The organism is Streptomyces sp. NPDC046308 (assembly GCF_055588065.1).
In genome coordinates this window covers 55724-283650 of the sequence record NZ_JBVJFB010000002.1, presented here as the reverse complement: position 1 = coordinate 283650, position 227927 = coordinate 55724, and the positions used below count along the sequence as shown (strand labels likewise).

204 protein-coding genes, 1 pseudogene and 2 riboswitches (2 of these 207 running past the window's edge) are annotated in these 227927 nt (G+C 72.2%); of the genes and pseudogenes, 123 read left to right on the top strand and 82 right to left on the bottom strand.

Going from position 1 to position 227927, the window contains the following annotated elements:
* The 3 genes from ACZ6JT_RS08710 to ACZ6JT_RS08700 form a co-directional block, all read right to left on the bottom strand.
* Positions 1–741, bottom strand: the 5' portion of a protein-coding gene (locus ACZ6JT_RS08710) for a phosphatase PAP2 family protein (RefSeq protein WP_469208678.1). Its footprint begins 150 nt before the window's first position; only the first 741 of its 891 coding nucleotides appear in the window; its start codon is at positions 739–741; its stop codon lies beyond the left edge, outside the window.
* 74 nt (positions 742–815) lie between these two features.
* Positions 816–1856 (bottom strand): LacI family DNA-binding transcriptional regulator, encoded by a 1041-nt coding sequence (locus ACZ6JT_RS08705; protein ID WP_030717335.1) that lies wholly within the window; start codon positions 1854–1856, stop codon positions 816–818.
* Positions 1857–1882: 26 nt separating this feature from the next.
* Positions 1883–4729, bottom strand: coding sequence for an alpha-amylase family glycosyl hydrolase (locus ACZ6JT_RS08700; protein ID WP_469208676.1), 2847 nt, complete (start codon positions 4727–4729; stop codon positions 1883–1885).
* Positions 4730–4951: 222 nt separating this feature from the next.
* On the opposite strand from ACZ6JT_RS08700, the gene ACZ6JT_RS08695 reads away from it, so the two are divergent.
* The 7 genes from ACZ6JT_RS08695 to pulA all read left to right on the top strand — a co-directional run bounded on the left by ACZ6JT_RS08695 (position 4952) and on the right by pulA (position 18265).
* Positions 4952–6223: an extracellular solute-binding protein gene (locus ACZ6JT_RS08695; RefSeq protein WP_365479691.1), complete on the top strand. Its 1272-nt coding sequence runs from the start codon at positions 4952–4954 to the stop codon at positions 6221–6223.
* A gap of 7 nt (positions 6224–6230) precedes the next feature.
* Positions 6231–7271 carry a carbohydrate ABC transporter permease gene (locus ACZ6JT_RS08690; RefSeq protein WP_469208674.1) on the top strand — a complete coding sequence of 347 codons (1041 nt, stop codon included), beginning with the start codon at positions 6231–6233 and terminating at the stop codon, positions 7269–7271.
* A 2-nt stretch (positions 7272–7273) separates the two neighbouring features.
* Positions 7274–8116: a sugar ABC transporter permease gene (locus ACZ6JT_RS08685; protein ID WP_376613356.1), complete on the top strand. Its 843-nt coding sequence runs from the start codon at positions 7274–7276 to the stop codon at positions 8114–8116.
* A gap of 47 nt (positions 8117–8163) precedes the next feature.
* A complete protein-coding gene (locus ACZ6JT_RS08680; protein WP_469208673.1) occupies positions 8164–9813 on the top strand; it encodes a glycoside hydrolase family 13 protein in 1650 nt (549 codons plus the stop codon).
* Positions 9810–10811: a LacI family DNA-binding transcriptional regulator gene (locus tag ACZ6JT_RS08675; RefSeq protein WP_365479702.1), complete on the top strand. Its 1002-nt coding sequence runs from the start codon at positions 9810–9812 to the stop codon at positions 10809–10811. Before ACZ6JT_RS08680 ends, ACZ6JT_RS08675 begins: the two co-directional genes overlap by 4 nt.
* Positions 10812–11096: 285 nt before the next feature.
* A complete protein-coding gene (locus ACZ6JT_RS08670; protein ID WP_469208671.1) occupies positions 11097–12815 on the top strand; it encodes a carbohydrate-binding module family 20 domain-containing protein in 1719 nt (572 codons plus the stop codon).
* A gap of 95 nt (positions 12816–12910) precedes the next feature.
* Positions 12911–18265: a pullulanase-type alpha-1,6-glucosidase gene (pulA, locus tag ACZ6JT_RS08665; protein ID WP_469208670.1), complete on the top strand. Its 5355-nt coding sequence runs from the start codon at positions 12911–12913 to the stop codon at positions 18263–18265.
* On the opposite strand, the gene ACZ6JT_RS08660 is transcribed toward pulA, so the two are convergent.
* The 8 genes from ACZ6JT_RS08660 to ACZ6JT_RS08625 all read right to left on the bottom strand — a co-directional run bounded on the left by ACZ6JT_RS08660 (position 18252) and on the right by ACZ6JT_RS08625 (position 26637).
* The gene (locus ACZ6JT_RS08660; RefSeq protein WP_469208668.1) at positions 18252–18788 is read right to left on the bottom strand and encodes a GNAT family N-acetyltransferase; all 537 of its coding nucleotides are present in this window, start codon (positions 18786–18788) and stop codon (positions 18252–18254) included. The two genes, pulA and ACZ6JT_RS08660, sit on opposite strands and share 14 nt — an antisense overlap.
* A gap of 33 nt (positions 18789–18821) precedes the next feature.
* The gene (locus ACZ6JT_RS08655) at positions 18822–19523 is read right to left on the bottom strand and encodes a TetR/AcrR family transcriptional regulator (RefSeq protein WP_365479723.1); all 702 of its coding nucleotides are present in this window, start codon (positions 19521–19523) and stop codon (positions 18822–18824) included.
* A 23-nt stretch (positions 19524–19546) separates the two neighbouring features.
* Positions 19547–20593 (bottom strand): PDR/VanB family oxidoreductase, encoded by a 1047-nt coding sequence (locus ACZ6JT_RS08650; protein WP_469208666.1) that lies wholly within the window; start codon positions 20591–20593, stop codon positions 19547–19549.
* Complete coding sequence (locus ACZ6JT_RS08645; protein WP_469208664.1) at positions 20590–21486, bottom strand: metal-dependent hydrolase; 897 nt, start codon at positions 21484–21486, stop codon at positions 20590–20592. The genes ACZ6JT_RS08650 and ACZ6JT_RS08645 overlap by 4 nt, the downstream gene beginning before the upstream one ends.
* 101 nt (positions 21487–21587) lie before the next feature.
* On the bottom strand, positions 21588–22988 hold the full coding sequence (locus ACZ6JT_RS08640; RefSeq protein WP_469208662.1) for a hypothetical protein: 1401 nt from the start codon (positions 22986–22988) through the stop codon (positions 21588–21590).
* A 205-nt stretch (positions 22989–23193) separates the two neighbouring features.
* On the bottom strand, positions 23194–25134 hold the full coding sequence (locus ACZ6JT_RS08635) for a hypothetical protein (RefSeq protein ID WP_469208660.1): 1941 nt from the start codon (positions 25132–25134) through the stop codon (positions 23194–23196).
* Positions 25135–25212: 78 nt separating this feature from the next.
* Positions 25213–26010 carry a tyrosine-protein phosphatase gene (locus tag ACZ6JT_RS08630; protein WP_469208658.1) on the bottom strand — a complete coding sequence of 266 codons (798 nt, stop codon included), beginning with the start codon at positions 26008–26010 and terminating at the stop codon, positions 25213–25215.
* Positions 26011–26049: 39 nt separating this feature from the next.
* Positions 26050–26637, bottom strand: a complete 588-nt coding sequence (locus ACZ6JT_RS08625) for a rhomboid-like protein (RefSeq protein ID WP_469208656.1) — start codon at positions 26635–26637, stop codon at positions 26050–26052.
* Between the two features lie 155 nt (positions 26638–26792).
* Here ACZ6JT_RS08625 and ACZ6JT_RS08620 point away from each other — a divergent pair, with 155 nt between their 5' ends.
* Both ACZ6JT_RS08620 and ACZ6JT_RS08615 read left to right on the top strand, forming a co-directional pair.
* A complete protein-coding gene (locus ACZ6JT_RS08620) occupies positions 26793–27488 on the top strand; it encodes a hypothetical protein (protein WP_469208654.1) in 696 nt (231 codons plus the stop codon).
* A gap of 79 nt (positions 27489–27567) precedes the next feature.
* Positions 27568–29013: a PepSY-associated TM helix domain-containing protein gene (locus tag ACZ6JT_RS08615; RefSeq protein ID WP_469208651.1), complete on the top strand. Its 1446-nt coding sequence runs from the start codon at positions 27568–27570 to the stop codon at positions 29011–29013.
* Between the two features lie 72 nt (positions 29014–29085).
* Here ACZ6JT_RS08615 and ACZ6JT_RS08610 read toward each other — a convergent pair whose 3' ends face one another.
* Complete coding sequence (locus ACZ6JT_RS08610; protein WP_469208649.1) at positions 29086–29691, bottom strand: winged helix-turn-helix domain-containing protein; 606 nt, start codon at positions 29689–29691, stop codon at positions 29086–29088.
* 440 nt (positions 29692–30131) lie between these two features.
* Positions 30132–31151: a glutamine synthetase gene (glnII, locus tag ACZ6JT_RS08605; RefSeq protein WP_469208647.1), complete on the bottom strand. Its 1020-nt coding sequence runs from the start codon at positions 31149–31151 to the stop codon at positions 30132–30134.
* A 212-nt stretch (positions 31152–31363) separates the two neighbouring features.
* Between glnII and ACZ6JT_RS08600 the strand changes: the two genes are divergently transcribed.
* Entirely contained in the window at positions 31364–32281 is a 918-nt protein-coding gene (locus tag ACZ6JT_RS08600; RefSeq protein WP_469209596.1) for a Gfo/Idh/MocA family protein, read from the top strand.
* Positions 32282–32311: 30 nt separating this feature from the next.
* Here the strand turns inward: ACZ6JT_RS08600 and ACZ6JT_RS08595 are convergent, their stop codons facing one another.
* The 4 genes from ACZ6JT_RS08595 to ACZ6JT_RS08580 all read right to left on the bottom strand — a co-directional run bounded on the left by ACZ6JT_RS08595 (position 32312) and on the right by ACZ6JT_RS08580 (position 35053).
* Positions 32312–32758 (bottom strand): hypothetical protein, encoded by a 447-nt coding sequence (locus ACZ6JT_RS08595; protein ID WP_469208645.1) that lies wholly within the window; start codon positions 32756–32758, stop codon positions 32312–32314.
* 235 nt (positions 32759–32993) lie between these two features.
* A complete protein-coding gene (locus ACZ6JT_RS08590; RefSeq protein WP_469208643.1) occupies positions 32994–33440 on the bottom strand; it encodes a hypothetical protein in 447 nt (148 codons plus the stop codon).
* A gap of 394 nt (positions 33441–33834) precedes the next feature.
* Complete coding sequence (locus ACZ6JT_RS08585) at positions 33835–34746, bottom strand: hypothetical protein (RefSeq protein WP_469208641.1); 912 nt, start codon at positions 34744–34746, stop codon at positions 33835–33837.
* Positions 34739–35053: a hypothetical protein gene (locus tag ACZ6JT_RS08580; RefSeq protein WP_469208639.1), complete on the bottom strand. Its 315-nt coding sequence runs from the start codon at positions 35051–35053 to the stop codon at positions 34739–34741. The genes ACZ6JT_RS08585 and ACZ6JT_RS08580 overlap by 8 nt, the downstream gene beginning before the upstream one ends.
* Positions 35054–35543: 490 nt before the next feature.
* Between ACZ6JT_RS08580 and ACZ6JT_RS08575 the strand changes: the two genes are divergently transcribed.
* Positions 35544–35864 carry a hypothetical protein gene (locus ACZ6JT_RS08575; protein ID WP_469208637.1) on the top strand — a complete coding sequence of 107 codons (321 nt, stop codon included), beginning with the start codon at positions 35544–35546 and terminating at the stop codon, positions 35862–35864.
* Positions 35865–36636: 772 nt separating this feature from the next.
* Here the strand turns inward: ACZ6JT_RS08575 and ACZ6JT_RS08570 are convergent.
* Positions 36637–37098, bottom strand: a complete 462-nt coding sequence (locus ACZ6JT_RS08570; protein WP_469208635.1) for a MarR family winged helix-turn-helix transcriptional regulator — start codon at positions 37096–37098, stop codon at positions 36637–36639.
* A 65-nt stretch (positions 37099–37163) separates the two neighbouring features.
* On the opposite strand from ACZ6JT_RS08570, the gene ACZ6JT_RS08565 reads away from it, so the two are divergent.
* Positions 37164–37979 (top strand): alpha/beta fold hydrolase, encoded by an 816-nt coding sequence (locus ACZ6JT_RS08565; protein ID WP_469208633.1) that lies wholly within the window; start codon positions 37164–37166, stop codon positions 37977–37979.
* Between the two features lie 473 nt (positions 37980–38452).
* On the opposite strand, the gene ACZ6JT_RS08560 is transcribed toward ACZ6JT_RS08565, so the two are convergent.
* Positions 38453–39106 (bottom strand): DUF1326 domain-containing protein, encoded by a 654-nt coding sequence (locus tag ACZ6JT_RS08560; protein ID WP_469208631.1) that lies wholly within the window; start codon positions 39104–39106, stop codon positions 38453–38455.
* A 227-nt stretch (positions 39107–39333) separates the two neighbouring features.
* Here ACZ6JT_RS08560 and ACZ6JT_RS08555 point away from each other — a divergent pair, with 227 nt between their 5' ends.
* Positions 39334–40161, top strand: coding sequence for a DUF2182 domain-containing protein (locus tag ACZ6JT_RS08555; RefSeq protein WP_469208629.1), 828 nt, complete (start codon positions 39334–39336; stop codon positions 40159–40161).
* 216 nt (positions 40162–40377) lie between these two features.
* On the opposite strand, the gene ACZ6JT_RS08550 is transcribed toward ACZ6JT_RS08555, so the two are convergent.
* Complete coding sequence (locus ACZ6JT_RS08550) at positions 40378–40749, bottom strand: ArsC/Spx/MgsR family protein (RefSeq protein WP_469208627.1); 372 nt, start codon at positions 40747–40749, stop codon at positions 40378–40380.
* 107 nt (positions 40750–40856) lie between these two features.
* Here ACZ6JT_RS08550 and ACZ6JT_RS08545 point away from each other — a divergent pair, with 107 nt between their 5' ends.
* A complete protein-coding gene (locus ACZ6JT_RS08545; RefSeq protein ID WP_469208625.1) occupies positions 40857–41108 on the top strand; it encodes a hypothetical protein in 252 nt (83 codons plus the stop codon).
* A gap of 25 nt (positions 41109–41133) precedes the next feature.
* On the opposite strand, the gene ACZ6JT_RS08540 is transcribed toward ACZ6JT_RS08545, so the two are convergent.
* Positions 41134–42213, bottom strand: a complete 1080-nt coding sequence (locus tag ACZ6JT_RS08540) for a PP2C family protein-serine/threonine phosphatase (RefSeq protein WP_469208623.1) — start codon at positions 42211–42213, stop codon at positions 41134–41136.
* Positions 42214–42347: 134 nt separating this feature from the next.
* Between ACZ6JT_RS08540 and ACZ6JT_RS08535 the strand changes: the two genes are divergently transcribed.
* From ACZ6JT_RS08535 to ACZ6JT_RS08525, 3 genes are all read left to right on the top strand, one after another.
* Positions 42348–43055 (top strand): VIT1/CCC1 transporter family protein, encoded by a 708-nt coding sequence (locus ACZ6JT_RS08535; RefSeq protein ID WP_469209594.1) that lies wholly within the window; start codon positions 42348–42350, stop codon positions 43053–43055.
* 326 nt (positions 43056–43381) lie between these two features.
* Positions 43382–44269: a TIGR01777 family oxidoreductase gene (locus tag ACZ6JT_RS08530; protein WP_469208621.1), complete on the top strand. Its 888-nt coding sequence runs from the start codon at positions 43382–43384 to the stop codon at positions 44267–44269.
* Between the two features lie 225 nt (positions 44270–44494).
* Entirely contained in the window at positions 44495–45766 is a 1272-nt protein-coding gene (locus ACZ6JT_RS08525) for an NAD(P)/FAD-dependent oxidoreductase (RefSeq protein ID WP_469208619.1), read from the top strand.
* A 51-nt stretch (positions 45767–45817) separates the two neighbouring features.
* Here ACZ6JT_RS08525 and ACZ6JT_RS08520 read toward each other — a convergent pair whose 3' ends face one another.
* On the bottom strand, positions 45818–47257 hold the full coding sequence (locus tag ACZ6JT_RS08520) for a regulator (RefSeq protein WP_469208617.1): 1440 nt from the start codon (positions 47255–47257) through the stop codon (positions 45818–45820).
* Between the two features lie 173 nt (positions 47258–47430).
* Here ACZ6JT_RS08520 and ACZ6JT_RS08515 point away from each other — a divergent pair, with 173 nt between their 5' ends.
* From ACZ6JT_RS08515 to ACZ6JT_RS08495, 5 genes are all read left to right on the top strand, one after another.
* Positions 47431–47751, top strand: coding sequence for a hypothetical protein (locus ACZ6JT_RS08515; protein ID WP_469208615.1), 321 nt, complete (start codon positions 47431–47433; stop codon positions 47749–47751).
* Between the two features lie 120 nt (positions 47752–47871).
* Positions 47872–48672: a lipoyl(octanoyl) transferase LipB gene (lipB, locus tag ACZ6JT_RS08510; RefSeq protein WP_469208613.1), complete on the top strand. Its 801-nt coding sequence runs from the start codon at positions 47872–47874 to the stop codon at positions 48670–48672.
* 110 nt (positions 48673–48782) lie between these two features.
* Positions 48783–49736: a lipoyl synthase gene (gene lipA, locus ACZ6JT_RS08505; RefSeq protein WP_469208611.1), complete on the top strand. Its 954-nt coding sequence runs from the start codon at positions 48783–48785 to the stop codon at positions 49734–49736.
* 260 nt (positions 49737–49996) lie between these two features.
* The gene (locus ACZ6JT_RS08500) at positions 49997–50194 is read left to right on the top strand and encodes an SCO2195 family GlnR-regulated protein (RefSeq protein WP_327419205.1); all 198 of its coding nucleotides are present in this window, start codon (positions 49997–49999) and stop codon (positions 50192–50194) included.
* A gap of 9 nt (positions 50195–50203) precedes the next feature.
* Positions 50204–50902, top strand: coding sequence for a DUF4191 domain-containing protein (locus tag ACZ6JT_RS08495; protein WP_361763839.1), 699 nt, complete (start codon positions 50204–50206; stop codon positions 50900–50902).
* A 144-nt stretch (positions 50903–51046) separates the two neighbouring features.
* On the opposite strand, the gene ACZ6JT_RS08490 is transcribed toward ACZ6JT_RS08495, so the two are convergent.
* The gene (locus tag ACZ6JT_RS08490) at positions 51047–51514 is read right to left on the bottom strand and encodes an RDD family protein (RefSeq protein ID WP_469208609.1); all 468 of its coding nucleotides are present in this window, start codon (positions 51512–51514) and stop codon (positions 51047–51049) included.
* A gap of 184 nt (positions 51515–51698) precedes the next feature.
* Here ACZ6JT_RS08490 and glnA point away from each other — a divergent pair, with 184 nt between their 5' ends.
* Together glnA and ACZ6JT_RS08480 are read left to right on the top strand one after the other, a co-directional pair.
* Complete coding sequence (gene glnA / locus ACZ6JT_RS08485; RefSeq protein WP_469208607.1) at positions 51699–53108, top strand: type I glutamate--ammonia ligase; 1410 nt, start codon at positions 51699–51701, stop codon at positions 53106–53108.
* 224 nt (positions 53109–53332) lie between these two features.
* Positions 53333–53779 (top strand): hypothetical protein, encoded by a 447-nt coding sequence (locus ACZ6JT_RS08480; RefSeq protein WP_469208605.1) that lies wholly within the window; start codon positions 53333–53335, stop codon positions 53777–53779.
* A gap of 105 nt (positions 53780–53884) precedes the next feature.
* Here the strand turns inward: ACZ6JT_RS08480 and ACZ6JT_RS08475 are convergent, their stop codons facing one another.
* Complete coding sequence (locus tag ACZ6JT_RS08475) at positions 53885–54538, bottom strand: TetR/AcrR family transcriptional regulator (protein WP_469208603.1); 654 nt, start codon at positions 54536–54538, stop codon at positions 53885–53887.
* 88 nt (positions 54539–54626) lie between these two features.
* Here ACZ6JT_RS08475 and ACZ6JT_RS08470 point away from each other — a divergent pair, with 88 nt between their 5' ends.
* Positions 54627–55397 carry an SDR family NAD(P)-dependent oxidoreductase gene (locus tag ACZ6JT_RS08470; protein ID WP_469208601.1) on the top strand — a complete coding sequence of 257 codons (771 nt, stop codon included), beginning with the start codon at positions 54627–54629 and terminating at the stop codon, positions 55395–55397.
* On the opposite strand, the gene ACZ6JT_RS08465 is transcribed toward ACZ6JT_RS08470, so the two are convergent.
* The 9 genes from ACZ6JT_RS08465 to ACZ6JT_RS08425 all read right to left on the bottom strand — a co-directional run bounded on the left by ACZ6JT_RS08465 (position 55398) and on the right by ACZ6JT_RS08425 (position 67826).
* Positions 55398–55916: a DUF4240 domain-containing protein gene (locus ACZ6JT_RS08465; protein WP_469208599.1), complete on the bottom strand. Its 519-nt coding sequence runs from the start codon at positions 55914–55916 to the stop codon at positions 55398–55400.
* 113 nt (positions 55917–56029) lie between these two features.
* On the bottom strand, positions 56030–58714 hold the full coding sequence (aceE, locus tag ACZ6JT_RS08460; protein WP_469208597.1) for a pyruvate dehydrogenase (acetyl-transferring), homodimeric type: 2685 nt from the start codon (positions 58712–58714) through the stop codon (positions 56030–56032).
* Between the two features lie 220 nt (positions 58715–58934).
* The gene (locus ACZ6JT_RS08455) at positions 58935–59558 is read right to left on the bottom strand and encodes a GntR family transcriptional regulator (RefSeq protein WP_469209592.1); all 624 of its coding nucleotides are present in this window, start codon (positions 59556–59558) and stop codon (positions 58935–58937) included.
* A gap of 121 nt (positions 59559–59679) precedes the next feature.
* Positions 59680–60708, bottom strand: a complete 1029-nt coding sequence (locus ACZ6JT_RS08450; protein ID WP_469208595.1) for a hypothetical protein — start codon at positions 60706–60708, stop codon at positions 59680–59682.
* A gap of 29 nt (positions 60709–60737) precedes the next feature.
* On the bottom strand, positions 60738–61196 hold the full coding sequence (locus ACZ6JT_RS08445; protein WP_469209590.1) for a caspase family protein: 459 nt from the start codon (positions 61194–61196) through the stop codon (positions 60738–60740).
* Positions 61197–61233: 37 nt separating this feature from the next.
* Positions 61234–62604 (bottom strand): esterase/lipase family protein, encoded by a 1371-nt coding sequence (locus ACZ6JT_RS08440; protein WP_469208593.1) that lies wholly within the window; start codon positions 62602–62604, stop codon positions 61234–61236.
* A 143-nt stretch (positions 62605–62747) separates the two neighbouring features.
* On the bottom strand, positions 62748–64553 hold the full coding sequence (gene sucB / locus ACZ6JT_RS08435; RefSeq protein WP_469208590.1) for a 2-oxoglutarate dehydrogenase, E2 component, dihydrolipoamide succinyltransferase: 1806 nt from the start codon (positions 64551–64553) through the stop codon (positions 62748–62750).
* A gap of 53 nt (positions 64554–64606) precedes the next feature.
* Entirely contained in the window at positions 64607–65995 is a 1389-nt protein-coding gene (gene lpdA / locus ACZ6JT_RS08430) for a dihydrolipoyl dehydrogenase (protein ID WP_362813666.1), read from the bottom strand.
* Positions 65996–66290: 295 nt separating this feature from the next.
* Complete coding sequence (locus tag ACZ6JT_RS08425; protein ID WP_469208588.1) at positions 66291–67826, bottom strand: leucyl aminopeptidase; 1536 nt, start codon at positions 67824–67826, stop codon at positions 66291–66293.
* A 345-nt stretch (positions 67827–68171) separates the two neighbouring features.
* Between ACZ6JT_RS08425 and ACZ6JT_RS08420 the strand changes: the two genes are divergently transcribed.
* The 5 genes from ACZ6JT_RS08420 (at position 68172) to ACZ6JT_RS08400 (ending at position 74951) form a co-directional block, all read left to right on the top strand.
* Positions 68172–70199 (top strand): hypothetical protein, encoded by a 2028-nt coding sequence (locus ACZ6JT_RS08420; RefSeq protein WP_469208586.1) that lies wholly within the window; start codon positions 68172–68174, stop codon positions 70197–70199.
* A gap of 156 nt (positions 70200–70355) precedes the next feature.
* Positions 70356–71909 (top strand): GT4 family glycosyltransferase PelF, encoded by a 1554-nt coding sequence (pelF, locus tag ACZ6JT_RS08415; protein ID WP_469208584.1) that lies wholly within the window; start codon positions 70356–70358, stop codon positions 71907–71909.
* Entirely contained in the window at positions 71906–73447 is a 1542-nt protein-coding gene (locus ACZ6JT_RS08410; protein WP_469208582.1) for a hypothetical protein, read from the top strand. Before pelF ends, ACZ6JT_RS08410 begins: the two co-directional genes overlap by 4 nt.
* Positions 73444–74133, top strand: coding sequence for a spherulation-specific family 4 protein (locus tag ACZ6JT_RS08405; RefSeq protein ID WP_469208580.1), 690 nt, complete (start codon positions 73444–73446; stop codon positions 74131–74133). Before ACZ6JT_RS08410 ends, ACZ6JT_RS08405 begins: the two co-directional genes overlap by 4 nt.
* On the top strand, positions 74130–74951 hold the full coding sequence (locus ACZ6JT_RS08400; RefSeq protein ID WP_469208578.1) for an endo alpha-1,4 polygalactosaminidase: 822 nt from the start codon (positions 74130–74132) through the stop codon (positions 74949–74951). Before ACZ6JT_RS08405 ends, ACZ6JT_RS08400 begins: the two co-directional genes overlap by 4 nt.
* Here the strand turns inward: ACZ6JT_RS08400 and ACZ6JT_RS08395 are convergent.
* From ACZ6JT_RS08395 to ACZ6JT_RS08375, 5 genes are all read right to left on the bottom strand, one after another.
* Positions 74948–76153, bottom strand: coding sequence for a sensor histidine kinase (locus ACZ6JT_RS08395; protein ID WP_469208576.1), 1206 nt, complete (start codon positions 76151–76153; stop codon positions 74948–74950). The two genes, ACZ6JT_RS08400 and ACZ6JT_RS08395, sit on opposite strands and share 4 nt — an antisense overlap.
* 195 nt (positions 76154–76348) lie before the next feature.
* Complete coding sequence (locus ACZ6JT_RS08390) at positions 76349–76936, bottom strand: hypothetical protein (protein WP_376620077.1); 588 nt, start codon at positions 76934–76936, stop codon at positions 76349–76351.
* 107 nt (positions 76937–77043) lie between these two features.
* On the bottom strand, positions 77044–78921 hold the full coding sequence (locus ACZ6JT_RS08385; protein WP_469208574.1) for a phosphatidylglycerol lysyltransferase domain-containing protein: 1878 nt from the start codon (positions 78919–78921) through the stop codon (positions 77044–77046).
* Positions 78922–79003: 82 nt separating this feature from the next.
* On the bottom strand, positions 79004–80068 hold the full coding sequence (cobT, locus tag ACZ6JT_RS08380; RefSeq protein WP_469208572.1) for a nicotinate-nucleotide--dimethylbenzimidazole phosphoribosyltransferase: 1065 nt from the start codon (positions 80066–80068) through the stop codon (positions 79004–79006).
* 133 nt (positions 80069–80201) lie between these two features.
* Positions 80202–81416: a bifunctional adenosylcobinamide kinase/adenosylcobinamide-phosphate guanylyltransferase gene (locus ACZ6JT_RS08375; RefSeq protein ID WP_469208570.1), complete on the bottom strand. Its 1215-nt coding sequence runs from the start codon at positions 81414–81416 to the stop codon at positions 80202–80204.
* 93 nt (positions 81417–81509) lie between these two features.
* On the opposite strand from ACZ6JT_RS08375, the gene ACZ6JT_RS08370 reads away from it, so the two are divergent.
* A complete protein-coding gene (locus ACZ6JT_RS08370; RefSeq protein WP_388472670.1) occupies positions 81510–81722 on the top strand; it encodes a hypothetical protein in 213 nt (70 codons plus the stop codon).
* Positions 81723–82012: 290 nt separating this feature from the next.
* Here the strand turns inward: ACZ6JT_RS08370 and ACZ6JT_RS08365 are convergent, their stop codons facing one another.
* Together ACZ6JT_RS08365 and ACZ6JT_RS08360 are read right to left on the bottom strand one after the other, a co-directional pair.
* Positions 82013–82720: a class I SAM-dependent methyltransferase gene (locus ACZ6JT_RS08365; protein WP_469208568.1), complete on the bottom strand. Its 708-nt coding sequence runs from the start codon at positions 82718–82720 to the stop codon at positions 82013–82015.
* A gap of 74 nt (positions 82721–82794) precedes the next feature.
* A complete protein-coding gene (locus ACZ6JT_RS08360) occupies positions 82795–83394 on the bottom strand; it encodes a DUF3043 domain-containing protein (RefSeq protein ID WP_469208566.1) in 600 nt (199 codons plus the stop codon).
* Between the two features lie 271 nt (positions 83395–83665).
* On the opposite strand from ACZ6JT_RS08360, the gene ACZ6JT_RS08355 reads away from it, so the two are divergent.
* Positions 83666–84460, top strand: coding sequence for a PspA/IM30 family protein (locus ACZ6JT_RS08355; RefSeq protein ID WP_469208564.1), 795 nt, complete (start codon positions 83666–83668; stop codon positions 84458–84460).
* Between the two features lie 13 nt (positions 84461–84473).
* On the top strand, positions 84474–84752 hold the full coding sequence (gene pspAA, locus ACZ6JT_RS08350) for a PspA-associated protein PspAA (protein ID WP_351303710.1): 279 nt from the start codon (positions 84474–84476) through the stop codon (positions 84750–84752).
* A gap of 156 nt (positions 84753–84908) precedes the next feature.
* Here the strand turns inward: pspAA and ACZ6JT_RS08345 are convergent, their stop codons facing one another.
* A complete protein-coding gene (locus ACZ6JT_RS08345; protein WP_469208562.1) occupies positions 84909–85682 on the bottom strand; it encodes a hypothetical protein in 774 nt (257 codons plus the stop codon).
* A 70-nt stretch (positions 85683–85752) separates the two neighbouring features.
* Between ACZ6JT_RS08345 and cobS the strand changes: the two genes are divergently transcribed.
* The 3 genes from cobS to ACZ6JT_RS08330 all read left to right on the top strand — a co-directional run bounded on the left by cobS (position 85753) and on the right by ACZ6JT_RS08330 (position 90687).
* Positions 85753–86574, top strand: a complete 822-nt coding sequence (gene cobS, locus ACZ6JT_RS08340) for an adenosylcobinamide-GDP ribazoletransferase (RefSeq protein WP_469208560.1) — start codon at positions 85753–85755, stop codon at positions 86572–86574.
* 99 nt (positions 86575–86673) lie between these two features.
* Entirely contained in the window at positions 86674–87402 is a 729-nt protein-coding gene (locus ACZ6JT_RS08335) for a response regulator (RefSeq protein WP_469208558.1), read from the top strand.
* A 147-nt stretch (positions 87403–87549) separates the two neighbouring features.
* Positions 87550–90687, top strand: a complete 3138-nt coding sequence (locus tag ACZ6JT_RS08330; protein ID WP_469208556.1) for an efflux RND transporter permease subunit — start codon at positions 87550–87552, stop codon at positions 90685–90687.
* Positions 90688–90786: 99 nt separating this feature from the next.
* Here the strand turns inward: ACZ6JT_RS08330 and nadA are convergent, their stop codons facing one another.
* Positions 90787–91974, bottom strand: a complete 1188-nt coding sequence (gene nadA, locus ACZ6JT_RS08325; RefSeq protein WP_453501464.1) for a quinolinate synthase NadA — start codon at positions 91972–91974, stop codon at positions 90787–90789.
* Positions 91975–92266: 292 nt separating this feature from the next.
* On the opposite strand from nadA, the gene erpA reads away from it, so the two are divergent.
* On the top strand, positions 92267–92623 hold the full coding sequence (gene erpA, locus ACZ6JT_RS08320) for an iron-sulfur cluster insertion protein ErpA (protein WP_030010511.1): 357 nt from the start codon (positions 92267–92269) through the stop codon (positions 92621–92623).
* A 91-nt stretch (positions 92624–92714) separates the two neighbouring features.
* On the opposite strand, the gene ACZ6JT_RS08315 is transcribed toward erpA, so the two are convergent.
* Both ACZ6JT_RS08315 and ACZ6JT_RS08310 read right to left on the bottom strand, forming a co-directional pair.
* A complete protein-coding gene (locus ACZ6JT_RS08315; RefSeq protein WP_469208554.1) occupies positions 92715–94169 on the bottom strand; it encodes a hypothetical protein in 1455 nt (484 codons plus the stop codon).
* A 76-nt stretch (positions 94170–94245) separates the two neighbouring features.
* Positions 94246–94485 (bottom strand): hypothetical protein, encoded by a 240-nt coding sequence (locus ACZ6JT_RS08310; RefSeq protein ID WP_351304572.1) that lies wholly within the window; start codon positions 94483–94485, stop codon positions 94246–94248.
* Positions 94486–94615: 130 nt separating this feature from the next.
* On the opposite strand from ACZ6JT_RS08310, the gene ACZ6JT_RS08305 reads away from it, so the two are divergent.
* Positions 94616–95590 carry a carbohydrate kinase family protein gene (locus tag ACZ6JT_RS08305; RefSeq protein WP_469208552.1) on the top strand — a complete coding sequence of 325 codons (975 nt, stop codon included), beginning with the start codon at positions 94616–94618 and terminating at the stop codon, positions 95588–95590.
* A gap of 107 nt (positions 95591–95697) precedes the next feature.
* Here ACZ6JT_RS08305 and ACZ6JT_RS08300 read toward each other — a convergent pair whose 3' ends face one another.
* Positions 95698–97077 (bottom strand): aminotransferase class V-fold PLP-dependent enzyme, encoded by a 1380-nt coding sequence (locus ACZ6JT_RS08300; protein WP_469208550.1) that lies wholly within the window; start codon positions 97075–97077, stop codon positions 95698–95700.
* 291 nt (positions 97078–97368) lie between these two features.
* Here ACZ6JT_RS08300 and ctaC point away from each other — a divergent pair, with 291 nt between their 5' ends.
* From ctaC to ACZ6JT_RS08280, 4 genes are all read left to right on the top strand, one after another.
* On the top strand, positions 97369–98340 hold the full coding sequence (ctaC, locus tag ACZ6JT_RS08295; protein WP_469208548.1) for an aa3-type cytochrome oxidase subunit II: 972 nt from the start codon (positions 97369–97371) through the stop codon (positions 98338–98340).
* The gene (gene ctaD, locus ACZ6JT_RS08290) at positions 98337–100073 is read left to right on the top strand and encodes an aa3-type cytochrome oxidase subunit I (protein WP_388834943.1); all 1737 of its coding nucleotides are present in this window, start codon (positions 98337–98339) and stop codon (positions 100071–100073) included. Before ctaC ends, ctaD begins: the two co-directional genes overlap by 4 nt.
* Positions 100070–100468: a cytochrome c oxidase subunit 4 gene (locus tag ACZ6JT_RS08285; protein WP_376620148.1), complete on the top strand. Its 399-nt coding sequence runs from the start codon at positions 100070–100072 to the stop codon at positions 100466–100468. The genes ctaD and ACZ6JT_RS08285 overlap by 4 nt, the downstream gene beginning before the upstream one ends.
* A gap of 127 nt (positions 100469–100595) precedes the next feature.
* Complete coding sequence (locus ACZ6JT_RS08280) at positions 100596–101843, top strand: L,D-transpeptidase (protein ID WP_469208546.1); 1248 nt, start codon at positions 100596–100598, stop codon at positions 101841–101843.
* A gap of 51 nt (positions 101844–101894) precedes the next feature.
* On the opposite strand, the gene ACZ6JT_RS08275 is transcribed toward ACZ6JT_RS08280, so the two are convergent.
* Complete coding sequence (locus ACZ6JT_RS08275; protein WP_365478563.1) at positions 101895–102299, bottom strand: hypothetical protein; 405 nt, start codon at positions 102297–102299, stop codon at positions 101895–101897.
* Positions 102300–102498: 199 nt separating this feature from the next.
* Between ACZ6JT_RS08275 and ctaE the strand changes: the two genes are divergently transcribed.
* From ctaE to ACZ6JT_RS08245, 6 genes are all read left to right on the top strand, one after another.
* Positions 102499–103119: an aa3-type cytochrome oxidase subunit III gene (gene ctaE / locus ACZ6JT_RS08270; RefSeq protein ID WP_469208544.1), complete on the top strand. Its 621-nt coding sequence runs from the start codon at positions 102499–102501 to the stop codon at positions 103117–103119.
* Positions 103120–103195: 76 nt separating this feature from the next.
* A complete protein-coding gene (gene qcrC, locus ACZ6JT_RS08265; protein WP_365478566.1) occupies positions 103196–104005 on the top strand; it encodes a cytochrome bc1 complex diheme cytochrome c subunit in 810 nt (269 codons plus the stop codon).
* Entirely contained in the window at positions 104002–105060 is a 1059-nt protein-coding gene (gene qcrA / locus ACZ6JT_RS08260) for a cytochrome bc1 complex Rieske iron-sulfur subunit (RefSeq protein WP_469208541.1), read from the top strand. Before qcrC ends, qcrA begins: the two co-directional genes overlap by 4 nt.
* Complete coding sequence (qcrB, locus tag ACZ6JT_RS08255; RefSeq protein WP_469208539.1) at positions 105057–106682, top strand: cytochrome bc1 complex cytochrome b subunit; 1626 nt, start codon at positions 105057–105059, stop codon at positions 106680–106682. The genes qcrA and qcrB overlap by 4 nt, the downstream gene beginning before the upstream one ends.
* 164 nt (positions 106683–106846) lie before the next feature.
* Positions 106847–107911 (top strand): anthranilate phosphoribosyltransferase, encoded by a 1065-nt coding sequence (trpD, locus tag ACZ6JT_RS08250; protein WP_469208537.1) that lies wholly within the window; start codon positions 106847–106849, stop codon positions 107909–107911.
* Between the two features lie 89 nt (positions 107912–108000).
* Positions 108001–108117, top strand: a riboswitch (SAM riboswitch).
* Between the two features lie 257 nt (positions 108118–108374).
* Entirely contained in the window at positions 108375–109760 is a 1386-nt protein-coding gene (locus ACZ6JT_RS08245) for an aminotransferase class V-fold PLP-dependent enzyme (protein WP_469208535.1), read from the top strand.
* 608 nt (positions 109761–110368) lie between these two features.
* Here the strand turns inward: ACZ6JT_RS08245 and ACZ6JT_RS08240 are convergent.
* Positions 110369–110650 carry an Lrp/AsnC family transcriptional regulator gene (locus ACZ6JT_RS08240; protein ID WP_008738815.1) on the bottom strand — a complete coding sequence of 94 codons (282 nt, stop codon included), beginning with the start codon at positions 110648–110650 and terminating at the stop codon, positions 110369–110371.
* Positions 110647–111369, bottom strand: a complete 723-nt coding sequence (locus ACZ6JT_RS08235; RefSeq protein ID WP_469208533.1) for a rhomboid family intramembrane serine protease — start codon at positions 111367–111369, stop codon at positions 110647–110649. The genes ACZ6JT_RS08240 and ACZ6JT_RS08235 overlap by 4 nt, the downstream gene beginning before the upstream one ends.
* A 146-nt stretch (positions 111370–111515) precedes the next feature.
* Between ACZ6JT_RS08235 and ACZ6JT_RS08230 the strand changes: the two genes are divergently transcribed.
* From ACZ6JT_RS08230 to ACZ6JT_RS08200, 7 genes are all read left to right on the top strand, one after another.
* Entirely contained in the window at positions 111516–111755 is a 240-nt protein-coding gene (locus ACZ6JT_RS08230; RefSeq protein WP_215027827.1) for a hypothetical protein, read from the top strand.
* 40 nt (positions 111756–111795) lie between these two features.
* On the top strand, positions 111796–113160 hold the full coding sequence (locus ACZ6JT_RS08225; protein WP_469209588.1) for an NYN domain-containing protein: 1365 nt from the start codon (positions 111796–111798) through the stop codon (positions 113158–113160).
* Positions 113161–113412: 252 nt separating this feature from the next.
* The gene (locus tag ACZ6JT_RS08220; protein ID WP_469208531.1) at positions 113413–114441 is read left to right on the top strand and encodes a C40 family peptidase; all 1029 of its coding nucleotides are present in this window, start codon (positions 113413–113415) and stop codon (positions 114439–114441) included.
* Positions 114442–114662: 221 nt separating this feature from the next.
* The gene (locus ACZ6JT_RS08215; RefSeq protein ID WP_469208528.1) at positions 114663–115718 is read left to right on the top strand and encodes a C40 family peptidase; all 1056 of its coding nucleotides are present in this window, start codon (positions 114663–114665) and stop codon (positions 115716–115718) included.
* An 84-nt stretch (positions 115719–115802) separates the two neighbouring features.
* Positions 115803–116927 carry a hypothetical protein gene (locus tag ACZ6JT_RS08210; protein WP_469208526.1) on the top strand — a complete coding sequence of 375 codons (1125 nt, stop codon included), beginning with the start codon at positions 115803–115805 and terminating at the stop codon, positions 116925–116927.
* 23 nt (positions 116928–116950) lie between these two features.
* On the top strand, positions 116951–118093 hold the full coding sequence (locus tag ACZ6JT_RS08205) for a glycosyltransferase family 4 protein (RefSeq protein WP_469208524.1): 1143 nt from the start codon (positions 116951–116953) through the stop codon (positions 118091–118093).
* Between the two features lie 202 nt (positions 118094–118295).
* Complete coding sequence (locus tag ACZ6JT_RS08200) at positions 118296–119912, top strand: GMC oxidoreductase (RefSeq protein ID WP_469208522.1); 1617 nt, start codon at positions 118296–118298, stop codon at positions 119910–119912.
* Positions 119913–119928: 16 nt separating this feature from the next.
* On the opposite strand, the gene ACZ6JT_RS08195 is transcribed toward ACZ6JT_RS08200, so the two are convergent.
* Entirely contained in the window at positions 119929–121728 is a 1800-nt protein-coding gene (locus ACZ6JT_RS08195) for an AMP-dependent synthetase/ligase (protein ID WP_469208520.1), read from the bottom strand.
* Positions 121729–121983: 255 nt separating this feature from the next.
* On the opposite strand from ACZ6JT_RS08195, the gene ACZ6JT_RS08190 reads away from it, so the two are divergent.
* From ACZ6JT_RS08190 to ACZ6JT_RS08165, 6 genes are all read left to right on the top strand, one after another.
* A complete protein-coding gene (locus tag ACZ6JT_RS08190) occupies positions 121984–122805 on the top strand; it encodes a metallophosphoesterase family protein (RefSeq protein WP_469209586.1) in 822 nt (273 codons plus the stop codon).
* Between the two features lie 136 nt (positions 122806–122941).
* The gene (locus ACZ6JT_RS08185) at positions 122942–123382 is read left to right on the top strand and encodes an SRPBCC family protein (RefSeq protein ID WP_469208518.1); all 441 of its coding nucleotides are present in this window, start codon (positions 122942–122944) and stop codon (positions 123380–123382) included.
* A 34-nt stretch (positions 123383–123416) separates the two neighbouring features.
* The gene (locus tag ACZ6JT_RS08180) at positions 123417–124574 is read left to right on the top strand and encodes an ArsA family ATPase (RefSeq protein ID WP_469208516.1); all 1158 of its coding nucleotides are present in this window, start codon (positions 123417–123419) and stop codon (positions 124572–124574) included.
* A gap of 75 nt (positions 124575–124649) precedes the next feature.
* Positions 124650–125105, top strand: a complete 456-nt coding sequence (locus ACZ6JT_RS08175; protein WP_469208514.1) for a DUF5304 domain-containing protein — start codon at positions 124650–124652, stop codon at positions 125103–125105.
* 61 nt (positions 125106–125166) lie between these two features.
* Positions 125167–126108, top strand: a complete 942-nt coding sequence (locus ACZ6JT_RS08170; protein WP_469208512.1) for an ROK family glucokinase — start codon at positions 125167–125169, stop codon at positions 126106–126108.
* 84 nt (positions 126109–126192) lie between these two features.
* The gene (locus ACZ6JT_RS08165) at positions 126193–126954 is read left to right on the top strand and encodes an endonuclease/exonuclease/phosphatase family protein (RefSeq protein WP_469208510.1); all 762 of its coding nucleotides are present in this window, start codon (positions 126193–126195) and stop codon (positions 126952–126954) included.
* Between the two features lie 181 nt (positions 126955–127135).
* Here the strand turns inward: ACZ6JT_RS08165 and ACZ6JT_RS08160 are convergent, their stop codons facing one another.
* Entirely contained in the window at positions 127136–127720 is a 585-nt protein-coding gene (locus ACZ6JT_RS08160; RefSeq protein ID WP_469208508.1) for a hypothetical protein, read from the bottom strand.
* Positions 127713–128492 carry an alpha/beta hydrolase gene (locus tag ACZ6JT_RS08155; RefSeq protein ID WP_469208506.1) on the bottom strand — a complete coding sequence of 260 codons (780 nt, stop codon included), beginning with the start codon at positions 128490–128492 and terminating at the stop codon, positions 127713–127715. Before ACZ6JT_RS08155 ends, ACZ6JT_RS08160 begins: the two co-directional genes overlap by 8 nt.
* Before the next feature lie 170 nt (positions 128493–128662).
* Here ACZ6JT_RS08155 and ACZ6JT_RS08150 point away from each other — a divergent pair, with 170 nt between their 5' ends.
* The 4 genes from ACZ6JT_RS08150 (at position 128663) to ACZ6JT_RS08135 (ending at position 132506) form a co-directional block, all read left to right on the top strand.
* Positions 128663–129403 (top strand): lysophospholipid acyltransferase family protein, encoded by a 741-nt coding sequence (locus ACZ6JT_RS08150; protein WP_469209584.1) that lies wholly within the window; start codon positions 128663–128665, stop codon positions 129401–129403.
* A 33-nt stretch (positions 129404–129436) separates the two neighbouring features.
* Positions 129437–130648 (top strand): MacS family sensor histidine kinase, encoded by a 1212-nt coding sequence (gene macS, locus ACZ6JT_RS08145; RefSeq protein ID WP_376620336.1) that lies wholly within the window; start codon positions 129437–129439, stop codon positions 130646–130648.
* On the top strand, positions 130645–131322 hold the full coding sequence (locus ACZ6JT_RS08140) for a response regulator transcription factor (protein ID WP_365478620.1): 678 nt from the start codon (positions 130645–130647) through the stop codon (positions 131320–131322). The genes macS and ACZ6JT_RS08140 overlap by 4 nt, the downstream gene beginning before the upstream one ends.
* Before the next feature lie 155 nt (positions 131323–131477).
* A complete protein-coding gene (locus ACZ6JT_RS08135) occupies positions 131478–132506 on the top strand; it encodes a 6-phosphofructokinase (RefSeq protein WP_365478747.1) in 1029 nt (342 codons plus the stop codon).
* A gap of 98 nt (positions 132507–132604) precedes the next feature.
* Here the strand turns inward: ACZ6JT_RS08135 and ACZ6JT_RS08130 are convergent, their stop codons facing one another.
* Positions 132605–134530: an anthranilate synthase family protein gene (locus ACZ6JT_RS08130; protein WP_469208503.1), complete on the bottom strand. Its 1926-nt coding sequence runs from the start codon at positions 134528–134530 to the stop codon at positions 132605–132607.
* A gap of 330 nt (positions 134531–134860) precedes the next feature.
* On the opposite strand from ACZ6JT_RS08130, the gene ACZ6JT_RS08125 reads away from it, so the two are divergent.
* Positions 134861–136216 carry a class II 3-deoxy-7-phosphoheptulonate synthase gene (locus ACZ6JT_RS08125; protein WP_362048434.1) on the top strand — a complete coding sequence of 452 codons (1356 nt, stop codon included), beginning with the start codon at positions 134861–134863 and terminating at the stop codon, positions 136214–136216.
* 157 nt (positions 136217–136373) lie between these two features.
* Positions 136374–136634, top strand: coding sequence for a (2Fe-2S)-binding protein (locus ACZ6JT_RS08120; RefSeq protein ID WP_469209582.1), 261 nt, complete (start codon positions 136374–136376; stop codon positions 136632–136634).
* Positions 136635–136679: 45 nt separating this feature from the next.
* On the opposite strand, the gene bfr is transcribed toward ACZ6JT_RS08120, so the two are convergent.
* Positions 136680–137156, bottom strand: a complete 477-nt coding sequence (gene bfr, locus ACZ6JT_RS08115) for a bacterioferritin (RefSeq protein WP_030707395.1) — start codon at positions 137154–137156, stop codon at positions 136680–136682.
* A gap of 202 nt (positions 137157–137358) precedes the next feature.
* On the opposite strand from bfr, the gene ACZ6JT_RS08110 reads away from it, so the two are divergent.
* The gene (locus ACZ6JT_RS08110; RefSeq protein ID WP_469208500.1) at positions 137359–137991 is read left to right on the top strand and encodes a sulfite oxidase-like oxidoreductase; all 633 of its coding nucleotides are present in this window, start codon (positions 137359–137361) and stop codon (positions 137989–137991) included.
* 19 nt (positions 137992–138010) lie between these two features.
* Here the strand turns inward: ACZ6JT_RS08110 and ACZ6JT_RS08105 are convergent, their stop codons facing one another.
* The 6 genes from ACZ6JT_RS08105 to thiO form a co-directional block, all read right to left on the bottom strand.
* Entirely contained in the window at positions 138011–138568 is a 558-nt protein-coding gene (locus ACZ6JT_RS08105) for a DUF4396 domain-containing protein (protein WP_469208498.1), read from the bottom strand.
* A gap of 93 nt (positions 138569–138661) precedes the next feature.
* Positions 138662–139519, bottom strand: a complete 858-nt coding sequence (locus ACZ6JT_RS08100) for a deoxyribonuclease IV (RefSeq protein ID WP_469209580.1) — start codon at positions 139517–139519, stop codon at positions 138662–138664.
* Between the two features lie 9 nt (positions 139520–139528).
* Positions 139529–141442 (bottom strand): Stk1 family PASTA domain-containing Ser/Thr kinase, encoded by a 1914-nt coding sequence (gene pknB / locus ACZ6JT_RS08095; protein WP_469208496.1) that lies wholly within the window; start codon positions 141440–141442, stop codon positions 139529–139531.
* A 350-nt stretch (positions 141443–141792) separates the two neighbouring features.
* Positions 141793–142587 (bottom strand): thiazole synthase, encoded by a 795-nt coding sequence (locus ACZ6JT_RS08090; RefSeq protein WP_469208494.1) that lies wholly within the window; start codon positions 142585–142587, stop codon positions 141793–141795.
* 5 nt (positions 142588–142592) lie between these two features.
* Complete coding sequence (thiS, locus tag ACZ6JT_RS08085; protein ID WP_469208492.1) at positions 142593–142811, bottom strand: sulfur carrier protein ThiS; 219 nt, start codon at positions 142809–142811, stop codon at positions 142593–142595.
* Positions 142808–143977, bottom strand: coding sequence for a glycine oxidase ThiO (thiO, locus tag ACZ6JT_RS08080; RefSeq protein ID WP_469208490.1), 1170 nt, complete (start codon positions 143975–143977; stop codon positions 142808–142810). Before thiO ends, thiS begins: the two co-directional genes overlap by 4 nt.
* Positions 143975–144086: riboswitch (TPP riboswitch) on the bottom strand. It overlaps the preceding gene by 3 nt.
* Positions 144087–144167: 81 nt before the next feature.
* Between thiO and ACZ6JT_RS08075 the strand changes: the two genes are divergently transcribed.
* The 5 genes from ACZ6JT_RS08075 to ACZ6JT_RS08055 all read left to right on the top strand — a co-directional run bounded on the left by ACZ6JT_RS08075 (position 144168) and on the right by ACZ6JT_RS08055 (position 148693).
* Positions 144168–145418, top strand: coding sequence for an NAD(P)/FAD-dependent oxidoreductase (locus tag ACZ6JT_RS08075; protein WP_469208488.1), 1251 nt, complete (start codon positions 144168–144170; stop codon positions 145416–145418).
* 218 nt (positions 145419–145636) lie between these two features.
* Positions 145637–146002: an Rv2175c family DNA-binding protein gene (locus tag ACZ6JT_RS08070; RefSeq protein ID WP_469208486.1), complete on the top strand. Its 366-nt coding sequence runs from the start codon at positions 145637–145639 to the stop codon at positions 146000–146002.
* A 76-nt stretch (positions 146003–146078) separates the two neighbouring features.
* The gene (gene thiE / locus ACZ6JT_RS08065) at positions 146079–146714 is read left to right on the top strand and encodes a thiamine phosphate synthase (RefSeq protein ID WP_469208483.1); all 636 of its coding nucleotides are present in this window, start codon (positions 146079–146081) and stop codon (positions 146712–146714) included.
* Positions 146715–146861: 147 nt separating this feature from the next.
* Positions 146862–147776: a methylenetetrahydrofolate reductase [NAD(P)H] gene (gene metF, locus ACZ6JT_RS08060; RefSeq protein ID WP_365478653.1), complete on the top strand. Its 915-nt coding sequence runs from the start codon at positions 146862–146864 to the stop codon at positions 147774–147776.
* Between the two features lie 50 nt (positions 147777–147826).
* On the top strand, positions 147827–148693 hold the full coding sequence (locus ACZ6JT_RS08055; protein ID WP_469208481.1) for a hypothetical protein: 867 nt from the start codon (positions 147827–147829) through the stop codon (positions 148691–148693).
* Between the two features lie 49 nt (positions 148694–148742).
* On the opposite strand, the gene ACZ6JT_RS08050 is transcribed toward ACZ6JT_RS08055, so the two are convergent.
* The 5 genes from ACZ6JT_RS08050 to ACZ6JT_RS08030 form a co-directional block, all read right to left on the bottom strand.
* Positions 148743–150161, bottom strand: coding sequence for a phytoene desaturase family protein (locus ACZ6JT_RS08050; RefSeq protein ID WP_469208479.1), 1419 nt, complete (start codon positions 150159–150161; stop codon positions 148743–148745).
* Between the two features lie 48 nt (positions 150162–150209).
* Complete coding sequence (locus tag ACZ6JT_RS08045; RefSeq protein ID WP_469208477.1) at positions 150210–150839, bottom strand: DUF4126 domain-containing protein; 630 nt, start codon at positions 150837–150839, stop codon at positions 150210–150212.
* Between the two features lie 127 nt (positions 150840–150966).
* Positions 150967–151368 carry a DUF3040 domain-containing protein gene (locus ACZ6JT_RS08040; protein ID WP_469208475.1) on the bottom strand — a complete coding sequence of 134 codons (402 nt, stop codon included), beginning with the start codon at positions 151366–151368 and terminating at the stop codon, positions 150967–150969.
* A gap of 298 nt (positions 151369–151666) precedes the next feature.
* Complete coding sequence (locus tag ACZ6JT_RS08035) at positions 151667–152425, bottom strand: class I SAM-dependent methyltransferase (protein WP_469208473.1); 759 nt, start codon at positions 152423–152425, stop codon at positions 151667–151669.
* Positions 152426–152513: 88 nt separating this feature from the next.
* Complete coding sequence (locus ACZ6JT_RS08030; RefSeq protein ID WP_365478668.1) at positions 152514–153008, bottom strand: SAV_6107 family HEPN domain-containing protein; 495 nt, start codon at positions 153006–153008, stop codon at positions 152514–152516.
* Positions 153009–153180: 172 nt separating this feature from the next.
* Between ACZ6JT_RS08030 and ACZ6JT_RS08025 the strand changes: the two genes are divergently transcribed.
* Genes ACZ6JT_RS08025 through ACZ6JT_RS08015 form a run of 3 tightly spaced genes read left to right on the top strand, consistent with a single transcriptional unit; the run spans position 153181 to position 156879 of the window.
* On the top strand, positions 153181–154152 hold the full coding sequence (locus tag ACZ6JT_RS08025; protein ID WP_469208470.1) for an ATP-binding cassette domain-containing protein: 972 nt from the start codon (positions 153181–153183) through the stop codon (positions 154150–154152).
* Positions 154124–156217, top strand: coding sequence for a YhgE/Pip family protein (locus ACZ6JT_RS08020; protein ID WP_469208468.1), 2094 nt, complete (start codon positions 154124–154126; stop codon positions 156215–156217). The genes ACZ6JT_RS08025 and ACZ6JT_RS08020 overlap by 29 nt, the downstream gene beginning before the upstream one ends.
* Before the next feature lie 29 nt (positions 156218–156246).
* On the top strand, positions 156247–156879 hold the full coding sequence (locus ACZ6JT_RS08015) for a TetR/AcrR family transcriptional regulator (protein ID WP_469208466.1): 633 nt from the start codon (positions 156247–156249) through the stop codon (positions 156877–156879).
* Between the two features lie 492 nt (positions 156880–157371).
* Here the strand turns inward: ACZ6JT_RS08015 and ACZ6JT_RS08010 are convergent, their stop codons facing one another.
* The 4 genes from ACZ6JT_RS08010 to ACZ6JT_RS07995 form a co-directional block, all read right to left on the bottom strand.
* Positions 157372–159807, bottom strand: a complete 2436-nt coding sequence (locus tag ACZ6JT_RS08010; RefSeq protein ID WP_469208463.1) for a transglutaminase TgpA family protein — start codon at positions 159805–159807, stop codon at positions 157372–157374.
* Positions 159804–161180 carry a DUF58 domain-containing protein gene (locus ACZ6JT_RS08005; RefSeq protein ID WP_469208461.1) on the bottom strand — a complete coding sequence of 459 codons (1377 nt, stop codon included), beginning with the start codon at positions 161178–161180 and terminating at the stop codon, positions 159804–159806. Before ACZ6JT_RS08005 ends, ACZ6JT_RS08010 begins: the two co-directional genes overlap by 4 nt.
* On the bottom strand, positions 161180–162190 hold the full coding sequence (locus ACZ6JT_RS08000) for an AAA family ATPase (protein ID WP_037805485.1): 1011 nt from the start codon (positions 162188–162190) through the stop codon (positions 161180–161182). Before ACZ6JT_RS08000 ends, ACZ6JT_RS08005 begins: the two co-directional genes overlap by 1 nt.
* A 136-nt stretch (positions 162191–162326) precedes the next feature.
* A complete protein-coding gene (locus tag ACZ6JT_RS07995) occupies positions 162327–162878 on the bottom strand; it encodes a beta-class carbonic anhydrase (protein ID WP_469208458.1) in 552 nt (183 codons plus the stop codon).
* Between the two features lie 341 nt (positions 162879–163219).
* On the opposite strand from ACZ6JT_RS07995, the gene rsmH reads away from it, so the two are divergent.
* From rsmH to ACZ6JT_RS07915, 16 genes are all read left to right on the top strand, one after another.
* Positions 163220–164149, top strand: coding sequence for a 16S rRNA (cytosine(1402)-N(4))-methyltransferase RsmH (gene rsmH, locus ACZ6JT_RS07990; protein ID WP_030707351.1), 930 nt, complete (start codon positions 163220–163222; stop codon positions 164147–164149).
* Positions 164146–164646, top strand: a complete 501-nt coding sequence (ftsL, locus tag ACZ6JT_RS07985) for a cell division protein FtsL (RefSeq protein WP_469208456.1) — start codon at positions 164146–164148, stop codon at positions 164644–164646. The genes rsmH and ftsL overlap by 4 nt, the downstream gene beginning before the upstream one ends.
* 180 nt (positions 164647–164826) lie before the next feature.
* Positions 164827–166836 (top strand): peptidoglycan D,D-transpeptidase FtsI family protein, encoded by a 2010-nt coding sequence (locus ACZ6JT_RS07980; protein ID WP_469208454.1) that lies wholly within the window; start codon positions 164827–164829, stop codon positions 166834–166836.
* A gap of 44 nt (positions 166837–166880) precedes the next feature.
* The gene (locus ACZ6JT_RS07975; RefSeq protein ID WP_469208452.1) at positions 166881–168608 is read left to right on the top strand and encodes a UDP-N-acetylmuramoyl-L-alanyl-D-glutamate--2,6-diaminopimelate ligase; all 1728 of its coding nucleotides are present in this window, start codon (positions 166881–166883) and stop codon (positions 168606–168608) included.
* The gene (locus ACZ6JT_RS07970) at positions 168605–170035 is read left to right on the top strand and encodes a UDP-N-acetylmuramoyl-tripeptide--D-alanyl-D-alanine ligase (RefSeq protein WP_469208450.1); all 1431 of its coding nucleotides are present in this window, start codon (positions 168605–168607) and stop codon (positions 170033–170035) included. The genes ACZ6JT_RS07975 and ACZ6JT_RS07970 overlap by 4 nt, the downstream gene beginning before the upstream one ends.
* A complete protein-coding gene (gene mraY / locus ACZ6JT_RS07965) occupies positions 170032–171102 on the top strand; it encodes a phospho-N-acetylmuramoyl-pentapeptide-transferase (RefSeq protein WP_030707344.1) in 1071 nt (356 codons plus the stop codon). Before ACZ6JT_RS07970 ends, mraY begins: the two co-directional genes overlap by 4 nt.
* Positions 171084–172523 carry a UDP-N-acetylmuramoyl-L-alanine--D-glutamate ligase gene (murD, locus tag ACZ6JT_RS07960; RefSeq protein ID WP_469208447.1) on the top strand — a complete coding sequence of 480 codons (1440 nt, stop codon included), beginning with the start codon at positions 171084–171086 and terminating at the stop codon, positions 172521–172523. Before mraY ends, murD begins: the two co-directional genes overlap by 19 nt.
* A gap of 69 nt (positions 172524–172592) precedes the next feature.
* On the top strand, positions 172593–173954 hold the full coding sequence (ftsW, locus tag ACZ6JT_RS07955) for a putative lipid II flippase FtsW (RefSeq protein ID WP_469208445.1): 1362 nt from the start codon (positions 172593–172595) through the stop codon (positions 173952–173954).
* A 6-nt stretch (positions 173955–173960) separates the two neighbouring features.
* A complete protein-coding gene (gene murG / locus ACZ6JT_RS07950) occupies positions 173961–175055 on the top strand; it encodes an undecaprenyldiphospho-muramoylpentapeptide beta-N-acetylglucosaminyltransferase (RefSeq protein ID WP_469208443.1) in 1095 nt (364 codons plus the stop codon).
* Positions 175056–175084: 29 nt separating this feature from the next.
* Entirely contained in the window at positions 175085–175939 is an 855-nt protein-coding gene (locus ACZ6JT_RS07945) for a cell division protein FtsQ/DivIB (RefSeq protein ID WP_469208441.1), read from the top strand.
* A gap of 279 nt (positions 175940–176218) precedes the next feature.
* Positions 176219–177424 (top strand): cell division protein FtsZ, encoded by a 1206-nt coding sequence (ftsZ, locus tag ACZ6JT_RS07940; protein ID WP_327413503.1) that lies wholly within the window; start codon positions 176219–176221, stop codon positions 177422–177424.
* Entirely contained in the window at positions 177421–178209 is a 789-nt protein-coding gene (gene pgeF, locus ACZ6JT_RS07935; protein ID WP_469208439.1) for a peptidoglycan editing factor PgeF, read from the top strand. Before ftsZ ends, pgeF begins: the two co-directional genes overlap by 4 nt.
* On the top strand, positions 178196–178915 hold the full coding sequence (locus ACZ6JT_RS07930; RefSeq protein WP_469208437.1) for a YggS family pyridoxal phosphate-dependent enzyme: 720 nt from the start codon (positions 178196–178198) through the stop codon (positions 178913–178915). Before pgeF ends, ACZ6JT_RS07930 begins: the two co-directional genes overlap by 14 nt.
* Positions 178916–179064: 149 nt before the next feature.
* Positions 179065–179682: a cell division protein SepF gene (locus ACZ6JT_RS07925; RefSeq protein ID WP_362813176.1), complete on the top strand. Its 618-nt coding sequence runs from the start codon at positions 179065–179067 to the stop codon at positions 179680–179682.
* A gap of 60 nt (positions 179683–179742) precedes the next feature.
* Complete coding sequence (locus tag ACZ6JT_RS07920; protein WP_469208433.1) at positions 179743–180039, top strand: YggT family protein; 297 nt, start codon at positions 179743–179745, stop codon at positions 180037–180039.
* 82 nt (positions 180040–180121) lie between these two features.
* A complete protein-coding gene (locus tag ACZ6JT_RS07915) occupies positions 180122–181327 on the top strand; it encodes a DivIVA domain-containing protein (protein WP_365478717.1) in 1206 nt (401 codons plus the stop codon).
* A 337-nt stretch (positions 181328–181664) separates the two neighbouring features.
* Here the strand turns inward: ACZ6JT_RS07915 and ileS are convergent, their stop codons facing one another.
* Positions 181665–184811, bottom strand: a complete 3147-nt coding sequence (ileS, locus tag ACZ6JT_RS07910) for an isoleucine--tRNA ligase (protein ID WP_469208431.1) — start codon at positions 184809–184811, stop codon at positions 181665–181667.
* A 588-nt stretch (positions 184812–185399) separates the two neighbouring features.
* Between ileS and ACZ6JT_RS07905 the strand changes: the two genes are divergently transcribed.
* From ACZ6JT_RS07905 to ACZ6JT_RS07880, 6 genes are all read left to right on the top strand, one after another.
* On the top strand, positions 185400–186347 hold the full coding sequence (locus tag ACZ6JT_RS07905; protein ID WP_469208429.1) for a TraR/DksA family transcriptional regulator: 948 nt from the start codon (positions 185400–185402) through the stop codon (positions 186345–186347).
* 124 nt (positions 186348–186471) lie between these two features.
* Positions 186472–187032, top strand: coding sequence for a signal peptidase II (gene lspA, locus ACZ6JT_RS07900; RefSeq protein ID WP_030707323.1), 561 nt, complete (start codon positions 186472–186474; stop codon positions 187030–187032).
* Between the two features lie 41 nt (positions 187033–187073).
* The gene (locus tag ACZ6JT_RS07895; protein ID WP_469208426.1) at positions 187074–188015 is read left to right on the top strand and encodes an RluA family pseudouridine synthase; all 942 of its coding nucleotides are present in this window, start codon (positions 187074–187076) and stop codon (positions 188013–188015) included.
* Positions 188012–188485 carry a GNAT family N-acetyltransferase gene (locus ACZ6JT_RS07890; protein WP_469208424.1) on the top strand — a complete coding sequence of 158 codons (474 nt, stop codon included), beginning with the start codon at positions 188012–188014 and terminating at the stop codon, positions 188483–188485. Before ACZ6JT_RS07895 ends, ACZ6JT_RS07890 begins: the two co-directional genes overlap by 4 nt.
* Positions 188486–188887: 402 nt before the next feature.
* Entirely contained in the window at positions 188888–190480 is a 1593-nt protein-coding gene (locus ACZ6JT_RS07885) for a Na+/H+ antiporter (RefSeq protein WP_469208422.1), read from the top strand.
* A gap of 322 nt (positions 190481–190802) precedes the next feature.
* Positions 190803–191372: a dienelactone hydrolase family protein gene (locus ACZ6JT_RS07880; RefSeq protein ID WP_469208420.1), complete on the top strand. Its 570-nt coding sequence runs from the start codon at positions 190803–190805 to the stop codon at positions 191370–191372.
* A gap of 61 nt (positions 191373–191433) precedes the next feature.
* Here the strand turns inward: ACZ6JT_RS07880 and ACZ6JT_RS07875 are convergent, their stop codons facing one another.
* The 5 genes from ACZ6JT_RS07875 to ACZ6JT_RS07855 form a co-directional block, all read right to left on the bottom strand.
* Positions 191434–192387: a zinc metalloprotease gene (locus ACZ6JT_RS07875; RefSeq protein WP_469209578.1), complete on the bottom strand. Its 954-nt coding sequence runs from the start codon at positions 192385–192387 to the stop codon at positions 191434–191436.
* A 243-nt stretch (positions 192388–192630) separates the two neighbouring features.
* The gene (locus ACZ6JT_RS07870; protein ID WP_469208418.1) at positions 192631–194265 is read right to left on the bottom strand and encodes an alkaline phosphatase D family protein; all 1635 of its coding nucleotides are present in this window, start codon (positions 194263–194265) and stop codon (positions 192631–192633) included.
* A gap of 159 nt (positions 194266–194424) precedes the next feature.
* The gene (locus ACZ6JT_RS07865; protein WP_469208416.1) at positions 194425–195219 is read right to left on the bottom strand and encodes a DsbA family protein; all 795 of its coding nucleotides are present in this window, start codon (positions 195217–195219) and stop codon (positions 194425–194427) included.
* 49 nt (positions 195220–195268) lie between these two features.
* On the bottom strand, positions 195269–195958 hold the full coding sequence (locus ACZ6JT_RS07860; RefSeq protein ID WP_469208414.1) for a hypothetical protein: 690 nt from the start codon (positions 195956–195958) through the stop codon (positions 195269–195271).
* A gap of 62 nt (positions 195959–196020) precedes the next feature.
* Positions 196021–197346: a DUF2252 domain-containing protein gene (locus ACZ6JT_RS07855; RefSeq protein WP_469208411.1), complete on the bottom strand. Its 1326-nt coding sequence runs from the start codon at positions 197344–197346 to the stop codon at positions 196021–196023.
* A gap of 168 nt (positions 197347–197514) precedes the next feature.
* Here ACZ6JT_RS07855 and dnaE point away from each other — a divergent pair, with 168 nt between their 5' ends.
* Positions 197515–201057, top strand: a complete 3543-nt coding sequence (gene dnaE, locus ACZ6JT_RS07850) for a DNA polymerase III subunit alpha (protein ID WP_469208409.1) — start codon at positions 197515–197517, stop codon at positions 201055–201057.
* 85 nt (positions 201058–201142) lie between these two features.
* Here dnaE and ACZ6JT_RS07845 read toward each other — a convergent pair whose 3' ends face one another.
* Positions 201143–201310 carry a hypothetical protein gene (locus ACZ6JT_RS07845; protein WP_469208407.1) on the bottom strand — a complete coding sequence of 56 codons (168 nt, stop codon included), beginning with the start codon at positions 201308–201310 and terminating at the stop codon, positions 201143–201145.
* Positions 201311–201529: 219 nt separating this feature from the next.
* On the opposite strand from ACZ6JT_RS07845, the gene ACZ6JT_RS07840 reads away from it, so the two are divergent.
* From ACZ6JT_RS07840 to ACZ6JT_RS07820, 5 genes are all read left to right on the top strand, one after another.
* Entirely contained in the window at positions 201530–202837 is a 1308-nt protein-coding gene (locus ACZ6JT_RS07840) for an NYN domain-containing protein (RefSeq protein ID WP_469208405.1), read from the top strand.
* Positions 202838–202865: 28 nt separating this feature from the next.
* A complete protein-coding gene (locus tag ACZ6JT_RS07835) occupies positions 202866–203903 on the top strand; it encodes an ABC transporter ATP-binding protein (protein WP_469208403.1) in 1038 nt (345 codons plus the stop codon).
* Complete coding sequence (locus ACZ6JT_RS07830; protein WP_469208401.1) at positions 203900–204709, top strand: ABC transporter permease; 810 nt, start codon at positions 203900–203902, stop codon at positions 204707–204709. Before ACZ6JT_RS07835 ends, ACZ6JT_RS07830 begins: the two co-directional genes overlap by 4 nt.
* Positions 204710–204756: 47 nt before the next feature.
* Positions 204757–205398, top strand: coding sequence for a hypothetical protein (locus tag ACZ6JT_RS07825; RefSeq protein ID WP_469208399.1), 642 nt, complete (start codon positions 204757–204759; stop codon positions 205396–205398).
* A 133-nt stretch (positions 205399–205531) separates the two neighbouring features.
* On the top strand, positions 205532–206374 hold the full coding sequence (locus tag ACZ6JT_RS07820) for a hypothetical protein (protein ID WP_469208397.1): 843 nt from the start codon (positions 205532–205534) through the stop codon (positions 206372–206374).
* A gap of 4 nt (positions 206375–206378) precedes the next feature.
* On the opposite strand, the gene ybaK is transcribed toward ACZ6JT_RS07820, so the two are convergent.
* The 3 genes from ybaK to ACZ6JT_RS07805 are packed head-to-tail and all read right to left on the bottom strand — an operon-like array spanning position 206379 to position 209254.
* Positions 206379–206873, bottom strand: a complete 495-nt coding sequence (gene ybaK, locus ACZ6JT_RS07815) for a Cys-tRNA(Pro) deacylase (RefSeq protein ID WP_469208395.1) — start codon at positions 206871–206873, stop codon at positions 206379–206381.
* Positions 206874–206883: 10 nt separating this feature from the next.
* On the bottom strand, positions 206884–207621 hold the full coding sequence (locus ACZ6JT_RS07810; protein ID WP_030707286.1) for an LON peptidase substrate-binding domain-containing protein: 738 nt from the start codon (positions 207619–207621) through the stop codon (positions 206884–206886).
* A gap of 34 nt (positions 207622–207655) precedes the next feature.
* Positions 207656–209254, bottom strand: coding sequence for an oxidoreductase (locus tag ACZ6JT_RS07805; RefSeq protein ID WP_469208393.1), 1599 nt, complete (start codon positions 209252–209254; stop codon positions 207656–207658).
* A 125-nt stretch (positions 209255–209379) separates the two neighbouring features.
* Between ACZ6JT_RS07805 and hisD the strand changes: the two genes are divergently transcribed.
* The 8 genes from hisD to hisF are packed head-to-tail and all read left to right on the top strand — an operon-like array spanning position 209380 to position 215099.
* Complete coding sequence (gene hisD, locus ACZ6JT_RS07800) at positions 209380–210702, top strand: histidinol dehydrogenase (protein WP_469208390.1); 1323 nt, start codon at positions 209380–209382, stop codon at positions 210700–210702.
* On the top strand, positions 210699–211820 hold the full coding sequence (locus ACZ6JT_RS07795; protein WP_469208388.1) for a histidinol-phosphate transaminase: 1122 nt from the start codon (positions 210699–210701) through the stop codon (positions 211818–211820). The genes hisD and ACZ6JT_RS07795 overlap by 4 nt, the downstream gene beginning before the upstream one ends.
* On the top strand, positions 211817–212410 hold the full coding sequence (gene hisB / locus ACZ6JT_RS07790; protein ID WP_469208387.1) for an imidazoleglycerol-phosphate dehydratase HisB: 594 nt from the start codon (positions 211817–211819) through the stop codon (positions 212408–212410). Before ACZ6JT_RS07795 ends, hisB begins: the two co-directional genes overlap by 4 nt.
* Before the next feature lie 2 nt (positions 212411–212412).
* Entirely contained in the window at positions 212413–212580 is a 168-nt protein-coding gene (locus ACZ6JT_RS07785; RefSeq protein WP_030707277.1) for a hypothetical protein, read from the top strand.
* Positions 212577–213227 carry an imidazole glycerol phosphate synthase subunit HisH gene (hisH, locus tag ACZ6JT_RS07780; protein ID WP_365482060.1) on the top strand — a complete coding sequence of 217 codons (651 nt, stop codon included), beginning with the start codon at positions 212577–212579 and terminating at the stop codon, positions 213225–213227. The genes ACZ6JT_RS07785 and hisH overlap by 4 nt, the downstream gene beginning before the upstream one ends.
* Entirely contained in the window at positions 213227–213964 is a 738-nt protein-coding gene (gene priA, locus ACZ6JT_RS07775; protein WP_469208384.1) for a bifunctional 1-(5-phosphoribosyl)-5-((5-phosphoribosylamino)methylideneamino)imidazole-4-carboxamide isomerase/phosphoribosylanthranilate isomerase PriA, read from the top strand. Before hisH ends, priA begins: the two co-directional genes overlap by 1 nt.
* A complete protein-coding gene (locus ACZ6JT_RS07770; RefSeq protein WP_469208382.1) occupies positions 213961–214347 on the top strand; it encodes a RidA family protein in 387 nt (128 codons plus the stop codon). Before priA ends, ACZ6JT_RS07770 begins: the two co-directional genes overlap by 4 nt.
* Positions 214344–215099, top strand: a complete 756-nt coding sequence (hisF, locus tag ACZ6JT_RS07765) for an imidazole glycerol phosphate synthase subunit HisF (protein ID WP_469208380.1) — start codon at positions 214344–214346, stop codon at positions 215097–215099. Before ACZ6JT_RS07770 ends, hisF begins: the two co-directional genes overlap by 4 nt.
* Positions 215100–215257: 158 nt before the next feature.
* On the opposite strand, the gene ACZ6JT_RS07760 is transcribed toward hisF, so the two are convergent.
* Positions 215258–215890, bottom strand: a complete 633-nt coding sequence (locus tag ACZ6JT_RS07760; RefSeq protein WP_376618720.1) for a TIGR03085 family metal-binding protein — start codon at positions 215888–215890, stop codon at positions 215258–215260.
* A gap of 91 nt (positions 215891–215981) precedes the next feature.
* On the opposite strand from ACZ6JT_RS07760, the gene hisI reads away from it, so the two are divergent.
* From hisI to lgt, 11 genes and pseudogenes are all read left to right on the top strand, one after another.
* Complete coding sequence (hisI, locus tag ACZ6JT_RS07755; protein WP_469208377.1) at positions 215982–216350, top strand: phosphoribosyl-AMP cyclohydrolase; 369 nt, start codon at positions 215982–215984, stop codon at positions 216348–216350.
* A gap of 16 nt (positions 216351–216366) precedes the next feature.
* A complete protein-coding gene (locus ACZ6JT_RS07750) occupies positions 216367–217890 on the top strand; it encodes an anthranilate synthase component I (RefSeq protein WP_469208375.1) in 1524 nt (507 codons plus the stop codon).
* Positions 217891–217904: 14 nt separating this feature from the next.
* Positions 217905–218576 carry a TIGR02234 family membrane protein gene (locus ACZ6JT_RS07745; protein WP_376618716.1) on the top strand — a complete coding sequence of 224 codons (672 nt, stop codon included), beginning with the start codon at positions 217905–217907 and terminating at the stop codon, positions 218574–218576.
* A 124-nt stretch (positions 218577–218700) separates the two neighbouring features.
* Positions 218701–218952 (top strand): HGxxPAAW family protein, encoded by a 252-nt coding sequence (locus ACZ6JT_RS07740; RefSeq protein ID WP_469208373.1) that lies wholly within the window; start codon positions 218701–218703, stop codon positions 218950–218952.
* 75 nt (positions 218953–219027) lie between these two features.
* Positions 219028–219534, top strand: a complete 507-nt coding sequence (locus tag ACZ6JT_RS07735; protein WP_469208370.1) for a DUF2752 domain-containing protein — start codon at positions 219028–219030, stop codon at positions 219532–219534.
* Positions 219535–219716: 182 nt separating this feature from the next.
* Positions 219717–220526: an indole-3-glycerol phosphate synthase TrpC gene (gene trpC, locus ACZ6JT_RS07730; protein ID WP_214932893.1), complete on the top strand. Its 810-nt coding sequence runs from the start codon at positions 219717–219719 to the stop codon at positions 220524–220526.
* Between the two features lie 9 nt (positions 220527–220535).
* Positions 220536–220760, top strand: coding sequence for a tryptophan biosynthesis modulator TrpM (gene trpM / locus ACZ6JT_RS07725; protein WP_469208368.1), 225 nt, complete (start codon positions 220536–220538; stop codon positions 220758–220760).
* Positions 220761–220965: 205 nt separating this feature from the next.
* Entirely contained in the window at positions 220966–222237 is a 1272-nt protein-coding gene (gene trpB, locus ACZ6JT_RS07720; protein ID WP_469208366.1) for a tryptophan synthase subunit beta, read from the top strand.
* Entirely contained in the window at positions 222234–223061 is an 828-nt protein-coding gene (trpA, locus tag ACZ6JT_RS07715) for a tryptophan synthase subunit alpha (protein ID WP_469208364.1), read from the top strand. Before trpB ends, trpA begins: the two co-directional genes overlap by 4 nt.
* 95 nt (positions 223062–223156) lie before the next feature.
* A pseudogene (locus ACZ6JT_RS07710) lies at positions 223157–223948 on the top strand (DsbA family protein); the annotation flags it as partial.
* 276 nt (positions 223949–224224) lie between these two features.
* On the top strand, positions 224225–225199 hold the full coding sequence (lgt, locus tag ACZ6JT_RS07705) for a prolipoprotein diacylglyceryl transferase (protein WP_469208362.1): 975 nt from the start codon (positions 224225–224227) through the stop codon (positions 225197–225199).
* A 142-nt stretch (positions 225200–225341) separates the two neighbouring features.
* On the opposite strand, the gene ACZ6JT_RS07700 is transcribed toward lgt, so the two are convergent.
* The 3 genes in view from ACZ6JT_RS07700 to rbsK are tightly spaced (each overlapping or abutting the next) and all read right to left on the bottom strand, a layout consistent with a single transcriptional unit that may run on beyond the window.
* A complete protein-coding gene (locus ACZ6JT_RS07700) occupies positions 225342–226157 on the bottom strand; it encodes an HpcH/HpaI aldolase/citrate lyase family protein (RefSeq protein ID WP_469208360.1) in 816 nt (271 codons plus the stop codon).
* Entirely contained in the window at positions 226154–227347 is a 1194-nt protein-coding gene (locus ACZ6JT_RS07695) for a CaiB/BaiF CoA transferase family protein (protein ID WP_469208358.1), read from the bottom strand. The genes ACZ6JT_RS07700 and ACZ6JT_RS07695 overlap by 4 nt, the downstream gene beginning before the upstream one ends.
* Positions 227344–227927 carry the 3' portion of a ribokinase gene (gene rbsK / locus ACZ6JT_RS07690; protein ID WP_469208357.1) on the bottom strand. It continues 328 nt past the right edge of the window, so the window shows 584 of its 912 coding nt (coding positions 329–912); the start codon falls outside the window, past its right edge — the gene reads right to left on this strand; its stop codon occupies positions 227344–227346. The genes ACZ6JT_RS07695 and rbsK overlap by 4 nt, the downstream gene beginning before the upstream one ends.

The following is a 227927-nucleotide window of genomic DNA, read 5'->3' as shown; positions in this document are numbered from 1 at the left end:
GTCGAGCCAGAAGTGGTTGGCGGTGGCCACGATGACGACGAGGGTCGCCGTCGGGTAGAGCAGGCCCAGGATGCGGGCCCAGGGCGCCGAGGCGACCGCGAAGATCGTCAGCCCGCACCAGAGCGACCACCCTATGTGCATGGACGGCATCGCAGCGTACTGGTTCGACATCTGCTTGAGGTTCCCGGAGGCCATGGAGCCCCAGGTGTGGTGGACCAGCACGGTGTCGACGAAGTCCTGGCCGTTCATCAGCCGGGGCGGCGCGAGCGGATAGAAGTAGTAGCCGACCAGGGCCACGCCGGTGGTGGCGAAGAGGACCAGGCGCGTGGCGGCGTACCGCCCCGGATGGAAACGGTAGATCCACACCAGCACACCGATGGTCACGATGAAGTGGAGCGTGGCGTAGTAGTAGTTCATGCCCACGATCAGCCACGTCACGGAGTTGATCGCGTGGTTGACCGACTGCTCGACGGCGATGCCGAGGTTCCGCTCGACGCCCCAGATCCAGTCGGCGTTCGCGAGGGCGACCGTCTTCTGTTCGGGCACCGCGTTGCGGATCAGCGAGTACGTCCAGTAGCTGACCGCGATGAGCAGGACCTCGAACCAGATCCGAGGTCGGCGGGGGGTGCGCAGCCGGGAGAGCCGGGCGCGGTCGGAACCCGGGCGGGTCTCCGTCTCGACCACATCGGGTGAGGAGACATCCGTCCGGGCTGCCAGTGTCTTCACGCTCGATTCACCCATGGGGAGAGAGTCTGCCAGATGCGTTCCCGCCTCCGATCATCCCTCGGGACGGTCTTCGGCGCAGCCGGTCCGTCTCAGGTACGAGACGCCGCGCGACGCTGCCCCGGGCCGGAGGCCGTGGAGCCGCGCACCACCAGTTCCGGCAGGAACACGAACTCGCTGTGCGGGGCCGGCGTACCGCCGATCTCCTCCAGCAGGGTCCGCACCGCGGCCTGCCCCATCGCCTGCACGGGCTGGCGGATGGTGGTCAGCGGCGGGTCCGTGAACGCTATGAGCGGGGAGTCGTCGAAGCCGACCACCGACACGTCCTGCGGCACCCGCAGCCCCTGCTGGCGGGCGGCCCGGATGGCGCCGAGCGCCATCATGTCGCTCGCGCACACTACCGCGGTGCAGCCCCGCGAGATCAGGGCGGCCGCGGCGGCCTGGCCGCCCTCCAGGGTGTAGAGGGAGTGCTGGATCAGCTCCTCGACCTCGGCCTCGTCGAGTCCGAGCCGCTCCTTCATCCCGAGCCGGAAGCCCTCGATCTTGCGCAGGACGGGCACGAAACGCTTCGGTCCGACCGCGAGGCCGATCCGGGTGTGGCCGAGCGCGGTGAGGTGGGTGACGGCGAGCTGCATCGCGGCCCGGTCGTCGGGGGAGACGAAGGGGGCCTGCACCTTGTCGGAGAACCCGTTGATGAGGACGTACGGGACGCCCTGTCCGCGGAGTTGGTCGTAGCGGCCCATGTCGGCGGTGGTGTCGGCGTGCAGACCGGAGACGAAGATGATCCCGGAGACCCCGCGGTCGACCAGCATCTCGGTCAGCTCGTCCTCGGTGGACCCGCCGGGCGTCTGCGTGGCCAGCACCGGTGTGTACCCCTGCCGGGTCAGGGCCTGGCCGATGACCTGGGCGAGCGCCGGGAAGATGGGGTTGTCGAGCTCGGGAGTTATCAGACCGACGAGGCCCGCGCTGCGCTGGCGCAGGCGTACGGGGCGTTCGTAGCCGAGCACGTCGAGGGCGGCCAGCACGGATTCACGGGTGCCGGCGGCCACACCGGGCTTGCCGTTGAGCACGCGGCTGACTGTGGCTTCGCTGACCCCCGCCTGGGCTGCGATGTCGGCTAGCCGTGCGGTCACGGGATTGGACTGTACCGGGCGGACATTCAAATTGCCCACCACGTGCACGAATCCGGCGGAAGGCGGACCGTGCGGCCGTCCGTCTCCACGGGGGCGCTGGACAGTACGGGGCGTCCGGGCGCGGGAAGTTCGACCGGGTCGGGGCGGCTGTTGAGGGTGCAGGCGAAACCGGGGCGGGTGAAGAGGAGCACCCCCTCGGGCGCGGGCAGCCAGCACATCCCGGAGCGGTACGGGGCTTCGGCGGCGCCGCCGGTGCCCGCCTCCGGGGCGCCGAGGCCGGGCAGCGCGCGGCGCAGCTCCAGCGCGGCGCGGTAGAGCTCGAGCGTGGAGTGGGGGTCGCCGGTCTGGGCGGCGACGGTGAGGCCGCCCCAGCCGGCGGGCTGCGGGAGCCAGCTCCCGGCCGGCCCGAAGCCGTACGGCGGCTCCGCCCCGCACCACGGAATCGGCACCCGGCACCCGTCACGCAACCCCTCCTGCCCGTCGGCCTCCGCCCCGGCTTGCGGATCGCCCTCCGGCCCGGCGCCGGGTGCGGCCTGTCCCGGTGTCCCGGGCCGAGCCTGCCCGTCGGCCTCCGGCCGGGCCCCCATTGCGGGCAGTGGCCCAGCACCCGCCCCGGCCTGCGGCCCGGCGCCCGCTCCGGCCTGCGGCCCGGCGCCCGTCCCGGCCTGCGGCCCGGCGCCCGTCCGGGCCTGCGGCCCGCTGGTGGGTGCGGCCTGTGCCGGTGTCCACGGCCCGGTCCGCCCGTCGGCCTCCGGCCGGATCCCCATTGCGGGCTGTGGCCCGACGCCCGTTCCGGCCTGCGGCCCGGTGGCCGTCCGGGCCTGCGGTCCGCCGGCGGGTGCGGCCTGCGGCCCGGTGCCCGCTCCGGTCTGCGGATCGGTCCCTGCTCCCGGGTCCGTTCGGGCCTGCGGTGCGCCGGCGAGGGCCGCCTCCGGCCCGCCTGCGGGTTCCGTCTGTGCCGTCGTCCCCGGCCGGGCCTGCCCCTCGGCCTCCGGCCGAGCCCCCACCCCGGGCTGCGCCCGGACACCGGCCCCGGCCTGCGGCCCGGCGCCTGGCCCTGCGGGGGCCTGTGCCTGCGGGATGGGGGCGGATACGGACGCGGTCCGGCTCGTGGCCGCTTGCGCGGACGCGGTGGGGCCGGGCAGGACGGGAGCTGCGGAAGCCGCCCCCGCCCCCGTGCCCGCCTCGGCATGAGAGGGAGCCCCCGTCCCGGTCAGCCGGTCGGCCTGCGGCCGGGTCGCCAGCGCGGGCTGTGGCCCGGTGGCTGCCCCGGCCTGCGGCGCGGTGTCCGTTCCGGCCTGTGGCCGGGTGCCGGCTCCGGCCTGCGGCCGGGTCGCCAGCGCGGGCTGTGGCAAGGTGGCTGCCCCGGCCTGCGGCGCGGTGTCCGTTCCGGCCTGTGGTCGGGTGGCGGCTCGGGCCTGTGGTGGGGTGTGTCCGTCGGCCTGGGGGCGGGCGGTCCTCGGGAGGGCCAGGGGGGTGGGGTCCGCAGGGGTCGCGGGGCCGGCGGCCTTCGGCACGGGGGCGGACACGGTCCGGGTCCGGCTCGTGGCCGCGTGCGTGGCGGTGGCGGTTGCGGCGGCCGGGGTGGTCTGCGGTGCGGCGGTGGGGTCGGCCCGGTTCGGGGTCTCGGCCCGGGCGCCGGTTCGGGCGGGCCCCGGAACCTGCTGACGGCGCCCGCGGCGGAACGCCGGGTCGCGGCGGGATTCGTCCGGGAGGTCGAGGACCTCGGGGAGACCCAGTTCCTCGCCCTGGTAGAGGTACGCCGAGCCCGGGAGGGCCAGCATCAGGAGGGCGGCGGCCCGAGCCCGGGCGAGGCCGCGGGCGCCGCCCCCGTACCGGGTCACATGGCGTACGACGTCGTGGTTGGACAGCACCCACGTGGTCGGGGCGCCGACCGAGGTGGTGGCGGCCAGGGACTCGTCGATGACGGTGCGCATCGCGTCCGGGTCCCACGGGCAGTTGAGGAAGCGGAAGTTGAACGCCTGGTGCAGCTCGTCCGGGCGGACGTACAGCGCGAGGCGTTCGGAGGTGGGGGCCCAGGCCTCCGCGACGCCGATGCGGTCGCCCTCGTAGGAGTCCAGGAGCCGGCGCCACCCGCGGTGGATCTCGTGGACTCCGTCCTGGTCGAAGAAGGGGAGCGGTTCGGTCCCGATCAGGGTGGCCTGCGCGCCCCGCCCGATGTCCGGCAGGCCGGGGGCCTTGACCATGCCGTGGGCCACGTCGATGCGGAAGCCGTCGACGCCGAGGTCGAGCCAGAACCGCAGCACGGACGCGAACTCCGCGGCGACCTCCGGGTGGTCCCAGTCCAGATCCGGCTGCTCGGGGGCGAACAGGTGCAAATACCACGCGCCGTCCGCGACCCGCGTCCACGCCGGGCCGCCGAAGATCGACTCCCAGTCGTTCGGGGGCTCCGAGCCGTCGGCCCCCCGCCCCGGGCGGAAGAGGTAGCGCGCCCGCGCCTGCGCGTCCCCGGCGAGGGCGGCGCGGAACCACGGGTGCTGCACGGAGGTGTGGTTCGGCACCACGTCCACGATCACCCGCAGCCCCAGCGCGTGCGCCGCGCGGACGAGCTCGTCGGCGTCGGAGAGGTCCCCGAAGAGGGGGTCGACGGCCCGGTAGTCGGCGACGTCGTAGCCGCCGTCCGCCTGCGGGGAGACGTAGAAGGGGGTGAGCCACACGGCGTCGACCCCGAGGCGGGCGAGGTGGGGGAGGCGCGAGCGGACCCCGCGCAAGTCGCCGACCCCGTCGCCGTCGCTGTCGGCGAAGGAGCGCACGTACACCTGGTAGATGACTGCATCGCGCCACCAGCCACCGCTCGCGGTCGCGTTGCTGGAAGAGCTTGCAAGCTGGACGGCCGTCGACTCCTGGGTCATATCGGGGTCAACGCGGGTACACGCCCCCTGGTTGCGGGCCCGGACGGTCGAAGGTGACTCGAACTAACAGCAAGCTGCGGCAACCGTACGGACACACGGATGTAACGATCGCCTCCGCTTGCAGAAAGTTTGCGCAAGGTCTTTCGGTCCTCTTTCAGTCTTGTTACGTTCCTGGCAACTCGGGACCGCGAGGGCGCGGCCGGGATCATCGAAGGAGTTCATATGCGGCGTGGCATAGCGGCCACCGCGCTGGTCGCGACCCTGGCGCTCGCGGCGACGGCTTGCGGCGGTGACACCAAGGACGACGGGGGGAGCAACGCCGGCGGCGAGCTTTCCGGCACGGTCACGTGGTGGGACACCTCGAACGACGCCGAGAAGGCCAGCTTCCAGAAGATCGCCGAGGCGTTCACCGCGAAGCACCCGAAGGTGACCGTCAAGTACGTCAACGTCCCGTACGGCGACGCGCAGAACAAGGTCAAGAACGCCTTCAGCAGCGGCTCCGACGCGCCTGACGTGATCCGCGCCGACGTCGGCTGGGTCGCCGACTTCGCCTCGCTCGGCTACCTCGACGAGGTCCCGGCCGAGACGGCGAAGAAGGTCGACGCCGAGTTCCTGCCGCAGGCCGCGGCCAGCGGCAAGTTCGAGGGCAAGACCTACGCCGTGCCGCAGGTCATCGACACCCTCGGCCTCTTCTACAACAAGAAGATGCTCGCCGACGCCGGCGTCCAGCCCCCCAAGACGCTGGAGGAGCTGAAGACCACCGCCGCCGCCATCAAGGCGAAGAGCGGCAAGGCCGGTCTCTACCTCCGCGGCGACGACTCCTACTGGTTCCTCCCGCTGATCTACGGCGAGGGCGGCGACCTCGTCGACGCGAAGAACAAGGCCGTCACCGTCGACAACGCGGCGGGCGTCAAGGCCTTCAAGACCGCTCGCGACCTGGTCACCTCCGGTGCGGCGATCACGAACGCCACGGACGGCTACACCAACATGCAGACGGCCTTCAAGTCCGGCGAGGCCGCCATGATGATCAACGGTCCGTGGGCCGTCGCCGACACCTACGCCGGTGACCAGTTCAAGGACAAGGCCAACCTCGGCGTCGCCGCCGTCCCGGCCGGTTCCGTCAAGGCCGGTGCCCCGCAGGGCGGCCACGACCTCGGCGTCTACGCCGGTTCCAAGAACCGCGCCGCGGCGCACGCCTTCGTCGAGTACATGACCTCGCAGGAGGTGCAGGTGCAGTCCGCCAAGGACCTGAGCCTGCTGCCGACCCGTACCGCCGCCTACGAGCAGCCGGACGTCAAGAGCAGCGAGATGGTCCAGTTCTTCAAGCCGGCCGTGGACAAGGCCGTCGAGCGCGCCTGGATCCCGGAGAACGGCTCCCTCTTCGAGCCGCTGAAGGTCGAGTACACCAAGGCGATCACCGGGGCGTCGAGCCCGGAGGACGCGGCCAAGTCGGCCGGCGTCGAGTTCCGCAAGATCCTCAAGGGCTGGAAGTAACGAAACCATGGCTGCTCACACCAGCCAGTCGGTGGCGAAGGCCGCGGGCGACGGAGTCGGAGACGACACCGACGCCCGCGGCCGGAGCCGCTGGACTGACAGCAAGGCGCCCGGTGGGACCAAGGGTGGGCTGAGGCGCGCCCTCGCCACCCACTGGTACGCGTGGACGATGATCGCCCCGGTGGTGCTCGTCCTCGGCGTGATCATCGGCTGGCCGCTGGTCCGCGGGATCTACCTGTCGCTGACCGATGCCAACGAGCGCAACGTCTCGCGCACCATCGGCGCCCGCCACATCGAGGCCACGTACGAGTTCGTCGGACTCGACAACTACGTGGACGTGCTCAGCGACCCGGTGTTCCTGCAGCGGCTGGTGTGGACGGTGGTGTGGACCGTCGCGTGCGTGTCGATCACCTTCACGCTCGGCCTGGTCCTCGCCAACATGCTCAACCGGGACTTCAAGGGCCGCGCCGCCTACCGGATGGCGCTGATCCTGCCCTGGGCCGTCCCCGGCTTCGTCTCCGTCTTCGCCTGGCGGTTCCTCTTCAACCGCGACAACGGCATCCTCAACAAGATCCTCGACGGCGGCGGCATCGCCGCGGTCCCGTGGCTCGACGACCCGACCTGGGCCAAGTTCTCGGTCGTCGCCGTCAACGTCTGGCTCGGCGTCCCCTTCATGATGGTCGCCCTGCTCGGCGGACTGCAGTCCATCCCCGGCGAGCTGTACGAGGCCGCCGAGATGGACGGCGCGAGCGCCTGGCAGCGGTTCCGGCACATCACCCTGCCCGGCCTGCGCGCGGTGAGCATGACGGTGATCCTGCTCTCCACCATCTGGACCTTCAACATGTTCCCGGTGATCTTCCTGCTCACCCGGGGCGGACCGGGTGACTCCACCGAGATCCTGGTGACCCAGGCCTTCCGCGAGGCGTTCGTGTCGAGCCCGCGCGACTTCGCCGGCTCCGCCACGTGGGGCGTACTGATCCTCGCCCTGCTCATGATCTTCGCGCTGGTCTACCGGCGCTCGCTGCGCAAGCAGGGAGAGGTGTGGTGACCATGACCAACGCTCGTACCCGGGGCAGCCGCTCCCCGCTCGCCTCCGTGGGCCTGCACCTCACCCTGCTCGGCGCGTCCGTCATCGCCGTGTTCCCGGTGCTGTGGATCCTGCTGACCTCGCTCAAGCCCGCCGAGCACGCGGTCACCACGGACTTCATCAAGGAACCGTCCCTCGGCAACTACACGTACCTGCTGGAGTCGAGCCACTTCCTCAGCTGGTTCGGGAACTCCGTCCTGGTCGCCGGCGTCACCACCGTCCTCGGTGTGTTCATCGCCGCCACCACCGGATACGCGGTCAGCCGCTTCAGGTTCCCCGGCATGAAGCCGCTCATGTGGACCCTGCTCATCACGCAGATGTTCCCCATGGCCATCCTCATCGTGCCGCTCTACAACCTGATGGGCGACCTCGGCCTGCTCAACCAGCCGATCGGCCTGATCATCACCTACCTCACCATCGCCGTGCCGTTCTGCGCCTGGATGATGAAGGGCTTCTTCGACACCATCCCGGTGGAGATCGACGAATCCGGCCGGGTCGACGGGCTCAACCCCTTCGGCACCTTCTGGCGGCTGATCCTGCCGCTGGCCAAGCCCGGTCTCGCCGTCACCGGCTTCTACGCCTTCATCACCGCCTGGGGCGAGGTCGCGTACGCCTCCGCCTTCATGGTGGGCGAGGAGAACCTCACCCTGGCCGGCGGCCTGCAGACCTTCGTCACCCAGTACACCTCCAACTGGGGTGCGATGAGCGCCGCCTCGGTCCTCATCGCCATCCCCGCGGCGATCTTCTTCGTTTTCGCCCAGCGCCACCTCGTCGCCGGGATGACCGCAGGCGCCACCAAGGGCTGACCACCCGCCTGCTCCCGCATCACCGGCCCGACCTCTCCAAGGACGACATGACCCAGCACCTCGCCGACGCACTTCCCACCTCCACCGGCACCCTGCCCGGCTGGTGGAGAGACGCGGTGATCTACCAGGTCTATCCGCGCAGCTTCGCCGATTCCAACGGGGACGGCATGGGGGACCTCGAAGGCGTCCGCAGCCGCCTGCCCTACCTCAAGGAGCTGGGCGTCGACGCCGTCTGGCTCAGCCCCTTCTACGCCTCCCCGCAGGCCGACGCCGGCTACGACGTCGCCGACTACCGGGCCATCGACCCGATGTTCGGCACCCTGCACGACGCCGACGCCGTGATCCGCGAGGCCCACGAACTGGGCCTGCGCATCATCGTCGACCTCGTCCCCAACCACTGCTCCGACCAGCACGAATGGTTCAAGCAGGCGCTGCGCGAAGGTGCCGGATCCCGGCTGCGGGAGCGTTTCCACTTCCGTCCCGGCAAGGGCGAGAACGGTGAACTGCCGCCCAACGACTGGGAGTCGATCTTCGGCGGCCCCGCGTGGACCCGGGTCCCGGACGGTGAGTGGTACCTGCACCTCTTCGCACCCGAGCAGCCCGACTTCAACTGGGACCACCCGGCCGTCCAGGACGAGTTCCGCTCGATCCTGCGCTTCTGGCTCGACCTCGGCGCCGACGGCTTCCGCGTCGACGTGGCCCACGGCCTGGTCAAGGCACCTGGCCTGCCCGACCTCGGTGCCAAGGACCAGCTCAAACTGCTCGGCAACGACGTCATGCCCTTCTTCGACCAGGACGGCGTCCACGAGATATACCGCTCCTGGCGCCGGATCCTCGACGAGTACGAGGGCGACCGCGTCCTGGTCGCCGAGGCGTGGACCCCGACCGTCGAGCGCACGGCCCGCTACGTCCGCCCCGACGAGATGCAGCAGGCGTTCAACTTCCAGTACCTGACCAGCGACTGGGAGGCGACGGCGCTCCGCGAGGTCATCGACGGCTCGCTGGCCGCGATGCGCCCCGTCGGCGCCCCCACCACCTGGGTGCTGTCCAACCACGACGTCACCCGCCACGCCACCCGCTTCGCCAACCCGGCCGGCCTCGGCACCCAGCTGCGCGAGCCCGGCGACCGCGAGCTCGGTCTGCGCAGGGCCCGCGCGGCGAGCCTGCTCATGCTGGCGCTGCCCGGTTCGGCGTACGTCTACCAGGGCGAGGAGCTCGGCCTGCCCGACGTCACCGACCTGCCGGACGAGGTCCGCCAGGACCCGTCGTTCTTCCGCGCGGCGGGCCAGGACGGCTTCCGCGACGGCTGCCGGGTCCCCATCCCGTGGTCGGGTACCGAGGCCCCGTACGGCTTCGGCACCGGCGGCAGCTGGCTCCCGCAGCCGGACTCCTGGGCGGAGCTGAGCGTGGAGGCGCAGACCGGCGACCCGTCGTCCACCCTGGAGCTGTACCGGACCGCCCTGCGGCTGCGCCGCGAGCGTCCGGACCTGGGCGCGGGCGAGTCGGTGGACTGGCAGGAGGCCCCCGCCGGCGTCCTGGCCTTCCGCCGCGGCGACTTCCTCTGCACCGCCAACACCACCGGCACGGCGGTACGGTTCCCCGTCGCCGGCGAGGCACTGCTGTCCAGCGGCGAGACGGTCGAGGACGGCGTGCTGCCGGCCGACACCACGGTGTGGTGGCAGGTGACGTCGGGGTGACCTCCCCCCTCCGGCTGACGGACATCGCCGCGCAGGCCCAGGTCAGCGAGGCGACGGTCAGCCGCGTGCTCAACGGCAAGGCGGGCGTGGCGGCCGGCACCCGGCACAAGGTGCTGGCCGCGCTCGACCTGCTCGGCTACGAGCGGCCCGTACGGCTCAAGCGGCGCAGCAACGGCCTGGTGGGGCTGCTGATCCCGGAGCTCACCAACCCGATCTTCCCGGCCTTCGCGCAGGTCATAGAGCAGGCGCTGGCCGGGCACGGGTACACGCCGGTGCTGTGCACGCAGACGCCGGGCGGGGCCACCGAGGACGAGCTGGTGGAACAGCTGGAGGCGCGCGGGGTCACCGGGATGGTCTTCCTGTCCGGCCTGCACGCGGACTCCCACGCGGACCCCTCCCGCTACCAGCGGCTCGCCGCGCGCGGGGTCCCCTTCGTACTGATCAACGGCTTCAACGAGCAGATCAGCGCGCCCTTCGTCTCCCCGGACGACCGGGCGGCGGCCGACATCGCGGTGCGGCACCTGGAGGACCTGGGCCACCGGAGGATCGGCCTGGCGATCGGCCCGACCCGGTACGTGCCGTCGGCGCGCAAGGAGCAGGGGTTCCTCGCCGCCGTGCCGGACGCGGAGGCCGAAGGCCTGATCCAGCGAACCCTGTTCACGGTGGAGGGCGGCCACGCGGCGGGCATGGCCCTGCTCGACCGCGGCTGCACGGGCATCGTGTGCGGCAGCGACCCGATGGCGCTGGGCGTCATCCGCGCGGCGCGCGAGCGCGGGCTGCGGGTGCCGCAGGACGTGTCGGTGGTCGGCTTCGACGACTCCCCGCTGATCGCGTTCACGGACCCGCCGCTGACGACGGTCCGCCAGCCGGTGCGCGCGATGGCGACGGCCGCCGTCGGCGCCCTCCTGGAGGCGGTCTCGGGCACCCCCGTCCAGCGCACGGAGTACGTCTTCCAGCCGGAACTGGTGGTCCGCGGCTCGACGGCCCAGGCCCCTTAGCCCTCCCGGGCGGGGCGGTGCGGGCCTGTTCCGCCCCGCCCGGGCAGGTCCCGGGCGGTACCGGGCCGATGCCCCCCCCGCCGACCGACCGTTACGCGCTGATCGGGTGTCACGCCCGGTCAGCGCGTTCGCATGTCCGGCACCGCCCACACCGCCGGCGCGGTCCGCGCGGTCGACACCCTCGGCGCGAAACAATTCTGCAATCTCTTGCGCAAGGTCTTGCAACACTCCGGGCGGCCCCCTACGGTCGCGTGCAATCCCCACCTCTTCCGCCAGGAGGCCCCCTTGTCTGCCAGAGCCGCCAGACCCCCACGCTCCCCAGCCGTCGCCGGTGCCTTCGCCACGGTGGCCCTCCTGGCCGCCGCCACCCTCACCGCACAAGCGCCGCAGGCCGCCGCCGCGGCGCCCGGGGGCAAGGACGTCACCGCCGTCCTCTTCGAGTGGAAGTTCGCCTCCGTGGCCGCCGCCTGCACCAACGCGCTCGGGCCCGCCGGGTACGGGTACGTCCAGGTCTCGCCCCCGCAGGAGCACATCCAGGGGCCCCAGTGGTGGACCTCGTACCAGCCCGTGAGCTACAAGATCGCCGGGCGGCTCGGCGACCGCACCGCCTTCAAGGCCATGGTCGACACCTGCCACGCCGCCGGCGTGAAGGTCGTCGCCGACTCCGTCGTCAACCACATGGCCGCCGGCGACGGGACCGGCACGGGCGGCAGTTCGTACACGAAGTACAACTACCCCGGCGTCTACTCCGGTTCCGACATGGACGACTGCCGGGCCACCATCACCACCTACCAGGACCGCGCCAACGTCCAGAACTGCGAGCTCGTCCAGCTCGCCGACCTGGACACCGGCGAGGACTACGTGCGGGGCCGCATCGCCGGGTACCTCAACGACCTGCTGTCGCTGGGCGTCGACGGCTTCCGCATCGACGCCGCCAAGCACATGCCCGCCGCCGACCTCGCCAACATCAAGTCCCGGTTGACGAATCCTTCCGTCTACTGGAAGCAGGAGGCGATAGACGGTGCCGGCGAGGCCGTCTCGCCGAGCGAGTACCTCGGCAACGGCGACGTGCAGGAGTTCCGGTACGCCCGGGACCTGAAGCGCGTCTTCCAGAGCGAGAACCTCGCCTACCTGAAGAACTTCGGCGAGGCCTGGGGGCACCTGCCCAGCGGCCAGGCCGGGGTCTTCGTCGACAACCACGACACCGAGCGCGTCGGCGACACCCTCAGCTACAAGGACGGCTCCGCCTACACCCTCGCCAACGTCTTCATGCTGGCCTGGCCCTACGGCTCCCCGGACGTGCACTCCGGCTACGAGTGGACCGACAAGGACGCCGGCCCGCCCAACGGCGGCGCGGTGAACGCCTGTTACGCCGACGGGTGGAAGTGTCAGCACGCCTGGCGGGAGATCTCCTCCATGGTCGCCTTCCGCAACGCGGCCCGCGGCCAGTCCGTCACCAACTGGTGGGACAACGGCGGCGACCAGATCGCCTTCGGACGCGGCTCCAAGGCGTACGTCGCCCTCAACCACGAGGGCTCCGCCCTCACCCGTACCTTCCAGACCTCCCTGGCGGCCGGCGACTACTGCGACGTCCAGAGCGGGCGCACGGTCACCGTCGGCGCGAGCGGGCAGTTCACCGCCACGCTCGGCGCCGGTACCGCCCTCGCCCTGCACGTGGGCGCCCGGACCTGCGCGGGCACCCCGGCCGCACCCGGCGGGGCCTCCTTCGCCGTCAACGCCACCACCGTCCCCGGCCAGAACGTCTACGTCACCGGAGACCGGGCCGAGCTCGGCGCCTGGAACACCGCCGCCGCCCTCAAGCTCGACCCGGCCTCCTACCCCGTCTGGAAGCTCGACGCCACCCTTCCGGCCGGCACGTCCTTCGCGTACAAGTACGTCCGCAAGGACGCCGCCGGCAACGTCACCTGGGAGAGCGGTGCGAACCGCACCGCCACCGTCCCCGCGAGCGGCAAGGTCACGCTGACCGACACCTGGCGCAACTGAGCCGCCGCTCCATCGACCAGGGCCGCCCGGCACCCAACCCCCCGCCACCGCCGGGCGGCCCTCATCCGTGCGACACGTACACAAGGAGACCCGCCTTGATACGCCCTGCCGCAGGAGTGCTCGCCGCCGCCCTGGCCGTGACGCTCCTGCCCGCCCTCCCGGCCGCGGCCGCAGCCGCCGCGAAGCCGCCCGCCCCGCCCTCGGACGCGAAGCTGGCCGCCGAGCCGGCCCGGCACGACCTGACCCGGGAGCAGTTCTACTTCGTGCTCCCCGACCGGTTCGCGAACGGCGACCCGCGCAACGACCGGGGCGGCCTGACCGGCTCCCGCCTGGAAACCGGACTGGACCCCACCGACAAGGGCTTCTACCAGGGCGGCGACCTCAAGGGGCTCACCGACCGGCTGGACTACATCAAGGGGCTCGGCACCACCGCCATCTGGATGGCGCCGATCTTCAAGAACCAGCCGGTGCAGGGCAAGGGCGACGACGTCTCGGCCGGCTACCACGGCTACTGGATCACCGACTTCACCCAGGTCGACCCGCACTTCGGCACCAACGCCGACCTGGAGCGGCTGATCGACACGGCGCACGGGAAGGGGATGAAGGTCTTCTTCGACGTCATCACCAACCACACCGCCGACGTCGTCGACTACCGCGAGGCCTCCTACTCGTACCTGTCGAAGGGGGCGTTCCCGTACCTGACGAAGGACGGCGTGCCCTTCGACGACAAGGACTACGCCGACGGGAAGGCCAAGTTCCCGAAGGTCGACGGGAAGTCCTTCCCGAGGACCCCCTTCGTGCCGGACGCGAAGAAGAACGTGAAGGTCCCGGCCTGGCTCAACGACCCGACGATGTACCACAACCGGGGCGACTCCACCTTCGCCGGCGAGTCCTCCGACCAGGGCGACTTCTTCGGCCTCGACGACCTGTGGACCGAGCGCCCCGAGGTCGTCGAGGGCATGGAGAAGATCTACGAGAAGTGGGTCGAGGACTTCCGTATCGACGGCTTCCGGATCGACACCGTCAAGCACGTCAACACCGGTTTCTGGACCCAGTGGGCGACCGCCCTCGACGCGTACGCGGCCCGGCGCGGCCGTGACGACTTCTTCATGTTCGGCGAGGTCTACTCCGCCGACACCGCCGTCACCTCCCCGTACGTGACCCGCGGGCGTCTCGACGCCACCCTCGACTTCCCGCTCCAGGACGCGATCCGCGCGTACGCCTCCCAGGGCGCGGGAGCCGGCCGGCTGGCGTCCGTGCTGGCCGACGACTACCGGTACACCAGCGACAAGGCCAACGCCTACGAGCAGGTCACCTTCCTGGGCAACCACGACATGGGCCGCTTCGGCACCTTCCTGAAGCAGGACCGGCCGGGCGCGGGGGAGCAGGAGCTGCTGGGCCGCTACCGGCTGGCCAACGAGCTGATGTTCCTCTCCCGCGGCAACCCGGTGATCTACTCCGGTGACGAGCAGGGCTTCACCGGCGCGGGCGGCGACAAGGACGCCCGCCAGCCGCTCTTCGCCTCGCAGGTCACCGACTACCTGGACGACGACCAGCTCGGAACGGCGCGCACGCACGCGAGCGATGCCTACGATCCGGAGCACCCGCTCTACCAGCAGATCAGTGCTCTCGCGAAGCTGACCAAGGACCACCCCGCCCTGCGCGACGGCGTCCAGAGCGAACGCCTCGCCGACGGCTCCGTCTACGCCTTCGCACGCACCGACGCCCGCAGTCGCACCGAGTACCTGGTCGCCGCCAACAACGGGACCGAGTCCCGCACCGTCGAGATCGACGCCCCGGCCGGCGCCCAGTACCGCACCCTCCACGGCGGCACCGCCCTGCTCCGCGCCTCCGCGGCGGGCAAGCTTACCGTCCCCGTCCCGGCCCTCGGCTCCGTGGTCCTCCAGGCCCTCGCGCCCGCCGCCAAGCCCACCGCCAAGCCCGCCCTCGCCCTCAAGGCCCCGGCCCCCGGCGCCACCTGCACCGTAGAGCTGTCCGCCGACGTCACCGGCGGCGGCCTGAACCGGGTCGTCTTCGCCGCGCAGAGCGGCAACGGCAAGTGGCAGGTGCTCGGTTCCGCCGACCACGCCCCCTACAAGGTCACCCAGCACGTCGACACCAAGACCCCGGCCGGCACCGCCCTGCGCTACAAGGCCGTCGTGGTCGACGCCGCCGGCCGCACCGCGAGCGCCCTCGCCGAGTCCGTCGCCGGCCAGGCCCCGCCCCCCGACGTCCCCACCGCCACCCAGCGCGACTACGCCGTCGTCCACTACAACCGCCCCGACGGCGACTACACGAACTGGCGGCTCTACGCCTGGGGCGACCTCGCCGAGGGCGAGGCCACTCCCTGGCCGGAGGGCCACGGCTTCACCGGCCGCGACGCCTACGGCGCCTTCGCGTACGTCAGGCTGAAGCCCGGCGCCTCCTCCGTCGGCTACCTCGTCATCGACAAGGACGGCAACAAGGACGTCGCCGCCGACCGCACCGTCGACGTGACGAAGACCGGCGAGATCTGGCTGGAGCAGGGCAAGGAGCAAGCCCGCACCGACCGCCCCGCCTACCCGCCGCAGGACCCGTCCAAGGCCGTCCTGCACTACCAGCGCCCCGACGGCGCGTACGACGGCTGGGGCCTGCACGTCTGGACCGGCGCCGCGACCCCCACCGACTGGTCCAAGCCGCTGCTCCCCGTCCGCACCGACCCCTACGGCGCGGTCTACGAGGTTCCGCTCGCCGCCGGCGCCACCTCCCTGAGCTACATCCTCCACAAGGGCGACGAGAAGGACCTCCCCTCCGACCAGTCCCTGGACCTGAAGGCCACCGGCCACGAGGTCTGGATGCTGGGCGGCAAGGAGAAGTACCTCCTGCCACAGCCCGCCGGCTCCTCCGCAGCCCTCGACCTCGCCAAGTCCCAGGCCGTCTGGATCGACCGCGACACCCTCGCCTGGAACGCCCCCGCGGCCGCCGCCTCCGCACAGCTCCTCGCCTCCCGCGACGGCTCCGTCAAGGCCGAGAACGGCACCCTGACCGGCCACGCCCAGTGGCTGCGCCTGGGGGCCCGGACCGAGCTGAGCGCCGCCCAGAAGCAGAAGTTCCCGCACCTGGCCGCCTACGGCGCGTACACCGTCGACCCGCGCGACCGCGACCGGGTCCGCGAGGCCCTGCGCGGCCAGCTCGTCGCGAGCGCCCGCGCCGCGAACGGCGCCGTCCTCGCCGCCACCGGCGTCCAGCTCGCCGGCGTCCTCGACGACCTGTACGCGACGACCGCGGCCCTCGGCCCGGTCTTCAAGGACGGCCGCCCCACCCTCTCCGTCTGGGCGCCGACCGCCCAGCAGGTCTCCCTCGAACTCGACGGCCGCACGCTCGCCATGCACCGCGACGACGCCACCGGTGTCTGGTCGGTGCGCGGCGAGCGCTCCTGGACCGGGAAGCAGTACCGCTACGCCGTCACCGTCTGGGCCCCGACCACCGGGCAGATCGTCCGCAACCTGGTCACCGACCCCTACTCCACCGCCCTGACCGCGGACTCCACCCACAGCCTGGCCGTCAACCTGGCCGACCCCAGGCTCGCCCCGCCCGGCTGGAAGGACCTGCGCAAGCCCGCCGCCGTCCCCTTCACCTCCGCGCAGATCCAGGAGCTCCACATCCGCGACTTCTCCGTCGCGGACCGCACCAGCACCCACCCCGGCCAGTACCTGGCCTTCACCGACACCTCCTCGGCGGGCATGCGGCACCTGCGCGACCTGGCCGCCGCCGGGACCTCGTACGTCCACCTCCTCCCCGCCTTCGACATCGGCACCATCCCGGAGAAGCCCGCCGACCGCACCCAGCCCGCCTGCGACCTCACGGTGTACGCGCCCGACTCGCAGGAGCAGCAGGCGTGCGTGGCCGCCGCGGCCGCGAAGGACGCGTACAACTGGGGATACGACCCCCTGCACTACACCGTCCCCGAGGGCAGCTACGCGAGCGACCCGAACGGCACGGCCCGTACGGTCGAGTTCCGCAGGATGGTCCAGTCCCTCAACGGGTCCGGGCTGCGCACCGTGATGGACGTGGTCTACAACCACACCGTCGCCGCGGGCCAGTCGGACAAGTCGGTCCTCGACCGCATCGTCCCCGGCTACTACCAGCGGCTGCTGGCCGACGGCTCCGTCGCCACCTCCACCTGCTGCGCCAACACCGCCCCCGAGAACGCCATGATGGGCCGGCTCGTCGTGGACTCGATCGTCACCTGGGCGAAGGAGTACAAGGTCGACGGCTTCCGCTTCGACCTGATGGGCCACCACCCGAAGGCCAACATCCTGGCCGTCCGCAAGGCCCTCGACGGCCTGACCCCCGCCAAGGACGGGGTCGACGGCAAGAAGATCATCCTCTACGGGGAGGGCTGGAACTTCGGCGAGATCGCCGACGACGCCCGCTTCGTGCAGGCCACGCAGAAGAACATGGCCGGAACCGGCATCGCCACCTTCTCCGACCGGGCGCGCGACGCCGTCCGCGGCGGCGGCCCCTTCGACGAGGACCCGCGCGTCCAGGGCTTCGCCTCGGGCCTGTTCACCAGCCCCAACTCCTCGCCCGCCAACGGCACCCCGGCCGAGCAGAAGGCCCGCCTGCTGCACGCCCAGGACCTGATCAAGGTGGGCCTGTCGGGCAACCTCGCCTCGTACGCCTTCACCGACACCACCGGCCGCCGCACCAAGGGCTCCGAAGTGGACTACAACGGGGCCCCGGCCGGCTACGCGGCCGCCCCCGGCGACGCCCTCGCCTACGCGGACGCCCACGACAACGAGACCCTCGCCGACGCCCTGACCTACAAGCTCCCGCCGGCGACGAGCAACGCCGACAAGGCCCGCATGCAGGTCCTGGCCATGGCGACGGCCACCCTCTCGCAGGGCCCGTCCCTCTCCCAGGCCGGCACCGACCTGCTGCGCTCCAAGTCCCTGGACCGCAACTCCTACGACAGCGGCGACTGGTTCAACGCCATCCAGTGGGACTGCCGCAGCGGCAACGGCTTCGGCCGCGGCCTGCCCCCGGCCGCCGACAACGCCCCGAAGTGGCCCTTCGCGAAGCCGCTCCTGACGGGACCGGCCCCCACCTGCGCGGACATCACGGCCACCGCGGCGGCCCACCGCGACCTGCTGAGGATCCGCACCACCGCGCCGGAGTTCGCCCTGACCACGGCGGAGGCGGTCCAGTCACGGCTGGCCTTCCCCCTCTCGGGCAAGGACGAGACCCCGGGCGTGATCACCATGACGCTGGGCGACCTGGTGGTGGTCTTCAACGCCACCCCCACCGCCCAGCCCCAGCGCGTCCCCGCCCTCGCCGGCACCGCCTACCGGCTGCACCCGGTCCAGGCCGCCGGCTCCGACCCCACGGTCAAGCGGTCCGCGTACGACACCACGACAGGAGAGTTCACCGTCCCCGCCCGCACCGTCGCGGTCTTCACACGAGGCTGAGTTCGTCCAGTCGCTTCTCCAGCAGGATCACCCCGTAGGTCCTGCCGTCCTTCCCGACCTTGTTGGGGAGCTCCCCGACCACCCGGTAGCCCGCGGCCCGGTAGTACGCGAGCAGCCGGGGGTTGGTGGAGACGCAGTCCAGGCGGGCCCGCTCCCGTCCGGTCCCGGCGATCCGCCGCTCGGCATGTTCGAGCAGGCGGCGCCCGGCGCCGGCGGGGGCGGCCTCGCGTTCCACCATCAGCCGGTGGACGTAGCCGGCCACCGGGGGCTGGACGCCCCAGGCGTCCTCGTCGGACCACCACAGCTCGTACGCCCCGATCACCCGGCCGTCGCTGTCGCCGCCGAGCCACACCTCGCCGTCGTCCATCCGCGCGCGGAAGTGGGCGGCGTCCTTGTCGCCGGGCTTCCACTGGTCGATCCCGTGCTTCTGCATCCAGCGGGCGGCCTGGTCGTACAGCCGCACCAGGGTGCCGGCGTCCTTCTCCGCGGCCCGCCGGAACAAGATCCCGTCGTCAATGATCACGCGGGCATTATCGGTGATCGGAACCGTTGGTGATCAAGAGCCCGGTACGAGGCCGCCGAGGCGCCCGACCAGTTCTCCGAACGGCCCGTCGGCCGGCTCGTCGGCCAGGATCCGTACGAGGATCCCCGCCATCTCCGCGTCGTAGGCCGCGCTCACCGCGGCGAGCGCGGCGAAGTCGTGCACCAGCTGCAGTTCCAGTTCGGCGCGCGGGATGCGGCGGCCGTCCAGCCAGATCAGCGCGGTGGACTCGGCGAGCGACACCCAGGACCGCACCACCAGCTCCAGCCGCGCCGGCACCTCGTCGAGCCCGATGCCCAGGTGCGTGAGGATCTGCTCGTACGCGGCCTGCCGGACCTCGTCGATCATCGCGTTGGCCCGGCTGCTGCCGGCCGCCGGACCGCCCCGCATCAGCGCCGAGAAGCCCGGCCCGTGGTCGTCGACGAAGGCGAAGAACCGCCCCATCACCCGCAGCAGCCGCGCCCCGAGCGGCCCCTCCCGCGGCTCGACGAACCGCAGCGCCAGCTCGTCGGCGGCCCGGCGCAGCGCGGCCTCGTAGAGGCTCAGCTTGCCGGGGAAGTAGTGGTAGACGAGCGGCCGGGATATCCCGGCCGCCGCCGCGATCTCGTCGATCGACACATCGTCGGGCGACCGGTGGCTGAACAGCTCCAGGGCCACCCCGATCAGCTGCTGCCGCCGCTCCTCGACACCCATCCTGCGTCGCACCCCGGTTGTCATGCGGACACCCTACTGGGGAGCGTTCACAGGTCCAGGACGAGGCGGTCCCCCTTCGCGCGCGAGACGCACAGCAGCATGGAGTCCGCCCGCTCCGCGTCCGTGAGGAGCTCGTCGCGGTGGTCCACCGCGCCCGCGAGCACCCGGTGTTGGCAGGTTCCGCAGAAACCCTGCTCGCAGGAGTACGGGGTGGCGGGCAGCTCCCGGCGCACGGCGGCCAGGGTGGTCTCGTCCGCGGCGACCTCGACGACCCGTCCCGAGCGCCGGAGTTCGACGGTGAAGGGGTTCGCCGGGCCGGGCGCCGCCGCCGGGGCGAAGCGTTCCAGGTGGACCGCCGCCGGGTCCGGGGCCGCCGCCGTGACGGCCAGCATCAGGGGCTCGGGTCCGCAGCAGTAGACCAGGGTGCCCGGCGCCGCCTCGGCGAGCGGGGCCAGGTCGGGCCGGCCCACCTCGTCCTCGGGATGGACCGTGACCCGCTCGCCGTAGGCCGCGAGGTCGTCCAGGAAGGGCATCGAGTCGAGGGAGCGGCCGCCGTACAGGAGGGTCCAGTCGGCGCCGGCCGCCGTGGCGGCCCGGAGCATCGGCAGGATCGGGGTGATGCCGATGCCGCCCGCGACGAAGAGGTACGAGGGCGCCGGGACCAGCTCGAAGCGGTTGCGCGGCGGGCGCAGTTCCAGCTCGGCGCCCTCGACCAGCTGGTCGTGCGCCTCGCGGGAGCCGCCGCGGCCGTCCTCGACCAGCCGGATCGCGAGCGTGTACCGGCCGCCGTCCGCGGGGTCGCCGCACAGGGAGTACTGGCGGACCAGACCCGAGGGCAGGGTCACGTCCACGTGGGCGCCCGGCGTCCACGCCGGGAGGTCCGCTGACTCCAGGGTCAGTTGCAGCACGCCCTCGGCCGGCTCCGTGCGGGAGACGATCAGGGCGCGCAGCGCCCGGCGCGGGGAGTGGCCCGAGACCGGTGTCTCCAGGGCCGGCAGGGGCCAGAGCGGGGACCTGCCGATGCGGCGCTTCAGGGCGCGCCTGGTCGCCCAGGCGGCGCCCGCGACCGCCGTGACCGCGAGGGCGCGCCTCATGCCCGTACCCCGTTCGCGCCGGGGGAGGCGGCCAGGTAGGCCACCGCCTGGGCCGTCGAGCCCTCCTGGGAGGGGTGGTAGGTGCGGGAGAGGTACTTCGGTATGGACTTCAGCATGGCGCCGGTGGTCGGCAGGACGCCCTGCCGCCCCGCCCGGAAGAACTGGCCGAAGGAGGCCTTGGTGGCGGCGTCCAGGTGCGGGTCGTTCTCCATGAAGAAGCGGACCCCGCGCTGCCACAGGAAGACCAGCGCCGTGAAGGCGGTGGCCCAGGTACGGGCCCGGCGGCGGTAGTTGCCGTCCACGTGCATGAACAGGTCGAAGGCCACCGAGCGGTGCTCGACCTCCTCGGCCCCGTGCCAGCGCAGCAGGTCCAGCATGGTGGGGTCGGCGCCCCGCCGGTCCAGGGCCTCGGCGTTCAGCACCCAGTCGCCCAGGAACGCCGTGTAGTGCTCGATCGCCGCGATCATGGCGACCCGCTCCATCAGCCACCAGTGCCGGGCCCTGCCCGGCGGGAGGGTGCGGTCGCCGAGCAGCTTCTCGAACAGCCAGTCCACCTGCGCGGTGTACGGGGTGGGGTCCAGCCCGAGCCGCTTCAGGTGGGGGAGCACGTCGTCGTGCGCGGCGGCGTGCATGGCCTCCTGGCCGATGAAGCCGACCACGTCCGCCCGCAGCCGCTCGTCCTTGATGTGGGGGAGCACCTGCTTGTAGACGTGCACGAACCAGCGCTCACCCGCGGGGAGCAGCAGGTGCAGCACATTGATCATGTGCCCGGCGAAGGGTTCGCCGGGCAGCCAGTGGAGCGGGGTGTCCTCCCAGCCGAAGGACACGTTCCGGGGCCTCAGGTCCACGTGTTCCGACGCCACGGGGGCGGGCGCGAGCGGCGTATTAGACATGGCGTCAATGTACTGATGGGTACAAGGGGTGAGAAGCCCCCTGCGCCGACTTCTCGCCGCCCACCCCCGCCACTCGGCCCGCCGCCCGGCCTGCAGGGCGGCTAGCGCCCGGTGTTCCCGCTCACGAGCGCCCACTCGCGGTTCAGGGTGCCCAGCGGGATCTTGCGCTCGAAGACGGGCGTGCCGAAGAGGGACAGCTGGAGGTGGAGATTGCCGCCCAGGTCGAATCCGCCGTACAGCGCCCAGGCGCCGGTGACCGAGGTCTTGCCGTCGCTGGACGCCGTCGCCTTGGCGTCGGCCTCGCCGCGCAGGTACGGGGCGAAGTCGGCGGTGACGCCGACGGCGCCGTAGAGGCCGACGGACGCCTCGGCGCCGAGCGCGCCCTTGACCTTTCCGGCGGCGGTGACGGTCGCCCGGACCGGCGTGCTCTGGACGTTGGAGGTGCTGACCGGCGTCCAGCCCTTGCCGAGGGCGTAGCTGCCGCCGACCTTGAAGTCGCCCTTGACGTCCTGCTGGACGTCGAGGGTCACGCGGCCGTCGGCCTCCACCTGGATGTAGCAGGTCAGGTCGAGGTTGACGACGACCGGAACCGGGCCGACCTGGATGACCGGAGAGCTGTGCAGCTTGGCGAACGGGATCCGCTTGGGGGCTCCGGTGCTCGCGGCCGCGCGGCCCTGGAGCTTCCACTGCGAGGACCAGTCGCCGCTCATCCCGAGGTAGGCGCCGCGCGGGCCGGCGCCGCCGCCCGGGGTGCCGTCGTAGGAGAACTCCACCTGCGGGGCGAGCTGGACGAAGCCGGTCACCGAGGCGCCGGCCGAGGCGGGGGCGTCCGGGGCGGTGTCGACGGAGGCGTCGACGTCGAGCCGCAGGTTCCCGAGCGGCAGCTTCGCGCCCTGGGGGCCGAACTTCAGGCCCTGGCTCTTGGCCCAGGAGAAGGTGACGCCCTTCATCAGGGGCTCGACGGTGACCGATGCCGGGTCTACGGGGACCTTGCCGTCGGCCTTGTCGTCGCCCAGGACGGAGTTCAGCGTCGTGGCGGCGGTCTTGACCTCGGTGCCGCGGTCGGTCTTGCCGACGACCTCGGTGACCTTCGCGAGCAGGCCGTTCGGGGCGCCCGGTGCCGGGGCGCTGGCGATGACGTCGCCGGCCGCGACGGGCTTGGCGGCCTCGGGGGACCGGCCCGGGGACGGGGTACGGGTGGGCCCCGCGGGGGCCGTGGATATGACGGCCCGTCCGCTCTCCTTGTCGTAGGAGGCGACCTTCAGCGAGGACTTCTCGGTCTTGCCCTTTCCGTCGCCGCGGGACACGGCCGCCGGTGTGGGCGACCCCTGGGGCGCGGCGGCCACGTCGAGCTGCTGCGACGTGCCGCCGCCCGTCGGGGCGAGGGTGGCGGGAGCGGCCGGTTCGGCGGCGCGGGTGTGGGGTGTGGAGGAGCAGCCGGTGGCGGCGAGCGCGAGGGCGGTCAGGCCGGGGAGCAGGAGGCGGCGGGCGAGCAGGCGCACGTGGTTGACCTTCAGGCAGGTGAGGGGGGTGGGGGAATACCGATCGGTAACCGGAACCCGATCATGCCATGTGCACGCTACGACCGTCATGTCCGGATCCCGCCAACTCCTCGGCCAGGCACGGTCGTTGAATCTTCACCCGCCCCTGCGTCCCGGCCCGGTCCGCCTCCTCACGCAGCGTCCCCGCCTCACGCAGCGCCCCCGCCTAGCGCAGCGTCCCCGCCTTCGTCCCGTCCGTGAGCTTGCCCGACAGGTCCACCTGCGCACCGGCCGGCGCCTTGACCGCGAGCCGGTTGCCGTTCGCGGCCCCGCTCACCCCGCCGCCCGACACCGACAGCGAGGCGAACTGCGCACTGCCCGCCGCCAGCACGTACCACTGCCCCGCACGCGACTTCCACAGCACGCCCGCCAGCACCCGCGGCTCCCGCGGCCCGCACGCCGCCGACCCCTCGGACTTGGCCGCCTGCGCCGCCGTCGCCGAGCCCGGCGCCAGGAACTGCGCCTGCACCCGGTCCGCCGCGCCCTGCCAGGTCTCGGCCCGCGTGCAGAGCCAGGTCGCCGTGCCGTCGCCCTCCGGCAGCGGCTGCTTCGCGTACGTCCAGGCGTTGACCGTACGGACCCCGTGCGAGCGGACCGACGGCAGCAGGCAGGCGATCTTCGACCAGTCGCCCAGTTCCGCGGCCTCCGTCACGTCGCGCTCGGCGCCCGGAGCGCCCGACGTCAGCCGGGCCGGGGTCAGTTCCCCGAGGTCGGTGATGAGCCGGGTGGTCCCGTCGCCGGTCAGGGCCAGCGCGTTCCAGCTCGTACAGCTGCCCGCCGGGGCCGGGCCCGCGACCGGCGGGGTCACCCCGTCCGGGGCCGGCTTCAGCGCCGCCGCCGGGGCGCCGGGCTTGAGGAGGTCCCGCAGGGAGACGCCGGTGACCCAGGGCGCCGTGAGGTAGCGGACGTTGCCGTCGACCCGGCTGAGCACCAGCGCGGTCGCCGTGTCGGCCGAGGCGCCGTCGGTCCGGGCGAAGTCGAGGGCCGCGCCTGCGGTCCCGGTGCGCGGTTCGGCGTAACGGACCACCCGCAGGCCGTCGTGGAACAGCACCACGACGGCCTGGTCGACGGCGCCCGCGAACAGCAGCTGCGCCGGTCCCATCGGCGGCCCGGCGGGGGTCCCCGGCGTGGCCGAGACGACCACGGAGGAGCCGGGCCGGGCCCAGACGGCCAGCGCCCGGCGCAGCAGGGCGGCGTCGTCGGCGCGGTCCCCGCGGGCGGGCCAGGTGGAGAAGTCCGTACGGGAGGACGTGTGCCAGAGCGTCGGCGCGGCCCGGACCAGCTTCCCGGGATCCAGGGCCTGCTCGGCCGCGGCGTTGCGCGAGTAGAGCGGGGCCGCGGCCCCGTCCGAGCCCCAGCCCCCGCCGGGCAGTGCGAGCAGCGCCCCGCACACGGCGAGGGCGGCCGCGGCCGCCAGCGCGGCCCGGCCGAGCCGGCGCCGCCGCAGCAGGTCGGTGGGCCGGGCCTGGAGCACGCACGGGTCGAACTCGGGGGAGGCGAACAGCGCGTCGTTCGCCGGATCCCCGGACTCCGCGACGGCGGCGGCCGGATCCGGGACCCCGGCGTCGTCGAGCACCCGCAGCACCTCGGGCTCGGGCAGCCGCTCCAGGGCCCGCAGCACACAGGCGGCCCGGCCGGGCCCGTCGAGGGTGGCCAGCCACTGGTCGAGGGCGAGCTCCTCGGCCCCGCCCGAGCGGGGGAACAGCCGCAGCCCCCACACCTGGGGGAGCAGCGGCGGGAGCTGCGCGCGCCGGGGGAGCGCCCGGAAGGTCAGCGGGATCCCGGCCTCCAGGGCGGCGCGCAGCACGCGCAGCCGGACGTAGGAGTAACCGGAGTCGTCCGCGCCGGCCCGCTGGCCGGGGACCCCTCCCTGCACGGCCGCCGCGGCCGCCGCCGCGTCCCGCCGGCCGCGCGGCAGCGCCCGCTGGACCAGCGAGTGGGCGGTGAGCACCCGCCGGTTGCGGCCGAGGGCGGGCGGCAGCACCAGATAGGCGAGCCGCACCAGCCGCGGGTAGTGCTCGACGATCGCGGCCTCGGCCTGCTCGACGTCCGGCGGCACGGGAGACACGGGAGGCAGGGGACGGGTGGCGGTATCCGGCGCAGTCACGTTCAGCAGAACGAGCGAATCGTCGGATGGTCACCCGTCCGGAGGGTCCCGTTCGAGTGCAAAGTACGGCGGTGCGGGTCAGGCCACCAGGCGGGCGCGCAGCGCGTCGACCGTCTCGTCGGGGACGCCGAGCCCCTCGCGCACGTACTTCTCCATGCAGCCGTAGCGCGTCTCCACCTCGTCCAGCGCCGCCTCCAGGTACGAGGGGAAGACGCCGATCAGCGCGAGCGCGATGTCCGGGTCCCCGCCGGCGGCGGTGAACCCCTCGATCATCGGCGCGAAGGCCTGTTTCACCGCCGGGTTGACGGAGAGGTATTCGGCCATCAGGGTCTCGTCGTCCGCGCCGAGCAGCGCCAGGATCACCGTCGCGCCCCAGCCGGTGCGGTCCTTGCCGGCCGTGCAGTGGAAGAGCAGCGGGCCCGCCGTGGGGTCGGCGGCCTCGGTGAGCAGCATCCGGTACGCGGCCTGCGCGGAGACGGAGCTCACGAAGGACCGGTAGGTGTCGGCGAACAGGGCCTGGGCCTTGCCCCCGCCCAGGTGCTCCTCCGCCACGGCGGGGTCGGACAGCAGGTCCTTGAGCTGCGCCGCGGCGGGCTTCTTGCCGGCCTCCCGCAGCTTGTCCGCGAGGACGTCGCCGACCAGCAGCCGGGCGCCGTCGGGTATCCGGTCCGGGTGGTCGGCGCGCTCGGCGTCGGTGCGGAAGTCGATGACGGTCCGCACGCCCAGGGCCGCCACCACCGGATCGGCGTCGAGGTCGAGCCGGTCGAGCTGGCCGGAGCGCAGCACCAGGCCCGGACGGACGGTCCGGTCGCCGGCGAGCGGGGTGCCACCGAGGTCGCGGAGGTTGGCGACGGTGGTGGAGGGGGTGGCGGTCATCGTGGCGGCTCCAGCGCAGCGGTACGGTCATGCGGCGATTCAGGCAATTTTCTGCTGTTTCGTCCCGGAAAGACAATCGAGGGCCAGCGAGACCCCGACGCCGATCCCGAGCGCGGCCAGGTGGCCGGCGTCGGTGAAGGTGCGCCCGCGCTTGAGCACGGGCGCCGCGGCGAGCACGAGCAGGCCGGCCCGGGCGGCCGTACGGACCCTCCCGCGCGGCAGCGCCGAGGTCAGCGCGCCGAGCACGGCGTTGAAGCCGTAGCTCGTCCCCACGTCCAGGGAGCGCCGGGTCTGCGGATCGGTCGTCCCGCGCAGGGCGCCGTACACGAGGAGGGTCGCCGTGGCGTGCCCGAACAAGAACACCGCGGCCGTCCACCAGGCGCCGTACGCGTACTCGGCGTACCCGAGGACGGCGACGAGCAGCAGGGCGTAGGGCAGGGGCATCGGCTCCTCGACGACGACGGCGCTGCTCAGCAGCGTCTCCCAGCGCCCGGCGGCGAGGTTGTCGACGTTCGTCGAGCAGGTGCGCAGCAGCCGCTCCCGCTCCGCGGGCCCCATCCGTTCCAGGGCGTACGCCCCGAGCTGGACCCCGCCGGCGTACACCGCTCCCAGTGGAATTGCGTTCACGCACCCATGATCGGATACGGCCCTCTGGCGGACACCGGCGGGCCCCGTGCGAACATGTCCCGGCCATGTCTGAGAAATCCGCGCCCCTGCGCGCCATACGGGCCGCGATGTTCGCGGCGATGTGTGTCGCCTTGGGTGCCGCGGGGCATTCGTACATGTCCGGCAGAGATGTACCCCTGACGGGGCTTCTGGGTGCTTTCGCCCTGACCGGCGGGCTCGCCTGGCTCGCCGCCGGGCGGCGGCGCGGTCCCGTGGGCATCACCGCCGCTGTGCTCTCCGTCCAAGGGGTGCTGCACCTCCTCTTCTCGGGGAGCCAGGCCGCGGGGCACGTCGCCGCGGCGCAGGGACACCACCACCACGGGCCGGCCGCCGAGGCGGGCGCCGCGATGGCGACCGACGGCCCCGGCGCGGCGCACATGGCGGACATGGCGAGCGCGGCGGACATGGCCGCGAGGGCGGGGACGGCCGATGTCCCCGGGACGGCCGACATGGCGGGCATGGCCGACATGGCCGGGATGGCCGCCCACGGCGGCGCCGGGATGATCGCCGCACACCTGCTCGCCGGACTGCTCTGCGCCGCCTGGCTGGCGCGCGGCGAAGCCGCCGTCTTCCGGCTCGCCCGGGTCCTGGGGGCCGCCGCGCTGCACGCGGCCCGGCCGCTCTCCCGGGCCCTCGCCCTGGTGCGGGCGCGGGCGGCCGCCGTACCGGCCCCGCCCGTCTTCCCCGCCCCCTACGAGCGGCCGCGCGGCTTGCGCGGGGCCGTGCACGCCCATGCCGTGGTGCGCCGCGGGCCGCCCGGACCCGGTCCGTTCCCCCGCTTCACGGCCCCCGGCCGTCCTGCTCGCGCCTGACCCGGCGCTCCCTCGACGAGAGGGACGGCGAGACCTGGGGCCGATGTCCCCATGCCTTCGCCAACACCGAGGAACCCCCATGCCCCTTGACGAGGTCCAGGACGTCCGCACCCCGGACGCCACCCCCTCCGACATACCCGGGAGCCGCGCCGGCGGCTGGGCCGCGCTGCGGCCACTGCTCCTGCGCATGCACTTCTACGCGGGCCTGCTGATCGCCCCGCTGCTCTTCCTCGCCGCCGCCACCGGCCTGCTCTACGCGGCCTCCTGGCAGGCCGAGAAGATCGTCTACGCCGACGAGCTGACCGTCGCCCGCGTCGGCGAGAGCGTCCTGCCGCTCAGCGCCCAGGTCGCGGCCGCCAAGGGGGCCGCCCCCGACGGCTCGGTCGTGTCCGTGTGGCCGGCCCCCGACGCCGAGGCCACCACCCGAGTGATCATGGAGAGCGACGGGCTCGCGGAGGGCCGGACCCTCACCGTCTTCGTCGACCCGTATACGGCCGAGGTGCGCGGGCAGCTCGAGACCGCCGGTGACGCGCTGCCCCTGCGGGCCTGGCTGAGCGAGTTCCACTCCAGCCTGCAGCTCGGGGAGTTCGGCCGGAACTACAGCGAACTCGCCGCGAGCTGGATGTGGGTGGTCGCGCTCGGCGGTCTCGCCCTGTGGATCGGCCGCCGCCGCAAGCGCAGGGCGCAGCTCGTCCTCCCGGACCGCAAGGCCACCGGCCGCCGCCGCACCCTGTCCTGGCACGGGGCGGTCGGCCTGTGGGCCGTCGCCGGACTCGTCGTCCTCTCCGCCACCGGCCTGACCTGGTCCAAGTACGCCGGCGAGAACATCGGGCAGCTCCAGGACAGCCTCGGCGGGGCCACGCCCGCCGTCTCCGCGAAGCTGACCGCCGGCGCGGACTCCGGCTCCGACGAGCACGCCGGGCACACCATGCCCGACGGCACGCCGATGGCCCCGCCGCCCGCGCCCACCGCCGACGTCGGCCTCGACCAGGCCGTCGCCGCCGCCCGGGAGGCCGGAGTCACCGAGTCGATCCGCGTGACCCTGCCCGCCAAGGGCAAGGGGTACGTGGTCAAGGAGCAGGACAAGCAGGTGCCGGTGCACTTGGACGCGGTCGCCGTCGACCCCGCCGACGGCCGGGTCATCGACGAACTGCGCTTCGCCGACTACCCCCTGCTCGCCAAGATGACCCGCTTCGGCATCGACCTGCACATGGGTCAGACCTTCGGCCCCGCCAATCAGATCGCGCTGGCCGCGCTCGCCGTCGCCGTGATGTTCCTCGTCTTCTGGGGCTACCGGATGTGGTGGCTCCGCCGGCCGACGAAGGACCGCAAGCTGTCCGTGGGCCGGGCGCAGCCGCGCGGCGCCTGGCGGAAGCTGCCGGTGACCGCGCTCCTGCCGCTGGTCGCGGTGACGGCCGTGGTCGGCTGGTTCATCCCGCTGCTCGGGATCAGCCTGGTCGCCTTCCTCGTGGTCGACGTCCTGCTGGGCTTCGTCGCGGGCCGCCGCCGGGCCGCGGCCGCGTAGCCGCCGACAGCGCGTGGGCCCGTACTCCCCGGGGGAGTACGGGCCCACCGTCGTTCCGGACCGGCCGGCCGCTCAGGGCGCGTACTTGTAGCCCACCCGGCGCACCGTCTGGATCGCACCGCGGTGGGACGCGCCCAGCTTGCGGCGCAGGCGGGCGATGTGGACGTCCACGGTCCGGCCGTCGCCGACGTGGCCGTAGCCCCAGACGGTGGTGACCAGCTGGTCCCGGCTGTGCACCCGGTGCGGGTGCCGCACCAGGTGGGCCAGCAGCTCGAACTCCAGGTAGGTCAGGTCGAGCACCCGGCCGTCGACCTCGGCGGTGCGCTGCGCCGAGTCGATGCGGACGAGGGCGTCGCCCGCCGGCGCGGCCGCGGTCGGGGCCGGCACGGGGGCGGGCGCAGGGGCGGGCGCGGCCGGTGCGGCCACGGTGTGCGGGGTGAAGCCGATGGGCGGCTGCTGGTCGGCCGGTACGAGCACCAGGTAGCCGATCATCGGCGGCTGGCCCGGCACCGTCGGCAGGGTGTGCTGCGGCGCGGGCAGCCAGGTGGCCCCCGGCGGGAGCTGGTCCACGACCCGGGCCACCTCGTCCCGGTCCACGGAACGCAGCCGGTGGCGCGCAGGGGGCGGATAGGGCAGGGAAGCGGTCGCAGCAGAGGTGAGGGTGCGGGTGTTCGCCATGAGTGGTCAGCTCTTTCACGCGGAGTGGTCGGCAGGGAGACGTACGTACGTCATCGATGTCGCACCGCGCAGACCAAAGGCCTGAGGGAAGGTCAGAGAGGAGATCCCGGAGGCTTTAGAGGGCCGGCGCGTTCTTCGCGCGGCAACACTCCCGGTCGTAGTCGTGATCCTGACGGGAGGGCCAGAACGGCTCGAGGTCGCTGCGACCTGACGAGGTGTGCGGGTGGCTGGCCATGGCCCCATTCAAGCAGATGTCATGTCCACCGGGCAGGCTACGTCTCACATCATGGATCCGAATCTCATATTCCGCAACAAATACCCGACAAGTCAGGACAATTCGATCAACCCCGCAGCCGTGCCGTCCGCCCCCGGGGGACTGACAACGCCCGCCGGGCCTGGGGGCGCGGCGGGCGTTGGCGTGGGTTCGGGGGAGCCGGGGGTCAGACCAGGCCGTCCTTCTCCAGGCCGGTGCAGCAGGTGTCCGTGATGAGGCGGGTCACCACGTACGGGTCCACGTTCGCGTTCGGGCGGCGGTCCTCGATGTAGCCCTTGCCGTCCTTCTCCACCTGCCACGGGATGCGGACCGAGGCGCCGCGGTCCGAGACGCCGTAGCTGAACTCGTTCCAGGGGGCGGTCTCGTGCAGGCCGGTCAGGCGCTCGTCGATGCCCGCGCCGTAGTTCTTCACGTGGTCGAGCGGCTTGCTGCCCTCGCCCAGGGCCTCGCACGCCGAGATGATGGCGCGGTAGTCCTCGCGCATCGCCTTCGTGGAGAAGTTGGTGTGCGCGCCCGCGCCGTTCCAGTCGCCCTTGACCGGCTTCGGGTTCAGCGTCGCGGAGACGTTGAAGTCCTCGGCGGTGCGGTAGAGCAGCCAGCGCGCGATCCACAGCTGGTCGGAGACCTCCAGCGGGCCGACGGGGCCGACCTGGAACTCCCACTGGCCGGGCATGACCTCGGCGTTGATGCCGGAGATGCTCAGGCCCGCCGCGAGGCAGTGGTCCAAGTGCTTCTCGACGATCTCGCGGCCGAAGATCTCGTCCGAGCCGACGCCGCAGTAGTAGCCGCCCTGCGCCGCCGGGAAGCCGTTGACCGGGAAGCCGAGCGGGCGGGAGCCGTCGAAGAAGGTGTACTCCTGCTCGATGCCGAAGATCGGCTCCTGGGCGGCGAACTTCTCGGCGATAGGACGCAGCAGCGCGCGGGTGTTCGACTCGTGCGGGGTCATGTCGATGTTCAGGACCTCGCACAGCACGAGGACGTCGTCCCCGCCGCGGATCGGGTCCGGGCAGGAGAACACCGGGTTGAGCACGCGGTCGGAGGCGTGGCCCTCGGCCTGGTTGGTGCTCGATCCGTCGAAGCCCCAGATCGGCAGCGCGTCGCCGTCCGAGAGGATCTTCGTCTTGGAGCGAAGCTTCGCCGTCGGCTCGGTGCCGTCGATCCAGATGTACTCAGCCTTGTAGCTCACGGGCCCCATCCTCAGACTCTGCGGGTGCTGCTGGTCGCTGCTTCATCGCTGCGGTGATGACCGCAGCGTGCCCGCCCGCGATTTCCCTTCCGTTGCCCATGTGTGAACCCCGTGTTACCGAGGTTTACGCCGCAGGTCGGGTGGGCTGTGCGGGCCGCGAGCGGGTTGGGGGTGGAACGCCCGTCCGGGTGGGGCAGACTGGGCGCGTGAGCATTTCGTCTGATTTGAACCCCATCGGAGAGCCCCGACCGCGGGTCGGACTGCTCGGCACCGGCCCCTGGGCGCACCGCACCCACGCGCCCGCCCTCGCCGCGCACCCCGGCTCCGACTTCGCCGGCGTCTGGGGCCGCCGGCCCGAGGCGGCGGCCGAGCTGGCGCGCGCCCACGACGTGAAGGTGTACGAAGACCCCGACCAGTTGTTCGCCGAGTGTGACGCCGTGGCCTTCGCCCTGCCGCCCGACGTCCAGGCCCCCCTCGCCGTGCGCGCGGCCGCCGCCGGCTGCCACCTGCTGCTCGACAAACCCGTCGCGACGACGGTCGAGGAGGCCAGGGCCGTCGCCGACGCGGCCGGGCGCCACGGCGTCGCCTCCGTCGTCTTCCTCACCCTGCGCTTCGCCGAGCCCACCGCCGGCTGGGTGGCGGAACAGGCCGGACGCTCCGGCTGGTTCACCGCGGCCGCGCACTGGCTCGGCGCCGTCTTCCCGCCCGACGGCACGCCCAGCGCGTACGCCGATTCGCCCTGGCGCAAGGCCAAGGGCGGCCTGTGGGACGTCGGCCCGCACGCGCTCTCCGTACTCATCCCGGTCCTCGGCGAGGTCACCGAGGTCAGCGCCACCAGGGGCCCCTCCGACGTGGTCCAGCTGGCGCTGCGGCACGCCTCCGGCGCGGCCAGCACCGCCGTCCTCAGCCTGGGCGCGCCGCGCGCGGCCGCCGGCGTGGGCCTGCAACTGCGCGGTGCCGAGGGCGTGTACGAGCTGCCCGGCTGGAGCGACGTACCGGGTGCCTACGGCCGCGCCCTGGACGCGCTCCTCACCGCCGCCCGCACGGGCGTGCCGGATCCGCGCGGCGCGGAGTTCGGGGCCCGGCTGACGGAGATCCTCGCGGAGGCGGAGGCGCAGCTGCCGATGTGACGGACCGCCCGAGGTGACGGACCGCCCCGCCTACTTGATGACGGCGTTCGCCACGATGATGGCCAGGCCGATGGTGGCGTCGGCCAGGCCGATCAGCAGGGCCGAGGTCATCCGGTAGCCCACGCGGAGCGCGACGAGCGCACCCCAGCTGAACAGCAGGGCGGTGTTCAGCCCCAGCCCGACGGCGGTCACCGCGTAGGCGTCCCACTCGAAGACCCCGGCGGCGACCAGCAGCAGGACGGTGGGCAGGGCGGCCACGATCAGCGGCCATTCGTTCCACAGCGCCAGGCCCAGCATCCGCCACCGATGACGGGCGGAGTCCCGCAGGTGGGAGGCCATGTGGTGCGCATAGCCGTGCGCCAGCCCGGCGGTCGCGGCCGTCACGAGCACCCAGCTGGCGTCGTAGTACGGGGTGAACTCCTCCCCTTTCTGGTGCAGCGCGGCCAACAGCGCACTGGCCAGAACGGTCCCGTACACACCCCCGAACATCCAGTCGGCCCCGCCCCGCCCGGGTCGTGGGCCCGCCCCGGCGGGGAGGGCCGGCGGGGCCGCTTGTCCGTGTGGCTGCTGCTCCTCGTTCACAACGGGTCCTTTGATCCGATACGTCCTCTTTCCTGCTCTGGCCACCCTAGGGGGTGGGAGGTGGGGGTGAGATGAAGAGGGGTGGCGGGGGCCGGGGCCGGTGCGGCCCGGGCCCGCCGCTCGTAGGGCTTCAGCGGGTCGACGTCGACCTGCGGTCCACGCGGGTCGAATGCCCGGTGGTGCCGCGCAGGCCGATGAGGAACGCGGCGATGGGATCCGCTGCGGCCGGGGCTTCGGCGCGCAGGATCCGGTAGCCGTCGACTTCGACACCGTGGACGGGGCGCTGCTGCGGCCCTTCCTGAGGGAGTTCCACCCTGCCGGCCTTCCTCCGACGTCGCAGGGAGTCGGCACCTGCGGCAATGACTTCGGCGAGCCGGTTGGCGAAGGCCGCGTTGCACCCTCCGAGCCGGACGAAGCCGTGACCGGCCACCGGCCCGTCGTTGCTCAGGGAGGGAAGGGTCAGGCCCGCGAGCGCGAGTGCCGCCTGAAGGTTGGTGACGGCGTCTTCGCCGGCCTGGTAGGCGGTGTCCTGGCGCCGCTTGTACTGGACTCGCTCGGGGTAGCTCATTTCGTACATGTCGCTGATCTCTCGTGATAGGCGTGGAGGTGAGGCGCCGGAGCGCGTTGCGGGGTGCTTCAGCGGGATGGGGGCTTGCCGGGCGTGACCACCCCCACGGGCGTGGCTCAGCCGCGCGCGGCGGCTACCGGCGCGCGAGGGGGCAAGGGTGGGTAGACCGTCGGACTGAGTCTGCGTACGGCCCGTGACCATTGGTTTCGATCTTCGTTTCAAAGGTGCAGGCGAGCACCCCCGACGTGTGGAAAGGACCGGGTTGACCAGGGAGTTAGCGGCTACTACCGCCTTCGCTCTTCGGGGTCGCCGCCCAGGGGGCGTACGGTTCTCCGCCGCCGGCAACCGGAGCCCCTTGCCCACGTCCCCGGTCGTCGCGCTGACCTGCGCGCGAGCACGACCGTCAGGCGCCGTACCCGAATCCGCGGGTGTGCGAGGCGGGGCGGACCGCCCTGCCCTCCGCCGCGGGGTAACCGGGAGGGACGCTGCCCGACCCGCGCCCGGCCGCGGCCGTGTGCCTGAGCGGAACGGACAGCGAGGCCGTCGGGTTGCGGTGCCGCGCAGCGGCTTGACGAGGCGGCCGCGTGAGGGTGATCTGGCGGACCAGCTGCTGGAAACAGGCCAGCGCCGCGACTGCGGGCAGAGCGGACGCCGCCCCTGCGGCGATCGTTCTGGGCGCCTGGGCCACGCACAGAAGCGTGGCCAGGGTCGAGAACAACAAAACGATGGACCAGGAATGGAGCGCGCGGCGCTGGTGCAGGGCCGATCTGAGGATGGACAGGGAAGCGACCATCCAGGGGCCGTAGATCAGCAGGGGCCACCAGCTGACCACTTCGCGGGCGGTCTGGGGTCCGGCGCTGTGGCGCAGGGTGTCGCAGATGGCCAACCCGCTGAGGATGCTCACGACAGCGGCGATGGCCCCGACCAGCGCGGCGGTGAAAAGGCTACCCGTCTGCAGCAGGGTCACCACGGGCGTTTTCGGCAGGTGCCGGCGGTGCCCCCTGGAGGCTTGTGCGGGTGGCCGCCCGGTAGGGGTGTGCTTCAGTCCTGCGACGAAGCCGACGGCGTTGGCCGTGTCACCGGTGAGCGGCTCCCGCTGCCCGGACGCGGCGCTCTCCTGCAGAAGGTCGGCGAGTTCCTCCACCGGATCCCACGGCCGAAGGGCCTCACCGGGCCCGCCGAACGGTTGCCCGGTGGCGAAGGGTTGCACGGTGCCGAACGGTTGCCCGGTGGGGTCCGGCAGACCCCAGGACGTCGAGGTCTCCGGCTGGGGGTGGACACCGTGGAGGTTCGGGTACCCGTACGGCTCATACACGGGAACTGCCGCCCGAGCGCTCGCCGACGGTCGTAGGGGCCGCCCCCGTGTGCCCCCACCGCCTGCCGAAGTCGACCTGGATCGTGCTCATCGTATGGAGGAAGTCCTCGAAGATCGTGGACGAGTAGCTCAGATCGATCTCCAGACTCTCGTGTTCCAGCGTCGCGTTCCGGATCACGCCGCAGTCGCCTGAGCCCGGAATGAAAGTCCACTTCCCGATCCGGATCGCCCCGGAGTGAATGCCGGCTCCCTGTCCGTCTTCCTCTGCAGTACTGCGGAAGAAGAGGGGGAGCTTTGCTGTTGTCATATTCCATAAACGCTGTCGATGTTGGTCAGGGTATGCGCCATCCGGGTGATGGTGGTCGATGACCAAGTGTTGGGCCTGTCTTATCGGTTCGACAAACAGACCAGGCGCACATCGAGCGCGCCCTTTTCGCCGCCCGGCTCCGGCGCGACGGCCCCGCCACCCATGACGCGCCGTCCCCCCATTCCGCCGGAGCGGTTGATCTCCCGTGCCGCGCCGGGATGCGGCTGCGCATGCCGCCGGCTCTCGCTTCCGCAGGCGGCCCTCCAGGTCTTCCCCTCGACGTTGAGCCCCGTCATCGGCTCCGTCGACTTCGTCCTTCGGCAGTCGACTGATCATCGGTAAATGCATCGATATGCCGAGTCGGCGGATCCGCGCATGACTGCAATCGGAGGACAGGGCGCAACCCGGCATATGCCTCCGCGTTATGCCGAGGGATCACCGAGGCTCCGGTCTGGACGTCTCTCAACTTCAGCCTTCGAAAGGACCAGCCGTGGGACGCATCCTCCTGTGGATCGTGCTGATCTCCACCCCCCTGGGCACAGTTTTCACTGCCTTGAGGTCCTCAGGGATCGGCGGTCTCTGGGGCGTCGACACCCTTGAGCTGAGGCGCCGACAGCGCTTCATGCGGGTCCTGTCCCTCCATGTGGACGCCGTGCGGCTGTCTCGCGGGGACGTCGTGGTGTCGGTGGGGCGGGAGGAGGAGCCGCTCTGCGTCTTCGCCTCCGACTCCTTCCTGAGTCACGTCGGCCACCCGTCACATGAGATGTTCCGGCCGGATGACCCCTTTTCGCCGGTCGGCTCCACCCGCTGACGGCGGCCACGACGGCGGGCTGATCGATCAAGAGCGCACGGTGGAAAGGTGGCTGATATCGCCGAAACGCCCCGGCAATTCGCACATCGATAGGCGGGTGAAAACCCCGGCAATTGGTACATCGACAGGCGGGTGAAAACCCCGGCAATCCGTACATCGCTGCTTTCTCGCTGCCAAATTGGTTTTGTTGAAACAGTGACGGCTGTCGTATTCCTGCTCGATGTGCTTCCGCGCCGGCTTCGAGAGAAAGGTGGGACGTGCCCAAACTGAAAGAATTATTATCGATCTACCGCTGGGGTGCTCGCACACGGTCCACGGAAAGGGTGGCGTGAGGATGCGCCTCCGCGGCGACCCAGGCGCTCGTGGCCCCTGGGCGGCGGCAAGACGGCTGGCGTCCACGGTCCGGGCGATGTCGATGCGGACGATCCGCCGCCTGGCTGAAGCAGGTGCGGGCGGCGAAACCATCCCGCCCGGCACGAGGGTGAACTCGATGCCCGCACTTCAGGACGAGTACCGGGCGGGCTTCTCCCTGTCCCCACCTCCCCCGGCAGGGGCGGCGGCCGACCTCCACGCATGCCCATGGTGCCGGTCCCTCGGAAGCCCCGCGCCTCCCGGCGGGTCCGGGACCGCTGGGGACCGCCGGCCGTGACGGACCCGTTCAACAACCGGGCCCCGCCTCCCGGTCGGGTCCGCCGGCCCGTCCGCCGGGCGCCTCAGGCGGGCAGTCCCGACGTGCAGGCCGAAGCCGGACGCGGGTCTGCGCCGGGCTTCGTCACGCGCCGGGCTCCGGGGCGAACACGGTGTGGGCGGCCGTCAGGAAGCGGCGTACGGTGTCCCGTTCGGCGGGGTCGAAGCCGTCGAGCACCTGGAGCACCCCGTCGATCAGCGGGCCGAAGAACTCCCGGCCCAGACGGATCGCCGCCGGCTCCACACGCAGCAGGATCCGCCGTCGGTCGCGCTCGTCGCGGATCCGTGCCACGTGGCCGAGCCGCTCCAGCCGGTCGATCACGGCGGTGGTGCCGGCCGAGTTGAGGCCGAGCCGGGCGCCCAGCAGGCCGGCCGTGGCCGGCTCGTCGGCGCGGGCCGCGTCGAGCAGGCAGATCAGGGCCCGTACGTCGGTGGCGTGCATGCCGTTGCGGGCGGCGAACTCCGCCTGGCGCAGGCCGAACTCGACGGTCACCGCCCGCAGGAGGTGGACCAGCCGCAGGTTGTCGGGTTCCCGGTTGTCGTCCACATCGCCTCCGCCTAGGATCTCTCGCTGAGCGAGATTATCGCCCAGCGAGACATCGGAGCGCCGCCATGTCCTTCCGTGCCGCGTACGACGAGGTGCTCGGCCAGTGGCCCGGGCCCGTCGACGCCGTCGACCTGCCCACCCCGTACGGGACCACCCGCGTCAACAGCTGCGGCCCGGCCGGGGCCCCGCCGCTGGTACTGCTGCCCGGCGGCGGGGCCACCTCCACCGTGTGGGGCGCCGTCGCCACCGCCGGAGCCGCCCGCACGCACCGGATGCACGCCGTGGACCTGGTGGGCGACCCCGGGCTCAGCGTCCCGGCGCCCGGGCGGGCGATCCGGTCCGTGGCGGACCTCGTCGGCTGGCTCGACGCGGTCCTCGACGGGCTCGGCGCGCACGGACCGGTGACGCTCGGCGGCCACTCGTACGGGGCGTGGATCGCCGCCCACTACGCCGCCGGGCGCGCGGCCCGGCTCGGCCGCCTCGTGCTGATCGACCCCACCCAGGTCTTCGCCGGGCTCCGCCCCGGGTACGTGCTGCGCGCGCTGCCCGTGCTGGTGCGGCCCACCCCCGGGCGGATCCGCTCCTTCCTCGGCTGGGAGACCCGCGGGGCCGCCCTCGACCCGGCCTGGCTGCGGCTGCAGGACGAGAGCGCCCGCTTCCCCGCCGTCCGCCCCGTCACCGGGCCGCGCCCGGACCTGGCGGCGCTGGGTACGCAGCGGGTCGACGTCCTCTTCGCGGAGCGCGCCCGCTGCCACGACGCGGGCCGCGCGGGGCGCGTCGCGCGGGGGGCGCTGCCGGGTGCGGGCGTCGAGGTGCTGCCGGGGGTGGCGCACCACGCGCTCCCCCTGACGGCGGCTGTGGAAATCGCCCGCCGTCTGTGACGAGGCCGAGGCTCTGCCCGCGCCTCAATCGCCGGCGGGGCTGAACTTGCCCGGCCCATTCGGAGGGTGCGGCTCCAAGATCGGGGCTCCGCCCCGCACCCCGCTCCTCAAACGCCGGAGGGGCTGAACTTGCGCGGCGCAGCCGTACGGTGCGGCTCAAAGATCGGGGCTCCGCCCCGGACCCCGCTCCTCAAACGCCGGAGAGGCTGAATTTGCGCGGCGAGGCCGAATGTGGGCCAGCACCGGAAGGTTGGTCGGCCGGGGCGGTTGGGGTGGGGGTGGGTGTGTGTCGGGGTGATCCCCGCAGGGTGCCAAACGCACTGCCGCCGAGCTGTCCGACCTCCCGACACGTTTGGCGCCCGAGGAGACGCCCCGGCGCGCGCCCGCCCCCGCCCCAACCGACCCCCTTCCGAAGCCCGGCTCAAGCGGCGCAGCCAACCGCAGCCAGCCAGCCAGCCAACCGGCCGCGCCCCCTATTCGGGACCCGTCCAGTCGAAGGTGATGTGCTTGCTGGACAGGCCGGCGCGGCTCCAGAAGAAGCCGTGGGCGTCGGCGCGGTCCGCCGTCGAGCGGCCCCAGGTCGCGACCTGGCCCGGTCCGGTCTCCGCGCCCGGCAGGTTGGTCGACTGGACGCGCGCACCCTCCGGAGTCGTGGGTCCCGTGAGCGCGGCCGCGCTCGCCTCGACCCGGCCCGGTACCACGGCCCGCCAGCTCGCGAGGTCGTCGGCCACCTCGATCTCGATGGGGGCGAACTCCATGCCGCGCATTTCGCCGGCCATCATCGTCACCATCTCGGCGGGCCAGCCGCCCGCCTGCCCGCCGAAGATCATCTGGAGCGCCTCGCGCTGGGGCTCGTCGGCGCGCTCGTCGACGAAGACCGCCGCGTACGTGTCCGTGTGCTCGGCCCAGATGTTCCCGACGAACGACGCCAGCATCAGCACGTTCAGGCCGTCCAGCCGGACGTCACCGTAACGGCCCTCGCGGATGTGCCAGGCCAGGATGCCGTCGCAGTCGCCGTGGGTGGGCAACTGCGCGAACGAGCAGGGGCAGGGCACGTCGCACTTGCAGGTGTCGAACCAGTCGCCCGCCGCGTGCCACCGGGGAACGGTCGCCGTCGTCTCGGACATCTCCCTGCCTCCTCGTGACCATGGCGTGGCCCCCGGGAGCCCTCACCGGCCCACGCCCGGGGCGTACGGGTTAACGGGTATCCACCCCGATTGTCCCACCGCACGGGTGACCAGGAGGAGATGCGTTCCACGTACACGCGCCCGCACGCGTCCGCACGTGCCCGCAGGCGTCGCACGCGTCCGCGTTCCCGCGCGCACCCGCAGGTCCGCCGTGATGTGCTGGAAGGGTGCGCCTCGACGGGAAGGCCCTGTCACCCCCTCTGCGTCCGGCAAATCTGCTGTCGGCCCGGCAGCTCGCCTTCGCCTGGGCCGTGATGGCGTCGATCGCCCTCCTCGCCTGGGTGCTGGTGGTCGACCAGGCCCGTGACATGGGCGTCGAGCCGGGAACCATGGGCATGGGCGTCCCGCTGTTCCTGCTGCTGTGGCTGGTCATGATGATCGCCATGATGTTCCCGTCGGTGGCCCCGGTGGCCCTCACCTGGGCGCGGACCATCGGCCGCCAGTCGCCCACGCGAGTCGTACGGGTGGCTCGTACCGCCCAGTTCGCCGCCGGGTACCTGCTGGCCTGGACGGCCTTCGGCCTGATCGCCTACGGGCTCCTCGCCGGCACCGGGGCCCTGGTGGACGAGCACCCGGGCGCCGGGCGCTGGATCGGCGCCGGCGCGTTCCTGGTCGCCGGGCTGTACCAGTTCGGCCCGTGGAAGGACCTGTGCCTGCGGCACTGCCGGAGCCCGATGGGTCAGCTCGTGCGCTACGCGGGCTTCCGGCCCCGGGCCCGCGATCTGCGGGTCGGGGCGCACCACGGGGCGTACTGCGTGGGCTGCTGCTGGGGGCTGATGGTCGTGCTCGTCCCGCTGGGGGTCATGAACGTCCTGGCGATGGCAGCGGTGGCCGTGGTGATCTTCGTGGAGAAGCTTTGGCGGCTGGGCCCCGTCTTCTCGCAGGTCGTCGGGGCCGTCTTCCTCGTCCTCGCGGTACTGAGCCTCTTCCAGCCCTGGCTGCTGCCGGGCCTGACCCCGCCGCAGTCGCCCATGACGGAGATGCTCCGCCCCTAGGCCGTCTCTTTCGGATCTTGCTCCCCCAGCTACCGCTGGGAGGTGCCCCCACACCCGCGTCGCCTGGCACCGCACCTCGCCGCGTTGTCGGGGCACCCAAGTACGTCCAGTACTCGGGCACCCCTCCGCCTTGCGATGCACGGCGGCTGGGGGCACCTCCCAGCGGTAGCTGGGGGAACGACGCGGGCTTAACCGGCAAGATCCAAAAGAGACGACCTAGGCCTTGCGGGAGAGGGCCTCGCGGACGGCCTCCTCGGAGCGGGCGACCACGGCCGAGCCGTCCTCGGCGGTGATGATCGGGCGCTGGATCAGCTTCGGGTGGGCGGCCAGGTGGGCGATCCACCGCCCGCGCGCCGCGTCGGTCTCCTCGCGCGGCAGCTCCCGTGCGCCGGTCTCCTTGGCCAGCGGGTCCGAGGTACGCGTGATGTCCCACGGCTCCAGCCCGAGCCGGCCGAGCACCTCGCGGATCTCGTCCTCGGAGGGCACGTCCTCCAGGTACCGCCGCACGGTGTACTCGGCGCCCTCGGCGTCCAGCAGGGTCAGTGCGCTGCGGCACTTGGAACAGGCGGGATTGATCCAGATCTCCATGCCGTCAACCCTAGCCGGGGCCGGTCTGGCCAGGGGCTTTTGTCAGTGGTCCCCGGTAAAATCGAGGAAGAACGACAGGACGCCAACTACCGTTTGGGAGGCTGTAGATGGCCACTGCCACCACCGTCCGGCCCGTCAAGAAGAAGCCGCTGCCGGCGGGCCTGCCCCGCGAGTGGTACGAGAGCCACAACCGCCGCCTGAAGGCGATGCGGCTGGCGATATCCCTGCTCGACTCGGGGACGTACGACGCCCGGCGCGCCACCAACCGGAAGATCCGGACGATGGCCGTCCGGACGGGGATCCACCGCCCGTCGAACGTCACCTGCAAGATGGTGCGCGCCTTCATCAAGGAGTCGTAACCCGGGCTGCCCGGTCATCCGACGCTCACCCCGATCCGTCCAGGGAGAGCAGCAGCAGGGCCACGTCGTCGCGCGGACCGCCGTCCGTGAAGGCCGCGAGGTCCCGCCACACCGCCCGGACCAGGCCCCCCGGGTCCCGTGCCAGTACGGGGACCCGGGCGGCCAGGGGGTAGAAGTGCCCGGCCGCGTCCCGGGCCTCGGTCACGCCGTCGGTGTGCAGCAGCAGTTGGTCCCCGGGCCGCAGCGGCAGCTCCGCCACCGCCGGCGGCGGGCCCGCGAGCCCCAGGCCCAGCGGCGGGCCCGGCTCCACCACCAGTTCCTCCACGGCCGCCCCGCGCAGCCGCAGGGCGGGCGGATGCCCGCACGACACGATCCGTACGAGGTCCAGCCCCGGCGGGAACTCCAGCAGCACCGCCGTCGCGAACAGCTCCGGATGCTCCACGGAGCCGGCCTTCGCGTCCACCACCAGCCGCCGGTCCAGCCGGCCCGCCACCGCCGCCAGCCCGGAGTCGTCCATCACGCCCTCGCGAAAGGCCCCGAGCAGCGCCGCCACCGTGCCCACCGCCGCCAGGCCGTGTCCCTGTACGTCCCCGACCAGCGCGCGCACGCCGTGCGGCCCGGCCCGTACGTCGTACAGGTCGCCGCCGACCAGGGTGCCGTGCTGCGCCGCCCGGTAGAGACCCGAGCAGCGCACCGCGCCCACCCGCTCCGGCACCGGCGGGAGCACCGCCAGCTGCGCCGCCTCGGCCACCGTCCGCACACTGACCAGCTGGGCGTCCCGGCGCTGGCGCACCCAGGCGATCACCACGCTCAGCACCCCGACGACGGCCACCGTGGCCAGGTCCGTGCCGCGGGCGTGGCCGACGCCGAGGGTCGGCAGCCCCAGCAGCAGGAGCACGACGGCGGCGAAGACCGCCGTCCCGGCCGCCCCGTACGCGAAGGCCGCCACCGGGGGCAGGCCCGCCAGGAAGAACCCCAGCTCCACGCCCGGGGTGAGGGCCTGCGCGAGCACAAGCCCCACCAGGGCCACCGCGGGCGCGAACCGGGCCCAGCGCGGCGGCGGCTCCCCGCGCAGCCTGCCGGGCTCCTCGCGTCCGCGTCTCACCCTTCCACCCTGGTACGCGAGCCCCGCCCGCGCACCCCGGACCGGCCCGCCGGGTGGCTTCGTACGGCCCCTGCCGCGAAAGTGGGGGCGTGACGGGAAACGAGGGCTCGGAGAAGGCGCCCAGTCGGGCGCACATCGAGGCGCACGGTACGGGCGACGGCGCGCAGAGCGCCGAGATCAGCACCCGGCTCAACTGGCTGCGCGCGGGGGTGCTCGGAGCCAACGACGGGATCATCTCCACCGCCGGCCTGGTGGTCGGCGTCGCCGGGGCCACCACCTCGCGGTCCGCGATCCTGGCGGCGGGGGTCGCCGGGCTGCTCGCGGGCTCCCTGTCGATGGCGGCCGGGGAGTACGTCTCCGTCAGCTCGCAGCGGGACTCCGAACGGGCCGCGCTGGACCTGGAGCGGCGGGAGCTGGCCGAGGAGCCGGAGGCGGAGCTCGAGGAACTCACCGACCTGCTCGCCGAGCGGGGCCTGAGCCGGGAAGTGGCCCGGGAGGCGGCCGAGCAGCTGACGCGGCGGGACGCGCTGCAGGCACACGCCCGGGTGGAGCTCGGGATCAACCCCGACGAGCTGGCCAACCCGTGGCACGCGGCCTTCGCCAGCCTCATCGCCTTCACGGTCGGGGCGGTGCTGCCGCTGCTGGCGATCCTCCTGCCGGGGCCGTCCGCGCGGGTGCCGGTGACGGTGGTGGCCGTCGTCGCCGCGCTCACGCTGTGCGGGGTGCTCAGTGCGCGGCTCGGCGGGGCGCCGGCGCTCCGCGCGGTGGCGCGGAACGTCGGCGGCGGCGCGTTGGCCATGGCCGTCACCTACGCGGTGGGCACCTGGCTCGGCACGACCTGAACCGGGCTCCGCCCGGCCCCGGGGCTCCGCCCCGGACCCCGCGCCTCAAACGCCGGCGGGGCTGCAAGATCCGGGCTCCGCCCCGGACCCCGCGCCTCAAACGCCGGCGGGGCTGAGAGATCGGGGCTCCGCCCCGGGCCCCGCGCCTCAAACGCCGGCGGGGCTGAGAGATCGGGGCTCCGCCCCGGGCCCCGCGCCTCAAACGCCGGCGGGGCTGGGAGATCGGGGCGCGGGCGCGGAGCGCCGTGGGGGGACGCCGGGGAAGCACCGCGCCGCACGCGGAGACCTGCGGTCGGCGCGGCCACCCTCCGGGTGAGAATGACGGCATGCGTATCGCGGTCACGGGGGCGACAGGCCTCATCGGCAGTGCACTCGTGCGGTCCCTCCGGGCGGACGGGCACGAGGTGGTGCGGTTCGTGCGGCGGGAGCCGACGGGCGGGGACGAGGCGCGGTGGGATCCCGCGCGCGGGTACGTCGACCCCGCCGGGCTGGCCGGCTGCGGGGCCGTCGTGCACCTGGCCGGCGCCGGGATCGGGGACCACCGGTGGACGGCGGCGTACAAGAAGGAGATCCGGGACAGCCGGGTGCTCGGGACCGCCGCGATCGCCCGGGCCGTGGCCGCGCTCGACGAGCCGCCCGCCGTGCTCGTCAGCGGCTCGGCCGTCGGCTACTACGGGGACAGCGGCGACCGGGCCGTGGACGAGGACGCCCCCGCCGGGCAGGGCTTCCTGCCCTCGGTCTGCGTCGAGTGGGAGGCCGCCGCCGCGCCCGCCCGGAAGGCCGGGATCCGGACCGCGTACGCCCGTACCGGACTGGTCGTCGCCCGGGAGGGCGGGGCCTGGGGCCGGATGTTCCCGCTCTTCCGTGCCGGTCTCGGCGGCCGGCTCGGCAACGGCCGCCAGTACTGGTCGTTCATCTCCCTCCGGGACGAGGTCGCGGCCCTGCGCCACATCATCGACACCCCCGGCCTCGACGGCCCCGTCAACCTCACCGCCCCCGAGCCGCTGACCAACCGGCAGGTCACCGCGGCCATGGGCCGGGTGCTCAACCGGCCCGCGCTGCTGTCCGTACCGGCGCCCGCGCTGCGCATCGTGCTCGGGGAGCTCTCCGCGGACGTGCTGGGCAGTCAGCGGGCCCGCCCGGCCCGGCTGCTGGAGTCCGGCTTCGTCTTCCGCGACCCCGGCATCGAGCAGGCCATCCGCGCCGCCCTCTGAACGGCCGGCCCGAGCGCCGAGCGGGCCGCCCCCGGCGAGCAGTGCCGGGAGAGCCCCGACGGGAGGGGCGCGCCGCGTGCGACCACCGTGCGACCGTTCGTGACCCGGATGCGACCGTCGTGCGACCGGAGTTGACCGTAATACCCAGCCGAACTCGGGTTCCCCTGGAGCCGGTTGGGGGAAGGAGGATCCCCACACAGCCGCGCCGACCTCGGGGAGGGGCACGTGCTCAGCAGCGCACACCATGCCGCGCACCATGCGGACGTCGTCATCGTAGGAGCCGGAGTCTCAGGACTCGCGGCCGCGCAGCACCTGATCGCAGCGGGAGTCACGGTCACCGTCCTGGAGGCCGCCGACGACCCCGGCGGCCGGATGGCCACGGAGTCGGCCGACGGGTTCCGGCTGGACCGGATCGGCCAGTTGCTCAACACCTCGTACACGGAACTCGCACGTACCCCGGGCCTGCGGGGTCTGACCCTGCGCCCCTTCGTGCCCGGGGTCCTGGTCCACGCCGACGGCAAACAGCTGCGGGCCGGGGCCCTCACCCCGGCCCGGGCCCTGGCCAGCGGCTCCCTCGACCAGGCCCGGCTCAGCGCCGCCCTCGGCCGGCTCGCCGCCCTGCCCGAGGACCGGCTGCTCGCCCGTCCCGAACGCACCGCGCACGCCGCCCTGCGCTCCCGCGGACTGCCGCCGCGCACCCTCAACGGGGTGCTCCGGCCACTGCTCGCCGCCCTGCTCCGCGATCCGGAGCTCACCACCTCCAGCCGGGTCGCGGACCTCGCCCTGCGGACCTTCGCCCGCGGCCGGCTCGCCGTGCCCGAGGGCGGCGCCGCGGCCCTGCCCGACCTGCTCGCCGCCGCCCTGCCGCCCGGCACCGTCCGGACCGGCGTCCGGGTCCGCTCGGTGGCGACGAACCTGGTCACCACCGAGGAGCACGGCGACTTCGGCTGCCGCTCCGTCCTCCTCGCCACCGGCGCCCGCGCCGCCGCCGAGCTGCTGCCCGGCCTGCGCGTGCCCGCCTTCCACGAGGTCACCGTCCTGCACCACGCCACCGCCACGCCCCTGTCCCGGGACGGCTCGCTGCTCCTGGACGCGGACCCCAACTGGCCCGTCTCGCACACCGCCGTGATGAGCGCGGTCGACCCGACGCGGGCGCCGGCCGGCCGGAGCCTGGTCACCACGACCGTGCTCGGACCGCCGCCGCCCCTGCGGACCGTCGCCTCGCGCCTCGCCCGGCTCTACGACACAGCCACCCGCGACTGGGAGCTGCTGGCCGTCCACCACACCCCGGAGGCCGTGCCCGCCATGCCCCCGCCCCACGACCTGCGGCGCCCGGTACGGGTGCTGGCCGGGCTGTACGTGTGCGGCGACCACCGCGACACCAACACCGTCCAGGGAGCCCTGCACTCGGCCCGCCGGGCCGCCGGCGCCCTCCTGCGCGACTTCGGCATCCCGCTCCCGGCCACCCCGGAGCCCGCACTTCCGGTGGCGGCCTGAGAACCACTCGGCCCGGGCCCGGTCCCCCTCGGGGGCCGGGCCCGCACAGCGTCACGACAACGCCGCCACCCGGTCCCGGTAGGTCCGCACCGCCGAAGCGTCCCGGTACGGCTCCAGCCGCCGCTCGAAGTCCCGTACGTACTCCACCGCCCGCACCGACCGCATCTCCGACGCCTGCTGCGCCGCCTCCGCGCCCAGCGCGCACGCCTGGTCCAGCTCGCCCAGCCCCAGCCGGGCCGTGGCCAGCACCACCCGGCAGAACAGCCGGGACCGCGCGTACCCCGGCGCCCTCAGCTGCAGGGACCGCTCCGCGTGCTGGGCCGAGGCCCGGTACTGCTGGAGGTCCCGGTGGCAGTGCCCGAACTCGTCCGCGAGCTGCGCCTCGTCGTAGAAGCGCGCCCAGTGCGGAACGTCGTCCCCCGGCCGGGCCGCGCCCAGCGCCCGCTCGGCCCGCACCAGTGAGGCCGTCGACGCCCGGACCTCGCCGAGCACCGCGTGTCCCCGCGCCTCCGCCGAGTGCAGCAGCGCCTGCACCACCGGCGGCGGGCCGGAGCCCACGCCCTGCTGGGCCACCCGGGCCAGCTGCACCGCCTCCCGGCCGTGGCCGAGGTAGACCGCCTGCCGGCTCATGGTGACCAGCACGTACGAGCCGTACGGCCGGTCCCCGGCGGCCTGCGCCAGCCGCAGCGCCTGTACGAAGTACCGCTGGGCGAGCCCGTGCGCGGCGATGTCGTACGAGGTCCAGCCCGCGAGCCGGGTCAGATCGGCGGCGGCCGAGAACAGCCGGCGCCCGGTGGTCTCGCCGTAGGTGCCGCGGAGCATCGGCTCCGCCTCGTGCTCCAGGTACCGCACCAGCGCCTGCCGGGCGTGGCCGCCGCCGTAGGCCTGGTCCAGGGTGCGGAACAGCTCGCCGACCGATCTCAGCGCGGCGATGTCCCCGCCGGTCACCCGCTGCCCGGGGCCCCGGTCGATCTGCCGCTGCCGGGGCACGGTGGCCCGGCCCTGCAGCGGGACGCGGGCCGCCGCCGGGTCCGCGCCCCGGCCCACCCGCTCGTCGGCGCGCCCGATCAGCCAGTCCCGGCTCGGCACGACCAGCCCGGCCGGGGTGAAGGCGATCTTCCGGAGCTCGGCGTGCGAGCCGGAGTCCTTGCGCCACAGTCCGCTCGCGATGTCCACGGCCTCCTCCGGCGTGGCCGCGAACTCCAGCCCCGCGTACACGGGTGCGCAGGCGTCCAGCCCCAGGTCCTGCGCGGAGAGCCGCCGCCCCAGGCGCCGGGTGAACACCTCCGCGATCAGCGCGGGGGTGGTCCCGCGCGGCTGCTGCCCGCGCAGCCAGCGGGTCACGGAGGTCTTGTCGTACCGCAGGTCGAGACCGTGTTCCAGGCCGAGCTGATCGACGCGGCGGGCGAGCCCGGCGTTGGAGAACCCGGCTTCCGCGATCAGCGCCGCGAGCTGCCGGTTGGGGCCGCGCTGGGCAGGTCGTTCCGTCATCGGCTCCACGGTCTCCTGACGTGACGGACCGGAGTCCCGGCCCTGTGAACGGCGTGAATGTAGCGGCGAACTCCGCTCATGCCGCCCTCTCTGCCCCACATTCATCCGATCGTGTGCAGAATGCGTAGGGCCCTTTACGGACCGACCCCTTCCGCCCGCATAGGCTGCGGACCATGACCCCTCGGCCCCACGGGGCGCACCTCCCCGAGGAGCGAACCGAATCCACCACCCCGCTGCCCCCGCCCGAACTGACCGAGGCGGAGTGCCGGCGCTGCGGCACCTACATCGCGGGACTCGACGGGCGGTACGCCTGCGGGGTGTGCGGCTGGGTCAACGACCACGCGGAGGGCCACCGGCGGCTGCCCCGCGCGGACGAGGACCCGGACCGGCCGTCGAAGGGCCGGCGCCGCCCGAAGCAGTTGCCGTGGCCCCCGGTGGAACCGGGGCCGGCGCCCGCCCAGGAGGCCGGCCCGGAGTTCGTGCCGGGGTCCTGACGGGGCGCCGAAGGGGTCCTGACGGGGCGCCGGAGGGGTCCTGAAGGGGTTCGAACGGGCCGCCGTACCCTTGCTCAGTGAAGTACGTGCACACAGCAGGTTCAACGAGGAGGCGCTGCGGTGGCTGAGCTTGGGTTTGTCCATCTGGGCTTCGGGCCGGAATCCGTCGAGTACACCGTGGCCTGGGAAGAACAGCGCAGGGTGCACGCGGCCCGCTTCGCCGACGAGGTCGAGGACACCTGCCTGCTGCTGGAGCACCTGCCGGTCTACACGGCGGGCCGCCGCACCGACCCCAGTGAGCGTCCGCTCGACGGCACGCCCGTGGTCGACGTGGACCGCGGCGGCAAGATCACCTGGCACGGCCCGGGCCAGCTGGTCGGCTACCCGATCATGAAGCTGCCCCGCCCGGTGGACGTGGTCGCGCACGTCCGCCGCCTGGAGGAGGCGCTGATCCGCACCGCCGCCGAGTTCGGCCTGGAGACCACCCGCGTCGAGGGCCGCAGCGGCGTCTGGGTGCTCGGCGACCCCGTCGAGGACCGCCCCGCGATCGGCGGGCTCTCGCTCGACCTCGACCCGCGGCTGCACGACGAGGAGTTCGACGCCCGGCTCAACGGCCCCGAGTACGCGCCATCCAACGCCGGTCAGCGCCGCGAGGACCGCAAGCTCGCCGCCATCGGCATCCGCGTCGCCAAGGGCGTCACGATGCACGGCTTCGCGATCAACGTGAACCCGGACAACACCTGGTTCGACCGCATCGTGCCCTGTGGCATCCGGGACGCCGGTGTGACCTCCCTCTCCTACGAACTGGGCCGCGAGATCACCATCGCCGAGGTGCTGCCCGTCGTCGAACGGCACCTGAAGGACGTACTGGAGCACGCGGAGCTGCGGCCCCGCGACACGGAGCCCGCCGCGGGCGTCTGACTCCCCGGGAATGCGGCCGCCCCCTCGCAGGTTGGCCGACGTAAGAGCGTACGAAATTACGGGCGTACCCTGGTGGGCGCCCGAACAATCGAAGTCACAGGGAGCCGGTCGTGTCCGCAGTCGCACCCGACGGACGCAAGATGCTGCGCCTGGAGGTCCGTAACGCCCAGACCCCCATCGAGCGCAAGCCCGAGTGGATCAAGACCCGGGCGAAGATGGGTCCCGAGTACACCAAGATGCAGGCCCTGGTGAAGGGCGAAGGACTGCACACGGTGTGCCAGGAAGCCGGCTGTCCCAACATCTACGAATGCTGGGAGGACCGCGAGGCCACCTTCCTCATCGGTGGCGACCAGTGCACCCGGCGCTGTGACTTCTGCCAGATCGACACCGGCAAGCCCGAGGCCCTGGACCGGGACGAGCCCCGCCGTGTCGGCGAGTCCGTGGTCACCATGGACCTGAACTACGCCACCATCACCGGCGTCGCGCGCGACGACCTGGCCGACGGCGGCGCCTGGCTGTACGCGGAGACCGTGCGCCAGATCCACCAGCAGACGGCGGGCCGCGAGAGCGGGCACACCAAGGTCGAGCTGCTGGCCCCCGACTTCAACGCGGTCCCGGAGCTGCTGGAGGAGGTCTTCGCCTCCCGCCCCGAGGTCTTCGCGCACAACGTCGAGACCGTGCCCCGCATCTTCAAGCGGATCCGCCCCGGCTTCCGCTACGAGCGCTCGCTCGACGTGATCCGGCAGGCCCGCGCCTACGGCCTCGTCACCAAGTCCAACCTGATCCTGGGCATGGGCGAGGAGCGCGAGGAGGTCTCGGAGGCGCTGAAGGAGCTGCACGAGGCCGGCTGCGAGCTCATCACCATCACCCAGTACCTGCGGCCCTCGCCGCGGCACCACCCCGTCGAGCGCTGGGTGAAGCCGGCCGAGTTCGTGGAGCTGGCGAAGGAGGCCGAGGAGATCGGCTTCTCCGGTGTGATGTCGGGCCCGCTGGTCCGTTCCTCGTACCGGGCGGGACGTCTGTACACCCAGGCGATGGAGAAGCGCAGCCGAGCAGGAGCGTAGGCGCGGGAGCGTGTGAACTCGCGCACAAAAGCTTACTAGTCGGTAACACCGCAGCGACGCGGCCCCTAGGCTCTTTCGAGGAAGAGCACGGCGGGCCGCGTCAATGTTTCGACACGTTTGACCGCGAGGTCATGCGCTGGTAACACCAATCAGTGACGCTGGGTCCACGCACCGCACACACCGCAGTGCGCACGCCCGCACCGCAGCACACCCTCGCTACACGCACTGCCGACGTGAATTCCGTGAAAGGGATCGACATCATGCAGGCCGCGCCCGTACGCGCCATCGCCATCCCGTCCTTCTCCGACGCCTTCAGGGGCATCGAGTCCCTGCTGATGAGCGGCGCCCGCCGGAACGCCTGGACGGCGGTGCTCGAAGACCGCCGCAGGGCCAAGGACCGGGTCGAAACCGAACACGTACTTGAGGCCGCGGCCACCCGGACCCCGCAGGCCACGTAAACTCGCTGTATGGCGAGGAAGTCAAACGCAGAGACTGCTGCGAACACTGGGCGACTGAAGCAGATCGCCCTCACGTACAAGATGACGCGCAAGGCCGACCCGAAGGTCGGTCTGATCGTCGCGGGCGTGGGAATTGTCACCTTCGGTGTCCTTCTTGCGATCGGCTTCCTGATCGGGCACGAGCTCTACCTGGGCATCCTGGGCTTCCTCGTGGCGTTCCTGGCGATGGCGATCGTCTTCGGGCGACGGGCCGAGCGGGCTGCCTTCGGGCAGATGGAGGGACAGCCGGGCGCGGCCGCGGCCGTACTGGACAACGTCGGCCGGGGCTGGACGACGACTCCGGCCGTCGCGATGACCCGGCAGCAGGACATCGTCCACCGGGCCGTCGGCAAGGCCGGCGTCGTGCTGATCGCGGAGGGCAACCCCAATCGGGTCAAGCCGCTGCTCGCGAACGAGAAGAAGAAGCTGGCCCGGATCATGCCGGACGTGCCGGTGCACGACTTCATCGTGGGCACGGGCGAGGGCGAGGTGCCGCTCAAGAAGGTGCGCACCACCCTGCTCAAGCTGCCGCGCGTGCTGGCCGGCCCGCAGATCACCGAGATCAACGACAAGCTGCGCGCCATGGGTGACCTCATGAGCAACATGCCGCTGCCGAAGGGCCCCATGCCCAAGGGCATGAAGATGCCCCGCGGCGGGAAGATGCGCTGACCGGCTGACCCGATTTTCGTATACGACACAGGGGTGGGAGCAAAAACGAACAATTCTGGGGAGCCCCCCCCCCCCCCCCCCCCCCCCCCCCCCCCTTCCTCCCCCACCCCTGTGTCACACGGTCCGCGCGGTCCCGGTGCGCTCCTAGATGCGGACCTGGACGGCGCGTGCCAGCCGGTCGTGCAGGCCGCGGCCGTCCCGGTCCCAGATCAGCGCCGGGACGACCAGGGCCAGCAGCAGCGTGCGCAGGAGCACCCGGCCGACGCCGAGGCGGCCGCCGTTCTCCGAGATCACCCGGAGGCCAAGGATCCGCTTGCCGGGGGTGAAGCCGACGGTGCCGATCGTCAGGACGCTCAGGGTCAGGAAGAGCCAGAGGGTCCAGTTGCCCGCCGCGGCCACGTCGCCGCCCGTGATCAGCCCGTACGCAATGAGCTGGCAGCCGATCCAGTCGATGGCGACGGCGCCGAGCCGGCGCCCGAAACGCGCCACCGAGCCGGGCCCCTGCTGGGGCAGGCCGAGCCGCTGACCCGGATAGCCGAAGTCGACGCCCATCTCCTCGGCGGCCGCGCGGGGGCCGGAGAGCCAGGATCCGATTGCCTGTCTGTTGTCCACCCGACCACGGTACCGGTGGCGCCTCACGGCACTCCGGCGGGACCCTGGTTAACTTGTGCGAAACAAATGGGTCATGCTTGAGAAATCCCTTGTGCTTATGGTCGGGTCAGCGTGCGGCACCGCACTGACGCACCACGAGCTATAAAGCCCGCCCTGCCCCGGGGCCGGGAGTAGGAGGAGTTGGATGTTCCAGAACGCCGACGAAGTGAAGCAGTACATCGAGGAGAACGACGTCAAGTTCGTCGACGTCCGCTTCTGCGACCTGCCTGGTGTGATGCAGCACTTCACCATCCCGGCTCGGGCATTCGACCCGGCGGAGGAGCTCGCCTTCGACGGCTCCTCGATCCGCGGCTTCCAGGCGATCCACGAGTCGGACATGGCCCTGCGCGCCGACATCACGACCGCGCGTCTGGACCCGTTCCGCCGTGACAAGACGCTGAACATCAACTTCTTCATCCACGACCCGATCACGGGCGAGGCCTACAGCCGCGACCCGCGCAACATCGCGAAGAAGGCCGAGGCGTACCTCGCCTCCACCGGCATCGCCGACACCGCGTTCTTCGGCCCCGAGGCCGAGTTCTACGTGTTCGACAGCGTGCGCTTCGCGACCTCCGCGAACGAGGGCTTCTACCACATCGACTCCGAGGCCGGCGCGTGGAACACGGGCGCCGAGGAGAACAACCGTGGTTACAAGGTCCGCTACAAGGGTGGTTACTTCCCCGTAGCACCGGTCGACCACTTCGCCGACCTGCGCGCCGAGATCTCCCTCGAGCTCGACGCCCAGGGCCTCCAGGTCGAGCGCCAGCACCACGAGGTCGGCACCGGCGGCCAGGCCGAGATCAACTACAAGTTCAACACGCTGCTGGCCGCGGCCGACGACCTGATGCTCTTCAAGTACATCGTGAAGAACGTCGCCTGGCGCAACGGCAAGACCGCGACCTTCATGCCGAAGCCGATCTTCGGTGACAACGGCTCGGGCATGCACGTGCACCAGTCGCTGTGGGCCAACGGCGACCCGCTGTTCTACGACGAGGCCGGCTACGCGGGCCTGTCCGACACCGCCCGCTACTACATCGGCGGCATCCTCAAGCACGCCCCGTCGCTGCTGGCGTTCACCAACCCGACGGTGAACTCCTACCACCGCCTGGTGCCGGGCTTCGAGGCGCCGGTCAACATGGTGTACTCGCAGCGCAACCGCTCCGCCGCCATGCGCATCCCGATCACGGGCTCGAACCCGAAGGCCAAGCGCGTCGAGTTCCGCGCGCCGGACCCGTCCTCGAACCCGTACCTCGCCTTCTCGGCGCTGCTCCTCGCGGGCCTCGACGGCATCAAGAACAAGATCGAGCCGATGGAGCCGATCGACAAGGACCTCTACGAGCTCTCGCCCGACGAGCACGCGAGCGTCCCGCAGGTCCCGACCAGCCTCGAGGACGTCCTCAAGGCCCTGGAGGAGGACCACGAGTACCTCCTGGCCGGCGGTGTCTTCACCCCCGACCTCATCGAGACCTGGATCGACTACAAGCGCACGCACGAGATCGCCCCGATCGCGCAGCGCCCGCACCCGCACGAGTTCGAGCTGTACTTCGACCTGTAGGTCGCGACCGCTCACGAACGAGCGTCATGCCTGATGGGAGGCCCCCCGCCACTCTCCACGGAGAGCGGCGGGGGGCCTTTCGCTTTGACAGGGGAGCGGGGGAGGGGTGAGGGTGGAATGACCTAAATGCCGTATAAGCGAGACACGTACGGAGGTGCATGAAGATGCGCCGAAGGATCGTTGCAGCATGCCTGGCGGGGGCCGCCGGGGTCACGATCGGCCTGATGCCCGTGGCCACCGCGTCGGCGAGCACCACTCCCGCGGGGGGCGGCCACTGGAGGTGCTCCGACAACCGCTGGCACGACTGGCGCTGGGACGAATGTTGCAACCGGGACTGGCGTGACCGTCCGAGCTGGTGCTGGGACGACGGCGGAGTCGGCGGCTACGGCGGACGTCACCACTGGAACAACAACTGGAACGACTCGAACTGGCGTGACTCGAACTGGAACGACTCCGGCCGCGGCGGCAACGGCGACTGGGGCCACCACGACTGGGGCAACTGGGGTGGCGGTCGCGGCGGTGACGGCGGCAACGGCGGCGACGGCGGGTGGGGCGGCGTCCGCGGTGGCGACGGCGGCAACGGCGGCGGCGGTGGTGGCGGCGGCTGGAGCGGCGGTCGTGGCGGCGACGGTGGCGACGGCGGCGGAAGCGGCTGGGGCGGCGGTCACTGAGACCGGCGCCGAGAGCGACCAGGACGCGTACGACACGTCCGGCACGTCCGACACGTACGACACGTAGGGCCTGCGGGCCCGGCCGATGCCCCTGCCGCGCTGAAATCAGCGCAGCAGGGGCATCGCGCTGGTGAGGTCGCGCAGGCAGCGGACCGCGAGTTCGGCCGGGGAGCCGGTGCCCGAGACGGGCGCGTCCGTGGTCGACCACATCTCCAGCGCGACGCGGATCGCGTCCGTGGCCGCCGCGGCGAGCAGCCGGACCTCCAGCGGATCGGCCTCCGGTCCGGCCAGCCGGGCGATCACCGGGACCAGATGTTCCTCGGAGTCCTGGTTCACGCGGTACCAGACCGCCCGCAGGGCCTGGTCGCCCGCCGCCGCGCGCAGCAGGCCGCGGGTCACCTCCAGGCCCTCCCCGACCGCCTGGAGGTCGCTCAGGGACCGGGTGACGGCGCGTTCCAGCGCCTCGGCGAGGGGAGTGCCGGGGGTCTCCTCGGCCAGCAGCGCGCGCCAGGCGTCACCACCGCCCGCGAGCAGCGGTGCCACCGCCTCCTGCTTGTTGCGGAAGTAGCGGTAGAAGGTGCGCAGCGCCACCCCCGCGCGGTGGGCGATGTCCTCGGCGGTGGTGCCGTCGGGGCCGTGTTCGGCGAACAGTTCGCAGGCGGCCCGGGCGATGTCGAGCTGGGTGGCGGCCTTGCGGCGCTCGGTCAGCGACGGGGCTCCGGGGCCGGCCTGCGGAGAGTACGGACGAGGGGATCTCACGGGGTGAAGCGTAGCCTCCCGCCGCCCAGGTTCATGACATTCCATGACAGGATGGCAAAACGTGCCACCGCTTCGGTACGCTCGCGCCATGAACCGTTACGAAGGACGTCGCGTCCTCATCACCGGCGGCGGCTCCGGCATCGGCCGCGCCACCGTCCACCGCATCCTCGCCGAGGGCGGCCAGGTCCACGCCGTGGACGTCAGCGAGGCCGGCCTCAAGGTCACCGCGGACCGCGCGGCCGCCGAGGGCCACCAGGACCGGCTCACCACCGCCGTCCTCGACATATCCGACGAGAACGCCGTCAAGGAGGGCGTGGCCGCCGCGACCCTCGCCCTCGGCGGGATGGACGTGCTCGTCAACGCCGCGGGCATCCTGCGCTCCGCGCACACCCACCGGACCACCCTCGACCTGTGGAACCAGGTCATCGGGGTCAACCTGACCGGCACCTTCCTGATGATCCGCGAGTCGCTGCCGGCCCTGCTGGCGGGCGACCGCCCGGCCGTCGTGAACTTCAGCTCCACCGCGGCGTCCTTCGCGCACCCCTACATGTCCGCCTACGCGGCCAGCAAGGGCGGCATCCAGTCCATGACCCACGCGCTGGCCGCCGAGTACAGCAAGCAGGGCCTGCGCTTCACCTGCGTCGCGCCCGGCTCCATCGAGTCCGGCATGACCACCGGCAACGGCCCCGGCCTGCCCGAGGACACCGACTGGAGCCTGTTCGCCAAGCTCGCCCCGGCCCTCGGCCAGGGCTTCGCCGGCCCCGAGACCGTGGCCGGTGTCGTCGCGATGCTCGGTTGCGAGGACGGCGCCTTCATCACCGGCACGGAGATCCGCATCGACGGCGGCACCCACTACTGATCAGGCGCGGAACCGGTCCCACAGCCGGGGGAAGCGCTCCGCGAGCGCGGCTTCGTTCTCGAAGTCCAGCGGGGTGCCCTCCGGCTCCGCCGCCTGCAGCGGGATACCCAGGTCCGGTGCCACCGCCCCGGTCAGCTGCTCGTACGCCTCGTCGGCCGCGTACCCCAGCTCCTCGCCGTCCCCGTCGATCTCCTCGTCGAACTCGCCCAGGAGCTCCGCGAGATGGTCCGGATCGTGCACCCCGCCCTCGAAGACCTCCCGCCCCTGCCCGATCAGCCAGCAGCGGAAGTAGTCGAAGGCGTCGTCGCTCGCCCCGTCGAGCAGCACGTAGGCCGCGCCCCACAGGTCCCAGGTGTACGCCCGGTTGTAACGGGACTCGAAGTGCCGGGCGAAGTCGAGGACTGAATCCGGGTCGAGCTGGGCCAGCCGCTCCACGAGCAGCTCGGCGTGTTCCTCGGGGTCGCCGTCGGCGGCCTCGCGGGTACGGTCCACGATCTCCCAGAACTCCGTCTCGTCCATCACCGCTCCAGCATCACGGGTGCGCCCCCGCGCCGCCACCGCTCATACGGCGAAAGGCCGGTGTCCGACCCCCGCGGGGGTCGGACACCGGCCTTCCGGCTGTCGGTCGGGCCTCAGAGGCCGTAGCGCTCCCGGGCCTCCTTGACGGCGGACGCCGGCACCTCGCCGCGGCGGGCGAGCTGGGCCAGCGCGGCCACCACGATCGACTGCGCGTCGACACCGAAGTGGCGGCGGGCGCCCTCACGGGTGTCGGACAGACCGAAGCCGTCCGTGCCCAGCGAGGTGTAGTCCTGCTCCACCCACTGGCTGATCTGGTCCGGGACCTGACGCATCCAGTCGGAGACGGCGAGGACCGGGCCCTGGGCGCCTTCCAGCGCGCGGGTGACGTACGGGGTGCGCACCTCGCCGCGCAGCAGCGCCTCGTCGCACTCCAGCGCGTCGCGGCGCAGCTCGCCCCAGGAGGTGGCGGACCAGACGTCGGCCGACACGTTCCAGTCGGCGGCGAGCAGCTTCTGCGCCTCCAGGATCCAGTGGATCGCCGTACCCGAGGCCATCAGCTGGACCTTCGGGGCGTCGGCGGCCGGGGCCGCCTCCGCCAGGTCGGCCGCCGTGTTGAAGCGGTACAGGCCCTTGAGGATGCCTTCTTCCACGCCCTCCGGCATGGCCGGCTGGACCTTCGGCTCGTTGTAGACCGTCAGGTAGTAGAAGACGTCCTCCGGCTTCTCGCCGTACATCCGGCGCAGACCGTCCTTGACGATCACCGCGATCTCGTACGCGAAGGCCGGGTCGTAGTTCAGCGACGCCGGGTTCGTGGACGCGATCAGGTGCGAGTGGCCGTCCGCGTGCTGGAGGCCCTCACCGGTGAGCGTGGTGCGGCCGGCGGTGGCGCCGACGATGAAGCCCTTGCCGAGCTGGTCGGCGAGCTGCCACATCTGGTCGGCGGTGCGCTGCCAGCCGAACATCGAGTAGAAGATGTAGAAGGGGATCATCGGCTCGCCGTGCGTCGCGTACGACGTGCAGGCGGCGATGAAGTCGGCCATGGCGCCGGCCTCGGTGATCCCCTCGTTGAGGATCTGGCCGTCCTTGGCTTCCTTGTAGTACATGAGCTGGTCGCGGTCGACCGGCTCGTACGTCTGACCCAGCGGCGAGTAGATGCCGGCCGACGGGAAGAGGGACTCCATGCCGAAGGTGCGGGCCTCGTCGGGGACGATCGGCACCCAGCGCTTGCCGGTCTCCTTGTCCCGCATCAGGTCCTTGACGAGACGGACGAAGGCCATGGTGGTGGCCATCTCCTGCTTGCCGGAACCCTTGAGCAGCGGGGCGAAGGAACGGTCGGCCGGAGCCGGCAGGGCGACGTGCTTGACCTTGCGGGCCGGGGCCGGGCCGCCGAGCGCCGCCCGACGCTCGTTCAGGTACCGCACCTCGGGGCTGTTCGCGCCCGGGTGGCCGTACGGGACGACGCCGTCGGCGAAGGCGCTGTCCGGGATCGGGAGGCCAAGGAGGTCACGCATGTCCTTGAACTCGTCGATCGTCAGCTTCTTCATCTGGTGGTTCGCGTTCTTCGACTCGAACCCGGCACCCAGCGTGTAGCCCTTGACGGTCTGCGCCAGGATGACCGTCGGCGCGCCCTTGTGTTCCAGGGCGGCCTTGTACGCGGCGTAGACCTTGCGGGGCTCGTGGCCGCCGCGGGAGCTGTGGAAGCACTCGGCGATCTTCGCGTCGGAGAGCACACCGGCCAGCTGCACGAGCTCGGCGTTGGCGCCGAAGAAGTGCTGGCGGATGTAGGCCACGTCGCGGGTCGCGTACGTCTGGAACTGCGCGTCCGGTACCTCGCGCAGGCGGCGTACCAGGGCGCCCGTGGTGTCGAGCTGGAACAGCTCGTCCCAGGCGGAGCCCCACAGCGACTTGATGACGTTCCAGCCGGCGCCGCGGAACTGGGCCTCCAGCTCCTGGACCACGCGGAAGTTGGCGCGGACCGGACCGTCGAGGCGCTGCAGGTTGCAGTTGATGACGAAAGTCAGGTTGTCGAGCTGCTCGCGGGAGGCGAGGGCCAGGGCGGCGGTCGACTCGGGCTCGTCCATCTCGCCGTCGCCCAGGAAGGCCCAGACGTGCGAGTTCGCGGTGTCCTTGATGCTGCGGTTCTGCAGGTAGCGGTTGAAGCGCGCCTGGTAGATCGCGGACAGCGGGCCGAGGCCCATGGACACCGTCGGGAACTCCCACAGCCACGGCAGGCGCCGCGGGTGCGGGTAGGACGGCAGGCCGTTGCCGCCGGACTCCTGGCGGAAGTTGTCGAGCTGCTGCTCGGAGACGCGCCCGTCGAGGAAGGCGCGGGCGTAGATGCCGGGGGAGGCGTGGCCCTGGATGTAGAGCTGGTCGCCCGATCCGTCGGCCTCCTTACCGCGGAAGAAGTGCTGGAAGCCGGTCTCGTACAGCCACGCGGCGGAGGCGAAGGTGGCGATGTGGCCGCCGACGCCGTACTTGGAGCCGCGGGTCACCATGGCGGCCGCGTTCCAGCGGTTCCACGCGGTGATCCTGGCCTCCATCTCCTCGTCACCGGGGAACTCGGGCTCCGCGGCGGTGGGGATGGTGTTGACGTAGTCCGTCTCCAGCAGCTTGGGGAGCGCGAGGCCGGCGGCCTCGGCGTGCTGGAGGGTGCGACGCAGCAGGTATTCGGCCCGGCGCGTACCGGCGGCCTTGGCGACGGCGTCGAGGGAGGCCGCCCACTCGGCGGTCTCCTCGGTGTCGCGGTCCGGGAGCTGGTCGAGCTCGCTCGGAAGCTTTCCTACGGGGTCGGACATCGCTGTGCGCCGCCTTCCGGGTAATGGAGAGGTGGTGAAAAAATCCCTGACGGGCAGGACAGGGTCGGTGGACCTGGTTGAGGTCCGCGACGACTGTAAATCGCTGATCGATGATCGATCAAATAAAAGTGACAAAGAAACGTCCATCTGACGAAAGTCGGCACCGCGTGCCAGGCGAAAAGGCACGCGGTGCCGGTCAAATGGGGGCAACGCGGGCGGCTCAGGCCCTCGGAGCGCACCCCAGGACGTGCCGCTTCACGAGCACACCGATGTCCGGGTCCTGGCTGCGGAACGCCTCGACCAGGGCCTCGTGCTCCTCGGCGTAGGACTTCTGGACCGTTCCCAGCCACCGGATCGACAGGGCCGTGAACACCTCGATGCCCAGGCTCTCCCAGGTGTGCAGCAGCACGCTGTTCCCGGCCGCCCGCACCATCTCCCGGTGGAAGCCCACCGTGTGCCGCACCTGCGCGGTGCCGTCCTCGGTGCGGTCGGCCTCCCACAGGGCCGCCACGTGCGGCTCCAGGGCCGTGCAGTCGGCCGCCAGCCGCGGCGCGGCCAGCTCGGCCGCGATCTGCTCCAGGCCGGCCCGGACCGGGTAGATCTCCTCCAGGTCGGCCGCAGAGAGGTTCCGTACGCGCACGCCCTTGTTCGGCGCCGACTCGATCAGCCGCAGGGTCTCCAGCTCGCGCAGGGCCTCCCGTACGGGGGTCTGGCTGACCTCCAGCTCCACGGCGATCCGGCGCTCGACGATCCGCTCACCGGGCTTCCAGCGCCCGCTGACGATCCCCTCCACGATGTGCTCGCGGATCTGCTCGCGCAGCGAGTGCACGACGGGTGGGGTGATCATCGGGGTTCATCTCCTGTGGGGACACGCGGCGCTCTGATGCGTAGACAATACGGCGCAGTGGCCCGGCGCGAAGCGTTCCCGGTCAGGGACTCAGGGTGAGGCTGGTTACAAGGGCCGGTCACACCGCCACGAGGCTCTGGATGAGGGTGCTCAGGGCCGCCGCGTGCGCGGGGTGGCGCCCGATGAGGGCGGCGATCTCGGAGATGACCCGGTCCCGGTCGGCGGGCTCGGCGGCGGGCCAGACCGATGGCGTGTCCGGCTCCTCGGCCAGGATGCCGGCGAGGGCGAGGTGGACCGCGCCGGTGAACTGCTCCTGGTGGCCGAAGAGCTCCAGATGGGCGATGGCCCGCAGGAGGTGGGGGTCGGCTGCGGGGGCGTTCAAGAGCAGCTGGAGGCGGGTGTTCAGGGCGGGGAGGTCCTCGGCGTACCGGTAGGCGGCCGGGATTCCGTCCGCACGGGCGAGGGTGATCAGCGCGTGGTGCACGGCGGAACCAGCCGTACCCAAGTCGGTGCCGAGCAGTTCGAGGGCCTGGTCGTGCAGGAGCGCTGCCGCGTGGTGGGTGAGGTAGGCCTGGGATTCCTCCCAGGTGGGGAGGCCGATCCAGGCATCGAGGAGTTCCGCCGTGATGTACGGGCGGAAGGCGTTGTCCGGGCTGACCGTCGCCTCGAGCGCGATCTTCAGATGCTCCTCGGCGCTCGGGGAGGCGAGGGTGAGCTCCGCCAAGGCGGCCGCGGTCTCGGCTGATGCGAGGTCATCGGCGTGCTCGTCCCAGAAGGTGCGGGAGTCGGCCCAGGTCGGGGAATTCATCCAGTCGACGGCCGTCTTGAGGCGGGCCTCCGGTAGCGCCAACCAGAGCGGGGGTTCGGATCCTGTCGCGTCGCGCCAGAGGGCACTGACCTTGGATGCGTTCGCGGCATCGGCCTGGCTGTGGGTGCGGAGGAGATGCCGTGCACGGAAAGCGGCAAGATCCGGCTGTCCGGCTGATGCCGGGCCGTCCGCGAGGGCGATAAGCGTGCAGAGGCCGGAATCCGACTGCGGCGTGGTGATCTCCAGTGCCGCACGCTGCACGACGAGGTGGCGGACTGCCTCCGGGTGTGCGGCCAGAGCCCGCTCCGCCTCGGCGAAGGCGGCAAGGGCATCCTCCACCGTGGTTGTGCGTGTGAGGTTGTGGAGGCTCATGGCGAGGCCGGAGAGGTAGGCGGCGGGGTTTTCCCGGGTGAGGGTTCGGTAGAGGTCGGTGGCTTCGGTGATGGTGGTGAGTGCGCCTGGCCGGTCTCCGTTCTGGGCTTGGAGGTTGGCGAGGTTGTTGAGGGAGCTGGCGAGGTCGGGGAGGTAGGCGGCCTGGTTGTCCCGGACGAGCCGGCGGCGGATGGTGACGGCTTCGGCAGGCGCAGCCCCTGGCGGTCGAGCACTCCGTGGCCGGACCAGAGGACGACGGCGGGGCCGCGGACCTGCGCCGCGCTCCGGCCCGTCGCCCACTCCTTCACGGCGGCCTTGATGTCCGGTTGCCCGGGGTCCGGCAGCACGGTCGGCGTGTAGCCCCGGTCCTCCAGGAGTGCGCACAGCTCCCGCATCTGGGCGGTGGCGCCGGTCAGGGTGCGGAACTTCTTCGACAGCCGGTAGTTCTCGACCACGATGCCGAGAGCGGTCCCCGAGATCTCACCGGCGCGCTCACTCACCGGCTCCTCCCACCAGGGTCAGCGCCGTCACCGTCGTCTCCGCGTGCGCGGTCACCCGTACGGCGAGCCGGTACGCCCCGGGGGCCGGCGCCGGGAAAACCGCGCTGTACCGGCCCTCGCCGAGGGGGCGCAGCGTCCTCGACAGCGGCTCCGCTCCGTCCGCCGGGCGCAGCTCCGCCGTGAGGTGCAGCCCGTCGTGGTCGGGGATCTCCGGCGGGACGGTCACGGCGACCTCGTACGGGTCGCCGGGCTCCAACAGCGGGGGAGCGAGCACGCTCAGCGGGACCTCGCCGTCCTCCTCGTCCCGGTGGAAGGGGCGCTCGTGCCCCAGGAGGCCGCTCAGGGCGTCCCGTACGCCCCGGTTGTTCTGGAGGGAGCCGTGCTGCTCGCAGGGGGTGTGGGCCTCGTCGACCGCGTAGCCAGTGTTGTCGGCGTTGGAGGGACGCGCGGCGAGGCGGGGGACCGTGCCGTCGCCCCGCTCGTCGGAGCCGTCGATGAGCCACAGCGGGGTCAGCCCGCCGTCGGTGATCTCCGCCGTCGTCAGGGTCGGCTGCCGAATGCCGGTGATGGCGTGCAGGGGAGTGGGGTCGGGGCGGTCGGCGGACCGGCGCAGGTCCGCGTGGAAGCGGGCCGCGTCCGCCAGCAGCTCGGGGTCGACGCCGGGCAGGCCCGGCAGGTCCCGGGCGTACGCGAGGCCTCCCGGGCCCGTCACGCACGCGTAGTCGGGAGTCAGCTGGTGTAGCGACGGCAGGCTGCGCGCGAACGCGCTGAGGTCGACACCCAGCGGTCCCCAGCCCTTGCGCAGGCCGTTGACCAGATGACCGAGGGCGTCCAGGGAGCCGCGGTGCGGAGTGCCCAGGGTGATGACACGGCGGGTGACCTCGTGCCCCCCGAGGAGTTCCACGTAGTGGCGGGCCACCAGGCCACCCATGGAGTGGCAGATGAAGACCACCCGGGCCTCGCGGCGCTCGGGGGCGGAGGCCTGCCAGCGCTCCAGCTCGCGGGCGACGACCTTCTTCAGCCGTTCCGCGTTCCAGCGGCACGACAGGCGCCAGTCGTACGGGAAGGGCACGAGGTTGCCCCCGAGGGACAGGCTGAAGGACCGTTCCAGCCAGCCCAGCAGGTCCGTGTAGCCGTCGACGGGCTGCCAGATTCCCGGAATGGCGTGCACGTCGGGCATGAGACCGGTCGGGACCACGCCGTCGCCGGGGTGGTCGTCTCCGATGTCCTTCGGGAGGCGGAGGCGGTTCACCGAGCCGCCGAAGGTGCGCAGGCCCCGCCACGCGGCGCCGCCCGACAGGTCCCAGACCGGCTTGCCGTCGGCGTCCGCCAGCCGGCTCCCCATGATGCCCGGCAGTACCACTACAAGATCGTGAACCCGTGCACGTGACATGCATGCCCCCGCTGGTCGTCCCTGGACCGGCAGGGCAAGACGACGGCGCCCCCGCCCGGAGTGGTTTCCGGACAAGGGCGCCGTAGTGTGAGTGCCGTCCTGCGGCGAGAGTCTTACAGGCCGAGTTCGACCTCGAACTCGCCGGCCTCGAGGATCGCCTTGACGGCCGAGAGGTACCGGGCCGCGTCCGCGCCGTCCACCAGGCGGTGGTCGTAGGACAGGGTCAGGTACGTCATGTCGCGGATGCCGATGTTGGTGCCCTCGGCGGTCTCGATGACCACCGGGCGCTTGACCGTGGCACCGATGCCCAGGATGGCGACCTGGTTCGGGGGCACGATGACCGTGTCGAACAGCGCACCGCGCGAACCGGTGTTGCTGATGGTGAAGGTCGCGCCCGACAGCTCGTCCGGCGTGATCTTGTTGCCGCGGACCTTGGCGGCCAGGTCGGCGGTCGCCTTGGAGATGCCCGCCAGGTTGAGGTCACCGGCACCCTTGATGACCGGGGTCATCAGGCCCTTCTCGGAGTCCACGGCGATGCCGATGTTCTCCGAGTCGAAGTAGGTGATGGTGCCCTCGTCCTCGTTGATCCGGGCGTTGACGACCGCGTGGGCCTTCAGTGCCTGGGCCGCGGCCTTGACGAAGAACGGCATCGGCGAGAGCTTGACGCCCTCACGGGCCAGGAACGCGTCCTTGGCCTTCTCGCGCAGCTTCATGATCTTGGTGATGTCCACCTCGACCACGGAGCTGAGCTGGGCCTGCGAGTGCAGGGCCTTCATCATGTTGTCGCCGATGACCTTGCGCATGCGGGTCATCTTGACCGTCTGACCGCGCAGCTCGGACACCGCGGCGGCCGGGGCCTTCGCGGCGGGAGCGGCAGCCGGCGCCGGGGCGGCGGCAGCGGCCTTGGCGGCCTCCGCGGCGGCCAGGACGTCCTGCTTGCGGATGCGGCCACCGACACCGGTGCCCGAGACCGTGGACAGGTCGACGCCGGACTCCGAGGCGAGCTTGCGCACCAGCGGGGTCACGTACGCGCCCTCGTCACCGGCGGACGCCGGAGCGGCCGGGGCAGCGGCCGGAGCCGGGGTCACCGGAGCCGGAGCGGCCACCGGGGCGGCCGGCTGGACCGGAGCCGGGGCGGCAGCGGCCGGAGCGGCCTGGACAGGAGCCGGAGCCGCGGCGGGCGCCGGGGCGGCCGGGGCCGGAGCGGCAGCGGCCGGGGCGGCCTGCACCGGAGCCGGAGCCGGGGCGGCGGCCGGGGCGGCAGCGGCCGGGGCGGCACCGGCGGCGCCGATGACGGCCAGGACGGCGCCGACCTCGGCGGTCTCGTCCTCGCCGATCCGGATCTCCAGCAGCGTGCCGGAGACCGGCGCGGGGATCTCAGTGTCGACCTTGTCCGTGGAGACCTCGAGCAGCGGCTCGTCGGCCTCGACCGACTCGCCGACCTGCTTCAGCCAGCGGGTGACGGTGCCCTCGGTGACGGACTCGCCCAGGGCGGGGAGCACGACGTCGGTGCCCTCGGCCGAACCGCCACCGGCGGCCGCGTCGGCGGTCGGCGCCGGGGTCTCGGCACCCGCCGGGACCTCGGTGGACGGGGCGGCCTGCGGGGCCTCGGCGGCCGGGGCCTCGGCAGCGGCCGGAGCCGCGGCGGCGGCCGGCTCGGCGGCCGGAGCCGCGGTGCCGGAACCGTCGTCGATGACGGCCAGCTCGGCGCCGACCTCGACGGTCTCGTCCTCGGCGACCTTGATGGAGGCCAGGATGCCGGAGACGGGCGACGGGATCTCGGTGTCGACCTTGTCGGTCGACACCTCGAGCAGCGGCTCGTCGGCCTCGACGCGCTCGCCCTCGGCCTTCAGCCAGCGGGTGACAGTGCCCTCGGTGACGCTCTCACCGAGCGCCGGAAGGGTTACGGAAACCGACATGGTTTCAGTTGCTCCTAACGAAAGTGCGGAAGTGGTCGTCGCGCCCGTGACGATTAGTCGTGGGAGTGAAGCGGCTTGCCGGCCAGGGCCAGGTGGGCCTCGCCGAGCGCCTCGTTCTGGGTCGGGTGCGCGTGGATGAGCTGCGCGACCTCGGCCGGCAGAGCCTCCCAGTTGTAGATCAGCTGGGCCTCGCCGACCTGCTCGCCCATCCGGTCACCGACCATGTGGACGCCGACCACGGCACCGTCCTTGACCTGGACGAGCTTGATCTCGCCCGCGGTCTTCAGGATCTTGCTCTTGCCGTTGCCCGCCAGGTTGTACTTCAGGGCCACGACCTTGTCCGCACCGTAGATCTCCTTGGCCTTGGCCTCGGTGATGCCGACGGAAGCGACCTCGGGGTGGCAGTAGGTGACGCGCGGGACGCCGTCGTAGTCGATCGGGACGGTCTTCAGACCGGCCAGACGCTCCGCCACCAGGATGCCCTCGGCGAAGCCGACGTGCGCGAGCTGCAGGGTCGGGACGAGGTCACCGACGGCCGAGATGGTCGGCACGTTGGTCTGCATGTACTCGTCGACCAGGACGTAGCCGCGGTCCATCGCGACGCCCTGCTCCTCGTAGCCCAGACCCTGCGAGACCGGACCGCGGCCGACCGCGACCAGGAGCACCTCGGCCTCGAAGGTCTTGCCGTCGGCCAGCGTCACGCGGACGCCGTTCTCCGTGTACTCGGCCTTGTCGAAGAAGGTGCCGAGGTTGAACTTGATGCCGCGCTTGCGGAACGCGCGCTCCAGCAGCTTCGAGCTGTTCTCGTCCTCGACCGGCACGAGGTGCTTGAGGCCCTCGATGACGGTGATGTCGGAGCCGAAGGACTTCCACGCCGAGGCGAACTCGACGCCGATGACGCCGCCGCCCAGGACGATCGCGGACTCGGGCACGCGGTCCAGGACCAGCGCGTGGTCCGAGGAGATGATGCGGTTGCCGTCGATGTTCAGGCCCGGCAGCGACTTCGGCACGGAGCCGGTCGCCAGCAGGATGTGGCGGCCCTGGATGCGCCGGCCGTTCACGTCGACGGAAGTCGGGGAGGAGAGGCGGCCCTCTCCCTCGATGTAGGTCACCTTGCGGGAGGCGACCAGGCCCTGCAGGCCCTTGTACAGGCCCGAGATGACCTCGTCCTTGTACTTCTGGACCCCCGCGATGTCGATGCCCTCGAAAGTGGCCTTGACACCGAACTGGGCGGCTTCGCGAGCCTGGTCCGCGATCTCGCCCGCGTGCAGCAGAGCCTTCGTGGGGATGCAGCCGTTGTGCAGGCAGGTGCCACCGAGCTTGTTCTTCTCGATCAGGGCAACGTCCAGACCCAGCTGGGATGCGCGCAGCGCCGCGGCGTAACCGCCACTGCCACCGCCGAGGATCACTAGGTCGAAAACGGTGCTGGCGTCGTTCGCCACGTCACGTCCTCCATGCATGTGCGCCGGGCACCGGTCCTCTGTGACCGGGCGGCGGCTGGTAATCGGCCGCTTGTTTCTTCGGCCCTGTGGTGGGGGCCCTGTCCTGCCGAGAACCCATCTTCGCATTTGTCGGGGGAACGCGGGACGCCGGGCCCGCTCTGTGGACGGAGCATCTGTCCGAGGTGAGGGTTACCGATGCGTAGAAACGTACGGATCCGCGATGTTTCGCCATAAGCCGAACGCACCCCGGGCCTCGACCCGGGCCCGGGGTGCGTCACGTCTCACATCCGGGTCGTCAGCCCAGGTCGCCCGTGGCCGTGCGCTCGGCCAGCCGCACCAGGGTGCGCACGGCCGAGCCGGTGCCGCCCTTGGGGGTGTAGCCGTGCGGCGCGCCCTCGTGGAAGGCCGGGCCGGCGATGTCGAGGTGGGCCCAGGTGATGCCCTCGCCGACGAACTCCTGCAGGAACAGGCCGGCCACCAGGCCGCCGCCCATCCGGACACCCATGTTCGCGATGTCGGCGGTGGGGGAGTCCATGGTCTTGCGCAGCTCGGCGGGGAGCGGCATCGGCCAGGAGGACTCGCCGACCTCCTCGGCGATCTCGTGGATCGACGTGCGGAAGGCGTCGTCGTTCGCCATGATCCCGAAGGTGCGGTCGCCGAGGGCGAGCACCATGGCGCCGGTCAGCGTGGCGACGTCGACGATCGCGTCCGGGTTCTCCTCGGAGGCCTTGGTCAGCGCGTCACCGAGGACCAGACGGCCCTCGGCGTCCGTGTTGAGGACCTCGACGGTCTTGCCGCTGTACATGCGCAGCACGTCACCGGGCTTGGTGGCGGAGCCGGACGGCATGTTCTCGGCGAGCGCGAGCCAGCCGGTGACGTTGACCCGCAGACCCAGCTTCGCGGCCGCGACGACGGAGGCGAAGACGGCGGCGGCGCCCGCCATGTCGCACTTCATCGTCTCGTTGTGGCCGGCCGGCTTCAGGGAGATGCCGCCCGAGTCGTAGGTGATGCCCTTGCCGACGAAGGCCAGGGTCTTCTCCGCCTTGGGGTGCGTGTAGCTGAGCCTCACCAGGCGCGGCGGGTTCTCGGAGCCCTTGCCGACGCCCATGATGCCGCCGTAGCCGCCCTTGACCAGGGCCTTCTCGTCCAGCACCTGGACCTTGATGCCGTTCTCCTTCGCGGCCGCGGAGGCGACCGCGGCGAAGGCCTCGGGGGTCAGGTCGTTCGGCGGGGTGTTCACCAGGTCACGGGCGATGTTGACCTCGGTCGCGACGACCGCGGCGCGCTCGGCGGCGGCCTTGTGCTCCTTGTCGCGGGGCTTGGCGCCCAGCAGGGTCACCTCGGCGAGCGGCTGCTTCGGACCGGAGTCCTTGCCGTTGGCGGCCTTCTTCTCGCCGCCCTGGTACGCGGTGAACGCGTACGCGCCCAGCAGCGCGCCCTCGGCGACGGCGGTGACGGCCGAGGCGTCCTCCAGTGGGAGGGCGAAACCGGCCTTCTTGGTGCCGTGCAGCGCGCGGGCGGCGGCGCCGGCGGCGCGGCGCAGCACCTCCTCGTCGAACGACTCGTCCTTCTCCGGGACGGAGCCGAGCCCCACCGCCAGCACGACCGGGACCTTCAGGCCTGCCGGAGCCGGCAGCTTGGTGGTCTCGCCTTCGGCGCCCGAGGCGCCGAGCGCCTCGAGGACGCCGGCGAGCTTACCGTCGTACGCCTTGTCCACGGCCTCGGCGCCCGCGGCGACCATCGGGCCCTTGGGGCCCTTCGCGACGCCGACGACGAGGGCGTCGGCGCGGAGCGTCGCCGCGCCGGCAGTGCTGAGAGTCAGAGCAGTCACGGTGGTGAAGTCTCGCTTCCGTTTGTGTGTGTGGGCCGAGTGGGTGGACGGCCATCCGTAGCGATCGTATTCGGGCCCGACGGCCGCCAGAAATGAGCCTACGCGCACGGGCTCGCCCGCACGCCACTCGAAGGTTTGGCAAGTTGTTCGATCAAGAGGCTGTCAGGTTCACCCATCCGTGGACTCTGCTCCAGGTTTGCCTCGTAGACCTGACGAGGTCCGAAAGACTCGGTCCACTCTCGCAAGGGGACGCGGGGTTCCTTTGCATGATTTCCACAGAGCCTCCCCGGCCCGGCCGTCCGCCATGGGCCGTGTCGAGGGATGCCTGCGGGGGGAAAGGCCGAAATGGTCAACAAGAACCGGATGAACAGGCTTGCCGCCGTCATGGCCGCAGCAGCCCTGGTGTCCGTGGCGGTACCCGCCGCGTCCGCCCAGGCGGCCGAGGCACCGCGGATCGACCTGAAGGTGCTGGTCGTCGACGACGGCGGCAGCTCCGTCCAGGCGGTCACCGCGGAACTCCGGGACACCGGAGTCCCGTACACCCGCGTCGAGCTGGGCAGCGCGAGCCGCCCGGTCATCAACGCGGCGTTCCTCAGCGACACCCTCGACGGCCGGCCGCGCGCCAAGTACCAGGGCGTCGTCCTGCCGAACGAGAACCCCTTCGGCGAGGGCTCGGCCGAGATGGCCGCGCTCGCCGCGTACGAGACGACGTACGGGATCCGCCAAGTCGACGCCTACACCTGGGCCCACCCGGGCGTCGGGCTGGAGTACACCGACAACGGCGGCTACAGCGGCCAGCTCGACGGCACCCAGGCCGCGGTCACCCCGGCCGGCAAGGCGGGGCCCTTCGCCTACCTCGGCGGACAGGTCACCTTCGAGGACAACTCCGCCCTCGTGCCCGAGAGCTTCGGGTTCATGGGCAAGCCGCGCCCCGGCTACACCAGCTACCTCGACGCCCCCGTCGGCTCCGGCCGGGCCTCGCTCGTCGGCGAGTACGCCCACGACGGGCGCAACGAACTGGTCGTCACCTTCGGCTACAACCAGTACCAGCAGCAGTTCCGGCTGCTCGCCCGCGGCATCGTCGACTGGCTCACCCAGGGGGTCCACCTCGGCCAGAGCCGCAACTACTTCGCGGTCCACGTCGACGACGTCTTCGCCCCCGACGCCCGCTGGAACAAGGACCTGAACTGCACGCCGGGCGACTACGCCTGCGCGGGCGGCGAGGGCAAGGAGAGCACCATCCGCATGACCGCCGCCGACGCCGTGTACGCGGCGCAGTGGCAGACGTCGAAGAACTTCAAGCTCGACATGCTCTTCAACGGCGGCGCCGGCGAGGAGTGGAAGGCCCAGAACGGCGGGGTCGACGCCCTGACCGCCCAGCTCGTCGCCGACCGCGCCAAGTACCGCTGGATGAACCACACCTACACCCACCCGTTCCTCGGCTGCGTCCAGAACACCGCCGTCGTCCCCTGGACCTGCACGAAGAACGCCCAGGGCGCCGTCCAGTACATGAGCCGCGCCGACATCGCCGCCCAGATCCGCGACAACAACGACTGGGCCGCCTCCAAGGGCATCACCACCGACCGGACCGAGCTCGTCACCGGCGAGCACTCCGGCCTCAAGACCGCCCCGCAGCAGCCCGTGGACAACCCCAACCTGGCCGGCGCCCTCGCCGACACCGGGGTCAAGTGGGCCGGCAGCGACAACTCCCGCGAGCCCACCCAGCGGACGGTCGGCGCGGCCCTCACCGTCCCCCGGCACCCGATGAACGTGTACTACAACACGGGCACCAACGCCGAGATGGCCGACGAGTACAACTGGATCTACACCAGCCGCGCCGCCGGCGGCAGCGGCGCCTGCGAGGACAACCCGGGGACCTCCACCTGTCTCCCGGCCGCGCTCGACGTCAACACCGGCTACCTCCAGTACATCGTCCCGCAGGAGGCCCGGACCGCCCTGCGCCACGTACTGGCCAACGACCCCCGCCCGCACTACGTCCACCAGGCCAACCTGGCCGAGGACCGGACCCTCTACCCCGTGCTCAACCAGGTCCTCGACACCTACCGCACCCTCTACGCGCCCAGCGCGCCGATCGTCAACCAGACCATGAAGGACACCGGCGTCGAGCTCCAGCGCCGCGCCGCCTGGGACAAGGCGCTCGCGGACGGCAAGGTCACCGCGTACCGCATCGGCACCACCGTCACCGTGAAGGCGCCCTCCGGAGTCGTCGCCCCGGTCACCGCCCCCACCGGGACGAAGAAGCAGATGCTGCTCGGCACCAGCGACTTCGGCACCGCGTACGCCGGCACCCGCTCCACCTGGACCGCTCCGGAACTGCTCCAGAGCGCCGTCACGCTCAAGCTGCCCAGCTGACCTTCCCGCACGTCCACGTCGGCGGCTGACCGTCCGTCACGCTCACGCCGCCCGGCCGACCGTCCGTCACGCAAGCCATCACGAGCAACACCCAGCGCCGGCGCTCCGCACACCCACGGGCGCCGGCCCCTTTTCCGTCCTGGGGGGACACACCGTATGAGTCATGGGCGTCACGTCACCATGCTCACCGAAGGCACCTACCCGCACGTCCACGGGGGCGTCAGCACCTGGTGCGACCAACTGGTACGCGGTATGCCGGAGGTCGACTTCAACGTCATAGCCCTGACCGGCTCCGGACGAGAGCCGGTCACCTGGGAACTGCCGCGCAACGTCTACCGGCACACCGCCGTCCCGCTCTGGGGCCCTCCCCCCGGACGCGGCCGCCGTTCGAACCTGCGCGGGAAGGCCCACCGCCGCTTCACCGAGGTCTACGAGGCCTTCCTGCTCTCCCTGCTCGACCCCGCGGCAGACCCCGCCCGGCACGGGTTCTCCGCCGCACTGCGCGAACTGGCCGTCCTCGCCCGGGCCGGAAAACTCGCCCCGGCCCTGCGCTCCGAATCGGTTCTGCGGCTGCTGATGACCGTATGGACCCGCCCCGGCCTCACCACCGCCGCGGCCGCGCCCACCATCCACGACGCGCTCACCGCCACCGACCTGCTGGAACACGCGCTGCGCCCGCTCGGCGTACGGATCCCGCCCGACAGCGTCGCCCACGCCGTCAGCAGCGGCCTCGCCACCCTCCCGGCCCTCGCCGCCAAACACCTCGACGGGGTCCCCTTCCTGCTCACCGAGCACGGCATCTACCTGCGCGAGCGCTACCTCGGCTACCGCAGCGCCGGCCAGCGCTGGCCCGTCAAGGCGCTCATGCTCGGCTTCTACCGCGAGCTCAACACCGAGGGCTACCGGCAGGCCGACCTGATCACCCCGTGCAACCAGTACAACCGCCGCTGGGAGGAACGCGGAGGCGCCGACTCCGAACGCATCCGCACGGTCTACAACGGCGTCGACCCGCACGCCTTCCCCGAGGCCGGCCCCGAACCGGACGTGCCCACCCTCAGCTGGTGCGGCCGCATCGACCCGATCAAGGACCTCGAAACCCTCATCCGGGCCTACGCCTTCATGCGCGAGGAGCTGCCCGCCCTGCGGCTGCGCCTCTTCGGACCGGTCCCGGCCGGCTGCGAGGCGTACCGGCTCCGCCTGGAGGAACTCGCCGCCGAACTCGGGGTGAGCGACGGGATCACGTACGAGGGCCGCATCGAGCAGGTCGCCCGGGCCTACGCGGCAGGCCACGTCGTGATGCTCTCCAGCATCAGCGAGGGCTTCCCCTTCAGCATCATCGAAGCCATGTCCTGCGGCCGCACCACCGTCTCCACCGACGTCGGCGGGGTCCGCGAGGCCGTCGGCGACACCGGCCTGGTCGTCCCGCCGCGCGAGCCCGAGACGATGGCCCGCGCCACCCTCGCCCTGCTCCGCGACGACGAACGCCGTGCCGAGCTCGGCCGGCTCGCCCGCAAGCGGGTGGTGGAGAAGTTCACCCTCCACCAGTCCGTCGACGGCTTCCGGCACATCTACCGGGAACTCGCCGGCCAGCCCGTGCTGCCCGTCCACGCCGGCGACAGCTGGACCCAGCGGCTCGCCGATCCCTGGTACCGCGAACTCGCCGCGCTGGGCCGCCCCCGGACCGAGACCACCGAAGGGGGCCCGTGGTGAGCGGATCCCTCTGGCTCAAGCCGCCCGGCGCGGGCAACGGCACCGACACGCTCCCGGCCATCCCGCGGCCCCGCCGCGACGGCCCCGGCCCGGCCGCCGACCCGATGGACGAACTCGCCGAACGCCTCGACGGGTTCATCTCGGCCGCCGTCCACCCCGACGAGATCGCCGCCATCCTCGAATCCGACGGCATGACGGACGAGTACATCCGGCTCACCTACGGCCGGCACGACTCCTTCGGCCTCGCCGAGGAGCTCTACGCCCGGGTCCCGCGCTCCTTCCCGGACCCGGGCGCCGCCCCCGACCCCTGGAAGGTCTCCCTCACCGCCTGCCTGCTGCGCGGGGTGATCTTCGCCCTGCCCGGCCTGGCCTACCTCCTCGGCGCACCCCTCCTCGAAGGCCCCCAGGACCGGCTCGGCCTGCCCGCGGGAACGCTCACCCTGCTCGCCGGGGCGCTCATCGGCTGGGTCTGGGACCAGACCCTGTCCCACCGGGCCTACTCCTGGCTCGGCATGGGCGACAGGGCCGCCGCCGGGCGGACCCTGCTCGTCGGCGCCCCCGCCGGATCCCTGCTGGGCACCGCCGCCGCGCTGGCCGTGCCCGGCGGGCCGCCCTTCTCCTACGCCTTCGCCGCCGGACAGGCCCTCTACGTCGGGGCCGCCACCGTCCTGCTGGTCCTCGGCCGGGAGCGGGTGCTGCTCGCCGCACTCGGCCCGATGGCCGTGGGGGCGCTGCTCGCGCTCTTCGTCGACCTGCCCGTGCCGGTACGGGTGACCCTGCTCGCGGTGTCCCTCGCGGCCGCCTGCACCCTGGCCGTACGGGAACTCCCGCTGGCCGACGGGGCGCGCGCCGCCGTGGTCCGGATCCGCGGCTGGGCGGCACGCCGGCCCGGCAAGGGCCCCGTGCGCTGGCGGATGCTGCGCGGCGCCGAGGAGGAGCTCGCGGCCCGCGGGCCCCGCCTCGGGGACTCCGTGCCGTACGGGGTCTTCGGCCTCGGCACCGGCCTGCTCGTGCTGTACGCCGCCCTCGGCGAGGTGCTCGCCGGCGGTCCCGCCGAAGCGGTCGCCGCGCCCTCGGCGGTGGCCCTCACCCTCAGCATGGGTCCCGCCGAATGGCTGCTCCATCGGTTCCGCAGCGGCAGCCTCTCCGGGCTCCAGGGAGCCCGCTCACCCGGTGCGTTCCGGCAGCGGATGCTCGTCACCCTGGCCCGGTGCCTCGCCGTCTACCTGGCGGTGCTGCTGCTCCTGGGCCTGACCGGCACCCTCCTGTGGCCCGGCGCCCCCGGCCTCACCGGAGTCCGGGTCGCCACCCTGCTGCTGCTCGGCGCGGTGATGTGGACCGGGCTGCTCCTGCAGTCCTTCGGAGCGGTCCGGCCGGCCGCCGCCGTCTGCGCCTCGGCCGCCGTCGCCCAGAGCCTGGCCCTGCTGACCGGGCTGGGCCAGCCCCGCGCGGTCCAGCTGGTGGTGGCGGGCACCGCCGCCGCCGTCCTGGCCGCCCTGGTCTGCCTGCTCCTCGGCCGCGCCACCGCCCACCGATGATGTACGAGACGTACGAGACGCAGGAGAAGAAGGACCCCATGCTGCTGGTGCCCCTCTACGAGCACCCCGCCGACCGGCCCGAGGCCTGGGAGCGGCTGATCCGCTGCGCCGGCCGCCTGCACTCGGTGGTGCTCAACCCCGACAACGGGCCGGGCGCCGCCCCCGACGAACGGTTCGCCGTCGTCGCCGAGCGGCTGCGCGAGGCCGGCGTACCCGTCCTCGGATACGCCGACACCGACTACGGACGGCGCCCGCACGCCGCGGTGGTGCAGGACCTGCTGCGCCACCGCGACTGGTACGCGACCGACGGGGCCTTCCTCGACCAGGCCTGCGCCGACCCGGAACTCCTCCCGCACTACGGGCGGCTCGCGGTCGCGGCGCGCGCCGCGGGCGCCCGCACCCTCGTCCTCAACCACGGGGTCCACCCGCACCCCGGCTACGCCGAACTCGCGGACCTGCTCGTCACCTTCGAGGGGCCCTGGGACGCCTACCGGGACGCGGCCGTACCGCCCTGGACCGCGGACCATCCCGCCCAGCGGTTCTGCCACCTCGTGTACGCGGTCCCGCCGGGCGCGCCGGCCGCCGAACTCGCCGAGGAACGACGGGCCGGCGTGCACTGCGCGGTCCCCGGGACCGGCGCACACCCGTGGGGGACCCTCCCGTACGCCCTGGAGGCGGCGGGATGAAACGGCTCCGACTCCTGCTGCTCCTGCCGTTGCTCCTGCTCGCCGCCTGTACCGGGGGCTCACCGGACGACGGCGAGGACGACGCGCCGCACCTGTGGCCCGAGCAGGCACCGGGGGAGATCTGGCGGCCCCCGCCGGGCGTCGGCTGGCAGTGGCAGCTCACCGGGAAGCTCGACACCTCGGTGAAGGCGCCCGTGTACGACGTCGACGGGTTCACCACCAGCAGGGAACAGGTCGCCGAGCTGAAGAAGGCCGGGCGCAAGACCATCTGCTACCTCTCCACCGGAGCCTGGGAGGACTTCCGCCCCGACGCGGACGCCTTCCCGAAGGACCTGATCGGCCGGGGCAACGGCTGGGAGGGGGAACGCTGGCTGGACGTGCGGCGGGTGGCCGAGCTGGAACCGCTGATGGCCAAACGGTTCGACATGTGCCGGGACAAGGGCTTCGACGCGGTCGAGCCGGACAACATGGACGGCTACCGCAACACGACGGGCTTCCCGCTCACGGGCGACGACCAGCTCCGGTACAACCGGCTGATCGCGAAGCTGGCCCACGACCGGGGCCTGGCGGTCGGCCTGAAGAACGACCTGGACCAGATCCCGCAGCTCGTCGACGCGTTCGACTTCGCGGTGAACGAGCAGTGCGCGCAGTACGACGAGTGCGAGCTGCTGAAGCCGTTCATCGCGGCGGGCAAGGCCGTGTTCCACGCGGAGTACGAACTCCCGCCCGCCCGCTTCTGCGCCCGCTCGCGCGAACTGAAACTGAGCTCCCTGCAGAAACACTACGACCTCGACGCCTGGCGCCGCCCTTGCCGCTAGACGGGGAGGACGGCGTGGACGCGGTAGCCGCCACCGAAGCGGGGGCCCGCGAAGCAGGAGCCGCCGAGCGCACCGGCCCGCTCCCGCATGCCGAGCAGCCCGTGCCCACCCCCCGGCTCCTCGGCGGACGGCTCCGTGCCCCCGTCGTCCAGCACGGTCACCTCCACCGACGGCCCGACGCGGACCACGCTGACCTCGGCCCGGGCCCCGGGCCCCGCGTGTTTGCGCACGTTGGTCAGCGCCTCCTGGATCACCCGGTACGCCGCCAGGTCCACCGCCGCCGGCAGCGCCCCCGCCTCGCGGTCCAGCTGCACGATCACCTTCACCGGCAGCCCGGCGTGCCGGAAGGTGTCCACCAGCTCCTCCAGGACGCCCAGCCCGGGCGCGGGCTCCGTCGGCGCCTCCGGGTCACCGGACTGCCGCAACAGGCCGACGGTGGCGCGCAGCTCGTTCAGCGCGGAGCGACTCGCGTCCCGTACGTGGGCCAGCGCCTCCTTGGCCTGGTCGGGCCGCTTGTCCATGACGTGCGCGGCGACGCCCGCCTGCACGTTGACCAGCGCGATGTGGTGCGCCACCACGTCGTGCAGGTCGCGGGCGATGCGCAGGCGTTCCTCGGCGACCCGCCGCCGGGCCTCCTCCTCGCGGGTGCGTTCGGCCCGCTCGGCCCGCTCGCGGATCGCGTCGACGAAGGCCCGCCGGCTGCGCACGGCGTCACCGGCGGCCGCGGCCATGCCCGTCCAGGCGAAGATCCCGATGTTCTCCTGGGCGTACCAGGGCAGCGGCCCGGCGAGCATCGCCACGCCCGTCAGCCCGGCCATGGTGAGCAGCCCGACCCGCCAGGTCGTGGGCCGGTCGGTGCGGGCGGCCACCGTGTACAGGGCCATCACCGTGCACATGGCGACGGGTGCCCGCGGCTCCCCGGTGGTCAGCTCCAGCAGCGAGAGCCCGCAGGTCACGGCCAGTACGGCGCGCGGCTGCCGGCGCCGGAACACCAGGGCGGCGGCGCCGAGCAGCATCAGCAGCAGCGAGAACGGTTCGGGGGTGCGCGTCCCGAAGGTGGGCCCGTGCGGCCCGTGCGGATCGGCGAAGGAACCGACGACCATGGCCGTGAACGCCCCGAACGCCAGCACGGCGTCGGTCGCGAGCGGATGGCTCCGCATCCACTGCCGGGTGGGCGCGAACCGCCCGAGGTCTGTCGTCACCCCGATACGGTACGGCCTGCCCGGCACGGCCTAGGTCGTCTCTTTTGGATCTTGCCGGTTAAGCCCGCGTCGTCTGGTGCCGTGCATCGCAAGGCGGAGGGGCGCCCGAGTACTGGACGTACTTGGGTGCCCCGACAACGCGGCGAGGTGCGGTGCCAGGCGGCGCGGGCCAGGCCAGATCCGAAAGAGACGGCCTTAAGGCGGCGGCTGTCCGAGCACGGCGCGGGAGCGCACCGGGTGCCACTGCGCCCGCACCACGCACACCGCCATCACCGCCGCGATCGCCGCCAGGTGCTCCTTGCCCGCCAGGTTGTCCTTGACGAGCACCTCGCCGATCATCGCGAGGATCACGACGGCGCCGGTCAGGTACGCCCGGTAGCGCCAGCAGACGTAGATGGCGAGCCCCACCACGGCCGCCGAGGGCCCCGTGTCGTTGACGATCCGGTCGGACACGGGCAGGCCGAAGGGATGATCGTGGCCCAGCGCGAGCCCGATCCGCGCGTACGTGGTCCCGGCGAGGGTGGCCACGTAGCCGATCAGCAGGGTGCGCCACCAGCCGATGCAGATCTCCGAGATCCCGAAGACGAGCAGGATCTGCGCGAGCGCCCCCCACACCGGCAGGTCCAGGGCCGGGACGAACAGCGACAGGGGGGTGCGCAGCAGGGCCAGCCAGAGCGGGTCGGCGGCCTTGACCGATCCGAGGTCCTGGACCGGCTGGAAGCCCCAGGGGGTGTTCTGCACGATCTGGAAGACGGAGGTCAGACAGACCGCGCCGATGGTCATCGGGATCGCCCGCCACCTGTCGCGGACGAGCGCGTTCCGGACGGTCCGGAACAGGGGCCCCCACTCACGGCGGGCGAACCGCCGGAGTGGGGAGGTGTTCCACGCTGTCAACGGCGGGTCTCCAGGTGTCTGCGGTGCAGCCACTTCGGAAGGCCGGGGGCCTCCAGGAAGCCTTCGGCCCGGCCGGCCGCGACACCGATCCGCAGCAGGTCCGAACTCTTCTCGAAGAGCATGAACCGCGGTTCCCAGATCGGCCGGTATTTGGCGTTGGCCCGGTAGAGGGACTCGATCTGCCACCAGCGGGAGAAGAAGCTCAGCAGCGAGCGCCACATCCGCAGCACCGGACCCGCGCCGAGCCGGGACCCGCGCTCGAAGACGGACCGGAACATCGCGAAGTTCAGCGAGACCTGGGTGACCCCGATCTCCTTGGAGCGTTCGAGGAGTTCGATGACCATGAACTCCATCAGGCCGTTCTCGGAGTCCCGGTCGCGGCGCATCAGGTCCAGCGACAGGCCCTTGGGCCCCCAGGGCACGAAGGACAGCACGGCCCGCAGCTCGCCGTTGCCGTCGGTGCACTCCAGCATCACGCACTGGCCGTCGGCGGGATCACCCAGCCGGCCCAGCGCCATGGAGAAGCCGCGCTCGGTCGCGCCGTCGCGCCAGTCGTCGGCGCGGCGTACCAGCTCGGCCATCTCCTCGGCCGGGATGTCGGCGTGGCGGCGGATCCGGACCGTGTACCCGGCCCGCTTGACGCGGTTGAACGCCTGCCGGACGGTCCGCATGGCGCGGCCCTCCAGGGTGAACTCGGCGGTCTCGACGATCGCCTCGTCGCCGAGTTCCAGCGCGTCCAGGCCGTGCCGGGCGTAGATCTGCCCGGCCTCCTCGCTCGCCCCCATCACGGCCGGCACCCAGCCGTGCTCGCGGGCCTCGGCCAGCCACGGGTCGATGGCGCCGGGCCAGGCCTCCGGGTCGCCGATGGGGTCGCCGGAGGCGAGCGAGACACCGCCGACGACGCGGTAGGTGACGGCGGCCTTGCCGGTGGGGGACCAGATGACGGACTTCTCGCGGCGCAGCGCGAAGTAGCCGAGCGAGTCGCGGTCGCCCTGGCGGGCCAGCAGCGCCCGCAGCCGCTCCTCGTCCTCCTCGCTGATCGGGTCGACGGCGCGGCGCGAGCGGAAGGCGGCGAAGAGCACGGCGAGCAGCAGCAGCATCGACATGACGTTGATGACGACGTCCACCCAGGCGGGCGTGGTGATCGCCTCGTAGGCCCGGTCGTCCGGGGCGAGGGTGATCAGCCGCATCACGCCGTACTTCCAGCGCGCCAGGAAGGTGGCCTCGGAGCTGTGCGGGGCGGTGTTGGCGGCGCCGACGAGCAGGGCCGCGACGAGCGAGGTGACCAGCAGGCCGACGGCGGCGACGGCGGTGGCCAGGGCCGGGTTGGAACGGTCGCCCTTGGCGTAGAACTCGCGCCGGCCCAGGAGCAGGGCGCCGGTGAAGGCGGCCGTCAGGGCCAGCGAGACCCAGTTCTGCGGATGCTCGCGGATCTCCTCGTACGCGAAGAGCGCGTAGGCGAGGAGCAGCGCCAGGAGGCCGCTGAGGACGAGGTTGAGGATCCAGGAGGCGCGCTTGCGGCGGCCGAGGGTGACGGCGAGCAGCAGCGTGAAGAGCCCGGAGGCGAAGCCCGCCGTGAGCATGTACGGCGTGTAGAAGTCCTCGACGTTGTGGCGCCGCAGGTCCTGCCCGAGCGAAACCCACACCGCGCTGAGGAAGTTGACGAAGGTGACGGCGCGCAGGTACCAGACCGCGAACGCGGCGCCGCGCCGTGAGCGGGCGGACCCCCGGCCGGGCTCCCGTCCGGCCTCCCGGCCGCCCCCCGCTGACTTGCCGGCGGGGTTGCCGCCGGTCTCTTTCCTGCCGGATGACGGACCGGTCGCCGGTGCGGCGGTGCGGTCGGTCTCTGCGCTGGTCAAACGGACCTCTCCCATAAAAAGCGATCATATGGGGCGCCGCTGTCCGTGGTTGGCGGTCGGGGACCACGGCCTGGTCAGGACCGCGGGCCCCGGTGGCTCATTCCGTCGGCTCCGCCGCCGCCCGCTCGGGCAGTTCCGCCGCGAGTGCGGCGGCCGCCTGGACGAGGGGGAGAGCCAGCAATGCCCCGGTACCTTCGCCCACTGTGACGCCGTGGTCGAGCACAGGGTTGAGTGCCATCCGGTCCAGTGCCTTCGCCTGGCCGGGTTCGCCGCTGGCCTGACCGGCCAGCCACCAGTCCGGCGCCCGGAAAGCGGCCCGCTGGGCCACCAGCCCGCAGGCCGCCGAGACCACGCCGTCGAGGATGACCGGCGTACGGCGCACCGCGCACTGGAGGAGGAAACCGGTGACGGCGGCCACGTCCGCGCCGCCCACCGCGGCGAGCAGCGCGACCTGGTCGCCGAGCACCGGGCGGGCCCGGCGCAGCGCGTCGCGGATCGCCGCGCACTTGCGCATCCAGGCCAGGTCGTCGATGGGCAGCCCGCCGCGGCCGGTGACCACCGAGGCGTCGGTTCCGCACAGTGCGGCGACGAGGGTCGCGGCGACGGTGGTCCCGCCGACGCTGAGGTCACCGAGGACGACCAGGTCGGTGCCGGAGTCGGCCTCCTCGTCGGCGATGCGCATCCCGAGCCGGACCGCCGCCTCGGCCTCCTCGGCCGTCAGCGCGTCCTCCACGTCGATGCGGCCGCTGCCGCGCCGCACGCGGTGCGCGGTCACGTCCGCGGGGAGCAGCCCGGGATCGCAGTCCAGTCCGGCGTCGACGATCCGTATCGTGGCGCCGAGCCGGCCGGCCAGGACGGCGACGGGGCTGGCTCCGTCCAGCACGGCCCGCACCAGTTCGTGGCCGGTGGACGCGGCCCGCGCGGAAACGCCCGCGGACGCGATCCCGTGGTCGGCGGCGAACAGCACCACGCGGGGGCGCTCGATCGGCTTGACCGGCACCTGCCCCTGCGCGGCGGCGAGCCACTCGGCGAGCTCGTCCAGCCGGCCCAGCGCGCCGGGCGGCACGGCGAGGCGTTCACGGCGTTCCTCGGCATCACGCCGGACGCCCCCGTCGGGGCGCTCGATCAGATCGGAGAAGTCGTCGAGATTCAGCGTGCTCATCTGCCAGAGAGTACAGCCGGTGAGGCGCACCCTCAGGCCTTGGGAGAACGCCCGGAGTTCAGCTTCCCGGTGGCCCCTCGCGGCCCGGCCGCCGGCCCGCTCCGCAGGCCCGGTTCACCACCCGCCCCACGGCTCACCCCGGCGGTTCCTTGAGCACGCTCGCCTGCCCCGCGACGACCAGCAGCACGTGCTCGCACTGGCCCGCGACCCGCGCGTTCAGCCGGCCCAGCTCGTCACGGAAGCGGCGGCCCGAGGCGGTCGCGGGGACGACGCCCGAGCCGACCTCGTTGCTGACCAGCACCACGTGGCGCCGGGTCGCGCGCACCGCCGCCACCAGCGCGGCGGTGCGCGCGCCGAGCTTGCGCTGCCCGCTCTCGGCCCAGACGGCGTCGTCCCAGGCCCCCGCCCGGTCCATCGCGTCCGTCAGCCACAGCGCCAGGCAGTCGATCAGCAGCGGCGGCCCCTCCTCGGCCAGCAGCGGGACCAGCTCACAGGTCTCCACCGTCCGCCAGCCGGCCGGCCGGCGCTCCCGGTGCAGGCCGATCCGCTGCGCCCATTCCGTGTCCCCGTTCCGGGTACCGCCGGTGGCCACGTAGACCACCTCGGGGAACGACTCCAGCCGGCGCTCCGCCTCCACGGACTTGCCCGAGCGGGCCCCGCCCAGCACCAGGGTCCGGCGCGGCAGGTCCGGCACCGGGCGGTACTCCCCGACGGTCACGGTGGTCCCGTCCGGCACGGCCCGGGCCCCGGCGGCCGCGCACCGGCGCTCCAGCTCCCGGCCCGGCGCGACGTCGTGGTCCAGGTGGACGGCGATCACGTCCGTGGCCGGGCCGACGGCGCCGCTCGCCCGCAGCCGGACCAGGGCCTCGGGCCGCCCCAGCACATCGGCGAGCACCACGTCGTACGGGCGCTGCCCGCTCACGTGGTTCGTCCCGGCCGGGGCCCCGCCGGGCGGCAGGTACAGCAGCCGGCCGCCGTCCGGGCCCGTCACCTCGTACCCGGTGCCCGGCGCGTCCATCGGCACCGCCCGCACCCGGTGTCCGGAGATCACCGCGAGTTCGCGCCCGTCCGGGACCCGCCCTGCGGCCGGCAGCCCGGGCGGCAGCTCCACGGCGGGTCCGTCGTGCGGGTGGGTCAGCAGGACCTGCCGTACGCCGGCCAGCGAATGCCCGGCCCGGGCGCCGGCCAGCACGGCGCCGGGCGTCAGGTCGAGGAGCAGCGCCCCGTCGACCAGTACGGCCGTGGCGGCGCGGGACCACCCGCCGACGGCGACGGCGCAGGCCGCACAGGGGCAGTCGGGACGGGGCAGGCCTTCGGGTGTGCCGGTGCCGAGCAGAGTGAGTTCCACAGGATGATCCTCCCGCGTCCCCGAGACTGCTGCGCGCCCGGTTACTCTGCGGGCAGACTCAGGGCAGGAAGCGTGCGAGCAACGGAGGCGGACATGGCGTGGACGTGGCGGTTCGAGACGGCCGACGGCACCGAGACGAGCCCGTCGGTGGTACCGGAGGAGTTCACCACGCAGGGGGACGCGGAGTCCTGGATCGGCGAGTACTGGAAGGACCTGCTGGAAGGCGGCACCGAGCAGGTGAAGCTGTCCGACGACAACGGGACCGAGCTCTACACGATGAGCCTGCGCTCGGCCCTGGAGGCCTGACCCTTCCGGGTGCTCGGCGGCCCTGATCGCAAGGCGCCGGGCAACCTCGGCCGCGCCGGTGTCCGAGGCGGCGGGCCGGGGCGGAGCCCCCGGGGGCCCCTCCCGGCGTCAGCCGGGGGAGGCACCCGGCTCCGCCCGGACCTCGTCCGGGCACCCGACTCAAACGCCGGAGGGGCTGGTCCGTGCCGGCGCGGCCGGGTGCGGCCGCGAGCCGGAGTAGCCCCAGCCCGGGCGGGTGTGCCGGGCGGGGGCGGGACCGCCCCCGACCCCGCCCCCGACCCGGCGGAGTACTAGCCCCGCACGCCGCAGAGGTGCAGCAGGGCTGCCACGCCGCGGTAGGGGTCGGTGCGCCCCGCGCGGTCCTCGGCGCTCAGGAGCCGCTCCAGTTCGTCGTCCGGCGGCAGCGCCTCGCCCGCCTCGGTGCCGTCGGTGAAGACGCGTACGCCGTACCAGGCGCCCAGGGGAGCGCCGATACCGGACAGCGTGGCCGTCAGCCCGGCCAGCCGGTCGGCGCGCACGTCCAGGCCGAGCCGGTTCGTGTACTCCGTGCTGTCGAAGGCGTCCAGCGCGCCCTTCCAGTCGCCGTCCAGCCCCGGCCGCATGGCGAGCGCGTCGCCGTTGCGCACCAGCAGGGACAGCAGACCGCCCGGGGCCAGCATCCGGGCCAGCCCCGCGAGCATGGCGTCCGGCTCGGGCACGTACATCAGCACGCCGTGGCACAGCACCACGTCGAAGCTGCCCGGCAGGAAGTGGGCGCCGGTCTCGCGCCCGTCCCCCTCCATGAGCTGCACCCGGTCGCGGATCCCGGCGGGCTCCTCGGCCAGTGCCTCACGGGCGACGGCGAGCATGCCGGGGTCCTGTTCCAGGCCCGTCACCTTGTGCCCGGCCCGGGCCAGCCGCAACGCCTGGGTGCCCTGGCCCATCCCCACGTCGAGGACGCGCAGCCGCTGCCCTACCGGGAAGCGCTGCGCGATCTGTTCGTCGACCTGCCGGCCCACCAGTTCCTGCCGGACGGCGTTACGCAGCCCGCCCAGGCCCTCGAGCCAGATCCGCGCGCCCTCGGAGAATCCGCTCAGGGCCGTTCCCCGCGCTTGACCTGCGGCTTCGGCAGGCGCAGCCGGCGCATCTGGAGGGTGCGCATGAGGCCGTACGCGACCGCGCCGCGGCGCGGCTCGTTCGGGAAGCGCTCGTTCAGCGCCTTGCGGAGGCGGAACACCAGGCCGATGGAGTCGAGGATGATCAGGACGATCACGCCGAGCCACAGCAGCAGCGCGACGTTCTGGATCGTCGGCTGCCGGACCATGCTGAGCACCAGGATGACCACGGCCAGGGGCAGGAACATCTCGGCGACGGAGAAGCGGGAGTCCACGAAGTCGCGGACGTACCTGCGGACGGGACCCTTGTCCCGGGCGGGCAGGTAGCGCTCGTCGCCGCTGGCCAGCGCCTCGCGCTGCCTGGACATCTCGGCGCGGCGGCGCTCACGGGCTCGCTTGGCATCCTCCTTGCGGTTGCCGGTCGAGGCCACCACGGCCTTGCGCTGCGACTGGGCCACAGCACGCTTCGGCGTAGGGCGGCCCTTCGGGGCCTGCGGGTCACGGGGCTGCGAGAGGTCGGCGCTCACCTTGTCGGTGGCGGCGGCCTTCTCTTCCTTGGAGGAGCGGCTACCAAACACAAAACCCAAGCCTACGTGGTCGTCGGCACGGGCCCCACCCCGGCGGGGAACGATCCGGCAACGGCGGGCGTCCTTCCCCTTGCACGGTGTGTGCGGTGTCCGCCTCTCCTGGGACCACCTACTCCTTACGCCTGATACGGCGTGGCTGTAGTCGTCCTGGAGGAGGAGCGCATCCGTACTCGAACAGTGCGGTAATGGAGACAGGGCCCGTACTGTGGGTCCTGTCGGTGACCTGGAGCACAGTCCGTCTAGAAGGGGGCGCGCGAAGCCCATGAGCGGTGTCATGAAGCGTATGGGGATGATCTTCCGCGCGAAGGCGAACAAGGCCCTTGACCGGGCCGAGGACCCGCGCGAAACCCTGGACTACTCGTACCAGAAGCAGCTGGAGCTGCTGCAGAAGGTGCGCCGCGGAGTCGCCGACGTGGCGACCTCCCGCAAGCGCCTGGAGCTCCAGCTGAACCAGCTGCAGGGCCAGTCGGCCAAGCTGGAGGACCAGGGCCGCAAGGCCCTCGCCCTGGGCCGCGAGGACCTGGCCCGTGAGGCCCTGTCCCGCCGCGCCCAGCTCCAGCAGCAGGTCAGCGACCTGGAGGTGCAGCACCAAACCCTGCAGGGCGAGGAGGAGAAGCTGACCCTCGCCTCCCAGCGGCTCCAGGCCAAGGTGGACGCCTTCCGGACGAAGAAGGAGACCATCAAGGCCACCTACACCGCGGCCCAGGCGCAGACCCGGATCGCCGAGTCCTTCTCCGGCATCTCCGAGGAGATGAGCGACGTCGGCCTGGCCATCCAGCGGGCCGAGGACAAGACCGCCCAGCTGCAGGCCAGGGCCGGCGCGATCGACGAGCTGCTGGCCTCCGGCGCGCTCGACGACCAGAGCGGGCTGGGTTCCAAGGACGACATCCAGGCCGAACTGGACCGCCTGTCGGGCGGTACGGACGTGGAGCTGGAACTCCAGCGGATGAAGGCCGAGCTGGCGGGCGGCCCGTCCGCGCAGCAGCAGGCCATCGAGGGCGGTGCCCCGGGCAGCGCTCAGCCGTCGCAGACCCAGCACCGGTTCGACAAGCAGTAGGACGGGGCCCGTCATGATTGTCCGCATCATGGGGGAAGGTCAGGTGGAGCTGGCCGACAGCCACTTCGCCGAGCTCAACAAGCTGGACGACGAACTGCTCGCGGAGATGGAGAGCGGCGACTCGGAGGGCTTCCGGCGCACGCTGGGCGCCCTGCTCGAAGCGGTACGGCGGCTGGGCCGGCCGCTCCCGGACGACGCGCTGGAGCCGTCCGAGCTGATCCTGCCCGGCCCCGACGCGAGCCTCGACGAGGTCAGGGAGATGCTCAGCGACGACGGCCTGATCCCGGGCTGAGTCCGCACGGCCGGCGGACGCGGGGACACGCGGACGCACTGGCGCGCCGAGGTACTGGCGCGCCGACGCACTCACCGACGCACGGACCCTCCGACACCGCACGTCACGACGGGTCCTTCCCCTCCCGGGGGAGGGCCCGTCGTCGTACGTTCCCCGTCACTGCGGCGGCTTCTCCAGGGAGACGGCGGTCCGCTCGGGGTCGGGGGTGCCGCCGATGAAGTTCTCGAACCTGCGGCGCGGCCGCGCCCAGCGCCGGTCGTGGTGGAAGGCGCGCAGTCCGGCCTTGGCGCGGGCGCGCGGGCGGTTCGCGTAGAACCTCTTCGCGTACGGGGACCCGGGCCTGGCCAGCCGGATCGCCCCGACCAGCGCCACGAAGGGCACGATCACGCCGAAGAGCGCGGTGCGCGCCTTGCCCTTCCACAGGGCGATCAGGGCCAGGAAGAAGTTGAAGGCCGCGTTCATGGCGACCAGCCCGCGGCTCTGGCGTTCCTCGGCGGTCAGGTCGTTGACCCCGAAGGGCACGAACCCGCCCAGGACGAGGGCCACCACCGCCGCGGTCACGACCACGACCTCCACGCTCTTGCGGCCCTGTTCGCTCCAGTAGACGTCGTCGAGGTGGAGGATCAGCGCGAACTCGTCCAGGACCAGCCCCGCGCCCAGTCCGAAGATCACGGCCGAGAGCGCCCCGCCGAAGCCGTACCGGCCGGCGCCGACCGCGCCGAAGCCGCCGATGATCACGAGGATCACGCCGGGGACGACGTGGTGGATGTGCAGACCGCCCGGGGTGACGTTCTTGAAGGGGCCGCGGCCGGCCCGGATCATCCTGGTGATCACGCGGGTGACCAGGAACGACATCACGAAGGAGACCAGGGCGAGGAGGAGGGGGAGCTTCCCCGGTTCGACGATGTTCCGATACCACCAGTGACCCATCCCACGGACTCCCTATTTGGCACGTAATGGGTAATTTACCGCTCGCGCCGAAGGGGTAGCGTTCGCGCCGATGACAGATTCGTTCGATGGCCCGCCCCTGACGCCGCCCCCGGAACGCGCCTCGTTCCCCGACGGCCTCCGCTTCGCCTTCGGCACGCTCACCGTGCTGCCCGCCCGCATCACCCGCTGGGACCGTCCCGCCGCCCGCACCGGAATGGCCTGCGCCCCGCTCGCCGGGCTGGTCGTCGGCGTGCTCGCGGCCGTCCCCGGAGTGCTCCTGCTGCTCCTCGGCGCAGGGCCGCTGCTCGCCGCGGCCGTCACCGTCGCGGTACCGGCCGCGCTGACGCGGGGGCTGCACCTGGACGGGCTCGCCGACACGGCGGACGGCCTGGGCAGCGCCAAACCGGCCGACGAGGCCCTGCGCATCATGAAGCAGTCCGACATCGGCCCCTTCGGTGTCGTGGCCCTGGTGATCGTGCTGCTGGTGCAGGTGGCGGCCCTGTCCGACGCCTACGCCGACAGCTGGGTCCGCGGCGCCCTCGCCGCCGTGGTCGCCGCCGTGACGGCCCGCGCCGCCATGACCCTGGCCTGCCGCGAAGGCGTCCCGGCCGCCCGCCCCGGCGGGCTCGGCGCCGCCGTCGCCGAAGTGGTGCCGCGTCCCGTCGTCGCCGCGATCGCCGTCCTCGCCGTCGCCGCGGCGGGGGCCGCCGCCCTCCCGCTGGGCCTGCCCGCCGCCGGCCGGTCCGCGGCGGCGGTCCTGCTGGCCCTGCTCGCCGCGCAGCTCCTGCTGCGCCGCTGCGTGCGCCGCTTCGACGGGGTCACCGGCGACGTCTTCGGCGCCCTGGCCGAGGTCGCGGCGACCACCGCCCTGATCGTCCTCGCCCTGGGCTGAGCCGGCGCCGGCCGCCGACGCCGACGCCGGGGACCGGCGGCCGTCCGGTCCGACGGGACCCGTGCGCCCGGCCCCGGCGGGCCCGCGTACGCTCACCCCGTGGACGACACGCCGACGGACCTGCCCGCCGCCGCGCCCATCCGGGTGCTGCTCGCCGACGACCAGGCACTCCTGCGCAGCGCCTTCAAGGTGCTCGTCGACTCCGAACCCGACATGGAGGTCGTCGGGGAGGCCTCCGACGGGGCGCAGGCCTTCGAACTGGCCCGCCGCACCCGCGCCGACGTCGTGCTCATGGACATCCGGATGCCCGGCACCGACGGCCTCGCCGCCACCCGCATGATCAGCGCGGACCCGGAACTCGCCGCCGTGCGCGTGGTGATGCTGACGACCTTCGAGGTCGACGAGTACGTGGTCTCGGCGCTGCGGGCCGGCGCCTCCGGCTTCCTCGGCAAGGGCGCCGAGCCCGAGGAACTGCTCAACGCCATCCGCATCGCCGCCGCCGGTGAGGCGCTGCTGTCCCCGGCCGCCACCAAGGGGCTCATCGCCACCTTCCTCGCCCAGGGCGGCGGCGCCGACCCGGCCGCCGCCGGAGCCTCGGCCGGGATCCACGCGCAGCGGCTCGCCGCGCTGACCGTCCGGGAGCGCGAGGTCCTCGTACACGTCGCCGCGGGGCTGTCCAACGACGAGATCGCCGGCCGGCTGGAGGTCAGCCCGCTCACCGTCAAGACCCACGTGAACCGAGCCATGGCCAAGCTCGGCGCACGCGACCGGGCGCAATTGGTGGTCATTGCCTACGAATCGGGACTGGTCCGGCCGCGCGCGGAGTAGTGCGGGAGCAGGCGGCAGTAGTGCGGTGTACTACGGACGCGGTATGCCGCACATAAGGACGGGACCTGCGAGCGACGAAACGCACCCGGGGGATGGGACAGGGTGGGAGTGCCCTCGCGTTCGTCACAGCAGAGAGATCCCATAACCATGTCGTGGCTGTCCCGCTTCAGCCTTGCCCAAAGGGCGTTGGTCGGCCTCGTGTCGATCGTCGCGCTGCTCTTCGGCGCCATAGCCATCCCGCAGCTCAAGCAGCAGCTGCTGCCGTCCATCGAACTGCCGATGGTGTCCGTGCTCGCGCCGTACCAGGGCGCCTCGCCCGACGTGGTGGAGAAGCAGGTCGTCGAACCGATCGAGGCCATGCTCAAGGGCGTCGACGGCATCACCGGCATCACCTCCACCGCCAGCGAGGGCAACGCCCTCATCATGGCCACCTTCGACTACGGCGACAGCGGCACCAAGCAGCTCGTCGCCGACGTCCAGCAGGCCGTCAACCGGGCCCGCGTCCGGCTGCCCGCCGAGGTGGACCCGCAGGTGGTGGCCGGTTCCACCGACGACATCCCGACCGTCATCCTCGCCGTCACCTCCGACAAGGACCAGCAGGCCCTCGCCGACCAGCTGGAACGCTCCGTCGTCCCCGTCCTGTCGGACATCGAGGGCGTCGGCCAGGTCACCGTCGACGGCGTCCAGGACCTCCAGGTCACCGTCACCCCCGACGAGGCCGGGCTCGCCGCCGCCGGCCTCGACGGCGCCGCGCTCGCGCAGGGCCTCCAGGCGGGCGGCGCGGCCGTACCCGCCGGCTCCTTCGACGAGGCGGGCAAGAACCGCACCGTCCGCGTCGGCGCCGGCTACACCTCCCTCGCCCAGGTGGAGGAGCTGCGCCTGAGCCCCGGCCCCGGCAGGCCGGCCGTCCGCCTCGGCGACGTCGCCACCGTGAAGCAGGAGGCGGCCAAGGCCGACTCCATCACCCGCACCAACGGCAAGCCCAGCCTCGCCCTCGTCCTCACCATGGACAAGGACGGCAGCGCCGTCGCCATCTCCGACGCCGTCAAGGACAAGCTCCCCGAGCTGCGTTCCACCCTCGGCGCCGGCGCCGACCTGACCGTCGTCAGCGACCAGGGCCCGGCCGTCGCCAAGTCCATCTCCAGCCTCACCACCGAGGGCCTGCTCGGCCTGCTCTTCGCGGTGATCGTGATCCTGGTGTTCCTGGCCTCGCTGCGCTCGACGCTGGTCACCGCGGTCTCCATCCCGCTGTCCGTGGTCCTCGCGCTCATCGTGCTGTGGACCCGGGACCTGTCGCTCAACATGCTGACCCTGGGCGCCCTCACCATCGCCATCGGCCGCGTCGTCGACGACTCGATCGTGGTCCTGGAGAACATCAAGCGCCACCTCGGCTACGGCGAGGAGCGCGAGGCCGCCATCATCACCGCGGTCAAGGAGGTCGCCGGCGCGGTCACCTCCTCCACGCTCACCACCGTCGCCGTCTTCCTGCCGATCGGCCTCGTCGGCGGCATGATCGGCGAGCTCTTCGGCTCCTTCTCGCTCACCGTCACCGCGGCCCTGCTGGCCTCGCTGCTCGTCTCGCTGACGGTCGTGCCGGTGCTCTCGTACTGGTTCCTCAGCGCGCCCGAGGGCGTCACCGCCGGGGACGCCGAGAGCGCGGCGAAGGCCCGGCGCGAGGCCGAGGAGAAGGAGGCGCGCAGCCGCCTGCAGAAGTTCTACGTACGGGTCCTCGGCTTCGCCACCCGGCGCCGCCTGACCAGTGTGGCCATCGCCGTGGTCGTCCTCCTCGGCACCTTCGGGATGACCCCGATGCTGAAGACCAACTTCTTCGACCAGGGCGAGCAGGACGTCCTGACGGTCAAGCAGGAGCTCGCCCCCGGCACCTCGCTGGCCGCCTCCGACGAGGCGAGCCGGAAGATCGAGAAGGTGCTCGCCTCGGTCGAGGGCGTCAAGAGCTACCAGGTCACCGTCGGCTCCTCCGGCTTCCTCGCGGCCTTCGGCGGCGGTACGGGCTCCAACCAGGCCTCGTACCAGGTCTCGCTGAAGGACGCGGGCGACGGGGAGGCCGTGAAGAAGCAGATCGAGGACAGGCTCGCCGCGCTCGACGGCATCGGCGACACCCGCATCTCGGCGGGCGACGCCTTCGGCAGCCAGAACCTCAGCGTGGTCGTCAAGGCCGGTGACGGCGAGGTCCTCGCCAAGGCCGCCGAGCAGGTCCGCGCCGAGGTGGCGAAGCTGGACAACGTCACCGACGTGCAGAGCGACCTGTCCCAGTCCGTGCCCCGCATCTCGGTGACCGCCACCCCCAAGGCGGCGGAGGCGGGCCTGAACCAGGCCGCGCTCGGCGCACTCGTCGGGCAGGCCGTACGGGGCAACCCGGCGGGCAAGGCCGTACTGGACGACACCGAGCGGGACATCGTCATCAAGTCCGCGCAGCCGGCCACCACCCTGGCCGAACTGCGGGCGCTCCCCGTCGGACCGCTCAAGCTCGGTGACGTCGCCGAGGTCAAGGAGGTCGCCGGCCCGGTCGCGATGACCCGGATCGACGGCGCCCGCGCCGCGACCATCACCGCGAGGCCGCAGGGCGACAACACGGGCGCGGTCAGCGCCGAGCTCCAGACCAAGCTCAAGGCCCTGGACCTCCCCGAGGGCGCCACCGCCTCCATCGGCGGCGTCTCCGAGGACCAGGACGAGGCCTTCGGCTCGCTCGCCCTGGCCATGCTCGCGGCCATCGCGATCGTGTTCATGCTGCTGGTCGCGACCTTCCGCTCGCTGGTCCAGCCGCTGATCCTGCTGGTCTCCATCCCGTTCGCGGCGACCGGCGCACTCGGCCTGCTCCTCGTCACCGGCACCCCGATGGGCGTCCCGGCGATGATCGGCATGCTGATGCTCATCGGCATCGTGGTGACCAACGCGATCGTCCTGATCGACCTGGTCAACCAGTACCGCGCCCAGGGCCTGGGCGTCGTCGAAGCGGTCATCGAGGGCGGCCGGCACCGCCTGCGCCCGATCCTGATGACGGCCCTGGCGACGATCTTCGCCCTGCTCCCGATGGCGCTGGGCGTCACCGGCGAGGGCGGCTTCATCTCGCAGCCGCTCGCGGTCGTGGTGATCGGCGGCCTGGTCAGCTCGACCCTGCTGACGCTGCTCCTGGTGCCGACCCTCTACACGATGGTCGAGCTCCGCAAGGAGCGCCGCCGCGCCAGGAAGCGTGCCCGCCTGACGGTGGTCCCGGCCCCGCAGGAGGCCGCGGACGAGGCGGACGGCGAGCCCGCGAAGGTCTGACGGCGGGCGCGGGCCCTGCGGGGCCCGCGCCTGGTCGCCGACCGGAACGCCGAAGGGGCGCCCCCGACCGGGGGCGCCCCTTCGGGCATGTCGGCGCGCCTACGGGAGGGCGAGCATGCGCTCCAGGGCGAGCTTCGCGAAGCTCTCCGTCTCCTTGTCGACCTGGATCTGGTTGACGAGGGTGCCCTCGGCCAGGGACTCCAGGGTCCACACCAGGTGGGGGAGGTCGATGCGGTTCATCGTCGAGCAGAAGCAGACCGTCTTGTCGAGGAAGACGACCTCCTTGTCCTCCGCGGCGAATCGATTCGCCAGGCGGCGGACCAGGTTCAGCTCGGTGCCGATGGCCCACTTGGAGCCGGCCGGGGCCGCCTCCAGCGCCTTGATGATGTACTCCGTCGAGCCGACGTAGTCCGCGGCCGCGACGACCTCGTGCTTGCACTCGGGGTGGACCAGGACGTTCACGCCGGGGATGCGGGCGCGGACGTCGTTGACCGAGTCGACCGAGAACCGGCCGTGGACCGAGCAGTGCCCGCGCCACAGGATCATCTTGGCGTTCCGCAGCTGCTCGGCGGTCAGGCCGCCGTTCGGCTTGTGCGGGTTGTAGAGCACGCAGTCGTCCAGGGACATGCCCATGTCGCGGACGGCGGTGTTGCGGCCCAGGTGCTGGTCCGGCAGGAAGAGCACCTTCTCGCCCTGCTCGAAGGCCCACTCCAGGGCCTTCTTCGCGTTGGACGAGGTACAGATCGTGCCGCCGTGCTTGCCCGTGAAGGCCTTGATGTCGGCGGAGGAGTTCATGTACGAGACGGGCACCGTCGCACCGGCCACGCCGGCCTCGGTCAGCACGTCCCAGCACTCCGCGACCTGCTCGGCGGTGGCCATGTCGGCCATCGAGCAGCCGGCGGCCAGGTCCGGCAGGACCACCTTCTGGTCGTCCGAGGTCAGGATGTCCGCGGACTCGGCCATGAAGTGCACGCCGCAGAAGACGATGTACTCGGCCTCCGGCTTGGCGGCCGCGTCCTTGGCCAGCTTGAAGGAGTCGCCGGTGACGTCCGCGAACTCGATGACCTCGTCACGCTGGTAGTGGTGGCCGAGGATGAAGACCTTGTCCCCGAGCTTCTCCTTCGCCGCGCGGGCACGCTCCACGAGGTTCGGGTCCGAGGGCGAGGGCAGGTCGCCGGGGCACTCCACCCCGCGCTCGCTCTTGGGGTCGGCCTCACGGCCGAGCAGCAGCAGGGCAAGGGGCGTCGGCTGGACGTCCAACGGCTGGGCGGTGGTCACGACACGCACCCTTTCTGTTCTGCGACAAGGGACTTCTGGATCATCGCTTCGACTTCTCGTCTACTTGACGCTATCTATCATAACCGCTTCACGTCAGTTTGACGATGCCGATAGTGTCAATGTGACGCATCAGCCCTCGATTCGTCGGGGCCACCCCCGCGCGCGGTGTGCGAGCATGGAATATCTGAAACAAGCGTCGGGTCCCGGAATGAATCCGCGGTCCCGCTCGTTGCCACCGACGGCAAGAGTCCGACGTTTCCCCGTCTCCGCGGGGAGCCGCCCACTTCGGGAGTGAATGCAGATGTCCGTACAGGACGACAAGACCACCGTGAGCGACGGCATCCTCCTGTCCGACGCCGCCGCCGAAAAGGTCAGGACCCTGCTGGAGCAGGAAGGCCGCGATGACCTGGCGCTCCGCGTCGCCGTCCAGCCCGGCGGCTGCTCCGGCCTGCGCTACCAGCTCTTCTTCGACGAGCGCTCCCTCGACGGCGACGTCGTGAAGGACTTCGACGGTGTGAAGGTCGTCACGGACCGGATGAGCTCCCCGTACCTCCACGGCGCGTCCATCGACTTCGTCGACACCATCGAGAAGCAGGGCTTCACGATCGACAACCCGAACGCCACGGGCTCCTGCGCCTGCGGCGACTCGTTCAGCTAAACCTGAACGCCCGCACCTGCGACGAGGGCCCGCCTCCGGTCACACCGACCGGAGGCGGGCCCTCGCCGTATGCCCGAGGAGACGGGCGGCGCTACTGCCGGGGGAGCGGCTTGCCCGTGCTCGCGTCGAGCACCTTCCGGTCGCCGAGCGGCTGCTGCAACGTCGTCGTCAGGGACATCTCCTGCGCGAGCATGATGCAGGCCTGACCAGGCTTGTTCGGGGTGTCCGTGATCTTCACCAGGACCGACTCGGCCGACTCCCGCGCCTCCAGGGCGTAGGTGCTGCACACGCTGCCCCAGAAGTTCACGGTCAGCTTCCGGTCGGCCTGCGCGTACGAGAACCCGGGCACGGTACGACCGTCCTTCGGGCCGGGAGTGCCCTGCTCGGCGCCGGCCGGCTGGGCCACCGTGTGGGCGGGCGCGCCGCCGCGGCCCGCCACCTCGAAGAGCCAGGCCGGGACCAGGCCCCGCGCGCCGTTCACCGTGCCCGGGGCCAGCCCGAGCACCGCGCCCTGCACCGTCTCCGTCCGCGGCGGCTTCATCGGCCGCGGCTCCGGGTTGCACGGCACCGTGTCGGTGGCCGTCACCGGAGCGTCCGGCGCCAGCGGGACCGCGCTGGCGCAGCCGCTGGGGTCGGGGGCGCCGCCCTCCCGGCCGCCCGACTTGGCGTTCAGCCGCGCCAGCGCCTCCACGGCCCCCACCACCGGCTGCTCGGCCGCCCGTACCGGTGCCTTCAGCTCGCCGCTGCCGCCCACGACCGTGCCGTCGCCGGCCACGCTCACCTTCGTGGACCAGCCCTGCGTGGGCAGCCCGCCGACCACCGGATCGGCGCTCACCACCCGCACCGAGCCCTGGGCGAGCCGGGCGTCGAGCTTCGCCCCGTCCTGCCCGGCGGCGGCCAGCACGGGGGCCGCGGCGGCCTTGGCGGCCTCCTCGGACACCGGCTGGCCCGTCGCCTCCGCCGTGCCGGCCCCCGGGACCGCGCCGGCGGCGTCCCGCGGGACGGTCGCGGGACCGCAGGTGTCCTTGCCGCGCGCGCAGTCGTCCCCGGTGCCGTTGGTCGGCGCCTGGAAGCGGGAGAAGTTCCACGTCCCCGGGGCCGTACGGCTGACCGTGAGCCGGGGGCCGGAGCCGTCGGCGGCCTCCCCGGCCAGCCAGACGTCCCCGGCGAGCCGCGGCTCGCCCGCGATGCCGAGGGCCGCGGCGAGCCGGGCCACCTCCGCCGAGGCGACCTCGCCCGAGGCGGCGAAGGCCGGCGCGGAGGCCGGGCCCTCCGGGAGCCGCACGTCGGCCCGGTAGATCACGCCCTCGCCGGACGGATCGGGCTCGCCGGGCGCGATGCCCGGGCCCGAAGGATCTCCCGCCTCGCGGGGCGCGACGGCCGCGCTGTCACCCGTACGGTGGCCCGGCCCGCCGTCGCCGTGGGCGGTGGACGCCCAGTACGCGGTGCCGCCGCCCGCGAGCAGGACCGCGGCCGCGATCGATCCGACGGCCCAGGCGGGCCGCCGCCGTGTGCCGCGTGATGTGTCGGGTTCTTCGCTGGTCACCGCAACGCTCCTTCTCCGGTCCCGCAGTGTCTGATGCGGGTGTGACGGAGCAGGGGCGAAACCGGTTCCCGTCCCCCTACTGGTCCCCGTACGCCGCGGTGGAGGCGATCAGCCGCGCCGAGGCCGGCGGGACGCTGATCCCGTGGATCTGCGAGGGCGCCACCCGGGCCGGCCGGGGGTCCGCCGGAACCGCCCAGTGCGGGGCCATCCGGGCGCAGTCGCCGAGCAGCCGGGTGAGGCCGGGCTGCCGGGGGGCTTCCGTGCCGCGCTTGTCCGCGGTGTACTCGCCGTAGCCGAAACCATCGGTATAGGTCATGAAGGCACCGTAGGCATCAGGGCTCTCGCGAAGAAAGAGCTACTAAGGGGTAGTTTCTGGGGTTCGGCCTGGGGTCGCTTACCGGGTAGTTTTGACTGTCCCCGCCGTCCTCAGCAGGAGCGTCCACGCCGTGCGCATTGCAGTCACCGGCTCCATCGCCACCGACCACCTCATGACCTTCCCCGGCCGATTCGCCGACCAGCTGGTCGCCGACCAGCTGCACACGGTCTCCCTCTCCTTCCTCGTCGACAACCTCGACGTGCGACGGGGCGGTGTCGGCCCGAACATCTGCTTCGGCATGGGCCAGCTCGGCAGCCGCCCGATCCTGGTCGGAGCCGCCGGATCCGACTTCGACGAGTACCGCGCCTGGCTGGACCGGCACGGCGTCGACACCGAGTCCGTCCGGATCTCCGAGGTGCTGCACACCGCGCGCTTCGTGTGCACCACGGACTCCGACCACAACCAGATCGGCTCCTTCTACACGGGCGCGATGAGCGAGGCCCGGCTGATCGAGCTGAAGGCCGTGGCCGACCGGGTCGGCGGACTGGACCTGGTCCTCATCGGCGCGGACGACCCCGAGGCGATGCTGCGCCACACGGAGGAGTGCCGGACGCGGGGAATCCCCTTCGCCGCCGACTTCTCGCAGCAGATCGCCCGCATGGACGGCGACAACATCCGCACCCTGATGGAGGGCGCGACCTTCCTCTTCTCGAACGAGTACGAGAAGGGCCTCATCGAGTCGAAGTCGGGCTGGACGGACGCGGAGATCCTCGCGAAGGTCGGCACGCGCGTGACCACGCTCGGCTCCAACGGAGTCAGGATCGAGCGGGTCGGCGAGGCCCCGATCGTGGTCGGCTGCCCCGAGGAGACCGCGAAGGTCGACCCGACGGGCGTCGGCGACGCCTTCCGCGCCGGGTTCCTGACCGGGCTGGCGTGGGGTGTCGGCCTGGAGCGGGCGGCCCAGCTGGGCTGCATGCTCGCGACGCTGGTCATCGAGACGCTCGGCACCCAGGAGTACACCCTGGCCCGGGCCCACTTCATGGAGCGCTTCACGAAGGCCTACGGCGACGAAGCCGCCGCCGAGGTCCGCGCACACCTGTCCTGACCCCTCTGCCGGCGCCGCCGCCTGGGACTCCGCCTCCGTATGTCAGCCCCTCCGGCGTTTGAGGAGCGGGGTCCGGGGCGGAGCCCCGGCTCTGGGCGGAGCCCGGCTCAGAGCAGGCGGCGGACCGTGTAGGCCGTGCCGGCGCGGCGGGGGGACTCGCCCAGGTAGTCGTGGCCCCGCATCGCGCACCACGCCGGGATGTCCAGCCGGGCCACCTCGTCGTCGGAGACGACCGTGACCGTGCCGCCCACCGGTACCCGGACAATGGCCCGGGCCAGCTCGATCACCGGCTGGGGGCACCGCAGGCCGAGCGCGTCGAGCTCCAGGGAGTCCGCCTCGGGGACCGCCGCGGGCGCCTCCGTCACACCCAGCCGCTCCCGTACGCCCGCCACCGCCCCCGGCAGCACCTCCAGGAAGGCGTTGACCTCCTCCGCCGTGGTCCCCGGTGGCAGGGACACCCGTACGTTCCCCTCCGACAGCACGCCCATCGCCCCCAGCACGTGACTGGGGGTCAGCGTGGAGCTCGTGCACGAGGAGCCCGAGGAGACCGAGAAGCCCGCCCGGTCCAGCTCGTGCAGCAGGGTCTCCCCGTCGACGTACAGACAGGAGAAGGTGACCAGGTGCGGCAGCCTCCGCTCCGCGTCGCCGACCACCTCCACGTCCGGGACCAGCCGCACCACCCGCCGCCGGATGCGGTCCACCAGGATCCGCAACCGGGCCGCCTCCGCGTCGGCCTCGGCCCGTACGGCCCGCAGCGACGCCGCAGCCGCCACGATCGCGGGGAGGTTCGCGAAACCGGGCGAGCGCCCCGACTCCCTTTCGTCGGAGGGGTGTTGGGGGGCGAACCGGACCCCCTTGCGGACGGCCAGCAGGCCGACCCCGGGCGGGCCGCCCCATTTGTGGGCGCTCGCCGCCAGGACCGACCAGGCGCCCTCCACCGGGCCCCAGCCCAGCGACTGCGCCGCGTCCACCAGCAGCGGCACCCCGGCCGCCGCGCACACCTCGGCCACCTCCGCCACCGGCTGGACCGTGCCCACCTCGTGATTGGCCGACTGGAGGCAGGCGAGGGCGGTCGTCGGGAGGAGCGCGTCCGCGTAGCCGGCCGCGGTCACCGCGCCGTACCGGTCCACCGGTACCTCGGTCACCGTCCCGCCGCGGGCCTCGTGGGTCGCCGCCGCGTGCAGTACAGAACTGTGTTCGACCGCCGACACGGTCAGATGGCCGCCGACGCGCCGGCGCCCCGCGAGGGCCCCGGCCACTCCCGTGTGAACCGCGTGCGTTCCCGAAGGAGTGAACACGAGCTCGTCGGCGCGGCATCCCACCGCCTCCGCCGCGGCCTCCCGTGCCGCGTCCAGCAACAGCCGGGCGCGCCTGCCCTCCCGGTACAGCCTGGCCGGATCGGCCCAGCCCTCGTCCAGGGAGGCCTGCAACGCCTGCCGGGCGACGGGGTGCAGAGGGGCGGCGGACGCGCTGTCGAAGTACGGCATCCGGCCACCGTAAGGCAAGGTGGTGGCTCCGGGAGCGTTCGAGGTCAGGGGGCGTCAGTTGGGCTCCGGAGCCCGCCATTCAGGGCCATTCGCACCGTCCCCCGGACGGCGGATCCATCCCTTCGGGGGCTGTAGCGGCGCGTTGGGCACCCTCCCCGCGCGACCCCAAATAGCGTCCAGTAGGGTTTGGTCCGCATAAACATCCAAACCCCTGCCTGCGTCAGGGCCGGCGACCGACCCGAACACGGCCGCGGCCGGCCGCGCGGGCCGAGACTCTCGGGAAGGCGCTACGTGAGTCCCTACGGCTCCGACCGCTCGCCGCGGCGCCCGATGCGGCGGAAGCTGCTGCAGGCGCTGACTGCGGGCGTGGTCCTGGCGACCGCCACTGGTTGCTCGTATACATGGAAAAACTTCCCCCGCCTCGGAATGCCGACTCCGGTAACCGAGGAGGCGCCGCGCATCCTCTCCCTGTGGCAGGGATCCTGGGCGGCCGCGCTCGTCACGGGCATCCTGGTCTGGGGCCTGATCATCTGGAGCGTCATCTTCCACCGGCGCAGCCGGACGAAGGTGGAGGTCCCCCCGCAGACCCGGTACAACATGCCCATCGAGGCGCTGTACACCGTGGTCCCGCTCATCATCGTCTCGGTGCTCTTCTACTTCACCGCGCGTGACGAGTCGAAGCTCCTCGCCCTCTCCAAGCCGGCGCACACGATCAACGTGATCGGCTTCCAGTGGAGCTGGGGCTTCAACTACGTCGAGAACGTGGACGGCGACGCGGCGACCCCGAAGGCGGGCGAGGTCCCCAAGGAGCTCTCCTCGCTCCCGGACCGCTTCACGAAGGCCTTCCCGGCGGGTGCCGAGGGCGTCTACGAGAAGGGCGTCCCGGGCGACCGGAACCCCCAGACGGGCAACCCGGGCCCGACCCTCGTCCTGCCCAAGGGCGAGAAGGTCCGCTTCATCCTGTCGTCCAACGACGTCATCCACTCCTTCTGGGTGGTCCCCTTCCTGTTCAAGCAGGACGTCATCCCGGGCCACACCAACGTCTTCGAGGTCACCCCGAGCCAAGAGGGCACCTTCATGGGCAAGTGCGCCGAGCTCTGCGGCGTCGACCACTCCCGGATGCTCTTCAACGTCAAGGTGGTCTCGCCCGAGAAGTACCAGGCGTACCTGAAGGAGCTGGCCGAGAAGGGCCAGACCGGCTTCCTGCCCGCCGGCATCCAGCAGACCGACCCGGCCCGGAATGCGGAAGTGAACAAACTGTGAGCATCCTCAACGAATCCCAGGGTGCCGCCGCAGCTGACTCGTACGAGAACGAGCTGCCGGTACGGCGCAAGCAGCCGGGCAACGTGGTCGTGAAGTGGCTCACCACCACCGACCACAAGACCATCGGCACGATGTACCTGCTGACGTCGTTCGTGTTCTTCATCATCGGCGGTCTGCTGGCGCTCTTCATGCGCGCCGAGCTGGCTCGTCCGGGTACGCAGATCATGTCGAACGAGCAGTTCAACCAGGCGTTCACCATGCATGGCACGATCATGCTGCTGATGTTCGCCACCCCGCTCTTCGCGGGCTTCGCGAACTGGATCATGCCGCTGCAGATCGGTGCGCCCGACGTGGCGTTCCCGCGGCTGAACATGTTCGCGTACTGGCTGTACCTCTTCGGCTCGACCATCGCGGTGGCCGGCTTCGTGACGCCGAACGGCGCCGCCGACTTCGGCTGGTTCGCCTACTCCCCGCTGTCGGACGCGGTCCGCTCGCCGGGCATCGGCGCCGACATGTGGATCATGGGTCTGGCCTTCTCCGGCTTCGGCACGATCCTCGGCTCGGTCAACTTCATCACCACGATCATCTGCATGCGCGCACCCGGCATGACGATGTTCCGCATGCCGATCTTCACCTGGAACGTGCTGCTGACCGGTGTCCTGGTCCTGCTCGCCTTCCCGGTGCTGGCCGCCGCGCTCTTCGCGCTGGAGGCCGACCGCAAGTTCGGTTCGCATGTGTTCGATGCCGCGAACGGCGGCGCATTGCTCTGGCAACACCTCTTCTGGTTCTTCGGACACCCAGAGGTGTACATCATCGCGCTGCCGTTCTTCGGAATCGTTTCCGAGATCATTCCGGTCTTCTCGCGCAAGCCGATGTTCGGTTACATCGGCCTGATCGCCGCGACGATCGCGATCGCCGGCCTCTCGGTGACCGTGTGGGCCCACCACATGTACGTCACCGGCGGTGTGCTGCTGCCGTTCTTCTCCTTCATGACCTTCCTGATCGCGGTACCGACCGGTGTGAAGTTCTTCAACTGGATCGGCACCATGTGGAAGGGTTCGCTGTCCTTCGAGACCCCGATGCTCTGGACGATCGGCTTCCTGGTCACCTTCACCTTCGGTGGTCTGACCGGCGTCATCCTGGCCTCGCCCCCGATGGACTTCCACGTCTCCGACTCGTACTTCGTCGTCGCGCACTTCCACTACGTCGTCTTCGGCACCGTGGTCTTCGCGATGTTCGCCGGCTTCCACTTCTGGTGGCCGAAGTTCACGGGCAAGATGCTGGACGAGCGCCTGGGCAAGATCACCTTCTGGACGCTGTTCATCGGCTTCCACGGCACGTTCCTGGTGCAGCACTGGCTGGGCGCCGAGGGCATGCCGCGTCGTTACGCGGACTACCTCGCGGCCGACGGCTTCACCACGCTGAACACGATCTCGACCATCAGCTCCTTCCTGCTCGGCATGTCGATGCTTCCGTTCATGTACAACGTCTGGAAGACGGCCAAGTACGGCAAGAAGGTCGAGGTCGACGACCCGTGGGGTTACGGCCGTTCGCTCGAGTGGGCGACCTCCTGCCCGCCGCCGCGGCACAACTTCCTCACCCTGCCGCGGATCCGCTCCGAGTCCCCGGCGTTCGACCTGCACCACCCGGAGATCGCGGCCCTCGACCACCTCGAGGACCACATCGCCGGCGGCACCGCGGCGCTCACCGGTGACAAGGAGGCCGGCAAGTGAAGATCCAGGGCAAGATGTTCCTCTGGCTCTCCTTCTTCATCCTGATCATGGCCGTCGTGTACGGCGTGTGGTCGAAGGAGCCCGTCGGCACCACCGCGCTCTTCCTGGCCTTCGGCCTGAGCGTCATGATCGGCTACTACCTGGCCTTCACGGCCAAGCGCGTCGACGAGATGGCCCAGGACAACCTGGAGGCCGACGTCGCCGACGAGGCCGGCGAGCTGGGGTTCTTCTCCCCGCACAGCTGGCAGCCGCTCTCGCTGGCCATCGGTGGCGCGCTCGCCTTCATGGGCGTCATCTTCGGCTGGTGGCTCATGTACTTCTCGGCCCCGATCATCGTGATCGGCCTGTGGGGCTGGGTGTACGAGTACTACCGCGGTGAGAACGCGAACCAGTAGGAGCACCCCGCGCGGCCGCGCCGCGTGAGCACACCTGGGGCCCGGACACCTCTTCGGAGGAGTCCGGGCCCCTCGTTTGCAGTCACCCCGCGCGCCGTAATTGTCATATCTTCATAGCGTTGGCTCCATGAACCACTCACCGCGTCTTTGGACGGTACTCAGCTGCTCCCTGCTGGTCGCGTCCCTCGGGGCCGGCGCCACCGCATGCGGGTCCGGCGACAAGAACCCGCTGTCAGCCCGCCCGTACGACGCGGGCGATCAGGTCGCCTTCAACCAGACCGCGGGCAGGCGCCCCGTGGACCCCGACAAGCCCCTCGAGATCACCGCCAAGGCCGGTGGCGGCCGGATCACCGACGTGCTGGCCGTGGACAGCCACGGCCGCCGCCTGGCGGGCGAACTGAGCGCCAAGGGCGACCGCTGGCACAGCACCGTCCCGATGGCCTCGGGAGTCCGCTACACCGTCACCGTGAGCACCGAGGACGAGCGGGGCGCTCCCGGGCAGCGCACGCTGACGTTCGACACCACCCCGTCCAAGGGGGTCCTCAAGGTCGAATTCGGCCCGGAGGAGGGCAAATACGGCGTCGGGCAGCCCCTCACGGCCGAGCTCAGCGAGCCGGTCAAGGACAAGGCCGCCCGCGCCATCGTGGAACGGGGCCTGATCGTCGACGCCCCGGCCGGCGTCGAGGGCGCCTGGCACTGGGTGGACGACAAGAACCTCCACTACCGGCCCAAGGACTACTGGCCCGCCCACTCCACCGTCTCCGTACGGAGCAACCTGGAGGGCATCAGGATCACCGACGAGCTCCACGGGGTCGCGGCCAAGCCCGTGAAGCTGGAGATCGGGGACCGGGTCGAGGTCACCACCGACGCCTCCGCGCACTACCTCACGTTCCGGCGCAACGGAGAAGTGATCAACACCATCCCGGTGACCACCGGAAAGCCCGGTTTCTCCACCCGCAACGGGATCAAGGTGGTGCTGGGCAAGCAGTACTTCGTCCAGATGCGCGGCGACACCGTGGGCATCGGCGGCAGTGAGTACTACAACCTGCCCGTCTACTACGCCACCCGCGTCACCTGGAGTGGTGAATACGTCCACGCCGCGCCGTGGTCCGTCGGCTCCCAGGGCTACGAGAACGTCAGCCACGGATGCACCGGCATGAGCACCGGCAACGCCGCCTGGTTCTACGAGAACATCACCGAGGGCGACATCGTCAAGGTGATCAACAGCATCGGCGACGACATGGACGTCTTCGGCAACGGCTTCGGCGACTGGAACATGGACTGGAAGGACTGGCGTCAGGGCAGCGCGCTGCTCAAGGGCACCGAGGAAGGCCGCCACCCGATGGACCAGGCCCGCCTGCGGCCCACCGTCTGAGGCAAGCGCCTGTGCGGGCCCACGGTCACCCGTGGGCCCGCAGGCACACCGTCAGGCGGCCGAGGAGGAGAGACGGGAGCGCAGCACGCCCGCCAGGGCCTCCGCGAACTCCACCGGGTCCACCGGAAGGGTGACGGCGGCGTCCGCGCGGCTCCACGTGGCCAGCCAGGCGTCCTGGGGGCGCCCCATCAGCAGCAGCACCGGCGGACACCGGAAGATCTCGTCCTTGATCTGCCGGCACACACCCATGCCCCCGGCCGGCACCGCCTCGCCGTCGAGCACGCACGCGTCGATGCCGCCCGCGTCCAGCTGCGTCAGCACCGCCGGCAGCGTCGCGCACTCCACGAACTCCACCGGCGGCAGGTCCGCGGCGGGCCGGCGCCCGGCCGCCAGCCGCACCTGCTCCCGGGTGCCCGCGTCGTCGCTGTAGACCAGAACCCGCGCAGTCGCCCGCATTTCGTTCCTCCACATGTCACGTGAATCACGTTGATGTTGCGCGGGATGCTACTCCTCCCGATGCGCTGTCAACATCGGTTCGGACATGTGCACGGGACATCCCACCGGGGTGATCTGATGGGCCGTTCGGGCCTTGCACACGCCCCTGACACTCCGAACGGCACCCCCCGGGGTGAGGGCGGGATAAGCGACCGACATAATGTCGGTCGTGGCGACAGCAACGACAGTAGATACCGGGCACGCGCACCCGACGGTCAACCGGCCGAACCTCGTCAGCGTCGGAACCATCATCTGGTTGAGTTCCGAGCTGATGTTCTTCGCGGCCCTCTTCGCGATGTACTTCACCCTGCGATCCGTGACAGGACCCGAGTACTGGACAGAGCAGGCCGAGTTCCTGAATCTGCCCTTCTCGGCGACGAACACGACGATCCTGGTGCTTTCCTCCCTCACCTGCCAGCTCGGCGTATTCGCCGCGGAGCGCGGTGACGTGAAGAAGCTCAGGACGTGGTTCATCATCACGTTCGTCATGGGTGCGATCTTCATTGGCGGCCAGGTGTTCGAGTACACCGAGCTGGTCAAGCACGAGGGCCTGAGCCTCTCGTCCGGTCCGTACGGCTCGGTGTTCTACCTGACCACCGGCTTCCACGGGCTGCACGTGACGGGCGGTCTCATCGCCTTCCTGCTGGTCCTCGGCCGGACGTACGCGGCCAAGAGGTTCACCCACGAACAGGCCACGTCGGCCATCGTCGTGTCCTACTACTGGCACTTCGTCGATGTCGTCTGGATCGGCCTCTTCGCCACGATCTACCTGATCAAGTAGCGAACACGTCACCGGGCAAGACCCGGCACTCCATCCAGACACACCGACGCAGAAGATCCTGACACCGGGGTAATCCGTGAAAAAGCTCTCCGCACGACGACGCCATCCGCTGGCGGCGGTCGTCGTTCTACTCCTCGCGCTGGCGGCCACTGGGGGGCTTTACGCCGCCTTCGCCCCCGCGGGCAAGGCGCAGGCCGATGAAACCGCCCAGTCCCTCGCCATCGAGGAGGGCAAGAAGCTCTACGCCGTGGGTTGCGCAAGCTGCCACGGAACCGGCGGTCAGGGTTCCTCTGACGGCCCGAGCCTGGTCGGCGTCGGCTCCGCGGCCGTCGACTTCCAGGTGAGCACGGGCCGCATGCCCGCCCAGCAGCCCGGCGCCCAGGTGCCGAAGAAGCCCGTCATCTACACCCAGGCGCAGATCGACCAGCTGGCGGCGTACGTCGCGTCCCTCGGCGCCGGTCCGATCACGCCGACCGCAAAGCAGTACGACCCGGCAGGTGCCGACATCGCCAAGGGTGGTGAGCTGTTCCGCAACAACTGCGCGCAGTGCCACAACTTCACTGGTGAGGGCGGCGCGCTGACGAACGGGAAGTACGCCCCCAACCTCGAGGGCGTCGACCCGAAGCACGTCTACGAGGCCATGCTCACCGGCCCGCAGAACATGCCCTCCTTCCCGGACCAGACCATGCCGGAGCAGCAGAAGAAGGACATCATCGCGTACCTCCAGAACGTGAACGGTGAGAAGTCGTCCAGCCCCGGTGGTCTCAAGCTCGGCGGCCTCGGCCCCGTGTCCGAGGGTCTGTTCGGCTGGATCTTCGCTCTGGGTGCGCTGATCGCTGTCGCCGTCTGGGTCGCGGCCCACACCGCTAAGGCCAAGAAGTCATGAGTAGCCAAGAGATTCCCGAAGAGAAGCACCTGCCGAGCGAGCAGGGCGACGCGCACCACGGTGCCGTGGCGGTCGCGGACGACCCGTTCGCCGACCCGGGCCTGCCGGTCCACAAGCCCCGCATCCAGGACATCGACGAGCGGGCGGCGAAGCGCTCCGAGCGCACCGTCGCGATGCTGTTCACGCTGTCCATGCTGGCCACGATCGGCTTCATCGCGTCCTACGTGATCTTCCCGGTCGAGAAGATCGTCTACATCTTCCCCATCGGGAAGGTCAGCGCGCTCAACTTCGCCCTGGGCATGACGCTGGGCACGGCCCTCTTCTGCATCGGCGCGGGCGCGGTCCACTGGGCCCGCACCCTGATGTCCGACGTGGAGGTCGCCGCCGAGCGCCACGAGATCGCCGCTCCGCCGGAGGTCAAGGCGCAGGTCCTGCAGGACTTCCGCGACGGCGCGAACGAGTCCGGCATCGGACGCCGGCCCCTGATCCGCAACACGATGCTCGGTGCGCTGGCGATGCTGCCGCTCTCCGCCGTCATGATCATGCGCGACCTGGGCCCGCTGCCCGAGGAGAAGCTGCGCAAGACCGTGTGGGCCAAGGGCAAGCTGCTCATCAACGACAACACGAACGAGCCGCTGCGTCCCGAGGACGTGCTCGTCGGGTCGCTGACCTTCGTCAGGCCGGAAGGCCTGGAGGAGGAGCAGCACGACTTCCAGACGCAGATCGCCAAGGCCGCCCTGATGATCGTCCGGATCAAGCCGGAGGACATCAAGGACAAGAAGGAGCTGGAGTGGTCCCACGACGGGATCGTCGCCTACTCCAAGATCTGCACCCACGTCGGCTGCCCGATCAGCCTGTACGAGCAGCAGACGCACCACGTGCTCTGCCCGTGCCACCAGTCCACCTTCGACCTCTCCGACGGCGCCCGTGTCATCTTCGGCCCGGCCGGTCACGCGCTTCCGCAGCTGCGGATCGGCGTGAATGACGAAGGCTTCCTCGAAGCGCTCGGCGACTTCGAAGAGCCCGTCGGTCCTGCATTCTGGGAGCGCGGATGAGCACCAGCGACAACAACGAGCGCAAGGCACCGGCCGGCGAGCGCGTAGCCGACTGGGCGGACGGCCGCCTGGGCATCTACGGCCTGGCCAAGGCCAACATGCGCAAGATCTTCCCGGACCACTGGTCCTTCATGCTGGGTGAGATCTGCCTCTACAGCTTCATCATCATCATCCTCACGGGTGTGTACCTGACGCTGTTCTTCCACCCGAGCATGAACGAGGTCGTGTACCACGGCTCGTACGTGCCGATGCAGGGCGTCATGATGTCCGAGGCCTTCGCCTCGACGCTCGACATCAGCTTCGACGTCCGCGGTGGTCTGCTGATCCGTCAGATCCACCACTGGGCGGCGCTGATCTTCGTCGCGGCCATGGTCGTGCACATGATGCGCGTCTTCTTCACCGGCGCGTTCCGCAAGCCGCGTGAGGTCAACTGGATCTTCGGCTTCCTGCTGCTGGTCCTCGGCATGTTCACCGGCTTCACCGGTTACTCGCTGCCGGACGACCTGCTCTCGGGTACCGGTGTCCGCTTCATGCAGGGCGCCATCCTGTCCGTCCCGGTCGTCGGCACGTACCTGTCTATGTTCCTGTTCGGCGGGGAGTTCCCGGGCGGCGACTTCGTCGCGCGGTTCTACTCGGTGCACATCCTGCTGCTGCCCGGCATCATGATGGGCCTGCTCGTGGCCCACCTGATCCTGGTCTTCTACCACAAGCACACCCAGTTCGCGGGTCCCGGCAAGACGAACAACAACGTCGTCGGCATGCCGCTGCTGCCGGTCTACATGGCCAAGGCCGGAGGCTTCTTCTTCCTGGTCTTCGGTGTCATCGCGGCCGTCGCGGCCATCGCCTCGATCAACCCGATCTGGGCGCTCGGCCCGTACCGCCCGGACCACGTGTCCACCGGTGCGCAGCCCGACTGGTACATGGGCATGCCGGAAGGCCTGATCCGTGCCATGCCCGGCTGGGAGATCAACCTGTGGGGCCACACGCTCGTCCTGGGCGTGTTCATCCCGCTGCTGCTCTTCCCGCTGGTGCTGGGTGCGATCGCCGTCTGGCCGTTCATCGAGTCCTGGGTCACCGGCGACAAGCGCGAGCACCACATCCTGGACCGCCCGCGCAACGTCCCGACCCGTACGGCCTTCGGTGTCGCCTGGATCGCGGAGTACATCGTGCTCCTCATCGGCGGTGGCAACGACATGTTCGCCCAGTACTTCCACCTGTCGATCAACTCGATCACCTGGTTCGTCCGGATCGGCTTCTTCGTCGTCCCGGTCCTCGCCTTCATCGTCACCAAGCGGATCTGCCTCGGCCTCCAGCGCCGGGACCACGACAAGGTGCTGCACGGTCGCGAGACCGGCATCATCAAGCGTCTGCCGCACGGTGAGTTCGTCGAGGTCCACGAGCCGCTCCCGGCCGGCCAGCTGCACAAGCTGACCGCGCACGAGCAGTACAAGCCGATCGAGATCGGCCCGACGGTCGACGAGAACGGTGTCGAGCGCAAGGTGAAGACCACGGAGAAGCTCCGCGCGAAGCTCAGCAAGGGCTTCTACGCCGAGAACAACCAGATTCCGAAGCCCACGGTGGAGGAGTACAAGGAGATCCAGGCCGGCCACGGCCACCACTGATCCCCTGCACGACCGTATGAGGGACTGATTTCGGTCAGTTCCGGTGTCGCCACGGTGAGAGCCCCGTCCAGTGTCCGGACGGGGCTCTTTGCCGTCTCCGGGGCTGGATAGGCTGGAGCCCTCCCATTCGACGTGGACACCTTGACGACCAGCAGGAGCGGACCATGAACGTTGTGACCCCGGCAGGCGGCGACAGCGTGGCGGCCCGTGGCTGGCCGGGCGTCCTCGAGGCCCTGCTGACCGGCCAGGACCTGCGCGCCGACGACACCGCCTGGGCCATGGACCGGATCATGCGGGGGGAGGCCACCGACGCCCAGATCGCCGGCTTCACCGTCGCGCTGCGGGCGAAGGGGGAGACGGTCGCGGAGATCAACGGCCTCGTACGGGCGATGTACGAGCACGCCAACCTGATCGAGGTCCCGGGCCGGACGGTGGACATCGTCGGCACGGGCGGCGACGGGGCCAAGACGGTGAACATCTCGACGATGTCGGCGGTCGTGGTGGCCGGAACCGGTGCCAAGGTCGTCAAGCACGGGAACCGGGCCGCCTCCTCCGCGAGCGGCTCTTCGGACGTCCTGGAAAAGCTCGGGGTGAACCTCAACCTGAGCCGGGAACGGGTCGTGGAGGTCGCCGAGGAGGCCGGCATCACCTTCTGCTTCGCGGTGAAGTTCCACCCGGCGCTGCGCCATGTGGCCGCGGCCCGCAAGGAGCTGGGTATCCGGACGTTCTTCAACGCGCTGGGCCCGCTGACCAACCCGGCCCGGGTGCGCTCCCAGGCGACCGGCGTGGCCGACCCCCGGATGGCCCCGATCATCGCGGGCGTCCTCGCCGAGCGGGGCTCGTCCGCGCTGGTCTTCCGCGGGGACGACGGCCTGGACGAACTGACCACGACGGCCACTTCGCGCATCTGGTGGGTCCGCGACGGCAAGGTCTCGGAGCAGTCCTTCGACCCGCGCGACATCGGCATCGGCCTGGTCGAGGTCTCGGCACTGGCCGGCGGCGACCCCTCGTACAACGCGGACGTGGCCCGCCGCCTGCTGGCCGGGGAGACCGGCCCGGTCCGCGAGGCCGTACTGCTGAACTCGGCGGCCGCCCTGGTCGCCCTGGACCCCGGTACGGGCACGCTGGAGGAGCAGCTCGCCGCCGGGCTGGTGCGCGCGGCGGAGTCCATCGACTCGGGCGCGGCGCGCGCGGCGCTGGAGCGCTGGGTGGCGGCGAGCAACGCCTGACCACCACCGGCCGAATCGAGCCAAGGCCCCGGTCCACCATGCGGACCGGGGTCTTGCGCGCGGGGGATCTTGTGGCAGGATGCTGACCAGGTCACGAGTGACAGCGTTCAGGCCCCGGCTTGCTGTCCGGCAACCCTCCTTCCGTGGCGGGGTGCCCCGGGTGATGACCAGGTCGTAGGCAGCAAGGCCTACGGCAAGCGCGGATCCCTCGAAACCAGGGGTCCTGGTCTTCTCGAGGAGCGTTTTCCGTGAGCAAGCGAATGCGATAGGGCGACTCCGCCCCTACTTCACCCCTCGGATCAGGGTCACTTCCGTGTACCCCCGCCGACCGTTCCGGTCCGGCCCGAGGGCTCTCCCGTACCGCCTCCGGACTCCGTCCGTGGGACCCCAGGACGGCCGCACGGCCGTACCCGCGTACGGGCACTCCGAAGCCATTCAGCCCTGCCTGCCGGGAGATACCGCCATGTCCGCATTCCTGAACGCCGTCGCCACCCCCGTCGCCACCGCCGAGGGCCCCGCCTGTGCCGAGCCGCTGCCGGTGCTCGGCCGGGACGTCACCGTCCCGCTCGTCACCGGCGGCGAGGTCACCTACGCGGCCCTGGACTACGCCGCCAGTGCCCCGGCGCTCCAGCGGGTCTGGGACGACGTGGCCGCCTACGCCCCGTACTACGGCAGCGTGCACCGCGGCGCCGGGTACCTCTCGCAGCTCTCCACCGACCTCTTCGAGCAGAGCCGCGTCACGGTCGCCGAGTTCCTCGACTGCCGCCCCGGCGACCAGGTGGTCTTCACCCGGTCCACCACCGACTCGCTGAACCTCCTCGCCGCCGTGCTCCCCGCCGACTGCCAGGTCTTCGTCTTCGAGACCGAGCACCACGCCTCGCTGCTGCCCTGGACGAACGCGCAGGTCACCTACCTCAACGCCCCCCGCACCCCGGACGAGGCCGTCGCCACCCTGGAGCGGGCCCTCGCCGACCGGGAGCCCTATGGGCCGGCCCTGGTCTGCGTCACCGGGGCGTCCAACGTCACCGGTGAACTGTGGCCGGTGAAGGAACTCGCCGCCGCCGCGCACGCCCACGGCGCACGGATCGTCCTGGACGCCGCCCAGCTGGCCCCGCACCACCCCGTCTCGGTCCGGGACCTGGACGTGGACTGGGTCGCCTTCTCCGGACACAAGCTCTACGCGCCCTTCGGCTCGGGCGTGCTCGCCGGCCGCGCGGACTGGCTCCAGCAGGCCGAGCCGTACCTGGCGGGCGGCGGCGCCTCCCGCAAGGTGGCCCGGCGCGAGGACGGCGGCGTGGACGTCGAGTGGCACACCACGGCCGCCCGCCACGAGGCCGGCTCCCCGAACGTCATCGGCGTCTACTCCATCGCCTCCGCCTGCCGGGCCCTGACCGAGGCCGGCTTCGACGACCTGGTCGCCCGCGAGCAGCACCTCATCGCGAAGGTCCGCGACGGCCTCGCCGAGGTCCCGGCGGTCCGCGTCCTGTCCCTCTTCGGCGACGACGCCCCGCGCGTCGGCGTCATCTCCTTCGTCGTGGACGGCTGGAACAGCTCCCACTTCGCCGCCGCGCTGTCAGCGGAGTACGGGATCGGCGTCCGCGACGGCCTGTTCTGCGCCCACCCACTGGTCCGCACCCTGCTCGGCAGCGAGCCGCAGGCGCAGGGCGAATGCGGAGCCCCGGAGGCCGCCGCGGGGGAGAGCTCCCTGAACGCGATCCGCGTCAGCTTCGGCGCGGGCACCCCCGACGAGCACGTCGAGCGCTTCGTCGGCGCGGTGAAGGAACTGGTCACCTCCGGAGCCAAGTGGCAGTACCGCACGGAGGAAGGCCGCTGCGTCCCGGCGGTGTGACCTGCGGTCCGCTCGGCAGGTCTGGGGCGGTGCCCCGGCGGTGTCACCTGCGGTCGGCTCGGCAGGTCTGGGGCGGTGCCCCGGCGGGGTGACCTGCGGTCGGCTCGGCAGGTCTGGGGCGGTGCCCCGGCGGGGTGACCTGCGGTCCGCTCGGCAGGTCTGGGGTGGTGCCCCGGCGGGGTGACCTGCGGTCGGCGCGGCAGGGTGGGGTGGTGCCCCGGCGGAATGTCTCCTCGTCGTCGCGCCTGCGGGGATCGCTGCGACGGGTGAGGGCGGTTGCGCGCTCCTCCTGCGGGGACACTCCACCGTGTCCCCACCCCACGGCCGGCGCGGGGGAGCGGGGGCGCGCAGGGGCGTCCCCGCAGGAGGAGCGCGCAACCGCCCTCACGGCCGTGATGGGCCCGCAGGCGCGACGACGAGGAGTCGTCCCGGAGGGACCCCGCGGTCGGCCCGACGGCTCACGCCACTGCTCGGGGGCACCAAACCCAGCCCCGCCGGCGTTTGAGGCGTCGCGAAGCCGGGGCTACGCGGCGCCCGATACCCGCCCAGCCCGCCGCAGGCGTCGAGGCCGGGGCTACTCGGCGGCCCGATACCCGCACGGCACAGCGCTAAGCGTCGAGGCCGATCGCGAACGCCGCCTCCAGGTCGTGCTGCGAGTACGTGCGGAACGCGACGTGGGTGTCCGTCGCCTCGACGCCCGGGATCTTGCTGATGCGGCCCGGGATGATGTCCGCCAGGTTCTCGTGGCGGGCCACGCGGACCAGCGCGATCAGGTCGTACGTCCCCGTGACGGAGTAGACCTCGCTGACGCTGTCCAGCGCGGCGATCGACTCGGCGATCTCGGGGATGCGGTCCACGCTGGTCTTGATGAGCACGATCGCGGTGATCACGGCTGGCTGTCTCCCTCGGTGGCCGTCGCTGGTCGCCTCACTCTAGTCGCACCCCGATAACGGGCCCACGCGTAGAGGAAGCCGACCGAGAAGCCCACCAGATGGGCCAGGTAGGCGACCCCGGGGCCGCTGTCCGCCCGCTGCGCGGCGACCCCTTGGAGGGCGAACCAGAACAGCAGCACGAGCCACGCCGGGAACCGCAGCGGCAGGAAGAACAGGAAGGGGAACAGGCTCGTCACCCGCGCCCGCGGGAGCAGGTAGAGGAAGGCGCCCAGCACCGCCGAGATGGCTCCGGACGCCCCCACCAGGGTCTGCGCGGACCCGGCGTTGGCCGCCGCGTACGCCGCCAGCGCCACGTACCCCGTACAGAGGTAGAAGACGAGGAACCCGGGGCGGCCCATCCGTTCCTCCGCCATCGCCCCGAAGACGTGGAGGAAGAGCATGTTCCCGAGCAGGTGCAGCCAGCTGCCGTGGACGAACAGCGCCGTCAGCGGGGTCAGCCAGGCGCGCGGGGTGCCCGTGAAGAGCTCGTCCGGGACCACGCCCCAGCGCCGGAAGTACGCGGTCCCGGCGGCCAGCAGCTCGTCGCCCGTCCCGTAGACCGGGTTCAGGCCCGAGGCGGGGCCGAGTACGAACACCACACCGCAGCCCGCGATCAGCGCATGGGTGACCACCGGTCCCCGGGCGGCCTCGCGTAGGGCCCGCCACCTTACGATCATGTGACAGAGCATGACGCAACGAGACCCACCTGAGGCGGTGGCAGGCCGTAGGGTTACGAGCTGCGGTCCGCCGGCCGGTGAAGACTCGCGCAGACGGCGGCGCGGACGGCTTTAATTGAATCAGCTACGAAGGAGAGAGCGGCCTGATGACGGTTCCCCAGCCGACCGACACCACCCGGTGGCGCTGCACCCTGTGCGGCAACCTCACGCGCTTCGACGTCACCCGTTCGTCGAAGGTCGTCGAGTACGTCCACCTGGACCTCGCCGGGGAGCCCAAGGTCGAGGAGCGCGAGGTGGTCAATGAGACCATCGAGTCGGTCCGCTGCCGCTGGTGCAACGCGGTGGACCAGATCGAGCTCGTGGACAGGCCGGGCGCGGACTCCTGACGGAGGCGTGCCCGCAGGTAGATCACGGTAGGGGTGACGGATTGTGGAGCCAGCAAGCGGCGCTGAGCCGGCCGACGCGGCCGGCGACGCCGCCGAGGCGCTCGACCGCCCGCTGCCGGAAGGCGTGCGGCGGCGGGTCGTCGCGCTCGTCTCGGACGCCTTCGGCGCGCTGACGGTCGCGGACCTGCCGGCGCAGCTGCGCCAGTACGCCCGTTTCACCCCGACCCGGCGCGCCAAGTTCGCGGGCAACGCCATGGCCACGGCGGTCGAGACCGACGCCGTGTTCCGCGGTCGGGTCGCCGAGAAGCTGCGCGAGGCGCAGGCCGAGCTGGCCGCGGCCCTGGAGTCGGGTGCGCCGCCCGCCGCCGCGGATCCGCTGGACGTCGCGGCCGCCGCGTTCGTCCTGCGGCCGGCCGGCTGGGTCAAGCTGGTGGCCGCCGCGGGCGAGGAGGCGCAGCGCGCCGACGCCGAGCGGGTCGGCGAGGAGACCCGGCGCGAGCTGGAGCGGCTGCGCGAGGAGCTGGCCCACGCCCGTGAGCTGCAGCGTTCGGGCGGTGAGCACGTGCGCGTGGAGCTGGACGCGGCCCGCAAGGAAGCGGAATCGCTTCAGCGCAAGCTGCGCAGCGCGCTCAGCGACGTCAAGCGCGGTGAGGCGGCCCTGCGCAAGCTGACCGCCGAGGTCGACGGGATCCGCGGCGAGGCCGCCGCCCGGGTGGCCGCCGCCGAGAGCGAGGGCCGGCGGCTCAAGTCCCGCCTCGCGGAGGTGGAGGCGGCGCTGGAGACCTCGCGCCGGGCCACCCGCGAGGGGCGCAGCATCGAGGACATGCGGTTGCGGCTGCTGCTGGACACCGTGCTGGACGCGGCCCAGGGGCTGCGCCGCGAGCTGGCGCTGCCGCCCGTGAACACGCGCCCGGCGGACACCGTGGACGCGGTGGAGCCGGGCCGGATGACGCCGAAGGACATCGCGGCGCGCGCCCTGTCGGAGACCGATCCGGCGCTGCTGGACCAGCTGTTGGCGCTGCCCCAGGCCCATCTGGTGGTCGACGGCTACAACGTGACCAAGACCGGCTATCCGACGATGCCGCTGGAGAAGCAGCGGCTGCGGCTGCTGGGCGGGCTGTCGATGCTGGCCGCGCAGACGGGCGCGGAGATGACCTGTGTCTTCGACGGCGCGGAGCTGGCCGCCCCGGTGCTGCTCGCCCCGCCGCGCGGGGTGCGGGTGCTGTTCTCCAAGGCGGGGGTGACGGCGGACGAGCTGATCCGCCAGCTGGTGCGCGCCGAGCCGCCCGGCCGGCCGGTGGTCGTGGTGTCCACCGACCGGGAGGTCGCCGACGGGGTGGCCAAGGCGGGCGCGCGGCCGGTGGCGTCCGCTTTGCTCCTGAAGCGGCTTTCGCGCGTTTCGTAACTCCCCTCCTGAATGCCGGAATTGACCGGCACCCTGGCGAACGTACCGTCAAGTGCCCTGCACAGAGCGTGCGCTGTAGGTAAAGAACCTGGTCGGGGAGCGCATTTTTTCCCGACGGGATTTGAACTGATCACAGCAAGGTCACTAGTGTGCGTTCAAACCTTCGTGCGGTGGATCACTCATTCGGAGTGGCGGCGAAGGTGCTGCCGAGTTGCGTTCTTCGGCGGCTCTAGGAAGAAGGAGCTCGCCTCCGTGGCGTCCCACCGTCGACCCAAGCAGCCGAACCGCACTCGTGTGACCGTGCTCGGCGCCACCGCGGCGGCCGTGGTCGCCCTCACCTCCCAGAGCGCCTCCGCCGCCCCCGCGAAGCCGACCAAGGACGAGGTCAAGACCCAGGTCGACGCCCTCTACGAAGAGGCGGAGCAGGCCACCGAGAAGTTCAACGGGGCCAAGGAGCGCCAGGAGACGCTGGAGAAGGAGATAGCCCAGCTCCAGGACCAGGTCGCGCGCGGCCAGGGCGACCTCAACGAGCTGCGCAGCACCCTCGGTTCGATGGCCAGCGCCCAGTACCGCAACGGCGGCATCGATCCCTCCCTCGCCCTCCTCCTCTCCGAGGACCCCGACAGCTACCTCGACAAGGCCTCCTCCCTCGAGCACTTGAGCGGCAAGCAGGTCGAGGCGGTCCAGAAGATCCAGGCCAAGCAGCGCAGCCTCGCGCAGCAGCGCCAGGAGGCCGCCGGCAAGCTCGCCGACCTCGACGCCACCCGCAAGGAGCTGGCCGAGAAGAAGAAGGTCTCCACCGACAAGCTCGCCGCGGCCCAGGCCCTGCTCAACACCCTGACCGCGCAGGAGCGCGCGGCCATCAAGGACGACGAGTCGCGCGCCAGCCGCGCCGACGGCCAGCGCGTCGACCTCGGCAACGTGAAGGCCTCCGGCCGCGCCGGAGCCGCACTCGAGGCCGCGAAGACCAAGCTGGGCTTCACCTACCAGTCCGGCGGCACCGGCCCCAACGTCTTCGACTGCTCCGGGCTGACCCAGTGGGCGTACAAGCAGGCCGGTGTCAACATCAGCCGCGTCACCTACACCCAGGCCAACGACGGCACCCGTATCGGCCGCAGTCAGCTGCAGCCCGGTGACCTGGTCTTCTTCTACGGGGACCTGCACCACGTCGGCCTGTACGCCGGCAACAACATGACGCTGCACGCCTCCAACCCGCGCGGCGGCATCAAGTACGAGTCGATGGACAACATGCCGTTCCAGTTCGGCGTCCGCATCGGCTGACGCGCCGCACACCGCCCATCCGGGCGAATTCCGCGGCCCCTTCGCGACCCCACGCCCCGCCGGTGACCTGCGTCTCCTGCGGGGCGCCGCCGTGTGTGCCCTCCGACGGTCGTTGGTCGGCGTGTGAGCGTCCGGCTACTGTCTGCCAGCGCGGAACCCGGCACAAGGCCGTCCACGGGGGGCGGACCCGGGCCACACACAGCGGAAGGGAGCGGTTTCACGTGGCGTCCCATCGCCGGAGCGGGCTCGGCAGCCTCGACCGGAACGCGAAGGTCACCGTCCTCACCGCCGCCGCGGCCACGGCCGCGGTCGCCATGACGGGCGCACCCGCCGGCGCCGCCCCCGGCCTCCCGTACGAGCCCGGCGGCGCGGCGAGGACCGGAGTCAGCGCCCAGGTCGACAAGCTCTTCGAAGAGGCCGAGCAGGCCACCGAGCAGTTCAACGAGGCCGGGGAGAAGGCCGACCGGCTGCGCGCCGAGGTCAACCGGGCCCAGGACGCGGTGGCCCGCGGCCAGGAGCGCATCAACACCATGCGGGGCGTCCTCGGTACCTTCGCCGGGGCCCAGTACCGCAGCGGCGGCATCGACCCCGCCGTCGGCCTGATGCTGGCCGAGGACCCCGACGCCTACCTGGCGCAGGCCGCCGCCCTGGACCGGCTGACCAGCCGTCAGGCCCGGCAGCTCGACGAACTCCGAGAGGAACAGCGCCGGCTCGGCCAGGAGCGCCGCGAGGCCTCCCGCAAGCTCGCCGAACTCGACGCCCTGCGCTCCGACGTGGCCCGGCACAAGCGCTCCGTCACCGCGAAGCTCGCCGCCGCCCGGCGGCTGCTCAACGCCATGCCGTCCGAGGAGCGGGCCGACTTCGAGCGCTCCTCGCGCTCCGCCGGCCGCGCCGACGTCCTGCCCGACCTGCCCTCCTTCGGCCCGTCGTCCGGGCGCGCCGCGGCCGCCGTGATGGCGGCCCGCTCGGCGGTCGGCCGCCCCTACGTGTGGGGCTCCACCGGTCCCTCCGGCTTCGACTGCTCCGGCCTGATGGTCTGGTCGTACCGGCAGGCGGGGGTCTCCCTGCCCCGCACCTCGCAGGCCCAGCGGCACGCCGGACGGCAGGTGCCCCTGTCGCAGGCCCGCCCCGGCGACCTCGTGACGTACCGCTCGGACGCCAGCCACGTCGGCATGTACGTCGGCAACGGCCAGGTCGTGCACGCCCCGTACCCCGGGGCCCGGGTGCGCTACGACCCCGTCGGGATGATGCCCGTGTCCTCGGTGACCCGCCCCTGACGGCTGTCCGCCGGGCCCCGCCCGCGCCGCTTGCCCCGACCCCGGCCGGGGGCCCGTCACCCGGACCGTGCGTACGATCGGCGGATGCTCCCGGTCCGCCGTCTCGTCCGTGTCCTGCCGCTGCTGCCGCTGCTGTGCGTGCTGCTCGCCGGCTGCGCGGCGCGGCCGGCCGACACGACCGGGCGCGACGTCCGCGCGGCCGTGGCCGACTGGTCGCGGGTGCCGCCCGAGAGGCTTTCCGGGATCCCGCTCGACGGCTGGGCGTACGAGGTCGCCTCGGTGCACCGCGACGGCGCACGGGCCCTCGTACGGGCCGAGCTGCGCTACCGGCTGACCGGCTACGACACGGCCCCGGGCGGCTCGGGGCGCGAGCTGGAACTCGAACGCGCGGCGGGCGGCGGCCCCTGGCGGGTGCGCGCCGACCGGCCCGCGCCGGGAGCGCTGCCGCAGCTGTGGGACCAGGGGCCGGTGTCGGTGGTCCGCGGAACGCACTCCCTGGTCCTGGGCGGCGCCGGTCAGTCCGCCGAGGCGCTGGCCGCGATCGCCGCCGAGGCGGACCGGGCGGTTCCCGCGGCGAGCGCCGCCTGGCCCCGGCCCTGGGCCGGACGGGTGGTGGTGCTGGTCCCCGGGTCCCTGGAGCGGATGGCGCAGCTGCTCGGCCGGCCCGCCGACGCGTACCGGGGCATGGGCGCCGTCACCACCGGCCGGGCGGGCGCCGGGCCGGCCCCCGCGGACCGGGTGGTGATCAACCCGGAGGGGTACGCCGAGCTCGGCGAGGCGGGCCGGCGGGTCATCCTGACCCACGAGGTCACCCACGTGGCCACCCGGGCGGCGACCTCCGCCACGACCCCGCTGTGGCTCTCCGAGGGCTTCGCGGACTGGGCGGCGTACCGGGGCACCCCCACCACCCCGGAGCAGGGCGCCCCGGCGCTGGCCCGGGCGGTACGGCGCGGCGAGGTGCCGGCCGGGCTGCCCCGGACGGAGGACTTCGCCTTCGGCGGCGAACCGGAGGCGCTGGCCCGGGCGTACGAGGGGGCGTGGCTGGCCTGCCGGCTCATCGCGGACCGGTGGGGCGGGGCGGCGCTCGTGGACCTGTACGAGAAGGCCGGGCGCGAGCCGTGGCCTACGGCGCTGCGCGAGGCGCTGAGGACGGACCCGGCCGGGCTGACGAAGGAGTGGCAGGAGGCCCTGCGGGAGCAGTTCCGCTGAGGGCGTCCGGTACGTTGGCAGCGATGCACAAGACGCTGATCGTGACCAACGACTTCCCGCCGCGACCCGGCGGCATCCAGGCCTTCCTGCACAACATGGCGCTGAGGCTGGATCCCGACCGGATCGTCGTCTACGCCTCCACGTGGAAGCACGGCGCGGAGGGCCGCGAGGCCACCGCCGCCTTCGACGCGGAGCAGCCCTTCCAGGTGGTCCGCGACCGTACGACGATGCTGCTGCCCACCCCGCGCGTGACGCGGCGGGCGGTGGGCCTGCTGCGCGAACACGGCTGCGAGTCCGTGTGGTTCGGCGCGGCGGCCCCGCTCGGTCTGATGGGCCCGGCGCTGCGGCGCGCGGGCGCCCGGCGGATCGTGGCAACCACGCACGGGCACGAGGCGGGCTGGGCCCAGCTGCCGGCGGCGCGGCAGCTGCTGCGGCGCATCGGCGAGGGCACGGACACGCTGACCTACCTGGGGGAGTACACGCGCTCGCGGATCGCCTCGGCGGTGACGGGGCGGGCGGCGGCCCGGATGGTGCAACTCCCGCCGGGGGTGGACGAGAAGACCTTCCACCCGGAATCGGGCGGGGCGGAGGTCCGGGCGCGGCTCGGGCTGACCGACCGCCCGGTGGTCGTCTGCGTCTCGCGCCTCGTTCCCCGCAAGGGGCAGGACACGCTGATCGAGGCGATGCCGCGGATCCTGGCGGCGGTGCCGGACGCGGTGCTGCTGATCGTGGGCGGCGGGCCGTACGAGGGGGACCTGCGGGCGCTCGCGGTCTCCACCGGGGTCGCGGACTCGGTGGTCTTCACGGGGGCGGTCCCGTGGTCCGAACTGCCCGCCCACTACGGCGCGGGCGACGTCTTCGCGATGCCGTGCCGGACCCGGCGGGGCGGGCTGGACGTGGAGGGGCTCGGCATCGTCTACCTGGAGGCCTCGGCCACGGGTCTGCCGGTGATCGCGGGCGACTCCGGCGGGGCGCCGGACGCGGTGCTGGACGGGGAGACGGGCTGGGTCGTGCGGGGCGGGTCCCCCGAGGAGGCGGCGGACCGGATCGTCACCCTGCTGAAGGATCCGGAGCTCCGCCGCCGGATGGGCGAGCGTGGCCGGGAGTGGGTCGAGGAGAAGTGGCGCTGGGACCTCCTGGCGGACCGCCTGCGCGAGCTGCTGTAACGGGCCGTGTGCGGCGCCGCTGCCGGGGGCCGGCCCCCGGACCCTCCCCCAGCCACCGCTGGGGGTACCCCCAGCGCCTCAAACGCCGGCGAGGCCGGGTATCGCCGCTGCCGGGGGGCTGCGCAGCCACGTCTGACTGTTCCTCGGATGTCTGTCAATACCGCGTCTGGGCGGACGGCCGGATTCCGCCCATGATGCGGCCATGACACCCAATCTGACGCGCCGTCACCTCCTGGGGCTCGGCGCCCTCTCGACCGCCTCCGCGCTCGGTTTCACACGGATCGGCGCGGCCTCCGCCGCCGCCGTCGAACCCGCCGCGGCCCAGTACGCCCCCGCCATCGTCGTCGGCTCCGGCTACGGCTCCGCCGTCGCCGCCCTGCGGCTCGGGCAGGCCGGCGTGCGGACCGTCGTCCTCGAGATGGGCCGGCTCTGGGACGGGCCTGGGCCCGACGGCAAGGTCTTCCCCTCCACCTCCGCGCCCGACCACCGCTCCATGTGGTTCCGCACCCGCACCGAAGCCCCGCTCGCCCAGTTCCTCTGGCTCGACGTGGTCAACCGCGACATCAGCCCTTACCCGGGAGTGCTGGACCGGGTGAACTTCGGCGACATGTCCGTGTACGTGGGCCGCGGCGTCGGCGGAGGGTCGCTGGTCAACGGCGGCATGGCGCCGACCCCCCGGCGCTCGTACTTCTCCGAGGTGCTGCCACAGGTCGACGCCGACGAGATGTACGGCACGTACTACCCCCGGGCCCGCGCCATGCTCGGCGTCAACGACATCGACCCGGCCTGGTTCGAGTCCACGGAGTGGTACCGCTTCGCCCGGATCTCCCGCAAGCACGCCCAGAACACCGGCCTGAAGACCGTCTTCGTGCCCAACGTCTACGACTTCGCGTACATGAAGCGCGAGGCGGCCGGCGCCGTCCCCCGGTCGGCGCTGGCCGGTGAGGTCATCTACGGCAACAACCACGGGAAGAAGAGCGTCGACAAGACCTACCTCGCGGCCGCCCTCGGCACCGGCAACGTCACCATCGAGACCATGCAGCGCGTGGTCGGCGTACGGCAGGACCCCGCCGGGGGCTACGTGCTGACCGTGCGGACCAGCGACGTCACCGGACGGGTCACCCAGGTCCGCGAACTCGGCTGCCGGCAGCTGTTCCTGGGGGCGGGCAGTCTCGGCACCACCGAGATCCTGCTGCGGGCCCGCGAGAGCGGCACGCTGCCCGCGCTCGACGCCGCGGTCGGGCGCGGCTGGGGCCCCAACGGCAACATCATGACCGCCCGGGCCAACCACCTCTGGGACACGGTCGGCGCCAACCAGGCCACCATGCCCGCCCTGGGCATCGACGACTGGGACAACGCCGCCAACCCGGTCTTCGCCGAGATCGCCCCGCTCCCCATGGGGCTGGAGCACTGGATCTCGATGTACCTGGCCATCACGAAGAACCCGGAGCGCGGGCACTTCACCTACGACGCCGCCACCGACTCGGCCCGCCTCAACTGGCGCAGGGACCAGAACGCGCCCTCGGTCAACGCGGCCAGGAACCTCTTCGACCGCGTCAACCGGCGGAACTTCACGATGTACCGGTACGACCTCTTCGGCGGCAACAGGGCCTTCGCCGACAACTTCACCTACCACCCGCTCGGCGGCTGCGTGCTCGGCGACGCCACCGACGCGTACGGGCGGGCGAAGGGGTACCAGGGGCTGTACGTGGTGGACGGCTCCCTGATCCCCGGGTCGCTCGGCGTGAACCCCTTCGTGACCATCACCGCCCTCGCGGAGCGGAACATGGCCAGGATCCTCGCCGAGGACCCCCGCTGACCGGGACCGACCGGGGCTAGCCCCGGTACAGCGCGTCGATCTCGTCCGCGAAGTCCTTCGCCACCACGTTGCGCTTCAGCTTCAGCGACGGCGTGATGTGGCCCGACTCCTCCGTGAACTGGGAGGGCAGAATGCGGAATTTCCGCACCGATTCCGCCTTGGACACCGCCGCGTTGCCGTCGTCCACCGCCTTCTGGACGGCGGCGACGAGGTCCGCGTCCTCGCGCAGCTCCGCCGCCGTGACCCCGGCCGGCTTGCCGTTCTCCGCGGCCCAGCGGCCGAGGAACTCCTCGTCGATGGTGACCAGCGCGGCCACGAACGGCCTCGCGTCGCCCACCACCATGCACTCCGCGACCAGCGCGTGCGCCCGGATCCGGTCCTCGATCACGGCGGGTGCGACGTTCTTGCCGCCCGCGGTGACGATGAGTTCCTTCTTGCGCCCGGTGATCGCGAGGTAGCCGTCCTCGTCGAGGGTGCCGACGTCGCCGGTGTGGAACCAGCCGTCGGTCAGCGCCTCGGCGGTCGCCGTCTCGTTCTGCCAGTAGCCGTTGAAGACGTGCTCGCCGTGCAGCAGCACCTCGCCGTCGTCCGCGATGCGCACCACGGAGCCCGGCAGCGGCTGGCCGACCGTACCGATCTTCGTCTTGTCCCACGGGTTGAAGGCCGTGGCCGCGCAGGACTCCGTCAGGCCGTAGCCCTCCAGCACGGTGAAGCCGATGCCGCGGAAGAAGTGGCCCAGGCGCTCGCCCAGCGGGGCGCCGCCGGAGATCGCGTACTCGCCGCGCCCGCCGAGCACCGCGTGCAGCTTGCTGTAGACCAGCTTGGAGAAGAGCTTGTGCTTGAGCCTCAGGCCGAAGGACGGGCCGCCCGGGGCGTCCAGCGCCCGGCTGTAGGCGATCGCCGTCTCGGCGGCGGCGTCGAAGATCCTGCCCTTGCCGTCGGCCTGGGCCTTGGCGCGCGCCGAGTTGTAGACCTTCTCGAAGACGCGCGGCACACCGAGGATCAGGGTGGGCCGGAAGGACTGGAGCTCGTCGGTCAGGTTCTTGATGTCCGGTACGCAGCCCAGGCGGATCGGCGCCAGCACGGCCGCCACCTCCACCAGGCGGCCGAAGACGTGCGCGGCCGGCAGGAAGAGCAGCACGGAGCACTCGCCGGTGCGGAAGAGCGGGCTGAGGCGCTCCACCACGTTGCCGCACTCGGCGAAGAAGTTGCGGTGGGTCAGCACGCAGCCCTTGGGGCGGCCGGTGGTGCCCGAGGTGTAGACGATGGTGGCCGGGTCGTCGGCGCCCGCGAGGCTGCTGCGCTCGTCGATCTCTTCGTCGGTGATCCCGGCGCCGGCGGCCTTCAGCGTGTCCAGCGCGCCCTGCTCGATCTCCCAGACCTCGCGCAGTTCGGGGAGACGGTCGCGCAGCGAGGCCACGGACGCGCTGTGCGCCGGGCTCTCCACGATGACCGCCACGGCGCCGGAGTCGCCGAGGATCCACTGGACCTGCTCGGGGGAGCTGGTCTCGTACACGGGGACGGTGACGCCGCCCGCGCTCCAGATCGCGAAGTCGAACAGCACCCACTCGTAGCGGGTGCGGGAGATGAGGGCGACCCGGTCACCCGGCCGGATGCCGGCCGCGACGAGGCCCTTGGCCGCGGCGCGGACCTCGGCCAGGAACTCCGTCGCGGTCACGTCCTGCCACCGGCCGTCGGCGGCCTTGCGGCTCATGACGGCGGTGTCGGGATGCTGAGCGGCGTTGCGGCGGATGAGATCCGTCAGGTTCCCGTCCGACGGGACCTCGTACAGGGCCGGAAGGCTGAACTCGCGCAAGACTGCTGCTCCTCTGGGCGCCATCGCCACCATGTGGACCGAGCGGACGTTACCCACCGGTAGTGGGTTCCCGATAGAGGGAACCGGCCAGATGTTCCGTGCGTCACATTCTGTCCTCGCACTGCCTGGCCCTCACGTGCCGACACTAGTCGACCCCTTCGGCGACTCGGAAGTAACCGCAGGTCCGGCCGCCTCTGCCACCCCCTCTACCAGGCGCTGCCCGGCCCCCCTAGGGTGGGCGGCATGGGTGGCAGCATGCGGAGCGGGCAGAGCGGCGCGAGCGGATCGAGCCGGACCGGCGGGCCGGGACGCACGCGGGTCCACGTCGTGAGCGACGTACACGGCAACTCCGAGGCGCTCGCCCGTGCGGGAGAAGGGGCCGACGCCCTGATCTGCCTCGGCGACCTCGTCCTCTTCCTCGACTACGCCGACCACTCGCGCGGGATCTTCCCCGACCTGTTCGGCGTCGAGAACGCCGACCGGATCGTCGAGCTGCGCACAGCCCGCCGGTTCGAGGAGGCCCACGCCTTCGGGCGGAGCCTCTGGGCCGGGCTGGACCGGGACCGGCTGATCGAGGGCGCGGTGCGCCGCCAGTACGCCGAGATGTTCGCCGCCTTCCCCAACCCGACGTACGCCACCTACGGCAATGTCGACATCCCGGGTCTGTGGCCGGAATACGCCGACCGCGACGGCCTCACCGTCCTCGACGGCCAGCGCGTCGAGATCGGCGGCCGCGTCTTCGGCTTCGTCGGCGGCGGGCTGCCCTCGCCGATGCGGACCCCGTACGAGGTGAGCGTCGAGGAGTACGCCGCCAAGGTGGAGGCGCTCGGCGAGGTGGACGTCCTGTGCTCCCACATCCCGCCGGAGGTGCCCGAGCTCTGCTACGACACGGTCGCGCGCCGGTTCGAACGCGGCAGCGAGGCCCTGCTGGCCGCCATCCGCCGCACCCGCCCCCGGTACGCCCTCTTCGGGCACGTGCACCAGCCGCTGGCACGGCGGATGCGGATCGGGGCCACGGAGTGCGTGAACGTCGGCCACTTCGCCTCGACCGGCCGGCCGTGGGTGCTGGAATGGTGACCGGCGGCCGGTTCCCGACGGCCCCCAGCGGGCCCAGGGAGGCCCTGGAGTGGCGGAGTCCGCACGCGCGGTAGCCTTCACGCGGCGGCCGGAGGCCGCACACATCCTCGAAACACTCCACGGAGGAGCCACCGCGATGGCGGAACACACCAGCTCAAGCATCACGATCGAGGCTGCGCCCAGCGACGTGATGGCCGTGATCGCCGACTTCGCCCGCTACCCCGAATGGACCGGCGAGGTGAAGGAGGCCGAGGTGCTGGCCACCGACGCCGAGGGGCGCGCCGAGAAGGTCCGCCTGCTGCTCGACGCCGGCGCGATCAAGGACGACCACACCCTCGCCTACACCTGGAAGGGCGCGGACGAGGTCAGCTGGACCCTGGACAAGTCCCAGATGCTGCGCCAGCTGGACGGCTCGTACCGGCTGGCCCCGGTGGACGGCGGCAAGCGTACCGAGGTCACCTACCAGCTGACCGTGGACGTCAAGATCCCCATGCTCGGCATGATCAAGCGCAAGGCGGAGAAGGTCATCATCGACCGCGCGCTGGCGGGCCTGAAGAAGCGCGTCGAATCCGTCTGACCACTCGTGGCAACCTGGCAGTAGGCACCCGCACATGCACACCTTGCTGATCACCGGCCCCGGCGGGGCCGGGCGCACCACCGTGGCCGCGGCCACCGCCCTCGCCGCGGCCCGCCACGGGCGGCGGGTGCTGCTGCTGTCCGGCGACGTGGGCGACCCGCTCGCCGCCCTGACCGGGGAGGAGGCCGTCCCCGGCCTGCGGGTGGCCCGGGTCGACTCCGGCGAGGAGTTCCGCGAGGAGCTCGTCGCCCTGCAGGAGCGCGGATCCGCACTCCTCGCCATGGTCGGGGCCCGCCCGCTCGGGGCCGAGGAGCTCACCGAGCTGCCCGGCGCCGAGCAGTTCGCCCTGCTGCGCGCCCTGCGGCGGGCCGCCGCCGCACCCGGCACCGACCTCGTCGTCGTCGACATGCCCCCGCTCCACCAGACCCTCTCCACCCTGGCCCTGCCCGACCAGCTGCGCCGCTACCTCGCCCGCCTGCTCCCCGCCGAGAAGCAGGCCGCCCGCGCCCTGCGGCCCGTACTGGCCCAGCTCGCCGGCGTGCCCATGCCCGCGCAGTGGCTCTACGAGGCCGCCGCCCGCTGGGACGACGAGCTCGCCGCCGTCCAGGCCGTCGTCGACGCCGACACCACCGAACTGCGCCTGGTCGCCGAACCGGGACCGGCCGCCGCCGACGCGCTGCGCCTCGGACGGCTCGGGCTCGCCCTCCACCAGCTGCCCGTCCGCGACCTCGTCGCCAACCGGACGCTGCCCCGGGACTGCGCCGACCCCTGGCTCGCCGGGCTCGCCGCCCAGCAGGAGAAGTACGCCGCCGAGTGGGCCGGGGAGATCCCCGTGGTCACGCTCGCCCACCTCGGCCGGGACCCGCGCGGCCCGCAGGACCTCGAGAGGCTCGCCGCCGCGGACGGCATCCTTCCCGCGCCGCCGGCACCTCGCGCGGCCTGGACCGTGGAGGACCGGCTCGCCGCGGACGGAGTGCTCGTCTGGGTGGTACCGCTGCCCGGCGCGCACAAGAGCGACCTCGACCTCGTACGCCGCGGCGACGAGCTGCTGCTCACGGCGGGGCCGTACCGCAGGATCGTTCCGCTTCCCGCGGCGCTGCGCCGCTGCGCCGTCTCAGGCGCCGCCCTCACCGCGGGCGAGCTCCGCATCCGCTTCACCCCCGACCCGGGGCTGTGGCCCCGCGCGCAGTGAACGGCGTACCCCCGTTCGGGTACCGTCGAAGGTAGCCCGTACCGACGCCCAGCAGCCGCCGCAGGAGAGTCCGCCATGAGCGAGGCCACCGACCGCCCCACCGACGACGACGCGTGGGCCAAGGCCTGTGCCGAGGACCTCGCCGCCGAGAGGGAGCGCATGCGCGGCCAGGACCGGGCCGGCTCGGCCGGCACCGGAACCGCCGCCGAGGAACTGTTCAAGCTCTTCGAAGCCGTCGCCGACAAGGTCTCCGGGCTGAACAACCCGCTGTTCGGCGCCGCCGCCCAGGGCGCGGTGCGCCAGATCGTCGACCAGGCCAAGACCGCCGCCAAACCCGTCATCGAACGCAACCCCGAGGTCTTCGACCACCTCGCGGCGGCCGGCTCCGAGCTCCTCGCCGCCTACCGCTCCGCCGTCGAGGGCCACGAGCGCCGCTGGACCCAGGACACCCCGCCCGCGCCCCGCCGGGAGCGCGACCCGCGCGACGAGGGGCCCGACGCGGGCCCGGCCGAGCGGATCGATCTCGACTGAGGGCCCGCCACCCTCGGGTACCGTTGGCCGTGGCGGGGTTTGACCGGAAACCGAGGGACTAATGGGACTCACCATCGGCGTCGACATCGGCGGCACGAAGATCGCGGCCGGCGTGGTCGACGAAGAGGGCACGATCCTTGAGACGTACAAGGTGCCCACCCCGCCGACCGCGGACGGAGTGACGGAGGCCATCTGCGCCGCCGTCTCCGAGGTCAGCAGCAGCCACACCATCGACGCCGTCGGCATCGGCGCCGCCGGATACGTGGACGACAAGCGCGCGACCGTACTGTTCGCGCCGAACATCAACTGGCGCCACGAGCCGCTCAAGGACAAGGTCGAGCAGCGCATCGGCCTGCCCGTCGTCGTCGAGAACGACGCGAACTGCGCGGCCTGGGGCGAGTACCGCTTCGGCGCCGGCCAGGGCCACGACGACGTCATCTGCATCACGCTCGGCACCGGCCTGGGCGGCGGCATCATCATCGGCAACAAGCTGCGCCGCGGACGCTTCGGCGTCGCCGCCGAGTTCGGGCACATCCGGGTCGTCCCCGACGGCCTGCTGTGCGGCTGCGGCAGCCAGGGCTGCTGGGAGCAGTACGCCTCCGGGCGCGCCCTCGTCCGGTACGCGAAGCAGCGCGCCAACGCCACGCCCGAGAACGCGACGATCCTCCTCGCGCTCGGCGACGGCACCCCCGAGGGCATCGAGGGCAAGCACATCAGCGAGGCCGCCCGGCAGGGCGACCTGGTGGCCGTCGACGCCTTCCGCGAGCTGGCCCGCTGGGCCGGCGCCGGCCTCGCCGACCTGGCCTCGCTCTTCGACCCGTCGGCGTTCATCGTCGGCGGCGGGGTCTCCGACGAGGGCGACCTCGTCCTCGACCCGATCCGCAAGTCCTTCAAGCGCTGGCTCGTCGGCGGCGCCTGGCGACCGCACGCGCAGGTGCTCGCCGCACAGCTCGGCGGCAAGGCCGGCCTCGTCGGCGCGGCGGACCTCGCCCGCCAGGGCTGACGCGCCGGGGCCGATCCGCCTTCCACCCGTCCCGCCCGCCGCGCCCCCTGGGGGAGCGGCGGGCGGCTGCGTATCTTGCGGTGCATGGACCAGTTGCTGCCCTCGCTGCCGAAGTCCCGTACGGAGCCCGACGGTTCTGCCGTGATCCGGGTACTCAGCTACAACATCCGCTCACTGCGCGACGACGAGGAGGCGCTGGCCCGGGTCATCCGGGCGTGCGAGCCCGACCTCGTCTTCGTCCAGGAGGCGCCGCGCTTCTTCCGGTGGCGCAAACACGCGGCGCGACTCGCCGCCAAATGTGACCTGGTGGTGCTGAGCGGGGGCGGGACGGCGGCCGGGCCGCTGCTGCTGTGCTCGCTGCGGGTCTTCGTGGAGCGGACGGAGGACGTCCTGCTGCCGCGCACGCCCGGCCTGCACCGGAGGGGCTTCGCCACGGCGGTGGTCCGCGTCGGCGCCGCCCGCGTGGGGCTGGTCAGCGCGCACCTGTCCCTGGACCGGGCGGAGCGGGCCGCGCAGGCGGATCTCCTCCTGGAGCGGGTGGCGGGGATGGACACGCCGTACGTGATCGCCGCGGGCGACGTGAACGAGGCCCCGGGCGGTCCGGCCTTCGCCCGCCTCGCGGGGACGTTGCAGGACTGCCGGGCGGTGGCCCCGTGGGGCGGCGGCGACACCTTCCCGGTGTCGGCACCGGACCGGCGCATCGACGCGGTGTTCGCCGGCGCGGGTGTGGAGGTGCTGGGGTGCGGTGTCCCGGTGGGACTGCCGGGCGTCTCGTCCACGGACCTCCGGTCCGCGACGGACCACCTGCCGGTCCTGGCGGCCCTGCGCCTGCCGGCCGCCCCGTAGCTCCGCGGTCCGGGCGCGCCGCCGTTGCCGGGGGCCGGCCCCCGGACCCTCCCCCGGCTACCGCTGGGGGTACCCCCAGCGCCTCAGACGCCGGCGGGGCTGGAAAATCCAGCCCCGCCGGCGTTTGAGGCGCGGGCGCGTAGCGCCGTAGGGGTGTGGGGCGAAGCCCCGGGTCGGGTGGCTAGACCACGGCCCCGCGGCCGGGGTCGTCATCCTCGTCGTCGCCGTGCTGCATGCGTGCGACCAGCGTCGCGAACCCGCCCAGGAAGCCGCCGATGCCGAGCGTCGTCAGCCACCACGTCATCTCCCACTGCAGCAGCACCGCGAGCAGCAGCAGCACCGGTCCGCCGACCACCGCGAGCCACGCGAACTTCGCCGTCGTGTCCGCCGGCGGCAGCTCCGGCTCCGGCTGGACGAAGTGGCCCTCGTCCGCCGGAGTCAGGTCGTCCTCCTGCGGCTGCGCCAGCGAGTGGTCCCGGGGGCCCGTCATGCCCACGCCCGGGGCGAAGACGACCGAGCTGCCCAGCCCGGCGGCCGGCGGCTCGGGCTCGGCCTTCGGTTCGGCCTTCGGTTCGGGCTCGGGCTCCGGTTCGGCCGGCAGCGGCTTGACGTCCTCCTCGGGCAGGAGGAGGTTCTCGATCGGCTTGAACGGCCGCGCCCCCGGCGGGTCCGGCGGCTCCTGCCCGTACCCGGCGACGATCGCCGCCCATGCCGCTTCCTCGTCCAGCGGCGGGACTCCGCCCGACTGCTCCTCGTGCTCAGCCACCGGCCTCCGCCCCCTCCCTGCCCACGCTCTCCGCCAGTCGGCCGACGAACGCATAGCTGTCCGCGAAGATCCGCTCCGCGTCATGGTCCAACGTCGCGACGTGGTAGCTCTGTTCCAGGAGGGTCTCGGTGACGTCCGTGGAGGAGACCCGGGCCAGGATCCGCGCGGAGTCCACGGGCGGTACGACGTGGTCCTGCGGGCTGTGCAGCAGCAGCAGCGGCTGCGTGACCTGGGGCAGGTCGGCGTCCACGAGCTGGAGGAACTTCCGCAGCGAGTGCGCGGCCCGGGTCGGGACCCGGTCGTAGCCGACCTCCTCCGAGCCCGGCTTCGCGATGTCGCTGGCGATGCCCGGCCTCGACCGGATGAGGTGCTTGGTCACCGGCAGGGTCACGGCCAGCGGGTCGTGCACCTTGTTGGCCGGGTTGACGAGCACGATGCCGCTGATGGCGTCCCCGTGCTTGGCGGCCAGCCGCAGGGTCAGCGCGCCGCCCATCGACAGCCCGAAGACGAAGACCTGCTCGCACCGGTCCAGCAGTTCCCGCAGGGCGCGGTCGACCTCCGCGTACCAGTCCTGCCAGCCCGTGAGCTGCATGTCCTGCCAGCGCGTCCCGTGTCCGGGCAGCAGCGGCAGCGACACCGTGAGCCCCTGCCCGGCGAGATACTCGGCCCAGGGGCGCAGCGACTGCGGGGAACCGGTGAAGCCGTGGCAGAGGAGGACGCCGACCTCTCCGCCCTCGTGGCGGAACGGCTCGGCTCCAGGGAGGACGGGCACCAGGGTCTCCTTGATCATGATGTACGTCGGGTGGGTGCGTTGCTCTGTGTGACTTCACCGTACGCGACCGGGGTGGCACCGACCAGGGTCGTCGGGCCGCTGCCGTTGGAGCCAGGGGATATGGTCTGTTCGACAGACACAGGAAGGCTTTCGAGTTGATCTACGGCGCAATGAAGTTCTCCATCGGCGGTTCCCTGAAGCTCGCGTTCAGGCCGTGGGTGGAGGGCCTCGAGAACATTCCCGCGGAGGGGCCGGCGATCCTCGCGAGCAACCACCTGTCCTTCTCCGACTCCTTCTTCCTTCCGGCCGTGCTGGACCGGAAGGTCACCTTCATCGCGAAGGCGGAGTACTTCACCTCCCCGGGCGTCAAGGGCAAGCTGACGGCCGCCTTCTTCAAGGGCGTCGGCCAGCTCCCGGTGGACCGCTCCGGTGCGCGCGGCGCCGGCGAGGCCGCGATCAAGAGCGGCATCGAGGTCATCGAGCGGGGGGAGCTGTTCGGTATCTACCCCGAGGGCACGCGTTCACCCGACGGACGCCTGTACCGCGGCAAGCCCGGCGGGCTGGCGCGGGTGGCGCTGGCCACCGGCGCACCCGTGATCCCCGTGGCGATGATCGACACCGAGAAGATCCAGCCGCCCGGCAAGGTGGTGCCCAAGCTGATGCGCCCCGGCATCCGGATCGGCAAGCCGCTGGACTTCAGCCGCTACCAGGGCATGGACGGCGACCGCTTCATCCTGCGCTCGGTGACCGACGAGGTCATGTACGAGATCATGAAGCTTTCCGGCCAGGAGTACGTCGACATCTACGCGACGGCGGCGAAGCGGCAGATCGCCGACGCGGAGAAGGCCGAGAAGGCCGAGCGGGCGGAGAAGGCCGGCAAGGCCGAGAAGGCCGACGGCAAGCCGGAGTAGGTCGGGCGGTACCGCCCGCAGGGGGTGGGGGAGATGGCGAAACGCGAACGCGTCGTACGCATGTCGGTCGAGCAGCCGCTGTGGCGTGCCCTGACGGCGTACCGGCTGCTGACGATGGTCTACGCGGTGCTGCTGTTCGCCTCCGCGTACAAGCGGTACCCGCACCCCTGGATCGCGGCCGGCTACCTCGCCTTCCTCGCCGTCTGGACCCTGGCCACCACCTCCAAGGTGGCCAACGCCGCCAGCTGCACCAAGGGCTTCCTCGTCGCCGACCTCACCGTCGCCATCGTCGGGATCGGGCTGACCCCGCTCGCCGACACCCACGAGCGGATCACCGGCGGCGGACCCACCCTCCCCACGATCTGGACCGGGGGCGCGGTCCTCGGATTCGCCATCAAGGGCGGCTGGCGTTGGGCCTGCTTCGCCTCCACCTTCGTGGCCGCGGCCACCATCCTCATCCACGGCGGCCAGCCCACCCGGGACGCCCTGCACAACGTGCTGCTCGTCTGGGTCTCCTCCGTGGCCATCGGCTACGTCGTCGAGGTCGCCCGGGCCAGTGAGAACACCCTGGCCCGCGCCCTCGAGATCGAGGCGGCCACCCGCGAGCGCGAACGCCTCGCCCGCGACATCCACGACGGGGTCCTCCAGGTCCTCGCCATGGTCCAGCGGCGCGGCGCCGAGGTGGGTGGGGAGGCCGCCGAGCTGGGCCGGATGGCGGGAGAGCAGGAGGTGGCGCTGCGCACGCTGGTCAGCACCGGCCTGGCGCACCCCTCCCGGGTCTCCTCCGACGAGTCGCGCGGCGCGCTGGTGGACACCTACGAGGTGGACGAGCCGGGCGCCGACGACGGCGAGCTGGACCTGCGCACGCTCCTCGCCCCGCACGCGGGGTCCCGGGTGAGCTTCGCCGAGCCGGGCACCCCGGTGCCGCTGCCGGTACCCGCCGCGAAGGAGCTGGCCGCGGCGGTCGGCGCCGCCCTCGACAACGTGCGCAAGCACGCGGGCGAGGGCGCCCGGGCCTGGATCCTGGTCGAGGACTGGGGCGACGAGGTGATCGTGACCGTCCGCGACGACGGCCCGGGCATCCCGGCGGGCCGGCTCGACCAGGCGGAGGGCGAGGGCCGGATGGGAGTGGCCCTGTCCATCCGCGGCCGACTGCGCGACCTCGGCGGCAGCGCCGATCTGGTGTCCGTCCCCGGACAGGGCACCGAAGTGGAACTGAAGGTACCGAGGGGGAGGACCCAATGAGCACGAAGGAACCGCACGAGATCAGGGTGATGGTCGTCGACGACCACCCGATGTGGCGGGACGCGGTCGCCCGCGACCTGGCCGCCGCCGGCTTCGACGTGGTGGCGACCGCCGGCGACGGTCCCGAGGCGGTACGCCGGGCCCGCGCCGTCACCCCCGACGTCCTGGTCCTCGACCTCAACCTGCCCGGCATGCCGGGCGTGCAGGTCTGCAAGGAACTGGTCGGCGCCCACCCGGCGCTGCGCGTCCTGGTGCTGTCCGCCAGCGGTGAGCACGCGGACGTCCTGGAGGCGGTGAAGTCCGGCGCGACCGGCTACCTGCTGAAGTCCGCCGGCGCCCAGGAGCTGATCGACGCGGTCCGGCGCACCGCGGTCGGCGACCCGGTCTTCACCCCGGGCCTGGCCGGTCTGGTGCTCGGCGAGTACCGGCGGCTCGCCACCGACCCGGTGCCGACCGCCGCCGACGAGCCGAAGGCGCCGCAACTGACCGACCGCGAGACCGAGGTGCTGCGCCTGGTGGCCAAGGGGCTCTCGTACAAGCAGATCGCGGAGCGGCTGGTCATCTCCCACCGCACCGTGCAGAACCACGTCCAGAACACCCTGGGCAAGCTGCAGTTGCACAACAGGGTGGAGCTGGTCCGGTACGCCATAGAGCGGGGCCTCGACGACGCGTAGGCACCCCGGTCACCGGGCGTCGATCGTACTTTCGTCCTCGTACGAGTGAACGGGCGTACGCAACGCCCCGCGATTCCACCGGAATTGCCCCCTTCAAGACCCTTGCTGTGACCTGCGTCACCACTAGCGTGACCGTCATGGCGAAGGGAGATGCAATGAAGGTCGGAGTGCTGACCGGTGGCGGAGACTGCCCCGGGCTCAACGCGGTGATCAGGGCCGTCGTCCGCAAGGGCACGCAGGAGTACGGCTGTGAGTTCGTCGGGTTCAAGGACGGCTGGCGGGGCGCGGTCGAGGGGAGGACCGTCCCGCTCGACATCCCCGCCGTCCGCGGCATCCTGCCCCGCGGCGGCACCATCCTCGGCTCCTCGCGCACCAACCCGTTCAAGACGGAGAACGGGGTGCGCGACATCAAGGACAACCTCGCCAAGTACGAGGTCGACGCGCTCGTCGCGATCGGCGGCGAGGACACCCTCGGGGTCGCCGCCAAGCTGTACGAGGACTACGGCATCCCCTGCGTCGGCGTGCCCAAGACCATCGACAACGACCTGTCCGCCACGGACTACACCTTCGGCTTCGACACGGCCGTCGGCATCGCGACCGAGGCGATCGACCGGCTGCACACCACGGCCGAGTCGCACATGCGGGTGCTGGTCGTCGAGGTCATGGGCCGGCACGCCGGTTGGATCGCCCTGCACTCGGGGCTCGCGGGCGGCGCCAACGTCATCCTCATCCCGGAGCAGCGCTTCGACATGGACGAGGTGTGCGCCTGGGTGACCTCGCGCTTCAAGGCGAGCTACGCCCCGATCGTCGTGGTCGCCGAGGGCGCGATGCCCAAGGACGGGGACCTGGTGCTGAAGGACGCCACCAAGGACTCCTTCGGACACGTCCGGCTGTCGGGCGTGGGCGAGTGGCTGGCCAAGGAGATCGAGGCGCGCACCGGCAAGGAGGCCCGTACGACCGTGCTCGGGCACATCCAGCGGGGCGGCACGCCCAGCGCCTTCGACCGGTGGCTGGCGACCCGGTTCGGACTGCACGCGATCGACGCGGTGCACGACGGGGACTTCGGCAAGATGGTCGCGCTCAAGGGGACGGACATCGTCCGGGTGCCGATCGCGGAGGCGACGGCGCGGCTGAAGACGGTGGACCCCGCCCTCTACAAGGAGGTGGGGGTCTTCTTCGGCTGAACCGCCGACCGTCCGCGCGGGGCCGGGGCCGGAGCCGGGGCCGCTGCGCGGAGCCGTCCCCCGGCAGGGACGGGCTGCGCGCGGCGGCGGCTCGGTGGTCAGGCCGGGGTCGGGGTCATGACGCCGGTCAGGAGCTCGCGCAGCAGGTCCGCGCCGCGGAGGGTGAGGACGGACTCCGGGTGGAACTGCACCCCCGCGAAGCCGCCGCCGGCCGAGCGGACCGCGTGGACCTCCCCGGTCGCGGGGTCGCGGGCCACCTCCACCCCGTCCGCGGCGAGCCGCGCGGCCAGCGGCTCGTCGCAGTGCGCGGTGTACGTGTTGTAGAAGCCCACCACCTCCCGCGCCCCGAACAGGTCGATCCGGGTCTGCGCCCCCTGCGCCGGCTCCGCCTTGCGGATCAGCGGCAGCCCCAGCTCGGCCGCCAGCAGCTCGTGCCCGAGGCACACCCCGACCAGCCCGTGCCGGTGCCCGGCCAGCAGTTCCGCGGCCAGCGCGCGCAGCATCTGCATCTTGGGGTCCGAGGCGTCCGCCGGGTTGCCCGGGCCGGGACCCAGGACGACCGGGCCCGTCCAGGTCAGGGCCGCCGCCCGCAGTCCCGGATCGTCGTAGCGGCGCACGGTCACCTCCAGCCCGGCCACCCGCAGGACGTGCGCCAGCATCGCCGTGAAGGTGTCCTCGCCGTCCACCACCAGCGCGTGACCGGTCGGGGAGGACGGCCGCTCCTGCATGCGCAGCCAGAAGGGGGCCAGGTCCGACCGCCGGGCCGCCAGGGCCGCCCGCACCCGCGGGTCGTCCGCCAGCCGCGCGCCGTCGAAGGCCGGCCGGGGCGCGGCCGGCCGCACCCCGAGCGCCGCCAGCACCCCCGCCGCCTTCGCGTGCGTCTCCGCGACCTCGCCCGCCGGGTCGGAGTGCCGCACGAGCGTGGCGCCGACCGGCACCCGCAGCACGCCGTCCGGGGCGATGTCGGCGGTGCGGATCAGGATGGGGGAGTCCAGGGTCTGCGCCCCGGCCGCGTCCTGCCCGAGCAGCGCCAGGGCCCCCGCGTAGTAGCCGCGGCCCCCGCTCTCGTAGCGCTCGATGACGCGGCAGGCGTTCTGCACCGGCGAGCCGGTGACCGTCGCCGCGAACATCGTCTCCCTCAGCACCTCCCGCACGTCCAGCGAGGAGCGCCCGCGCAGCTCGTACTCGGTGTGCGCGAGGTGGGACATCTCCTTCAGCCGCGGCCCGACGACGACCCCGCCGCGGTCGCCGACGGTGCACATCATCTTGAGTTCCTCGTCGACGACCATCGACAGCTCCTCGGTCTCCTTGCGGTCGCCGAGGAAGGCGAGGAGGGAGTCCACGGTGGGTCCGGCGGCCGGGTACCGGTAGGTGCCGCTGATCGGGTTCATCACGACCGTGCCCCCGGACATCCGCACGTGCACCTCGGGGCTCGCCCCGACCAGCGTCCGCTCGCCGGTGTGAACGACGTAGGTCCAGTAGGCGCCGCGCTCGCCCAGCAGCAGCCGCCGGAACAGGGCGAGGGCGTCGGCCCGCCCGAAGCCGTCGATGCGGCCCTCGTAGGTGCGCCGGATCACGAAGTTCGCGCCCTCCCCGCGGCCGATCTCGTCCTCGACGACCCGTTCGACCGTGGCCGCGTACTGCGCGTCGGGGACGTCGAAGCCGCCGTCCTCGACCCGTACCTCGTGCGCGGGCAGCGCGGCCAGCGCCTCGGCGAGCGGGACCTCGTAGGCCTCCTCGGCCACCAGCACGCTCAGCGGCGTGCCGTCGTCGCGTACGTCGAACCCGCGCTCCCGGATCTGCCGGAAGGGGACGAGGGCGAGGGTGGGCAGCTCCCGCACCGGCAGGTCGGCGAGGTGTTCGGCCTCGTGGACTGCGCCGATCAGCACCTCGACGGTGTCGTGGTCGCGGCCGGGGGTCCGCCGGCGCAGCAGGGCGAAGGGCGGGCAGGAGTCGTCGAGCAGGCGGCTCAGCCGGCCGGGTCGGCTCGGTCGGCTCGGTCGGTTCTGGGGCCTGGGGTCCATGGGCGGGGCGTCCTTCCGGTGGGAGGAACGGCGCCCGCGTCGCAGAACGCGGAAGGCCGCCCCTCGGGGCGGCCTTCGCGTCGTCGCGTGTCGTCTTCAGGTACGCGCGAGAAGTGGGCCGCCGGGAGCGGGCCACCACCAGTTCTGGTTCGAGTGCGCGTACATGGGAGGCACCCTAGCCCAAAGCGGCCTTCCGGCGCCGGATCCGTCTCACGGCGTGGGCTGAACCATGGATTCCGTTCCGTTGGGGTCCCCCTGCCTTCGAGCAGGACCGTCTCACGTTGTGGTCGGAGGGCGGGATGAGACGTATGACGCCGTAATGTGTACGAGGTGACCGTGAACGCTGAAACCCAAGCCCCCGCCGCCAAGGCGACCTGGCGAGACCTTCCCGCGGCGCAGCAGCCTTCGTACCCCGATGCCGAGGCTCTGCGCGCTGTCGTCGCGGACCTCGAGTCGTATCCTCCGCTCGTTTTCGCGGGTGAGTGCGACCAGCTGCGTGCCCGTCTGGGAGCCGTCGCCAAGGGCGAGGCGTTCCTCCTCCAGGGCGGCGACTGTGCCGAGGCCTTCGACGGCGTGTCCGCCGAACACATCCGCGCCAAGCTGAAGACGCTGCTCCAGATGAGTGCCGTACTGACGTACGCGGCCTCCGTGCCGGTCGTCAAGGTCGGCCGCATCGCGGGCCAGTACTCCAAGCCGCGCTCCAAGGACACCGAGACCCGCGACGGCGTCACCCTGCCGACCTACCGCGGCGACTCCGTCAACGGCTTCGCCTTCACCGAAGAGGCCCGGATCCCGGACCCCGAGCGGCTGAAGCGCATGTACAACGCCTCCGCCTCCACGCTCAACCTGGTGCGCGCCTTCACCACCGGTGGTTACGCCGACCTGCGCCAGGTGCACGCCTGGAACCAGGACTTCGTGAAGTCCTCCCCGTCCGGTCAGCGGTACGAGCAGCTGGCACGGGAGATCGACAACGCGCTGAACTTCATGAAGGCGTGCGGCACCGACCCGGCCGAGTTCAAGGCCGTCGAGTTCTACGCCTCCCACGAGGCGCTGCTGCTCGACTACGAGGGCGCGCTCACCCGCACCGACTCGCGTACCGGCAAGCTGTACGACACCTCCGGCCACATGGTCTGGATCGGTGAGCGCACCCGCCAGCTGGACCACGCGCACATCGAGTTCTGCTCGCAGATCGCCAACCCGATCGGCATCAAGCTCGGCCCGACCACCACGGTGGACGAGGCGCTGACGTACATCGACCGCCTGGACCCCGAGCGCGAGCCGGGCCGGCTGACCTTCGTCGTCCGCATGGGCGCCGACAAGGTCCGCGACAAGCTCCCCGAGCTGGTCGAGAAGGTCACGGCCTCGGGCGCGACGGTCGCCTGGGTCACCGACCCGATGCACGGCAACACCTTCGAGGCGGCCTCCGGCCACAAGACGCGCCGTTTCGACGACGTGCTCGACGAGGTCAAGGGCTTCTTCGAGGTCCACAAGGCCCTGGGCACCCACCCGGGCGGCATCCACGTCGAGCTCACCGGTGACGATGTCACCGAGTGCGTGGGCGGCGGCGACGAGATCTTCGTCGACGACCTGCACCAGCGCTACGAGACGGCCTGCGACCCGCGGCTCAACCGCAGCCAGTCCCTGGACCTGGCCTTCCTCGTCGCCGAGATGTACCGGGACCAGTAGGGATCACTCAGTACGTTCGTACGACGGTGGGGCGCGGATCGATGTGATCCGCGCCCCACCGTCGTCTCCAGGGCTTTTAGGTCACCCTAACTTTAGGTACGGTTAGGTAAGCCTCACCGAATAGGGGATGGCTCGTCGAACCATTCCGCCCAGGGAGGTGAACCGCGTGTACGTCTGCTCTTGCTTCGGGATCACCGACAAGCAGGTCAAGGACCACGCGGCAGCCGGGGCCTGCACCCCGCGCCAGATCGCCTCGGTCACCAAGGCCGGAACCGACTGCGGTTCCTGCGTGCGCACCATCCAGGGCATCCTCGGCCGTGGCGCCTGCCCGCGCCGGGAGCTGCTGGAGAAGGGTGACGGGGCGGCCGTCCTCGCCGCCGAGACGGAGCGTTCGCCCGCACTGGCGGAAGCGGCCTGACCGGTCTGACCGGCCCCTGAACGGCCGGCGACCGACGGCGGGCCGTCAGCTCGGCTGCTCGATCAGCTGGGCGATGTAGAGCGGCTCGCCCAGGGACTCGATGAGCTCCAGCTGGGTGTCGAGGTAGTCGATGTGGTGCTCCTCGTCCTCCAGGATCTCCTCGAAGAGGCGGGCCGAGGTGATGTCGCCCTTGCCGCGCATGACCTCGATACCGCGCTTGAGCCGGTCGATGGCCTCGACCTCGACCTGGCGGTCGGCCTGGAACATCTCCGTGATCGTCTGCCCCACGCGCACGTGGAAGAGCCGCTGGTAGTTCGGCAGACCGTCGAGCATCAGGATGCGCTCGGTGATCTTGTCCGCGTGCTTCATCTCGTCGATGGATTCTTCACGCGTGTACTTGGCGAGCTTGGTCCAGCCCTTGTTGTCCTGGATGCGGTAGTGCAGCCAGTACTGATTGATGGCCGTCAGCTCGCCGGTCAGCTGCTCGTTCAGAAACTCGAGGACCTCGGGGTCGCCCTGCATCGCAGAGGCTCCTTCCAGGCAATGTCAGTCACGTGACGGGGCTGGGGGTACCTCCCAGTGCTCACTGGGGGATCTGCGCGCATCCTTGCACTGCCGTCGGAGGCCGTCCAGTAAGTGCCTCCTTAGTGGGAGTTGCCGTGACTTGCCCGAATCGGTCCGGACCTGGTCGTGACCACCCTGCCCAGTCTGTCACCATGGAGTCATGGGTCAGCCGGAAAGCCGGGAATCTCCGGGAGCAGAGCCGCTGGAGCTTCCACCGGGGCAGCGGCTGCAGCGGGGCTGGCCGGTCACCCATTACGGGCCCGTCCCCAAGTTCAAGCCGGACCGCTGGGAGTTCCGGGTCTTCGGCGCGACGGCCGACGGGGACAAGCACTGCTGGAACCACGAGGAGTTCACGGCCCTGCCGTTCGACTCCGTCGTGGCGGACCTGCACTGCGTCACCAAGTTCAGCATGCAGGGCGCCGAATGGGGCGGTGTGCTCGCCCGCGAGATCCTGGCCCTGGCGCCGCCCGCGCCGCAGGTCACGCACGTGATGGTGTGGGCCGAGTACGGCTTCAGCTCCAACATGCGGCTGGCCGACTTCGCTTCCGAGCGGACCGTCTTCGCCACCCACCAGGGCGGTGAACTGCTCACCGCCGAGCACGGTTTCCCCGTGCGGCTCGTGGTTCCGCACCTGTACGCCTGGAAGGGCCCCAAGTGGGTCCGCGGCGTTGAGTACATGACGGCCGACCGCCGTGGCTTCTGGGAGGAGCGCGGCTACCACAACATAGGCGACCCCTGGCGCGAGCAGCGCTACTCGTACCAGGAGGAGCCGGGGGACGGTCCCGAGGTGTAGCCTCGGCGGCCGCGGCCCCTCAGTGGTGGTACTGGTGGACGACCGCGTGTCCCTTGCCGCGGCCGATCATCCACTTGTTGACCGGGACCGTGACCACGAAGGCGACGGCGAGTGAGAGCGCGAGCACCGTCCAGAACAGCGGTTCCGAGAGGTGCGCGTCCATCGCCCCGGGCCACAGGGCGATCACTCCGTTGTCGACCAGCTCCATGACGGCAATCGAAAGGGTGTCGGCGGCCAGGGCCACCCGGACGGCCGTACGGAGGTCGACGCCGGCGGAGAGGATCCCGCGCAGGGTGAGGGCGTAGCCGAAGAAGAACGCCAGCACGATCGCCAGGATCATGGTGGCCACGTTCCCCCACCCGAGGGCCGTGCCGATGACCATGCCCAGCACCTCGCCGATGGCGCATCCGGTGAGGCAGTGGAGCGTGGCCCGGGCGGCCATGGCCCAGCTCGCCTTGCCCGCGTGGGGGCCGGCGCCGGTGCCGTGGCCGTGCCCGCCGTGGTGCTGCTGGTGTTCGTGGCTCCCGTGCTGGTCGTGGTTCCCGTGCTGTTCGTGGTCCGCGTGCGCCGGCTCCATGACGACCCCCTGATGGGAAGATGCCGAGTAACGGTGCTGTCGAAGTGACAGAACCGTATACCCCCTGGGGGTATTCCTCAAGCGATCACCGGATCACTGCGGCCCGCGCAGCTCCTTCAGCAGCGCCACGTCCGCCGCATGCCCTTCCTTGCCGCCCGGGGTCTCGGTGATCAGCGGTACGCCCTCCATCGCGGGGTGCGTGAACAGCTCGGCGAAGGCCTCCCGGCCGATGTGGCCCTGCCCGATGTTGGCGTGCCGGTCCCTGTGGGCGCCCACGCCCTCCTTGGAGTCGTTCGCGTGGACCAGCTTCAGCCGGCCCTCGCCCACGGTGTCCACCAGCAGGTCGAGCGTCACCTTCGTCCCGCCCGGCTCCGCCAGGTCGTGACCGGCCGCGAAGACGTGGCAGGTGTCCAGGCAGATCCCCAGCTTCGGGTGGTGGTCGAGCGCCTCGAAGTACGGCCCGAAGTCCCAGGTGCGCGAGCACAGCGAAGAACCCTGGCCCGCCGTCGACTCCAGCAGCAGGAAGGGGTCGTCCTCGTGCGTCAGCTCGTCCAGCAGGGGCAGCATGTGCTCCCTGACCTGCGCGTACGCCGCCTCGCGCGGCCGGCCCCCGGTCGCCGACCCGGTGTGCACGACCACGCCGAGTGCGCCGATCTCCCGGCCCCGGCGCAGTGAGTGGCGCAGCGACTCCACCGACTTCTCCACGGTGGCCTCGGTGTGCGAGCCGAAGTTGATCAGGTACGGCGCGTGCACGTACGCGGGGATCGACTCGGCCGCGCACTGCGCCCGGAACAGCTCGTCCTGGGCCGGATTGCCGACCGGGGTGGCCCAGCCGCGCGGATTGGCGACGAAGACCTGGACGGCCTCGGCGCCCATCTCGCGGGCGTAGGCCAGCCCCACCTTGGCGAGGCCCCCCGCCACGGGGACGTGCCCGCCGACCGGATTGCGTATCACTGCGGCCTACAGCCCCTTGGTCCGGACGGTGATGGTGGAGCCCTCGGGGGCGTTCAGCCCGCCCAGCACCGACTGCGAGTCCACCGTGTTGCTGAAGGAGAGGAAGGGCCGCTCCACCTTCACCTTGAAGCCGGCGGCCTCCAGTGCCCTGCGGGCCGCGTCCACGTCCTGGCCGGTCACGTTCGGGACCGGAACCGGACGCGGGCCCTTGGACACGGTCAGGGTGACCGTGTCGCCGGCCGCGGCCTGGGTGCCGGCGCCGATCGACTGGTTGGCGACCGTACCGGCCGCCGCGGGGGAGTTGACCTGCTCGGGGGCGGTCACCACCTTGAGCCCCACCGCCTCCAGGCTCGCCGTCGCCTGGTCGACGGGCAGCCCGGTCACGGTCGGGACCTGCACCGGGCGGCCCTTGCTGACGACGAGCGAGACCGCGGTGTCCGGCGGCCGCTTGTCGCCGACCGCCGGGTCGGAGCTGACCACCATGCCCTGCGCGACGTCCTGGCTGAAGGCCTGCGTGACGATGCCGGGCGCCAGCCCGGCCTTGGTCAGCTCGGCCTTGGCCTCCTCCAGCGGCCTGCCCTTGAGGTTGGGCACGGCCACGACCTCGGGGCCGCGGGAGATGGTGAGGGTCACCGCGCCGTTGCCGCGGATCCGCCGGCCGCCCGGGGGATCGGTGTTCATCACCGTCCCGCGGTCGAAGGCGTCGCTGAACTTGCGGTCGACCCCCTTCACGCCGAGACCCGCCGCGGACAGCTGGGAGCGGGCCTGCGCCTCGGTCTTGCCGAGCAGGTTCGGGACCTTCGTGAACTGGCCGGAGTTGATGTACCAGACGCCGGTGCCCACCCCGAGGGCCAGCAGCACCCCGGCGATGACCAGGAACACGCCGCGGCGGGGCCGCCCGGCGGGAGCCTGCCGGTGCGCAGCGGGCGCGGCGGGCGGCGGGGGCAGGGTCTCCAGCCGGGAGGTGAGGTTCACGGGCTGCGCGGCCACCGGGCGCGGGATCACACCCGTGCGGTCCTCCGCGGAGGACCGCACCTCGGCGCGCGCCTGCGGCGGTACGGCGTCCAGCTCGGCGTCGCTGAGCCGGCCGCGGGCCTCGAGGGTGAGGCCGAGCAGCGCGGCGGCGTCGTAGGGGCGCAGTTCCGGATTGCGCGCGGTGGCGTCCGCGACGAGCCCGTCGAGCCCGGCGGGGAGCCCCGGGACCGCGGCGGACGGCGGCGGGACGTCCTCGTTGAGGTGCTGGTAGAGGACCTGCGCGGGGTTGTCGCCGAGGTGGGGCTTGGCGCCGGTCAGCATCTCGTAGAGGACGACACCGCAGGCGTAGACGTCCACGCGGGTGTCGGCGACGCCGCTCTCGATCTGTTCGGGGGCCAGGTAGGAGACGGTGCCGAGGACGGATCCGGTGGTGTTCGTGACCGAGTCCACGGACCGGACCAGACCGAAGTCAGCGACCTTGACCCGGCCGTCGTCGCCGATCAGGACGTTCTCGGGCTTCATGTCGCGGTGGACGAAGCCGGCCCGGTGGGCGGCGCCGAGGGCGGCGAGCACGGGTTCGAGGATGTCGAGCGCGGCCCGCGGCTGGAGCGCGCCGCGCTCGCGGAGCACGTCGCGCAGGGTGCAGCCCGAGACGTACTCCATCGCGAGGTAGACGTACGGCCCGTCCGTGCCCTGGTCGAAGACGGCGACCACGTTGGGGTGCGCGAGACGGGCCACGGACTTCGCCTCACGGATGAAGCGGTCGACGAAGGCGGCGTCGGCGGCGAGGGCCGGGTGCATCACCTTCAGGGCGAGCACGCGGTCGAGGCGGGTGTCGACGGCCCGGTAGACCGTGGCCATGCCGCCGGCCGCGATGCGGGCGTCGATGCGGTAGCGGCCGTCGAGCACGCGCCCGACGAGAGGGTCATCCAGGGTCGTATCCACGCCGCGATTCTATTGGGGCGCCGCGCCCGCCCCGCCTCGGTGGTCCGCCTTGCAGCGCAGCTGTGACGTGACCTGCACCGCCGCCGGGGCTCCGGCCCCAGGCCCCGAGCCCCAAACGCCGGCGAGGCCGGCCTCTCCGGCCCGCCCGGCGCTTGAGGGCACGGGCGCGGAGCGCACATTTCAGCCCCTCTGGCACTTGTGAGCCGACGCCGGGCACATCCAGCCCCTCCGGCGTTTGAGGAGCGGGGTTCGGGGCGGAGCCCCGGTCTTTCAGCCCCGCCGGTGTGTGAGGCGCGGGCGCGGAGCGCCGTAGGGGGTCCGGGGCGGAGCCCCGGGAGCGGACCTGCGGGTCAGAACGCCGGGCGTTCGGGGTCCAGGACGGCGCGGCCCTCCGCAGGAGAGGAGGCTTCGGCGAAGCGGCGCTGCGGAATGCGCCCCGCGCGGTACGCGAGCCGCCCCGCCGAGACGGCGTCCCGCATGGCGGACGCCATCAGGACCGGCTCCTGCGCCCGCGTCACCGCGGAGGCGAGCATCACCGCCGCGCAGCCCAGCTCCATCGCCAGGGCGGCGTCCGACGCCGTGCCCGCGCCCGCGTCCAGGATGACCGGTACCGACGCCCGCTCCGTGATCAGCTCGAAGTTGTGCGGGTTGCGGATGCCCATCCCCGAGCCGATGGGGGACCCGAGCGGCATGATCGCCGCGCAGCCCACGTCCTCCAGCTTCCGCGCGAGCACCGGGTCGTCGTTCGTGTACGGGAGGACGGTGAACCCCTCGTCCACCAGGATCTCGGCGGCGTCCAGCAGCTCGACGCCGTCCGGCAGGAGGGTCCGCTCGTCCGCGACCACCTCCAGCTTGATCCAGTCCGTGCCCAGCGCCTCCCGGGCCAGCCGGGCCGTGAGCACGGCCTCGCCCGCCGTGAAGCAGCCCGCCGTGTTGGGCAGGACCGCGATGCCGAGCCCGGTCAGGACGGAGAGGACGGAGCCCTGGACCGTGGGGTCGAGGCGCCGCATCGCGACCGTGGTGAGTTCGGTGCCGGACGCCACCAGGGAGCGTTCCAGCACGTCCAGGCTCGGGGCCCCGCCCGTGCCCATGATCAGGCGGGAGGAGAAGGTCCGGCCGCCCAGGGTCAAGAGGTCGTCGGCCATGCCGCTCAGCCCCCCTGGACCGCGGTGAGGACTTCGACGCGGTCGCCGTCGCCCACCGGGGTGGCCGGCCACTGCCCGCGCGGGACCACGGTCTCGTTGAGGGCCGCCGCGACGCCGGAGGGGGCCGCGGTCAGGGTGGCGACCACCGTGTCGAGCGTGGTGCCGGCCGCGACCTCGCGCGGCTCGCCGTTGACGGAGACGGAGACGGATACGGGCAGGCTCATGCGTACGACTCCTGACGTGCGGCGGAGAACCGGCGGGGGCTGAAGGGGCGCGCGATCTCAGGAAGTTCGCCGGTGGCCAGCAGTTCGACGAGCACCTCACCGGTGAGCGGGGTCAGCAGCACCCCGTTGCGGTAGTGCCCGGTGGCCAGGTGCAGGCCCGGCAGGTCGGTCGGGCCGAGCAGCGGGGCGTTGTCGGGGGAGCCGGGGCGCAGCCCCGCCCGGGTCTCGGTGAGGGGGAGTTCGGTGATGCCGGGGACCAGCTCGTGGGCGTCGCGCAGGAGTTCGTAGACCCCGCCCGCGGTGACCGTGGTGTCCCAGCCGAGTTCCTCGCTGGTGGCGCCGACGACCAGTTCGCCGTTCTCGCGCGGCACCAGGTAGACGTGGCTGCCGCGGACGACCGCCCGGACGGTCCGGGAGAGGAACGGCGCGTAGGCCGGGGGTACCGCCAGCCGCAGGACCTGTCCCTTGACCGGCCGTACGGGAGGCACCACCTCCGGCGGTACGCCGGCCAGCCGGCCGCTGAGCGAGCCCGCCGCCAGCACCACCTGGCCGGCGCGCAGCTCCGTACCGTCGTCGAGCGCGGCCCCGGCCGCCCGGTCCGCGGTGACCAGCAGCCGTTCCACCGCCGCCCGGTGGATGGTCACGCCGGCCCGCTCGCAGGCGGCCAGCAGGGCGGCCGCGAGCCGGCGCGGGTCGACCTGGTGGTCGCCGTCCACGCGCAGGCCGCCGCGTACGCCCGGGGCGAGCATGGGCTCCAGGCGGCGGCATTCGCGGCCGGTGAGCCACTCGGACTCCAGGCCGCAGCGGCGCTGCAGCGCGTGCAGTTCCCGCAGGTGGAGGCGGTCGTCGGCGTCGAGGGCGACGGCGAGGGTGCCGCAGGTGCGGAAGCCGATGTCGATGCCGCCGCTCGCGTCGGCGAGTTCGGCGGCGAACTCGGGATACCGGGCGGCGGAGGCGAGGCCGAGGCCGAGCAGGGCCTCCTCGCCGTAGTGCAGCTCGGTGACGGGGGCGAGCATGCCGGCCGCGACCTGGGCGGCGCCGCCGCCGGGTGCCGGGTCGGCGAGCACGGTGCGCAGCCCGCGCGCCGCCGCCCGCCAGGCGGTGACCAGGCCGATGATCCCGCCCCCGATGACGAGGACGTCGGATCCCTTCAGAGATGAGTGCATGGGCGTCCAGCCCCTCCCTTCGCCGGCATGACCCGGATCAGGTTCGTACGGTCGGAGGCCGGCCAGCCTCCCTCTCAGCCCGGTGCGCCGGACTCCCGCGATAGGTACGGTGGCCAGACTAACCCGGCCGCGGACCGCCGGTAAGGCGGCACCTGTTCCTGACGGAGCGTCAGATGACTAGGGTGGCCGGGTGAGCGAGCAGACGGAACACAATCAGCGCGGCGTCGTGATCGTCGGCGCCGGAATGGCCGGGGTGCAGACCGCGGTCGCCCTCCGCGAGCAGGGCTTCGACGGCCCCCTGACCCTGCTGGGAGCCGAACCCCACCAGCCCTACGACCGCCCCCCGCTGTCCAAGGCGGTCCTGCTCGGCAAGGCCGAGGACTCCGCCTTCGACGTGGACTTCGAGGGGCTCGGCATCGAGCTGCGGCTCGGCATCGAGGTCACCGGACTGCGGGCCGCCGACCGCGAGCTGGACACCGAGGCCGGCCCCGTCCCGTACGAGGTCCTCGTGCTGGCGACCGGCGCCGAGCCGCTGACCCTGCCCGGCACCGAGGGCGTCCCGGGCGTGCACCTGCTGCGCACCCTGGACGACGCGGCCCGGCTCCGCCCGGTCCTGGCGACCGCGCCCCGGGCGGTGGTCGTCGGGGCGGGCTGGATCGGCGCCGAGTTCGCCACCGCGGCGCGCGAGGCGGGCTGCGCGGTGACCGTGGTCGAGGCGGCGGACCGGGTGCTGGCGGGAGCGCTGCCCGCCGAAGTCGCCGAGCCGATGGCGCGCTGGTACGAGGAGGCCGGGGCCGAGCTGATCACGGGCACGGAGGTGGCCGGGATCGAGGAGGGCCGCGTCCTGCTCGCGGACGGGCGCGCCCTGCCGGCCGGCGCGGTCGTCGTGGGCATCGGCGCCCGGCCCGCCACCGGCTGGCTGGCCGGGAGCGGGGTGGAACGGGGCCCCGACGGGTCGGTGACCGCGGACGCGTACCTGCGGACCTCCCTGCCCGGGGTGTACGCCGTCGGCGACTGCGCCTCCTTCCCCTCCGGGCGGTACGGGAAGCGGCTGCTCGTCCACCACTGGGACAACGCGCTCCAGGGGCCGCGGACGGTCGCGGCGAACATCCTGGCCGAGGTCGGGGTCGGGGTCGGGGCCGGGGCCGGGGCGGCGGGCGAGGTCTACGACCCGGTGCCGTACTTCTGGTCGGAGCAGTTCGGGCGCTTCGTGCAGTACGCCGGGCACCACGGCGGGGCCGACACCCTGCTCTGGCGCGGTGACCCCGCCGGGGCGGCCTGGTCGGTGTGCTGGCTGCGGGCCGGTGCGCTGGTCGCGGTCCTCGCGGTGGGCCGCCCCCGTGACGTGGCCCAGGGTCGCCGCCTGATCGAGATGGCGGTTCCCGTGGACCCGTCCAAGGTTGCGGACCCGGCCACCCCCCTGAAGTCGGCCGCCGCCTGACGGCTCCGGGGCTCCGCCCCGTACCCCGCGCCTCAAACGCCGGCGGGGCTGGATGGTGGCTGCTGTCGTCCGCCGGGTGAGGCGGGCTCGCCCACAGGGCAAATCGAGCCTCGCCGGCGTTTGAGGCGCGGGCTCCGGGGCGGAGTCCCAGGGAGGGCGGCGACCCGGACGGGCCGCCCAGGTACCGACGGCGGAGCCGAGATGGCAGGCTTGTGTCCGTGACCGAGATTGACGCAAAGATCGATGCCCTTGTCCCCTCGTGGCTGTACCTCCCCGACATCGCGGAGAAGCTGAACGTCGAGGTGACCCGGGTCCGCCAGATGGTCAAGGAAGGGCAGCTCATCGCCGTACGCCGGGGCGAGAACCGCGCCCTGCAGGTGCCGGCCCCCTTCATCGACGGTGACAAGGTCGTCAAGGGCCTGGTCGGGTTGCTGACCGTGCTGCGCGACGACCGCTTCACCGACGAGGAGATCCTGGAGTGGCTCTTCACCGAGGATCCGACCCTGCCCGGCACGCCCGTGCAGGCACTGAGCGAGAATCGCGGCACGGAGGTGAAGCGCCGCGCTCAGGCGCTCGCCCTCTGACCTGATCCGCAGTTCGCTCCACCGCGGTGTACGGGCCCCGTGCCCGTGCACCGCCTCCACCCCGGGGGGTTCACCCATGCAGCTGTCCGACGCCCGGCTCTACCTCTGCACGGACGCCCGCAAGCGGCAGGGTGACCTCCCCGAGTTCCTCGACGCCGTCCTGGCCGGAGGCGTGGACATCGTCCAGCTCCGGGACAAGGGCATGGAGGCGGGTGAGGAACTCGAACACCTCCGGGTGTTCGCCGACGCCGCGCGCCGCCACGGCAAGCTCCTCGCCGTCAACGACCGCGCCGACGTCGCCCACGCCATCGGCTCCGACGTCCTGCACCTCGGCCAGGGCGACATCCCCGTCCCCGCGGCCCGCGCCATCCTCGGCGAGGGAGTGCTGATCGGCCGTTCCTGCCATGCCGAGGACGAGGTCGACGCGGCCGTCGCCGAGCCCGGCGTGGACTACTTCTGCACCGGCCCCTGCTGGCCCACGCCCACCAAGCCCGGCCGCCACGCCCCCGGCCTCGGGCTGGTCCGGTACGCGGCCTCGCTGGAGCAGGACCGCCCCTGGTTCGCCATCGGCGGCATCGACGCCACCAACCTGGACGAGGTGCTGGACGCCGGCGCCACCCGCGTCGTGGTCGTCCGCGCCCTCACCGAGGCCACCGACCCCGGCGCGGCCGCCGCCGAGCTCGCCAAGCGCGTCCGGGACCGGCTCGGCTGAGTCCTGTCCGCCCGGACAGAGCGGGGCGCGACGCACCTAGCGCCTCGACCCCCGCCCTGACCAGAGCCGGCCCTCCAGGTGTCCAAAAACGTGTCCAAAAGGCGGACAGCGCTTCGGTGACCGGCCGGCCGCGTCTAACCTGCCCACATGGCCTCTGGTACCGCTTCCACCTGGTCGGATCGTGCCCACACGGTCCGCGACCTCCTCGCGTCCGGGCGCTCGTACTCCTTCGAGTTCTGGGCCCCGAAGACGGAGAAGGGCGAACGCAACCTCTGGAACGCCCTGCGCCGGGTCGAGGCGGTATCCCCCAGCTTCGTCTCCGTGACCTACGGAGCCGGCGGCTCCACCCGCGGCGGCACCGTGAAGGCCACCCAGGAGATCGCCGCGGACACCACGCTGACCCCCGTCGCGCACCTCACCGCCGTCGACCACTCGGTCGCCGAGCTGCGCAACGTCATCGGGCAGTTCGCCGACGCCGGGATCCGGAACATGCTCGTCGTGCGCGGAGACCCGCCGGGCGACCCGATGGGCGAGTGGGTGGCGCACCCCGAAGGCGTGCACTACGCCGCCGACCTGGTCCGCCTCGTCAAGGAGTCCGGCGACTTCTGCGTCGGCGTCGCGGCCTTCCCCGAGATGCACCCGCGTTCGACGGACTGGGACACGGACATCCGGCACTTCGTGGACAAGTGCCGCGCGGGCGCCGACTACGCGATCACCCAGATGTTCTTCGATCCGGAGAATTATCTGCGGCTGCGCGACAGCGTCGAGAAGGCGGGCTGCGAGACCCCGATCATCCCCGAGGTCATGCCTGTTGTGGCGATCAAGCAGCTCGACCGGCTGCCCCAACTCAGCAACGCGGTCTTCCCCGCGCACGTGAAAGAGCGCATGCTCGCCGTCAAGGACGACCCGGCCGCTGTACGCTCCATTGGCATCGAGTTCGCCACGGAGTTCTGCGCGCGGCTGCTGTCCGAGGGTGTCCCGGGGCTGCACTTCATCACGCTGAACAATTCCACGGCGACTCTCGAAATCTACGAGAACCTGGGCCTGCACCAGCGGGCCTGAGCGGCCGCCCCCCGTTCCCGCGCCGGCGGCCGTACCGAGAGGGGCCATGCATGGGAATGACGGTCCTCTACATCGCGTTCGGTTTCGTCGCGCTGTGGCTGCTTGCCGAGGTCCTGATGCAGTACAAGGCCCGGCTCCGCTGGCGCCTGCTCGCCTTCGCGGGCTTCCTCGGCGTGGTCGCCGGGGTGGTGCTGCCGTCGGTGCTGGTCATCGGGATCGGCGCGGCGGCGTTCGCCGTGGGCCAGACCCTGGTGACGCTCTCCTTCCGCAAGGGCTTCGTCGCCGGCTGGGCCCTGCGCCGTGGCGGGGAACCCGTACGGCAGTCCAGGCGCCGCCGCTCCGGAAGCCCGGCGCCGCGGCGGGAGCCGGCGCTCCAGGTCACCGCGCTCGCGTACGAGGACGCGGACGGGGCGGCGGACGAGCGCCCGTACCGGGCCGCGGCCGAGGAAGAGGTCTACAGCCCGGAGCCGGTCCCCGAGGACACCGGGTCCTACGGGATACAGAGCTTCACGCAGCCCCCCGAGGCCGCCCAGACGGCGGCCTTCGCCTCGCCGTTCACCACCGCTGAGCAGGACGCCCACCAGTACGCGGCGTACTACGACCAGAACCAGGGCGGCGGGTACGACTACTCCGGCGGCTACCCGACGGGCGGGCAGCAGCAGGTCTACGCCGCCTACTCGGACCCGTACATCGGCACCGGCGGCGGTGTCGCCCCGCCCCAGCCGTACGACTACACCGCGTACGCCGGCTACGGCCAGCAGCAGTACTCCACGGACACCCCGCCCGGCGGGGTCTGGGTCCCCCAGCAGCGGTCCACCGACGGGGCCGGCCAGCCCTACCCGGCGGACGAGCAGGCCGAGCCGCCGCAGCAGTACCCGTACTCCCAGCCCGGCGAGTACGAGCAGTACCGCTACTGACCCCCGCGCGGACCGGTCTCCGGACCGGTCCGCCCCACCCCGCGCGCGGTCACTGCGAGCCGCGGAACCCCGCGCCCTCCACGATCAGCCCGGCCACCAGCGCCCCCGTCATCCCGGCGTGAGGCAGCCCGCCGCCGGGGTGCGCCCAGCCGCCCGCGAGGAAGAGCCCCGGCACGTCCGTGGTGTTGGCCGGGCGGAGCAGCCGGCCGCCGGCCCCCGCGAGGGAGGGCGGCGGCACCGCGCCGCCGGGCGCACCGGTCGCCGCCTCGACATCGGCCGGCGTACGCACCTCCTGCCACAACAGCCGCTCCCGCAGCCCCTGGACGGCCTTCTCCGCGAGGTTCAGCAGTTCCCCGGGCTCCGAGGTCCCGGGCCCGTACACGGCGCTCACGGTGACCGCCTCGTGCTCCGCGTCGGGCCGGGTGGCGGGGTCGTCCGGGCGCACCACGGTGACCTGCGCCCCCGGCGTGTGCACCAGGGTGCGGTGGACGGCCGCGGCGGGGCGGGCGCCGCGCAGCGCGAGCAGCAGCGTGATCCGGCCGGGTGGCTCGGGCCCGCGGGCCGGCGCCGCGTCCGCCGGCCACAGCGGCGGGGCGACGGACAGCTGCCGGGGGTCGACCCCGCAGACCACGTGATCGGCCGCCACCTCGCTCCCGTCGGCCAGCAGCAGCCCGGCCGCGCGGCCGTCGCGGACCAGGACCTCGCGGACCTCGGCCCCGAACGTGAAGACGACCTTCCGCTCCAGGCAGCGCTCGTACACGGCGGTGGCCAGGGCGCGCATGCCGCCGCGCACGTACCAGCTGCCGAAGGTCTGCTCCATGTACGGGAGCACCGTGGCCGAACCGGGCGCGGTGGCCGGGTCGATCCCGTAGGTGCGCACGACGCCGGTCAGCAGCTCGCCGAGGGCGCCGCCCAACTCGCGGTCGGCCACCTCGCCGAGGGTCGGCGGGCGGCGGCGCAGCAGCCCGGAGCGGCGCAGGGCCGGGTACGGGTCCTCGCGCAGCGCCTGCCGGGCCCCGTCCCGCAGCGGTTCCTCCAGCAGCGGGCGGCGGGTGGCGTCCCAGGCGTCCCGGGCGCGGCCCAGCAGGGCGTTCCAGCGCTCGCCCGCGCCCTGCCCGAAGGCTGTGTCGAGGGCGGCGGCGACCCCGCCGTGCGAGGCGCCCGGCAGGGCGACGTCGATGCCGTGGCGGGGGAGGACGTGCCGGACGGCGGGGTCCGCCTGGACCAGGTCGACGCAGTCCTCCAGGGACCGCTTGCCGGTCTTCACGAACAGGTCGCGGTAGACGGCGGGCAGGTGCAGCAGCCCGGGGCCGGTGTCGAAGGCGAAGCCCTCGCGCTCGTACCGGCCGACGGCCCCGCCGTAGGTCGCCCCGCGCTCGTACACCGCCACCTGATGCCCCGCCACGGCCAGCCGGGCCGCCGTGGCCATCGCGCCCATCCCGGCGCCGATCACCGCAATTCGTGCCATGCGGCCGAGCCTATCGACCCACCGGGAGAGCGCCGGGGCCGGGCGTCGTCAGCGGGGCGGGGCCGCCCCGGTGACCTCGCGGGCCTCGGCGGCCAGCCGCTTCTCCTCGCGGCGCTGCGCGCGGCGGCGCAGGAAGCGGCGGATCCGGCTCCAGAGGAAGACGAGTATGGCCAGACCGGCCGCCAGCAGGACGGCCGCGATGACCGCGGCGGCCTGCGGGTTGAACATCGCGAAGGTGACGAGGCCGGCCACGCCGAGGTCCTCGGCGATGCTCATGCCCACGTTGGTGAACGGCTCGGGCGAGGTGTTGATCGCCATCCGGGTACCGGCCTTGACGAAATGGCTGGCCAGCGCGGTGGAACCGCCGATCGCACCGGCGGCGATGTCGGACAGCGAGCCGCTCTGCCCGGCCAGCAGCGCACCGATCACGGCCCCGGAGAGCGGGCGGATCACGGTGTGGACGGCGTCCCATATCGAGTCGACGTAGGGGACCTTGTCTGCGACCGCCTCGCAGAGGAACAGCACCGCGGCGATGATCAGCACGTCCGTGCGCTGCAAGGACGCCGGGACATCGTCGGTCAGACCGGTCCGGCCGAAGACGCCGAGCAGGAGGACCACGGCATAGGCGTTGATCCCACTGGCCCAGCCGCTGGTGAAGACCAGGGGGAGCACACTCATTGGATCATCATGTCGTACGGGCACCGGTCCGACGGGCAGAACGCGGGCATGGTGACAGAACGGGGACAGAACGGCGAGGGGACGGTCGCCCGGCGGCGGCCGTCCCCTCGCTCACGGTGTTCGGGGGCTACTGCCCCTGCTCGTCACGGCGGCGCTGCCACCGTTCCTCGATGCGGGTCATCATCGACCGACGCTGCCGGCCTCGGCCATGGGCCGAACCGTCTGCACTTCCGGAGACGGGCTGCTCGCCAGGCTTGGGTGCCTTGCGCCAACCGGTGACCACCAGGACCGTACATCCCAGCATGACGAGGAATCCCACCACGCTGATCCAGAGCACGTTCGGAATGATCACACCGGTCATGAGGAGCGCGATACCCACCACAATGCCTGCGACTGCCTGGTAGACCCGTCGCCGGGTGTACGTACGCAGTCCGCTTCCCTCAAGCGCTGTCGCGAACTTGGGATCTTCGGCGTACAGCGCTCGCTCCATCTGCTCGAGCATTCGCTGCTCGTGCTCCGAGAGCGGCACGGGAGTCCTCCTCATCCGTCGGTCGCGGGGGGTAGCGACCAGGGGTCCCCTTCAGGATAGGCGGGGAATCGCCCCCGTGACACCCGCCCTCTACGCCACGTTCCAAAAAGACACACAGCCCAGAAAAGACAACAGCTGGTAAAGCCACTGCTCGAAAACCGTACCGCCGCGGGAGCGGTCACTGAGGCGCTTATTCCCCAATGGTCCGTCCACCATGCCGGTCACTGCACTCGATCATACGGGGCCGACCGCCGGAACGTAGGGTCTGCGGCCGACTCCGTGCGCGGAAGATCGCAGTTCAGGACTGCTTCTGGCCGAGTACGTGCAGCTGGGTGGCGACCGCGTGGAAGGCGGGCAGCTCCGCCGCGGCCTCCTCCAGACGCAGCAGCGCCTCCACCGCGCCCGGCTCGGTGTCCACCAGGACCCCGGGGACGAGGTCGGCGAAGATCCGCACGCCGTGGACGGCGCCGACGGCCAGACCGGATCCGCCGACGAGCTCGGAGAGCTGTTCGGCGGTGAAGCGCCGCGGCACCGGGTCGCCGGAGCCCCAGCGGCCGGCCGGGTCGGTCAGGGCGGTACGGGCCTCGGTGAAGTGCCCGGCCAGCGCGCGGGCGAGCACCGCTCCGCCGAGGCCGGCGGCCAGCAGGCTGAGCGTGCCGCCGGGCCGCAGGGCCGCGACGGCGTTGGCCACGCCCTCGGCCGGGTCGTCCACGTACTCCAGCACGCCGTGGCAGAGCACCACGTCGTACGCCTCCCGCTCGACCACGTCCAACAGGCCCTGGGCATCGCCCTGGACGCCGCGGACCAGGTCGGCGACGCCGGCCTCGGACACCCGGCGCTCCAGCCCGAACAGCGCGTTCGGGCTGGGGTCGACCACAGTGACCCGGTGGCCCAGACGGGCCACCGGCACGGCGAACTTGCCGGTGCCGCCACCGGTGTCGAGCACGTCCAGCACGTCCTGCCCGGTCGCCTTCACCCGGCGGTCGAGCGCCTCCTTGAGGACCTCCCACACCACGGCGGTGCGAAGGGAGGCGCGGGGGCGGGAAGTGTCCGACACGGCTGATGGCTCCTCGGCGCGGTAGGGAAGGGGTGAGCGGTCCGTGCCCCACCCCGGTCTACCTTATGGCCTTCCGCAGCCGGGCAGCTCATCGCGCGTCAGGACGCTCCGGGCGCGGTTGCGGCAGGGCCTGCTCCAGGCTCGGGGCGGGTGCCCGGACGGCGAGCATCCGCTCCACCAGGCGCAGGAACATCGAGGCGGCGCGCACCAGATCGTCCGCGTCCCGGCCGCTCGCCGCGTCCGCTATGCCCGCCTCGGCCCTGGCCCGGCGGGCCGCACCCGAGGCGAACAGCGCGCTCCACTCGGCGAGCTCCGGCGCCAGCTCGGGCAGCAGCTCCCACGCGCTGCGGATCCGGGGCCGCCGCCGCGGGTTCACCGGCTCGGGCCGGCCGCGCGCGGCGAGCACGGCCGCGGCGGTGCGCAGGGCGGCCAGGTGGGCGGTGGCGTACCGCTCGTTGGGCCGGGTCAGCAGGGCGGCCTCGGTCAGGCCGCTGCGGGCCTTGGCGAGCAGGTCGAGCGCCGCCGGATCGGCCGTCGACTTGCGCAGGACGGGGTGGACAGGGGACGGGGACGGTGTGGCCATGACGAACCTCCTGTCGATGCGTTGCCCCCATCGTGACCCGCCCCACTGACAATCGCCCTGACCTGCACTTTTACGGGCGTATCCGGTGCAACTGCCCCCTCCCGCACACCTGGTGCGCAAGAGGGTGCTAGTTTTTGAACTGACCGGTCAGTTCAAAAAGAAGGGGGACGGCGTGGACAGCCCGCACGGCGCGGCCGTCAAGGCCGAGGACTTCGGACTCAAGGGCCCGCGCGGCTGGGTGTTCCGGGGAATCGGCATCGACGCGGCGCCCGGCTCGCTCATCGCGGTCGAAGGCCCCTCCGGCAGCGGCCGGACCTGCCTGCTCCTGGCCCTCACCGGACGGATGAAGGCCACTCAGGGCCACGCCGAGATCGACCAGCACCGGCTGCCGAAGAAGATGGCCGCCGTCCGCCGGATCGCCGCCCTCGCCCACGTCCCCGGGGTCAACGACCTCGACCAGGCCCTCACCGTCGCGGAACAGCTGCGCGAGGGCGCCCTGCTCCAGCGCCGCTACGACGCCCCGGTGCGCGCCCTGCTGCGGCCCCGCGCCGAGCGCCGCGCCCGCGCCGCGGCCCGGATCGACGAGGCCCTGGCCACCGCCGGACTGGACCTCGCCACCCTGCCCAAGGGCGAGCGCACCTCCGTACGGGACCTGGAACGCCTGGAGGCCGTACGGCTCTCCGTCGCCATCGCCCTGCTGGGGTCCCCGCGGCTGCTGGCCCTCGACGACCTCGACCTCAAGCTCTCGGACACCGAGCGCACCGAGGCCTGGGCCCTGCTCCGCTCGATCGCCGCCCGCGGGACCACGGTCCTCGCGGTGTGCAGCGAGGCGCCGGCCGACGCGGTGGTCCTGCGGACCTCCCCGAAGGAGCCGGACGCGGCGGACGCACCGGAGGCAGCGGAAGCACCCCAGGCACCGCAGGCACCGGAGGCGCCCGTCACCGGCACCACGGCGGCCGCCGACCGGAAGATCACCTGGGGAAGCGCCGCCCAGAGCGCCCCCGAGGCCGAGGCCGAGACCGAGGCCGAGACCGAAGCCGATGCGCACGCCGGCCCGGACACCGCCGCCACCGCCGGCAACGACACCGCGAACGACGACACGAAGGGGGCGGACGATGAGGTCGCCGAAGCTGGCCGCGCTTGAGATGAAGCGGTTCGGGCGGGGGAAGCTGCCCGTCGCCGCCCTCATCGCACTGCTCCTGCTCCCGCTGCTCTACGGAGCCCTGTACCTCTGGTCCTTCTGGGACCCGTACCACCGCCTCGACAAGGTGCCCGTCGCCCTCGTCAACTCCGACCGCGGCGCGACCGTCGACGGCAAGCACCTGGACGCGGGCGGTGAGCTCGCCAAGAAGCTCCGCGACAGCAGGACCTTCGACTGGCGCGAGGTAAGCCCCAAGGAGGCGGCCAAGGGCCTGGAGAACGGGACGTACTACCTGACCCTGACCATGCCCGAGGACTTCAGCGCGAAGATCGCCTCCAGCGCGGGCGAGGACCCCGCCACCGGAGCCCTCCAGGTCCGCACCAACGACTCCAACAACTACGTCGTCGGCTCCATCTCGCGCTCCGTCTTCTCCGAGGTCCGCTCGGCGGCGTCCGCCAACGCCTCCCGCGGCTTCCTCGACAAGATCTTCGTCAACTTCTCCGACCTGCACGACAAGACCGCCGAGGCCGCCGACGGCGCCGACAAGCTCAAGGACGGGGCGGGCAAGGCCCAGGAGGGCGCGAAGGAGCTCGCCGAGGGCCTCGACACGGCGGAGGAGAAGACCGGCGAGCTCAACAGCGGCCTGAAGAAGCTCAACACGGCCGCCGGGAAGCTGGAGACCGGGTCGAAGGACGTCGCCGACGGCACCCAGGCCCTCGCCGACAAGGTCAACGGAGCGGCCGACAAGGCCCGCCCGTTCGTCAAGGACCCCAAGAACCTGGCGGACACGGCCGAGCTGGTCGCGGACAGCGCGAAGGTGGTCAACGGTCACCTCGACACGTTCGCCGCGAAGGCACCGGCCGCCGCGGCCGCCGCCAAGCGGGCCTCCACCGGCGCGGACGCCTACTACACCAAGCACTGCGTCACCCCCGGCGCCGAACCGCACCTCGCCTCCTGCCCCGACCTGAAGAAGGTCAGGGACGACGCGGCCGAGGCGGCCGAACTCGCCGGTGACGTCAGTGCCCTCGTCAAGAACGCCAACGGGGACGTCGGCAAGCTCCGCACCCAGCTGACCGACCTGGAGAAGAAGGCCCGGGAACTGGTCGTCAAGGCGCCGCAGCTCGCGGGCGACCTCGACGCGGCCGTGGCCAAGGTCAACGCCCTCAACACCGGCGCCCACAAGGTCGCCACCGGCATGGCCCAGCTGCACACCGGCCTCGGCTCCGCCACCACCGGCTCGGGCAAGCTCAGCGACGGAGTCGGCAAGCTCGGCGACGGCGCCCACCGCCTCGACGGGGGCATGTACAAGCTCGTCGACGGCACCGGCGAGCTCGCCGGCGGCCTGCACGAGGGCGCGGGCAAGATCCCCGACTACGACGAGCAGCAGCGCGACGCCCGCACCGAGGTCATGGCCGACCCGATCAGGCTCGCCAACCAGTCCCTGCACAAGGCGCCCAACTACGGCACCGGCTTCGCGCCCTACTTCATCCCGCTCTCCCTCTGGGTCGGCGCGATGGTCGCCTACATGCTGATCGCGCCCATGAACCGGCGGGCCCTGTCCGCCGGCGCCTCGCCCTGGCGGATCGCCCTCGCGGGCTGGCTGCCCGTGGTGGGGATCGGCGCCGCCCAGGTCGGGCTGCTGATGTCCGTGCTCCGGTGGGCCCCCGACCTCGGCCTGAAGATGGCCCACCCGGCCCTCACCATCACCTTCCTGCTGCTGGTCAGCGCCTGCTTCGCGGCGATCATCCAGTGGCTCAACGCCAAGTTCGGCGCTGCCGGGCGGATCCTCGTACTCGCCGTCCTGATGCTCCAGCTGACCTCCGCCGGCGGCACCTACCCCGTGCAGACCAGCCCGGGCTTCTTCAACGCCGTCCACCCTTACCTGCCGATGTCGTACGTGGTCGAGAGCCTGCGCCGCCTCATCACCGGCGGCGACCTCGGCCCGGTGTGGCAGGGATTCGCGGTCCTCGCGGCCTTCACCGTCGGAGCGCTCGCCCTGACCTCGCTCGCCGCCCGCGGCAAGCAGGTGTGGACCATGGACCGACTGCACCCCGAACTGAGCCTGTAGGGACGTGTTGACCTGTGACAATCAGCGCCATGGACAGCAGCAGCACCGGTACGGGTACCGGCGGGGCCCGTCGGCAGGCGACCCGGCAGAAGCTCTACGAAGCGGCCGTCACCCTCATCGCGGAACAGGGGTTCTCCGCGACCACCGTCGATGAGATCGCCGAACGGGCGGGCGTCGCGAAGGGCACCGTCTACTACAACTTCGCGAGCAAGAACGACCTCTTCGAGGAGCTGCTGCGGCACGGCGTCGGGCTGCTGACGGCCTCGCTGCGGGCGGCGGCGGAGGAGACGGAGGCGCGCGGCGGCAGCCGCGTCGAGGCGCTCGACGCGATGATCCGCGCCGGCCTGGTCTTCATCGACCGCTACCCGGCCTTCACCCAGCTGTACGTCGCCGAGCTGTGGCGGACCAACCGCGCGTGGCAGTCCACGCTGATGGTGGTCCGGCAGGAGGCGGTGGCCGTCGTGGAGAAGGTGCTGCGGGAAGGCGTCGACCGCGGTGAGCTGAGCGCCGAGATCGACGTGCCGCTCACCGCGGCCGCGATGGTCGGGATGGTGCTGGTGGCCGCGCTGGACTGGCAGTCCTTCCAGAGCGAGCGGTCGCTCGACGACGTCCACTCGGCGCTGTCGCTGCTGCTGCGGGGCCGGGTCAGCGGCAACCGCTGAGCCCGTACGCCGCGGCGAGCACCCCCCGGTCGGCGGTGCCGCCCGGGCGCGGCAGCCCGTACAACTGGTGGGGCCTGCCGCGACGGCTGAGTATCCGTACCTAGGCGCGGAGATGAGTACGTGCGCGGATGGCTCCCACCTGCGCAGACGCCAGGATGGGAGCAACGGACAGGAGACCCGGTCCGCACCGCCGACACGGGGCTGCGGAGCGGACCGGGTACCTCCTCCCGTGGCCGGACGGGGGACACGTGACCGGCGACGCAGTACGCGAACGCGGCGGGGCTCGGGGGGATCGAGCCTCGCCGCGTTCTCGCGTCCGCGGGTCCGGCAGCCTCCTCTGGGCTCGGCCCGGCGCCCCTCACGGCCCGGGCCCGCCCCGCACCCCGCGCCTCAATCGCCGGCGGGGCTGAAAGACCTGGGGCTCCGCCCCGGACCCCGCTCCTCAAACGCCGGAGGGGCTGGATGAGCCGGGCGGAGCCCAGGAAGCGGACCCTAGCCGCGGCCCCGGAGCGGGAGCCGGAGGCGGGCGGCGGTGAGGCGGGCGGCGGTCAGCCGGGCCGAGATCCACGAGGTCACCGCGGACCAGCGGGCCGAGGCCGCCCAGCCGAGGCGGGTGGCCGAGCGGGGGAGGAGCAGGGCGCGCAGGCGGGCCGGGCGGCTCACCGCGGCCAGCAGGCCCGTGCGGGTCAGCAGCACGTCGTCCGCCAGCTCCGGGTACGAGACCTCCGCGCCCGGCGGCGCGTACAGGGCCCGTTCCACCGCGCCCGCGACCCGGTGGACCGCGGCCGCCGCCTCCGGATCCAGGTGGCCCAGGTCCACGACCCGGTCCGCGGCCCGGCGCGGGGACAGCGCCTCGTCCGGGACCACGCCCACGTCCCAGGCGGCGTCGCCCAGCTCCCGCCACGCCGTCAGGACCTCCCCGGTCCCCAGGCGGCGGGCCCGCAGCCGGCTGCGCCACAGCAGCGGCAGCAGTGGCAGGGCCAGGATCGCCAGCACGGCCGCCGTCCAGCCGAGGACCGTCATCAGCGACGGCCCGTCGCCGTGGGCCGGGCCCTGCGCGGCCGCAGGCGTCCCGCACTCGCCGAGCTTCTGCAGCGCGGGCGGGCACTCGGCGGACGCCGAGGGCGCCGCCGACGGCTGCGCGGAGCTCTGCGAGGGCACCGGCGCCGGCGCGGACGGCTGCTGGGCCGCCGGGGTCTGCGGCCGGGAGTAGTCCGGCACGTTGATGCCGGAGCGCGGCGTCGGCTCGAACCGCGTCCAGCCCACGCCCTCGAAGTACAGCTCCGGCCAGGCGTGCGCGTCCCGCATCGACACGTTCACGCTGCCGTCGGACTGCTTCTCACCGGGTGTGAAGCCCACCGCCACCCGCGCGGGGATGCCCAGGCTGCGGGACATCGCCGCCATCGAGAAGGCGAAGTGGATGCAGAAGCCCTCCTTGTCGGCGAGGAACCGCGCGACCGCCTGCGGGCCCGTGCCGGAGGACGTCCTCGTGTTGTAGCGGAAGCCACCGTTCACGGCGAAGTAGTCCTGCAGCCTCACCGCCCGCGTGTAGTCGTCCTTCGCCCCCTGCGTCACCTGGCGGGCCGTGTCGGCGACCACCGGCGGCAGGTTGTCCGGCACCTTGGTGTACTCGTCGCGGATGGCCCGGTCCGGCTCCGGGGCCTTCTGCAGCTGCTGGGCCGTCGGCCTCAGCAGCAGGCTCTGCACCGAGTAGCCCGCGCCCTGGACGTTCTGGAACTTGTCCCTGCCCAGCTGGTCGCCGACCAGGGTCCGGCCGGCGGGCTCGAACCGCCACTTCCCGTCGATCTTCACCGAGGTCGCGGGATAGGGCATGGGGAGGTAGCGCTGCGTGTAGCCGTCCGCGACCGAGACGGTGGTGGTCACCTCCGTCGAGGTCACCCGCACCTGGTCGCTGAGCCCCGTCGGCTTCGGCAGCACCTCGGGGACATCGGTCAGGGCCCGCCCGGAGGCCTCCCACTTGACGCCGTTGAACTCGTCCAGCGCGACGATCCGCAGGTACTGCTCGCTCTGCTGCGGGCTGTTCGTCCGGTACTTGAGGATGACCCGGTTGTCCTGCGTGTTCAGGTTGTTCTGCAGGGAGACCAGCGGGTTGACCGCCGAGATGGTCCCGCCCGCACCGGTGCCGTCCTCGCCGCCGTCCTGACCGCCGCCCAGCAGCCCGCCGCCGAGCGCCGGCAGGGCCGCCGGCACCGCCAGCGCCACGCCCAGGGCCACCGCGCCGATCCGCCGTCCGAACCGGGCCGGGGCCGTCGCCTGCCCGCCCGCGCCACTGCTCAGACCGGAGTCGGCGGCGCCCTTGCCGCGCGGGGCCGCGCCGAAGACCCGGCCCCACTGGGCGAGCCGGTCGCGGCCCTCGGCCAGCAGCATCAGCAGGTACCCGCAGCCCGCCAGGAGGAAGGAGAACCAGGAGGCCTCCCCGCCGCCCGACAGACCCGCGGCCACCGAGTACAGGGCGAGCAGCGGCAGTCCGGCCGCGGCGGCCGTCCGCGCGGCCACCGCCAGCGTGTCCACGAGCAGCCCGATCAGCAGCACGCCGGACACCAGCAGCAGCCGGATGCCGTCCGTCAGCGGGGCCGGGATCGCGTACTCGCCCACGTCCCGGACGCCCTGTCCGAACAGCGAGCCGAAATCGTCCACCAGGTAGGCCAGCGGCCCGCTCCCCGTGGACTCGCCCTTGCCGGCGAAGAGGAACACGAGCAGCAGCAGGGACACCAGCAGCTGCGCGGCCACGGTCAGCGACCGCGCCAGCGGCACCCGCCGGGCCCCGGCCCCCACCGCGCTCTGGACGCCCAGCAGCAGCGCCCCCTGCAGCAGCCAGGCCTGGGACTCGACCAGCGGGGCCAGCGACCACGAGGTGAGCAGCGTCGCCAGTGCCGCGAACAGCGTCAGTTTCGCCCGCCCGCTCATGCCCGACCTCCGGAAGTCCCCGTACCGACGCGAGCGGTACCGGCCTGTCGCCACAGCTCGCCGAAGGCCACCCCGGGCGGGGCGGCCAGCGCCGTCCAGCCCGCGTCGCGCAGCCTGCGCAGCCGTTCCTCCAGCGGGGGCACGGCGTGCCCGGGTGCGGGCTGCCCGCCCCAGGACGCGGAGTCCAGTACGAAGGCCACCGCACCCGAGGTGCGCTGGCGCATCCTGGCCGCCAGTTCCGTCTGTACGTCGTCCAGGTCGCCGAGGAAGGCGATGAGGAGCCCGTCACCGCCGGCTCCGCCGAAGCCGCCCGCGCCGGCGCCGCGCACCGCGTCGTAGGCCCGCGAGAGCCCGGCGCCGTCGGAGTGCCCGATCACCGCGAGGGTGTCCATCATCAGCCCGGCGGCCTCCGCGGACTCCTGGCCGCCGGCGGTGAAGCCGCCCCCGCCGTCGCCGGGTACCGAGTCCCCGGTGTCCGTGAGCAGCCGTACGGAAAAGCTCTGCTCCAGCACGTGCACGAGGCTGGAGGCGGCCGCCGAGACGGCCCATTCGAAGGCGGAGTCGGGGCCGGCGCCGTCGAAGGCGAGGCGCCGGGTGTCCAGCAGGACGGTGGCGCGGCTGCGCTGCGGCTGTTCCTCGCGGCGGACCATCAGCTCGCCGTAGCGGGCCGTGGAGCGCCAGTGCACCCGGCGCAGGTCGTCGCCGCGCCGGTAGCCGCGCGGGATCACGTCGTCGTCGCCGGCCAGCGCCAGCGAGCGGCGGCTGCCGTCGCCGTAGCCGTTGGACTCGCCGGTCAGCCGGACCGGCGGCAGGGGCTCGGTGCGCGGGATGACGGTGAGGGTGTCGTAGGTGCTGAAGGAGCGGGTCAGCTCGACCAGTCCGAAGGGGTCGGTCAGCCGCAGCTGGAGCGGGCCCAGCGGATAGCGGCCGCGCAGGTCGGAGCGGACCCGGTAGGACACCTCGCGCCGTCCGCCGGGCTCGACCCGGTCCAGGACGAAGCGGGGGCGCGGGCCCAGGACGTAGGGCACCCGGTCCTGGAGCATCAGCAGGCCGGTGGGCAGCCGGGAGACGTTGTCCATGCGCAGCTGCACCCGGGCCTCGGCGCCCGCGGGCACCCGTCCCGGGCTCAGCCGGCGGCTGCCGGAGACGCGGTGGCGGGTGCGGTGCAGGGCGTAGACGCAGATCAGCGGCAGGACGGCGAGCAGCAGGCCGACGCGGAGCAGCTCGCCCTGGCCCAGGACGTAGGCGCAGGCGGCCGCGGCTATCCCGGCGGCCAGGAACGAGCGGCCGCGGGTCGTCAGCCCGGACAGCGAAGCGCGGAACCCGCCGCCGTCCCCCGGGCCGCCGGCGCCGCGCGGGGCACCGGCGCTCATCAGAAGCCCCGGATGCCCGCGCCGGGCGGCATCTCGCCGCGGGCGTGCGCGGCCGGGACGGGGGTGCGCTGCAGGATGTCGTGGACGACCTGCTCGGCGGTGCGCCGGTTCAGCTGGGCCTGCGCGGTGGGCAGCAGCCGGTGCGCGAGGACCGGGGCGGCGAGCGCCTGGACGTCGTCGGGCAGGACGTAGTCCCGGCCGGCGAGCGCGGCGGAGGCCTTCACGGCGCGCAGCAGGTGCAGCGTGGCGCGGGGTGAGGCGCCGAGCCGCAGGTCGGGGTGGCTGCGGGTGGCGGCGACGAGGTCGACGACGTAGCGCCGGACGGGCTCGGCCACGTACACCTCGCGGACGGCCTCGATGAGCTTGATGATGTCGTGGGCGTGCGCGACGGCCGTCAGGTCGTCGAGCGGGGAGACCCCGCCGTGCACGTCGAGCATCTGGAGCTCGGCCTCGGGGCTGGGGTAGCCGACGGAGACGCGGGCCATGAAGCGGTCGCGCTGGGCCTCGGGCAGCGGGTACGTGCCCTCCATCTCCACCGGGTTCTGGGTGGCGACGACCATGAAGGGGCTGGGCAGCGTGTAGGTCGTGCCGTCGATGGTGACCTGGCGCTCCTCCATCGACTCCAGCAGCGCCGACTGGGTCTTCGGCGAGGCGCGGTTGATCTCGTCGCCGATGACGATCTGCGCGAAGATCGCGCCCGGCTTGAACTCGAACTCGCGGCGCTGCTGGTCGTAGATGCTGACACCGGTGATGTCGGAGGGCAGCAGGTCGGGCGTGAACTGGATGCGCTGTACCGAGCAGTCGATGGACTTCGCGAGCGTCTTGGCGAGCATCGTCTTGCCGACGCCGGGTACGTCCTCGATCAGCAGGTGCCCCTCGGCGAGCAGCACGGTGAGCGCGAGGCGTACGACCTCGGGCTTGCCCTCGATCACGCTCTCGACCGACTGGCGCACCCGCTCCGCCGTGCTGGTCAGATCCGCGAGGCTCGCTCGGTCGTCATACGTCGTCACCTTGGTTCTCCTCGGCCCATTCCCAGGGCCGACGCCCTTGGCGCATGACCGGCCCACCCCGAAACACGGACACCGGTCCGGGGGATCCCGGGTGGTGCCATCCCGCATTCTTGACGGCGTTACGGCCTCGTGTCACTCAAGAGCGGGGATCGATCTCCCGCAGGAGCCCGGTGTGCACATCGAAGACGAAGCCTCGCACATCGTCCTTGTGGGGCAGGAACGGGTTCGTGCGCACCCGCTGCATGGACTGGCGGACGTCCTGGTCCACGTCCCGGAAGGCCTCGACGGCCCAGGAGGGACGCTGGCCGACCTCGTCCTCCAGCTCGTGCCGGAAGTCCTCGGTCAGACTTTCGAGACCGCAGCCGGTGTGGTGGATCAGTATCACCGTGCGGGTGCCGAGGGCCCGCTGGCTGATGGTGAGGGAGCGGATCGTGTCGTCCGTGACCACGCCTCCGGCGTTGCGGATCGTGTGACAGTCGCCGAGCTCGAGGCCGAGCGCCTTGTGGAGGTCGAGCCGGGCGTCCATGCAGGCCACGACGGCCACGTGGAGGACGGGGCGGGCGTCCATCCCGGGGTCGCTGAACTCCGCGGCGTAGCGTCGGTTCGCCTCGACCAGCCGGTCGGTGACGGATCCGCCGACGGGCGCCTCGGACGCGGACTCTGCAGGCAGGGATGCGGAAGTCGTCATGGGTACGACGTTAGTGGTCACGGCCGGTGAAGGCCTTGCGTGAGGTGGGACAAAGAACGTCAACGAGCCTTGTTGTGAGCTAACCCACAGGGGTGGGTGTGAGGCGGCCGATCGGGTGATTAGCGGCTTTTGTCGGTTCGGTCCGAGAGGCGCGGGCGGCGCGCGGGGCGGTTCGTTGACCGCGGCGACCGTTGCACTAAAGTGACGCGAACCGGCCGGAGCCCGGCCCTGAGCGGCCGCCCGGCCCCCTGGTAACACTCCGCGTGCGCGGCGCGGCGTATGCCTGCCGCGCCGTTATCTGAGAGGGCGCTTTGACTAGCGAGTCCCGACACGTCCCGGTGATGCTCCAGCGGTGCCTGGACCTGTTGGCCCCGGCGCTGGAGAGGCCCGGGGCCGTCGTCGTCGACTGCACCCTCGGCCTCGGCGGCCACAGCGAGGCCCTGCTGACCCGGTTCCCCGAGGCCCACCTGATCGGCCTCGACCGCGACAAGGAGGCCCTGCGGCTCTCCGGCGAACGCCTCGCGCCCTTCGGCGACCGGGCCACCCTCGTCCACGCGATCTACGCCGACCTCGCCGAGGTCCTCGACGGGCTCGGCATCCCGGCCGTCCAGGGCATCCTCTTCGACCTGGGCGTCTCCTCCATGCAGCTGGACGAGGCCGACCGCGGGTTCGCCTACGCGCAGGACGCGCCGCTGGACATGCGCATGGACCAGACGACGGGCATCAGCGCCGCCGAGGTCCTGAACACCTACGCGCCGGGCGAGCTCGTCCGGATCCTGCGCCAGTACGGCGAGGAGAAGCAGGCCAAGCGGATCGTGTCCGCGATCGTCCGGGAACGGGACAAGGAGCCCTTCACGAACAGCGCCCGGCTCGTGGAACTGATCCGCGACTCCCTGCCGCAGGCCGCCAAGCGCACCGGCGGCAACCCGGCGAAGCGGACCTTCCAGGCCCTGCGGATCGAGGTCAACGGCGAACTCTCGGGCCTGGAGAAGGCCATCCCGGCGGCCGTGGACCGGATCGCGGTCGGCGGCCGGATCGCGGTGCTCTCGTACCACTCGCTGGAGGACCGCCTGGTCAAGCAGGTTTTCGCGGCCGGCGCGACCTCCACGGCCCCGCCCGGGCTGCCGGTGGTACCGGAGAAGTACCAGCCCAAGCTGAAGCTGCTGACGCGCGGAGCGGAACTGCCCACCGAGGAGGAGATCGCCGAGAACCGGCGGGCCGCCCCGGCGAGGTTCCGCGGGGTCGAACGCATCCGGGAGGCGCGGCTGTGACCAGGGGCGGGAAGGTCGCCACGCTGACCCGCGGGCAGGCGGCCCGGCTCGGCCGGGCCCTCGGCGGCCGCCCGGCCCGCCCCCGCCCCGGCGGGCAGGCCGCGCGGATGCCGTTCGTCCTGCTGGTCGTGGCGCTGCTCGCCGGCGGCCTGATCAGCCTGCTGCTGCTGAACTCGGCGCTGAACGAGGGCTCCTTCCAGCTGACCAGGCTGAAGAAGGAGACCACCGCCCTCACCGACGAGGAGCAGGCGCTCCAGCGGGACGTGGACGCCTACTCGGCCCCCGACGCGCTGCAGCGGCGGGCGCAGGAGCTCGGCCTGGTGCCGGGCGGCAGCCCCGTCTTCATCGGCCCGGACGGCGAGGTCGCCGGCACCGCCGCCCCGGCCGAGGCCTCCCCGACCCCGACCCCGCCGCCGGCCCCGCCCGCCTCCCAGGCCCCGGCCGGCCCGCCCCCGGCCCAGCCCTCGCAGCAGCCCAGCCAGACCCCTGGAAGGTGACGTCGTGACCCCGATGGCAGGCGGTATCGCGGTGGCGGGGCTCCGCCCTGCGGGGCCTTTCCCCACCCCGCCCTTTCGCCTCCCCCGGACTTCGTCCGGGAGGGGCCCCCACCCGGGCTCCGCCCAGACCCCCGCCTCACACGCCGACGAGGCTGTACTTCGGTCCGGGGCGGTGGCCGCGTGAGCCCGCAGGAGCCGCCGCGGCGGCGGGTGCCGGGGCCGGCCCGGCTGCCCAGGCCGGGTGACCGGGCGCGGGCGACGGCCCGCCCGGCCTCGCGCCCGGCGACCCGGCGGCCGGCGGCGGCCAGACGGCCCCACACCATCCGGCTCGGCAGCCCCCGCCCCCGGCTGCGCCTCGTCAGCGTCGGCCTGACCCTCGTCATGCTCGCCTTCGTCGTCCGGCTGCTCCAGGTGCAGGCCGTCGACGCCTCCACCTTCTCCGCCGCGGCCTCCAAGAACCGCTACACCAGCGTCAAGCTGGCCGCCGAACGCGGCGAGATCACCGACCGCCGCGGCGTGGCCCTCGCCACCAGCGTCGACGCGTACGACATCACCGCCGACCCGAAGATGTTCACGCCGCAGGAGAGCAAGGCCCCGGACGCCCCGGCACAGGCCGCCGCCCTCCTCGCGCCCATCCTCGGCAAGGACGCCAAGGAGATCGCCGCCCGGCTGAGCACCAGGAACAGCCGCTACGTGGTCCTCGCCCAGCGCCAGACCCCGCAGGTCTGGAACCAGATCAAGGACCTCCAGCGCGTCTTCAGGGACAAGGCGGCGGCCGACAAGAAGAACAACGGCCCCGGTGCCAACGTCCTCGCCGGCGTGTTCAAGGAGGACAGCAGCAAGCGCGTGTACCCGAACGGCGACCTCGCCGCCGGGATACTGGGCTACGTCAACGCCGACGGCAAGGGCGGCGGCGGCCTGGAGTCCTCCCTCGACAAGAAGCTGTCCGGCAAGGACGGCGAGATCACCTACGCCCAGTCCGGCGGCCGCAAGGTGCCCACGGCCGGCTCCAGCGAGAAGCCCGCCGTCCCCGGCGAGGACATCGTGCTGACCATCGACCGCGACATCCAGTGGGCGGCCCAGAGCGCCATCGCCGAGCAGGTCCAGAAGTCCGAGGCCGACCGCGGGTACGTCATCGTCCAGGACACCCGCACCGGCGAGGTGCTTGCCATGGCCAACGCCCCCGGCTTCGACCCCAACGACCTGACCCGGGCCAGCTCCGCCGCCATGGGCAACGCCGCGCTCCAGGACGTGTACGAGCCCGGCTCCACCGCCAAGGTGATGTCGATGGCCGCCGTGCTGGAGGAGAAGAAGGCCACGCCCGAGACCCGCGTCGAGGTCCCCAACCGGCTGCACCGCGGCGACCGGCTGTTCAAGGACGACATCGACCACCCGACCTGGTACCTGACCCTCAACGGGGTCCTCGCCAAGTCCTCCAACATCGGCACCATCCTGGCCACCGGCCAGCTCGGGCCCACCCAGCCCGAGTCCAACAAGGTCCTGCACTCCTACCTGAGCAAGTTCGGCATCGGCCGGCCCACCGGGCTGGACTACCCCGGCGAGTCCCGCGGCATCCTCGCCAAGCCCGAGGACTGGTCCACGTCGCAGCAGTACACGATTCCTTTCGGCCAGGGCCTGTCCCTCAACGCCATGCAGGCGGCCTCCGTGTACTCGACCATCGCCAACGACGGGGTCCGCATCGAGCCGACCCTGGTGCGCGGCACCAAGGGTTCCGACGGCCGCCTCACCCCGGCCCCGGCCCCCGAGCAGCGCCGCGTGATCAGCCAGGAGACCGCCAAGACCCTCGCCGCGATGCTCGAATCCGTCGTCGACGACCAGGAGGGCACCGGCACCAAGGCGAAGATCCCCGGCTACCGGGTCGGCGGCAAGACCGGCACCTCCAACCGGGTGGATCCGGCCACCGGCCGGTACAAGGGCTACACCGCCTCCTTCGCCGGCTTCGCACCCGCGGACAACCCGCGGATCACCGTCTACTGCGCCATCCAGAACCCGACGAAGGGCAGTTACTTCGGCGGCCAGATCTGTGGCCCCATCTACAAGAAGGTCATGGAGTTCGCCCTCAAGACCCTTCAGGTCGCCCCCACGGGAACCGCCCCCGCCGGACTGCCGGTCACCTACGAACCCGGCCCGCAGCCCGCCCCGCAGCCCAGTCCGCAGCCCGGTCAGTGACCCACAGCCCGGTCGGCCCGCCAGAAAAGCGTGAGGCACCATCAGTGACAACGATCACCCCGAAACCCGGGAACCGGCCGGTTGCCGACGCCGAGGCCGGGCCCTCACTTCGCGACCGGCCCGCCGCGCCCGGTACGCTCACCGCCGTGCCCCACGCTGATCAGCCCAGAACCACCCAGAAAGACGCCCCGGCAGCGCCGCCGGGAGCGCCCAGGCCCGTGTCCGCCCGCCCGACCCCTCTGGGCGAGCTGGCCACCCTGCTGGGCATCCCGGCGCCCGCCGCGGCGCAGATCACCGGGATCACGCACGACTCCCGTGCGGTCCGCCCCGGAGACCTGTACGCGGCCCTGCCCGGAGCCAGGACGCACGGCGCCGACTTCGCCGCCCAGGCCGCCGGTCTCGGCGCCGCCGCCGTGCTGACCGACCCGGCCGGTACGGAACGCGCCGCGGCCACCGGCCTGCCGGTCCTCACGGTCGCCGACCCGCGCGGCCGGATGGGAGAGCTCGCCGCCGCGATCTACGGACGTCCCGGCGAGGACCTGCTCCAGATCGGCATCACCGGCACCTCCGGCAAGACCACCACGGCGTACCTCGTCGAGGGCGGCCTGCGCGCGGCGGGCCGCAGCACCGGACTGGTCGGCACCGTCGAGATGCGCATCGGCGACGAGCGCATCAAGTCCGAGCGGACCACCCCCGAGGCCACCGACCTCCAGGCCCTCTTCGCGGTCATGCGCGAACGCGGCGTCGAGGCCGTGGCGATGGAGGTCTCCAGCCACGCCCTGGTGCTCGGCCGCGTCGACGGCTGCGTCTTCGACGTCGCCGTCTTCAACAACCTGAGCCCGGAACACATGGAGTTCCACTCCGACATGGAGGACTACTTCCAGGCGAAGGCCGGGCTGTTCACCGCCCGCCGGGCCCGTCTGGGCGTGGTCAACCTCGACGACGAGTACGGCCGCCGCCTGGCCAAGGAGACGACGATCCCGGTCGTCACCTTCTCCGCCGCCGGCGACCCGGCCGCCGACTGGCGCGCCGAGGACGTGGTGTTCGGGCCGGCGAGCTCCACCCTGACCCTGCTGGGCCCCGAGGGACAGCGGATCCGGGCGGCCGCGCCGCTGCCCGGCCCGTTCAACGTGGCCAACACCGTCGCCGCGATCGTCACCCTCGCCGCCGCCGGCCTCGACCCGCAGACCGCCGCCGACGGCGTCGCCGCGGTCCCCGGGGTGCCCGGCCGGCTGGAGCGGGTGGACGCGGGTCAGCCCTACCTGGCCGTCGTCGACTACGCGCACAAGACGGACGCCGTGGAATCGGTCCTGCGCGCGCTGCGCGAGGTCACCGAGGGCAAGCTGCACATCGTGCTCGGCTGCGGAGGCGACCGCGACACCACCAAGCGCGCCCCGATGGGCGCCGCGGCCGCCCGGTACGCCGACGTGGCCGTCCTGACCTCCGACAACCCGCGCTCCGAGGACCCGCTCGCGATCCTCGCCGCGATGTTCGAAGGCGCCGTGTCCGTACCGCCCGCCGAGCGGGGCACCGTCCTGGTCGACCCCGACCGGGCCGCGGCCATCGCCGCGGCCGTCGCCCGCGCCCGGCCCGGCGACACCGTGCTGGTGGCGGGCAAGGGCCACGAGCAGGGCCAGGACACCGCCGGTGTCGTACGGCCCTTCGACGACCGCACCGTGCTCCGCGCCGCGATCGAGCACCAGAGCGTGCTCGACCAGGCGGCCGTGCCCGATCGAACGACTACGGTCCGACAGGCCGAGGTGAACCAGTGATCGCCCTTTCCCTCGCCGAGATCGCCGACATCACCGGCGGGCGGCCCCACGACATACCGGATCCGTCGGTGCGGATCAGCGGGCCCGTGGTCATCGACTCCCGCCAGGTGGAGGCCGGCAGCCTGTTCGCCGCCTTCGAGGGCGAGCACGTCGACGGCCACGACTACGCCGAGCGCGCGGTCGCCGCCGGAGCCGCGGCAGTCCTCGCCGCCCGGCCGGTCGGCGTGCCCGCCGTCGTCGTCCCCGACGTGCAGAAGGCGCTCGGCGCACTCGCCCGCGCCGTCGTCGAGCGGCTCGGCACCGACGTGGTGGCCCTGACCGGTTCCGCCGGCAAGACCTCCACCAAGGACCTCATCGCCCAGGTGCTCCAGACCCGCGCGCCCACGGTGTGGACACCCGGCTCCCTCAACAACGAGATCGGCCTGCCGCTCACCGCGCTCAAGGCCACCTCCGAAACCCGCCACCTGGTACTGGAGATGGGGGCCCGCGGGATCGGCCACATCGCCTACCTCACGGGCCTGACCCCGCCCCGGATCGGCGTCGTCCTCAACGTCGGCACCGCGCACATCGGCGAGTTCGGCGGCCGGGAGCAGATCGCGCAGGCCAAGGGGGAGCTGGTCGAGGCGCTGCCCGCCGCGGCGGAGGGCGGTGTCGCCGTCCTCAACGCGGACGACCTGCTGGTCCGCGCCATGGCCGGGCGCACGAAGGCCCGTACGGTGCTGTTCGGTGAGGCCGACGACGCCGACATCCGGGCCACCGAAGTCCGCATGACGGACAGGGGGCGGGCTTCCTTCACATTGCGAACACCGACCGGGTGCAGCGACGTGACCTTGCGGCTGTACGGTGAGCACCACGTGTCGAACGCGCTCGCCGCGGCCGCCGTTGCCCATGTACTGGGCATGTCCGTCGAGGAGATCGCCACCGCGCTCTCCGGGGCGGGCACGCTGTCCCGGTGGCGGATGGAGGTCACCGAGCGCGCGGACGGTGTGACGATCGTCAACGACGCCTACAACGCGAATCCCGAGTCCATGCGGGCCGCACTGCGCGCGCTCGCCGCGATGGGCGGTGCCGACAGGGCGAACGGGGGACGCACGTGGGCGGTGCTCGGCCCGATGGCCGAGCTCGGGGACGACGCGCTCGCCGAGCACGACGCGGTCGGGCGACTTGTCGTCCGGCTCAACGTGAGCAAGCTCGTCGCAGTCGGGGGCAGGGAAGCCTCCTGGCTGCAACTGGGCGCATATAACGAGGGTTCGTGGGGTGAGGAGTCGGTGCTCGTGTCCGACGCGCAGGCGGCGGTCGACCTGTTGCGCAGTGAACTGCGCCCGGGTGACGTCGTGCTGGTGAAGGCTTCCAGGTCGGCCGGTCTGGAGCGGGTGGCCCAGGCCCTGCTCGAGGGCACTGTCGAGGGCGAGGTCCCCGGCCGATGAGGCAGATCCTGTTCGCCGGTGTCATCGGCATGTTCCTCACCGTTGTCGGCACCCCGCTGCTGATCAAGCTGCTGGCCCGCAAGGGCTACGGCCAGTTCATCCGCGACGACGGCCCGCGCGGCCACGCCGGGAAGAAGGGCACGCCCACCATGGGCGGCATCTCCTTCATCCTGGCCACGCTCGTCGCGTACGCCCTGACGAAGGTCATCACCGGTGAGGCGGTGAGCTTCTCGGGCCTGCTCGTCCTCTTCCTGATGGCGGGCATGGGCCTGGTCGGCTACCTCGACGACTACATCAAGATCGTCAAGCGGCGCTCGCTCGGTCTGCGGGCCAAGGCCAAGATGTCCGGCCAGCTGATCGTCGGCATCGCCTTCGCGGTGCTCGCGCTGCAGTTCAAGGACTCGCGCGGGCTGACCCCGGCCTCCACCAAGCTGTCGTTCGTGACGGACTTCGGCTGGTCGATCGGTCCGGTGCTGTTCGTCGTCTGGGCGCTGTTCATGATCCTGGCCATGTCCAACGGCGTGAACCTGACCGACGGTCTGGACGGTCTGGCCACCGGCGCCGCCGTGATGGTCTTCGGCGCCTACACCTTCATCGGCGTCTGGCAGTTCCAGGAGTCCTGCGTCAACGCGCAGACCCTGCCCAGCCCGAACGCCTGCTTCGAGGTGCGCGACCCGCTGGACCTCGCGGTGGTCGCCTCCGCCCTGATGGGCGCCTGCTTCGGCTTCCTGTGGTGGAACACCTCGCCCGCCAAGATCTTCATGGGTGACACCGGCTCGCTGGCCCTCGGCGGCGCGCTCGCCGGTCTCGCGATCTGCTCCCGCACGGAGTTCCTGATCGCCCTGCTCGGCGGCCTCTTCGTCCTCATCACCATGTCGGTCGTCATCCAGGTCGGCTCGTTCAAGATGACCGGGAAGCGCGTCTTCCGGATGGCTCCGCTGCAGCACCACTTCGAACTCAAGGGGTGGTCCGAAGTCCTTGTGGTGGTCCGCTTCTGGATCATCCAGGGCATGTGCGTGATCGTGGGTCTCGGTCTCTTCTACGCGGGATGGGCAGCCGACAAGTGACCTCCTGGCAGGGCAAGAACATCACCGTGGCCGGTCTCGGCGTGAGTGGCATCAGTGCCGCCCGCGCCCTGGCCGGCCTCGGCGCCGTCGTGACCGTCGTCGACGGCGGCGACGGCGAGGGCCACCGGGCCCGCGCCGCCGAACTGGGCGAGCTGGGGATCTCCGTACGCCTCGCGGACGCCGAGACCCTCCCCGAGGGCACCGAGCTGGTCGTCACCTCGCCCGGCTGGAAGCCCGACAGCCCGCTGTTCGCGGCCGCCGCCGCCGCGGGTGTGGACGTCGTCGGTGACGTCGAGATCGCCTGGCGGCTGCGCGGCGAGAACGCCGCCCCCTGGCTCGCCATCACCGGGACGAACGGCAAGACCACCACCACCCAGATGCTGGCGTCGATCCTGAAGGCCGCCGGTCTGCGCACCGCCGCGGTCGGCAACATCGGCACCCCCATCATCGACGTGGTGCTCGGCGAGCAGCAGTACGACGTGCTCGCCGTGGAACTCTCCAGCTACCAGCTGCACTGGGCGCCCTCGCTGCGCGTCCACTCGGGCGCCGTGCTCAACCTGGCCCCGGACCACCTCGACTGGCACGGCTCGATGGAGGCGTACGCCGCCGACAAGGGCCGCATCTACGAGGGCAACACGGTGGCCTGCGTCTACAACGTCGCCGACCCCGCCACCGAGAAGCTCGTCGAGAACGCCGACGTCGAAGAGGGCTGCCGGGCGATCGGCTTCACCCTCGGCGCCCCCGGCCCCTCGATGCTCGGCGTCGTCGACGGCATCCTCGTCGACCGCGCCTTCGTGGAGAACCGGCAGAAGAACGCCCAGGAGCTCGCCGAGGTCAAGGACGTCAACCCGCCCGCCCCGCACAACATCGCCAACGCGCTCGCCGCGGCGGCCCTGGCCCGCGCCTTCGGCGTGGAGCCGCGCGCGGTCCGCGACGGCCTGCGCGACTTCCGCCCCGACGCCCACCGCGTCGCGCACGTGGACGAGGTCGGCGGGGTCACGTACGTCGACGACTCCAAGGCCACCAACACGCACGCGGCCGAGGCCTCGCTGGCCGCCTTCGAGCCGGTCGTGTGGATCGCCGGCGGCCTCGCCAAGGGCGCGACCTTCGACGAGCTCGTGCAGAAGTCGGCGAAGCGGATGCGCGGGGTGGTGCTGATCGGCGCCGACCGGGCGCTGATCGCCGAGGCGCTGGCGCGACACGCCCCCGAGGTCCCGGTCGTCGACCTCGACCGGACCGACACTGGGGCGATGCTCGCAGCGGTCCGGGAGGCGGCCGCGCTCGCCGAGCCCGGCGACACGGTCCTGCTGGCACCTGCCTGTGCCTCGATGGACATGTTCGCGAACTACAACAAGCGTGGGGACGCATTCGCCGAAGCGGTGCGCGAACTGGCCGCCGAGAGCGCCGCGGACACGGTCTAGGCCGGGGCTCCGGGGCAGGTTCCCTCCGGCCGGCTGCTCGCCTCGTACGAGTGGAGGGGAAGGTCACAGATGCCGGCCAAGCAGATGCTGCCGGGGCGGCGGCCGTCCGCCGTGAAGGCGCAGGGCCGCAAACGGCCCGTGGTGCGGGTGAAGCGGCCCGCGGGGCGCGGGCCGCTGGCCGGGCTGCGGCGTACGCAGGGGCAGTTGCGCAAGGCCTGGGACCGTCCACTCACGGCCTATTACCTGATTTTCGGCAGTTCGCTGCTCATCACCGTGCTCGGCCTGGTGATGGTGTACTCGGCCTCCATGATCAAGGCCCTCCAGCTCGGCCTCGGTGACGCGTACTTCTTCAAGAAGCAGTTCCTCGCGGCGCTCATCGGCACCGGACTGCTGCTGGTCGCCTCCCGCATGCCGGTCAAGCTGCACCGGGCGCTGTCCTATCCGGTGCTCGCCGGCACGCTCTTCCTGATGGTCCTGGTCCAGGTCCCCGGGATAGGAGTGTCGATCAACGGCAACCAGAACTGGATCTCCCTCGGCGGTCCGTTCATGTTGCAGCCCAGTGAGTTCGGCAAGCTGGCACTGATCCTGTGGGGCGCCGACCTCCTGGCGCGCAAGGGCGACAAGGAGCTGCTCAGCCAGTGGAAGCACTTGCTGGTGCCGCTGGTCCCGGTGGCCTTCCTGCTGCTCGGGCTGATCATGCTGGGCGGGGACATGGGCACCGCGATGATCCTCGGTGCCATCCTGTTCGGCCTGCTCTGGCTCGCGGGCGCCCCGACCCGGATGTTCGTCGGGGTGCTGGCCTTCGCGGGTGCGATCGTCGCCCTGCTCATCAAGACCAGCCCGCACCGGATGGACCGGCTGGAGTGCCTCGGTGCGACAGACCCGGGCAAGAACGACCTTTGCTGGCAGGCCGTGCACGGGATCTACGCCCTCGCCTCGGGCGGATGGTTCGGTTCCGGCCTGGGCGCAAGTGTGGAAAAATGGGGGCAACTACCCGAAGCCCACACCGACTTCATCTTCGCCATCACCGGGGAGGAACTGGGTCTCGCGGGGACGCTGTCGGTGCTCGCCCTGTTCGCGGCTCTAGGCTATGCGGGTATCCGCGTGGCCGGACGCACGGAGGACTCCTTCGTACGGTTTGCCGCGGGAGGCGTGACCACCTGGATCACGGCCCAGGCCGTGATCAACATCGGTGCGGTGCTCGGCCTGCTGCCGATCGCCGGAGTCCCGCTCCCGCTGTTCTCCTACGGGGGGTCGGCCCTGCTGCCGACCATGTTCGCGGTCGGACTGCTCATCGCCTTCGCGCGTGAGGAGCCGGCGGCGCGCGCGGCCCTCGCGATGCGACAGCCGAAGACCGGCTGGTGGCGGACCGGGGTGAGATGGAAGTCGATGAGACGGCGCGTCAAGAAGCGTCCGTCCGGAGAGCGGTGAATTTCGGTGCATGTCGTACTCGCCGGTGGGGGGACCGCCGGCCACATCGAGCCGGCGCTCGCCCTCGCGGACGCCCTGCGCAGGCAGGACCCTTCAGTGGGCATCACCGCCCTCGGCACCGAGCGCGGGCTGGAGACCCGCCTGGTGCCGGAACGCGGCTACGAGCTCGGGCTGATCCCCGCCGTGCCGCTGCCCCGCAAGCCGACCCCCGAACTGATCACCGTCCCCGGACGGCTGCGCGGCACCATCAAGGCCGCGGAGGAGATCCTCATCCGCACCAAGGCCGACTGCGTCGTCGGTTTCGGCGGCTACGTGGCCCTGCCCGGCTATCTCGCGGCCAAGCGGCTCGGGGTGCCGATCATCGTCCACGAGGCCAACGCCCGGCCCGGACTCGCCAACAAGATCGGCTCCCGCTACGCGCACGCCGTCGCGGTCTCCACCCCCGACAGCAAGCTGCGCGGCGCCCGCTACGTGGGCATCCCGCTGCGCCGCACCATCTCCACCCTCGACCGGGCCGCGGTCCGCCCGGAGGCGCGCGCCGCCTTCGGCCTGGACCCCAACCTGCCGACGCTGCTGGTCTCCGGCGGCTCACAGGGCGCCCGCCGGCTCAACGAGACGATCCAGCAGGCCGCTCCGACCCTGCAGCGCTCCGGCGTCCAGATCCTGCACGCCGTCGGCCCGAAGAACGAACTGCCGCGTGTCGACAACATGCCCGGGATGCCGCCGTATGTACCGGTACCGTACGTGGACCGGATGGATCTCGCGTACGCCGCCGCCGACATGATGCTGTGCCGCGCGGGTGCGATGACCGTTGCCGAACTCTCCGCCGTCGGGCTCCCCGCCGCCTACGTCCCGCTGCCGATCGGCAACGGCGAACAGCGGCTCAACGCCCAGCCGGTGGTCAAGGCCGGCGGCGGCCTCCTCGTGGACGACGCGGAACTGACGCCCGAGTGGGTGCTCGGCCAGGTCCTCCCGGTGCTGTCCGACCCGCACCGCCTCTACGAGATGTCCCGCGCCGCCGGTGAGTTCGGCCGGCGCGACGCCGACGAACTGCTGGTCGGCATGGTGTACGAGGCGATCGCAGCCCACCGCAACCGCTGACGCGGAGCCCAGACGCAGGAGGCACAGGAGTGGCCGGAGCGACGACCGCACAGCGCGGCACCCCTGGTCCCGGCGGGTCCGGCCGGCCCGCCCGCAAGGGCACCGGCTCTGCCACACCGCCCAAGCCCCCCAAGTCCGGCAAGTCCGCGCAGCGGTCCGGCCCGCAGGGCCCCGGCGCACGCCTGCGCTGGGGCCCCGTGCTCGCCTCCCTCGCCGGCGCGGTGCTCCTCGTCGCGGGCGGGATCTGGGCGCTCTACGGCTCCTCCTGGCTCCGCGTCGAGAAGGTCACCGCCACCGGCACGGAGGTGCTCACCCCCGAGCAGGTCCTCTCGGCCGCGGCCGTGCCCGTCGGCGCGCCCCTGGTGAGCGTGGACACCGACGAGATCGAGAGCCGCGTCCGCGGCCGGCTGCCCCGCATCGATTCGGTCGATGTGGTGCGGGCCTGGCCGCACGGCATCGGGCTGAAAGTGACGGAACGCAAACCTGTCCTGCTCATCAAAAAGGACGCCAACTTCGTCGAAGTGGACGCTTCGGGTGTGCGATTCGACACGGTTCCGAAAGCACCGGCGGGCGTTCCGGTCCTCGAATTGAACGCCGCACGATCCCCGAGCGCCCGTCGCTTCGACGAGGAACGGCTGCTGCACGAGGCCGTCCGCGTCGCCGGCGCCCTCCCGGAACCGGTCGCCAGGGAAACCGTGCAGGTCAAGGTGGGTTCCTATGATTCCGTGGTCCTGGAGCTCACGAGGGGCCGCTCCGTGACGTGGGGGAGCGGTGAACAGAGCCAGGCGAAGGGGCGTGCGCTGACCGCTTTGCTGAAAGCCGCGCCCAAGGCCGGTCACTTCGACGTGAGCGTCCCCACCGCCCCCGCGGTGTCCGGGAGTTGACTCCCGGTCGAACGACGACGCACCCTGGTTGGCCAGCGATACGGGTGATCACATAGGGTGAAAAGAAAAACGGGAGGTTCGGCGTGTTCGTTGAACACGCGCTACTTGTCGACTTAGTGTCCTGTTCGGAAGAGTCCAAGGAACAGACACACCCCTAACCCTAAACTTCAGGGTGAGGGTTCGGGTCGGCGCGTTCGGACCGTCCCTATTTCGGCATCAGTCGTCGCAACGCAGGCCCGCGAGGCGGCGACACGTAACTCGAGGCGAGAGGCCTTCGACGTGGCAGCACCGCAGAACTACCTCGCAGTCATCAAGGTCATCGGTGTCGGCGGCGGTGGTGTCAATGCCATCAACCGAATGATCGAGGTCGGTCTCAAGGGCGTCGAGTTCATCGCCATCAACACGGACGCCCAGGCGCTGTTGATGAGCGACGCCGACGTCAAGCTCGACGTCGGCCGTGAACTCACCCGTGGCCTCGGCGCCGGCGCCAACCCGGCCGTCGGCCGCAAGGCGGCAGAGGACCACCGCGAGGAGATCGAGGAGGTCCTCAAGGGGGCCGACATGGTCTTCGTCACCGCCGGTGAAGGCGGCGGCACCGGCACCGGCGGCGCACCCGTCGTCGCCAACATCGCGCGCTCGCTGGGCGCCCTGACGATCGGTGTGGTCACCCGGCCGTTCACCTTCGAGGGCCGGCGCCGCGCGAACCAGGCGGAGGACGGCATCGCCGAGCTCCGCGAAGAGGTCGACACCCTCATCGTCATCCCGAACGACCGACTGCTGTCCATCTCGGACCGCCAGGTCAGCGTGCTCGACGCCTTCAAGTCGGCCGACCAGGTCCTGCTCTCGGGCGTCCAGGGCATCACCGACCTCATCACCACCCCGGGTCTGATCAACCTCGACTTCGCCGACGTCAAGTCCGTGATGTCCGAGGCCGGCTCGGCCCTGATGGGCATCGGCTCGGCCCGCGGCGACGACCGCGCGGTGGCCGCGGCCGAGATGGCGATCTCCTCGCCGCTGCTGGAGGCGTCCATCGACGGCGCCCGCGGCGTGCTGCTCTCCATCTCCGGCGGCTCGGACCTCGGTCTCTTCGAGATCAACGAGGCCGCGCAGCTGGTGAGCGAGGCCGCCCACCCCGAGGCGAACATCATCTTTGGCGCCGTCATCGACGACGCGCTCGGCGACGAGGTACGGGTCACCGTCATCGCGGCCGGGTTCGACGGCGGACAGCCCCCGGCCCGCCGGGACAACGTCATCGGCGCGGCGTCCACCAAGCGCGAGGAGCCGGCCCCGGCTCCGGTCCGCGCCGCCGAGCCGGCCCGCCCGGCCTTCGGCGGACTCGGCACGGTCACCCCGCGCGAGGACCCCCCGGCTCCGGTCGAGCCGGCCCCGGTCGAGACCCAGGCCCCCGCGCCGCAGGTCCCCACGGCCCGCCCGTACCAGGACAGCCCGGCCGAGGAACTGGACGTCCCGGACTTCTTGAAGTGACACCGGAGCAGCACCACGTGGGCGGCGCCCACTTCGCCTTCACCGACAGGTGGGGCGGGGTGAGCGCCGTTCCGTACGAAGAGCTCAACCTCGGCGGCGCGGTCGGAGACGACCCGGCCGCCGTTCTCGCGAACCGGGCACGGGCCGCGGAGTCCCTGGGGCTCGCCCCGGACCGGGTGGTCTGGATGAACCAGGTGCACGGCCGCGACGTCGCCGTGGTGGACGGGCCCTGGGGTCCGCACGAGCAGATCCCCGCGGTGGACGCGCTGGTGACCGCACGTCGGGGGCTCGCCCTCGCGGTGCTCACCGCCGACTGCACGCCCGTCCTGCTGGCGGATCCGGTCGCCGGGGTCGCCGGGGCCGCCCACGCCGGACGGCCGGGACTGGTCGCCGGGGTGGTGCCCGCGGCCGTCGAGGCGATGGTCTCCCTCGGCGCCGAACCCGGGCGGATCATCGCCGTTACCGGACCCGCGGTCTGCGGACACTGCTACGAGGTGCCCGCGGACATGCGGGAGGCGGTGGCCGAAGTGGTGCCCGCCGCCCGGGCCGAGACCAGCTGGGGGACACCGGCCGTGGACGTGGTCGCCGGAGTGCACGCGCAGCTCGCGGAGGCGGGGGTGGTGAACAGCCGCCGCTCCCCGGTCTGCACACTGGAGTCGCGGGACCACTTCTCGTACCGCCGAGACCGGGTGACCGGGCGGCTCGCCGGATATGTCTGGTTGACGGAGTCTTCCGGGGGGACGCCCTCCGGATCCGCGGGGGGAAAGCAGAATGACGGATCGTAAGTCCGAGATCGCCGAGAACCTGGCGCGGGTCGAGGAACGCATCTCGTCCGCGTGCGCGGCGGCCGGCCGGGCGCGGGACGAGGTGACGCTCATCGTGGTCACCAAGACCTATCCCGCGAGCGACGTACGACTGCTGGCGGACCTGGGCGTCCGTCATGTTGCGGAGAATCGCGACCAAGACGCCGCCCCCAAGGCCGCGGCCTGCGCGGATCTGCCGCTCAGCTGGCACTTCGTCGGCCAGTTGCAGACGAACAAAGTCCGTTCCGTGGCGGGATACGCGCATGTGGTGCAGTCGGTCGACCGCCCCAGGCTCGTGACCGCCCTCTCGGCCGCCGCCTCGAACGCCGGACGGGAACTCGGCTGCCTCGTGCAGATCGCCCTCGACGCCGAGTCGGGGGAGCGCGGGGCCCGGGGCGGCGCGGCGCCGGAGCAGCTCGCGGAGTTGGCGGACCTCGTAGCCGGGGCACCGGGACTGCGGATCGACGGACTGATGACCGTCGCCCCGCTGGCCGGCCCCTACGCGGGACGCGAACAGGCCGCCTTCGAGCGGTTGATGGAATTGTCATCCCGCATGCGCGCGGACCATCCTGCTGCCACGATGGTGTCGGCCGGGATGAGCGCAGACCTGGAACAGGCCGTTGCGGCCGGTGCGACACATGTACGCGTCGGCACTGCGGTACTCGGCGCGAGACCCCGGCTCGGGTAACGTCGCGAAGAAAGTCGGACCACAGCAGAAAATATGGTCATTCCCGCCGATGAGCGGGCAGACCACGTGGATCGCGGGCAGTTGGTGACATTCGTGACACGGCGGCACCTGCGACAGGGCGATCCACCACAGAGCGGAGGACTCGGAGAATGGCCGGCGCGATGCGCAAGATGGCGGTCTACCTCGGCCTCGTGGAGGACGACCGGTACGACAACCCGGGGTACGACCCCGACGACGAGTTCGAGCCCGAGCCGGAGATGGAACGGGCTCGGGAGCGGGATCGCCGACAGCAGCCCGTGCACCAATCGCCCATTTCGGACGAACCGGTACGAGCCGTACAGCCTCCGGCGCAGCGGGAGCCCATCCCAATTCCGGTGGAAAACGGACGTCCTGCGCGAATTGCCCCCGTGGCATCCATCACACCTGACCGCTCGAACCTGGAGAAGAACGCCCCCGTGATCATGCCCAAGGTCGTCTCCGAGCGGGAGCCGTACCGCATCACGACGCTGCACCCCCGGACCTACAACGAGGCCCGTACCATCGGGGAACACTTCCGTGAGGGCACTCCGGTGATCATGAATCTCACGGAGATGGACGACACGGACGCGAAGCGTCTCGTGGACTTCGCCGCCGGACTCGTCTTCGGTCTGCACGGCAGCATTGAACGCGTGACACAGAAGGTGTTCCTGCTGTCGCCTGCTAACGTCGATGTCACGGCGGAGGACAAGGCTCGCATCGCGGAGGGCGGGTTCTTCAACCAAAGCTAGACCGATCCGTCAGATACGGGACCGGGAACAGAGCGGGAAACGGGGAGAGGGAAGCGCGGGATGGGCGTCGCACTGCAGGTGGTCTACATCGCGCTGATGTGCTTCCTCATCGTGCTGATCTTCCGACTGGTCATGGACTACGTGTTCCAGTTCGCACGTTCATGGACACCCGGCAAGGCGATGGTGGTCGTTCTGGAGGCCACCTACACTGTCACCGATCCACCGCTCAAGCTTCTGCGGCGGCTCATCCCGCCGTTGCGTCTCGGGGGCGTGGCACTCGACCTGTCCTTCTTCGTTCTGATGATCATCGTTTACATCCTCATCAGTCTCGTCAGCGGTGCTGCGAGAAGCGTATGAACGATGAACTTCTCCGCGCGCGCGGGGACGATCCCGATACGGTCTTGCCGACTGCCGACGACTACGTAGAGGTGAAGAAGACATGCCGCTGACTCCCGAGGACGTGCGGAACAAGCAGTTCACGACCGTCCGCCTCCGAGAAGGCTATGACGAGGACGAGGTCGATGCCTTCCTCGACGAGGTCGAGTCCGAACTGACGCGCCTGCTGCGCGAGAACGAGGACCTGCGCGCCAAGCTGGCGGCCGCCACGCGTGCCGCCGCGCAGAACCAGCAGCAGCAGGGCATGCGCAAGCCGGAACCCCAGGACCAGCGCGGCCCCGGCGCCCCCGTGCCCGCGGCCATATCCGGCCCGCCGCAGCAGCAGATGGGCCCGCCGCAGCTCCCGGGCGGCCAGCCGCAGCTCCCGCCGGGCCCCGGCGGCCAGGGCCAGCAGGGCCCCGGCCCGATGGGCGGCCCCATGGGCGGCCCCATGCAGCAGCACCCCATGGGCGGACCGCAGGGCATGGGCCAGCAGGGCATGGGCCAGCAGCAGTCCATGGGCGGCCAGAACCCGCTCGGCCAGCAGATGCAGCCCATGGGCCAGCAGATGCAGCAGATGGGCCAGCAGATGCAGCCCATGGGTCAGCCGATGCAGCAGATGCAGCAGCAGCCGCAGCTCCCGCAGCAGGGCCCCGGTGGCGACAGCGCCGCCCGCGTCCTGTCCCTGGCGCAGCAGACCGCCGACCAGGCGATCGCGGAGGCCCGTTCCGAGGCCAACAAGATCGTCGGCGAGGCCCGGTCGCGCGCCGAGGGCCTGGAGCGGGACGCCCGCGCCAAGGCCGACGCGCTGGAGCGGGACGCGCAGGAGAAGCACCGCGTCGCGATGGGCTCCCTGGAGTCCGCCCGCGCCACGCTGGAGCGCAAGGTCGAGGACCTGCGGGGCTTCGAGCGTGAGTACCGTACGCGTCTGAAGTCCTACCTGGAGTCGCAGCTGCGCCAGCTGGAGACCCAGGCCGACGACTCGCTCGCCCCGCCGCGGAACCCGGCCGGTCCCGCACTGCCGCCGTCGCCGTCGCCCTCGATGGCTCCGGCCGGCGCGATGGGACACTCCATGGGTGGCCCCTCGATGGGCGGCCCGTCGCCCATGGGCGGCCCCTCCCCGATGGGCGCGGGCCCGTCGTACGGCGGCCAGCAGCAGATGTCCCCGGCGATGACCCAGCCGATGGCTCCGGTGCGGCCGGCTGCGCCGCAGCCGATGCAGGCGCCGTCGCCGATGCGGGGCTTCCTGATCGACGAGGACGACAACTAGGCGCCGCCGCCGTCTCTGCGGTCGGCAGCCGCGCACTCCGGGCCGGGCCCGAGGTTCCAAGGAACCTCGGGCCCGGCCCGTTCGCGTCCCCGTGCGGACCCGGCCCCCGGGGGCCGGCCCCCGGCCCCCCGCGCCTCAAACGCCGGCGGGGCTGAAAGACCGGGGCTCCGCCCCAGACCCCGCGCCTCAAACGCCGGCGGGGCTGGATGGTGCGGCGAGGCCGGATCTTTCAGCCCGTCCGGCGTTTGAGGACCGGGGCTCGGGGCGGAGCCCCGGGAAAGGGAGACGGCCCGCACCCCCGCGGACGGGGGCACGGGCCGTTCGGGCCTGCCGAGGGCTATGCCTTGCGGAGGCGGAACGTCAGGGAGAGGGGCTCGTCCGTGAACGGGTCACCGTACGCGGCGTCGGCCTCGCCGGACGCGAAGTCCGTGGCGAGGACCTCGTCCGCGATCAGGCCCGCGTGGTCCGTCAGGGCCGTCACGACCTCCGGGTCCGCGGAGGACCACCGCAGGGCGATGCGGTCCGCCACGTCCAGGCCCGAGTTCTTGCGGGCCTCCTGGATCAGGCGGATCGCGTCACGCGCCAGACCCGCCAGCCGCAGCTCCGGGGTGATCTCCAGGTCCAGGGCGACCGTCGCGCCCGAGTCGGACGCCACCGACCAGCCCTCGCGCGGGGTCTCCGTGATGATGACCTCCTCCGGGGAGAGGGAGATCTCCTCGCCGTTCAGCGAGATGACCGCCGAGCCGGACCGCAGGGCCAGGGACAGCGCCGCCGCATCGGCCGCGGCCACCGCCTTCGCCACGTCCTGGACACCCTTGCCGAAGCGCTTGCCCAGCGCCCGGAAGTTCGCCTTCGCCGTCGTGTCGACCAGCGAGCCGCCGACCTCCGACAGGGAGGCCAGGGAGGAGACGTTCAGCTCCTCCGTGATCTGGGCCTGGAGCTCGGGGGACAGCGCGTCGAAGCCCACCGCGCCGACCAGCGCCCGGGAGAGCGGCTGGCGGGTCTTGACGCCCGACTCGGCACGCGTGGCCCGGCCCAGCTCCACCAGGCGGCGGACGAGCAGCATCTGCTGCGAGAGCGTCGGGTCGATCGCCGAGGTGTCGGCGGCCGGCCACGTCGACAGGTGCACCGACTCCGGGACGTCCGGGGTGACCGGGACGATCATGTCCTGCCAGACCCGCTCGGTGATGAACGGGGTGAGCGGGGCCATCAGGCGCGTGACCGTCTCGACGACCTCGTGCAGGGTGCGCAGCGCGGCCTTGTCTCCCTGCCAGAAGCGGCGGCGCGAGCGACGCACGTACCAGTTCGACAGGTCGTCCACGAACGCGGACAGCAGCTTGCCGGCGCGCTGGGTGTCGTACGCCTCCATCGCGTCCGTGACCTCGGAGACGAGGGCGTTCAGCTCGGAGAGCAGCCAGCGGTCGAGGACGGTGCGGTCCGCCGGCGCCGGGTCGGCCGCCGACGGGGCCCAGTTCGACGTACGGGCGTACAGGGCCTGGAAGGCGACCGTGTTCCAGTACGTGAGGAGGGTCTTGCGGACGACCTCCTGGATCGTGCCGTGGCCCACGCGCCGCGCCGCCCACGGGGAGCCGCCGGCCGCCATGAACCAGCGCACCGCGTCCGCGCCGTGCTGGTCCATGAGCGGGATCGGCTGGAGGATGTTGCCCAGGTGCTTGGACATCTTGCGGCCGTCCTCGGCGAGGATGTGGCCGAGGCAGACCACGTTCTCGTACGAGGATTTGTCGAAGACGAGGGTGCCGACCGCCATCAGCGTGTAGAACCAGCCGCGGGTCTGGTCGATGGCCTCCGAGATGAACTGCGCCGGGTAGCGCTTCTCGAAGATCTCCTTGTTCTTGTACGGGTAGCCCCACTGCGCGAACGGCATCGAGCCCGAGTCGTACCAGGCGTCGATGACCTCCGGGACCCGGACGGCCTCCAGCGAACAGCCGTCCGCCGTGCAGGGGAAGGTCACCTCGTCGATGTACGGGCGGTGCGGGTCCAGGTTCGAGTGGTCCTGGCCGGAGAGCTCGCTCAGCTCGGCGCGGGAGCCGACGCAGGTGAGGTGGTTCTCCTCACAGCGCCAGATCGGCAGCGGGGTGCCCCAGTAGCGGTTGCGGGAGAGCGCCCAGTCGATGTTGTTGTTCAGCCAGTCGCCGAAGCGGCCCTGCTTGACCGAGTCCGGGAACCAGTTCGTCTTCTCGTTCTCCCGCAGCATCGCGTCCTTGACGGCGGTGGTGCGGATGTACCAGGACGGCTGCGCGTAGTAGAGCAGGGCCGTGTGGCAGCGCCAGCAGTGCGGGTAGCTGTGCTCGTAGGCGATGTGCTTGAAGAGCAGACCGCGCGCGTCGAGATCGGCGGTCAGCTTCTCGTCGGCCTTCTTGAAGAAGACGCCGCCGACCAGCGGGACCTCCTCCTCGAAGGTGCCGTCGGGGCGGACCGGGTTCACGACGGGCAGGCCGTACGCGCGGCAGACCGCGAGGTCGTCGGCGCCGAAGGCGGGGGACTGGTGGACCAGACCGGTGCCGTCCTCGGTCGTGACGTACTCGGCGTTCACGACGTAGTGGGCGGGCTCGGGGAACTCGACGAGCTCGAAGGGGCGCTGGTACGTCCAGCGCTCCATCTCCTTGCCGGTGAAGGTCTGGCCGGTGGCCTCCCAGCCCTCGCCCAGGGACTTCTCCAGCAGCGGCTGGGCGACGACCAGCTTCTCCTCGCCGTTCGTGGCGACGACGTACGAGACCTCGGGGTGGGCCGCGACCGCCGTGTTGGACACCAGGGTCCACGGGGTGGTCGTCCACACCAGCAGCGCGGCCTCGCCCGCGAGCGGGCCGGAGGTCAGCGGGAAGCGGACGTAGACCGAGGGGTCGACGACGGTCTCGTAGCCCTGCGCCAGCTCGTGGTCCGAGAGGCCGGTGCCGCAGCGCGGGCACCAGGGGGCGACGCGGTGGTCCTGGGTGAGCAGACCCTTGTTGAAGATCTCCTTCAGCGACCACCACACGGACTCGACGTACTCGGGGTCCATGGTGCGGTAGGCGTCGTCCAGGTCGACCCAGTAGCCCATCCGGGTCGTGAGCTCGGTGAACGCGTCGGTGTGGCGGGTCACGGACTCGCGGCACTTGGCGTTGAACTCGGCGATGCCGTACGCCTCGATGTCCTGCTTGCCGTTGAAGCCGAGCTCCTTCTCGACGGCGAGCTCGACGGGCAGCCCGTGGCAGTCCCAGCCGGCCTTGCGGGCCACGTGGTAGCCGCGCATGGTGCGGAAGCGGGGGAAGACGTCCTTGAAGACGCGGGCCTCGATGTGGTGCGCGCCGGGCATGCCGTTCGCGGTCGGCGGGCCCTCGTAGAAGACCCACTCGGGGCGTCCCTCGGACTGCTCCAGGGTCTTGGCGAAGGTCTTGCTCTCGCGCCAGAAGTCGAGGACCGCGTGCTCGAGGGCAGGCAGGTCGACCTGGGCGGGTACCGGGCGGTACTGCGGCGGTGTGGTCATGAGGCTGAACTCTTCCTCCGGCGGGGTGTCACTTCCGTCCGGAGGGACGAGAGCCGTTCTGGAGACTCCAGGACGCCTGCTCCCGCGGTACCACCCTCCTTGGCCGCCGGACGGATCCGGTGGCCCCCTCATTGGGGTGCGAAGCCGGTTCTACTCGCCGCACGGGGATCCGTGCCGGCTTTCTTCCGGCGGCTCAGGGGTGATCCTTCGCGTCGCGCTGGCCCCCGGGCTCTCACCGTCCCCGGGTCGCTCCTGGCTGCGTACGGCGCTACTCGTCCCCGTCCATGCCTTTCGCTGGGCCCAGTGTACGGGCCCGGGGCGTACGCGGCCGACCGGTTTGCGGGGGCCCGTGCGGGGGGCGGCGGCACGGCGTGGCGGGGGGCGCGGGCGGAGCGCGGCCGGGGGCACGGGACGGGCCGTCGGTGACCCGAATGGACCCGAGGCGCCGGTACGGACGCGGGTGGGGCGGGAGTGGCGGATTACCGGGGCTCCGGATGGGCACAACGGATGCAGGTTGACCTCGATGGATGCGTGCCCCGTTGCCGCGGGGCCGGTGTCGATTTATCGTTCCGGCACGATTCGCGAGCAATGATCACAGTATGTGAAGGGGCCGCGGCCATGGTGGCGAAGAAGACCGCCGGGAGTACTGCCAAGAAGGCTGTCGGGAAGGCCGCAGGGAAGGCGGAGGCATCCGAGGACACGGCTCCCGGCGGGAAGGCGACCGCTGCCGGGAAGAGCGCCGCCGCCACGAAGGCTCCGGCGAGGAAGGCCGCGGCGAAGAAGGCTCCGGTGAAGACGAACGCGGTGAAGAAGGCTCCGGTGAAGACGAACGCGGTGAAGACAACCGGGGCGAAGACGCCGGCGGTGAAGAAGGCTCCGGCCCGGAAGGCGCCGGCCGACAAGGCCACCGCCGTCAAGAAGGCGCCGGCCGACAAGGCGACCACCGTCACGAAGACGACCGCCGTCGACGAGCGGACGGGCGCGGCCAAGCAGGACGCGACCGAGGGGGCGGCGCACGCCGCGAAGAAGACGGGAGTCCCGAAAGTGGTTGCCAAGAAGAGCACCGGCACGGCGAGGAAGACGGCTGCGGCCGCCACCAGCGGGCTGCCCAAGGCGCGGGCCACGGCGGCCCTCAGCCCGGGCGAGCTCGCCGTACGGCCCGGCGAGGACCCCTGGACTCAGGCGGAGGTCGACGAGGCCCGCAGCGAGCTGACGAGCGAGGTGCTGCGGCTGCGCGCCGAGCTCGACGCCTCGGAGGTGGCGATCAGCGGCCTGATGCGGGATTCGGGCGACGGCGCGGGCGACGACCAGGCGGACACCGGCACCAAGAACATCACCCGGGAGTCCGAGCTGGCCCTCGCGGCGAACGCCACCTCGATGCTGGAGCAGACCGAGCGGGCCCTGGAACGGCTGGAGGCGGGCACCTACGGGCTCTGCGAGAACTGCGGGCAGCCCATCGGCAAGGCCAGGATGCAGGCCTTCCCGCGGGCGACCCTGTGCGTGGACTGCAAGCAGAAGCAGGAGCGGCGGCACTAGGCGCCGGCAGCGGGGCGCGGAATCAGGTGGAGGTGGGGCAGGCGGTGCGCGGGGGCCCTGACGTACCCTCGTGTCTCGTCAGGGTCCAGGAGGAGCCTGGTTCGAGCTAGTTCGAGGGACTCACGTGGCAGAGGCGGAGCGCATCATCGGTACGCCGGAGGTCGGGGACGACGCCCAGCCGGAGTCCGCCGTGCCCAAGGGGCGCCGGCGGATCGCGGCGCTGCTCGTCGTGGCGGTGCTCGCCTACCTGCTGGACCTCGGCACCAAGATGCTGGTCGTGGCGAAGCTGGAGCACCAGCCGCCGATCGAGATCATCGGTGACCTGCTGAAGTTCGAGGCGGTCCGCAACCCGGGCGCCGCCTTCGGCTTCGGCGAGGCGTTCACCATCATCTTCACCTGCATCGCGGCCTCCGTGATCGTGGTGATCGTGCGGCTCGCGCGCAAGCTCTACAGCCTGCCGTGGGCGATCGCGCTGGGCCTGCTGCTGGGCGGTGCGCTGGGCAACCTGACCGACCGGATCTTCCGTTCGCCGGGGGTGTTCCGGGGCGCGGTCGTCGACTTCATCGCGCCGGCCCATTTCGCGGTCTTCAACCTCGCCGACTCGGCGATCGTGTGCGGCGGCATCCTGATCGTCCTGCTCTCCTTCAAGGGCCTGGACCCGGACGGCACCGTCCACAAGGACTGATCGCGGGACGGGCGCGCCGTCGAGTCCTGCATACTCGACGGGTGAGTACGATTCCCGAGATCCGCACCCTGCCCGTTCCCGAAGGCCTCGAAGGCGAGCGCGTCGACGCCGCCATCGCCCGCATGTTCGGTTTCTCCCGGACGAAGGCGGCCGATCTCGCGGCCGCGGGGAAGGTGTCGGTCGACGGCAGTGTCGTCGGGAAGTCCGAGCGTGTGCACGGTGGCGCCTGGCTCGAAGTCGAGATGCCCGAACCGCCGCGCGCGGTCGAGGTGGTCGCCGAGCCGGTCCCCGGCATGGAGATCGTCCACGACGACGACGACATCGTGGTCATCATGAAGCCGGTGGGCGTCGCCGCCCACCCGAGCCCCGGCTGGACCGGCACCACCGTCATCGGCGGCCTCGCCGCGGCCGGCTACCGCATCTCCACCTCCGGCGCCTCCGAGCGCCAGGGCATCGTGCACCGCCTCGACGTCGGCACGTCCGGCCTGATGGCCGTCGCGAAGTCGGAGCGCGCGTACACCTCGCTGAAGAACCAGTTCCGCGAGCGGGTCGTGGACAAGCGCTACCACGCGCTGGTGCAGGGCCACCCGGACCCCATGAGCGGCACGATCGACGCGCCGATCGGCCGCCACCCCAGCGCGGACTACAAGTGGGCCGTGACCCAAGAGGGCAAGCCCTCCGTCACCCACTACGACCTGATCGAGGCCTTCCGCGCCGCCTCGCTGCTCGACATCAAGCTGGAGACCGGCCGTACGCACCAGATCCGCGTGCACATGTCCGCGCACCGGCACCCCTGTGTCGGCGACCTGACGTACGGCGCGGACCCGACCGTCGCGAAGCGGCTGGGCCTGGCCCGGCAGTGGCTGCACGCGGTGCGGCTCGGCTTCGAGCACCCGTCCGACGGCCAGTGGGTGGAGTTCGAGAGCGGCTACCCGGCCGACCTGCAGCACGCGCTGGACGTGATCCGGGCGGAGAGCGAGTGACCGCCGTCGGCTTCGAGGTGCGGGTCGCGGACTCCGAGGCCGACGTGGCGGCGTGCTTCGCCGTGCGGACCGAGGTGTTCGTGGTCGAGCAGTCCGTGCCGGAGTCGATCGAGTACGACGCGTACGACGCGGGCGCGGTGCACGTACTGGCCGTGGGGGCGGACGGGGAGCCGCTGGGCACCGGCCGGCTGCTCCACGGCTCTGCCGCGCGGGCCAAGACGGGCGACGACCCGGCGGTCGGCTCGCTGGGCCGGCTGGCCGTACGCAAGGCCGCGCGCGGGCTGGGCGTGGGCGTGGCCCTGGTCCGGGCGATCGAGGCCGAGGCGGCCCGGCTGGGCCTGACGGCCGTCGACCTCGGCGCGCAGACGCATGCGCTGGGCTTCTACGAGCGGCTCGGGTACGTGCCCTACGGGCCGGAGTTCCAGGACGCGGGCATCCCCCACCGTGCGATGCGGCGCCCCTTGCCGTAGCCCTGCGGCCCACCCTCCCGCACCCCGCGCCTCAATCGCCGGCGGGGCTCAAAGATCGGGGCTCCGCCCCGGACCCCGCGCCTCAATCGCCGGCGAGGCTCAAAGATCGGGGCTCCGCCCCGGACCCCGCGCCTCAATCGCCGGCGGGGCTCAAGATCGGGGCTCCGCCCCGGACCCCGCGCCTCAATCGCCGGCGGGGCTGGAGTGTGCCGGCGAGGCTGGAGTGTGCCGGCGGGGCTGGACTTCGGGCTCGCGAGTTCAGCCCCGCCGGCGTTTGAGGCGCGGGCGCGGAGCGCCGTAGGGGTGCGGGGCGGAGCCCCGGGGGGTTCGGGCCGGGCCCGACACGCGGGGTCGCCGCAGTCACCGCCCCGGCCAAGCGCAGCGGACTGGCAGGGTGGGGGAGTGGATCAGCTTGCTCTCCTCTTCGTGCTGCTGCTCGGCGCCGTGGTCATGGTGCCGCTCGGGGACCGGCTGGGACTGCCCGCGCCCGTCCTCATGACCCTCGGCGGCGTGGTCCTCGCGCTGGTGCCGGCCGTGCCGGAGGTCGAGGTCCCACCCGACTTCATCCTGCCGCTGGTGCTGCCGCCGCTGCTGTACGCCTCCGTGCAGCGGACCTCGTGGCGGCAGTTCGCCGCCAACGTGCGGCCCATCCTCCTGCTGGCCGTGGCCCTGGTGTTCGTCACGACCGCGGCCGTCGCCGCCGTCGCGTACACCGTGGTGCCCGCGCTGCCGCTCGCCGCCGCCGTCGCGCTCGGAGCGCTCGTGGCCCCGCCCGACCCGGTCGCCGCCACCGCGGTCGCCGGATCGCTCGGGCTGCCCCGCCGCATGGTGTCGATCCTGGAGGGCGAGGGGCTCTTCAACGACGTGACGGCGATCGTCCTCTACCACGTGGCGATCGGCGCGGCCGTGAGCGGCAGCTTCTCCTGGCCCGATGCGCTGGGGGAGTTCGTGCTGTCCGCGGTCGTCGCCGTGGTCGTGGGTCTGGCCCTGGGCTGGATCACCCACCGGCTGATGGGCCGGCTCGACGACGCCACCCTCCAGATCGGGCTGACGCTGCTGGTGCCCTTCGTGTCGTACGTGGTCGCGGAGGAACTCCGGGGGTCGGGGGTGCTGGCCGTGCTGACGACGGCCCTGTTCCTCGCCGAGTACGCGTCCGACGCCGACGACGTGCTGGGGCGCCTCGCCGGGCACACCTTCTGGGAGGTCGTGGACACGCTGGTCACCGGGGTGGCCTTCGGGCTGATCGGGCTGGAGCTGCACACCGTCTTCGGGACGGCGCAGGACCGCGAGTGGCAGATGGTCGGCTGGGCGGCGGTCGTCGTCGCGGTGGTGGTCGGCGTACGGCTGTTGTGGCTGCTGCCGGCCGGCTGGCTCGCGAAGAAGCTGCACCAGCTGCGCGACTACGACGAGGAGATCCCGCTGAGCTGGCGGGAGAGCGTGGTGATGTGGTGGGCCGGGATGCGCGGGGTGGCCTCGGTGGCCCTGGCCCTGGCCATCCCGCTGAAGACGGACTCGGGCGAGCCCTTCCCGGCACGGGACGAGATCATCTTCATCGCGTTCGCGGTGATCATGGCGACCCTGGTGTGCCAGGGGCTGACCCTGCCGTGGCTGGTGCGGCGGCTGGGCGTGGAGGCCGACACGGACGTGCGGCGGGACGCCGAGCGGCAGCTGGCGATCCGGGCCGCGAGGGCCGCGAAACGGCGGCTGAAGGAGATCGACGAGGCCGAGGAGCTGCCGGAGGACCTGGTCGAGCAGCTGACCCGGCGCGCGTACGACGTGGGGGCCAGGATCAGTCCGGACATGGTGGACGAGGAACGGCGCGAGGCGTACGCGAAGCGGGTGCAGCGGCTCCGCGACATCCAGCGGATCCAGCGGGAGATGATGTCGGCCGCCCGCCACGAGGTGCTGGCCGCCCGCAGCGAACCCGGCTCCGACCCGGAGGTCGTCGACCGGGTGCTGCGCCATCTCGACGTACGGAGCCTGCGCGCTCCCTAGCCCACGGCCCGATCCCGGGTGCGGAGGAACCCGGCGTGACCACCGCGCGGACCGGGACGGTGTGCGGTGTGGTGTCCGTCACGGCCAGGCCGCCGCCGCGGCCGTCCCACTCCGGGAGGCCCGTCAGGATCTGCTGGAGCTGTTCCCGCATCAGGTCGAGCGGTGCGCTGTGCTCCAGGTGCCAGAAGACCGTGCCGGCCCTCTACGCGCCGCCGCGCGACCGGCGAGGGCGGGGCGAAGGAAGTTCTCCCTCTCCATGGGAGGAACGGAGCGGGAAGCGGTCCGCGGGCACCTTCCGTTCGGGGGCTGGCACGATGGAGGCATGAACATCATGCTTTTCCACTCGACGTACGGGCTGCGGCCCGCGGTGCACGCGGCGGCCGACCGGCTGCGCGCGGCCGGGCACCAGGTCCAGGTGCCGGATCTCTTCGGGGGACGCACCTTCGAGACCGTCGAAGAGGGCATGGCCCACCGGGACGAGATCGGCCGGGACGAGCTGCTGAAGCGCGCGGTGCTGGCCTCCGCCCCCCACTCCGACCAGGGCCTGGTCTACGCGGGCTTCTCCTTCGGCGGCTCCGTCGCCCAGCACCTGGCGATGGCCGACGAGAAGGCGCGCGGGCTGCTGCTCCTGCACGGGACGGCGGACCTGGAGGAGGACGCCTCGGTGGACGGGCTGCCGGTGCAGCTGCACATCGCGGACCCGGACCCCTTCGAGCCGCACGACTGGCTGACCGCCTGGTACCTGCGGATGCAGCGGGCCGGGGCGGACGTGGAGGTCCACAGTTACCCGGGTGCCGGGCACCTGTTCACGGACCCGGAGCTGGACGACTACGACGCGCAGGCCGCGGAGCAGTTGTGGAAGGTCGCGGTCGGCTTCCTCGACAGCCTGTAGGGGTCACGGGAAAGGGCACGGCCGGCGGATGCCGGGCCGTGCCCTTCGTCGTGGCGGGGGGTCAGCCCGCGCGGTACGCCGTCCAGCTGCTGCTCATCCGGGCCACCTGGCCCGAGGTGAACTGGTACATGCAGGAGTCGTACGTGTAGTCCATGAAGTTGTGGATCGGGTCCACGCCGGACTTGCTGGTGCAGCTGTCGCGGCCGGTCGGGCACTCGAAGGCCGCGGTCTTCTCGGCCGGGGTGTCGGAGACGTAGTCGCCGTTGCCGTTACAGCCGCCCTGGAAGGTGTGGTAGAGACCCATCCAGTGGCCGACCTCGTGGGTCGCGGTGTCGCCCTCGTTGTAGTTGGCGGCGGAACCGCCCGGCAGCGAGGAGTCGAGCACGACCACGCCGTCCATCTTGGGGCTGGAGGCGTAGGAGGTCGGGAAGGTCGCCCAGCCGAGGAGGCCGCCCGAGAGGTTGGCGGTGTAGAAGTTCAGCGCGCCGGGGCCGCCCTTGCGCAGGGTGTTCTTCATGTCCTTCTCGGCCGTGGAGCCGTCGGCCAGGTTGTACCAGCCGGCGTTGTCCGTGTAGTCGGTCCCGGCCAGGGTGAACTGGAAGTTCGTGTTGACGTTGCCGGTGCCCTGGCCGCCGTAGGCCGCGTTGAGGACCGCCAGCTGGTTGTTGATCTGGGTGGACGTCAGCTTTCCGGTGTTCCCGGAGTGGATCACGTGGAAGTAGACCGGGATGGTCGTGGCGGCCTCGGCGGCGCGCAGGCTGCGCTGCGGCTGGTTCTTGAGGGCCTTGTCCAGCTTCGACTTGAGGTCGGCGTCCATGACCTGGGCCTGCGCGTCGGTGATCGCGTTGGGCTCGTTCGCGTGCTCGTCGTGCACGCGGCTCACGCGGGCGTTGGCGGCGCCGCCGGCGGCGGGCTGCTCGGCGCACTGCTCGGCGGGGGCCTTGGCCGCGGCGAGCGTGGTGGGGGCCGCGAGCGGGGTGAAGGCCAGGGTTCCGGCCAGAACCGCCGTGCCCATCAGGCGGCGGCGAAGAAGGGGGGATATGCGGGCATTCGCGCGCACGTGTGCTCCTCGCGGGTGGGGGGTGGTGGGGGGTGATGGCCTGAAGGATCTTCTTCAGCTGGCGGGAAGCTTATGTGTGCATGACATATTCAGGTCAAGTGTTGTGCGTAAAAGATTTGTTGCCGGAAACGCACATGGGGCCCCTGGTATGAACCAGGCGCCCCATGCGACGAGATATTTGACGGTCAATCAGATGATTCAGTGGACGGGCTGGTACGCCCGTTCCACCTTCTGCGTCCCGTTCAGGGTCCGGTACGAGCGGGTCCACGCGGTGGTGGCGTCCTGCCGCCGCTTGTCCGACACCACGTAGTAGTCCATCTGCGAGCGCTCCGCCGTCACGTCCAGGACGCCGTAGCCGTGCGCGTCCATGTCGAGCCACTTCACGTGCCAGTTGGCGGCCTTGACGGCCGTCTCGGCGACCAGTGAGGCGGTGTCCGCGGGCACGTGCAGGAGGTCGTCGATGTTGTCGGAGGTCACCGACGTGACGACGAACTCGGTCGCGGCGGTCCCCGAACCCGGGTACGTGGCCGTGTTCAACGGGACCTCGTTCGCCCACGCCATGTGGATGTCGCCGGTCAGGAACACGGTGTTCTTGACGTTCCGGTCCCTCAGGTGGCCCAGCAGCTCCTTGCGGTCGTCGGTGTACCCGTCCCACTGGTCCACGTTGACCGCTATGCCCCCCTCGGGCAGACCGAGCAGCTTCGCCAGCGGCGCCAGCAGGTGCGCGGGCAGCGAGCCGAAGGCCACCGGCGAGATCATCACCGAGGTGCCGACCAGCTTCCAGGTCGCGTTGGAGCCCGTGAGGCCCGACTTGAGCCAGTCCAGCTGGGCGCGCCCGGTGATGGTGCGCTCCGGGTCGTCCACCGCGCCGCTGCCCACCTTGGCCTGCTGCGAACGGAAGGACCGCAGGTCGAGCAGGTGCAGATCGGCGAGCGTGCCGAAGCGCAGCCGCCGGTAGACCGTGCCCGCGACGGAGGCGCGTACGGGCATCCACTCGAAGTACGCCTGCTTGGCGGCGGCCGCGCGGGCCGCCCACTCGCCCTCGGCGCCCGGCGTGTGGTTCTCGGCGCCGCCGGCCCAGGTGTCGTTGGCGAACTCGTGGTCGTCCCAGATGGCGATGACCGGGTGCGCGCGGTGCAGCGCCTGGAGGTCGACGTCCGTCTTGTACTTGCCGTGCCGCGTGCGGTAATCGGCCAGCGAGACGATCTCGTGTTCCGGCTCGTGCCGGCGCACGACGTACTTCGCCTCGGGGTACCCCCCGGTCTGGTACTCGTAGACGTAGTCGCCCAGGTGCAGGATCGCGTGCAGATCGGTGCGGGCGGCCAGGTGGCGGTACGCGGAGAAGTAGCCGGCCTCCCAGTTGGCGCAGGAGACCACGCCGAAGCGGACCCCGGAGGTCGTCACGTCGTGGCCCGGGGTGGTCAGCGTGCGCCCGACGGGGGAGACGGCGGAGCCGGCGGTGAACCGGTACCAGTAGGGCGTCTGCGGCTGCAGCCCCCGCACGTCCACCTTGACGGTGTGGTCGCCGGCGGCGCTCGCCGTGACGGTGCCGGAGCCGACTATATGGGAGAAGGCCTGGTCGGAGGCCACCTCCCAGCCGACCTGGACGGCCGGGCCGAGGCCGGAGCCGGGCACGGCCTCCGGGGTCGGGGTGACGCGGGTCCACAGCAGGACCCCGTCGGGCAGCGGATCGCCCGAGGCGACGCCGTGCAGGAAGGCGGGCGCGCCCTGCGTCGCCGCGTGGGCCGCCGAGGCGCCGAGCGAGGTCAGCGGGGCCAGCGCGGCCGTGGCCGCGGCGGCGAGAACGACCGTACGGCGACGGGGAGTCGCCACGGTCTGAGAAGGGATGAGATGACTGGTCACGACCGGTCACATTACCGACGGGTACACCCGGGGGAACAGACGGGGGAAGGCAACGGGCGGGCGAACTCCGGGAGTTCGCCCGCCCGTTGGCGCGGCCTTCCGGGAAGCGTGTCCCGGAATGTCCGGGGATCAGCCCTGCAGGGCCTTGTCGATCGCGGCCGTGAACAGCTCCGCCGTCTGCGGGGTGTCGATCTTCTTGCCGTCCATCTTCAGCGTCGGGGTCCCCGTCACGCCGGACTTGTTGAAGGCCTTCGACATGTCCATGGCCCACCGGTCATAGGTGCCGTCCTCGACGGCCTTCTTGAACTCGGCGTTGCCCTTGAGCGCCGGAACCGTGTCCGCGACCTTCAGCAGGTACTCGTCCTTGGCGAAGCTGTCGACGGTCTCCTCGGGGTGCTGCTCCTTGGAGTACAGGGCGGCCTTGTAGTCGAGGAAGGCCTGCGGGCTGACGTTCAGCGCCGCGCCCAGCGCGCTCAGCGCGTTCTTCGAGCCCTCACCCTTGACCGCGTTGTCGATGAAGGTGGCGCCGATGTACCGGAGCTTGTACTTGCCCGCGTCGACGTCCTTCTTGATCTGCTCGCCGGCCGCCTGCTCGAAAGCGGCGCAGGCCGGGCAGCGCGAGTCCTCGTACAGCTCCAGCGTCTTCTTGGCCTCGGGCTTGCCGATGACGACCGTGGTGCCGTCCTCGCCCTCGGTGTTCTTCGGCTTGACCAGCTCGGCCTTGGCGGCCTTCTCCCAGTGGTCGGGCTGGTTCATCTGCACGACCGCGTAGCTGACGGCGCCGATCAGGCCGAGCCCGGCGAGGACGGCGCCCGCCACGATCACCTGGCGGCGCACCTTGTCCTTCTTGGCCTGGGCCTCGCGCTCGGCGCGCAGACGCTCGCGGGCCGCTGCCTTGTTCGCCTGGCTGTTGCGTGAACTCATCGTGATCTCCGTGGGGTGTGACGTGTCAAAGGGGGATGCCTTACGTGCGTCAGGCGCGCGCGAGCGCGCCGAGCACGGGAGGTCCCCGCCGACCCACGGAGTGCGCGGGGAATCGCGTACGGGCCCCGGTGCCCGCGCGGCCCGGCCGCGGCGTCCGCCGCGCCGGACGGGAGGCGGCCGCCACCGAGGCCGCCGCCAGCAGCAGCGGCCGGAACGCGAAGGCGGCCACCGCCCGCAGCAGCCGCCCCAGGGCCCGCTCGCCGTGGCGCAGCCATGCGGCGGCGAGCAGTCCGACCGAGACGTGGGCGCCGAGCAGCAGCCAGGGCGTCCACGGCCCGGGCGCCGCGAGCAGCGCGGCCGGATCGGTGACGGGCCCGGCCACCTCGGTCAGCGGCCCGCCCACGGGCGTGCCCCCGCACAGCTCGTCCAGGCCCATGGCGCGCAGCGGACCCGAGACGGGGCCGCCGGCCGGGCCGTAGCAGAGGTGCTGGCCGGAGGTGAAGACGGTGTCGGCGGCCAGTTCCAGCGGAACGAGCAGCCCGGCGATGGGGCCGAAGCCCCGCTCGCGGCCCGCGAGCGCGTAGGCGATCACGAACACGGCGGCGAAGGCCCCGCCCACCAGCGCGGGCGGCAGCGGGACGCGGGACATGAGGACGTGCGAGCCGGCCGAGAGCAGCACGACGAGCGCGCTGAACAGCGCGGCCCGCAGCCCCCGAAGACCCACTCCTGAGATGTCCATCGCCGCGAGTCTGCCATGCGTCCCTGTGAAAGCCGCGTTCAGGCCCTGGTCGCGGGCACGAACTACGAGGTCAGACGCCCGTTGCGGAAAAGGTCCACGAAGATCTGGTGGTCGGCGCGGGCCCGGGCGCCGTACGCGTGGGCGAAGTCCACGAGCAGCTCCGCGAAGCCCTCCTCATCGGCCGCGATGGCCGCGTCGATGGCCCGCTCGGTGGAGAACGGCACCAGGGAGTGCCCGCTCTCGGCCTCGTCGGCCGCCGCGTGCATGGTCGCCGTCGCCCGGCCCAGGTCCGCGACCACGGCCGCGATCTCCTCCGGGTCGTCCAGGTCCGACCAGTCCAGGTCCACCGCGTACGGGGAGACCTCGGCCACCAGCTGTCCGGCCCCGTCCAGCTCGGTCCAGCCCAGCCACGGGTCGGCGTGGGCCTGCAGGGCGCGCTGGGAGATCACCGTACGGTGCCCCTCGTGCCGGAAGTACTCCCGCACCGCCCGGTCCGTGATGTGCCGGGACACCGCGGGGGTCTGCGCCTGCTTGAGGTAGATGACGACGTCGTTCTCCAGGGCGTCGCTGTGCCCCTCCAGCAGGATGTTGTAGGAGGGCAGGCCCGCCGAGCCGATGCCGACGCCCCGGCGTCCCACCACGTCCTTGACGCGGTAGGAGTCGGGCCGCACGAGGGACTCGTCGGGCAGGGTCTCCAGGTACCCGTCGAAGGCGGCCAGCACCTTGTAGCGGGTGGCGGCGTCCAGCTCGATGGAGCCCCCGCCGGCGGTGAAGCGGCGCTCGTAGTCCCGTGTCTCCGTCATGGAGTCCAGCAGGGAGAAGCGGGTGCGGGAGCGGGCCGAGCGCAGCGCGTCCAGCAGCGGGCCCTCGGCGGTGTCCAGGGTGAAGGAGGGCACGTCGTCGTGCTTGGCCCCGGCCGCGAGGCGGTGGATCCGCTCCCGGTAGGCGACGGCGTAGATCCGCACCAGCTCGCTTATCTGGTCGTCGCTGAGCGCCTTGGTGTAGCCGATCAGGGCGACGGAGGCGGCGAAGCGCTTCAGGTCCCAGGTGAAGGGGCCGACGTAGGCCTCGTCGAAGTCGTTGACGTTGAAGATCAGCCGGCCGTTGGAGTCCATGTACGTGCCGAAGTTCTCGGCGTGCAGATCGCCGTGGATCCACACCCGGCCCGTCCGCTCGTCCAGGTACGGGCCGCCGTGCCGGTCCCGCTCCAGGTCGGAGTAGAAGAGGCAGGCCGTGCCCCGGTAGAAGGCGAAGGCGGAGGCCGCCATCTTCCGGAATTTGACCTGGAAGGCAGCGGGGTCGGCGGCGAGCAGCTCACCGAAGGCGGTGTCGAACACGTCGAGGATCTGCTCGGCGCGCTGCTCGTCTGTCGTCTCGGTAACCGCCATGGCGGATGCCTCCTGGTGGTGCGGGGCGGATCGGTGTCGATCGCATTCCGGACAGGTGTGTCCTTGGTTCTGCAACGCACGACCGTACCCGTCGGTGCCCGTGGATTGTCACCCGGTCGACGTAGGATTCAGAGCTGCCCCCTCTCTCCCCTCCGGAGGACTCACACCGTGACCAAGCCGCCGTTCACGCACCTGCACGTCCACACCCAGTACTCGCTGCTGGACGGTGCCGCGCGGCTGAAGGACATGTTCAACGCGTGCAACGAGATGGGCATGACGCACATCGCCATGTCCGACCACGGCAACCTGCACGGCGCGTACGACTTCTTCCATTCCGCGAAGAAGGCCGGCGTCACCCCGATCATCGGCATCGAGGCGTACGTCGCCCCCGAGTCCCGGCGCAACAAGCGCCGCATCCAGTGGGGCCAGCCCCACCAGAAGCGCGACGACGTCTCCGGTTCCGGCGGTTACACCCACAAGACGATCTGGGCGGCGAACGCCACCGGCCTGCACAACCTCTTCCGGCTGTCCTCCGACGCGTACGCCGAGGGCTGGCTCACGAAGTGGCCGCGCATGGACAAGGAGACCATCTCCAAGTGGTCGGAGGGGCTCATCGCCTCCACCGGCTGCCCCTCCGGCGAGCTCCAGACGCGCCTTCGCCTCGGTCAGTTCGACGAGGCCCTGAAGTCCGCCTCCGAGTACCAGGACATCTTCGGCAAGGACCGGTACTTCCTGGAGCTGATGGACCACGGCATCGAGATCGAGCGCCGGGTCCGTGACGGCCTGCTGGAGATCGGCAAGAAGCTCGGCATCCCGCCGCTCGTGACGAACGACTCGCACTACACGTACGCCAGCGAGGCCGGCGCCCACGACGCCCTGCTCTGCATCCAGACCGGCAAGAACCTCTCGGACCCGGACCGCTTCCGTTTCGACGGCTCCGGCTACTACCTGAAGTCGACCGACGAGATGTACGCCATCGACTCCTCGGACGCCTGGCAGGAGGGCTGCGCCAACACGAAGCTGGTCGCGGACCAGATCGACACCGAGGGCATGTTCAAGTTCCGGAACCTGATGCCGAAGTTCGACATCCCGGAAGGCCACACCGAGGTCAGCTGGTTCCGTGAGGAGACCATGCGCGGCATGCACCGCCGCTACCCGGGAGGCATCCCGGAGGACCGGATGAAGCAGGCCGAGTACGAGATGGACACGATCATCTCGATGGGCTTCCCGGGCTACTTCCTCGTGGTCGCCGACTTCATCATGTGGGCCAAGAACCAGGGCATCGCGGTGGGCCCGGGCCGAGGCTCCGCGGCCGGCTCGATCGTCGCGTACGCCATGGGCATCACCGACCTCGACCCGCTCACCCACGGTCTGATCTTCGAGCGGTTCCTGAACCCCGAGCGCGTCTCGATGCCCGATGTCGACATCGACTTCGACGAGCGCCGGCGCGTCGAGGTGATCCGGTACGTGACCGAGAAGTACGGCGCCGACAAGGTCGCCATGATCGGCACGTACGGCACCATCAAGGCGAAGAACGCGATCAAGGACTCCGCGCGCGTCCTCGGCTACCCGTACGCCATGGGCGACCGGCTCACCAAGGCCATGCCCGCCGACGTCCTCGGCAAGGGCATCCCGCTCTCCGGCATCCTCGACCCCTCGCACCCCCGCTACAGCGAAGCGGGCGAGATCCGCTCGATGTACGAGAACGAGCCGGACGTGAAGAAGGTCATCGACACCGCGCGCGGCGTCGAGGGCCTGGTCCGCCAGATGGGCGTGCACGCCGCCGGCGTGATCATGTCCAGCGAGACGATCACCGACCACGTACCGGTCTGGGTGCGGCACACCGACGGCGTCACCATCACCCAGTGGGACTACCCGAGCTGCGAGTCGCTCGGCCTGCTGAAGATGGACTTCCTCGGCCTGCGCAACCTCACGATCATGGACGACGCCGTCAAGATGGTGAAGGCCAACAAGGGGATCGACATCGATCTCCTGGCCCTCCCGCTCGACGACCCCAAGACCTTCGAACTGCTCGGCCGTGGTGACACCCTCGGCGTCTTCCAGTTCGACGGCGGGCCCATGCGCTCCCTGCTGCGCCTGATGAAGCCCGACAACTTCGAGGACATCTCCGCCGTCTCGGCCCTGTACCGGCCGGGCCCGATGGGCATGAACTCGCACACGAACTACGCCCTGCGCAAGAACAAGCAGCAGGAGATCACCCCGATCCACCCGGAGCTGGAGGAGCCCCTCGAAGAGGTGCTCGCGGTCACCTACGGCCTGATCGTCTACCAGGAGCAGGTCCAGAAGGCCGCCCAGATCATCGCCGGGTACTCGCTCGGCGAGGCCGACATCCTGCGCCGCGTGATGGGCAAGAAGAAGCCCGAGGAGCTGGCGAAGAACTTCGTCATCTTCCAGGAGGGCGCCAAGAAGAACGGCTACTCCGACCAGGCCATCCAGGCCCTGTGGGACGTCCTGGTCCCCTTCGCCGGCTACGCCTTCAACAAGGCGCACTCGGCCGCGTACGGACTGGTCTCGTACTGGACCGCCTACCTCAAGGCGAACTTCCCGGCCGAGTACATGGCCGGTCTGCTCACCTCGGTCAAGGACGACAAGGACAAGTCCGCGATCTACCTGAACGAGTGCCGGCGCATGGGCATCAAGGTGCTCCCGCCGAACGTCAACGAGTCCGAGCCCAACTTCGCCGCCCAGGGCGACGACGTGATCCTCTTCGGGCTCACCGCGGTGCGCAACGTCGGCCAGAACGTCGTCGAGTCGATCATCAAGACCCGCAAGGCCAAGGGGAAGTTCTCCAGCTTCCCCGACTTCCTGGACAAGGTCGAGGCCGTGGTCTGCAACAAGCGGACCGTCGAGTCGCTGATCAAGGCCGGCGCCTTCGACGAGATGGGCCACACCCGCAAGGGCCTGGTCGCCCACCACGAGTCGATGATCGACAACGTGGTCGCGGTCAAGCGCAAGGAGGCCGAGGGACAGTTCGACCTCTTCGGCGGCATGGGTGACGAGGGCGCGAGCGACGAGCCGGGCTTCGGCCTCGACGTGGAGTTCTCCGACGTCGAGTGGGAGAAGTCCTACCTGCTCGCGCAGGAGCGCGAGATGCTCGGCCTCTACGTCTCCGACCACCCGCTCTTCGGCCTGGAGCACGTGCTCTCCGACAAGACGGACGCCGGAATCTCCCAGCTGACCGGCGGCGAGCACTCCGACGGCGCGGTCGTCACCATCGGCGGCATCATCTCGGGCCTCCAGCGCAAGATGACCAAGCAGGGCAACGCCTGGGCCATCGCCACCGTCGAGGACCTGGCCGGCTCCATCGAGTGCATGTTCTTCCCCGCGACCTACCAGCTCGTCTCCACCCAGCTGGTCGAGGACACCGTCGTCTTCGTCAAGGGCCGCCTCGACAAGCGCGAGGACGTCCCCCGCCTGGTCGCCATGGAGATGATGGTCCCCGACCTCTCCTCGGCCGGCACCAACGCCCCGGTGGTCCTCACCATCCCCACCGTCAAGGTCACCCCGCCGATGGTGACCCGTCTGGGCGAGATCCTGCGCCACCACAAGGGCAACACCGAGGTGCGGATCAAGCTCCAGGGGCCGCGGACCACCACCGTGCTGCGCCTCGACAAGCACCGCGTGCAGCCCGACCCGGCCCTCTTCGGCGACCTCAAGGTGCTGCTCGGGCCGTCCTGCCTGGCCGGATAGCGACACGCGCACCGGCGCCGCACCTACGGAAGGGCCCGCCCGGCACCACCGGGAGGGCCCTTCCGTCACATCGCGTCGCGCGGCGTCAGTTGTGGCCGAACTTCTTCTGCTTGCTCTTGTGCGCCATGTCCATCGGACTCGGCGACGGGTTCACCGACTCGCCCGGGCTGCCCATCGAGCCCTTCGAGGGGTCCTGCGAAGAGCGGGCCTGCTGCTGCTTCGACGGCTGCTTCTGATTCTTGTTCTTGGCCATGGTGGAACCTCCGTGAGGGTCTAGGGGCCAGGACCGCCTTCACACTCACACAGCGCCCGAAACCGCGCATTTTGGATCATTACTGCGCGTAGCCGGGTGCGGTTCCCGGCCCCTCCGTGAGATCCGCCACGCCGATGATCGAGTTCCGGCCTTCAACACCCTTGAGGTCGGGCAGACTCGGGGCACCCGCCGAAACACAGAGGACCCCCAGGGAAGAGGGTGGAACGCGTGGACCGCTGCGTCGTCCTGGTGGACGCCGGCTACCTGTTGGGCGCCGCCGCCAGCCTTCTCGCCGGGGAGCCCTCCCGCTCCCGGATCACCGTGGACCATGCCGCCCTCATCCAGGGCCTGCGCGAGCGGGCCGAGGCCGACACCGAGCAGCCCCTGCTGCGCATCTACTGGTTCGACGGCGCACCCGACCGGGTGCCCCAGCCCGAACACCGGCGGCTGCGCGTCATGCCCCGCGTCACCGTCCGCCTCGGCGCCCTGACCCGCAGCGACGGCCGCTGGGCCCAGAAGGGCGTCGACGCCGCCATGCACGCCGAGCTCACCGAGCTCGCCCGCAACCGCGCCTGCTCCGACGTGGTCCTGGTCACCGGCGACGGAGACCTGCTGCCCGGCCTGATGTCCGCCAAGGAACACGGGGTCGCCGTCCACCTGTGGGCCGTCCAGGCCGCCGACGGGGACTACAACCAGTCCGAGGACCTCGTCGCCGAGGCCGACGAACGCCGCGTCCTGGACCGGGCCTGGATCACCCGGGCCGTCCGCGCCAAGGACCTCACCGGCCTGTGCTCGCCGCCGCCCGCGCCGCGCCCCGACATCGCCGCCATCCTCTCGGCCCCGCTGCCCGAGGCCGCGCTCGCCGAGGCCGCCCGCAACGGCGCCGCCGCCGCCGCCGACGACGACGACCGCGAGGGGGCACCCGTACCGGCGCCGGCCGCCCCCGGGGGCAAGGCCGTGCCGACGCCCAAGGACCTCGCCGGAGCCCTCCGCGCCTCCGGCCCGCAGACCGGGGCCGCCGGGGCCGCCGCCGGACCGGCCCCCGCCAGCGCCCTGCGCTGGTCCTCCGACAAGGGCTGGATCGACCGGGCCGGACCACTCGGCGAGCCCGCCGAGACCGCCTCGCTGCCCACCCTCGCCCAGCTCACCAGCGCCGAGCAGCGCTGGGCGGACCGCGAGGAGGACATCACCACCGTCGGCGGCGACCCGTTCGAGGTGGGACAGGTGTTCGCCCGGCGCTGGATGGAACGGCTCCCCGAGACCGTCCACCTGCAGAAGCTGGCCACCATGTACCCGCGCATCCCGCACCGGATCGACGGCGAGCTGCTGCGCTACGCCGCCCGGTTCGGGCTGCTCGCGCACAAGGACGACCAGATCGACGAGCACGACCGCTACGCCATCCGCGCCGGGTTCTGGCGCGAGATCGACGTCCGCGCGGCCGCCGAGCACGTGGCCGCCGTACCGGCCGCCGCGCCCGGATCCGGCACCGGCGACGTCGGCGCCCCGCTGACCCCGGCGGCCGAGTAGGGGCGGGAACCCCGTAGGCTGCTCCCTCGTGAGTACGGGCACAGCACAAGCGGAAAACAGCACGGCGGCGGCCGCGGGAGCGGCTTCGGACGTGATCTGCGCGGTGCGTGACCTGGTCAAGACGTATCCCGCCGTACGCGGCCGGCGCGGGGCCCCCGCACTCCCCGAGACCCGCGCCAACGACGGCGTCTGCCTGGACGTGCGGCGCGGCGAGATCTTCGGTCTGCTCGGCCCCAACGGCGCCGGCAAGTCCACCCTGGTCCGTCAGCTCACCGGCCTGATGCGGCCCGACGCGGGCACCGTCACCCTGCTCGGCCACGACCTCGTACGCCACCCCGAGCGGGCCTCGCGCCTGCTCGCCTACCTGGGGCAGGAGTCCACTGCCCTGGACGAGCTCACGGTGGCGCTCGCCGCCGAGACCACCGGGCGGCTGCGCGGGCTCGGCGCACGGGAGGCGCGGGCCGCGCGCGACGCCGTACTGGAGGAGCTCGGGCTGACCGGGATCGCCGGACGGCCCCTGAAGAAACTTTCCGGCGGCCAACGCCGCCTCGCCTGCTTCGCCGCCGCGCTGGTGGGGGAGCGGCCCGTACTGGTCCTCGACGAGCCCACCACCGGCATGGACCCGGTGGCCCGGCGGGCGGTCTGGTCCGCCGTGGACCGGCGCCGCGCACAGCACGGCGCGACGGTCCTGCTCGTCACCCACAACGTCATCGAGGCCGAGACGGTCCTCGACCGGGTCGCCGTCATCGACCAGGGCCGGGTCATCGCCTGCGACACCCCGGCCGGGCTGAAGGCCGAGGTCTCGGGCGAGGTCCGGCTGGAGCTCGTGTGGCGGGAGACCGCTCCGCTGGACGTCCCCGAGGTCGCGGCGCTGCGCGAGCACGCCGCCGAGTCGGGACGGCGCTGGGTCCTGCGGCTCGCGCCGGACGAGGCCCGGGCGGCCGTCGCCTCGGTGACCCGCGGGCCGGCCTTCGCCGCCCTCGACGACTTCACGCTGGCCACGCCGAGCCTGGAGGACGTGTACCTCGCTCTCGGCGGGAAGACGAAAGGCCTGGTGAAGTCGTGAGCGACCGTACGGCGGGCACTGTCCTGCCGACCCCTGCCAAGGAGCTCCGCGCCGCGCCGCTGGCTCCGCGGGCGCGGTTCCTGCCCGCGCTGGCCGCCGTGTACCGGGCCCAGCTGTCACGGGCCCGGGTGGCGCGGATACCGCTGCTCTTCGTGGCCACCTTCCAGTCCGTCGGGATCATGATCCTGATGCGGGGCGTGGTGGACGGGGGCTCGGAGGCCCGGGCCGTCGTCGCGGGCTCGTCCGTGCTGGTCGTCGCCTTCGTCGCGCTGAACCTGCTCGCGCAGTACTTCGGGCAGCTGCGGGCGAGCGGCGGGCTCGACCACTACGCCACCCTGCCCGTGCCGCCCGCGTCGGTGGTGCTCGGCGCGGCCGCCGCGTACGCCTCCTTCACGCTGCCCGGGACGCTGGTCACCGCCGTCTTCGGGTGCGTGCTCTTCGGCCTGCCGATGAGCGGGCTGTGGATCCTGGCGGCCGTGGTGCCGCTGGCCGGGGCCGCCCTGGCCGGGCTGGGCGCGGCGCTGGGACTGCTGGCGCCGCGGCAGGAGCTGGCCACGCTCGCCGGGCAGCTCGGCATGTCGGCGGCGCTGCTGCTGGGGGTGCTGCCGCCCGAGCGGATGCCGGACGTGATCGTGTGGGCGCGGGACCTGCTGCCGTCGACGTACGGGGTGGAGGCGTTCGCGCGGACCTTCGCCCCCGAACCCGACTGGGCGGCCGTCGCCTTCGACCTCGGCGTGTGCGGGGCCGTCGGAGTCCTCTCGCTGGCCGTCGCCACCTGGGCGTACCGGCGGGCCGCGGTCCGCTGAAGCGGTCCGGCGACGCCGCCGCCGGGCGCACCTGGCACGATGTGGGGGTGACCGAAGCCGTGACCCCGCCGTCTCCTTTCGACCCGCCCTCGCTCCCGCCCGAGAAGCCGGGCGGGACCGCCCGGGCCGTCACCCCGGAGGACATCCGGGACGCGGCCGTCGTCGCCCTCGCCATCGGGGTGGCCGGCCTGCTCCTCGGCGCGCTGTGGGTGTGGCTGGCGCCGCGCGTGCAGTACGTCGCCAACGGGCAGTCCGTCTTCCTGGGCAACAGCGAGAGCGAGGCGCGGATCGCTTCCGACGGCACCTTCGTCCTGCTGTCGGTGGGACTGGGCGTGCTCAGCGCCGTCGCCGTGTTCCTGTGGCGCCGGGCCGGGGGCGTGCCGCTGGTGATCGGGCTCGCCGTCGGCTCCTGCTTCGCCGCGCTGGTGGGGTGGCGGTTCGGGCTGTGGCTGGGGCCGGGCTCCGACCTGGCGGCCGCCGCCGCCAAGGCGGGGCAGGGGGTGCCGTTCGACGCACCGCTGCAGTTGCTGGCGCACGGGGCGCTGTTGGCGTGGCCGATGGCCGCGGTCCTGCTCCACCTGGGCCTCACGGCGCTGTGGGCCCCACGCGAACCGGACCCTGCCCCGGACTACGGCTGGTCCGGCTACTACCAGTCCCCGCAGGCCGACGCCGAGCCCCCGCGCGGCTGAAGGATTCGGGGCTCCGCCCCGGACCCTTCCCCGGACCCCGTCCGGGGGTACCCCCACGCCTCAAACGCCGGTGGGGCCGGATTCGGCCCCGCGCCTCGGACGGTGGGGAGGCCGGAGCCCCTACGCTCGGGCCGTGGGACAGCCCGAGCAGCGCGCCGAAGGCGCAGGACCGTTCACCACCCGGCGCACCTGGTACCGGCCCGAAGGGGAAACGGTGGTGTGGGAGTCGCGGCTCGCGCGCCGGCGCGGGGTGCTCTCCGTCCGCGGTCCCGGGGAGAGCGCCGAGCGGACCACCACCGCCGATGCCGAGGCGCTCAGCCGCCTGCGCAGGCTCAACGCCCTCGCCTCGGGGGCGTTCGTCATCGGGGGAGCCCTCTTCGCCCTCGGCGCCGCCGTCTCCCAGTTCGGCTCGGGCGACACCCTCGAAAGCGCCGCGATCTACTTCGCGGGCGGCCTCTTCTTCAACACCGGGGGCTACACCTCCCTCCTCCAGGTGCTGAACGCGCCCCGCCACACCCCGGAAGGCGGCCGGCTGGTCACGGCCGACTGGAGGTGGTGGGGGTACGAGCCGACGCGCCTGGACTGGCTGAGCACGTTCGTGCTGTTCGTCGGGACGCTCGTGTTCGGCGTCAACCTGCTCGACTCGTTCCTGCAGGGGCTCAGCGTCCAGCAGGTCAACCGGCTGATCTGGACGCCCGACGTGATCGGCTGCGTGCTGTTCCTGGTCTCCGGGCATCTGGCGTTCGCCGAGATCTGCCACCGGCCCTGGCCCTGCCTGCGCTCGCGCAGCCTCGGCTGGTGGATCGTCGCCGTGAACCAGCTCGGGTCGGTGCTGTTCATGCTCGCGGCCCTGGCCGCCTTCACCCGGCCCGCCACCGCAGACCTGGTCAACGCCGGCCTCGCCAACTGGGGGACGCTGACCGGCGCCCTGTGCTTCTCGGCCGGCGGGGTGCTCCAGGCCTTCGAACGCCCTTAGGTCGTCAGGAACGGGCGATCGGGGCCAGGACCGCCGAGGTGAGGGTGGCCAGGTCCGACGGGGCGAGCTCGACCTCCAGGCCCCGGCGGCCGGCCGAGACGCAGATCGTGGCGTGCCCCGAAGCCGACGCGTCGAGCACCGTGCGCAGCCGCTTGCGCTGTCCCAGCGGCGAGATGCCGCCGCGCACGTAACCCGTGGTGCGCTCCGCCAGCACGGGATCGGCCATCGCCGCCCGCTTGCCGCCGACCGCCGTCGCCAGCGCCTTCAGGTCCAGGGACCCGGAGACCGGGACCACTGCCACCGTCAGGACCCCGTCCACATCGGCGACGAGGGTCTTGAACACCTGCGCGGGCGAGACACCGAGCGCCTCCGCCGCCTCCTCGCCGTACGAGGGGTGCGCCGGGTCGTGCTCGTACGCGTGGGTGGTGAACGGGACGCCCGCCGCCGTGAGGGCGACGACCGCCGGGGTGCCGGCCGGCTGCTTCGTCTTCTTGGCCATCGGTGATCCGTCAGTTCGGGCTGGTCGGGGCACGCGTCAGGTCCACCGCCGGCAGGGACGGGAGGTGGCGGATCACCGCCGTCTCCGCACGCAGCAGTTTCAGTTCCTCGGCCAGCCGGGTCGCCGTGTCCGGGGCCTGCAGCAGCCGCTGCTTCGCGGGGATGTCCAGCACCGCCGCCGCTGCCACCAGATAGGAGACCACGGACGGCTCGTCGGGGAGTTCCGCGCCCGTCAGGGACCGCTCGCGGGCCCCGGCCAGCCGCTTCTGGTAGTTGCGGAACGCCCGCAGCACCCCCTCGGCCAGGGCCCCCGCGCCGTCGCCCGAGTCCTCCGGGAGCTCTTCCAGTTCGGCCGTCAGAAAGGGGCCGGACGCGTCGACCGAGAGCAGGCGGACCCGCGTCGTGCCGGTCGCCAGGACCTCGAAGCTGCCGTCCTCACGCTCCCGGATCGTCGCCGCGTCCGCGATGCAGCCGACCCGGTGGAAGGCCTGGATCGGGTCGGAGCCGAAGCCCGCCGCGGGGCCGCGCTCGGGCAGGGCCGTCTGGTCCGGCAGGCCGGGCGCGGTCGGTGCGACCTCGCGGCCGTCGCGGATCGCCACGACCGCGAACCGGCGCGGTTCCTCCTCGCCGGTCTTCAGCAGCTCGCGCATCATGGCGCGATAACGCTCCTCGAAGATGTTCAGCGGGAGGACGAGTCCCGGGAACAGCACCGAGTTCAGCGGGAAGAGGGGCAGGCGAACGGTGGTCACGAGGCACAGGGTAATGGCCCGGGCACAGACCCCGTCACCCCCGCCTCAGCAGCCGGGACGCTCCCGCGGCCACCGTCGTGGCCAGGATCCAGCCCATGATGACGAGGCCCGCCGCCCCCCACTGCCAGCCGCCCTCCAGCTTCCACTGCCCCTGCTGGCCGAGGTCGATCACCGGGAGCAGCAGGTCCAGTGCGTACAGGGCGGCGCTCCACTGCGGATGCTCGTCCTCCTTGATGGCCGGCGGTTCGTGCCGGGAGAACATCAGCGCGCCCGCCGCCCACAGCACCGCCATCCACAGCGCGGCCCGGCCCGGACGGTACCCGTAGACCACCGTCCAGTCCTGGAGGTACCCCCACGCCTTCGGCCCCGGCGGCAGCGTCGCCCGGCGCCGCCGCTGCTTGGCCAGCAGCACCTCGCGGGCGTCCGCGTCCTCGCCGCTGGCGCGCAGGACGGCGGCCAGCCGCTCGTACGGCTCCGGGGAGTACTCGGGGGTGGCCGCCGCCACCCAGGCGAGGCGCCGGGCGAGCGGGAAGTGGCCGCGGGGTGCGAGGTTCTCGTAGACGAACCCCTCGATGGACACCCCGCCCGGGCCCGGCCAGCTCGTGGAGGTGTCGACGAGCTTCACCACCTTGGCCCCGGACACCACGACGCGCCCCTGCTCCGGCCGTTCGCCGACGAACCGGAACTCGGGGGTCTGGATCCGGCGCAGGGACATCTCCTGCTCGTCCGTGAGGGCGAACCGCGCGCCGTAGAAGTCGATGGCGTCCCCGAAGCGGCCGTCGTCCAGCCGCAGCCCGCCCCGGCACTCGAAGCGCTGCGCCCGCTGCCCGCGCGCCGGGGTCGGCCCCAGCCCGTACGGGGGAGTGGAGGAGCCGTCCCCGCCCTGCAGGTAGCCCAGCGCGATCGAGGTCAGGTAGAGCGTCCGCTCGACGGTCAACTGCGGGGCGTTCAGCGCGTACCGCCCGGACGGGTTGCACAGGCGGGCCCCGCGCAGGTTCATCGACACGCCGACCTTGGCGCCGCGCAGGCTCACCTCGCCGTACGTCTCCAGCAGCTCGCCCTGGAAGTCCTGCGCGACCGCCATCCCGTCGGCGGCGATCGCCCGGCCCTTGCTGTCGCGCTGCACCACGGCCTGGCTGACCAGCAGGTCGGTGCCGATCTGGGCGTCGGTCAGCCGGATCCCGCGCGCCACCCGGCAGCGCGGCAGGTGCAGGTCGCCCTCGGTGTGCAGGCGGGCCGCGTCCAGCCGCGGAATCGCGCAGTTGATCAGGCGCAGCGTGCCGAAGCGGGCCTCGGACAGCTGGATCTCGCTGTCGAAGCGGCAGGACTGGAGCTCCACGTACGGGGCCACGCTCCCACCGGACAGATCCAGCCGCCCGGAGATCCGCACGCCCCGCAGCTTGAGGGAGGCCACCCGGCCCGGCACCGGCGGCGGGCCGTGGAGCAGCAGCAGGGCCACCACCTGGGCGCGGACGGTGCGTCCCGGACCCCAGAAGCGGTCGGCGTGCGGATCGTCCTGGTCGGCGGCGCGGGCGCTGAGGTCGCAGACGCTGCCGGTGCGGAACGCCTCCCACATGCGGTGCTCGGAAGCGGTGAGATCCGCCGGTTCCTCGCCCGCGCGCGCCTCGGTCATGGCGGCCCCCCTCCGCTGACATGTACGTGTAGATCAAAGTTATCGGGGGCCTGTGACATCCGGGGCGTGTATCAGCCAGTGATACGGGCGAACGGTGGCGCGGGGCGGTCTGAGAGAATTGGGACGTGATCTCTCGTATCGACCTGCGCGGTGACGCCCTCCCCGAGGGTGGCGCCCTGCGCGATCTGCTGCCCCGTGCCGAGTTCGACGTGGAAGCCGCCCTGGAGAAGGTGCGGCCCATCTGCGAGGACGTCCATCATCGTGGCACGGCGGCGCTGATCGAGTACGCGCAGAAGTTCGACGGGGTCGAGCTCTCGCAGGTCCGGGTACCCGCGGAGGCCATCAAGACCGCCCTGGAGCAGCTGGACCCGGCCGTCCGCGCCGCCCTGGAGGAGTCGATCCGGCGTGCCCGGATCGTGCACCGGGGCCAGCGCCGCACCGAGCACACCACCCAGGTGGTCCCCGGCGGAACCGTGACCGAGAAGTGGGTTCCGGTGGAACGCGTCGGGCTGTACGCCCCGGGCGGCCGCTCGGTGTATCCCTCCTCCGTCGTCATGAACGTCGTACCGGCCCAGGAGGCGGGCGTCGAGTCGATCGCGCTCGCGTCCCCGCCGCAGAAGGAGTTCGGCGGCCTGCCGCACCCGACGATCCTCGCCGCGTGCGCGCTGCTCGGCGTCGACGAGGTGTACGCGGCCGGCGGCGCGGTCGCCGTCGCGATGTTCGCTTACGGCACCGAGGACTGCCTCCCGGTCAACATGGTGACCGGCCCCGGCAACATCTGGGTCGCCGCCGCCAAGCGCTACTTCACCGGGAGGATCGGCATCGACACCGAGGCCGGCCCCACCGAGATCGCGGTCCTCGCGGACTCCACGGCCGACCCCGTGCACGTCGCCGCCGACCTGATCAGCCAGGCCGAGCACGACCCGCTGGCCGCCGCCGTCCTCGTCACCGACTCCGCGGAGCTCGCGGACGCGGTCGAGCGGGAGCTGGAGCCGCAGGTCGCCGCGACCAAGCACGTCGAGGACCGGATCAAGCCCGCGCTCGCCGGCAAGCAGTCCGCGATCGTGCTGGTCGACAGCCTGGAGGACGGCCTCAAGGTCGTCGACGCCTACGGCGCCGAGCACCTCGAGATCCAGACCGCCGACGCCGCCGCGTGGGCCGCCCGCGTCCGCAACGCCGGCGCGATCTTCGTCGGCCCGTGGGCCCCGGTCTCGCTCGGCGACTACTGCGCCGGGTCGAACCACGTGCTGCCCACCGGCGGCTGCGCCTGCCACTCCTCCGGCCTGTCCGTGCAGTCCTTCCTGCGCGGCATCCACATCGTCGACTACACGCGGGACGCCCTCGCCGAGGTCACCCACCACGTGGTGACCCTCGCGGAGGCCGAGGACCTGCCGGCGCACGGCGCCGCCCTCAAGGCCCGCTTCGGATGGAAGGTGCCCGGCCAGTGACCCCGTACGACCAGGTCGGCATCGACGACCTCCCCATCCGGGACGAGCTGCGCGGCAAGACCCCGTACGGCGCCCCCCAGCTGGACGTGCCCGTCCAGCTGAACACCAACGAGAACCCGTACGAGCTCCCCGCCGAGCTCGTCGCCCGGATCGCCGAGCGGGTGGCCGAGGCCGCCCGCACCCTCAACCGCTACCCCGACCGGGACGCGGTCGAGCTGCGCACCCAGCTGGCCGCCTACCTCACCCGTACGGCCCGGCACCCGGTCGCGCGGGAGAACGTATGGGCCGCCAACGGCTCCAACGAGGTCATCCAGCAGCTGCTGCAGACCTTCGGCGGACCCGGCCGCACCGCCCTCGGCTTCGAGCCCTCGTACTCGATGCACGCCCTGATCTCCCGCGGCACCGGCACCGGGTGGATCTCCGGCCCGCGCAGCGAGGACTTCACCATCGACGTGGCGGCGGCGGAGCGGGCGATCGCCGAGCACGCACCCGACGTCGTCTTCATCACCTCGCCGAACAACCCCACGGGTACCGCGGTCGAGGCGGAGACCGTCCTCGCCCTCTACGAGGCCGCCCAGGCCGCCAAGCCCTCCCTCGTGATCGTGGACGAGGCGTACGTCGAGTTCAGCCACCGCGCCTCGCTGCTGCCCCTCATCGAAGGCCGCCCGAACATGGTGGTCTCCCGGACCATGTCCAAGGCCTTCGGCGCGGCCGGACTGCGCCTGGGCTACCTGGCCGCGCACCCCGCCGTCGTCGACGCCGTCCAGCTGGTGCGCCTGCCGTACCACCTGTCGGCCGTCACCCAGGCCACCGCACTGGCCGCCCTGGAGCACACCGACACCCTGCTGGGCTACGTCGAGCAGCTCAAGGCTGAACGGGACCGGCTGGTCGTCGAACTGCGGGCCGTCGGCTACGAGGTCACCGAGTCCGACGCGAACTTCATCCAGTTCGGGAAGTTCGACGACTCCCACACCGCATGGCAGAAGATCCTCGACCAGGGTGTCCTGGTCCGTGACAACGGAGTACCGGGGTGGCTGCGCGTCACCGCCGGCACCCCGGCAGAGAACGACGCGTTCCTGGAAGCGGTTCGCGCACTGAAGAAGGAGCAGCACGCATGAGCCGCATCGGACGGGTCGAACGGACCACCAAGGAGACCTCGGTCCTCGTCGAGATAAACCTCGACGGCACCGGCAAGGTCGACGTCTCGACCGGCGTGGGCTTCTACGACCACATGCTCGACCAGCTCGGCCGCCACGGCCTCTTCGACCTCACGGTCAAGACCGACGGCGACCTGCACATCGACAGCCACCACACCATCGAGGACACCGCCCTCGCGCTCGGCGCCGCCTTCAGGCAGGCCCTCGGCGACAAGGTCGGCATCTACCGCTTCGGCAACTGCACCGTGCCGCTCGACGAGTCCCTCGCCCAGGTGACCGTCGACCTGTCCGGCCGCCCCTACCTCGTGCACACCGAGCCCGAGAACATGGCGCCGATGATCGGCGAGTACGACACCACGATGACCCGGCACATCCTGGAGTCCTTCGTCGCCCAGGCCCAGATCGCCCTGCACGTCCACGTCCCGTACGGGCGCAACGCCCACCACATCGTGGAGTGCCAGTTCAAGGCCCTCGCCCGGGCCCTGCGCTACGCCGCCGAGTTCGACCCGCGCGCGGCCGGCATCCTGCCCTCCACGAAGGGCGCCCTCTAGCCGTGAACGGCCTCAACACCATCCTGATCGTCCTCGGCCTGTTCCTGGCCGGCGGCGTCTACTCCTTCCACAAGCAGAAGATGCCGATGTCGGTCATCGTCCTGCTCGCCATCGGCTCCGCGATGTGCCTCGCCGCCGGAGTCCTGCGGATCCAAGGAATCTGGGAATGAGCACAGCACGCCCCACCAAGAAGGTCGTCGTCTTCGACTACGGCTTCGGCAACGTCCGCTCCGCCGAGCGGGCCCTCGCCCGCGTCGGCGCCGACGTCGAGATCACCCGTGACTACGACAAGGCCATGGACGCCGACGGACTCCTCGTCCCCGGCGTCGGTGCCTTCTCCGCCTGCATGAAGGGCCTGCGCGAGGCCCGCGGCGACTGGATCATCGGCCGCCGGCTCTCCGGCGGCCGCCCCGTCATGGGCATCTGCGTCGGCATGCAGATCCTCTTCGAGCGCGGCATCGAGCACGGCGTGGAGACCGAGGGCCTGGACGAGTGGCCCGGCACGGTCGGCCCGCTCAAGGCCCCGATCGTCCCCCACATGGGCTGGAACACCGTAGAGGCCCCGGCCGACACCCAGGCCTTCGCCGGCCTGGACGCCGACGCCCGCTTCTACTTCGTGCACTCCTACGCGGCGCGCGAGTGGAGCCTTGAGACCACCAACCCGCTCATCCGCGCCCCCAAGGTCACCTGGGCCACCCACGGCGAACGCTTCGTCGCGGCGGTGGAGAACGGGGCCCTGTGGGCCACCCAGTTCCACCCCGAGAAGTCCGGCGACGCCGGCGCCCAGCTCCTCACCAACTGGATCGAGACCCTGTGATGACCGTGTCCTCAGCGAAGCTGGAACTCCTCCCCGCGGTCGACGTCCGCGACGGTCAGGCCGTCCGCCTCGTGCACGGGGTGTCCGGCAGCGAGACCTCCTACGGCTCCCCGCTGGAGGCCGCCCTCGCCTGGCAGCGCTCCGGCGCCGAATGGCTGCACCTGGTCGACCTCGACGCGGCCTTCGGCACCGGTGACAACCGCGCCCTGGTCGCCGAGATCACCGGCGCCATGGACATCAAGGTCGAGCTGTCCGGCGGCATCCGCGACGACGCCTCGCTGGCCGCGGCCCTCGCCACCGGCTGCACCCGCGTCAACCTCGGCACCGCCGCCCTGGAGACCCCCGAGTGGGCCGCCAAGGCCATCGCCGAACACGGCGACCGGATCGCCGTCGGCCTCGACGTGCGCGGCACCACCCTCAAGGGCCGCGGCTGGACCAGCGAGGGCGGCGACCTGTACGAGACCCTCGCGCGCCTGGACTCCGAGGGCTGCGCCCGGTACGTCGTCACCGACATCGGCAAGGACGGCACCCTCACCGGCCCCAACCTGGAGCTGCTGAAGAACGTCTGCGCCGCCACCGACCGGCCCGTCGTCGCCTCCGGCGGCGTCTCCTCCCTCGACGACCTGCGGGCCCTGGCCGAGCTGGTGCCGCTGGGCGTCGAGGGCGCGATCGTCGGCAAGGCCCTGTACGCCAAGGCCTTCACCCTGGAAGAAGCCCTGAAGGTGGTCTCCGCATGAGCTCCGCAGAAGTACGCCGCATCTCCTCCGGTGGCCCCTACGAGGACGTCATCGCGTACTCCCGCGCCGTGCAGCTGCCGAACGGGCTCGTGCTCGTCTCCGGCTGCACCGCGGCCGACGCGGGCGGCCCGTACGACCAGACCGTCGCGGCCTTCGGGGTCGCCTTCAAGGCCCTGGCCCAGGCCGGGCTCGGCCCCGAGGACGTCGTCCGCACCCGCATGTACCTGACGCACGCCCGCGACGTGGAGGAGGTGGGCCGCGCGCACAAGGAACTCTTCGACGCGGTCCGTCCGGCCGCGACCATGCTCATCGTCTCCGGCTTCGTCGACCCGTCGATGGTCGTCGAGGTGGAGGTCGAGGCGTACGGGGCGGTGGCCGGATGAGCCTCGCCGTACGGGTGATCCCCTGCCTGGACGTGGACAACGGCCGGGTCGTCAAGGGCGTCAACTTCCAGAACCTGCGCGACGCCGGTGACCCGGTGGAGATGGCCAAGCTGTACGACGCCGAAGGCGCCGACGAGCTGACCTTCCTCGACATCACCGCCTCCTCCGGCAACCGCGAGACCACGTACGACGTGGTGCGCAGGACCGCCGAGCAGGTCTTCATCCCGCTGACCGTCGGCGGCGGCGTCCGCACCGCGGACGACGTGGACAAGCTGCTGCGGGCCGGCGCGGACAAGGTCGGCGTCAACACCGCCGCCATCGCCCGCCCCGAACTGATCCAGGAGATCGCGGAGCGCTTCGGCCGTCAGGTCCTCGTGCTGTCCGTGGACGCGCGCCGCACCGAGACGGGCTCCTTCGAGGTCACCACGCACGGCGGCCGCCGGGGCACCGGCATCGACGCCGTCGAGTGGGCCCACCGGGCGGCCGAGCTGGGCGCCGGGGAGATCCTGCTGAACTCCATGGACGCCGACGGGACGAAGGACGGCTACGACACGGAGATGATCGCGGCCGTACGCAAGCACGTGACCGTGCCGGTGATCGCGTCGGGCGGCGCGGGGGCGCTCGCGCACTTCCCGCCGGCGATCGAGGCGGGTGCGGACGCCGTGCTGGCGGCGTCGGTGTTCCACTTCGGCGACCTGCGGATCGCCGAGGTCAAGGCCGCGCTGCGGGACGCGGGGCACCCGGTCCGCTGAGGCCTTTGGCCGGCCGGGGTGGGGGTGCCGCTGCGCGCAGCCCCCTCCCCGCCCCGCCCTTTCGCCGTTTCTCCCCCGGCTACCGCCGGGAGGTGCCCCAGGGCTCTGCCCAGACCCGCGCCGCACCCGCCGCCGGGGCTGGAAGCAATCCCGCCGGGTCAGATGCCCAGCTTCGCCACCGTCAGCTTGGCGACCGCCTCCTTCTCCCCGTCCAGGGAGACGTCGGCCGCGTCCTGCCGGCCGAAGCAGAACAGGGTCAGTTCGCCCGGCTCGCCCGTGACCGTCACCACCGGCGCACCCTTGTGCGCCACCGCCGTCTGGCCGTTCGGGCGGCGCAGGACCAGGCCCACCGGGGAGCGGCGGCCCGTCAGGCGGGCCATCTTCTCCAGGCGCGACCACAGCGAGTCCGAGAACACCGGGTCCAGTTCCCGCGGGGACCAGTCCGGCTGCGCCCGGCGGACGTCCTCCGCGTGGACGAAGAACTCCACCGCGTTCGCCGCCTCGTCGATCTGCTTCAGCGCGTACACCGACATCCGCGGCGGGCCGGTGCGGATCAGCTGGATCAGTTCCTCGTACGGCTTGGCGGCGTACTCCTCCATGGCCTTGTCCAGGCGGGCCTTCAGCACGTTCAGCAGGATCCCGCCCGCCGCGTCCGGCCGCCGCTCCCGGACGACGACGTGCGCGGCCAGCTCCCGGCAGGTCCAGCCGTCGCACAGCGTGGGGGCCTCCGGTCCGGCCGCCTCCAACAGGTCCGCCAGCAACAGGCGTTCACGCTTCGCATGGGTAGACATGCAGGCCAGCCTACGGCCGGAACCCGCCGAGCGCCCGCCCATCAGGCGGACGCGGATCATCACCCCCCTCCCGGCCCGGCACAATGGCCGTATGAGTACGTCCCCCCGCCCCGGCTCCCTCGATCCCGCCGTCGCCGCCCGGCTCAAGCGCTCCGCCGACGGACTGGTCCCGGCCATCGCCCAGCAGTACGACACCGGTGAGGTGCTCATGCTGGGCTGGATGGACGACGAGGCCCTGCACCGCACCCTGACCACCGGCCGCTGCACCTACTGGTCCCGCAGCCGCCAGGAGTACTGGGTGAAGGGGGACACCTCCGGCCACTTCCAGCACGTGAAGTCCGTCGCCCTCGACTGCGACGCCGACACCGTGCTCGTCAAGGTCGACCAGGTCGGAGCCGCCTGTCACACCGGGGCCCGCACCTGCTTCGACGACGATGTCCTCCTCCGCGCAGCCGACTAGGTAGGGTCCCCACGCAATGGATCTCGAGACGTTCCGCAAGCTCGCGGCCGACCGCCGCGTCATCCCCGTGAGCCGCAAGCTGCTGGCCGACGGGGACACCCCGGTGGGGCTCTACCGCAAGCTGGCCGCCGAACGCCCCGGCACCTTCCTGCTGGAGTCGGCCGAGAACGGCCGCTCCTGGTCCCGGTACTCCTTCATCGGCGTGCGCAGCGACGCGACCCTGACCGCCCGGGACGGCCGCGCGCACTGGATCGGCACCCCGCCCGTCGGCGTGCCCACCGACGGCGACCCGCTGGCCGCCCTGCGCGCCACCGTCGAGGCCCTGCACACTCCCCCTACGCCCGGCGGCGTGGGAGGTGCCCTGACGGGCGATCCGGCGGAGGGCATGCCGCCCTTCACCGGCGGCATGGTCGGCTACCTCGGCTACGACATCGTGCGCCGGCTGGAGCGGATCGGCGAGCACACGGCCGACGACCTCGAACTGCCCGAGCTGACCATGCTGCTCACCTCCGACCTGGCGGTCCTGGACCACTGGGACGGCACCGTCCAGCTCATCGCCAACGCGATCAACCACAACGACCTCGACACGGGCGTGGACGAGGCCCACGCGGACGCCGTGGCCCGGCTCGACGCGATGGAGGCCGACCTCGCCCGGCCCGCCCCGTACACCCCGGCCCCGCTGCCCGCCTCCGAGCTCCCCGAGTTCTCCGCCCTGTGGGGCGGCGAGAAGTACCAGGCGGCCGTCGAGGACATCAAGGAGCGGATCCGGGCCGGCGAGGCCTTCCAGGTGGTGCCCTCGCAGCGGTTCGAGACCGAGTGCCGGGCCTCCGCGCTGGACGTCTACCGCGTGCTCCGGGCCACCAACCCGTCGCCGTACATGTACCTCTTCCGCTTCGAGAACGGCTTCGACGTCGTCGGCTCCAGCCCCGAGGCGCTCGTCAAGGTCGAGGACGGGCGGGCCATGGTCCACCCCATCGCCGGCACCCGCCACCGGGGCGCGACCCCGCAGGAGGACCACGAGCTCGCCGAGGAACTGCTGGCCGACCCCAAGGAGCGCGCCGAGCACCTGATGCTCGTCGACCTGGGCCGCAACGACCTCGGCCGGGTCTGCGAGCCCGGCTCCGTCGAGGTCGTCGACTTCATGAGCGTCGAGCGGTACTCGCACGTCATGCACATCGTCTCGACGGTCACGGGCCGCGTCGCCGAGGGCAGGAGCGCCTTCGACGTGCTCACCGCCTGCTTCCCGGCCGGCACCCTCTCCGGCGCGCCCAAGCCCCGCGCCATGCAGATCATCGAGGAGCTGGAGCCCTCCCGCCGCGGTCTCTACGGCGGCTGCGTGGGCTACCTGGACTTCGCCGGGGGCTCCGACACGGCCATCGCGATCCGCACCGCGCTGCTGCGCGACGGCACGGCGTACGTGCAGGCCGGCGCCGGTGTCGTCGCCGACTCGGTGCCCGAGCTGGAGGACCGGGAGTGCCGCAACAAGGCGGCCGCGGTGCTGCGCGCGGTGGCAGCGGCGAACCGCCTCCACGGCTCCTGAGGGCGTAGGGGATAGTGGGGTACGTGAGTGCCGTACCCCCGCCCCGAAACGATGCCGCGTCCGAGCCGTCCGAGCCCGAGGCTCCCGACGGCCGCGGCGCCCGCCGCAGCGTGGCCGCCGCGCTGCTGCTGGGCGCCCTCGGCGCCACCGTCGTCCTGCTCGCCTCCGGCCGGACCTGGGCCCGGGGCACCACCGCCATCGGCGGTGACTCGCTCCAGCTGGCCGCCGACGGCCGGGCCGTCACCGGGCTCCCGGCCGCCCTGGCCATCGTGGGCCTGGCCGCGCTGGTCGCCGTCTTCGCCGTGCGCGGCAGGAGCCGTCTGCTGGTGTCGGGCCTGCTGGCCCTCAGCGGCCTGGGCGCGGCGCTGTCCGCGCTCCTCGGCTCGGACGGCCGGCGCGCCCTGGACGCGGAGGCCGCCCGTACGACCGCGGACAGCGCCGCGCACGCGGCCGCGCTGACCCAGACGACGTGGCCCTACGTCACGGCCGCGGGCGCCGTCCTGATCCTGGCCGCCGGACTGCTGGCGCTGCGCTTCGGCCGGGGCTGGCCCTCGATGGGAGGCCGCTACGAGCGTGACGGCAGCCCCCGGACGCGGACTGTCGCGGCGGTGGATCCGGACCGGCCGGAAGATCTGTGGAAGGCTCTGGACCGGGGCGAGGACCCGACCACCGACCCGCGCGCCTGACCGGCCCGCCGACCCGACCCCCACTGGACGGCCGGGCCCCACGGTGCGGGACAATGAGCACCGAGCGTTCGAGACAGACCGCACGTTCGACACAGCAGCGCGACAGAGCAACGAGGAGCAACTCATGGCGGGCACTAGCCACGGACACACCCCGGCCGCCTGGACCGGTGTCATCATCGCCTTCATCGGTTTCTGCATCTCCGGCGCCTTCATGGTGATCGCGAACCCGCTCGGCTTCTGGGCCGGTCTCGTCGTCGTCGCGCTCGGCGGTGTCGTGGGCATGGCGATGAAGGCCGCGGGCATGGGTGCGCCGAAGGCCGCCCACAAGGACCTCGCCGAGGTCATCGCCGCCGGCAAGGTCCCCGCCAAGGTCTGAGCGCGACCGAACGGGATGCGCGACGAGACGCAGCTCAGCCGAAAGGCGCGGCCCCGCCGGGCTGCGCCTTTTGTCATGACCGGAGAGAATCAGCGGGTGGACGCCTCTCGCACCCCCGATGTCACGCCGCCGGGCACACCCCCGGCGCACCAGGTGCCCCCGGCCCCTCCCGTGCCCCCGCGGTCCCGGGCCCGCAGGCTCGCCGTCCCGGCTTCCTACCTGGCCGGCGCCGTCGCCGCCTTCGCGTACGTGGGCACCGTCGACCCCAACGAGCCGGGCCACTACCCGGTCTGCCCGCTGTTCCGGCTGACCGGAGTCCTGTGCCCGGGCTGCGGCGGCCTGCGCAGCGCGCACGCGTTCGCCCACGGCGATCTGGTCACGGCCCTCGGCGCGAACGCCCTCGCCGTCGCCGGCTACTTCGTCTTCGCCGGGTTCATGGCCCTGTGGCTGGTCCGCGCCTTCCGCGGCGGCCCCGTCCCCAGGATCGTGATGCGGGCGCCGTACTGGTGGGGGCTCGGTGCGCTGGCCCTGGTCTTCGTCGTCGCCCGAAATCTTTCTTTCGGCTCGATGCTGGCCCCCTGAGCTCCCCCGGCCCTGTGAGCAGGCCATATGAACGCCGGGTTCCGGATGTCCAGGTACTGGGACGCCGTCAACCACGTGCGGAGGGCCAGGCCTGCTGCGGATACCATTTGAATTGCCGACCTTGCAGTTGTACGTGTCTGCAAGGCGGCCGACCGTCATCGACCCGGAAGGGGGCCGCTCGCGTGAGTGTGCTCGACGAGATCATCGAAGGGGTCCGCGAAGACCTTGCCGAACGGCAGGCCCGCGTGAGCCTCGACGAGCTCAAGGAGCGTGCCGCCAAGGCGCCCCAGGCCAAGGACGGCGTCGCTGCCCTGCGCGGCGACAGCGTCAAGGTGATCTGCGAGGTCAAGCGCTCCAGCCCCTCCAAGGGCGCGCTGGCCGCGATCGCGGATCCGGCCGGGCTCGCCGCCGACTACGAGGCGGGCGGTGCGGCGGTCATCTCCGTCCTCACCGAGCAGCGTCGTTTCGGCGGCTCGCTGGCCGACCTGGAGGCCGTCCGCGCCCGCGTGGACATCCCGATCCTGCGCAAGGACTTCATCGTCACGGCGTACCAGCTGTGGGAGGCCCGTGCCTACGGAGCCGACCTCGCGCTGCTGATCGTCGCGGCCCTGGAACAGGAGGCCCTCGTCTCCCTCATCGAGCGGGCCGAGTCCATCGGTCTCACCCCGCTCGTCGAGGTCCACGACGAGGAGGAAGTGGAGCGCGCGGTCGCCGCCGGCGCCAAGATCATCGGCGTCAACGCCCGCAACCTCAAGGACCTCAAGGTCGACCGCTCCACCTTCGAGCGCGTCGTCGGAGAGATCCCGGCCCACATCGTCAAGGTCGCCGAATCCGGCATCCGCGGGCCGCACGACCTGATCGCCTACGCCAACGAGGGCGCCGACGCCGTCCTCGTCGGGGAGTCCCTGGTGACCGGCCGCGACCCGAAGGCGGCCGTGGCCGACCTCGTCGCCGCCGGCGCCCACCCCGCCCTGCGCCACGGGCGGAGCTGACCCGTCCCCATGACCCGCGTCCCGCCCTCCGTCCGTACGCAGTCCGCGCCGCCGGCAGTCCGCCGCGGCCCGGTCGGCGTACCGACGGCGCACGCGCCCCTGGCGCGCGGCTGCCGCCCCCGCGGCTGCCGCGCCCCGGCCCGTCGCGTGCACGGGCGGCGGGTCCGGTACGTGATCGGCTCCGAGCCCGGTCAGGTCAACGGCATGCGATGGCGCCGCGGAGGCGCGCTGTAACGAGGGCCGCCGCGGCCCGGTACGCGAGACGTACCGCGCCGCGCGCAGGTCCCGTACGGCCTGCCGTCCGAGCCGCCGGCTCCGGACGCGGGCCGTTCCGCGACCGTACGCGCGACATCCCCCAGCGGGGTGTGCGCGGTACTTGCGGGCGGCGCCATACGGTGAATCCACCCGCCGCATCTCGCACCCGTAGGAGCACTGGCACATGTCCAGCGAGTTCTTCATTCCGGACCCGGAGGGTCACGTTCCCAACGCCGAGGGTTACTTCGGCGACTTCGGCGGCAAGTTCATCCCGGAGGCGCTCGTCGCCGCCGTGGACGAGGTCGCCGTCGAGTACGAGAAGGCCAAGGGCGACCCGGCCTTCGCGGCCGAGCTCAACGACCTGATGGTCCACTACACCGGCCGCCCCAGCGCCCTCACCGAGGTGCCCCGCTTCGCCGAGCACGCCGGCGGCGCGCGGATCTTCCTCAAGCGCGAGGACCTGAACCACACCGGCTCGCACAAGATCAACAACGTGCTGGGCCAGGCGCTGCTCACCAAGCGCATGGGCAAGACCCGCGTCATCGCCGAGACCGGCGCCGGCCAGCACGGCGTGGCCACGGCCACCGCCTGCGCGCTCTTCGGCCTCGAGTGCGTGATCTACATGGGCGAGATCGACACCCGGCGCCAGGCGCTGAACGTCGCCCGCATGCGCATGCTGGGCGCCGAGGTCATCGCCGTGAAGTCCGGCTCCCGGACGCTGAAGGACGCCATCAACGAGGCGTTCCGCGACTGGGTCGCCAACGTGGACCGGACCCACTACCTCTTCGGTACGGTCGCCGGCCCGCACCCCTTCCCGGCCATGGTCCGCGACTTCCACCGGGTCATCGGCGTCGAGGCCCGCCGGCAGATCCTGGAGCGCGCCGGCCGGCTGCCCGACGCCGTCGCGGCCTGCGTCGGCGGCGGCTCGAACGCCATCGGCCTCTTCCACGCCTTCATCCCGGACACGGGCGTCCGCCTGGTCGGCTTCGAGCCCGCCGGGCACGGCGTCGAGACCGGCGAGCACGCGGCCACGCTGACCGCCGGCGAGCCCGGGATCCTGCACGGCTCCCGCTCGTACGTCCTCCAGGACGACGAGGGCCAGATCACCGAGCCGTACTCCATCTCGGCCGGCCTGGACTACCCGGGCATCGGCCCCGAGCACTCCTACCTCAAGGACTCCGGCCGCGGCGAGTACCGCGCGGTCACCGACGACGCCGCGATGCAGGCCCTGCGGCTGCTGTCGCGCACCGAGGGGATCATCCCGGCGATCGAGTCCGCGCACGCCCTCGCCGGGGCCCTGGACCTCGGCAAGGAGCTGGGCAAGGACGGTCTGATCGTGGTCAACCTCTCCGGCCGCGGCGACAAGGACATGGACACGGCCGCCCGCTACTTCGACCTGTACGACACCGACGGTGAAGTCGCCGACAACGAGTTCTCCGAGGGGGACGACAAGTGAGCTCCACGCACGGACGCGGCAACATCGAGCTGCTGAGCGCCACCCTCGCCAAGGCGAAGTCCGAGGACCGCGCCGCCCTCGTCGCCTACCTCCCCGCGGGCTTCCCGACCGTCGACGGCGGCATCGAGGCGGTCAAGGCCGTCATCGCCGGGGGCGCGGACGTCGTCGAGATCGGCCTGCCCCACAGTGACCCGGTCCTCGACGGGCCGGTCATCCAGACCGCCGACGACATCGCCCTGCGCGGCGGAGTCAGGATCGCCGACGTGTTCCGTACGGTCCGCGAGGCCCACGAGGCCACCGGGGCCCCGGTCCTCGTGATGACGTACTGGAACCCCATCGACCGCTACGGCGTCGAGCGGTTCACGGCCGAGCTCGCGGCGGCGGGCGGCGCCGGCTGCATCCTGCCGGACCTGCCGGTGCAGGAGTCCGCGCTGTGGCGCGAGCACGCCGAGAAGCACGCTCTGGCGACCGTCTTCGTCGTCGCCCCCAGCAGCAAGGACGAGCGGCTGGCCACCATCACGGCGGCCGGCTCCGGCTTCGTCTACGCCGCCTCGCTGATGGGCGTCACCGGCACCCGCGAGTCCGTCGGCAACCAGGCCGCGGACCTGGTGCGCCGCACCCGTGCCACCAGCGACCTCCCGGTCTGCGTCGGCCTCGGCGTCTCCAACGCCGCCCAGGCCAAGGAGGTCGCCGGCTTCGCCGACGGGGTGATCGTCGGCTCGGCCTTCGTGAAGCTCCTGCTGGACGCGCCGGACCTGCCGGCCGGACTGGACGCCGTACGGGCGCTCGCGGGCGAGCTCGCGCAGGGGGTCCGCAGGGGCTGAGACAAACCGGACACCCGATCGGGTTCTGTAGTCCGATCGGGTGGAATGGTGGGCGGGGAGGCACGCGAGTGCCTCCCTGCTTCGTTTGGCGGAGCGTGAGCGAGAAGAGCGACGGTGCGAACCGCGATGCGACGAAACGATCGGCCCGGGAGCGACTCCAGGAGGAGCGCCAGCGGCAGAAGACCCGGGACAAGCGCCGGCGGACCCTCATCGTGGCGTCGGCGGTGGTCGGCGTCCTCGGCCTGGCGACCGTCGTCGGCGTGATCGCGGCCAACACCGGCAAGAGCGGCGGCTCCAAGGCGGGCCCGGTGGTCGCCCCCTCCGGCGCCACCGGCAAGGACGCCCTCGCCATCCAGACGGGCAAGCCCGAGGCGAGGTCCACCCTCACCGTGTGGGAGGACTTCCGCTGCCCCGCCTGCAAGTCCTTCGAGGACAACTACCGCGACACGATCCACGAGCTGGAGGCCAAGGGCCTGCTCAAGGTCGACTACCACCTGGTCACGCTCATCGACGGGAACATGGGCGGCAGCGGTTCGCTGAAGGGGGCGAACGCCGCGGCCTGCGCGCAGGACGCGGGCAAGTTCACCGAGTACCACGACGTCCTCTTCCAGAACCAGCCGCAGGAAGTCGACGACGCCTACGGCAAGAACGCCAGGCTGCTGGAACTGGCGGGCAAGGTCAACGGGCTGGACACCCCCGAGTTCCGCTCCTGCGTCGAGAAGGGCACCCACAACAGCTGGGTGGGCAAGTCGCACGAGGCGTTCACCGCCGGGAAGTTCCGGGGCACGCCCACCGTGCTGCTGGACGGCAAGAACATCTTCGCCGACGAGGCCCATCCGGTGACCCCGCAGAAGCTGAAGGAGCAGGTGGAGGCCGCGGCCAAGGGCTCCGGCGGAACCGGCGCGGAAACCGGGGCCGGGAAGGCCTCGCCGTCGACCGGATCCGGGACGAAGTCCGGGGCGAAGGCCTCGCCGTCGGCCACGAGGACGGCGGGCGGCGGTTCCGCGAACCGCTCGTCGACCAGTTCCTCCACCAGCTCCTCGAACGGCTCCGCGGGGGACTGACGGAGCACCGGTTACCGGCTGGTCCATGTCTGGATTTGGTTTCGTCTTGCCGGGCGGGTTGCCGTCCGCACCGCCCGGCAGGGTAGCGTCATGTCTGCCATGGACATTGCTTACATCCCCAGTCCGTCGACCGGCGTGATCCATCTCGGACCGATCCCGCTCCGCGGCTACGCGTTCTGCATCATCATCGGCGTCTTCGTCGCCGTCTGGCTCGGCAACCGTCGCTGGATCGCGCGCGGCGGCAAGCCGGGCACGGTCGCGGACATCGCCGTGTGGGCGGTGCCCTTCGGCCTCGTCGGCGGTCGCCTTTACCACGTGATCACCGACTACCAGCTGTACTTCGGCGAAGGCCGCAACTGGGTCGACGCCTTCAAGATCTGGGAGGGCGGCCTCGGTATCTGGGGCGCGATCGCGCTGGGCGCGGTGGGCGCCTGGATCGGCTGCCGGCTGCGCGGGATCCCCCTGCCGGCCTGGGCGGACGCCCTGGCCCCCGGCATCGCGCTGGCCCAGGCCTGCGGCCGCTGGGGCAACTGGTTCAACCAGGAGCTGTACGGCCGGGCCACCGACCTGCCGTGGGCGGTGGAGATCACCGCGGGCCCGAACCGGGACGCGGGCACCTACCACCCGACCTTCCTGTACGAGTCGCTGTGGTGCGTCGGCGTCGCGCTGCTGGTCATCTGGGCCGACCGCCGCTTCACGCTCGGCCACGGACGGGCCTTCGCCCTGTACGTCGCCGCGTACTGCGTGGGCCGCGGCTGGATCGAGTACATGCGGGTCGACGAGGCGCACCACATCCTGGGCGTGCGGCTGAACGTCTGGACCTCGATCGTCGTCTTCGTCCTGGCCGTGGTCTACCTGGTGCTGTCGGCGAAGCTGCGGCCGGGCCGGGAAACGGTGGTCGAACCGGACGCCCCGGGCGCCGAGGGCGAGGACGCGCAAGCCCCCGCCGAGGCCACCGACGAGGCCAAGGCCCCGTCCCTGACCAAGGCCGAAGCCAAGGCCGGGACGAAGGACACCGAGGCCAAGGCGGAGGCGAAGGCGGAGGCCAAGGCCCCGGAGCCGGGCAAGCTCTGACCGAACCGGCCGCACCCTCCAGCCCCGTCGGCGTTGGAGGCGCGGGGTTCGGGGCGGAGCCCCGAGACGTGGCGCGGCACGCGCTCGCGGCGGGTACCGGCCCGGGGTGCGGGCCGGAGCCCGGAAGGCCGCCGGGCAGCGGTCAGCGGGCGGCCATGCGCGCGGCGAGCGCAAGGGTGCGGTGCGCGCCCGCCACCACCGCCGGGTCGACGAAGCGCCCGTCCGGCAGCGCCAGCGCCCCCGGCGTGGCCCGTGCCGCGCTCAGGACCTCCACGGCCGCGTCGACCTCCTCCGGCGCCGGGAGATAGGCCCGCTCGATCACCGGCAGCTGGCGCGGGTGGATCGCCGCCCGGCCGAAGAAGCCGAGGGACCGGCCGTGGGCACAGGAGCCGGCCAGCGCCTCCAGGTCCCGGATGTCCGGGAACACCGACTGGGCCGGCGGCGCCAGCCCCGCCGCACGGGCCGCCACCACCACCCGCGACCGGCACCAGTCCAGGCCCGCCTCCGCGCTGACGGCCAGATCGGCCCGCAGGTCCGCCTCGCCGAGGGAGAGCCCGCGCAGGGCGGGGTGCGCGCGGGCGATCTCGTACGCGCGCTCCACGCCCAGCGCCGACTCCAGCAGCGCGTGCAGGCCGACCCCGCCGGTGCGGTCGGCGATGGCGCCGATCTGCTCGGGGGCGCTGATCTTGGGCAGCCGCAGCCCCGCGAGCCCGTGCAGCCCGGCGAGCGCGTTGAGGTCGGCGCTGCCCCAGGGGGAGTCCAGGGCGTTGACGCGGACGTGCACCGGGACCGCGGGCCGCTCGCCGAGCAGTTCGGCGGTGGCGGCGCGGGCGTACTCCTTGCGGGAGGCCGGCACCGCGTCCTCCAGGTCGACGATCACGGCGTCCGCCCCGCAGCCGAGGGCCTTGGCGACCACCCCCGGGCGGTCGCCGGGTGCGTACAGCCAGGTCAGGATCACAGGGCCCCCTCGGTCCGCAGCGCGGAGATCTCGGCCCGGGTCAGCCCGAGCTCGGTCAGGACCTCGTCGGTGTCCGCGCCGTGCGGGCGGCCGGCCCAGCGGATCCCGCCGGGGGTCTCGGACAGCCGGAAGAGGATGTTCTGCATCCGTAGGGGGCCCAGCTCCGGGTCCTCGATCTCGGTGACCGTGTCGAGGGCCGCGAACTGGGGGTCGGCCATCACGTCCCGGATGTCGTACACGAGGGCCACGGCCGCCTCGGCGTCCTCGAAGGCGGCGACGACCTCCTCGGCCTTGTGCCGCGCGATCCAGCCGCCGACGGCGTCGTCCAGGACGTCCGCGTGCCGGGCCCGCCCCGCGCCCGTCGCGAACCAGGGCTCCGCGATCAGCTCCGGCCGGCCGACCAGCCGTACGACCCGCTCGGCGATGGACTGGGCCGAGGTGGACACCGCCAGCCAGCGGCCGTCGGCACTGCGGTAGGTGTTGCGGGGGGCGTTGTTCGCGGAGCGGTTGCCGGTGCGGGGCTGGACGTAGCCGAGCTGGTCGTACCAGAGCGGGTGCGGGCCGAGCACCGTGAGGATCGGCTCGATGATGGCCAGGTCCACGACCTGGCCGTGCCCGGTGCGGTCGCGCCCGGCCAGGGCCGTCATCACCGCGTACGCGGTGGTCAGCGCCGCGATCGAGTCGGCGAGCCCGAAGGGGGGCAGGGTCGGCGGCCCGTCCTGTTCCCCGGTGATCGCGGCGAAACCGCTCATGGCCTCGGCCAGGGTGCCGAAGCCCGGGCGGTGGGCGTACGGGCCCTGCTGGCCGAAGGCCGTCACGCGGGCGAGGACGAGGCGCGGGTTGGCGGCGGACAGCTCGGGCCAGCCGAGGCCCCACTTCTCGAGCGTGCCGGGGCGGAAGTTCTCGATGACCACGTCGGCGGTGGCGGCCAGGCGCAGCAGGGTGTCCCGGCCGCCCGGGGCCGACAGGTCGAGGGTCATCGTCCGCTTGTTCCGGCCGAGCAGCTTCCACCACAGGCCGATGCCGTCCTTGGCGGGGCCGTGGCCGCGGGAGGGGTCGGGGATGCCGGGGTGCTCGACCTTGACCACCTCGGCGCCGAAGTCGCCGAGCAGGGTGGCGGCGAGCGGCCCGGCGAAGAGGGTGGCCAGGTCGAGCACGCGCAGCCCCTCCAGGGGCCCGGTGGTCGTCACGAGGCGGCCCCGGGCCGCGCCGTGGCGAAGGCGTCGGTTTCCGGGCGGGTCGGCATCGAGTCCTGGGCACCGGGGCGCTGGACGGACAGCGCAGCCGCCGCCGAGGCCCAGTGCAGCGCCTCGGGCATCGGCCGGCCCTCGCCCAGGGCCACGGAGAGCGCGCCGACGAAGGTGTCCCCGGCGGCGGTGGTGTCCACGGCCCGGACCCGGGGCGCGGGCACGGTGAGGGACTCCCGGCCGCGGGCGGCGTACAGGACTCCGGCCGCGCCGAGGGTGATCACCACCTCGGGCACGTCGTGGAGCAGGGCCTCGGCGGCCTGGCCGGGGTCGGTGAGGCCGGTGAGGGCGGCCGCCTCGTGCTCGTTGGGCACGAGGAGGTCGGTGGTGGCGAGGAGTTCGGCGGGCAGGGGCTGGGCCGGGGCCGGGGTGAGGACCGTACGGACGCCGTGCGCGCGGGCGGCGAGGGCGCCGGCCAGGACGGCGGTGAGGGGGAGTTCGAGCTGGAGGAGGAGGGCGCCGGCGGCGGCGATCCGGGCCTCGTCCCCGGCCTCCAGGCCGGTGACGCGGGCGTTGGCGCCGG

Excerpts from the sequence above, each read along its gene's own strand:
- erpA (WP_030010511.1), top strand. The coding sequence starts at position 92,267 with ATGTCCGTACAGGACGACAAGACCACCGTGAGCGACGGCATCCTCCTG.
- ACZ6JT_RS08230 (WP_215027827.1), top strand. The coding sequence starts at position 111,516 with ATGACGGTTCCCCAGCCGACCGACACCACCCGGTGGCGCTGCACCCTG.
- ACZ6JT_RS08615 (WP_469208651.1), top strand. The coding sequence starts at position 27,568 with ATGCCCCTTGACGAGGTCCAGGACGTCCGCACCCCGGACGCCACCCCC.
- ftsW (WP_469208445.1), top strand. The coding sequence starts at position 172,593 with ATGCCGGCCAAGCAGATGCTGCCGGGGCGGCGGCCGTCCGCCGTGAAG.
- ACZ6JT_RS08700 (WP_469208676.1), bottom strand. The coding sequence starts at position 4,729 with ATGACCCAGGAGTCGACGGCCGTCCAGCTTGCAAGCTCTTCCAGCAAC.
- ACZ6JT_RS07860 (WP_469208414.1), bottom strand. The coding sequence starts at position 195,958 with ATGGACATCTCAGGAGTGGGTCTTCGGGGGCTGCGGGCCGCGCTGTTC.
- pelF (WP_469208584.1), top strand. The coding sequence starts at position 70,356 with ATGAGTCATGGGCGTCACGTCACCATGCTCACCGAAGGCACCTACCCG.
- ACZ6JT_RS08010 (WP_469208463.1), bottom strand. The coding sequence starts at position 159,807 with ATGAGCGGGCGGGCGAAACTGACGCTGTTCGCGGCACTGGCGACGCTG.
- ACZ6JT_RS08015 (WP_469208466.1), top strand. The coding sequence starts at position 156,247 with ATGGACAGCAGCAGCACCGGTACGGGTACCGGCGGGGCCCGTCGGCAG.
- ACZ6JT_RS07750 (WP_469208375.1), top strand. The coding sequence starts at position 216,367 with ATGGATCTCGAGACGTTCCGCAAGCTCGCGGCCGACCGCCGCGTCATC.
- ACZ6JT_RS08005 (WP_469208461.1), bottom strand. The coding sequence starts at position 161,180 with ATGAGCGCCGGTGCCCCGCGCGGCGCCGGCGGCCCGGGGGACGGCGGC.
- ACZ6JT_RS08200 (WP_469208522.1), top strand. The coding sequence starts at position 118,296 with ATGACACCCAATCTGACGCGCCGTCACCTCCTGGGGCTCGGCGCCCTC.
- ACZ6JT_RS08175 (WP_469208514.1), top strand. The coding sequence starts at position 124,650 with ATGAGCGAGGCCACCGACCGCCCCACCGACGACGACGCGTGGGCCAAG.
- rsmH (WP_030707351.1), top strand. The coding sequence starts at position 163,220 with ATGCTCCAGCGGTGCCTGGACCTGTTGGCCCCGGCGCTGGAGAGGCCC.
- ACZ6JT_RS08130 (WP_469208503.1), bottom strand. The coding sequence starts at position 134,530 with ATGGACCCCAGGCCCCAGAACCGACCGAGCCGACCGAGCCGACCCGGC.
- ACZ6JT_RS07805 (WP_469208393.1), bottom strand. The coding sequence starts at position 209,254 with ATGACCGAGGCGCGCGCGGGCGAGGAACCGGCGGATCTCACCGCTTCC.
- ACZ6JT_RS08140 (WP_365478620.1), top strand. The coding sequence starts at position 130,645 with ATGAGCACGAAGGAACCGCACGAGATCAGGGTGATGGTCGTCGACGAC.
- ACZ6JT_RS08530 (WP_469208621.1), top strand. The coding sequence starts at position 43,382 with ATGCGTATCGCGGTCACGGGGGCGACAGGCCTCATCGGCAGTGCACTC.
- aceE (WP_469208597.1), bottom strand. The coding sequence starts at position 58,714 with ATGTCCGACCCCGTAGGAAAGCTTCCGAGCGAGCTCGACCAGCTCCCG.
- ACZ6JT_RS07845 (WP_469208407.1), bottom strand. The coding sequence starts at position 201,310 with ATGGCCAAGAACAAGAATCAGAAGCAGCCGTCGAAGCAGCAGCAGGCC.
- ACZ6JT_RS08190 (WP_469209586.1), top strand. The coding sequence starts at position 121,984 with ATGCGGAGCGGGCAGAGCGGCGCGAGCGGATCGAGCCGGACCGGCGGG.
- qcrB (WP_469208539.1), top strand. The coding sequence starts at position 105,057 with ATGAGCACCAGCGACAACAACGAGCGCAAGGCACCGGCCGGCGAGCGC.
- ACZ6JT_RS07865 (WP_469208416.1), bottom strand. The coding sequence starts at position 195,219 with ATGAGTTCACGCAACAGCCAGGCGAACAAGGCAGCGGCCCGCGAGCGT.
- ACZ6JT_RS08690 (WP_469208674.1), top strand. The coding sequence starts at position 6,231 with ATGGCTGCTCACACCAGCCAGTCGGTGGCGAAGGCCGCGGGCGACGGA.
- ACZ6JT_RS08550 (WP_469208627.1), bottom strand. The coding sequence starts at position 40,749 with ATGGAGATCTGGATCAATCCCGCCTGTTCCAAGTGCCGCAGCGCACTG.
- qcrA (WP_469208541.1), top strand. The coding sequence starts at position 104,002 with ATGAGTAGCCAAGAGATTCCCGAAGAGAAGCACCTGCCGAGCGAGCAG.
- ACZ6JT_RS08515 (WP_469208615.1), top strand. The coding sequence starts at position 47,431 with ATGACCCCTCGGCCCCACGGGGCGCACCTCCCCGAGGAGCGAACCGAA.
- cobS (WP_469208560.1), top strand. The coding sequence starts at position 85,753 with ATGACAGATTCGTTCGATGGCCCGCCCCTGACGCCGCCCCCGGAACGC.
- ACZ6JT_RS08580 (WP_469208639.1), bottom strand. The coding sequence starts at position 35,053 with ATGACAACAGCAAAGCTCCCCCTCTTCTTCCGCAGTACTGCAGAGGAA.
- ACZ6JT_RS08105 (WP_469208498.1), bottom strand. The coding sequence starts at position 138,568 with ATGGAGCCGGCGCACGCGGACCACGAACAGCACGGGAACCACGACCAG.
- trpM (WP_469208368.1), top strand. The coding sequence starts at position 220,536 with ATGACCCGCGTCCCGCCCTCCGTCCGTACGCAGTCCGCGCCGCCGGCA.
- ACZ6JT_RS08205 (WP_469208524.1), top strand. The coding sequence starts at position 116,951 with ATGCACAAGACGCTGATCGTGACCAACGACTTCCCGCCGCGACCCGGC.
- hisB (WP_469208387.1), top strand. The coding sequence starts at position 211,817 with ATGAGCCGCATCGGACGGGTCGAACGGACCACCAAGGAGACCTCGGTC.
- ACZ6JT_RS08465 (WP_469208599.1), bottom strand. The coding sequence starts at position 55,916 with ATGGACGAGACGGAGTTCTGGGAGATCGTGGACCGTACCCGCGAGGCC.
- thiS (WP_469208492.1), bottom strand. The coding sequence starts at position 142,811 with ATGAGCCTGCCCGTATCCGTCTCCGTCTCCGTCAACGGCGAGCCGCGC.
- ACZ6JT_RS08180 (WP_469208516.1), top strand. The coding sequence starts at position 123,417 with ATGCACACCTTGCTGATCACCGGCCCCGGCGGGGCCGGGCGCACCACC.
- thiE (WP_469208483.1), top strand. The coding sequence starts at position 146,079 with ATGCAGCTGTCCGACGCCCGGCTCTACCTCTGCACGGACGCCCGCAAG.
- priA (WP_469208384.1), top strand. The coding sequence starts at position 213,227 with ATGACCGTGTCCTCAGCGAAGCTGGAACTCCTCCCCGCGGTCGACGTC.
- ACZ6JT_RS08405 (WP_469208580.1), top strand. The coding sequence starts at position 73,444 with ATGATGTACGAGACGTACGAGACGCAGGAGAAGAAGGACCCCATGCTG.
- ACZ6JT_RS08165 (WP_469208510.1), top strand. The coding sequence starts at position 126,193 with ATGGACCAGTTGCTGCCCTCGCTGCCGAAGTCCCGTACGGAGCCCGAC.
- ACZ6JT_RS08345 (WP_469208562.1), bottom strand. The coding sequence starts at position 85,682 with ATGGGTCACTGGTGGTATCGGAACATCGTCGAACCGGGGAAGCTCCCC.
- ACZ6JT_RS08400 (WP_469208578.1), top strand. The coding sequence starts at position 74,130 with ATGAAACGGCTCCGACTCCTGCTGCTCCTGCCGTTGCTCCTGCTCGCC.
- ACZ6JT_RS08355 (WP_469208564.1), top strand. The coding sequence starts at position 83,666 with ATGAGCGGTGTCATGAAGCGTATGGGGATGATCTTCCGCGCGAAGGCG.
- sucB (WP_469208590.1), bottom strand. The coding sequence starts at position 64,553 with ATGTCGGTTTCCGTAACCCTTCCGGCGCTCGGTGAGAGCGTCACCGAG.
- ACZ6JT_RS08695 (WP_365479691.1), top strand. The coding sequence starts at position 4,952 with ATGCGGCGTGGCATAGCGGCCACCGCGCTGGTCGCGACCCTGGCGCTC.
- ACZ6JT_RS07875 (WP_469209578.1), bottom strand. The coding sequence starts at position 192,387 with ATGGGCACGGCGGTTCTGGCCGGAACCCTGGCCTTCACCCCGCTCGCG.
- ileS (WP_469208431.1), bottom strand. The coding sequence starts at position 184,811 with ATGACCACACCGCCGCAGTACCGCCCGGTACCCGCCCAGGTCGACCTG.
- ACZ6JT_RS08245 (WP_469208535.1), top strand. The coding sequence starts at position 108,375 with ATGTCCGCATTCCTGAACGCCGTCGCCACCCCCGTCGCCACCGCCGAG.
- ACZ6JT_RS08050 (WP_469208479.1), bottom strand. The coding sequence starts at position 150,161 with ATGGCACGAATTGCGGTGATCGGCGCCGGGATGGGCGCGATGGCCACG.
- ACZ6JT_RS08310 (WP_351304572.1), bottom strand. The coding sequence starts at position 94,485 with ATGACCTATACCGATGGTTTCGGCTACGGCGAGTACACCGCGGACAAG.
- ACZ6JT_RS07880 (WP_469208420.1), top strand. The coding sequence starts at position 190,803 with ATGAACATCATGCTTTTCCACTCGACGTACGGGCTGCGGCCCGCGGTG.
- mraY (WP_030707344.1), top strand. The coding sequence starts at position 170,032 with ATGAGGCAGATCCTGTTCGCCGGTGTCATCGGCATGTTCCTCACCGTT.
- ACZ6JT_RS08020 (WP_469208468.1), top strand. The coding sequence starts at position 154,124 with ATGAGGTCGCCGAAGCTGGCCGCGCTTGAGATGAAGCGGTTCGGGCGG.
- ACZ6JT_RS08565 (WP_469208633.1), top strand. The coding sequence starts at position 37,164 with ATGTCCTTCCGTGCCGCGTACGACGAGGTGCTCGGCCAGTGGCCCGGG.
- ACZ6JT_RS08030 (WP_365478668.1), bottom strand. The coding sequence starts at position 153,008 with ATGGCCACACCGTCCCCGTCCCCTGTCCACCCCGTCCTGCGCAAGTCG.
- ACZ6JT_RS07735 (WP_469208370.1), top strand. The coding sequence starts at position 219,028 with ATGACCGGAGAGAATCAGCGGGTGGACGCCTCTCGCACCCCCGATGTC.
- ACZ6JT_RS08170 (WP_469208512.1), top strand. The coding sequence starts at position 125,167 with ATGGGACTCACCATCGGCGTCGACATCGGCGGCACGAAGATCGCGGCC.
- ACZ6JT_RS08620 (WP_469208654.1), top strand. The coding sequence starts at position 26,793 with ATGTCCGGCAGAGATGTACCCCTGACGGGGCTTCTGGGTGCTTTCGCC.
- ACZ6JT_RS08045 (WP_469208477.1), bottom strand. The coding sequence starts at position 150,839 with ATGAGTGTGCTCCCCCTGGTCTTCACCAGCGGCTGGGCCAGTGGGATC.
- lgt (WP_469208362.1), top strand. The coding sequence starts at position 224,225 with ATGGACATTGCTTACATCCCCAGTCCGTCGACCGGCGTGATCCATCTC.
- ACZ6JT_RS07855 (WP_469208411.1), bottom strand. The coding sequence starts at position 197,346 with ATGGCGGTTACCGAGACGACAGACGAGCAGCGCGCCGAGCAGATCCTC.
- ACZ6JT_RS07930 (WP_469208437.1), top strand. The coding sequence starts at position 178,196 with ATGACGGATCGTAAGTCCGAGATCGCCGAGAACCTGGCGCGGGTCGAG.
- metF (WP_365478653.1), top strand. The coding sequence starts at position 146,862 with ATGGCCTCTGGTACCGCTTCCACCTGGTCGGATCGTGCCCACACGGTC.
- ACZ6JT_RS08055 (WP_469208481.1), top strand. The coding sequence starts at position 147,827 with ATGGGAATGACGGTCCTCTACATCGCGTTCGGTTTCGTCGCGCTGTGG.
- ACZ6JT_RS08520 (WP_469208617.1), bottom strand. The coding sequence starts at position 47,257 with ATGACGGAACGACCTGCCCAGCGCGGCCCCAACCGGCAGCTCGCGGCG.
- ACZ6JT_RS08370 (WP_388472670.1), top strand. The coding sequence starts at position 81,510 with ATGGCGTGGACGTGGCGGTTCGAGACGGCCGACGGCACCGAGACGAGC.
- ACZ6JT_RS08610 (WP_469208649.1), bottom strand. The coding sequence starts at position 29,691 with ATGGCGAACACCCGCACCCTCACCTCTGCTGCGACCGCTTCCCTGCCC.
- glnA (WP_469208607.1), top strand. The coding sequence starts at position 51,699 with ATGTTCCAGAACGCCGACGAAGTGAAGCAGTACATCGAGGAGAACGAC.
- thiO (WP_469208490.1), bottom strand. The coding sequence starts at position 143,977 with ATGCACTCATCTCTGAAGGGATCCGACGTCCTCGTCATCGGGGGCGGG.
- bfr (WP_030707395.1), bottom strand. The coding sequence starts at position 137,156 with ATGCAGGGCGACCCCGAGGTCCTCGAGTTTCTGAACGAGCAGCTGACC.
- ACZ6JT_RS08630 (WP_469208658.1), bottom strand. The coding sequence starts at position 26,010 with ATGACCGCCACCCCCTCCACCACCGTCGCCAACCTCCGCGACCTCGGT.
- cobT (WP_469208572.1), bottom strand. The coding sequence starts at position 80,068 with ATGAGCACGCTGAATCTCGACGACTTCTCCGATCTGATCGAGCGCCCC.
- ACZ6JT_RS08385 (WP_469208574.1), bottom strand. The coding sequence starts at position 78,921 with ATGGGAGAGGTCCGTTTGACCAGCGCAGAGACCGACCGCACCGCCGCA.
- trpD (WP_469208537.1), top strand. The coding sequence starts at position 106,847 with ATGAACGTTGTGACCCCGGCAGGCGGCGACAGCGTGGCGGCCCGTGGC.
- ACZ6JT_RS08480 (WP_469208605.1), top strand. The coding sequence starts at position 53,333 with ATGCCCGTGGCCACCGCGTCGGCGAGCACCACTCCCGCGGGGGGCGGC.
- ACZ6JT_RS08590 (WP_469208643.1), bottom strand. The coding sequence starts at position 33,440 with ATGTACGAAATGAGCTACCCCGAGCGAGTCCAGTACAAGCGGCGCCAG.
- ACZ6JT_RS07740 (WP_469208373.1), top strand. The coding sequence starts at position 218,701 with ATGGCGGGCACTAGCCACGGACACACCCCGGCCGCCTGGACCGGTGTC.
- ACZ6JT_RS08650 (WP_469208666.1), bottom strand. The coding sequence starts at position 20,593 with ATGAGGCGCGCCCTCGCGGTCACGGCGGTCGCGGGCGCCGCCTGGGCG.
- ACZ6JT_RS08500 (WP_327419205.1), top strand. The coding sequence starts at position 49,997 with ATGCAGGCCGCGCCCGTACGCGCCATCGCCATCCCGTCCTTCTCCGAC.
- ACZ6JT_RS08470 (WP_469208601.1), top strand. The coding sequence starts at position 54,627 with ATGAACCGTTACGAAGGACGTCGCGTCCTCATCACCGGCGGCGGCTCC.
- murD (WP_469208447.1), top strand. The coding sequence starts at position 171,084 with ATGGGCAGCCGACAAGTGACCTCCTGGCAGGGCAAGAACATCACCGTG.
- ACZ6JT_RS08685 (WP_376613356.1), top strand. The coding sequence starts at position 7,274 with ATGACCAACGCTCGTACCCGGGGCAGCCGCTCCCCGCTCGCCTCCGTG.
- ACZ6JT_RS07995 (WP_469208458.1), bottom strand. The coding sequence starts at position 162,878 with ATGACGACTTCCGCATCCCTGCCTGCAGAGTCCGCGTCCGAGGCGCCC.
- ACZ6JT_RS08390 (WP_376620077.1), bottom strand. The coding sequence starts at position 76,936 with ATGACCATCGGCGCGGTCTGTCTGACCTCCGTCTTCCAGATCGTGCAG.
- ACZ6JT_RS08300 (WP_469208550.1), bottom strand. The coding sequence starts at position 97,077 with ATGCCGTACTTCGACAGCGCGTCCGCCGCCCCTCTGCACCCCGTCGCC.
- hisI (WP_469208377.1), top strand. The coding sequence starts at position 215,982 with ATGAGTACGTCCCCCCGCCCCGGCTCCCTCGATCCCGCCGTCGCCGCC.
- ACZ6JT_RS08150 (WP_469209584.1), top strand. The coding sequence starts at position 128,663 with ATGAAGTTCTCCATCGGCGGTTCCCTGAAGCTCGCGTTCAGGCCGTGG.
- ACZ6JT_RS08135 (WP_365478747.1), top strand. The coding sequence starts at position 131,478 with ATGAAGGTCGGAGTGCTGACCGGTGGCGGAGACTGCCCCGGGCTCAAC.
- ACZ6JT_RS08110 (WP_469208500.1), top strand. The coding sequence starts at position 137,359 with ATGGGTCAGCCGGAAAGCCGGGAATCTCCGGGAGCAGAGCCGCTGGAG.
- ACZ6JT_RS08235 (WP_469208533.1), bottom strand. The coding sequence starts at position 111,369 with ATGATCGTAAGGTGGCGGGCCCTACGCGAGGCCGCCCGGGGACCGGTG.
- ACZ6JT_RS08275 (WP_365478563.1), bottom strand. The coding sequence starts at position 102,299 with ATGCGGGCGACTGCGCGGGTTCTGGTCTACAGCGACGACGCGGGCACC.
- ACZ6JT_RS08545 (WP_469208625.1), top strand. The coding sequence starts at position 40,857 with ATGGCCACTGCCACCACCGTCCGGCCCGTCAAGAAGAAGCCGCTGCCG.
- ACZ6JT_RS07915 (WP_365478717.1), top strand. The coding sequence starts at position 180,122 with ATGCCGCTGACTCCCGAGGACGTGCGGAACAAGCAGTTCACGACCGTC.
- ACZ6JT_RS08090 (WP_469208494.1), bottom strand. The coding sequence starts at position 142,587 with ATGGCCGACGACCTCTTGACCCTGGGCGGCCGGACCTTCTCCTCCCGC.
- ACZ6JT_RS08185 (WP_469208518.1), top strand. The coding sequence starts at position 122,942 with ATGGCGGAACACACCAGCTCAAGCATCACGATCGAGGCTGCGCCCAGC.
- ACZ6JT_RS07905 (WP_469208429.1), top strand. The coding sequence starts at position 185,400 with ATGATCACAGTATGTGAAGGGGCCGCGGCCATGGTGGCGAAGAAGACC.
- macS (WP_376620336.1), top strand. The coding sequence starts at position 129,437 with ATGGCGAAACGCGAACGCGTCGTACGCATGTCGGTCGAGCAGCCGCTG.
- ACZ6JT_RS08655 (WP_365479723.1), bottom strand. The coding sequence starts at position 19,523 with ATGACAACCGGGGTGCGACGCAGGATGGGTGTCGAGGAGCGGCGGCAG.
- ACZ6JT_RS08420 (WP_469208586.1), top strand. The coding sequence starts at position 68,172 with ATGGTCAACAAGAACCGGATGAACAGGCTTGCCGCCGTCATGGCCGCA.
- ACZ6JT_RS08210 (WP_469208526.1), top strand. The coding sequence starts at position 115,803 with ATGCTCCCGGTCCGCCGTCTCGTCCGTGTCCTGCCGCTGCTGCCGCTG.
- ACZ6JT_RS08495 (WP_361763839.1), top strand. The coding sequence starts at position 50,204 with ATGGCGAGGAAGTCAAACGCAGAGACTGCTGCGAACACTGGGCGACTG.
- hisH (WP_365482060.1), top strand. The coding sequence starts at position 212,577 with ATGAGCACAGCACGCCCCACCAAGAAGGTCGTCGTCTTCGACTACGGC.
- trpB (WP_469208366.1), top strand. The coding sequence starts at position 220,966 with ATGTCCAGCGAGTTCTTCATTCCGGACCCGGAGGGTCACGTTCCCAAC.
- hisF (WP_469208380.1), top strand. The coding sequence starts at position 214,344 with ATGAGCCTCGCCGTACGGGTGATCCCCTGCCTGGACGTGGACAACGGC.
- ACZ6JT_RS07760 (WP_376618720.1), bottom strand. The coding sequence starts at position 215,890 with ATGTCTACCCATGCGAAGCGTGAACGCCTGTTGCTGGCGGACCTGTTG.
- ACZ6JT_RS08560 (WP_469208631.1), bottom strand. The coding sequence starts at position 39,106 with ATGTCCGAGACGACGGCGACCGTTCCCCGGTGGCACGCGGCGGGCGAC.
- ACZ6JT_RS08280 (WP_469208546.1), top strand. The coding sequence starts at position 100,596 with ATGAACCACTCACCGCGTCTTTGGACGGTACTCAGCTGCTCCCTGCTG.
- ACZ6JT_RS08645 (WP_469208664.1), bottom strand. The coding sequence starts at position 21,486 with ATGTCTAATACGCCGCTCGCGCCCGCCCCCGTGGCGTCGGAACACGTG.
- ctaE (WP_469208544.1), top strand. The coding sequence starts at position 102,499 with ATGTCGGTCGTGGCGACAGCAACGACAGTAGATACCGGGCACGCGCAC.
- ACZ6JT_RS08330 (WP_469208556.1), top strand. The coding sequence starts at position 87,550 with ATGTCGTGGCTGTCCCGCTTCAGCCTTGCCCAAAGGGCGTTGGTCGGC.
- ACZ6JT_RS07925 (WP_362813176.1), top strand. The coding sequence starts at position 179,065 with ATGGCCGGCGCGATGCGCAAGATGGCGGTCTACCTCGGCCTCGTGGAG.
- ACZ6JT_RS07920 (WP_469208433.1), top strand. The coding sequence starts at position 179,743 with ATGGGCGTCGCACTGCAGGTGGTCTACATCGCGCTGATGTGCTTCCTC.
- ACZ6JT_RS08680 (WP_469208673.1), top strand. The coding sequence starts at position 8,164 with ATGACCCAGCACCTCGCCGACGCACTTCCCACCTCCACCGGCACCCTG.
- ybaK (WP_469208395.1), bottom strand. The coding sequence starts at position 206,873 with ATGGCCAAGAAGACGAAGCAGCCGGCCGGCACCCCGGCGGTCGTCGCC.
- ACZ6JT_RS07770 (WP_469208382.1), top strand. The coding sequence starts at position 213,961 with ATGAGCTCCGCAGAAGTACGCCGCATCTCCTCCGGTGGCCCCTACGAG.
- pspAA (WP_351303710.1), top strand. The coding sequence starts at position 84,474 with ATGATTGTCCGCATCATGGGGGAAGGTCAGGTGGAGCTGGCCGACAGC.